Below are 188,349 nucleotides of genomic sequence, written 5' to 3' on the forward strand. Positions count from 1 at the left end.
TCTGCGCCTCGGGCAATGCCTGTCCAGGCAAGCATGGCCGACATCACCGAGGGGAAGCATGTGACCTGCGTCTAACAATTGCGCCCCGATGGAGCCCGCCGGGGTGCGCGGGGCTCCGCCGTGCGGACCCGGCCATGCGCAAGGTCCGTCCCATGCTGCATGCTGTGCCTTTACACGGCCTTCGGCATGGAGCTGCGCATGACTTCCACCTTTCCGTCCATCTCCATCAGCACGGATCGGTTGGTGCTGCGCCCCTTCGACATGTCCGACGTTCCCGCGTACGTCGAGATGATGAACGACGAACTCGTCACCGCCTGGACCGGGGCGCCCCACCCCTACACCCAGGTCGACGCCGAACGCTGGGTCCGCAGGATCGCTCCTGCACAGCGAACGGGCGGCGACGGCATCGTCTTCGCCGTCACCGAATTCCTCACCCAGCGCCTCGTCGGCTCGGTCCGGCTGCGTAACACCGACTGGCGCACCCTCGCCACCGAGGCCACCTACATCACGGCCCCCTGGGCCCGCGGCGAGGGATACGCCACCGAGTCCGTCCTCGCCGTCGCCCAGTGGATCTTCCGTGACCAGGGCTTCGAACGCATCGAACTGCGCACCGCCGCCGACAACACCGCCTCCCAGCAGGTCGCCCAGAAGCTCGGCTGCATCAGTGAGGGCGTGCTGCGCAACGCCGGGATAGCGCGCACTCAGACCGAGGACGGCGGCTGGACCGACATCAGGACCGACCTGATCGTCTGGGGCCTGCTCCCCGAGGACCTCGAAGGAGTCGCCGAGCAGTTGGCCGACGCGGGCGGCTACGGCACCTACAGCGACTGGAACTGACGCAGGGGACCGCACCGGTACGGACCGGTCGGGGACCGGATAGTCTCACCCTGCCCGCCCTCTTGTGGGCAGCCAACCTGTGACGACTCCTGGAGACTGACGACAGATGGCCGACCGGGTCACGGTGATCGGCTGGGACGGCTCGCCCCTGACTGCGGTGGCCACGGCCGCGCTCTCGGCTGCCACCCTCGTCGCGGGCGCCGCCCACCACCTCGCTCTCCCTGAAGTCCCGGCAGCAGCCGAACGGATCCGCCTCGGCTCCATCGACCTGGCCGCCCGCAGGATCGCCGGCCACCGCGGCACCGCCGTGGTCCTCGCCGACGGCGACCCCGGCTTCTTCGGGGTCGTACGCAACCTCCGCGCACCCGAACACGGCCTGGAAGTCGAAGTCGTTCCCGCCGTGTCGGCCGTGGCCACCGCGTTCGCCCGCGCCGGAATGCCCTGGGAGGACGCCCAGATCGTCGTCGCCCACCCCCGCACCCTGCGCCGCGCCGTCAACGTCTGCCGCGCCCACCACAAGGTCGCCGTCCTCACCTCGCCCGGCGCGGGACCCGCCGAACTCGCCCTGCTGCTCGACGGCGTCCACCGCACGTTCGTCATCTGCGAGGAACTCGGCACCGCACGCGAACAGGTCACCGTCCTCACCTCCGACAAGGCCGCCGACCACGTCTGGCGCGACCCGAACGTGGTGATCGTCATCGGCAGCGGACCCGAACAGCAGACCACCAGTGGCTGGATCTCCGGCCGCCACCCCCACGGCGTACGGGGCTGGGCGCTGCCCTCCGACGCCTACCCGGACAGCGCCACCGACCCCGAGGGCGAGTCCCCGGGGCTGCGCGCCGCCCAACTCGCCCGCCTCGGCCCGCGTGGGGGCGACCTCGTCTGGGACATCGGCTCCGGCAGCGGCGCCCTCTCTGTGGAGGCGGCGCGGTTCGGTGCGGCGGTCCTGGCGGTCGACAGCGACCCGGACGCCTGCGCCCGAACGGCCGCCGCTGCCCGCGCCTTCGGTGTGCAGCTCCAGGTTGTCCATGGCCGCGCACCCCATGTGCTGGAACGGCTGCCCGAGCCGGATGTCGTACGGATCGGGGGCGGCGGCGTCCCCGTCGTCACCGCCGTTGCCGACCGCCGGCCTGAGCGGATCGTCACCCACGCCTCGACCCGCGACGAGGCCGAAGCGCTCGGCGCCGCACTCACCGGGAACGGCTACACGGTCGAGTGCGCACTTCTCCAGGCCGTCGAACTCGACACGTCCGTATGGACGGAGCGCGAACGCTCGGTTGTGTTTCTGCTCTCGGCAATGCGATCGGACCTCGCCCCGTGACCCGGTCGGCGTACTGCGCGAGGTAGGCTGGCCGATCGTTGCACCGCACCTGGACGTTAGTCGGTTCGTTCGTCAATGTCCGGAAAAGGGGACCGTTTTGGGCCTCGTTGTGGTACGGCAAACCCCGGGGGACGCGCAACGTGGCGCAGCCCACAGCGAGCCGTGGCAGAACTGCCTGTCGCGGCGGCGAACGGCCGCGAGAATGATGTACGTCCGCGTCCGATTCGTGCCGCGCGGCGAGCCCGCTCGTTCTTCATGACGAGCACCGGCGTGCCGTATTCGGGCGTCCCGGGCGAAGGGCCGAAGGAGCACTGACGATGGGCGAGGGGTACGCATGAGTGACACCGGCCAGATCCCGGGCGAGGGACTGCCGGAGAGCGCAGGCATGGTGGAGCAACCGGGCATCCCCGCCCCGGGCGCGTACACCTTCCTCGACCCCTCCGAGCATGTGCCCGAGGACGACGACCTTCTGCTGATGCCGAGCCCGCAGGGCGCCTGGAGCGACCAGCAAGTGGCCCCGGTCCCCGGTCAGCCGACGGACGGCGGTGCCGGGCAGGCGCAGGCACCCGTGGCCGAGCAGGCTGCCTACCCGGCGCAGCCGCAGGGCCGGCCCGCCATGCAGGCCGCGCAGGCCCAGGGACCCGTGCAGATCCAGGCGCCGGACCCGGCGGTGTACGCCGTGCAGCAGGCGGTGACCGGAGCGATGACCGAGACCGGACAGGGCACGCACGAGTCCGGCGGCCGCGACTCGGGTGCCGTCGACCTCAATGGCGTACGTATGCCGGCCCAGGCCCCCGCTCCCGCACAGGCTGCGGTGGCCCAGGCCGCCGCCCCCGTACGCCGACCGCTGCACCGCGGCCCGGGCTCCGGCGAGTCGACCCCGTCGTACGGCGGGACGCCGACCGGCGGAGTGGTCCGTTCGCTCGCCGACCGAGGACCGGCGGGCGCGCCGCAGTCCCCGATGCCCGCACGGCAGGCGGGACCGCCCACCACCGGTCCCGAGTACTTCGACCAGCCGGGCACCGAAGCGGCTGTGGTGCCGGGCCCGCAGCTCGGCGAGATCCCGCCGCAGGGCGGGAGCCCGTGGGCGGCCCATGCGCCGGAGCAGGTCGCGGCGCCCGTGGCCGCGGAACCCGTCGCAGAAACGGTCGTTCCGGAGTTCGTCGAGCCCGCCCCGGTGGCCGAACCGGCTGCGGAGCCGGTCGCCGTGCCGGCTGCGGAGCCGGTCGCCGTGCCGGCTGCGGCCGAGGTTCCGTCCGCGGAGGCCGCCGCTGCGGTGGAGACACCGGTGGAAGCAGCGCCCGCAGGCCAGTTCGTGCCGGTGGACGGGTCGGTGCCGACCACCCCGCAACTGGCCCCGACGCCGGTCGCGGAGCCGGTCGTGGCATTCGAGCCCGCGCCCGAACCCCAGCCCGAGCATGTGGCGATCGCCGTCGAGCCCGCACCCGCCCCGGTCATCGAGACCACCGAGACCGTCCATCCGGTAGAGGCGGTCGAAGCACCGGCCCCCGAGCCGGTCGCGGCCGCCGAGCCGGTCGCCGTCCAGGAGCCGGTCGCGGCCCCCGAGCTGGTCGTCGCCCCTGAGCCTGCCCCCGCTCCGGAGGAGCCCGCCCCCGCACCCGTCCTCGTGGCCGAGGCGGCGCCCGAGACGGTGACGGCCCCCGAACCGGAGCCCGAAACCGGCCCCGAAGTCATCGAGACCCCGGACGTCACGGTCCCCGTGGCCGACGCGCCCCCCGTGGCCGACGCGCCCCCCGTGGCCGACGCGCCCCCCGTGGCCGACGCGGCCCCCGTGGCCGACGCGCCCCCCGTGGCCGACGCGGCCCCCGTGGTTGCCGCCGAGCCCGCAGAGGTCTCTGGGCACACGGAGCCGGCCGACTCGGAGCCCGTTGCGGACGAGCAGCCCGTCGAACCGGCCCAGGCCACCGCCACGGCAGAGCCCGAGGCCGCGGAGGCCGCGGTGGAGACCGAGGCTCCCGCCTCCGCACCCGCCCCCGGCTACGACGACGCCGAGCGCGAAGCCGTGCTCCGGGTGATGCGCGAACGCCGCGACATCCGTAACGGCTTCCGCAGCGACCCCATCCCGCACGAGGTCCTGCTCCGCGTCCTCGAAGCCGCGCACACGGCGCCCAGCGTCGGCCACTCGCAGCCCTGGGACTTCGTCGTCATCCGCTCGGCGGAGACCCGCCGCTCCATGCACGAACTGGCGCAGCGTCAGCGTGACGCCTACGCCAAGTCGCTGCCCAAGGGCCGGGCCAAGCAGTTCAAGGAACTGAAGATCGAGGCGATCCTCGAGACCCCGGTCAACATCGTCGTCACCGCCGATCCCACCCGCGGCGGCCGCCACACGCTCGGTCGGCACACCCAGCCGCAGATGGCCCCGTACTCCTCGGCGCTCGCCGTCGAGAACCTGTGGCTCGCCGCTCGCGCGGAGGGCCTCGGCGTCGGCTGGGTCAGCTTCTTCGACGAGCGGGAAATGGTCCGCGCCCTGGGCCTGCCCGAGCACCTCGAAGTCGTCGCGTACCTCTGTGTCGGTTACGTCGACGAGTTCCCCGAGGAGCCCGAACTGATGCAGGCGGGCTGGTCCAAGCGCCGCCCGCTGTCCTGGGTCGTCCACGAGGAGACGTACGGCCGCCGCGCCCTGCCCGGCGAGGAACCGCACGACCTGCTGCAGGAGACCATCTCCAACATCCGCCCGCTGGATGCCAAGGCGCTCGGCGAGGCGTGGGAACGCCAGAAGCGGATGACCAAGCCGGCCGGTGCGCTCGGCATGTTGGAGATCATCTCCGCACAGCTTTCGGGCCTCTCCCGGATGTGCCCGCCGCCCATCCCGGAGCCCGCGGCGGTCGCGATCTTCGCCGGGGACCACGGAGTGCACGCCCAGGGCGTCACTGCGTGGCCGCAGGAGGTCACCGGCCAGATGGTCGCGAACTTCCTCGGCGGCGGCGCGGTCTGCAACGCGTTCGCGTCCCAGGTCGGCGCCGAAGTGTGCGTGGTCGACGTCGGCGTCGCCACGGAGCTGCCCGCGACACCCGGCCTGCTGCCCCGCAAGGTGCGCGCCGGCACGGCCGACTTCACCACCGGCCCCGCCCTCACCCGCGAGGAGGTCCTCTCGGCCATCGAGGTCGGCATCGAGACCGCCCGCGACCTGGTCGCGGCGGGCAACAAGGGCCTGCTCACCGGTGAGATGGGCATCGCCAACACCACCGCGTCCGCGGCACTGATCTGCGTGTACACCGGCATGGACCCGGCCGAGGTGACCGGCCGCGGCACCGGCATCAACGACGAGATGCACGCCCGCAAGGTCGACGTGGTCCGCCGGGCCCTCGAACTCCACCAGCCCGACCCGGCCGACCCGATCGGTGTACTCGCCGCGGTCGGCGGCCTGGAGCACGCCGCAATGGCAGGCTTCCTGCTCGGCGGCGCCTCGCTCCGTACGCCCGTCATCCTGGACGGCGTCAGCGCGGGCGCCGCGGCCCTGGTCGCCCGGGCGATCGCCCCCGAGGCCCTCGCCGCATGCATCGCCGGCCACCGCAGCGCCGAGCCCGGCCACGTAGCCGCGCTCAACAAGCTTGGTCTGCGCCCGCTGGTCGACCTCGACCTCCGCCTCGGCGAAGGAACGGGCGCGCTGCTGGCGCTCCCGATCGTGCAGAGCGCGGCGCGGGCGATGCACGAGGTGGCGACGTTCGATTCGGCAGGCGTCACCGAGAAGTAGCGCTCGACCGTGCTCGGCCCGGCCGGCGTCCGAGACGCTCGGCCGGGCCGAGCCACGGTTTCGGGCAGGGGCGGGCAGGGGGCAGCTTCGCGCAGCGGCCCCCACCGGCCCGCCCCGCGCCCCGACGCACCCCGTATCGTGGACCCACGCCCCACAAAACCGCACGTCACAGCCGCTCCACCGCCGCAGCGGCCCGCACCGCGCATTGCACGAGGAGCCCGCACCGCCATGGCCGAGCACGCCGATCACCCCGCGTACCCCGTCGGACTGCGCCTGAGCGGGCGCCGCGTCGTCGTCGTCGGCGGCGGCCAGGTCGCGCAGCGCCGCCTCCCCGCGCTCATCGCGGCGGGTGCCGACATCACCCTCGTATCGCCGTCCGCGACTGCGTCGGTCGAGGCGATGGCCGACGCCGGTGAGATCCGCTGGGAGCGCCGCCGGTACGAGGAGGGGGACCTGACCGACACCTGGTACGCGCTCATCGCCTCCGACGACGCCGCCGCGAACGACGCCGCGTCCGCCGAGGCCGAGCGCACCCGCACCTGGTGCGTGCGCAGCGACAACGCCGACGTGGCCACCGCCTGGACCCCGGCCACCGGTCGCAGCGAGGGCGTGACCGTCGCCGTCCTCTCCACCGACGCCCAGGGCCGCGACCCGCGCCACTCCGCCGCCGTCCGCGACGCCATCGTCGAGGGCCTGCGCGACGGCACACTCGCCACCGCGCACCACCGCACCCGCCCCGCCCCCGGTGTCTCCCTGGTCGGCGGCGGCCCCGGCGATCCCGACCTGATCACCGTGCGCGGCCGTCGCCTCCTCGCCGAGGCCGATGTCGTCATCGCCGACCGGCTCGGCCCGCGCGACCTGCTCGACGAACTGCCGCCGCACGTCGAGGTGATCGACGCGGCGAAGATCCCGTACGGCCGTTTCATGGCGCAGGAGGCGATCAACCAGGCGCTCATCGAGCACGCCAAGGCGGGCAAGGCCGTCGTCCGGCTCAAGGGCGGCGACCCGTTCGTCTTCGGCCGAGGCATGGAGGAGGCGCAGGCGCTCGCCGCCGAGGGCATCCCGTGCACCGTCGTCCCCGGCATCTCCAGCTCGATCTCCGTACCCGGCGCGGCCGGAATCCCCGTCACCCACCGTGGGGTGGCACACGAGTTCACCGTTGTCAGCGGTCATGTCGCCCCCGACGACGAGCGTTCGCTGGTCGACTGGGCAGCGCTCGCGCAGCTGCGCGGCACTCTCGTGCTGCTGATGGCCGTCGACAAGATCGGCGCCATCGCGAAGGCCCTCATCGCCCACGGCAAGTCCCCGGAAACCCCGGTCGCCCTGGTCCAGGAGGGCACCACGGCATCCCAGCGCCGCGTCGACGCGACCCTCGCGACCGTCGGTGAGCGGGCCGTCGCCGAAGAGGTGCGGCCCCCGGCCGTGATCGTCATCGGCGATGTCGTCGCGGTCGGTACGGACTCCGCCCCGCACCCCGCCGAGTAACCAGCGGTAACGGATCTTTTTCCCAGCCGTTGGCACCACACACCGGACAAGGCAGTATCAAGCTGTGGCAGATTTCATCGCCGTCGACGACCCCGACGACCCTCGCCTGCGCGACTACACGGGCCTGACCGACGTCGAACTCCGACGCAGGCGGGAGCCGGCCGAAGGACTCTTCATCGCCGAGGGCGAGAAGGTGATCAGACGCGCCCGGCACGCGGGGTACGAGATGCGCTCGATGCTGCTCTCCGCGAAGTGGGTCGATGTGATGCGCGATGTCATCGACGAGGTTCCGGCCCCGGTGTACGCGGTCAGCCCGGAACTCGCCGAACGCGTCACCGGCTACCACGTGCACCGCGGCGCACTCGCCTCCATGCAGCGCAAGCCGCTGCCGACGGCCGAGGAGCTGCTGGTGACGACCCGCCCCGTCGTCATGGAGGCGGTCAACGACCACACCACCGTCGGAGCGGTGTTGCCTTTGGGTCGACAAGAACGGGCAGCTCGGCGCATCGCCGTGTTCGAGGACATGGTTGATCATGCCAACCTGGGGGCCGCGTTCAGGAACGCCGCTGCCCTGGGCGTCGACGCGGTCCTCCTGACCCCGCGCTGCGCAGATCCTCTGTACCGGAGGTCCGTGAAGGTCTCGATGGGGGCCGTTTTCCAGGTGCCGTGGACTCGCCTGGAGGCCTGGCCGAAGGGCGTCGAGGTCTTGCGTTCCGCGGGTTTCATGGTCGCCGCACTCTGCTTGAGCGGCCGAGCGATCACCCTCGACGAACTCGCCGCGCGGAACGACGAGAAGCTCGCCCTGGTCTTCGGCACGGAAGGCGCCGGCCTCACCCCCGGGACCCTGGCCGCAGTCGACGAGCACGTCCGCATCCCGATGGACGCCGGTGTGGACTCCCTCAACGTGGCAGCCGCCTCGGCCGTGGCCTTCTACGCCACCCGACCGCGAACTGCGTGAACCCGGCGTACTGCCGTTCGGCCGCATCGATCGCCAGAACGTAGACCCGCGGGCCGCCGCGGTCGCGTTCTACGCGGTGGCGACGGGTCGCCCGCAGGACTGACCGCCCGCCGTCTCCTGACATGGATCGTCGGGCCGCAGCGGCTGGTGCAGCCCGTGCCACCCAGGGGTGTCCTGGGCGCCCAGTCCGCGGGCCGGCCCCTGGCAGCCCTGCGCCGCCGCGATGCCGAGCGCCACGAGCAGCGTCACCACGACGAACACGACGAGCCGCTGCCGCAGCAGCCGCGGATTGGCGGGACGCCGGCCCGTCGAGGTCGTGCGGGCGCCGGGCCGCGTGCCCGGCCGGCCGTTCGTCCCGTTCGTGCCCTGCGGGCGCTTGCCGGAGCGCGTCGTCATGCGCGGCGGCTGCTGCTGAGGGCGCGAACCGCCGGTGCGGGACGACGAACCACGCGAAGACGCCGGCGCCTGCCGGCTCTGCGGACGGGGCGGTGGCGGGCCCGCCGCACGCCGGGTCTGCTGTTCGGTGTACGGGCCGTCGAGCCGGCCGGTCGGCCGGTCCAGCTCCTGCGCCGAGCGCTGGGCGGGCGGCCGGCTCTCGTGCACGCCCTGCGCCTCACGGGCCGCGATCTCCTTGAGGCGCATGGAGAGTTGAAGCGTGCTCGGCCGCTCCTCCGGATCCTTCGCCAGACAGGCACTCACCAGTGGCGCCAGCGCGTCGTGCACGTCGTACAACTGCGGTTCCTCGTGCACCACGCGGTAGAGCATCACCTCGGAACTGCCGTGCCCGAAAGGCGAGTCGGCCGTCGCCGCGTACGCCAGCGTGGCACCGAGCGAGAAGACGTCCGTCGCGGGCGTCACCGCCGCGCCCCGCACCTGCTCCGGCGCGAGGAATCCCGGCGAGCCCACCGCCGTGCCGACATGCGTGAGCGTGCTCGCTCCGGTCGCCCAGGCGATCCCGAAGTCGATGATCCGGGGGCCCTTGGGGGAGAGGAGGATGTTCGACGGCTTCAGGTCGCGATGGACGACACCCGCCTCGTGCACCGCCACGAGCCCCTCGGAGAGCGCCGCCCCGATCGACGCCACCTCGGCCGCCGACAGCGGACCTTCCTCGGCCACCTTGTCGTGCAGCGAGGGCCCGGGGACGTACTGTGTCGCGAACCACGGGCGGTCCGCCTCCAGATCGGCGGCCACCAGACGCGCCGTACAGCCGCCGCGGATCCGCCGCGCCGCCGACACCTCACGCGCGAAACGCGAACGGAACTCCTGGTCCTCGGCGAGATCCGGGCGGATCACCTTGAGCGCCACCCGCTGACCGCGCCGGTCCGAACCGAGATAGACGACACCCATGCCGCCCGCCCCGAGTCGCCGGTGCAGCCTGAACGAGCCGACGACACGCGGGTCCTCGCGCCGGAGCCGCATCATCGCCATCGTCTGCCCATCCCCGCTGCCTGGTCCGCCTGACGTGGCACAGCTTACGTACCCGTGGCCCGGCGCGCTCAGAGGCCGCGCCCTCGCCCGCCGATCGATTGTCAGTGCCGGGTGGGAAACTTGAGAAGTGGTCAGGGAGCCGCGGATCCACGCTCCCTGGCCCGTGCGAGATCTCAAAGGTCCGTCGCAGAAGGGGGATTGGATCAGTGAAGGGCGATCGTGTGGAGATAGTCGTGGACGCGGGAGACACGACGCGTACGTACGAGGTGGTGGCCACCAGAGCAGGCCGCCGGGTGGAGACAGCTGTCCGCCGAGGGGTGGTCGAAGTGAGTGAAGTCACTCGCAGCGGCACTGCCGTCCGTACCGCCCGCTTCATGGCGACCAGGGTGCTCGCCCTGGTCGAACAACCGGTCCCGAGGCAGGACGCATCCGAGCGTCCCCTCCGGGATGACCCCAAGGCGTAGCGCAGGATCTCCACCCAGGGGAGTACGCCGACCACCCACGGCTCATCCTCCGGGAGGCCCGGCATTCGGTACGCGGGCATGACGACCCACCCTCCTCGCGTCCCTAGTGTTGAACTCAAGCGGCGGGCGTTGCACTCGTCCCCCGAGGTAAAACGCCCGCCGCTCCAACAATCAGGTCAGGAGAGGAACCATGGCGGACACGGCGACGCGGACGATGATCCGCACGCAGGGACGCAGGGCTCATGCCGCGTTCGGCGGCCGCCCGTCGTCCGGTACGCGCCACCCGCTGGTGGCGACGGCCATGGTTCTTCCTCTGGCGGCCCTGCTCGTAGTCGTCTTCGGCGGCTGGGACGCGGTGGTCACACAGGCGTCGTCCGTGGGCGTGATGCTGGGGCGCTGAGCGGCGCCCCGGGTTCGGAAGAGCGGTCCGGACCGGGACATCCGGCCAACAACCCCGTGGGGACGGGGGTGCGGCGGACGGCAGCGTTTGTCCGGTCAGCTGGGGAGCTGACCGGACATCGCGCTGTCCGGGGGCAATGGGCGGCGGCGCACCACACCGCCGCCACGCGGCTGCCACGGCTTGCGCGGCAGCGCGTACGCTCGTCCGGGTGCCCGGGGCCGACCGGGCCGCACCTGTTGCCACCGGGGGAGACCGTGACCACCGCAGTTGTCCGCGCGCTGGGCGCCCTCGCCCATGACACGGTTCACCCGCACGGGCGCACCGAGGCCCCTTGTCCTTCCTGCCCGGCACCGGCGGTGCTCGCGGACCGCGCCGACGGTACGGTCGTCCGCTCCGGCTCCGTGGTCGCGAAGGCCCACGCCCCGGACACCGACACCGCCGCCCTGGCCGCCCGTACGGCCCTGGCCTCGGCCCCCGCTCTCAGCGGCATCCTCCTGCCACCGGTACCCCAGCCTGCTGTTCCCATGGTCGACGGCCGTCCGGTGACCCTGTGGCCTCACGGCGAACCGGTCGACCCCGCGGACCCCGACACCGCACCCTGGGAAGAGTCCGGTGTCCTCCTGGCCCGGCTCCACCGCACCGCGCCCCCGCCCGCCCTGCCTCCCATGCGCGGACCCGCAAAAGCCGCTCTCGCCGTGGCCCGGATGTGCGCCGCCCGGCCCGGTGACCTGGCAACCGCCCCCGTACGCGAAGCATGGCGGCGCCTGCCCGCCTGGGCCCGCGACGAAGCCCCCGCACCCGCGCACCGCTCGCACTTCATCTGCCACGGCGATCTCCACCTCGGCCAGCTCGTCCGCCACCCCGCGGCGCAGGGCCGCTGGCTGCTGATCGACGTCGACGACGTGGGGCTCGGTGACCCCGCGTGGGACCTCGCCCGCCCCGCCGCCTGGTACGCGGCAGGACTGCTGCCCCCCGAGGTCTGGCTGCGGTTCCTGGAGGCCTACCGGGCAGCGGGCGGGCCCGCCGTGCGGGCCGACGGCGATCCGTGGCCCGAACTCGACGTCCCGGCCCGCGCCCTGACGGTTCAGGCCGCGGCACTGGCGTTCGCCAAGTCCGCGGCGGAGGGGCGAAATCCGGATGAGGTGGAACAGACGATGATCGATGCCTGTGCCCGAATTGCGTCCATCCCCGTCGAGTTGGTGACCGAGCACTCGTCGTAGGGTGAACCGATCGTCTCCGGGCATGTATTCCGGCGACGGCGAACCGACGGCGAGGAGCTGAGCCGACCATGCAGTGTCCCAAGTGCCACGCACAGATGCAGACCTACAACCGCAATGGCATCCAGATCGAGCAGTGCAGCGGCTGCCGGGGGATATTCCTCGACTACGGCGAGCTGGAGACCCTGACCCGCATCGAGGCGCAGTGGACCCAGCCGGCCCCGCCCGCGCCGCCGGCCCCCCAGGCCTACCCCGCCGCGCCGGCCCCCGTCTGGGGCGCCCCGCAGCACCACGGCGGTCACTACCGGCACAAGAGCTTCGGCCGCATGCTCTTCTCTTCCTGACCCGGCCGACACCACGCCGCGGGCCCCGACGCACTGCGTCCGGGCCCGCGGCGCGTCCGGTGCGCGCCCTGTACGGTCGGGGCGCGCACGATGTGCGCCTCCCGCGGGAACGCATACCGCCGCCGACACCATCTCGCCGCGGTCTGGCTCCGGGGTGCCGTACCGTTCGCCTACGGCCTGTGCGGACCGACCCGCGAGGCCGCGCAGCCCTTCACCGGCTGACCCGGGCAGACTCGACCTGCACCGCAACCACGACAAAGCCCCGGTCGCCGAGACGACCGGGGCTTGCTGGTGCGCGATACTGGGATTGAACCAGTGACCTCTTCCGTGTCAGGGAAGCGCTCTCCCGCTGAGCTAATCGCGCAGGGTGAACCTGCGTGTACTGCGTGCGCGATACTGGGATTGAACCAGTGACCTCTTCCGTGTCAGGGAAGCGCTCTCCCGCTGAGCTAATCGCGCGGGGTGATCCTTGCGGACCAGTGGACGATACTGGGATTGAACCAGTGACCTCTTCCGTGTCAGGGAAGCGCTCTCCCGCTGAGCTAATCGTCCTTGGAGGTGGAGACGGGATTTGAACCCGTGTAGACGGCTTTGCAGGCCGTTGCCTCGCCTCTCGGCCACTCCACCAGGAGTGCAGGGGTTCGGGAAAAGATCCCCCACTTCGAGCGGACGACGAGATTCGAACTCGCGACCCTCACCTTGGCAAGGTGATGCTCTACCAACTGAGCCACGTCCGCTTGTCGTTTCCGTTTCACTTGCGTGTCCCGGCGACGTGTTGAACTCTAGCGGATTCCTGGGCCAGTACAAAAACGCGTTTGTGCAGCGTGCTGAGGTGCGCTCGCCCCGGCGCAGGTCGGCACGCACCGTCCTAGACTCACCCACGTGCTCGACCTCGCTCCAATGGCCCGCTTCGGCGGCCTCGTCGCGTCCGATCTGCGGGACGTGACCAGTGACCCCTCAGCCCTCGACTCGTCCGGCTTCTGGGCGGTATGCGCCGATTTCGAGGGCCGTCTCGTCTGTGCCCGCTTCGGGACCGTCCGGACCGAACCGGTGCCCGCGCCCGTCCCCGGAGCCTGGCGCGGGCCCGGAGCCGGCGACTGGGTCTCGTCCCTGGACCGTGCCGCGTACACAGCGGGCGTACGCCGGATCCGCGAGCACATCGCGGCGGGCGAGGTCTACCAGGCCAACCTCTGCCGGGTGATGACCGCGGAGCTGCCGGACCCGGCCGCCGCCGACGTCGACGCCCTCACCGCGCTGCTCGCACGCGGCAACCCCGCCCCGTACGCAGGAACAATTCGGCTGCCCGCGCACGGCGTGGAGATCGCCACCGCGTCCCCTGAACTCTTCCTGAGCCGGGACGGACGGACCGTCGAGTCCGGACCGATCAAGGGCACCGGCCGCACCGAGGCGGATCTGCTGGAGAAGGACCACGCCGAGAACGTGATGATCGTCGACTTGGTCCGCAACGACCTGGGCCGGGTCTGCGCCACCGGATCGGTCACCGTCCCCGACCTCTGCGTGGTGGAGAAGCACCCGGGGCTCGTCCACCTCGTCTCCACCGTGCGCGGCCGCCTCGCCGACGGCGCCGGCTGGCCCGAGCTGCTCGCCGCCGCGTTCCCGCCCGGCTCCGTCACCGGTGCACCCAAATCCAGCGCGCTCCGCATCATCGAGTCCCTGGAGACCGCACCCCGGGGTCCGTACTGCGGCGGCATCGGCTGGGTCGACGCCGACCGGGCCACCGCCGGTCTCGCCGTCGGCATACGGACTTTCTGGATCGACCGGACCGGAGTGGCCCCGGTCCTCAGGTTCGGCACCGGCGCCGGGATCACCTGGGGCTCAGATCCGGAGCGCGAATGGGACGAGACCGAGCTCAAGGCTGCCCGGCTGCTCGCTGTAGCGTCGGGCGTCCACCAAGAAACTGGAAGGACCACATGATGTGGATGTGGGTCAACGGCGAACTGCGTGACGCCGCCGACGCCCGGGTGTCCGTGCTCGACCACGGACTGACCGTCGGGGACGGGATCTTCGAGACCGTGAGGACCACCGGGGGCCGCCCCTTCGCCCTCACCCGGCACCTCGACCGGCTGACCCGTTCGGCCCGCGGTCTCGGGTTGCCCGACCCCGACCTCGACGAGGTGCGCCGGGCCTGCGCCGCCGTCATCGAGGCCAACCCGATGGAACTCGGCCGACTCCGCATCACGTACACCGGCGGCCTCTCTCCGCTCGGCTCCGACCGCGGAAACGACGGGCCGAGCCTGGTCGTGGCGCTCGGGGAGGTCAAGCGCCGCCCCGACACCACCGCCGTGATCACCGTCCCGTGGACCCGCAACGAACGCGGCGCACTGGCCGGGCTCAAGACCACTTCGTACGCGGAGAACGTCGTCGCCCTCGCCCGCGCCCATGAGCAGGGCGCATCCGAGGCGCTCTTCGCCAACACCGTCGGACAGCTCTGCGAAGGCACCGGGTCGAATGTCTTCGTCGTCCTCGACGGACAGCTCCACACCCCGCCGGTCACCTCCGGCTGCCTCGCCGGGATCACCCGCGCTCTGGCCGTCGAATGGTCCGGGGCGCTGGAGACCGAGCTGCCCCTGGACGTCCTGGAGCACGCCGAGGAGATCTTCCTGACCTCCACCCTCCGAGACGTCCAGGCCGTCAACCGGGTCGACGGCCGCGAGCTGCCCGGCGGACCCGGGCCGGTGACGGCCAAGGCCATGCGGGTCTTCGAGGAGCGCGCCGGGAACGACCTCGACCCGTGAACCGGGTCCATGACCCGGCCCGGGCCGTAGAACGGTCCCGAGCCGCGGACACCGTTCCGGGCCGTGGAACGGAACAGGTCCGCAAAACCGGGTGACGGGCGGCGGCGCAGCGGATAGAACACCGGTGATGACCACGACCCTCCGGCCGACCGGGCCGATCCAGCAAGGCGCCGACGGCGCGAGGACGCGCGCGTACGACGTGTGCGACAACGGGCGGCCCGTCGGGGCCGTCGAGATCGGTACCGAGCCCGGGTCCGGAGGGACGACAGGGACCATCCGCGGCCTGCGGATCGACGAACCGAACCGCAGGCGCGGCCGCGGCACCATTGCCGGGCTCGCCGCCGAGGAAGTGCTGCGCGGCTGGGGCTGTTCCCGGCTGACCGTGGAGGTCGAGCCGGACAACACGGCCGGACTGCGCCTGGCTGCTGCGCTCGGCTACACCGAGCGCAGCAGGAACATGGTCAAGGATCTGCCGCAGACCCCGCCCGTCCTGCCGGACGGGGTCACCGGGCGTCCGATGACCGAGGACGAGTTCGCGCAGTGGGAGAGCAGGGCCGTCGCCGGCTACGCGGAATCCCTTGTCGCGCGCGGCGTTCCGGCGGGCGACGCTCTGCGCCGAGCCGAGACCTCTCACCGGACACATCTGCCGGACGGTCTCGCCACGGAGGGCACGTACATCCGTGTCCTCGTCGACGGCGACGGCCGGACCGTGGGACACGTCTGGGTGGCGCGGTTCGAAATGCACCCGGGGGTGGTGGTCGGGTACGTCTTCGACGTCGAGGTGCTCGAAGAGTTCCGCGGCCGGGGGTACGGTCGCGCGCTGATGCTGGAGGCCGAACGCATCGCCCTGGCCGCCGGCGACGAACGGATGGGGCTGCACGTCCTCTCGGACAACACCCCGGCGGTCCGGCTGTACGAGTCGCTCGGCTACGAAGCGACTCGGCACAACCTCGTCAAGCCGTTGTGACGGGCGAGGGGCGACCCGGGTACGCCGTGGTCAGCCCTGTTCCGCGAGGAGCCGGTCGGTGATCTCCTCGATCCGCTCGCGCAGCCCGTCCTGACTCCTGCCGCCGTCCAGCCGCTCGCCGCCGATCACATAGGTTGGGGTGCCGGTCACACCGATGGCCTTCCCCTCCGCCTGGTCGGCGTCGACGATCAGCAGGTGCCGGCCGTCGATCAGAGCGGTGTCGAACTCCTCCGCATTCAGGTCGAGTTCACGTGCCACCTCGATCAGAAGCGGCTCACCGGTGCGGCCGAGCTCCTCGGTCCTGGCGAGCACGGCCTCGATGTACGGCCAGTCCTTGCCCTGCTCCGCAGCCTCCTCGGCGGCCTGGGCCGCGGCGTACGCCTGCTTGTGCTTCTCCAGCGGGAAATGGCGCAGGCGCACCTCGAGCCGGTCGCCGTACCGGGCCCGCAGGGCGTGTACGTCGGTGAGGGCCCGGTGGCAGTCGGGGCACTGGAGGTCGCACCAGACGTCGAGGACGACCGGGGCTGCAGGGGTGGATTCGTTCATGGAACCAGTCTCCCAGGGCCCACGCGCGCATCTCAATCGGCACCGGCACGGGACCCGCGCACCGCAGGCCCGGCTCGGCCTGGCATTCGGATCGGCACCTGGGGAGGATCCCGGCCCTGAAATGTCCCTGATGTGGTCGGGGATCATGGCCGGCGCCCCGGTGGGCGGTGCAGGATGGAAGGGACGTTTCCCCGTTGCGCCTGGAGGCCCTGATGCTTGCCGAGACCATTTGCTCCGCGGTGTCCGCGGCGGGCTTGGGCATTGCCGCCGTGACCGCGTACCGGAAGCGTTTCCTCGCCGCGACCCGGATTGCCGCCTACTCGCTGGTCCCGATCGGGCTGGTGCTGACCGGTGTCGTCGAGTGGGTTTCCAATATCGCCTTCAAGCCGAGCGTCTGGCTCGGCTTCGGGGTGCTCGGGGTGGCCTGGCTGCTCTTCATGATCACGCGTGCGGTCGAGCGCCGCGGCGTCGGCACCCGCAAGGAACGCAGGGCCGCCGCGCGGGCGGCGCAGTCCGATGCCGTCGCGCCCGCGGCGTCGGCACCGTCCCTGCGGGCCGGCGCACCGGCGGTCCAGCCACGGGAGAAGGCGAAGCCCGCACAGCGGGCCGCTGCGCAGGGCGATGACTTCAGTGACATCGAGGCCATCCTGAAGAAGCACGGAATCTGAAAGCGGAACGTCGGCAGCCATCGGCGATGAATCGATTCATGTCGGAATCTTGACGCTGCATAGGGATGGGGGTTGGTCACTGCTCGCCGGTGAGTGTGCAGGAGGTTGAGTTAGCTCGATCGTGTGATGGTTTGCCCGATGGGCTCGTCGAGATCCCCTCCGACCGGCTGGACGTGGCTGCGGGCCGCGACGCCGGGTTTGCTGCATGCCCGAAACGGAGACCAGGTGGCCCTGTTCGATCTGTCGCTGCATCAACTTCGCCACTGTGGCCCGGAGTCCAGTGAACCCGCCGACTTCGACGCCTTCTGGAAGCGCACCCTCAACGAGTCGGCCATATGCCCGATCGACCCCGAATTCCAGTCGTACGACTCCGCGTTGAGCGCCGCCGAGGTATACGACGTGACCTTCTCCGGCTGGGGCGGACACCGCATACGCGCCACGGTCTTCACCGCGTACAACCACTGAACGGGACCGAAGGAGATCGAGGTCTACCCACCGAACGGTCACGAGCGCGGCTCTTCGGTCCACCGGGCCGCCCAGCTGCGGATGCTGCGCGATCTCGGCTGACCCGGCCGGGGCGGGGGAGGCGCGGGCGAACCGGCCGTGAGCCCGAATATGTGACAGCGGACCGGACGCCGGAGCGAATCCATCCGGCCCCGACGGGAGTGAACTCCCGTCACAAAGAGGCGTGTTGATCGCCAACGGGGTCCGGTCTGCGTCATGATCGTCTCGAGATGGTGGAAACCTCCCCGGGCGATGCCCCCGCACCCCCTGCCGAAGAGCCGCGTGGCTGCCTCTTCGCGCTGTCCCAGCCCCCTTTGATGATCTTCCTCGCGGTGGTCGACGGCCTGCTGCTGATGGCCGCGTTGCACGATCTCTTCCTGCTGTGAGCGGGCGATGAATCGGGTGGCGAGCGGTCAGCCGGACGCTTCCTTGCGGCGTGCCCGGTACGCGGCGACATGCAGCCGATTACCGCAGGTGCGGCTGGAGCAGTACCTGCGGGAGCGGTTGCGGGACAGGTCCACGAACGCGTCCCGGCAGTCCGGTGCCTCGCAGCGCCGCAGTCGTTCCTGTTCGCCCGCCACCACGATGAAGGCGAGCGCCATGCCGCAGTCGGCCGCGAGGTGGTCGGCGATCGATGCGTCCGGCGCGAAGTAGTGCACATGCCACTCGTAGCCGTCGTGGTTGCTCAGCTGCGGCGTGGTGCCCGCTGAGGCCACGAGGCTGTTGACGAGACCGGCGGCGGTCTCGGCGTCCGGTGCCGCGAAGATCTCGGCGAACCGGCTCCGTACCTCGTGTACGGCCCGAAGATCCTTCTCGCCGAGTTCGGCCACGCCGCTGATGCGGTGGCGCCGGGCGAACAGGTAAAGCGCTTCGATGCCGGCGAGACCGTCGCTCGGTCCGCCCTCCGGCTGATCTGTCGCCGGTGCGGTGTTCACCAGCTCGACCACGATGTCGAGGGCGATCCGGGTGTCGTGGGGGATCAGCACGCTTTCGCTCCCTGGCCTCCGGCGGGCGGGCTCCCGCCGATGGCGGCTGACTCTACTGGCTCGGCGAGGGCGCACAGTGGCCCGAGAGAGCCCCTGGGGTCGGTAAGGAGCGCATACCGGCCGACCAGGGGCCAGCGGGGGCGCTCGGGGGCGCTGAGGGCGCACAGAGCCCGTCCAGCGCTGCGGGAGGGCCGGGGCGTGCGCCCGTCATGCCCCCGGTGGAACACGCGCCGACGCCGTCACCACAGTGGATTCCGTGATGACGGCGCTGGTGTCTGCCCTATGTGGTTGTCCGCGCGGCGCCGTCGCCCCGAGTCGGACGGCGCCGTGCAGCTCTCGACCTGGCTCAGCTCTCGGCCAGGATGTGTGAGAGCTCCGTATCGAGGTCGAAGTGACGATGCTCGGTGCCGGGTGGAACCGCGGCGTCGGTCCGCTTCAGGAACGACTCCAGGGCCCTGGCCGGGGCCTCGAGCAGGGCTTCGCCCTCTGGGGAGCTCAGCGCGATGCAGACGACGCCCTGGCCGTGACTACGGGATGGCCAGACGCGGACGTCTCCGGTGCCGGTGGGCCTGTGCAGCCCCTCGGCAAGGAGGTCGCGGGCGAATACCCATTCGACCGTCTCCTCCGCTCCGGTGTGGAAGGTGGCGTGCACGGCATACGGATCGGCCGTGTCATACCGCAGGCCCGCGGGTACAGGCAGTGATGACTCGCTCGACACAACGAGGCGCAGGTGCAGCTCGCAGCTGACCGTGGTGTTCATAAGCGCCAGGGCCTTTCGCTCAGTGTGCGCTCGGGGATTCGCACGTCGGCGAAATCGACATGCCACCTACGGTGGCGTTGTAAACCCCTCTGACCCTTTTGTGGTCCTTCAGGTCGCTCACGCGGCGGTGTGTAACTTTGGGTTATGCGGCCATTCCGGTGACAAAGGCCGTTCCGGTAGATTGGGCCCATGAATGCGGAGAGTGACGCGCGGGACGAGATCGACGGAGCGGCGGCCCCGGCGCCCTCCGCGGGGGGCGTGACGGGGAAAGTGGCGCCCGACGTCACCGAGGGTGTGGTCAAGGAGGAGCGGGCGTTCGGCTCCCGGGCGCCCGGGTTCGTCAAGGCGTCCAGGGCCCTGCACATGAGCTGGCAGGTCGGCGTCTTCGTGATCGGTCTCGCCGTGGTCGTGGGGGGCGTCATCATGCTGCCCCTGCCCGGGCCCGGCTGGCTGGTGATCTTCGGCGGCATGGCGATCTGGGCGACCGAGTTCGTCTGGGCGCAGCTGGTGCTGCACTGGACGCGCCGGAAGGTCACCGAGGCCGCCCAGAAGGCGCTCGATCCGAAGGTTCGGCGGCGGAACATCATCCTCACCGTGACTGGACTCGTGATCATCGCCGTGCTGGTCGGGATCTATGTCTGGAAGTTCGGAATCATGATGCCGTGGAAGATCCACGAGTGACCCGGGGGTGGTCGGAGAGCGCCGCTGACATGGGGTAATGTTTGCGGTGTGCCCGGGCGATTAGCTCAGTGGGAGAGCGCTTCGTTCACACCGAAGAGGTCACTGGTTCGAAACCAGTATCGCCCACCGGGACAGAGGGCCCGTGAGACTGCAGAGTCTCACGGGCCCTCTGCGTTTCCCGCACCGATCGGGCGCCCTCCCGCCTGTTTCCGCAGCGGTACGAGGCCGTCCGTACGCTGTCCTGTCGCCGACCCGCCCGTCGCGGATCCCTGCCGCGCGGCGCGAGGTTCAAGCGCTTCGGCGGATTCCATCCCAACTGTTGACGCTGCCTGCCCGAGGTGTGTCATGAGGACGTGGCGGAGTGCCCAGGGGCTCCGTGCGGTAGGCATCGGTGTGGCGGTTCCGGGGCCGATGGCCTCCGACTGTGGCGGGGGCGGCGGGGGCGGCGGGGGTGCCGGAGCTGGCGGAAAGGCCGAGATCCGCTACGCGTGGTGGGGCGGTCAGGAGCGGGCCGCGCCGATCAACAAGACGATCGCGCTGTTCGGGAAGGAGTATCCGAACATCAAGGTCAGGACGGACTTCCAGGACTACGGGACTTTCTGGAAGAAGTTCAACACCCAGGCCTCCGCGGGCAATGTCCCCGACGTCTTCCAGAACTCCGTCGCATTCCTGCGCACGTTCGACGACAAGCGGGTTCTGCTTGACCTCAATTCCCAGGTGAAGGCCGGAGATCTCAGCGTGGAGAACTTCCGGCCGGACTGGAGAAGGCGGGTGACGTCAACGGGAAACTGCACGGTGTCCCGGTCGGCGGCAACACCTTCGCCCGTGTCTGCCCCATGACGCCGCGCTGTACGGACCCGCCGCCATCGAGAACCTCGGACTGGTCGCCGGCCTGAGGCAGGCGAGGCACGCCCCGGGCCGGCCCGCCGGTCACGTGTTCCCTCAGCACATCCGGCCCAGGGCGTCCTTCAGTCGCCGCGCGTCCCGCAGCCGCTGCTCGTACGTCGCCCCGACCACCAGCAGCAGCACACCCGCGAGCGCAGGCGGCAGCCAGCGCGGCAGCGCACCGACCACCTGGACGACATAGGGCGCCAGTTCGTGCAGGGCGTCCAATGCCAGCACCGCGCCGCCGAGCAGCAGCAGCGCCTGCAGCCGCAGCCGGGCCCCGGCGAGCGTGAGCGCCAGCGCCACCACGCCGAGCAGCAGCGGCCGGACCCACGACGGGTCGGTCCAGGCCGCGACGAGACTCGGCACCAGCGTCGCCGCAAGGCCCGCCCCGTACGCCGTCCACGAGGACGCCGCCGGATCGCGGCGCCGCCGCATCACACCGACCACCAGCGCGGGCACCGTCACCGGCAGGGAGTACGCCTCCGGAGTCGACACCCCGGAAGCCGACAACCGCACCCACGTCGCCAGGACGAACAGGACCGCCGCCACATATCCGGCCGCCGGCCGCCGCTGCGCGCGCACCGCCGTACCCGCCGCCAGCACCCCGCACAGCGCGAGCACCAGCGCCAGGTACGGCCTGTCCGGTGCGGCCATCGCGATCGCCACCGCACCCGCCACGGCGCCGGTCAGCTCGACCGGCAGCGCCGGCGGGCCGCCCCGCAGCCGCGCCCCGATCAGCACTGTCAGCGTGGGGACGACCAGCATGATCGGCGCGGCCCGGTACGTCGTGAGCTCCAGCGACACCCCTACGGCTCCGGCGAGCACCGTCCCGCACACCACCGCCGCACACGCCAGAACTCCCTGCACCACCCGGGCCGTCGGCGACCCTTCGGCACGCGTCCCCGCCGCGGCCGCCGCGAACAGCACCAGCAGCGCCCCGAAGACCGCATAGGTGGCGGGCTCCGCGGCCAGTGACAGCGCTCCCGCGCTCACCGTCCCGACCGCACCGCACACCAGCGCCACCGGTGTGACGGGGCCCGCCCCGCGACGCAACACCCGTACTGCCCCGGCGAGAAGCGCCGCGATCAGCGCCAACTGCACCACCACCGCGGCCGCGTACGGAGCGTCCAGCTGGGCCGGCACCACCAGCAGCCCCGCCCACCCGGTCACCAACGCACCGGCCCCGGCCGCACCCCGCCACGATTCGCCCGGGGAGATCACCGCACCGGCCACTCGCACCCACTGGGGCCACCAGCGGTGCGCCGCCCCCAGCAGACCGGCCACCACCAGCAGAATCACCGGCGCCGTGTACAGCTGCGACCACTCCGCGCCCGCCAGCCCCAGAGCACCGCGCGCACTGCCGTCCGGTGCACCCGACCACACCGGGGCCGGCCGCGACAGCGGACCCGCCAGCGTCATGGCGGCTGCCGGTGCCGCCGCCAGTACCGCGCCCGAAACCACCGCGGCCGACGCCCACAGCACACCCTGCCCGGCCGGCCGGGGCAGCGGAGCCCGTACCGCCGCACACAGCACCAGACCGCACAGCAGATACACCGGAACCGACCAGTCCTCGGCGACCCCCGCGCGCAGCACACCACCCACAGCCGCGACCACCGCCAGCCCGGCCACCACTCCACCGGCCACCGCGATCTCCTTCGGTGCCCGCCACACCGCGAACAGCGCGACCGCCGCTCCCGCCAGCAACAGTGCCCCCGGGGCAACGGCGGAGAGGGGCGAACCAGCCGTCACCGACTGCGTCAGCGCCACCAGCACCCCGGAGAGCCCCGTCACGCATCCGCAGACGGACGCGGTCACCCGGACCCCAACGCCCTTGCCCCACCGGGCGATCGCAGAGTCCAGCAACGCCGTCAGCACCAGCGCCCAACCGAAGCCCGAGGCCGGCGCGTCTGCCGACCACGCCCACAGCACCCACGTGAATTGCGCACTCACCACGGCCACCGGCAGCGGCAGACGAAGCTTGCCGAGTGCCAGACCGTACGCCGTCCACACCACGGCGAGGACCGCCGACGCGACCGCGGTGAACCCGAGACCGTCCGTGTCCGGCGCCGCCACCGCGTGCAGCGCGTACGCATCCAGCACCATCAGCACCAGAGCCAGCGCACCGAGCGACTCGGCCGTCGACGACAGACCGCGGCGCAGCAGCAGCGCGGGCGCGGCCGACGCCGCGACCGTCACCAGGGCGAGCACCGCAGAGCGGCCGCTTATCCCCATATGACCCCAGCTGACCAGGGTGAACGCGATCGCCGCGATCGTCAGCAGCAGCCCGCCGAGACTCTGCAGCACATTTTGGGCGTTGCGCGGCGGGACCGGCGCACCGGGAGAGCCGAACGGGGGCGCGGGCCACTGCGGATACGGCTGCGCCGGTCCGGTAGGCGCCGCGGACGCCGGTCCCGGAGAAGCGGCGGGCGGGGCGGCCGGCGGCTGCAGCACACTCACCAGCCAGGCGCGACGGGTCAGCAACTGCATCCGGCGGGCGTCCAGCCGGACCAGTTCGCGGTCGAGGAGCGCCAATTCCTCGGCGGGTGGCGGCACATGTTCCATATCCGGGAGTGTGGCGCGGCCCACAGATCCGGACATGCGCTCGGCTACTCAGGTACGGGACTGAGTACGCGCAGACTGGGACCCATGGACTGGAGCCGCTACCGCTTTGTGAGCATCTGGGACGTTTCCTCCCCACCCGATGCCGTGTACGGAATCCTGGAACGCGCCGAGGAGTACCCGCAGTGGTGGCCGCAGGTTCGCGAGGTCACCTCGGTCGACGACACCACCGGAACCGTGCGCGTCCGCTCCGCCCTCCCGTACGACCTGGTCCTGACTGTCCGCGCGAGCCGCCGCGACCCCGCGGCCGGGATCCTCGAAGTGACCCTCGACGGCGACCTCGACGGCTGGGCCCGCTGGACCGTCACCGCGCACGGCGCCGGCAGCCGTGCCACGTACGAGCAGGAGGTCGAGGTGCGGCGGCGGATCATGCGGCTGCTCGCGGTGCCCGGACGTGCGGTGTTCCGGGCGAACCACGCCCTGATGATGCGGGCGGGACGCCGCGGACTGGCGGCCCGACTCGAAGCAGTTTGAACCACACCCGCCGAGACCTGTATGGTTCAGTGCGTTCCCGGGCGATTAGCTCAGTGGGAGAGCGCTTCGTTCACACCGAAGAGGTCACTGGTTCGAAACCAGTATCGCCCACCCCGGGAGAGGCCGGTCCGTCAGCACCATCGACGGACCGGCCTCTTCATGTCCGGAATCACCCCGGGGCGTCCGGGATCACGCGGCGGCGGGCAGCTCAGGACGCAGCGGCCAGGACGGATCCACCGCCTCCGGTGTCCCGCTCTTCGCGAACCACGCCTGCAGACCGCGCGCCTGCGCCGCATGCCACACCGCCTGCAGCGCGTGCAGCTCCGCCGGGGACAGCCGCTCCAGCCGCGACGAAAAGCGCCGCCCCACCGCCCGTACCAGCTCCAGCGACGCCGCCGCATCGGCCGCCGCGTCATGAGCGCCGTCCAGCACCACCTCGTACAGCGCACAGAGATCGGTGAGCGTGCGCCGCCCCTTGCGGTAGCGGTCCAGGTGCTTGTCCAGGACCCGGGGATCCAGCACGCACAGCGGCGTGTTCCCCAGATAGCCGGCCAGTGACGACGCCCGGTGCCGCTTCAGCTCCCGGTCGAGCAGCGTCAGATCGAACGGTGCGTTCATCACGACGAGCGGGCGTCCCGCCGCCCACTGCTCGGCCAGTGCCCGGGCTATCTCCTCCACCACGGGCGCGGGCCACCGGCCGTTGCGCTGCAGATGGTCATCGGTCAGACCGTGGATCTCGGTCGCCCCCACGGGCACCGGAACCCCCGGATTCACCAGCCAGCGAGTGACGCGCATGCGCCCGCCCGCCGCGTCCTGGACGACCAGGGAGGCCGAAACGATCCGGTCCTCCTCTACGTCCACTCCCGTCGTCTCGGTGTCAAAAGCGGCCAGCGGCCCCTCGTACCAGTGAGTCATCCCCGAACTCCTCGTGCCTGACCGGCAGATGGCGTGATCCCCCTGCCCGATTCGGTGATACCCGCGCCCTTTGCCTGATACGCCGTTTGCGGACCGCTCGCTGCGGTGACAACACAAAGGACAGGCACAGAAGTTGCCTGAGGACGCACCGACCGAACCAACCGATCGGCACAGCCCGGAAGGCATACGGAGCCATGGCGCTCGCGCAGCCCGACCCGAGCGGGCTGTTGCCCCAGCGGATCGCTCCGCTGCGCGGCACACTCGCCACCACCGCCTGCATGGAGACGCTTCAGGTGGGCTACCTGCACGCGGTCGCGGCCGCGGCAGGGTGCTCCCTGTCGCAGCCCTTTCCCGACAACGGCATCGACTGGCATGTCAGCCACGGCGCCCCGGGCCACACCGTCGACGACGAGGTGACCATCAAGGTGCAGCTCAAATGCACCTACCAGATACCGCCGCACCCACCCGGACCGACGTTCGCCTTCACGCTGGACAACGCCCACCTCGTGAAGCTCGCCCGGACGCCCGTGTCGGTGCACAAGATCCTGGTCGTGATGCTCGTACCGCGCAGCCAGGACGACTGGTTGCGCGCCGGGCACGAACGGCTCGACCTGCGGCACTGCTGCTACTGGACCAACCTGGCCGGTCACGCGGTGACAGGCCGGCACAGGACCACTGTGCGGATCCCGACCACGCGCATATTCGACGACCGCGCGCTCTGCGAGATCATGACGCGGGTCGGGGCGGGAGGGAGACCCTGATGCACCGGCCGATGGACGAGCCCGCCGACAGCACGATCCCGTCGGGCACGCGACCACACCCCAGCGAGACCGTGACCCACTGGCCCACCGCCCTGCCACCCTCCGGGGACATTCCCGATCCCGCCCGCGTCGACCCCGCGGTCCTCGGCGTCCTGCTCGACCGGCACGGCTGGCACCGCCGCGGCGGTGCGGCCGGACGGTACAGCCGATGGACCCCACCGGGGGCCGCGGCACCCTCCGGCGGCACGAGCCTGCTCGTACCCGACACCACCGCCTTCCCCGACAGCGAGGACCTGCTCGGCGAAGCACTCACGGCGCTCGCCCGCAGCGCCGTCCCCTCCGCACGCGATGTGCTGGTCTCCCTCGCCGTGCCCAGCGACGAGATCCGCTGGTGGCGCGATGTCCCCGACGGCGCCGCCGGTCCCGCCGGTGCCGCCGGAGCGGCCGGCTGGACTGCCGCGGAGCAGCTTCGCGCCGCGGCCCGGCAGATGCTGCTCGCCGGAGCGCTCGCCGTACGGGCCCGTACCGGGTTCCATGGCACACGCCACCGCCGAAGGGCCCTCGCCGCGCTCGAAGGCATCCTCGTCGGACCCGCGCCGGGCGGCCGCGACCTCACTGCCTGTCTCCCCGTCGAAACCGGCCGGGACGTCGCCGTACGGCTCTACCACGCCCTGCACGCTACCCGCGAAGCCATCGACTTCCAGCGCGCCACCGGAGGCATGGAAGCCTTCGGCAGTGCCGTCGAGGCGGGTGTCAGCCGGGAGCTGACCGAGGCCGTGATCGCGCTGGTCCGCGGCTCGGAGGGCACCAGGATCTCGCTCGCCTGGGCACCCGCCGCAGGAACCCCCGAAGGCTGCCCTGCCCGGCCCGAACCAGTGGAGTTCTCGCCGGGCGACCTGCCCGCCCTGCGCCGGGCGGGAGCCCGCTACCAGCAGGACGAACCCGCCGTCGCGGTCCGGATCACCGGTGCGGTCGTCCGGCTGCGCCGCTCGGGACCGCGCGGCGCGGGAATCGTGCGGCTGCGGGTGCTGGCGGGCGCGGAGGTGCCGCACGTGCGGCTGGAGCTCGACGAGGAGGCGTACCGGATCGCGGGCCACGCCCACCTCGTCGGACTGCCGATCCGGGTGGAGGGGCGACTGGAGAGCCGGGGCGGCTTCCGGCGGCTGACCCGGGCCTCGCAGGTGGTGCCCGTACAGGTCGACGAGGCGGAGCGGGACCGGCTGATGAAATCGCTCCAGGAGAACGTCGACTACTTCGAGGAGGCCTGCACGGGCGAGTAGCCGGAGAGAGGGACCCGGCGCGGTGACCGCCGACTGCCGGAACGAACCCTTTCGCGAAGGGGGCCGTCGGCTCGGTACGATTCCTCTTGCGTGCGCAGTGGAATATGGCGCGCACCCCCCTTCAGTCAGGAGAGACCGGTGTCAGACGTCCGTGTGATCATCCAACGCGATTCCGAGCGGGAAGAGCGCGTGGTGACGACGGGCACTACGGCTGCCGAGCTCTTCCCCGGCGAGCGCACCGTTGTCGCCGCCCGGGTGGCCGGTGAGCTGAAGGACCTCGCGTACGTCGTCGCCGACGGCGAGGTCGTCGAGCCCGTCGAAATCTCCTCCGAGGACGGCCTGAACATCCTCCGGCACTCCACCGCGCACGTCATGGCGCAGGCAGTGCAGGAGCTCTTCCCGGAGGCCAAGCTCGGCATCGGCCCGCCGGTCAAGGACGGCTTCTACTACGACTTCGACGTCGAGAAGCCGTTCACGCCCGAGGACCTCAAAGCCATCGAGAAGAAGATGCAGGAGATCCAGAAGCGGGGACAGCGGTTCTCCCGCCGGGTCGTCACCGACGAGGCCGCCCGCGAGGAGCTTGCCGACGAGCCGTACAAGCTTGAGCTCATCGGCATCAAGGGCTCGGCCTCCTCGGAGGACGGCGCGAATGTCGAGGTGGGCGGCGGCGAGCTGACCATCTACGACAACCTCGACCCGAAGACCGGCGACCTGTGCTGGAAGGACCTCTGCCGCGGTCCGCACCTGCCGACCACCCGGAACATCCCGGCGTTCAAGCTGATGCGGAACGCCGCGGCGTACTGGCGGGGCAGTGAGAAGAACCCGATGCTCCAGCGCATCTACGGCACCGCGTGGCCCACCAAGGACGAACTCAAGGCGCACCTGGAGTTCCTGGAGGAGGCCGCCAAGCGGGACCACCGCAAGCTCGGCAACGAGCTGGACCTCTTCTCCTTCCCCGACGAGATCGGCCCCGGCCTCGCGGTCTTCCACCCCAAGGGCGGCATCATCCGCCGGGCCATGGAGGACTACTCGCGCAGGCGGCACGAGGAGGAGGGCTACGAGTTCGTCTACTCCCCGCACGCCACCAAGGGCAAGCTCTTCGAGAAGTCCGGTCACCTGGACTGGTACGCCGAGGGCATGTACCCGCCCATGCAGCTCGACGACGGGGTGGACTACTACCTCAAGCCGATGAACTGCCCGATGCACAACCTGATCTTCGATGCGCGCGGCCGTTCGTACCGTGAACTGCCTTTGCGTCTCTTCGAGTTCGGCACGGTGTACCGGTACGAGAAGTCGGGTGTGGTGCACGGCCTGACCCGCTCGCGCGGCTTCACGCAGGACGACGCGCACATCTACTGCACCAAGGAGCAGATGGCGGACGAGCTGGACAGGACGCTCACCTTCGTCCTGAACCTGCTGCGCGACTACGGTCTGACCGACTTCTACCTGGAGCTGTCCACCAAGGACCCGGAGAAGTTCGTCGGATCCGACGAGATCTGGGAAGAAGCGACCGAGACGCTGCGCCAGGTCGCCGAGAAGCAGGGACTGCCCCTGGTCCCGGACCCGGGTGGTGCCGCCTTCTACGGCCCGAAGATCTCGGTCCAGTGCAAGGACGCCATCGGCCGTACCTGGCAGATGTCGACCGTGCAGCTCGACTTCAACCTGCCGGAGCGCTTCGACCTGGAGTACACCGGCCCCGACGGCACCAAGCAGCGCCCGGTCATGATCCACCGCGCCCTGTTCGGTTCCATCGAGCGCTTCTTCGCGGTGCTGCTGGAGCACTACGCGGGTGCGTTCCCGGTCTGGCTGGCCCCGGTCCAGGCGGTCGGCATCCCGATCGGCGACGCGCACATCCCGTACCTCCAGGAGTTCGCTGCGCAGGCCAGGAAGAAGGGTCTGCGGGTCGAGGTGGACGCCTCCTCGGACCGGATGCAGAAGAAGATCCGCAACCAGCAGAAGGCCAAGGTGCCCTTCATGATCATCGCGGGTGATGAGGACATGGCCAACGGCGCCGTCTCCTTCCGCTACCGCGACGGATCGCAGGAGAACGGCATCCCGGTCGCGGACGCCATCGCCAAGATCCAGAAGGCCGTCGAGGACCGCGTCCAGGTCTGACCCGACCGCCAGGGAGGCCCCCGGAGCGCTAACCGCGCTCCGGGGGCCTCTTCTCGTCCTCCCGGGTGAACACCTGCACCAGCCACGACGAGAACGAACCCGTCACGGCCCCCAGCAGCGCCAGCCCGCAGACCATCAGCCCCACCGCGATGGTCCTGCCGCTCGGCGTGACCGGCGCGACGTCCCCGTATCCGACCGTGGTGAGCGTCGCGCACGCCCACCACGCCGCGTCGCCGAACGTCCGGATCGTGGCGCCCGGAGCCACGCGCTCCTGGTCGTACACGGCGAGCGCGGCCGAGAACCCGAGCAGCAGGGCGGTCATACCGGCGTAGCTGATCACCCGGGCGTACAGGCTCAGCCGCGGCCGCTCGCGCTGCCGCTGCACCGCTGTGTAGACCCGGATCAGACGCAACGGCCTCAGCAGCGGGAGCACCAGCACCACCGTGTCCAGCCAGTGGGTACGCAGGTAACGCAGACCCTGGCCGCTGAGCCGGACCCGTACGGCATAGTCCGCCGCGAAGAGGAGCCAGGTGGCGACGACCAGGGTCGTGCCGACGTCACGCCACGGCTGGGTGTGGTCGGGAACGAGGATGCGGACCGCGTACCCGAGGAGGAAGAACAGCGACGCGACGAAGAGCGGCACCTCCGTGCGCTGCTCCCAGCGCCTGAACCGGAGAGGGGTGGAGGAGTCCGAGGGCTGGTCGCTCATGGCCTCAGGATCGTCGCCCGGCGATGGGGGGCGGCCCCGGCGACACGCTCCGCAGGAGTGAAGCAATATGCTGATCTGCATGACGACTGAGCCGGAGCAGCAGATCGGAGTGGGAACGCCCGACGCGTTCCAGCGCCTGTGGACGCCCCACCGGATGGCGTACATCCAGGGTGAGAACAAGCCTACCGGCCCGGAGGCCGGCGACGGCTGCCCGTTCTGTGCGATCCCGGCGAAGTCGGACGAGGACGGGCTCATCGTGGCGCGCGGTGAGACGGTCTATGCCGTGCTGAACCTGTATCCGTACAACGGCGGACATCTGATGGTGGTGCCGTACCGGCATGTCGCCGACTACACGGAGCTGGACGGTCAGGAGACCCTGGAGCTGGCCGACTTCACCAAGCGGGCGATGACGGCGCTGCGGGCGGCCTCGGGGGCGCACGGTTTCAATATCGGGATGAATCAGGGGACGGTGGCGGGCGCCGGCATTGCCGCGCATCTGCATCAGCACCTGGTGCCGCGCTGGGGCGGTGACACCAACTTCATGCCGGTCGTCGGTCACACGAAGGTGCTGCCGCAGCTGCTCGCCGATACCCGGAAGATGCTCGCCGACGCCTGGCCCGCGGTCTGAGCCGAGCGGTACGAGCACGAGGCGCCCGGGATGTCCCGGGCGCCTCTTCCGCCTGCCCTACGCGTCGTACAGGTCGGCCTTCTTGGGGATCGGGTCCTGCACCAGTCCGCTGAGGATCATGGACCGGTTGTCGAAGCGCTCCGTGTCGACCCCGTTCTCGTCCAGGACACGCATGGCCGCACTGTGCACGGCACGCAGGACGGGGGTGGCGGCGCGCATCGCGTCGTCCGCCATGAAGCGGTGGCGCCACGGCTTCTCCGCCCAGGCGTGGCGCAGACCGAACGGCTCCGGGAGGGTGATCTTGCCGCCCAGGTAGTCGAGGAGCGGCGGGTACCAGGTGAAGGGGGCGCGCAGGGCCAGGCGGACGACCTCCTTGGACTCCACCAGCGGGAGAGTGATCTTGCGGGTCTCCCAGAATCTGACGGTCTTGTTGACCGTCTTCGTCTTGGCCTCGGGCTTGCTCGTGAAGAGCGAGTGGACGGGGCCGAGGGCGTGCCCGGTGACCTCGATCCGGAGCGTCTCGTGAAGCACCGTGACGGTGATCATCATGGTGATGACCAGCTGGCCGTCCCAGAGGGTGAACTGGACACCCAGGTAGTGGCGGTCGCCGCTGCCGAACTGCTGGTGGTTGCAGATGCGCTGTATCTCGTGCGGCTTGATCTGGAAGGTGGAGACGTCCTCGCCCTCCGGGCGGGAGACCGAGTCGGCGTTCTCACCGACGGGCGAGACGATCCAGTGGGTGACCGAGGGCGTGGTGAATCCGCCGGTGTGCAGCGGTCCGCGTTCCAGCTGCTTGAGCTGGTCGTGGATGACGCGAATCAGGTCCCAGCTGCGGAACTGGTGGAACTCCTTGCCGGGTTCCTTGGGGACGAGCTCCTCAGCGAGCTGCCAGCTGCCCCAGCGGGTGCCCATGCCGAGGATGCCCTTGGGACCGGCATAGAAGACAGAGTTGGACTGCTGTTCGGCGGACAGCTTCTCCAGACCCTGGCGCAGCGCCTCGCGGGCGGTCTCGTTGGGATTCTTCGGTACGGCCTCGGGGATCTTGGCGATGACCCCGCCGCCGGAGAGCAGCCCCTCCCAGCGGGCGCGCATGTCCTTGGCGGAGGTTTCCGCGATCCGTTTGGCGATCAGCCAGCCGATGACGGGGGCGACGATCATCGCGCGCAGGTACAGCGCGAGGAGACCGCCGACAGGCAGTTTGATCAGGAAGATCAGGGCCACGACGCCGATGACGGGGAGCAGGGCGATACCGAGGGCACTGAGGGCCTTGTCCTTGGTGGAGCCCAGGCCGTCGCGGAGGCGGAACGCGAGGACCCACAGGAGCAGTCCGGGCAGGAAGAGGAAGCCGAAGAGCGCGGTCACCAGGGTCAGTTTGGTGTCCCGTGCCTTGCGGAGCCGGCTCGCGGACAGGCAGTGCTCGACGACGGTCTGCGGATCGGTGCCGAAGGACTGGATGAGGGCTTTGCGGGCGCCGCCCAGCATGCGCTCCTGGACGGCACGGGAGAATGCCTCGCCGAGGTTGGGAGTGAAGTACTTGCTCTTGAAGAGCTTGGACCGGCCTTCCTCGACCTTGGACTTGTGCCACTCGCTGTCGGCCTTGAGGATCTCTTCCACCGGGCTGTCGCGGTACGCGGCGGAGGCGAGGGCGTTCGTCGCCACCGCCTGTCCGGCCGCCCCCTGGAGCGGGATCTGCGCTCCGGGAGAGAAATCGAATCCGTCGTTGGCCACTGTCGCCCCCACTTGCCGCCAAGGAACCACTCCTGCGGCTGTTTCCCAACTGCCGTGCCCGGCACACCTTCTGAGCTGGGACCACAGCGTATCGTCCGGATCGGAGCTCCGTCCGCCCTTGTGGACAAGGGCGGACGGAGTCGCCGACTACACGCTGTTCGTGGTGTTTTCCTGCTGTTCGCGGAAACGGTCCGCGAGCTGCGGCGGCATCGGTTCGTGCCGGGCGTACGACCGGTCGAATCGGCCGGTGCCGTGCGACAGGGAGCGCAGGTCGATCGCATACCGGCCGATCTCCAGCTCAGGCACCTCGGCCCGCACGAGCGTGCGCCCCGCCCCTGACTGCTCGGTGCCGACCACCCGGCCGCGCCGCCCCGACAGATCGCTCATGACCGGTCCCACGTAGTCGTCGGGGACGAGGACCTGGACCTCGGAGACAGGTTCGAGGAGCTGGATCCGGGTCTCCGCGGCCGCTTCCCGAAGGGCCAGTGCGCCCGCCGCCTGGAACGCCGCGTCGGACGAGTCCACGGAGTGGGCCTTTCCGTCCCGCAGGGTGATCCTCACGTCGACGAGGGGGTGGCCGGCCGCCACTCCGCGGGCGGCCTGGGCGCGTATCCCCTTCTCCACGGACGGGATGAACTGGCGGGGTACGGCTCCGCCGACCACTTTGTCGACGAATTCGATGCCCGAACCGGGTGGCAGCGGCTCCACCTCGATCTCGCAGATGGCGTACTGGCCGTGGCCGCCGGACTGTTTGACGTGCCGTCCGCGGCCGGTCGACGGGCCGGCGAACGTCTCGCGCAGGGGCACCTTGTGGGAGACGGTGTCGACCTGTACCCCGTACCGGGTACGCAGCCGGTCCAGTGCCACGTCCTGATGGGCCTCGCCGAGGCACCACAGAACCACCTGATGGGTGTCCTGGTTCTGTTCGAGGCGCATCGTGGGGTCCTCGGCGACGAGCCGTGCGAGCCCCTGGGAGAGCTTGTCCTCGTCCGCCTTGCTGTGGGCCTCGATGGCCAGCGGCAGCAGCGGGTCGGGCATGGACCAGGGCTCCATCAGCAGCGGATCCTCCGGAGCAGAGAGGGTGTCCCCGGTCTCGGCGCCGCCCAGTTTGGCGACGCAGGCCAGGTCCCCCGCGATGCAGCTGGTCAGGGCGCGCTGCTGCTTGCCGAACGGGGCGGACAGCGCGCCGACGCGGACATCTGCCTCGTGGAACGGACGGGGTTCGTGGCCGGGGTCGGTGAGTCCGTGGCCGAGCACGTGGACCGCTTCGTCGGGCCGCAGCGTGCCGGAGAAGACGCGGACCAGGGAGACGCGGCCGACGTACGGGTCGGAGGCCGTCTTGACGACTTCGGCCACCAGTGGTCCGTCGGGGTCGCAGGACGGGGCGGGGCGGAGGGCGCCGCTCGGCGTGGTGACAGCGGGCAGCGGGCGCTCCAGCGGGGTCGGGAAGCCCCCGGTGATCAGATCCAGGAGTTCGACCGTACCGATGCCCTGGCGGCCGTCCTCGCCGGCGGGCGCCGCCGTGAGGACGGGGTGGAAGGCGTCGCGGGCGACGGCGCGCTCCAGGTCGTCGATCAGGGTCTTGATGTCGATGTCCTCGCCGCCGAGGTACCGGTCCATCAGGGCCTCGTCCTCGCTCTCGGCGATGATCCCTTCGATCAGCCGGTTACGGGCGTCCTGGAGCGGTACGTGCTGGTCGTCGGCGGGCGGGGTCTCTTTCCGTTCGCCGGAGGAGTAGTCGAAGATACGCTGCGTGAGCAGGCCGGTGAGCCCGGTCAGCGGGGCGTGCCCGTCCGGTCCCTCGGGGCCGAGCACGGGCAGATAGAGCGGCAGTACGGCGTCGGGGTCGTCGCCCCCGAAGATCTCGCCGCAGACGCGGGTCATCTCGTCGAAGGACGTGCGGGCGGTGTCGAGGTGGGTGACGACGATGGCGCGCGGCATGCCGACGGCGGCGCACTCCTCCCACGCGGCGCGGGTGGTGCCCACCACGGCGTCGGCCTCCTGGGCCGCCGAGACGACGAAAAGGGCCGCGTCCGCTGCTCGCAGACCGGCCCTGAGTTCCCCGACGAAGTCGGCGTATCCGGGGGTGTCCAACAGATTGATCTTGTACCCGCCCCATTCGACGGGGACCAGGGAGAGTTGTACGGAGCGTTGCTGGCGGTGTTCGATCTCGTCGTAGTCGGAGACCGTGCCGCCGTCCTCGACCCGGCCGGCCCGGTTGACCGCTCCGGCGGTCTGCGCGAGGGCTTCGACGAGGGTGGTCTTGCCTGATCCGCTGTGGCCGACCAGCACCACGTTCCGTATGGAGGAGGACCGGTCGGCCGTTGCTGCTCTGCCGGCGGCCCCGGTGTGTGCATGTGCCTTGTCGCCCATGATGTGCCTCCCGGTGGGGTGCGCTGTGCGGGGAGATTGCCTGGCGCGGTGGGGGAGAAGGAGGGCGCGGGCCTGAAGAGCCGCCGCGGCGGCTACGACGACGCCCGCGGTAATTCGAGCTTTCCACTCCGGTCAGGCTGCGTCCATACGTCGGACGCCGACGCCGAGCACGGACGCCCGGACAGTGGACGCGTCCGACTGGTGACTACGATGGGCCAGCCGGTGGCCGAAGGGGCCGCGCGGCCCACCGACCCTCGGGAAGGCCATGCTGAACAAGTACGCGCGTGCATTTTTTACGCGTGTCCTCACACCGTTCGCCGCGCTGCTGCTCCGTCTCGGCGTGAGCCCTGACGCGGTCACGCTCATCGGTACGGCCGGAGTGGTGGCAGGTGCGCTGGTCTTCTTCCCCATGGGGGAGTTCTTCTGGGGCACGATCGTCATCACGATCTTCGTCTTCTCCGACCTTGTCGACGGCAACATGGCCCGGCAGGCCGGCATCTCCAGCCGCTGGGGCGCCTTCCTGGACTCGACCCTGGACCGGGTCGCCGACGGAGCGATCTTCGGCGGGTTCGCGCTCTGGTACGCGGGCAACGGCGACGACAACATGATGTGCGCGGTGGCGATCTTCTGCCTGGCCAGCGGCCAGGTGGTCTCCTACACGAAGGCCCGGGGCGAGTCGATCGGGCTGCCGGTCGCGGTCAACGGTCTGGTGGAGCGGGCGGAGCGGCTGGTCATCTCGCTGGTGGCGGCCGGGCTGGCCGGGCTCCACACGTTCGGTGTGCCGGGGGTCGACATCCTGCTGCCGATCGCGCTGTGGATCGTCGCCGTGGGCAGCCTGGTGACGCTGGTGCAGCGGGTGGTGACCGTGCGCCGCGAGTCCGCGGAGGCCGACGCGGCAGCCGCGGCGGACCGGGGGAGCGAGGCGACGCAGTGAGCGGCGCCGGGCGGGAACCGAGGACCGGGCTGAAGGACCGGCTGACCGACGGGCTGTACGGGCTCGGCTGGGGCGCGGTCAAGAAGCTCCCGGAGCCGGCCGCCCAGGCGCTCTTCCGTACCCTCGCCGACCAGGTCTGGAAGCGGCGTGGCAAGAGCGTGCTGCGGCTGGAGTCGAACCTGGCCAGGGTGGTGCCGGACGCGAGTCCGGCCCGGCTCGCCGCACTGTCCAAGGCCGGGATGCGCTCGTACATGCGCTACTGGATGGAGTCGTTCCGGCTGCCCACCTGGAGCCCGGAGCGGATCAAGGCCGGCATAGACGTCACGGACGTCCACCGGCTGACCGGGGGCCTGGAAGCCGGGCGCGGTGTGATCCTCGCGCTGCCGCACCTGGGGAACTGGGACCTGGCGGGAGCCTGGGTCACCACCGATCTGAAGGTGCCGTTCACCACGGTCGCCGAGCGGCTGAAGCCCGAGTCGCTGTACGACCGGTTCGTCGCCTACCGCGAGGGGCTCGGCATGGAGGTCCTGCCGCACACCGGCGGGTCGGCCTTCGGCACGCTGGCACGGCGGCTGCGGGACGGCGGACTGGTCTGCCTGGTCGCCGACCGCGACCTCTCCGCCTCCGGCGTCGAGGTGCAGTTCTTCGGTGACACGGCACGGATGCCCGCCGGACCCGCGCTGCTGGCCCAGCAGACCGGCGCGCTGCTGCTGCCCGTGACGCTCCGGTACGACGCGACCCCCGTGATGAAGGCCCGGATCCACCCGGCCGTCGAGGTGCCCGAGTCAGGTACGCGCACGGAGAAGACGTCTGTGATGACGCAGGCGCTGGCCGATGCCTTCGCCGCCGGAATCGCCGAGCATCCGGAAGACTGGCACATGCTGCAGCGGCTCTGGCTCGCCGACCTCGAACCCCGTGGAGAGCAGCCATGAAGATCGGCATCGTCTGCCCGTACTCCTGGGACGTACCGGGCGGCGTCCAGTTCCACATCCGCGACCTCGCCGAACACCTGATCCGCCTGGGCCACCAGGTGTCGGTGCTGGCTCCCGCCGACGACGAGACGCCGTTGCCGCCGTACGTGGTGTCGGCGGGCCGGGCCGTGCCCGTCCCGTACAACGGCTCCGTCGCCCGGCTGAATTTCGGCTTCCTGTCCGCGGCGCGGGTGCGCCGCTGGCTGCACGACGGCACCTTCGATGTGATCCACATCCATGAGCCGACCTCGCCGTCACTCGGCCTGCTCACCTGCTGGGCCGCGCAGGGACCGATCGTCGCCACGTTCCACACCTCCAATCCGCGGTCCCGCGCGATGATCGCCGCGTACCCGATCCTGCAGCCCGCGCTGGAGAAGATCAGCGCGCGCATCGCGGTGAGCGAGTACGCACGCCGGACCCTGGTCGAGCACCTCGGCGGCGACGCGGTCGTCATCCCGAACGGGGTCGATGTCGGCTTCTTCGACAAGGCCGAGCCCAAGGTCGAGTGGCAGGGCGGGACGATCGGCTTCATCGGGCGTATCGACGAGCCCCGCAAGGGCCTGCCCGTCCTGATGCGGGCGCTGCCCGCCATCCTCGCCGCACGCCCGGAGACCAGGCTGCTGGTGGCGGGGCGCGGCGACGAGGAGGAGGCGGTCGCCTCGCTGCCTGAGGCGATGCGCGAGCGCGTCGAATTCCTCGGCATGGTGAGCGACGAGGACAAGGCGCGGCTGCTGCGCAGTGTCGATGTGTATGTCGCGCCGAATACGGGTGGCGAGAGCTTCGGGATCATCCTGGTCGAGGCGATGTCGGCGGGCGCGCCGGTCCTCGCCAGCGATCTGGACGCGTTCGCCCAGGTACTGGACCTGGGGGCGGCGGGCGAACTGTTCGCCAACGAGGACGCGGAGGCGCTGGCGTCGGCGGCGATCCGGTTGCTCGGCGACCCGGAGCGGCGCGCGGAGCTGAGCGACCGTGGCCGGGCGCATGTGCGACGGTTCGACTGGTCGACGGTGGGGGCGGACATCCTCGCGGTGTACGAGACGGTGACGGACGGGGCCGCGTCGGTGGCGACCGACGAACGTACGGGGCTGCGGGCCCGGTTCGGGCTGGCCCGGGACTGAGGCGGGCCGGAGGGCGGGACAGGGCGCCCTCGACGGTAGCCTTGCGGCCCGTGATCGAAACCCTCATCTGGATCGCCGTCGCGCTCGTCGCGATCGGCCTGTACCTCAGCTGGACCGCCGGACGGCTGGACCGGCTGCACACGCGGATCGACGCCGCCCGCGCCGCCCTCGACGCCCAATTGCTGCGCCGCGCCTCGGTCACCCAGGAACTGGCCACATCCGGTGTCCTCGACCCGGCCGCGTCCATCGTGTTGTACGAGGCCGCGCACGCCGCCCGGCAGTCCGAGGAGGAACAGCGTGAGGTGGCGGAGAGCGAGCTCAGCACCGCGCTGCGGGCGGTGTTCGGCGAGACGGCGCAGGTGGAGGCGGTGAAGGAGATTCCCGGCGGTGAGGAGGCGGCGTCCGAACTGGCCGCGGCCGTGCGCCGGGTGCCGATGGCGCGGCGGTTCCACAACGACGCGGTGCGGGCGGCGCGGGCGCTGCGCCGCCACCGCACGGTGCGCTGGTTCCGGCTGGCCGGGCACGCACCGTTCCCGCTGGCCTTCGAGATGGACGACGAGCCGCCTGTGGCCTTGGCGGACCGCCCGGTCAGCTGACCGGGCGCGGCGCCGCCGCCCACCCCGTACGGGGCCGTACGAGGCGGTACGCGGTCGTACAGGGCCAAAACGATCCACCGGCCTCTTATTGGCCCTTGTCGTGGACTGGTCCCGGAGAGTTTGCTCTGCAGTGCATCACCCAGCACTTTCAGCATCTTTTTCTCCGAGTGAGGTCGATCCGTGTCCACGCTTCCCAGCACCCCGCAGTCCGCCGATTCCCCGGCTACCGGCACCGCCCGCGTGAAGCGCGGCATGGCCGAGCAGCTCAAGGGCGGCGTGATCATGGACGTCGTCAACGCCGAGCAGGCGAAGATCGCCGAGGACGCGGGTGCCGTGGCCGTCATGGCCCTGGAGCGGGTGCCCGCCGACATCCGCAAGGACGGCGGTGTGGCCCGGATGTCCGACCCGAACATGATCGAAGAGATCATCGAGGCCGTCTCCATCCCGGTGATGGCGAAGTCCCGCATCGGCCACTTCGTCGAGGCGCAGGTCCTGCAGTCCCTCGGTGTCGACTACATCGACGAGTCCGAGGTCCTCACGCCGGCCGACGAGGTCAACCACAGCGACAAGTTCGCCTTCACCACGCCGTTCGTCTGCGGCGCCACCAACCTGGGCGAGGCGCTTCGCCGCATCGCCGAGGGCGCGGCCATGATCCGCTCCAAGGGCGAGGCCGGCACCGGCAACGTCGTCGAGGCGGTCCGCCACCTGCGCCAGATCAAGAACGAGATCGCCCGGCTGCGCGGCTACGACAACAACGAGCTGTACGCCGCGGCCAAGGAGCTCCGCGCCCCGTACGAGCTGGTCAAGGAGGTCGCCGAGCTCGGCAAGCTGCCCGTCGTGCTGTTCTCCGCCGGTGGCGTCGCCACCCCGGCCGACGCCGCGCTGATGCGCCAGCTCGGCGCCGAGGGCGTCTTCGTCGGCTCCGGCATCTTCAAGTCCGGCGACCCGGCCAAGCGCGCCGCCGCCATCGTGAAGGCCACCACCTTCTACGACGACCCGAAGATCATCGCGGACGCCTCCCGCAACCTGGGCGAGGCCATGGTCGGCATCAACTGCGACACCCTGCCCGAGGCCGAGCGCTACGCCAACCGCGGCTGGTAGTCACAGATGAGCGACACCCCTGTGATCGGAGTCCTGGCTCTCCAGGGCGACGTACGGGAGCACCTGATCGCCCTGGCCTCGGCAGACGCCCTGGCCAGGCCGGTCCGGCGCCCCGAAGAACTCGCCGAGGTCGACGGTCTCGTCATACCCGGCGGCGAATCCACCACGATGTCCAAGCTCGCCACCCTGTTCGGCATGCTGGAACCTCTGCGCGAGCGGGTCCGCGCCGGCATGCCGGTCTACGGCACGTGCGCCGGAATGATCCTGCTGGCCGACAAGATCCTCGACCCGCGCTCGGGCCAGGAGACCGTCGGCGGCATCGACATGATCGTGCGTCGTAACGCCTTCGGGCGGCAGAACGAGTCCTTCGAGGCCGCCGTCGAGGTCGCCGGGATCGAGGGCGGCCCGGTCGAGGGCGTCTTCATCCGCGCCCCCTGGGTGGAATCGGTAGGCGCCCGGGCCGAGGTGATCGCCGAGCACGGCGGCCATATTGTCGCCGTACGTCAGGGAAACGCCCTGGCGACGTCATTCCACCCGGAACTGACCGGTGACCATCGGGTTCACGCACTCTTCGTCGACATGGTGCGCGCCAAGGGGTGAACGGATCCCGGTAGGATCTCCGTTGTTCATTTCTACTGGCGACGCGTTGTAAGGAGCTGGCGATGTCCGGCCACTCTAAGTGGGCTACCACCAAGCACAAGAAGGCCGTGATTGATGCCAAGCGCGGCAAGCTCTTCGCCAAGCTGATCAAGAACATCGAGGTCGCGGCCCGCACCGGCGGCGTGGACCCCGAGGGCAACCCGACCCTCGTCGATGCGATCCAGAAGGCGAAGAAGAGCTCCGTCCCGAACAAGAACATCGACTCCGCGGTCAAGCGCGGTGGCGGTCTCGAAGCGGGCGGCGTCGATTACCAGACCATCATGTACGAGGGTTACGGCCCGAACGGTGTCGCGGTGCTCATCGAGTGCCTCACCGACAACCGCAACCGTGCCGCCTCCGACGTGCGTGTCGCGATGACCCGCAACGGCGGTTCGATGGCCGACCCGGGTTCGGTCTCGTACCTCTTCAACCGCAAGGGCGTCGTCATCGTCCCCAAGGGCGAGCTCACCGAGGACGACGTCCTCGGTGCGGTGCTCGACGCGGGCGCCGAGGAGGTCAATGACCTCGGGGAGTCCTACGAGGTCGTCAGCGAGGCCACCGACATGGTCGCGGTCCGTACCGCGCTTCAGCAGTCGGGCATCGACTACGACTCGGCCGAGGCCAACTTCCTGCCCACCATGCAGGTCGCGCTGGACGAGGAAGGCGCGCGCAAGATCTTCAAGCTGATCGACGCGCTGGAGGACAGCGACGACGTGCAGAACGTCTTCGCCAACTTCGACGTCTCGGACGAGGTCATGGAGAAGGTCGACGCCTGAGACGGCGGACGACGCATCGCATCCCCGCGTGAGCGGGGATGCCCCGGAGACGGGCAGCGTCCGGCCGCTGTACAGGGGCACTCTCCGCGCGGGCGGAGCCGACGGGCCGACGGGGACACACCCCGTCGGCCCGTCGCATTGTCAGTGCGAGCCGATAGCCTGCGGGAACAGTTGACCGATCGGCAGAGGGGGCGCTTCATGCGGGTACTGGGCGTGGACCCGGGACTGACCCGGTGCGGCGTCGGTGTCGTCGAAGGAGTGGCGGGCCGCCCCCTGACGATGCTCGGGGTCGGCGTCGTCCGCACCCCCACCGATGCCGAGCTCGGCCACCGGCTGGTCGCGATCGAGCGCGGCATCGAGGAGTGGCTCGACGAGCATCGCCCCGAATTCGTCGCCGTGGAGCGGGTGTTCAGCCAGCACAACGTCCGTACGGTGATGGGCACCGCCCAGGCCAGTGCGGTCGCCATGCTCTGCGCGTCCCGCCGCGGCATCCCCGTCGCCCTGCACACCCCCAGCGAGGTCAAGGCCGCCGTCACCGGCACCGGCCGCGCCGACAAGGCGCAGGTCGGAGCGATGGTCACCCGGCTTCTTCGGCTCGACGCACCACCGAAGCCCGCCGACGCCGCCGACGCCCTGGCCCTCGCCATCTGCCACATCTGGCGGGGCCCGGCCGTCAACCGCCTCCAGCAGGCGCACGAGGCCGCCGCCCGTGGTCCTCGCGTTTCCCGTACACCCGCAGTTCCCGTCCGGAAGGTCCCCCGATGATCGCCTTCGTCAGCGGCCCCGTCGCCGCGCTCGCCCCGACCACGGCCGTGATCGAGGTCGGCGGCATCGGCATGGCCGTCCAGTGCAGCCCCCACACCCTCGCCGACCTGCGGATCGGCCAGGAGGCCAGGCTGGCCACCTCCCTCGTCGTACGGGAGGACTCGCTCACCCTCTACGGCTTCGCCGACGACGACCAGCGGCAGGTCTTCGAGCTGCTCCAGACCGCCAGCGGCGTCGGTCCCCGGCTTGCCCAGGCGATGCTCGCCGTGCACAGCCCTGACGTCCTGCGCCTTGCCGTCTCCACCGGTGACGAGAAGGCCCTCACCGCCGTCCCCGGCATCGGCAAGAAGGGCGCACAGAAACTCCTCCTCGAACTGAAGGACAGACTGGGCGAGCCCGTCGGCGCGCACATCGGTCACCAGGGTGTCGGCACCGCCGTCACCTCTTCGTGGCGCGACCAGCTGCAGGCCGCCCTGATCGGCCTCGGGTACGCGACCCGTGAGGCCGACGAGGCGGTCACCGCTGTCGCCCCGCAGGCCGAGGCCGCGCTGGCACAGGGCGCCCAGCCGCCCGTGCCGCAGCTGCTGCGGGCCGCTCTGCAGACCCTCAACCGCGCACGCTGACCGCACGCCGGCCGGACGCGACACCCCCGACGCCCGGGCACCGCACGGCCCGGCACCGAAACACCCGAGGCGGGACTGACCGAATGAACTGGGACGACACCGGACCCGAGACCGACGAGCGCCTCGTCGACGCCGGCGCGGACGGCGAGGACACGGCGGTCGAAGCCGCCCTGCGGCCGAAGGACCTCGACGAATTCGTCGGCCAGGAGAAGGTGCGCGAACAGCTCGACCTGGTCCTGAAGGCCGCCTTGGCTCGCGGCGCCACCGCCGACCACGTCCTGCTCTCCGGCGCCCCCGGCCTCGGCAAAACCACCCTCTCCATGATCATCGCTGCCGAGATGGGCGCCCCGATCCGGATCACCTCGGGCCCCGCCATCCAGCACGCGGGCGACCTCGCCGCGATCCTCTCCTCCCTCCAGGAGGGCGAGGTCCTCTTTCTCGACGAGATCCACCGCATGTCACGGCCCGCCGAAGAGATGCTCTACATGGCGATGGAGGACTTCCGAGTCGACGTCATCGTCGGCAAGGGCCCCGGTGCCACCGCCATCCCGTTGGAACTGCCGCCCTTCACCCTTGTGGGCGCCACCACCCGGGCCGGACTCCTGCCGCCCCCGCTGCGCGACCGCTTCGGCTTCACCGGGCACATGGAGTTCTACGCCCCTGCCGAACTGGAACGCGTCATCCACCGCTCCGCCCGCCTCCTCGACGTCGCGATAGACGCCGAGGGCGCAGCCGAGATCGCCGGGCGCTCCCGCGGCACGCCCCGTATCGCCAACCGGCTGCTGCGCCGCGTCCGCGACTACGCCCAGGTCAAGGCGGACGGCCGGATCGACCGCGGCGTCGCCTCCGCCGCCCTCGGGGTGTACGAGGTCGACGGGCGAGGTCTCGACCGCCTGGACCGGGCGGTGCTCGGCGCGCTCCTGAAGCTCTTCAGCGGCGGACCGGTCGGTCTGTCCACCCTCGCGGTCGCCGTGGGGGAGGAACGCGAGACGGTCGAGGAGGTCGCGGAGCCCTTCCTGGTACGGGAAGGACTCCTGGCCAGGACGCCGCGGGGCCGGGTCGCCACCCCCGCGGCCTGGGCACATCTCGGTCTCGTCCCCCCTCAGCACGGCGGAAAGGGACAACAGGGTCTGTTCGGGGCGTGATGCGTCACAGGTTCGCCCGGACTGGAACCAGGGTGCGATGCTGGGCGTTGTTCCATCGATGCGGACTCGCTTAGACTCCGCCGATGCCGCCCGTACAGGGCGGTGTACCCACCCCCGTAGATCAGGCCGCATTCCAGCGCGGTCGTGCGAAGGAAAATCGTCCCGTGAATCCCGTGACTCTCCTCCCCTTCATCGTGCTCATCGGGGCCATGTTCCTGATGACCCGGTCCGCCAAGAAGAAGCAGGCCGCCGCCGCGCAGATGCGCGACGAGATGCAGCCCGGCACCGGCGTTCGGACGATCGGGGGCATGTACGCCACCGTCAAGGAGCTTCACGACGACACGGTTCTCCTCGAGGTCGCGCCCGGCGTCCACGCCATCTACGCCAAGAACGCCATCGGTGCCGTCCTGGACGACGCGGAGTACAACCGCATCGTCCACGGTGACGACGAGCTCGACGGCGCGGTCGTGCCGGACGACGCGTCCTCGCTGACCGAGCACGTCGAGGCCGACACGGACGTCGACACCGACGCGGACGACGCGGACGATGCCAAAATCGACCTGGGCAAGAAGGCCGAGGCCGACGACGTCGAGCCGAAGGACGCCAAGGCCGACGAGAAGTCCGAGGGCAAGGCCGACGGCGAGGCCGACGCGAAGTAATTCACGACCCGGGGATGCCAGGAGCCCACCAGCGTCCGGCATCCCCGGGACCGTGCGATCTTCTGCGGGGGCAGGTCCCCACAACACTTCGTGGCCGCCCGGGCGCACAGCCGGCGCGGGGCGGTTGGACAGGGAGAAACGAGAAGGTGGCAGCACCGAAGAAGGGCCGAGGGCCGTCCGGCGGCCAGGGCAGGCCGGGGCGCGCCCTGGCTCTGATCCTGATCGCCATGGTCGCGCTCACCGGCGGGATGTTCTTGTCCGGTAACACCACGCCACGGCTGGGTATCGACCTGGCGGGCGGCACGTCGATCACGCTCAAGGCGCAGAGTCAGCCCGGTAAGCCGGACGCGATCAACCAGACCAACATGGACACCGCGGTCAGCATCATCGAACGCCGTGTCAATGGTCTGGGTGTCTCCGAGGCCGAGGTTCAGACCCAGGGCCGGGACAACATCATCGTCAACATCCCCAAGGGAACGAACTCGAAGCAGGCCCGGGAACAGGTCGGTACGACCGCCCAGCTCTACTTCCGGCCCGTGCTCGCCGTCACCGAAGGCAAGGCGACGCCCACGCCCACCGGCACCGCCAGTCCCTCGGCCTCCGGCTCGCCGAAGCCGAGCGCGTCGCCCAGCAGCAAGGAGACGGCCTCCGGATCCAAGGCCACTCCCTCGTCGAGCGCCACCACCCAGGGCCGTGCGGTCACCGGCGCGCTGACGAAGGACACGTCGCCCAGCCCCAGCGCCTCCGGCACGCCGAAGGCGTCCGCGAGCCCGTCGGCCTCGGTCGACCCGGCCGCCGCCGAGCTGCAGAAGAAGTTCGCGGCGCTGGACTGCTCCACCAAGGCCAGCCGCGCGATGGCCGGTGCCAACGTGAAGCCCACCGACACCACGGTCGCGTGCAGCTCCGAGGGCGACGCCAAGTACGTCCTCGGCCCGGCCGCGGTCTCCGGTACGGACGTGAGCAGCGCCAAGGCCGCGATCGACCAGCAGCGCGGCATGTGGATCGTGCAGATGGACTTCACCAAGAATGGTTCGAAGAAGTTCCAGCAGGTCACCTCGAAGCTGTCCACGCAGCAGTCGCCGATGAACCAGTTCGCCATCGCGCTCGACGGCGAGGTCGTCTCCGCGCCCCAGGTCAACGAGACGCTCAGCGGCAGCGCCGAGATCTCCGGCAGCTTCACCCAGCAGTCCGCCCAGGACCTGGCGAACGTTCTGTCCTACGGTGCGCTCCCGCTGTCCTTCCACGAGGACACGGTCACCACGGTCACCGCGGCGCTCGGCGGTGAGCAGCTCCAGGCGGGTCTGATCGCCGGTGCGATCGGTCTGGCCCTGGTCATCATCTACCTGGTGGTCTACTACCGCGGTCTGGCACTCATCGCGCTCCTGAGCCTCGCTGCCTCCGGGATACTGACCTACACGCTCATGGCGCTGCTCGGCCCGGCCATCGGCTTCGCGCTGAACCTCCCCGCGGTCTGTGGTGCCATCGTGGCGATCGGTATCACCGCGGACTCGTTCATCGTGTACTTCGAACGTATCCGGGACGAGATCCGTGAGGGCCGCACCCTCCGTCCGGCCGTCGAGCGTGCCTGGCCGCGCGCCCGTCGCACCATCCTCGTCTCCGACTTCGTGTCGTTCCTCGCCGCGGCGGTTCTCTTCGTCGTCACCGTCGGCAAGGTCCAGGGCTTCGCCTTCACGCTGGGTCTCACCACCCTGCTCGACGTGGTCGTGGTGTTCCTCTTCACCAAGCCCGTCATGACGCTGATGGCCCGTACGAAGTTCTTCTCCAGCGGTCACCCGTGGTCCGGCCTGGACCCGAAGCGGCTCGGTGCCAAGCCGCCGCTGCGCCGCTCGCGCCGTGTCAACGCCCCCATCGACCCGAAGGAGGCGTGAGATGTCGCGACTCGGCAGTCTCGGCGCCCGGCTCTACCGCGGCGAGGTCGGTTACGACTTCATCGGCAAGCGCAAGATCTGGTACGGCATCTCGATCCTGATCACCATCACGGCCGTCGTCGCCCTGGCGGTCAGCCATCTCAACATGGGGATCGAGTTCAAGGGCGGCGCGGTCTTCACCACCCCGTCGACCAGTGCCACGGTTGCCCAGGCGGAGGAGTCCGCGGTTTCCGCCTCCGGCCACCAGGCGATCGTCCAGAAGCTCGGCAACGGCAAGCTGCGTATTCAGATCGCCGAGGTCGACCTGGCGAAGTCCGACGCGATCAAGGCGGAGCTCGCCAAGGACCTCAAGGTCCCCGAGGAGAAGATCAACGCCGACCTGGTCGGCCCCAGCTGGGGTGAGCAGATCGCCAACAAGGCCTGGACCGGCCTCGGCGTCTTCATGATCCTCGTGGTGATCTACCTGGCCATCGCGTTCGAGTGGCGCATGGCCATCGCGGCCCTGGTCGCGCTGATCCACGACATCACGATCACGGTCGGGGTCTACGCCCTGGTCGGCTTCGAGGTCACCCCGGGTACCGTGATCGGTCTGCTGACCATCCTCGGTTACTCCCTGTACGACACGGTCGTCGTCTTCGACAGCCTCAAGGAGGGCACGAAGGGGATCACCAAGCAGACCCGCTGGACGTACAGCGAGATCGCCAACCGCTCGATCAACGGCACGCTGGTCCGCTCCATCAACACCACTGTCGTGGCGCTGTTGCCGGTCGCCGGTCTGCTGTTCATCGGTGGCGGTGTCCTCGGCGCCGGCATGCTGAACGACATCTCGCTGTCCTTGTTCGTCGGCCTCGCCGCCGGCGCGTACTCCTCGATCTTCATCGCCACCCCGCTGGTCGCCGACCTCAAGGAACGCGACCCGCAGATGAAGGCCCTGAAGAAGCGGATCCTCGCCAAGCGCGCGGCAGCCGCAGCCAAGGGCGAGTCCGCCGAGGACGAGCAGCCGTACGAGGACGACGTCGTCGGGGACCCCGCCCCCGCCGCCGCGGTCGTCGGTCAGCGCCAGCAGCCCCCCCGGGGCCATGGCCGGACCTCGGGGAATCGTCGATGACCAGCACCACTGAGAGCACCAGGGAACTGCTGCTCAGCCGTATCCGTGACGTGGCGGACTATCCGAAGCCGGGCGTGATGTTCAAGGACATCACCCCGCTGCTCGCGGACCCGGTCGCGTTCACGGCCCTCACCGACGCCCTCGCGGAGCTGTGCGTACGGCACGGCGCCACGAAGGTCGTCGGTCTGGAGGCGCGCGGCTTCATCCTGGCCGCGCCGGTCGCGGTCCGGGCCGGGCTCGGCTTCGTACCCGTCCGCAAGGCGGGGAAGTTGCCCGGTGCCACGCTCAGCCAGGCGTACGAGCTGGAGTACGGCACCGCGGAGATCGAGATACACGCGGAGGACCTCACGGCCGAGGACCAGATCATGGTCATCGACGACGTCCTTGCCACCGGCGGCACCGCCGAGGCATCGCTGCAGCTGATCCGACGGGCCGGCGCCCGGGTCGCCGGTGTCGCGGTCCTCATGGAGCTCGGCTTCCTCGACGGCCGGGCCCGTCTGGAGTCCGGTCTGGCCGGTGCTCCGCTGGAGGCGCTCATCCGCGTCTGAGACAGTCACGCATGCATCGGGTGCCCGGAACAATGTCCGGGCACCCGATGGCGCGTCTGCGGTATTCGCACCCACGTTCCAAGGAGCCGGGCCGGGCCCCGCCTCACGCATCGCGCCGCTCCTCAGCCCCTGCGGCACTTCGGACATCGGCACACCGGCACACACAGGACGGGCACCGGGAACAGCCGGGTGCCCGTCCGGCGTTGTGAGGGTCCCACGGTCCCCGGGGGAGGTCGGGCCGCAGTCTCGATACGATGGCCTTTCCGGGAGTCCGGATCCGCACGAGGAGCGCTCTTGCCAGACGAGGCCCAGCCAGTCGCCGCCCCGCAGCCCGACAAGCCCGCGGCGGTCCCAGCCACGCCCGGGAAGAAGCAGCCCGCGGCGAAGGACAAGCCGAAGCCCCCGGCTCCCGAACCGGCGAGCAGTGCCTCGCGGACTCCCCCCAAGGCGAACGGGGCCGCGTCGGCGTCCCCTGCCCAGCCGGCCCCCGTCTTTCCGCCTCCGGTCACCCCGAAGCCCCCGGCCAAGCCCGCCGCCAAGCCCGTGGCCCCGGTCGGCCCGGCCCGCTCCAGCGGCTCCTCCAACCGGGTACGGGCCAGGCTCGCCCGGCTCGGCGTGCAGCGCTCCAGCCCGTACAACCCGGTCCTCGAACCGCTCCTGCGGGCGGTCCGCAGCAACGACCCCAAGATCGAGACGTCCACGCTGCGCCAGATCGAGCGCGCCTACCAGGTCGCCGAGCGCTGGCACCGCGGTCAGAAGCGCAAGAGCGGCGACCCGTACATCACGCATCCGCTCGCCGTCACGACGATCCTCGCCGAGCTCGGCATGGACCCGGCGACGCTGATGGCCGGTCTGCTGCACGACACGGTCGAGGACACTGAGTACGGCCTGGACACCCTGCGCCGGGACTTCGGCGACCAGGTCGCCCTGCTCGTCGACGGCGTCACCAAGCTGGACAAGGTGAAGTTCGGCGAGGCGGCGCAGGCCGAGACCGTACGCAAGATGGTCGTCGCCATGGCCAAGGACCCCAGGGTCCTCGTCATCAAGCTCGCCGACCGGCTGCACAACATGCGCACCATGCGCTACCTCAAGCGGGAGAAGCAGGAGAAGAAGGCCCGCGAGACGCTTGAGATCTACGCGCCCCTGGCCCACCGCCTGGGCATGAACACCATCAAGTGGGAGCTTGAGGACCTCGCGTTCGCGATCCTCTACCCCAAGATGTACGACGAGATCGTCCGCCTCGTCGCCGAGCGGGCCCCCAAGCGCGACGAATACCTCGCCATAGTGACCGACGAGGTCCAGGCCGACCTGCGCGCAGCCCGGATCAAGGCCACCGTCACTGGACGGCCGAAGCACTACTACAGCGTCTACCAGAAGATGATCGTGCGAGGCCGGGACTTCGCCGAGATCTACGACCTGGTGGGCATCCGCGTCCTCGTCGACACCGTCCGTGACTGCTACGCGGCGCTCGGCACCGTGCACGCGCGATGGAATCCGGTCCCCGGCCGGTTCAAGGACTACATCGCGATGCCCAAGTTCAACATGTACCAGTCACTGCACACCACGGTGATCGGTCCCAGCGGCAAGCCCGTCGAGCTGCAGATCCGTACGTTCGACATGCACCGCCGCGCCGAGTACGGCATCGCCGCGCACTGGAAGTACAAGCAGGAGGCCGTCGCCGGCGCCTCCAAGATCCGCACGGACGTACCCAAGCACACCGGCCGCGGCCAGGACACCGTCAACGACATGGCGTGGCTGCGCCAGCTCCTCGACTGGCAGAAGGAGACCGAGGACCCCAGCGAGTTCCTCGAGTCCCTGCGCTTCGACCTCTCCCGCAACGAGGTCTTCGTCTTCACGCCCAAGGGCGACGTCATAGCGCTCCCCGCGGGCGCGACCCCGGTCGACTTCGCCTACGCCGTGCATACGGAGGTCGGCCACCGGACCATAGGGGCACGCGTCAACGGGCGGCTCGTACCGCTCGAATCCACCCTCGACAACGGCGACCTCGTGGAGGTCTTCACCTCCAAGGCGGCCGGCGCCGGACCGTCCCGGGACTGGCTGGGCTTCGTCAAGTCGCCGCGTGCCCGGAACAAGATCCGCGCCTGGTTCTCCAAGGAACGCCGGGACGAGGCGATCGAGCAGGGCAAGGACGCCATCGCGCGCGCCATGCGCAAGCAGAACCTGCCGATCCAGCGGATCCTGACCGGCGACTCGCTCGTCACCCTGGCCCACGAAATGCGCTATCCGGACATCTCGTCCCTGTACGCGGCGATCGGCGAGGGCCATGTCGCGGCCGCGGGTGTCGTGCAGAAGCTGGTCCAGGCGCTCGGCGGCGAGGACGCGGCCAACGAGGACCTGGCGGAGAGCGCGCCGCCCTCGCGCAGTCGCGGCAAGCGCCGCTCCAACGCCGATCCGGGTGTAGTCGTCAGGGGCGTCGAGGACGTCTGGGTCAAACTGGCCCGCTGCTGCACGCCCGTCCCCGGCGACCCGATCATCGGCTTCGTCACCCGTGGCAGCGGCGTCTCCGTACACCGGGCCGACTGCGTCAACGTGGACTCGCTGTCCCAGCAGCCGGAGCGGATCCTGGAGGTCGAATGGGCGCCGACCCAGTCCTCGGTCTTCCTGGTCGCCATCCAGGTCGAGGCCCTCGACCGGTCGCGGCTGCTCTCGGACGTCACTCGCGTCCTGTCCGACCAGCACGTGAACATCCTGTCGGCGGCCGTCCAGACCTCACGGGACCGGGTGGCCACCTCGCGGTTCACTTTCGAGATGGGTGACCCGAAGCACCTCGGACACGTGCTGAAGGCCGTACGGGGCGTGGAGGGCGTCTACGACGTCTACCGCGTGACCTCGGCCCGCAGGCCCTGACCCCGACCGCCCCGGCAGCCTCCGCCCGACCGGGCGGGGGCTGTGGTGCGTCGTCGCACCGGCGGCCGGCTCCCCGATGAACTCGGCGGCGCTGCGGACACCGTCGTCCGTCGCCGATGCCGGCCCTCCGCCGAAACGCCGAAGGGCCCTCCGTCGCCGACGGAGGGCCCTTCGGGCTGTCTGACCAGCGGTCAGCCGCCGAACTCCTCCAGGCCCTTCAGCGCCTGGTCCAGCAGGGCCTGACGGCCCTCCAGTTCACGGGCCAGCTTGTCGGCGCGGGCGTTGTTGCCCGCGGCGCGCGCCGTGTCGATCTGCGTACGCAGCTTGTCGACGGCTGCCTGCAGCTGCCCGGTCAGACCCGCGGCGCGCGCACGCGCCTCCGGGTTCGTCCGGCGCCACTCCGACTCCTCGGCCTCCTGGAGCGCCCGCTCCACCGCCTGCATCCGCCCCTCGACCTTCGGGCGGGCGTCGCGCGGCACGTGGCCGATGGCCTCCCAGCGCTCGTTGAGGGCACGGAACGCGGCCCTGGCCGCCTTCAGGTCCTTCACCGGCACCAGCTTCTCGGCCTCGACCGCGAGCTCCTCCTTCAGCTTGAGGTTCTCGCCCTGCTCCGCGTCCCGCTCGGCGAAGACCTCGCTGCGGGCGGCGAAGAAGACGTCCTGCGCACCGCGGAAACGGTTCCACAGATCGTCCTCGGCCTCGCGCTGGGCGCGGCCCGCCGCCTTCCACTCCGTCATCAGGTCGCGGTAACGCGCGGCCGTCGTTCCCCAGTCCGTGGAACCGGAGAGCGCCTCGGCCTCGACGACCAGCTTCTCCTTGGCCTTGCGGGCCTCCTCGCGCTGGGCGTCCAGCGAGGCGAAGTGCGCCTTGCGGCGTTTGGAGAACGCCGAGCGCGCGTGCGAGAAGCGGTGCCACAGCTCGTCGTCCGACTTGCGGTCGAGCCGCGGCAGGCCCTTCCACGTGTCGACGAGTGCCCGCAGCCGCTCGCCTGCGGAGCGCCACTGCTCGCTCTGCGCCAGCTCCTCGGCCTCGGCGACCAGCGCCTCCTTGGCGTGCTTCGCCTCGTCGGTCTGCTTCGCCTTCTGGGCCTTGCGCTCCTCGCGACGGGAGTCGACCGTCGCGACCAGCGCGTCGAGCCGCCTCCGGAGCGCGTCGAGGTCGCCGACGGCGTGATGCTCGTCGACCTGCTGACGCAGATGCTCGATGGCGGTCGTCGCGTCCTTCGCCGACAGGTCGGTGGTCTTCACCCGCCGTTCGAGGAGGCCGATCTCGACCACGATGCCCTCGTACTTGCGCTCGAAGTAAGCCAGAGCCTCCTCGGGAGAACCGGCCTGCCACGATCCGACGACCTGCTCGCCATCGGCTGTACGCACGTACACGGTGCCTGTCTCGTCGACACGGCCCCACGGGTCGCTGCTCACAGCGCCTCCTCCACCTGATGCCTGTGAGAGGGTTTGTCCCCCCGGCATCGTCCACAGTTTCCTGGGGCGGGCCGCGCCCGCCCTGCACAACGCCAATCTAGGCGACCGGCCGCCCGGCTGTCCGCACTCCGCGCGGCCGAAATTCTTCGGCTCGCACACCGAGGGCCGGGCCGGCGCCGCCGGTCAGGCCCTCGGTGTCCGATCAGACCTTGTCGACGGTCGCCTTGGAGATGGTGACGGCCTTCTTCGGAGCACCGTCGGCAGCACCGCCGGCGACACCCGCGGTCCCGACGTTCTGCACGGCCTTCAGCGAGGCGGCGTCCATCGTGCCGAACGGCGTGTAGGTCGGCGGCAGCTTGCTGTCCTTGTACACCAGGAAGAACTGGCTGCCGCCGGTGTGCGGCTGTCCGGTGTTGGCCATCGCCACCGTGCCCGCGGGGAACGTCACCGTGCCGTCCTTGCCCGCCTTGCCCAGCGCGGTCAGGTTCTCGTCCGGGATCGTGTAGCCGGGGCCGCCCGTGCCGTCGCCCTTCGGGTCACCGCACTGCAGGACGAAGATGCCCTGTGTGGTCAGCCGGTGACACTTCGTGCCGTCGAAGAAGCCCTTGTCGGCGAGGGACTTGAACGAGTTCGTCGTGTGCGGGGTCTTCGCCGCGTCCATCGTGAACGCGATGTCGCCCTGGCTCGTCTTGAGCGAGAACGTGTACTTCGCCTTCTTGTCGATCTTCATCGCCGGCTCGGGCGCACTGCTCTCGCTCGCCGAGGGCGACGCGGACGGGCTCGCGCTCGCCGCCGTGTCGCTCTTCTTGTCCTTGTCGTCGTTGCCGACGGAGACGTACGCGGCAGCCCCGACGACCGCCACCACGGCCAGCGCCGATGTGATGACGACGGTGAGCCGCCTCGTCCTCCGGCGGGCCTCCTCCCGGCGCTGCTGCTGCCGCTCGAACTTCTCCCTGGCGAGCTGCCGCCGCCGCTGATCGCTGCTGACCACCGGGTGATCTCCTTGTACGTCGTCTGATCGGGCCTGGGTTGCCCGTACCGTATATGGGTTAGCTGTGGAATGAGGAGCGCCGGTAGGCTCTGAACTGCTGCGACCCCCTCGGTCGCGGTCACCGCAGCCCTCCGTCGGACGACCATTAAGGACGATCGTGCTCATTGCCGGGTTCCCCGCCGGGGCCTGGGGGACCAATTGCTACCTGGTCGCCCCTGCCGCAGGCGAGGAGTGCGTGATCATCGACCCGGGCCACCAGGCCACGCAAGGAGTCGAGGAGACGCTGAAGAAGCATCGGCTGAAGCCCGTCGCCGTCGTGCTCACCCATGGCCACATCGACCATGTTGCTTCCGTCGTCCCGGTGTGCGGCGCGCATGACGTCCCTGCCTGGATCCATCCCCAGGACCGGTACATGATGAGCGACCCGGAGAAGGCCCTCGGCCGCTCCATCGGGATGCCGCTCGTGGGCGAGCTGACGGTGGGGGAGCCGGACGACGTCAAGGAGCTGAGCGACGGTGCCCTCCTGAAGCTGGCCGGTCTGGAGTTCGGTGTCGCGCATGCGCCCGGCCATACCAAGGGGTCGGTGACGTTCAGGATGCCCGAGGCCGCGGATGTTCCGCAGGTGCTCTTCTCGGGCGACCTGCTCTTCGCCGGCTCCGTCGGACGCACCGACCTGCCCGGCGGCGACCACGCCGAGCTGCTCGAGTCGCTGGCCCGTGTGTGCCTGCCGCTCGACGACTCGACCGTGGTGCTGTCCGGCCACGGCCCCCAGACGACCATCGGCCGCGAGCGCGCAACGAACCCGTATCTGCACGGCATGGACGCGCCCCGACGAGGAATGTGACGAGAGACAGACTGTGAGCACGTTCAAAGCCCCCAAGGGCACGTACGACCTGACCCCGCCCGACTCCGCGAAGTATCTGGCGGTGCGCGAGGCGATCTCCGCACCCCTGAAGAACTCCGGCTACGGCTACATCGAGACGCCCGGTTTCGAGGACGTCGCGCTCTTCTCGCGCGGTGTCGGTGAGTCCACCGACATCGTGTCCAAGGAGATGTACACCCTCACCACCAAGGGCGGCTCCGAGCTCGCGCTGCGCCCCGAGGGCACCGCGTCCGTGCTGCGCGCCGCACTGGAGGCCAACCTCCACAAGCTCGGCAACCTGCCGGTCAAGCTCTGGTACTCCGGCTCGTACTACCGCTACGAGCGCCCGCAGAAGGGCCGCTACCGGCACTTCTCGCAGGTCGGCGCCGAGGCGATCGGTGCGGAGGACCCGGCCCTGGACGCCGAACTGATCATCCTGGCCGACCAGGCCTACCGCTCCCTGGGCCTGCGGAACTTCCGGATCCTGCTGAACTCGCTGGGCGACAAGGAGTGCCGCCCCGTCTACCGGGACGCCCTTCAGGGCTTCCTGCGCGAGCTGGACCTGGACGACGACACCCGCCGCCGCATCGAGCTCAACCCGCTGCGGGTCCTCGACGACAAGCGCCCCGAGGTGCAGAAGCAGCTGGTCGGCGCCCCGGTGCTGCGCGACTACCTGTGCGACGCGTGCAAGGCGTACCACGAGGAGGTCCGCGACCTGCTGACCGCCGCCGGTGTCGCGTACGAGGACGACGAGAAGCTCGTCCGCGGCCTCGACTACTACACCCGCACCACCTTCGAGTTCGTCCACGACGGACTCGGCTCGCAGTCCGCGGTGGGCGGCGGCGGCCGCTACGACGGCCTGTCCGAGATGATCGGCGGCCCGGCGCTTCCGTCGGTCGGCTGGGCGCTCGGTGTGGACCGTACGGTGCTCGCGCTGGAGGCGGAGGGCATCGAGCTTGAACTGCCCGCGTCCACCAGCGTCTTCGCGGTGCCGCTCGGCGAGGAGGCCCGCAGGGTGCTGTTCGCCAAGGTGACGGAGCTTCGCAAGCTGGGCGTGGCCGCCGACTTCGCGTTCGGCAGCCGCGGTCTCAAGGGGGCGATGAAGAGCGCCAACCGGTCCGGTGCGCGCCTGACCGTTGTTGCCGGTGAGCGCGATCTCGCCGACGGCGTGGTTCAGCTCAAGGACATGGAGTCGGGCGAGCAGCAGCCGGTCGCGCTCGACGCGCTGGTCGCCGAGATCCAGCAGAAACTGGCCTGATCCACCGATTCCTCTGTGCCCGCTCGGTCCGCCGGGCGGGCACAGAGCGTGGTGATCGCGCCGAGTGTCCCGTCCGGGCGGCGCCGCCGACCGCCGGAGAACGCCTTGATCCGGGTGTCCGCATACCGCTCCAGACCCACCATCGCGAAGACGTCCGTGGCGTCGCGCGGCTGCGGGCAGGAGCGGGCGACGTGCGCCACGGCCTCCCGTACCGTCAACTCGACGGGTGCCGATTCATCCCGCCGGACGACCCCGATCCGGGAACGCCGGCGACGGTCGGCGGACGCGAGCACCGAGACCGTTCCCGCGTCGCGGCTGCGCTGCCCCTGGAGGAGCTCCACCGCGGTGCTCTGGGCGGATTCCCAGGTCGGGGCCGTCCGGTGCGGTCGCTTCGCCACAGCGCTTGCGCAGACCGTGTACGGCCACGGTGAATTCGGTCATGGCGCGGAGCGTCTCGCGGAGCCGTGAGTTCCGTGCCGCCGTCCGTACATCTTTATGTCCACCGAACGGTTGACCAGAGCGGTGGTGCGGCACAATGACCATGCTCAGTAGGCCACTCACTGATGGAACGGCGATATGACGACTGCAGCGGTTGACCAACCCTCATCCGACCAGGACGAGGACGGCGGGAAGACGACCTTCGGCGGCAGTCGCGCGTTCGCACTGCTGCTGGTGATCGCAGGCGCTGCCGGGCTCCTCGCCGCCTGGGTCATCACGATCGACAAGTTCAAGCTGCTCGAAGACCCCTCCTTCACCCCGGGCTGCAGCCTCAACCCCGTGGTCTCGTGCGGCAACATCATGAAGAGCGATCAGGCGTCCGCCTTCGGGTTCCCGAATCCGATGCTCGGACTCGCCACGTACTCGGTGGTCATCGGCATCGGCATGGCGCTGCTCGCCGGGGCCCGGTTCCGCGGCTGGTACTGGCTCGGACTCAATGCGGGCACCCTGTTCGGAGTCGGCTTCTGCACCTGGCTGCAGTACCAGTCGCTCTACCACATCAACTCGCTCTGCCTGTGGTGCTGCCTGGCGTGGGTCGCCACGATCTTCCTGTTCTGCTACGTCACCACGCACAACATCAAGCACCGGATCCTTCCCGCGCCGAACTGGCTGCGCAACGGACTGACGGAGTTCCACTGGGTTCCGCCGGTCGTCTGGGTCGGCATCATCGGCATGCTGATCCTGACCCGCTGGTGGGACTTCTGGACCAGCTGAACCGGCAGCTCCCGGGCGGGGACCGGCCCGGCGGCGCTGTCGGCGCCGTGACATAGGCTTCAAACCGTGGAGCCCGACCTCTTTACCGCAGCCGCCGAAGACCGCCAGGAGAAGGACCCGTCCAGCAGCCCACTCGCTGTCCGGATGCGTCCCCGGACGCTCGATGAGGTCGTCGGCCAGCAGCATCTGCTGAAGCCGGGCTCGCCGCTGCGCCGCCTCGTCGGCGAGGGGAGCGGCGGGCCGGCCGGCCCGTCGTCGGTGATCCTCTGGGGTCCGCCCGGCATCGGCAAGACGACCTTGGCGTACGTGGTCAGCAAGGCCACCAACAAGCGTTTCGTCGAGCTCTCCGCGATCACCGCGGGGGTCAAGGAAGTGCGGGCCGTCATCGAGGGCGCCCGCCGGGCCACCGGCGGCTATGGCAAGGAGACCGTTCTCTTCCTCGACGAGATCCACCGCTTCTCCAAGGCCCAGCAGGACTCCCTGCTCCCCGCCGTGGAGAACCGCTGGGTGACGCTCATCGCCGCGACGACCGAGAACCCGTACTTCTCGATCATTTCGCCGCTGCTGTCGCGCTCGCTGCTCCTTACCCTGGAATCGCTCACCGACGAGGATCTGCGCGCTCTCATGCGCCGCGCCCTGACCGACGAGCGCGGACTCGGCGGCGCGGTCACCCTGCCCGAGGACGCGGAGGCGCATCTGCTGCGGATCGCCGGGGGAGACGCGCGGCGCGCGCTGACGGCGCTGGAGGCAGCGGCCGGCGCGGCGCTCGCCATGCAGGAGAAGGAGATCACTCTCCAGACCGTCGAGGCGACCGTCGACCGGGCAGCGGTGAAGTACGACCGGGACGGCGACCAGCACTACGACGTGGCGAGCGCCCTCATCAAGTCGATCCGTGGCTCCGACGTGGATGCAGCGCTGCACTATCTGGCCCGGATGATCGAGGCGGGGGAGGACCCCCGGTTCATCGCCCGGCGGCTGATGATCTCCGCCAGCGAGGACATCGGCCTCGCCGATCCGACAGCCCTCCCCACGGCGGTCGCTGCCGCCCAGGCCGTGGCCTTGATCGGTTTTCCGGAGGCGGCGCTCACCCTCAGCCATGCCACGATCGCGCTGGCGCTCGCCCCCAAGTCCAACGCGGCGACGCTCGCGATCTTCGCGGCCCAGGAGGACGTACGGAAGGGGCTGGCCGGTCCGGTCCCGGCCCATCTGCGCGACGGCCACTACAAGGGCGCCGCCGCGCTCGGGCACGCACAGGGCTACGTCTATCCGCATGATGTCCCCGGCGGGATCGCCGCCCAGCAGTACGCTCCCGATGCCGTCCGGGACAGGCACTACTACCGGCCCACGCGGTACGGGGCGGAGGCGCGGTACGCGGACGTGGTGGACCGGGTCCGCGAGCGGCTCGGCCGCGGCGGCTCCGACGGCGGGGCGGACGCCTGAGGCGCACGCTCAGTGCGCCGCCGCCTCGAACAGCGTGTGCATAGGCCGGTGCGGCCCGACCATGTCAGGCACCGGTTCGGGGAAGTCGAAGCGGGCGTCGAAGCACCGCCCGTCCGCCTCGCGGAACCGCACCCGCAGCCCGAAGCGGTCGAGCGCGACCGGGACGACGGAGGGCGTGTGCGACGCGCAGCGTCCGTCCGCTCGTCCAGCAGCCCGCACAGCATGTTCAGCCGTGCGCCGTGCGCCGCGTGCAGATGCTGCAGCAGTTCCGCCCAGTGGGCGACGAGCGAGTCCGCGGTGGACGTCACGGAACTTCGCCGACTCGACGCCCTGCGGGCCCCACAGATCGTCGACGGACGCCTCACCCGTCGCCAGCCGCAGCATCATCCGGCCCGGCCATCCCGGGTACGCGCGGGCGCCCGGCCGCGGATGCGGTGCGGCACCGATGCCGGCGCGACGTTCGTGATCTCCAGCACAGCGGTCAACTCGTCGTCCTGGCGTGTGCCGCGGCCCGTACGGCCGGGGAATCGGCAGGGAGTTCGAGGAGCAGATCCCCTTCGGGGCCCACGCTCCGGTCCGGGGGGATCAGCTGGTCGAAGCCCGCAGTACTCATCCCGGGGATGAGCAGTACCGCCGAACAGGTACTCTGTACGAGAGTTCGTGTGCGCTCGGCTGCTGACGGCATCCGAGTGATTTCAAGCCCGCTGGGACGCGGCTGACCACGATCTGATCGGTCCTCCGTCGTATCGACGCCCTCGGTGGCGTCGACGCTGTCTGTGTTGTCCGTGACGTGTGTGTGGTGTTCCCAGGGCGAGACATGCGATCTCCTTGAGTAAGGTGAGCCTAACCTAACCCACAACGGAGGTCTGGAGAACGTGCCTAACCAGTCGCGTCCCAAGGTCAAGAAGTCCCGTGCGCTCGGCATTGCCCTGACGCCGAAGGCCGTCAAGTACTTCGAGTCCCGCCCCTACCCGCCGGGCGAGCACGGCCGTGGCCGCAAGCAGAACTCGGACTACAAGGTCCGTCTGCTCGAGAAGCAGCGTCTGCGTGCCCAGTACGACATCAGCGAGCGCCAGATGGCGCGCGCGTACGACCGCGCCAAGAAGGCCGAGGGCAAGACGGGCGAGGCGCTCGTCGTCGAGCTCGAGCGCCGTCTCGACGCGCTGGTCCTGCGTTCGGGCATCGCCCGCACGATCTACCAGGCCCGTCAGATGGTCGTGCACGGCCACATCGAGGTCGACGGCCGCAAGGTCGACAAGCCGTCGTTCCGCGTCCGTCCCGACAACATCGTGATGGTCCGCGAGCGCAGCCGCGACAAGCACCCCTTCCAGGTGGCCCGCGAGGGTGGTTACGCCCCCGACGGCGAGACCCCGCGCTACCTGCAGGTGAACCTGAAGGCCCTGGCCTTCCGCCTTGACCGGGACCCGAACCGCAAGGAGATCCCGGTGATCTGCGACGAGCAGCTCGTCGTCGAGTACTACGCCCGCTGATCCAGGCGTAGCCGCTCTCACCAGCGCTCAGGCCCGCCCCTCCCCGATGTCGGGGAGGCGGCGGGCTTCCGCGTTCTGCCGACCGGCGCGGGCACGGGTCCCGGCCGCCGCCTCCACGGGCCTGCCCGCCAGCGCTCTGGTCACCGCGCCGCAACCGGCGCCCGGCGCAGCAACTCCTGCACGAGTCCGGCACAGGTGTCGACGAGATGCTCGAAGCCGTTGAACACCGGGAGGAATTGGCGCTCGGCGAGATGTTCGAGGAGGGTCGTGCGGGGCGACCTCCTGGTGTGCTCGGCGAGTCCCAGTGCGTCGACCACCGCATGTTCCAGCAGCTCCGGGTGGGAGAGGGGCGCTGAGAGCGTCGTATGAAACACGCAGAGTACTGACGCGGAAGCTCTCCGTGCAATCTCCTTTGCGCAACTGCGGCCCGCTCACCAGGAATGCGGTAGGGGGCGTGGCCCCCGGCGCGATAGGGTCGGGAGACGACGATTCGACAAGCCAGAGAGCGGTGCATTGTGTCCGGTGGAGAGGTGGCCGGGATCCTGGTGGCCGTCTTCTGGGCGATCCTGGTCTCGTTCCTCGCCGTCGTCCTGGTGAGGCTGGCCCAGACGCTCAGGGCGACCACCAAACTCGTGGCGGACGTGACCGAGCAGGCCGTTCCGCTGCTCGCCGACGCGTCCGCGACCGTGCGCTCCGCGCAGACGCAGCTCGACAAGGTCGACGCGATCGCGACGGACGTCCAGGAGGTCACCTCCAACGCCTCGGCGCTCTCCACGACTGTCGCATCGACCTTCGGCGGGCCGCTGGTCAAGGTCGCCGCCTTCGGTTACGGAGTACGGCAGGCCATCGGCCGCCGGACCGCTCCGGAAGCCGAGCCGGCCCGCCGGGCGTCCCGACGCACGGTGATCGTCGGCCGCACGGTGCCGTCCGCGCGAGCCAAGAAGCAGGGCGGCAGAAGTTCCCGCGGATCGAAGGACTGACGCAGCGATGTTCCGCCGTACGTTCTGGTTCACCGCCGGCGCAGCCGCCGGCGTCTGGGCCACCACCAAGGTCAACCGGAAGCTCAGGCAGCTGACCCCCGAGAGCCTCGCGGCGCGCGCCGCCGACAGGGCGATCGAGAGCGGTCACAAGCTCAAGGGCTTCGCCCTCGACGTCCGCGACGGCATGGCCCGGCGCGAGGCCGAACTGGGCGAGGCGCTGGGCCTTGAGGCGCCGGTCAACCCCGAACTCCCCCTGCAGCGTCACTTCGCGGTCGAGGCGGCCGAGCCCGCCCGGGCCGCCGACGCCACCGCTTACCGCAAGCTCCCCTACAACTCGTACAACCGGAATGAGGACCACTGATGGAGTCGGCTGAAATTCGTCGCCGCTGGCTGAGCTTCTTCGAGGAGCGCGGGCACACCGTCGTGCCTTCGGCGTCGCTCATCGCGGACGACCCGACTCTGCTGTTGGTCCCCGCGGGCATGGTCCCCTTCAAGCCGTACTTCCTCGGCGAGGTCAAGCCGCCTGCCCAGCGCGTCACCAGCGTGCAGAAGTGTGTGCGTACGCCGGACATCGAAGAGGTCGGCAAGACCACCCGGCACGGCACCTTCTTCCAGATGTGCGGCAACTTCTCCTTCGGCGACTACTTCAAGGAAGGCGCCATCAGCTACGCCTGGGAGGCTCTCACCAGCTCCGTGGCGGACGGCGGCTTCGGTCTCGACCCCGAGCGGCTGTGGATCACGGTCTATCTCGACGACGACGAGGCCGAGCAGATCTGGCGCGACAAGATCGGCGTCCCCGCCGAGCGCATTCAGCGCCTGGGCAAGAAGGACAACTTCTGGTCCATGGGCGTCCCCGGCCCGTGCGGCCCCTGCTCCGAGATCAATTACGACCGCGGTCCCGAGTTCGGCGTCGAGGGTGGCCCGGCCGTCAACGACGAGCGGTACGTGGAGATCTGGAACCTGGTCTTCATGCAGTACGAGCGGGGCGCGGGCGACGGCAAGGAGGACTTCCCGATCCTCGGCGACCTGCCGTCGAAGAACATCGACACCGGCCTCGGCCTCGAGCGCCTCGCGATGATCCTGCAGGACGTGCAGAACCTGTATGAGATCGACACCTCGATGGCCGTCATCGAGAAGGCCACCGAGCTGACCGGGGTGCGCTACGGCGACAACCACACCTCGGACGTCTCCCTCCGGGTCGTCACCGACCACATGCGTACGTCCGTCATGCTCATCGGCGACGGCGTCACGCCCGGCAATGAGGGCCGCGGTTACGTGCTGCGCCGCATTATGCGCCGCGCCGTTCGCAACATGCGCCTCCTCGGCGCCACCGGCCCGGTCGTCGCTGAGCTCGTCGACACGGTCATCGCGTCGATGGGCCAGCAGTACCCGGAGCTGATCGCCGACCGCAAGCGCATCGAGACCGTCGCCCTCGCTGAAGAGGCCGCCTTCCTGAAGGCCCTCAAGGGCGGCACCAACATCCTCGACACCGCCGTCACCGAGACCAAGGCCGCCGGCGGCAAGGTCCTCGCCGGCGACAAGGCGTTCCTGCTCCACGACACCTGGGGCTTCCCGATCGACCTCACCCTGGAGATGGCCGCCGAGCAGGGCCTCGCCGTGGACGAGGACGGCTTCCGCCGCCTGATGAAGGAACAGCGGGACCGCGCCAAGGCCGACGCCAAGGCCAAGAAGACCGGCCACGCCGACCTGTCCGCCTACCGCGAGGTGGCCGACAACTCCGGCACCACCGAGTTCACCGGGTACACGTCAACCGAGGGCGAGTCGACCATCGTCGGCCTCCTCGTCGACGGTGTGCCCTCGCCCGCCGCCACGGAGGGCGACGACGTCGAGGTCGTCCTCGACCGCACCCCGTTCTACGCCGAGGGCGGTGGCCAGCTCGCCGACCAGGGCCGGATCCGGCTCGACACCGGCGCCGTCATCCAGGTGCGCGACGTCCAGCAGCCCGTCCCGGGCGTCTCCGTCCACAAGGGCACGGTCCAGGTCGGTGAGGTGACGGTCGGCGCCTCCGCTTACGCCGCCATCGACAACACCCGTCGCCGCGCCATCGCCCGCGCCCACAGCGCCACGCACCTCACGCACCAGGCGCTGCGCGACGCACTGGGCCCGACGGCCGCCCAGGCCGGTTCGGAGAACTCGCCGGGCCGCTTCCGCTTCGACTTCGGTTCGCCCGCCGCCGTCCCCGGCACGGTCCTCACCGACGTCGAGCAGAAGATCAACGAGGTCCTCTCGCGGGAGCTCGACGTCCAGGCCGAAGTCATGTCCATCGACGAGGCCAAGAAGCAGGGCGCCATCGCCGAGTTCGGCGAGAAGTACGGCGAGCGGGTCCGCGTGGTCACCATCGGTGACTTCTCCAAGGAGCTGTGCGGCGGTACGCACGTTCACAACACCGCGCAGCTGGGTCTGGTGAAGCTGCTCGGTGAATCGTCCATCGGTTCCGGTGTGCGCCGCATCGAGGCCCTCGTGGGCGTCGACGCGTACAACTTCCTCGCCAAGGAGCACACGGTCGTCGCCCAGCTCCAGGAGCTGGTCAAGGGCCGCCCCGAGGAGCTTCCGGAGAAGGTCTCCGCCATGCTCGGCAAGCTGAAGGACGCCGAGAAGGAGATCGAGAAGTTCCGCGCGGAGAAGGTCCTGCAGGCCGCCGCCGGGCTCGTCGAGTCCGCCAAGGACGTTCGCGGTGTCGCCGTCGTCACCGGTCAGGTACCGGACGGCACCTCGGCCGACGACCTGCGCAAGCTGGTCCTCGACGTCCGCGGGCGCATCCAGGGCGGCCGCGCTGCCGTCGTGGCCCTGTTCACCACGGCCAATGGCCGCCCGCTGACAGTCATCGCCACCAACGAGGCCGCCCGCGAGCGCGGACTCAAGGCCGGTGACCTGGTCCGCACGGCCGCCAAGACCCTCGGCGGCGGAGGCGGCGGCAAGCCGGACGTCGCCCAGGGTGGCGGCCAGAACCCGGCCGCCATCGGCGAGGCCATCGCCGCGGTCGAACGCCTCGTCACCGAGACGGCGTGACGGCGGGAGTGACGCAGATGCGCCGCGGACGTCGTCTCGCGATCGACGTCGGGGACGCCCGGATCGGGGTCGCCTCGTGCGACCCCGACGGGATCCTCGCCACGCCGGTGGAGACCGTGCCGGGTCGTGACGTCCCGGCCGCCCACCGGCGGCTGGGACAGATCGTCGAGGAATACGAGCCGATCGAGATCATCATCGGCCTGCCGAGGTCTCTGGGCGGCGGTGAAGGGCCCGCGGCGGCCAAGGTCCGGCTCTTCGCCCAGGAGGTTGCCCGCTCGGCCGCACCCATTCCAGTGCGATTGGTCGACGAGAGGATGACCACAGTGACGGCGAGTCAAGGACTGCGCGCCTCGGGCGTGAAGTCCAAGAAGGGCCGGTCTGTCATCGATCAGGCTGCCGCTGTGGTGATCCTCCAGAACGCTCTGGAGTCGGAACGAGCCTCAGGTAAAGCTCCGGGCGAGGGCGTCGAAGTGGTTGTCTGATCGCGATACGGTAACGTTCCGCGCGATGCGGCGGTGTTCGAACAAACACCGCACAGCAAAGAGGCGGAACGTCGTCTCGCGGCTCTAGGGGATCGATGACTGAGTATGGCCGGGGCCCCGGCTCCGAACCGTGGCGTCCCGAGGATCCCTTGTACGGGGACCAGGGATGGGGAGGCCAGCAGGCTGCCCACGGCCAGAGCCAGTACGGTGGTCCGCAGGGTCCCTACGCCCAGCAGCCGCCGCAGCAGCCGTACCCGCAGCACCAGCAGTACGGCGCCCCGCAGGACCCGTACGCGCAGCAGCCGCAGCAGCCGCCGCAGCACGGCCCGTACGCGCAGCAGCCACAGCAGCACGGTCCGTATGCGCAGCAGCCACAGCAGCCGCAGCAGCCGCAGCAGCATGACCCGTATGCGCAGCAGCCACAGCAGCCGCCGCAGCACGGCCCGTACGCGCAGCAGCCGCAGCACGACCCGTACGCGCAGCAGGCCCCCCAGCCGCAGTACAACGGCGGCTGGGACACCGGCCAGCAGGCCGCGATGCCGTACGGCACCCCTCCGAACGATCCGTACGGGAACGGAACGAACGGCTACGGCGAATCGCACGACAACTACGGCACGCCCGATGCGTACCCGCCGCCGCAGCCCCCGGGCCGACGCGAGGCCGCGCCTGAACAGGCCCCGCCGCAGAACCCCGACTGGGACCCGGACGTGCCCCAGGAGGAGACGCACCCCTTCTTCACGGGCACCGACGACGACCGTGACGGCCGGGACCCCCGTGACGACGATGACGAGTACGACGACGATCCGCGCGACGGTCGCAGGGGCGGCCGAGGCGGCGGCGAACGCCGCGGCAAGGGCAAGAAGAAGAACCGCAGCGGTTGCGCCTGCCTCGTCGTCGCCGTGGTCCTCGCCGGAGGTGTCGGCGGGGCGGGCTACGTCGGCTACACGTACTGGCAGAACAAATTCGGCGCGGCACCCGACTACTCGGGCCAGGGCTCCGGCAGCGTCGAGGTGGAGATCCCGGAGGGCGCCCTCGGCAACGAGATCGGCAGCATCCTGAAGGCGAAGGGCGTCGTCAAGAGCGTCGACGCGTTCATCGCCGCGCAGGCCGAGAACCCCAAGGGGAAGTCGATCCAGGCGGGGGTCTATCTCCTGCACAAGGAGATGTCCGCGGCCGAGGCCGTGAAGATGATGCTCGACCCGAAGAGCCAGAACGTGCTGACAGTCCCGGAGGGCCGGCGCAACGCCGACGTCTACGCGCTGATCGACAAGAAGCTCGGTCTCAAGGCAGGCACCACCGGCGATGTCGCCAAGAAACAAGCGGGCAGCCTCGGGCTCCCGCAATGGGCCAAGAACCACCCGGAACTCAAGGACCCACTGGAGGGCTTCCTCTACCCCGCGACCTATCCGGCTACCAAGGGGATGAAGCCGGAGGCCGTCCTTAAGCAGATGGTCACCCGGGCCAACGAGGAATACAACAAGGTCGACCTCGAGGCGAGCGCCAGGAAGCTGGGCCTCAAGGACCCCTGGCAGCTGATGACGGTCGCGAGCCTCGTTCAGGCCGAGGGCAAGTACAAGCGTGACTTCGACAAGGTCGCGCGGGTCGTCTACAACCGTCTCAAGCCGAACAACGTCGAGACGAATGGTTTCCTGGACTTCGACTCGACCGTGAACTATGCGAAGAAACAGAGCACCCTGGACCTCGGTACGGTGAAGAATCTGCGCCAGTGGAAGGAGCCGTACAACACGTATTACATCCACGGCCTGCCACCTGGGCCGATCAACAACCCCGGTAGTGCCGCTCTGCACTCCGCCATGAACCCGACGCCCGGACCGTGGTTCTATTTCGTGTCGGTGACGGAGGACAAAACCCTGTTCTCCGTGACCAACGCCGAGCACAACAAGAACGTGGCCAAATACGAGGCAGAACGGAAGAAGTCGGGCCAGTGACCCACGCGCACAGGGCAGCCGTCCTCGGCTCGCCGATCGCCCACTCGCTCTCTCCGGTCCTGCACCGGGCCGCGTACGCCGAGTTCGGTCTCACCGACTGGACCTACGACCGGTTCGAGATCGACGAGCACGCGCTTCCCGGCTTCATCGAGGGCCTGGACTCTTCCTGGGCCGGACTCTCGCTGACCATGCCGCTGAAGCGCGTGATCATCCCGCTGCTGGACTCCGTCAGCGAGACCGCCTCCTCGGTCGAGGCCGTCAACACCGTCGTCTTCACGCGGGACGGCCGTCGCGTCGGCGACAACACCGACATCCCCGGCATGATCGCCGCCCTGCGCGAACGCGGCGTGGACAAGGTGGAGTCCGCCGCGGTCCTCGGTGCCGGAGCCACCGCGTCCTCCGCGCTCGCCGCGCTCGCGGTGATCTGCACAGGGGCGGTCACGGCCTACGTGCGCAGCCAGGAGCGCGGGGACGAGATGCGCGGCTGGGGCGAACGGCTCGGTGTCGACGTGAGGATCTCCGACTGGGCGGAAGCGAAGCAGGCACTGCACGCCCCCCTGGTGATCGCGACCACGCCGGCCGGGGCGACGGACGCGCTGGCCGGTGCGGTACCGGACGCACCCGGCACGCTCTTCGATGTGCTGTACGAGCCCTGGCCCACCGCACTCGCTGCCGCCTGGGCAGCTCGTAACGGTGCAGTCGTCGGAGGTCTCGACCTTCTGGTGCACCAGGCCGTCCTCCAGGTCGAGCAGATGACGGGCCGCTCGCCCGCCCCGCTCGCAGCCATGCGGAAGGCCGGCGAAGAGGCGCTCGCCGCCCGCTGACCACACCGATCGCGCGCCGCGATCCGTCCGTCTGCTGGACCGGCGGCCGGTTGGGGGGCCCGGGCGTGGGAGGATCGAAGGCGGCGGGCCAGGGCCGCGCACCCGGTCGCGCCGTTGCAGTTCCAGGCGCGAGCATGAGGAGCACCGTTGAGCAGGTTGCGCTGGCTGACCGCGGGGGAGTCGCACGGCCCCGCACTGGTGGCGACGCTGGAGGGTCTTCCCGCCGGCGTCCCGATCACCACGGAGATGGTGGCGGACGCACTCGCCCGGCGGCGGCTCGGCTATGGCCGCGGCGCACGGATGAAGTTCGAGAAGGACGAGGTCACTTTCCTGGGTGGAGTACGCCACGGTCTGACCATGGGGTCCCCGGTCGCCGTGATGGTGGGCAACACCGAATGGCCCAAGTGGGAGCAGGTCATGTCGGCCGACCCGGTCAACCCCGACGAGCTCGCCACCCTGGCCCGTAACGCCCCGCTGACCCGCCCCCGGCCCGGCCACGCCGACCTCGCGGGCATGCAGAAGTACGGCTTCGACGAGGCCCGGCCGATCCTGGAGCGCGCCAGCGCCCGGGAGACCGCGGCCCGGGTGGCGCTCGGCGCCGTCGCGCGCTCGTACCTCAAGGAGACCGCGGGCATCGAGATCGTCAGCCACGTCGTCGAGCTGGCCGCGGCCAAGGCGCCGTACGGCGTCTACCCCACGCCTGCCGACGTCGAGAAGCTCGACGCCGACCCGGTGCGCTGCCTCGACGCCGCCGCGAGCAAGGACATGGTCGCCGAGATCGACCAGGCCCACAAGGACGGCGACACCCTGGGCGGTGTCGTCGAGGTGCTCGCGTACGGAGTGCCGGTCGGCCTCGGCTCGCACGTGCACTGGGACCGCCGCCTCGACGCGCGCCTCGCCGCCGCGCTGATGGGCATTCAGGCGATCAAGGGTGTCGAGGTCGGCGACGGCTTCGACCTGGCACGGGTTCCCGGCTCGAAGGCGCACGACGAGATCCTGGTCACCGAGGACGGCATCAAGCGCGCCTCCGGCCGCTCCGGCGGTACCGAGGGCGGTCTGACCACCGGCGAGCTGCTCCGGGTCCGTGCCGCGATGAAGCCCATCGCCACCGTGCCGCGCGCGCTCGCCACCGTCGACGTCGTCACCGGTGAACCGGCCAAGGCACACCACCAGCGCTCCGATGTCTGCGCGGTGCCGGCCGCCGGTATCGTCGCCGAGGCGATGGTCGCGCTGGTCCTGGCCGACGCCGTGGCGGAGAAGTTCGGCGGGGACAGCGTCCCCGAGACCCGCCGCAACGTGCAGTCGTACCTCGACCACCTCCAGATCCGATGAGCGGCCCGCTGATCGTCCTCGTCGGCCCGATGGGCGTCGGCAAGTCCACGGTCGGTGAGCTGCTCGCCGACCGGCTCGGCACCACCTACCGGGACACCGACGCGGATGTCGTGGCCACGGCGGGCAAGCCGATCTCGGAGATCTTCTACGACGAGGGCGAGGAGTACTTCCGCGAGCTGGAGCGGCAGGCGGTACGCACCGCCGTCGCCGAGCACACCGGCGTCCTCGCGCTCGGCGGCGGCGCCGTGCTCGACGGGACGACCCGCGCCCTGCTCGCCGGCCACGCTGTCGTCTATCTCTCGATGGACGTGGAGGAGGCCGTCAGGCGGGTCGGGCTGAACGCCGCGCGCCCGCTGCTCGCCGTCAACCCGCGCCGGCAGTGGCGCGAGCTGATGGAGGCGCGCCGCCACCTCTACGACGAGGTGGCCCGGGCGACCGTGGCCACCGACGAGCGCACACCCGAAGAGGTCGCCCAGGCGGTCCTCGACGCACTGGAACTGCCGGAGCGCGCGGGCGACCCCGCGGGGCCCGGCCGGGAGAACACACGCATGACGGACCAGGGACCCACACGCATCCAGATCGCCGGGAGTGCGGGCACCGACCCGTACGAGGTGCTGGTCGGCCGGCAGCTGCTCGGTGAGCTGCCCTCGCTGATCGGCGACCGCGCCCGGCGGGTCGCGGTCCTGCACCCCGAGGCGCTCGCCGAGACCGGAGAGGCAGTCCGGCAGGACCTCGCCGACCAGGGGTACGAGGCCATCGCCATCCAGCTGCCGAACGCCGAGGAGGCCAAGACCGTCGAGGTCGCGGCGTACTGCTGGAAGGCGCTCGGCCAGACCGGATTCACCCGCACCGACGTCATCGTCGGCGTCGGCGGCGGCGCCACCACCGACGTGGCCGGTTTCGTCGCGGCGACGTGGCTGCGCGGGGTGCGCTGGATCGCCGTACCGACGACCGTGCTCGCCATGGTCGACGCGGCCGTCGGCGGCAAGACCGGCATCAACACCGCCGAGGGCAAGAACCTCGTCGGCGCCTTCCACCCGCCGGCCGGGGTGCTCTGCGACCTCGCCGCTCTCGACTCGCTGCCGGTGCACGACTACGTCAGCGGCATGGCCGAGATCATCAAGGCCGGTTTCATCGCCGACCCCGCGATCCTCGACCTGATCGAGTCGGACCCGGAAGGCGCCCGGACGCCCGCCGGTCCGCACACCGCCGAGCTGATCGAGCGCTCCATCCGGGTCAAGGCCGAGGTCGTCTCCAGCGACCTCAAGGAGTCCGGGCTGCGCGAAATCCTCAACTACGGGCACACCCTCGCCCACGCGATCGAGAAGAACGAGCGCTACAAGTGGCGCCACGGCGCGGCCGTCTCCGTCGGCATGGTCTTCGCCGCCGAGCTGGGCCGGCTGGCCGGACGCCTCGACGACGCCACCGCAGACCGGCACCGCACGGTACTGGAGTCCGTCGGACTGCCGCTCACCTACCGCGGCGACCAGTGGCCCAGGCTGCTGGAGAACATGAAGATCGACAAGAAGTCCCGCGGCGACCTGCTGCGCTTCATCGTCCTCGACGGCCTGGGCAAGCCCACCGTCCTGGAGGGACCCGACCCGGCGGTGCTGCTCGCCGCGTACGGGGAGGTGTCGGCGTGACCCGCCGGGTCTTCGTGCTCAACGGACCGAACCTCGGCCGACTCGGCTCCCGTGAGCCCGATGTGTACGGCGCGACGTCGTACGCCGGACTCGTCGAGACCTGCCGGACGCTCGGCAAGGAGCTCGGCTTCGACGTCGACGTCCGGGAGACCAACGACGAGGGCGAGTTGATCCGCTGGCTGCACGAGGCCGCAGACGGGTCGATTCCGGTCGTTCTCAACCCGGGAGCCTTCACCCATTACTCGTACGGAATGCGGGACGCGGCCGCTCAGCGCACCGCCCCGCTCATCGAAGTGCACATCTCGAACCCGTACGCACGGGAGGAATTCCGCCACACCTCGGTGGTCGCGCCGGTCGCCACGGGGACCGTCGCCGGCTTCGGTATCGGCTCCTACCGGCTCGCCCTGCGCGCCCTCGCCGACGAACTGACGGACTGAGACCGACCGGGGCCTCGGCCGGATCACCGGCCGCCGGGGCACTCCGTACCGTCCCCGACCGTTGCCTCTGCGGCGGCCGGGGACGGTACGGTTGCCGTTCCACCAGCGCCAGTTGCCTGTACGAGACGGAGTGGCACCGGATGCAGCACGCAGTGGGGGCCCCGCTGCCGCCGCCCCAAGGATCCGGAAACGGACCTGTCGGCTGGACGCACCAGGCCCAGCACCCCGGCCACCCCGGTCGGCCGGGGCCCCCGCCCCCGCCCCAGCCCGCGCCCCGGGGCGCCGGCTGGACGGGCCCCGCCCCGCACCACGCCCCGGCGCCCGTCTCCCGGGAGACCACCGGGCACATCCAGCTGCCGCCAGGCGGCCCCGTGCCGCTGCCCGCACCACCCGCCGATCCCGGCACGGGCACGGCGACGCTCGCCGTCCTCCTGATCGGCCCCGCGGGCGCGGGCAAGACGACCGTGGCCAAACTGTGGGCCAGCCGCCGCCGCGTTCCCACCGCCCACGTCAGCCTCGACGACGTCCGCGAATGGGTCCGCTCCGGCTTCGCCGACCCGCAGACCGGGTGGAACGACCACTCGGAGGCCCAGTACCGCCTGGCCCGCCGCACCTGCGGCTTCGCCGCCCGTAATTTCCTGGCCAACGGGATCTCCTGCATCCTCGACGACGCGGTCTTCCCCGACCGCCCCGTCGTGGGTTTGGGCGGCTGGAAGCGCCATGTGGGCCCGGGGCTTCTGCCCGTGGTGCTCCTGCCCGGCCTGGAGATCGTGCTGGAGCGCAACGCCGCCCGCAGTGGCAACCGCCGCCTGTCGGACGAGGAGGTTGCCCGGATCCACGGCCGGATGGCGGGCTGGTACGGCTCGGGGCTGCCGATCATCGACAACTCGACGTACGACGTGGAGACCACGGCCCGGGTCCTCGACGACGTACTCGCCCGCTCGATCGCCAGCCCGCCGGCCTGGTGACGACCGGCCGACCGCCCCCGGTCGGATGCGCTGACCGGGCGGCCCGCCGCCCCCGCTCGTAGGCTCGTGGCATGTCAGAGGTGTACGCCGTCCGCCGCGGGCTGCTCCGCGACCGGTGCGCCGCCGTCGGATCCGCGGCCGCCCTGGTCTCCCGCTCCGCCAACGTCCGCTATCTCGCGGGCGGAGCGCCCCCGGGTGCCGTGCTGCTGCTCGGCCCCGACGAGGACGTTCTGCTGTGCCCCCGCGCGCCGACCGGCGAGCCCGACTACGAGCACACCGACGACCAGCTGCGGCTGGCCCTGTTGTCGCCCTCCGGCGGCGACGACCCGGCGGTCGCCGCAGCCGACCTGGCCACCGCCTCCGGCGCGGAATCGCTCGCCGTCGAGGAACACGATCTGACGGTCTCCCGTCACCGGGCCATGGGCTCGGTGGCCCCGCGGCTCCGGCTGACCGATCTCGGCGCCACGGTCGAGCAGCTGCGCCTCGTCAAGGACGAGGAGGAGATCGCCTGCCTGCGGATCGCCGCCGAGATCACCGACCAGGCGCTCGGCGAACTTCTCGAATCGATTCTGGTCGGCCGCACCGAACGGCACCTCGCCCTGGAACTGGAACGGCGGCTGGTGGACCACGGCGCCGACGGTCCCGCCTTCGCCACCTCGGTCGCCACCGGACCCAACTCGGGTCAGGGCCGCCACCGGCCCTCGGACCGGCGTGTGGAGGAGGGAGATTTCCTCTCCGTCTGTCTCGGCGCGAACTATCGCGGCTACCGGTGCGAGATCGGCCGTACGTTTGTCATCGGGACCGCGCCCGCCGCCTGGCAGATCGATCTGTACGACCTGGTTTTCGCCGCTCAGCGGGCCGGACGTGAGGCTCTCGTGCCGGGCACGGCGTACCGTGATGTGGACCGCGCGGCCCGGCATCTCCTGGACTCCGCAGGCCACGGAGAGGGTCTCGCACCCTGGACCGGGCACGGTGTGGGACTCGAAATCGACGAGGACCCGCAGCTGACACCGGCGGCCATGGGTAAACTGGACGCTTGTGTGCCGGTCACCGTCGAACCGGGGGTCCACCTCCCGGGCCGGGGCGGGGTCCGGATCGATGACACGCTCGTCGTGCGCCCCGAGGCGGACGGCGGACCCGAGCTACTCACCATTACGACCAAGGAGCTGCTCGCGCTCTAGCGCGCATCCTTGGCCGTCCACCAGCTTCAGTCCAGGAGATTCCGCAACCGTGGCTTCCACGAACGACCTCAAGAACGGCATGGTGCTCAAGCTCGACGGGGGCCAGCTCTGGTCCGTCGTCGAGTTCCAGCACGTCAAGCCCGGCAAGGGCCCGGCTTTCGTGCGCACCAAGCTCAAGAACGTGCTCTCCGGCAAGGTCGTCGACAAGACGTTCAACGCCGGCGTGAAGGTCGAGACGGCCACCATTGACCGCCGCGACATGCAGTTCTCGTACATGGACGGCGAGTACTTCGTCTTCATGGACATGGACACGTACGACCAGCTCATGGTCGACCGCAAGGCTGTCGGCAACGCCGCCAACTTCCTCATCGAGGGCTTCACCGCCTCCGTGGCCCAGCACGAGGGCGAGGTGCTCTACGTCGAGCTGCCGGCCGCCGTCGAGCTGACCATCCAGCACACCGACCCGGGCGTCCAGGGCGACCGCTCCACCGGTGGCACCAAGCCCGCCACGCTGGAGACCGGTTACGAGATCGGCGTCCCGCTCTTCATCACCACCGGTGAGAAGATCAAGGTCGACACCCGCACGGGCGACTACCTCGGCCGGGTGAACAGCTAACCGTGGCTGCCCGGAACACGGCCCGCAAGCGCGCCTTCCAGATCCTCTTCGAGGCCGACCAGCGCGGTGAGTCCGTGCAGACGGTCCTCGCGGACTGGGTTCGGCTCTCGCGGTCCGACCCCCGTCAGCCGCCGGTCACCGAGTACACGATGGAGCTCGTCGAGGGGTACGCGCAGTACGCGGACCGGATCGACGACCTCATCATCACCTACGCCGTGGACTGGGAGATCGACCGCATGCCGGTCGTCGACCGGAACATCCTGCGGCTCGGTGCGTACGAGCTGATCTGGGTGGACGGGACGCCGGACGCGGTGGTCATCGACGAGGCGGTCCAGCTTGCCAAGGAGTTCTCCACGGATGACTCCCCGTCCTTTGTGAACGGGCTGCTCGCCCGGTTCAAGGACCTCAAGCCGAACCTTCGCCGCGAGGCGTAGGCTGCGGCGGCGTTCAGCCCACGAAGGGCCCACGGTCAGCTGACCGTGGGCCCTTCGGCGTGCGGTGCGCCTGGGCGGGGCGTTGCGTGGTGTGGTGCCCGGTCCACTGGGTGGGGGGTTCCGTCCTCAAGCGCCGGACGGGCTTGGGTGTGCGGGCTTGCCGTGTCCGGCGGGTTCGGGCCCACGGGGGTGGGGGGTTCCGTCCTCAAGCGCCGGACGGGCTTGAGGTGTCCGCCTGGCTCTCCGGTGGCACCGTCGCCTTGTCGGGTGGGTGGTGGTCCGCGGGGCCCCTCCGGGGTGTCTCCTCGGGCGACGAACGTTCGGCGGGTACGCGAGGGAGCCCGGGTCTTTGTTCGTCGCCCTGCGGGGACTCCCCTGCACGGCCCCGGACCGGACGTCGCGCGTCAGCGGCCCGGTGTGCCTTCTTGTCACGACCGCCGGGGCGCAGGCGCGAGTGATGCCTGGGTGGGGCCGTGCAGGGGAGTCCCCGCAGGGGCTGGCGCTCGTGCCGGGTTCGCCCGCGTTGCCGGCTTCCGCGCCAGTTCTGAGGAGACGCCCCGGAGGGGCCCCGCCCACCACCCACCGCGCAGTGCGGCGGCGCCCCCGGGGCGCGGCGCCGAAAATCAAGCCCGTCCGGCGATTGAGGACGGAACCCCCGCCCCGGACCCGGGTGCGAGAACCGCACCGCCCGCCGGGGCGACCCCGCCCCCCGGACCGGGGCAGGAAAAACGCCGGGTTGCCGGGCCCGAAAAGGCACCCGGCAACCCGGCGGTACGTTTCTGCTGGCCGGGGCTTCAGCCCCGGACGTCAGCCTTCCTCGTGGGCAACCGCGCGACGCGCGTCCGCGTCCAGCACGCCCCAGCTGATCAGCTGTTCCGTGAGCACGGACGGCGACTGGTCGTAGATCACGGCCAGCGTGCGCAGGTCGTCCTGGCGGATCGAAAGCACCTTGCCGTTGTAGTCACCGCGCTGGCTCTGGATCGTCGCGGCGTAGCGCTGCAGCGGTCCGGCCTTCTCCGGCGGGACGTGGGCGAGGCGCTCCAGGTCCAGAACAAGCTTCGGCGGCGGCTCTGCGGCCCCGCCCGGCGTCGTACCCGGCAGAAGCTCCTGCACCGGAACCCCGTAGAAGTCCGCCAGCTCGGCGAGGCGCTGCACGGTCACGGCGCGGTCGCCGCGCTCGTACGAGCCGACCACGACGGCCTTCCAGCGGCCCTGGGACTTCTCCTCCACACCATGGAGGGAGAGGCCCTGCTGGGTGCGGATGGCACGGAGCTTGGCCCCGAGCTGTTTTGCGTATTCGCTGGACATAAGGCTCCCCGGACGAAGTCTGGTAACTCACTGTGAGGTTACGCAGCGTTACTTGGATGCGTCAAGCCGAATGGTCCGGACCGGCACCTCCCGGGGGTGCGACCAGGGTCGGGTTCAAGCCCTGGTAACGTTGATGACGCAATTTCGACGTCCTTTAAGGTCCGTCCAGTGAGGCGGAGAAGGAGGTCCGTTTCTTATGGACGCACAGCACGAAGCCACCGGCAATGCGGCACGCCCCGTTCTGGAGGCTCCCGACGTCGCCCGAGTACTGACCCGCATCGCCCACGAAATCGTCGAACGCGCCAAGGGCGCCGACGACGTGGTCCTGCTCGGCATCCCGACCCGAGGCGTCTTTCTCGCCCGTCGGCTCGCCGACAAGCTCCAGGAGATCACCGGCCGGAAGATGCCGGTCGGCTCCCTCGACATCACCATGTACCGCGACGACCTGCGGCTGCGCCCGGCGCGCGCCCTGGCCCGTACCGAGATCCCCGGTGAGGGCATCGAGGGCTGCCTGGTCGTCCTGGTGGACGATGTTCTCTTCTCCGGCCGCACGATTCGCGCCGCGCTCGACGCGCTCGGCGACATCGGCCGGCCCCGCGCGGTGCAACTTGCGGTCCTCGTCGACCGCGGCCACCGCGAGCTTCCGATCCGTGCCGACTACGTAGGCAAGAACCTCCCCACGTCGCTGCGGGAGACGGTCAAGGTCCAGCTCGCCGAGGAGGACGGCCGTGACGCCGTACTGCTCGGCGTCCAGCAGACCGCCCCGGCAGGCGAGCAGTAGCTGCACACATCCGTACGACGCACCAGTCGTACGACGGCTTCTGCACGCCCGCATGCCTGAACTCTCCAGGAGAACACCCAGATGAAGCGTCACCTCATCTCGGCCGCCGACCTCACCCGCGACGACGCCGTCCTGATCCTCGACACCGCCGAGGAGATGGCCCGGGTAGCGGACCGGCCGATCAAGAAACTCCCGACCCTGCGCGGCCGTACCGTCGTCAACCTCTTCTTCGAGGACTCGACGCGCACCCGCATCTCCTTCGAGGCCGCTGCCAAGCGCCTCTCCGCCGATGTCATCAACTTCTCCGCGAAGGGCTCGTCGGTCTCCAAGGGCGAGTCGCTCAAGGACACCGCGCTGACCCTGGAGGCGATGGGCGCCGACGCCGTCGTCATCCGGCACGGTGCCTCCGGCGCCCCGTACCGCCTCGCGACGTCCGGCTGGATCGACGGCGCCGTCGTCAACGCCGGTGACGGCACCCATGAGCACCCCACCCAGGCGTTGCTCGACGCGTTCACCATGCGTCGCCGACTGGTGGGCGCCGATGCCGGCCTGGGCCGGGACCTGGACGGACGGCGGATCACCATCGTCGGCGACGTCCTGCACAGCCGGGTCGCCCGCTCCAATGTCCACCTGCTGCACACGCTCGGCGCCCACGTCACCCTGGTGGCCCCGCCGACCCTCGTGCCGGTGGGTGTGGAGCAGTGGCCCTGCGAAGTCAGCTACAGCCTCGACGAGGTGCTGCCGAAGTCCGACGCGGTGATGATGCTGCGTGTGCAGCGTGAACGGATGAACGCCGCGTACTTCCCGACCGAGCGCGAGTACTCCCGCCGCTACGGCCTGGACGGCGAGCGCATGGCCAAGATGCCGGAGCACGCCATCGTCATGCACCCCGGCCCGATGGTCCGCGGCATGGAGATCACCGCCGAGGTCGCCGACTCCGACCGCTGCACGGCCGTCGAGCAGGTCGCCAACGGCGTCTCCATCCGGATGGCGGTGCTCTATCTGCTGCTGGGTGGGTCCGAGCCCGCCACCACCCTTGATCGAAACGCTGCGCGCCCCGCTGATTCCGAGGAGAACAAGTAATCATGAGCAAGATCCTTATCCGCGGCGCGAAGGTCCTCGGCGGCGAGCCCCAGGACGTCCTGATCGACGGCGAGACCATTGCCGCCATCGCCCGGCAGGGCGAAATCGACTGGAGTGGTGCCGGTATCGACGCCGGCGACGCGACCGTCGTCGAGGCCGAGGGGCAGATTCTGCTGCCCGGTCTGGTCGACCTGCACACCCATCTGCGTGAGCCCGGGCGCGAGGACTCCGAGACCGTTCTCACCGGCACCAAGGCGGCGGCGGTCGGTGGCTTCACCGCCGTGCACGCCATGGCCAACACCTTCCCGGTCGCCGACACCGCCGGTGTCGTCGAGCAGGTCTGGCGGCTCGGCAAGGAGTCCGGGTACTGCGACGTGCAGCCGATCGGCGCCGTCACCGTCGGGCTGGAGGGCAAGCAGCTCGCCGAACTCGGCGCCATGCACGATTCGGCCGCTGGAGTGAAAGTCTTCTCCGACGACGGCAAGTGTGTCGACGACGCGGTGATCATGCGGCGCGCGCTGGAGTACGTGAAGGCGTTCGACGGTGTCGTCGCCCAGCACGCCCAGGAGCCCCGCCTGACCGAGGGCGCCCAGATGAACGAGGGCATCGTCTCGGCCGAGCTCGGTCTCGGTGGATGGCCGGCCGTCGCCGAGGAGTCGATCATCGCCCGCGATGTTCTCCTCGCCGCCCACGTCGGCTCCCGGGTGCACATCTGCCACCTGTCGACCGCCGGCTCGGTGGAGATCGTCCGCTGGGCCAAGTCCAAGGGCTGGAACGTGACCGCCGAGGTCACCCCGCACCACCTGCTGCTCACCGACGAGCTCGTACGGTCGTACAACCCGGTCTACAAGGTGAACCCCCCGCTGCGCACCGAGGCCGACGTGCTGGCCCTGCGCGAGGCACTCGCCGACGGCACGATCGACTGCGTCGCCACCGACCATGCCCCGCACCCGCACGAGGACAAGGACTGCGAGTGGGCCGCGGCCGCCATGGGCATGGTGGGTCTGGAGACCGCGCTCTCCGTCGTCCAGCAGACGATGGTCGAGACGGGGCTCCTCGACTGGGCGGGCGTCGCCGACCGGATGTCGTTCCGCCCGGCCGCCATCGGCCGGCTCGACGGACACGGCCGCCCCGTCTCGGCCGGTGAGCCTGCCAACCTCACGCTGGTCGATCCGGCATACCGTGGAGTCGTGGACCCCGCGGGCTTCGCCTCCCGCAGCCGCAACACCCCGTACGAGGGGCGCGAGCTGCCGGGTCGCGTCACCCATACCTTCCTGCGGGGCCGTGCCACGGTCGTCGACGGGAAGCTCGCGTGACATCACTGACCCCCCTGTACCAGCTGGCCGCCGAGCAGAAGTCGGCGGACGTGACCGATTGGCCCGCCCGCATCAGCTGGGTGATCGGACTGATCGTCTTCATCGCCTTCATCTACTGGCTGATGCGCCAGGGGTGGAAGTGGCGGGGGAGCCTGCAGTCCGATCTGCCGGAGCTGCCCGCCACACCGGAGGGGTACTCCGACGGGGAGCCGCTCCTGACGATGACCGGCCGCTACCACGCCTCGACGACCGCCGGGCAGTGGCTCGACCGGATCGTCGCCCACGGCCTCGGTACCCGCAGCCGCGTGGAGCTCACGCTGACCGAGCAGGGACTCGACGTCGTACGCCCCGGAGCAGCCGACTTCTTCGTCCCGGCCGCGCAGCTGCGTGACGCCCGGCTCGACAAGGGCATCGCGGGCAAGGTCCTCCCCGAGGGCGGCCTGCTGATCATCACCTGGGCGCTCGGCGACAAGCTGATCGACTCCGGCTTCCGCTCCGACCGCTCGGCCGAACACCCGGCCTGGGTCGACGCCATTCACCACCTCACCAGCACTACGGAAGGCACCGCACGATGACCATCTCCACCCGGGGAGCCGCCAAAGCTCCCGCCGTACTCGTCCTGGAGGACGGCCGCGCCTTCCGCGGCCGCGCCTACGGGGCCGTGGGGGAGACCTTCGGCGAGGCGGTGTTCTCCACCGGCATGACCGGCTACCAGGAGACCCTGACCGACCCCTCGTACCACCGCCAGGTCGTCGTGATGACCGCCCCGCACGTCGGCAACACCGGGGTGAACGACGAGGACCCCGAGTCCCAGCAGATCTGGGTCTCCGGCTACGTGGTGCGCGACCCCGCACGGGTGCCGTCCAACTGGCGCTCGCAGCGTTCGCTCGACGAGGAGCTGGAGCGTCAGGGCGTCGTCGGCATCAGCGGCATCGACACCCGCGCCCTCACCCGCCACCTGCGCGAGCGCGGCGCCATGCGCGTCGGCATCTTCTCCGGCGACGCGGTCGCCGACGAGGCCACGCTGCTGGCCCGGGTGCTGGAAGCCCCCGAGATGGTGGGAGCCGACCTCTCCGCCGAGGTCGCGACCAAGGAGACGTACGTCGTCCCCGCGATCGGCACCAAGAAGTTCACCGTCGCCGCGATCGACCTCGGCATCAAGGGCATGACCCCGCACCGGATGGCCGAGCGCGGCATCGAGGTGCACGTCCTGCCCGCCACCGCCACCCTCGACGAGGTGTACGCGGTCCAGCCCGACGGAGTCTTCTTCTCCAACGGCCCCGGCGACCCGGCCACTGCCGACCACCCGGTCTCCGTCATGCAGGGCGTCCTGGAGCGGAAGACGCCGCTCTTCGGTATTTGCTTCGGCAACCAGATCCTGGGCCGCGCGCTCGGCTTCGGCACGTACAAGCTCAAGTACGGCCACCGCGGCATCAACCAGCCGGTGCAGGACCGCACGACCGGCAAGGTCGAGGTCACCGCGCACAACCACGGCTTCGCCGTCGACGCCCCGCTGGACAAGGTGTCGGACACGAAGTTCGGCCGCGCCGAGGTCTCCCACGTCTGTCTGAACGACCAGGTCGTCGAGGGGCTGCAACTCCTCGACCAGCCGGCCTTCAGCGTCCAGTACCACCCCGAAGCAGCCGCGGGCCCGCACGACGCCGCGTACCTCTTCGACCGCTTCGTATCCCTGATGGAGGGCCAGCGTGCCTAAGCGCTCCGATATCCAGTCCGTCCTGGTCATCGGCTCCGGCCCGATCGTCATCGGTCAGGCCGCCGAGTTCGACTACTCCGGCACCCAGGCCTGCCGCGTCCTCAAGGCCGAGGGCCTGCGCGTCATCCTGGTGAACTCCAACCCGGCGACGATCATGACCGACCCGGAGATCGCCGACGCCACGTACGTCGAGCCGATCACCCCCGAGTTCGTCGAGAAGATCATCGCCAAGGAGCGCCCCGACGCGCTGCTCCCGACGCTGGGCGGCCAGACCGCGCTCAACACCGCGATCTCCATGCACGAGAACGGTGTTCTGGAGAAGTACGGTGTCGAGCTCATCGGCGCCAATGTCGAAGCCATCAACAAGGGCGAGGACCGCGACCTCTTCAAGGGCGTCGTCGAGGCCGTCAACGCGAAGATCGGTCACGGCGAGTCCGCCCGCTCGGTCATCTGCCACACGATGGACGACGTGCTCCAGGGCGTCGACACGCTCGGCGGCTACCCCGTCGTCGTCCGCCCCTCCTTCACGATGGGCGGCGCCGGCTCCGGCTTCGCGCACGACGAGGAGGAGCTGCGCCGGATCGCCGGTCAGGGCCTCACGCTCTCCCCGACCACCGAGGTGCTCCTGGAGGAGTCCATCCTCGGCTGGAAGGAGTACGAGCTGGAGCTGATGCGCGACAAGCACGACAACGTCGTGGTCGTCTGCTCCATCGAGAACTTCGACCCGATGGGCGTCCACACGGGTGACTCGATCACCGTCGCCCCGGCGATGACGCTCACCGACCGTGAGTACCAGCGGCTGCGCGACATCGGCATCGCGATCATCCGCGAGGTCGGCGTCGACACCGGCGGCTGCAACATCCAGTTCGCCATCGACCCGACCGACGGCCGGGTCATCGTGATCGAGATGAACCCGCGCGTCTCCCGCTCCTCGGCGCTGGCGTCGAAGGCCACCGGCTTCCCGATCGCCAAGATCGCCGCCAAGCTGGCCGTCGGCTACACGCTGGACGAGATCCCCAACGACATCACCGAGAAGACCCCGGCCTCCTTTGAGCCGACGCTCGACTATGTCGTCGTCAAGGCCCCGCGGTTCGCCTTCGAGAAGTTCCCGTCCGCCGACTCGACCCTCACCACCACCATGAAGTCGGTGGGCGAGGCCATGGCGATCGGCCGCAACTTTACCGAGGCGCTCCAGAAGGCGCTGCGCTCCTTGGAGAAGAAGGGTTCGCAGTTCGCCTTCACCGGTGAGCCCGGCGACAAGGCCGAGCTGCTGGCCGAAGCGGTCCGCCCGACCGACGGCCGGATCAACACGGTCATGCAGGCGATCCGGGCCGGCGCCACCCAGGAAGAAGTCTTCGACGCCACGAAGATCGACCCCTGGTTCGTCGACCAGCTCTTCCTGATCAAGGAGATCGCCGACGAGCTGGCCGCCGCCGACAAGCTCGGTCCCGAGCTGCTCGCCGAGGCCAAACGGCACGGATTCTCCGATGTCCAGATCGCCGAGATCCGCGGTCTGCGCGAGGACGTCGTCCGCGAGGTGCGGCACGCCCTCGGCATCCGCCCGGTGTACAAGACGGTCGACACCTGCGCCGCCGAATTCGCCGCGAACACGCCGTACTTCTACTCCTCGTACGACGAGGAGAGCGAGGTCGCGACCCGCACCAAGCCCGCGGTGATCATCCTCGGCTCCGGCCCCAACCGCATCGGTCAGGGCATCGAGTTCGACTACTCCTGCGTCCACGCCTCCTTCGCGCTGAGCGACGCGGGCTACGAGACCGTGATGGTCAACTGCAACCCGGAGACCGTCTCCACGGACTACGACACCTCCGACCGCCTTTACTTCGAGCCGCTGACGCTCGAGGACGTGCTGGAGATCGTGCACGCCGAGTCCCTCGCGGGCCCGATCGCCGGTGTCATCGTCCAGCTCGGCGGCCAGACCCCGCTGGGTCTGTCGCAGGCGCTCAAGGACAACGGGGTGCCGGTCGTCGGCACCTCCCCGGAGGCGATCCACGCAGCCGAGGACCGCGGCGCGTTCGGCCGTGTCCTGGCCGAGGCCGGACTCCCGGCCCCGAAGCACGGCACCGCCACCACGTTCGCAGAGGCCAAGTCCATCGCCGACGAGATCGGTTACCCCGTCCTCGTGCGCCCGTCGTACGTGCTCGGCGGCCGTGGCATGGAGATCGTGTACGACGAGACGCGGCTCTCCTCGTACATCGCCGAGTCCACCGAGATCAGCCCTACCCGGCCGGTCCTGGTCGACCGCTTCCTCGACGACGCCATCGAGATCGACGTCGACGCGCTCTACGACGGCACCGAGCTCTACCTCGGCGGCGTCATGGAGCACATCGAGGAGGCCGGCATCCACTCCGGCGACTCCGCCTGTGCGCTGCCCCCGATCACCCTCGGCGGCTACGACATCAAGCGGCTGCGCGCCTCCACCGAGGGCATCGCCAAGGGCGTCGGCGTGCGTGGGCTGATCAACATTCAGTTCGCGCTCTCCGGCGACATCCTGTACGTCCTGGAGGCCAACCCGCGTGCCTCCCGTACCGTCCCCTTCACGTCGAAGGCGACCGCGGTGCCGCTCGCCAAGGCCGCCGCCCGCATCTCGCTGGGCGCGACGGTCGCCGAGCTCCGCGAGGAGGGCCTGCTGCCGCGGAACGGCGACGGCGGCACCCTGCCGCTCGACGCGCCGATCTCTGTCAAGGAGGCCGTCATGCCGTGGTCGCGGTTCCGCGACATCCACGGCCGCGGCGTCGACACGGTCCTCGGCCCGGAGATGCGCTCCACCGGTGAGGTCATGGGCATCGACTCGGTCTTTGGCACGGCGTACGCCAAGTCGCAGGCCGGCGCGTACGGCCCGCTGCCCACCAAGGGCCGTGCCTTCATCTCCGTCGCCAACCGTGACAAGCGCTCGATGATCTTCCCGGCCCGTGAGCTGGTCGCCCACGGCTTCGAGCTGATGGCCACCTCCGGCACCGCCGAGGTCCTCAAGCGCAACGGCATCAACGCCACCGTCGTGCGCAAGCAGTCCGAGGGCGAGGGCCCGAACGGCGAGAGGACCATCGTCCAGCTCATCCACGACGGCGAGGTCGACCTGATCGTCAACACGCCGTACGGGACGGGCGGCCGCCTCGACGGCTACGAGATCCGTACCGCGGCCGTGGCCCGCGCGGTGCCGTGCCTGACCACGGTCCAGGCGCTCGCCGCCGCGGTCCAGGGCATCGACGCGCTCACCCACGGAGACGTCGGCGTACGTTCCCTCCAGGAACACGCGGAACATCTGACCGCGGCCCGCGACTAGGCAGCCCAGCAGGGGGACACCGGAAACGGTGTCCCCCTCTCTGTGAGGACACTCCCATGTACAAGTTCTTCTTCCGGCTGGTCTTCAAGCGGATGGACCCGGAGCAGGCCCACTACCTGGCCTTCCGGTGGATCCGCCTCGCGGCCCGCATCCCCGTCCTGCGCACCTACGTCGCCTCGGTGCTCGCAACCCGCTACAAGGAGCTGCGCACCGAGGCCCTCGGTCTGCGCATGCACGGCCCGTTCGGCCTCGCCGCGGGCTTCGACAAGAACGCCGTCGCGATCGACGGCATGTCGATGCTCGGCTTCGACCACATCGAGATCGGTACGGTCACCGGCGAGCCACAGCCCGGCAACCCCAAGAAGCGCCTCTTCCGCCTCGTGGCGGACCGTGCGCTGATCAACCGCATGGGGTTCAACAACGAGGGCTCCGCGGCCGTGGCCGAGCGCCTGGCCGCCCGTAACCCCGTCTTCCGGACGACGGTCGGCGTCAACATCGGCAAGACCAAGGTCGTGCCGGAGGCCGAGGCCGTCGGCGACTACGTGAAGTCCACCGAGCGGCTCGCCCGCCACGCCGACTACCTCGTCGTCAACGTCTCCTCGCCCAACACGCCCGGTCTGCGCAACCTCCAGGCCACCGAGGCGCTGCGCCCGCTGCTCACCGCCGTGCGCGAGGCGGCCGACCGGACCGTCACCGAGCGCCGGGTCCCGCTCCTCGTCAAGATCGCCCCCGACCTCGCCGACGAGGACGTCGACGCGGTCGCCGACCTCGCGGTCGAGCTCGGCCTGGACGGCATCATCGCCACCAACACCACCATCGCCCGCGACGGCCTCGGGCTGAAGTCCTCACCGTCGCTCGTCAAGGAGACCGGTGGACTCTCCGGCGCGCCCCTCAAGGCGCGCTCCCTGGAGGTCCTGCGGCGCCTCTACACGCGGGTCGGCGACGAGATCACCCTGGTGGGCGTCGGCGGCATCGAGACCGCCGAGGACGCCTGGCAGCGCATCCTTGCCGGCGCCACCCTCGTCCAGGGCTACAGCGCCTTCATCTACGAGGGCCCGTTCTACGCCCGCGCGATCCACAAGGGCCTGGCCGCACGCCTCGCCGCTTCCCCGTACGCCACCCTCGCCGAGGCCGTCGGCGCCGAGACCCGGAAGGCCACGAAGTGACTCTTGAACCCTTCGGCGCACGCCTGCGCCGCGCCATGGACATCCGCGGGCCGCTCTGCGTCGGCATCGACCCGCACGCCTCGCTGCTCGCCTCCTGGGGTCTGAACGACGACATCGCGGGCCTGGAGCGCTTCACCCGCACCGTCGTCGAGGCGCTGGCCGACCGGGTGGCCGTTCTCAAGCCGCAGTCCGCGTTCTTCGAGCGGTTCGGCTCGCGCGGCATCGCCGTCCTGGAGAAGGGCGTCGAGGAGGCGCGGGCGGCCGGCGCGCTCGTCCTGATGGACGCCAAGCGCGGCGACATCGGCTCCACCATGGGCGCCTACGCGGAGACCTACCTGGACAAGGACTCGCCGCTGTTCTCCGACGCGCTCACCGTCTCGCCGTACCTCGGCTTCGGCTCGCTGCGCCCGGCGCTCGACGCGGCCGTCCTCTCCGGTGCGGGCGTCTTCGTCCTCGGACTCACCTCCAACCCCGAGGGCGCCGAGGTGCAGCGCGCCACTGCCGCGGACGGCCGGTCGCTGGCCCAGGTGATGCTCGACCACGTGGCCGCCGAGAACGAGGGTGCCGAGCCGCTCGGCTCGGTCGGCGTCGTGATCGGCGCCACGCTCGGCGACGCGGGCGTGGATCTGGCGGTCAACGGACCGCTGCTGGCCCCCGGGATCGGCGCCCAGGGTGCCACCCCCGCCGATCTGCCGGGTGTCTTCGGTGCCGCGGTGGGCAACGTGCTGCCGAGCGTGAGCCGGGGCGTGCTGCGTCACGGACCGGACGCGTCCGGGCTGCGCGAAGCCGCCGAACGGCTCACGGACGAGGTCCGTGCAGCCGTTCAGGAAAACTGACCATGCCATGTAACAGCGTGTTGACGGAATCATGACCTGAAAACTCGGTTGTTATGTCTGAAATGTCCTGGTCGGCTGAGGCTGACCAGGACTTTTCGTCTGTTCTCGCTGACTCCGGCGGCCTTGGCCGCTAGTCTCCGACGAGAGTCAACGTGCACAGGTTGTTCGTTGCTCACCCGGTGTGGGGCGACTAGGTTCCTCACTGGTCCGTATCCGACAGATCGACATCCGAGGTGACGTAGGCGTGGCTCTTCCGCCCCTTACCCCTGAACAGCGCGCAGCCGCGCTCGAAAAGGCCGCCGCGGCTCGCCGGGAGCGGGCCGAGGTCAAGAATCGACTCAAGCACTCCGGCGCCTCGCTCCACGAGGTCATCAAGCAGGGCCAGGAGAACGACGTCATCGGCAAGATGAAGGTCTCCGCCCTTCTGGAGTCCCTGCCCGGCGTGGGCAAGGTCCGCGCCAAGCAGATCATGGAGCGGCTCGGGATCTCCGAGAGCCGCCGTGTGCGGGGTCTCGGCTCCAACCAGATCGCGTCCTTGGAGCGAGAGTTCGGCGGCTCCGCCGCCTGACGTTCTCAGGCACCCCTGAGAACGGGGATAATCGCTCCATGGCTGCAACATCCCGGGGGACGTCCCCCGTACCCCCGGACGTACGTCCGCGGCTGACCGTGCTCTCCGGCCCCTCCGGTGTCGGCAAGAGCACGGTCGTCGCTCACATGCGAAAGGCGCACCCCGATGTCTGGCTCTCGGTGTCGGCGACGACCCGGAAGCCGCGCCCAGGGGAGCGCAACGGTGTCCACTACTTCTTCGTGGACAACGACGAGTTCGACAAGCTGATCGCCAACGGCGAACTGCTGGAGTGGGCCGAATTCGCCGGCAACCGGTACGGCACGCCGCGCCGCGCTGTGGTCGAACGCCTCGACGCGGGCGAGCCGGTTCTCCTGGAGATCGATCTCCAGGGTGCCCGGCTGGTCCGCCAGTCGATGCCCGACGCGCAGCTGGTCTTCCTCGCCCCGCCGAGCTGGGACGAGCTGGTGCGCCGGCTCACCGGCCGCGGGACCGAGGCGCCCGAGGTGATCGAGCGTCGGCTTGCCGCAGCGAAGGTCGAGCTCGCCGCCGATTCGGAGTTCGATACGACGCTGGTCAACACCTCCGTCGAGGACGTATCACGTGAGCTGCTAGCCTTGATGCTTCAGGCTTCCGCCCGCCGTGACAGCAGCGCCTGAACCAGCCGAACCGGAGCACCACCCCGGCGGAATCCGCAGTATCAAAGATTTCTTTGATCTTTACCCCCTTCGGAAGGCAGAGAGTGTCCTCTTCCATCACCACGCCCGAGGGCATCATCAACCCGCCGATTGATGAGCTCCTTGAGGCCACCGACTCGAAGTACAGCCTTGTGATCTACGCCGCCAAGCGTGCGCGTCAGATCAACGCGTACTACTCGCAGCTCGGCGAAGGTCTCCTCGAGTACGTCGGTCCGCTCGTCGACACCCACGTGCACGAGAAGCCGCTCTCGATCGCGCTCCGCGAGATCAACGCGGGCCTGCTGACCTCCGAGGCCATCGAAGGCCCCGCTCAGTAAGCAGGAACAAAGCACCTTCACCACAGGCCCGGCGGCCACCATTGCCGGGCCTGTGGTGTGTCCGGGGGCGTGGCGGTGCCTTCGGTGCCGTGAGGCAGCATGGGGGTTGTACGTGTCCGAGTACGTACCCGAGTGCGGGGAGACGCAGTGGAGAAGCCGAAGGTCGTTCTGGGGGTCAGCGGGGGCATCGCCGCCTACAAGGCGTGCGAGCTGCTGCGACGGCTGACCGAGTCCGGTCATGACGTACGGGTCGTCCCGACCGGATCCGCGCTCCAGTTCGTGGGCGCCGCCACCTGGTCGGCGCTCTCCGGCCACCCGGTGTCGACCGCGGTGTGGAACGACGTCCACGAGGTGCCGCACGTCCGCATCGGGCAGGGTGCCGACCTCGTCGTGGTCGCCCCCGCCACCGCCGACATGCTTGCCAAGGCCGCCCACGGTCTCGCCGACGACCTGCTCACCAACACGCTCCTCACCGCTCGCTGTCCGGTGGTCTTCGCGCCCGCCATGCATACCGAGATGTGGGAGCACCCCGCCACCCAGGAGAACGTCGCGACGCTGCGCCGGCGTGGAGCCGTCGTCATCGAGCCCGCCGTCGGCCGGCTCACCGGCGTCGACACCGGCAAGGGGCGGCTGCCCGATCCCGGTGAGATCTTCGAGGTCTGCCGCCGGGTGCTGGCCCGCGGGCCCGTCGCGCCGGACCTGGTGGGCCGCCATGTGGTGATCAGCGCGGGCGGTACGCGGGAGCCGCTCGACCCGGTCCGCTACCTCGGCAACCGCTCCTCCGGGAAGCAGGGGTACGCGCTGGCCCGTACCGCGGTCGCCCGCGGGGCCAGGGTCACGCTCATCGAGGCCAACACCGGACTGCCCGATCCGTCGGGCGCCGATGTCGTACGGGTCGGCACCGCGGTGCAGCTGCGAGAAGCCGTACTGAAGGCCGCGTCCGACGCTGATGTCGTGGTGATGGCGGCCGCGGTCGCCGATTTCCGACCGGTCGAGTACGCCGAGGGGAAGATCAAGAAGAAGGACGGCCAGGAGCCCGCGCCGATCCTGCTCGTCCGCAATCCGGACATCCTCGCCGAGGTCTCCGCCGAGCGGGCGACGCCGGACCAGATCGTCGTCGGGTTCGCCGCCGAGACCGACAACGTGCTCGCCAACGGCCGCGAGAAGCTCCTGCGCAAAGGCTGTGACCTGCTCGTCGTCAATGAGGTGGGGGAGCGCAAGACCTTCGGCTCCGAGGAGAACGAGGCGGTGATCCTGGCGGCCGACGGTGGCGAGACCCCGGTGCCGTACGGCCCCAAGGAGGGGCTCGCCGACACGGTCTGGGATCTCGTGTCGGCCCGCTTCTCATCCCAGGCGTGATTAAGGTCTCAGATTGGTGAAAAACCATCCATATCCGGGCGTCAGTGGCTTCTCCGGAGGGTGATTCTCGTACCGTGGACATTGGTGCCGCAGGTCACAGAACTCCCAAAGGGCGAGATACATGGTCCGGCAGGTGGCGGCGACCGATAAACTGGTCCCGGACGTGCCGGGCGCAGCTCCCGGCCGTCCGCCAATGATCAGCCAGCAGCCGCTGCAACCCCAGGGAGCGATGTGTCCCGCCGTCTCTTCACCTCGGAATCCGTTACCGAGGGTCACCCCGACAAGATCGCTGACCAGATCAGTGACACCATTCTCGACGCCCTCCTGCGCGAGGACCCGACTTCGCGCGTCGCCGTCGAGACCTTGATCACCACCGGTCTGGTGCACGTCGCGGGTGAGGTCACGACCAAGGCCTACGCCGACATCCCGACTCTGGTGCGCAACAAGATCCTGGAGATCGGCTACGACTCCTCGAAGAAGGGCTTCGACGGCGCCTCCTGCGGCGTCTCGGTGTCCATCGGGGCACAGTCGCCCGACATCGCTCAGGGTGTCGACACCGCCTACGAGAAGCGGGTCGAGGGCGCCTCCCGGAGGGACGAGGAGGACGAGCTCGACAAGCAGGGCGCGGGCGACCAGGGCCTGATGTTCGGCTACGCCTGCGACGAGACGCCCGAGCTCATGCCGCTCCCGGTCTACATCGCGCACCGGCTCTCCCGCCGGCTGTCCGAGGTCCGCAAGAACGGGACCATCCCGTACCTGCGCCCCGACGGCAAGACCCAGGTCACCATCGAGTACGACGGCGACAAGGCAGTCCGCCTCGACACCGTCGTCGTCTCCTCGCAGCACGCCAGCGACATCGACCTGGACTCGCTGCTCGCTCCCGACATCCGCGAGTTCGTCGTCGAGCACGTCCTCGCGCAGCTGATCGAGGACGGCATCAAGCTGGACACCGACGGCTACCGGCTGCTGGTCAACCCGACCGGCCGCTTCGAGATCGGCGGCCCGATGGGCGACGCCGGTCTGACCGGCCGCAAGATCATCATCGACACGTACGGCGGCATGGCCCGCCACGGCGGCGGCGCCTTCTCGGGCAAGGACCCGTCGAAGGTTGACCGCTCGGCGGCGTACGCGATGCGCTGGGTCGCCAAGAACGTCGTCGCGGCGGGCCTCGCGGCCCGTTGCGAGGTGCAGGTCGCGTACGCGATCGGCAAGGCCGAGCCGGTGGGCCTGTTCGTCGAGACGTTCGGCACCGCCGCGGTCGAGACCGAGAAGATCGAGAACGCCATCGGCGAGGTCTTCGACCTCCGCCCGGCCGCGATCATCCGCGACCTCGACCTGCTGCGTCCGATCTACGCCCAGACCGCGGCGTACGGCCACTTCGGCCGTGAGCTCCCCGACTTCACCTGGGAGCGCACGGACCGCGTGGAAGCACTGCGCACGGCGGCTGGTCTGTAGGCCTGCCGCACTCGCTCTGTACGCCGGGGCCCGGACGCCGCACGCGGTGTCCGGGCCCCGGTGCGTGCGGCCGGGGCGTTCCGCACGGGGCCGCTGTCAGTGGCGTCTGGTAGGAATGTGGCTGTGAGCAGGGACAACGAGCAGTCTGCGGAGCCCGACGGCGGGGCGCCGGAGCAGCTTGCGCTCATCCGGGAGACCGTGCGGCAGGCGAAGGTGCCGCGGGCCAAACCGCGGACCTGGCGGGGCGCCGCGCTCGCGAAGGAGCTGCCCGTCGCCCGGGTGCTGGTCAACAAGGGCGTGCTCCACCTCGACCAGTACTTCGACTACGCCGTGCCGGAGGAGCTCGACGCCGAGGCGCAGCCCGGGGTGCGGGTGCGGGTGCGGTTCGGGGCCGGGGGGCGCAATGTCCGCGCTGGGCGCCGTGAGGGCGGCGGCCTCATCGACGGGTTCCTCATCGAGCGGCGCGCCGAGTCGGACTACCCGGGCGCGCTTGCCGCGCTGGCCTACGTCGTATCGCCCGAGCCGGTGCTCGGACCCGAGCTGCTCGCCCTGTCGCGCGCAGTGGCCGACCGGTACGCCGGCAGCCTCGCCGATGTGCTGCAGCTCGCCGTGCCGCCCAGGAACGGAAAGGCCGAGTCCAGGTCCTCACCGGAGCCGCTGCCACCGCCCCCGGCGCCGTCGCCCGGGAGCTGGGAGCGGTACGAGCAGGGGCCCGCGTTCCTGCAGTCGCTGGCCGAGGGCGGTGCCCCCCGGGCGGTGTGGACCGCGCTGCCCGGGCCGCACTGGCCCCAGGAGATCGCCAGGGCCGTGGCCGCCACACTCGCCTCGGGGCGGGGCGCGCTCGTCGTCGTACCGGACGGGCGCACGGCGGGACGTGTGGACTCCGCGCTCACCGAACTGCTCGGGGTGGGCCGCCACGCCCTGCTGACCGCCGATTCCGGACCCGAGAAGCGGTACCGGGAGTGGCTTGCCGTGCGGCGCGGATCGGTGCGGGCGGTGGTCGGGACGCGGGCCGCGATGTTCGCGCCGGTCGCGGACCTGGGCCTGGTCGCAGTCTGGGACGACGGGGACTCGAGCCACAGCGACGACAACGCCCCCTTCCCGCATGTCCGGGAGGTCCTGGAGCTGCGGGCCGCGCACGGCCGGTGCGCGTTCCTGCTCGGCGGCACGAGCTGCACGGTGGAGGCCGCCCAGCTGGTGGAGACCGGCTGGGCGCTGCCGCTGCGCGCGGACCGGGAGCAGCTGCGGATCGCGGCGCCGCTGGTGCGTACCGTCGGCGACGGCGAGCTGGCCCGGGACGAGGCGGCCAGGGCCGCGCGGCTGCCCAGTCTCGCCTGGCAGACCGTTCGGGACGGGCTGCGCCGCGGACCGGTGCTGGTCCAGGTGCCGCGTCGCGGATACGTGCCGCGGCTGGCTTGCGAGCGCTGCCGTGAACCTGCCCGGTGCCGCCACTGCGCCGGGCCGCTGGAGGCGCCGGACCAGCGGGATCTCAACTGTGCGTGGTGCGGGCGGGCCGAGACCGCCTGGCACTGCGTGGCCTGCGGCTCTCAGCGGCTGCGGGCCCGGATCGTCGGCGCCCGCCGGACGGCCGAGGAACTCGGCCGGGCCTTCCCCGCCGTTCCGGTGCGGACGTCCGGCCGCGACCACATCCTGGACTCCGTGCCGGCCGCGCCCGCGCTGGTCGTGAGTACCCCGGGTGCCGAACCCGTCGCCGAGGGCGGTTATGCGGCCGCGCTGCTGCTGGACGGCTGGGCGATGGTCGGCCGCCCCGATCTGCGGGCCGGCGAGGAGGCGCTGCGCCGCTGGACCGCCGCGGCCTCGCTGGTACAGGGCCAGCCGGAGGGCGGCACGGTGGTGATCGTCGCCGAACCGACCCTGCGGCCGGTCCAGGCGCTGGTGCGCTGGGACCCGGTCGGCCACGCCCGCCGCGAGCTGGCGGAACGCGCCGAACTGGGTTTCCCACCGGTGTCCCGGATGGCGTCGGTGACCGGCCTGCCGGAGGCGCTCGCGGCGTTCCTTGCCGCGGCCGAACTGCCGCCGGAGGCGGAGGTGCTCGGCCCGGTCCCGGTTCCGGGTACCGAACCCGGCAGGCCCAGAAGACCGTGGGACGCGCCGTTGGGGGAGAGCTGGGAGCGGGCGCTGCTCAGGGTTCCGCCGGGCAGCGGCGCCGCGCTGGCTGCCGCGCTGAAGACGGCGCAGGCCGCGCGGACAGCCCGGGGCAGCGGTGATCCGGTCCGGATCAGGATCGACCCCCCGGACATCGGCTGACCCGGCCCGCCGTCCACCGGTGCCCGGTGGACGGCGCACATACGACTGCCCCGCCGCGCGCCAGGCACGCGCACGGTGGGGCAGAGGGGGACTCGGTCAGCCGTTGCGCGGGCCGGGGAAGACGCCGGGGCGCAGTTCCTCGCGCAGGGGCGGCCGGTCCGCGGAGGGCTGCGGGGGCATGGAGCGGGCGGCGGGTACGGCGGGCAGCACCGGAGCCGTGCCGGACCCGGGCGTCACGGGCAGCGGACGTGGCGCTGCGGTCTCGGCTGCCACCTCGGTGGTTCCCGGCTGCGGGGTGTTCCGGCGGGCGCCGTAGCGCCGGTGGACCGCCTGCTTGGTGACTCCGAGCGCGGAGCCCACCGCATCCCAGGAGAAGCCCAGCGAGCGGTCGAAGTCCACTGCCGCCGTCACCAGGGTCTCGACGCTGTCGCGCAGTTCCTGGGCCAGTCTGACGGTGGGGGCCGGGGCCCTGCCGTAGACGACGAAGCCCGTGGACGGGCCGGAGCGGCGCGGACGGTAGACGTTGCCCAGTTGGGCCGTGAGCGTGCGCAGTGCGTCCACCTGCCGCCGGACCCGTTCGATGTCCCGCACCAACAGATGCAGGCTGGCCCGCGCTTGGGCGTCGTGGGTTGCGTGGTCGGCCATGAAGAAGCCTCTCGAACCGGCGTTGAAAGGGGCCGGGCCGCACCGTGGCGGCCCGCTTCGGTCAATCTCTCTTGACCAACGCGTGACCCGGTGATGTGGTCACGCTCCAAGGGCGTACGTGTAGATGCGCGGGGCGCACGGCCGGGAGTACGCCCCCGGCGGGGCGGTGTTCCCGCACCGGCGTAGTACGCTCTGGCTCTGCCCCTGGGCAGCGGTCAGGGCTTGGCCGTCACGAGGCTCTGGTGAGCCAAGTGAGAAACCGCCCCGTTCGTGGAGCGGAGGCGTCACAGACTGGTGCGCTGCTCAAACCCGTACCAGCTTGAGAGGCCATCGGATGAAGCTCGTCTTCGCAGGCACCCCTGAGGTTGCCGTACCCGCCTTGGACGCCTTGATCGCCTCCGACCGCCACGAGGTGGCCGCTGTCGTCACCCGCCCCGACGCACCTTCGGGGCGGGGGCGCCGCTTGGTCGCCAGCCCCGTCGCCGAGCGCGCCGAGGAGGCCGGGATCGAGGTGCTCAAGCCCGCCCGCCCGCGCGACGAGGACTTCCTCGCGCGGCTGCGGGAGATCGCCCCGGACTGCTGTCCGGTCGTCGCGTACGGGGCGCTGCTGCCCAAGATCGCACTCGACGTACCCGCCCGCGGCTGGGTCAACCTCCACTTCTCGCTGCTGCCCGCCTGGCGCGGCGCGGCCCCCGTCCAGCACGCGGTGATGGCCGGCGACGAGGTCACCGGCGCCTCGACCTTCCTGATCGAGGAGGGGCTCGACTCGGGCCCGGTGTACGGCGTCCTCACCGAGGAGGTGCGGCCCACGGACACCAGCGGTGATCTGCTGACCCGGCTCGCCTTCGCCGGTGCCGGGCTGCTCGCCGCGACCATGGACGGCATCGAGGACGGCACGCTGCACGCCGTGCCGCAGCCTATGGACGGCGTCACCCTCGCACCGAAGATCACCGTCGAGGACGCCCAGGTGCAGTGGTCCGCACCGGCGCTGAGGGTCGACCGGGTGGTGCGTGGCTGCACCCCCGCCCCCGGTGCATGGACGCTCTTCCGGGGAGAACGCCTCAAGCTGATTCAGGCCGTGCCGGTTTTGGACCGCGCCGATCTGGCGCCCGGTGAGCTGTCCGCGTCCAAGAACCATGTGTACGTCGGCACCGGATCGCACGCCGTCGAGCTGCTCTGGGTCCAGCCGCAGGGCAAGAAGCCGATGCGGGCCGCGGACTGGGCGCGGGGGGTGCGGATCGTCCCGGGGGAGCTGGTGGGGATCTAGTACTGCGACCGGAAAGGTTTGCGAGCCGGTGAACCTTTCCGGTCGCAGCACTGGCGCCCCTCCCGGCAGGCTTTGCCCCGTCGCGCCGCCCGGCACGCCCGCTCGGACGACGCTCCGCATGGGGCGAACATGGCCGGTCACGGCACTTAGGCGGTCGCGTTGCCGGGGACGAGGCCGCCGTTCACGGCCCGTGTCCAGAGCCTGTGGTGCCACTCATTGGCGCCCGGCGCGGGCTCGGCGGTCAGCACCGGGTTCGGACCGGTCTCGATGAGGTGCAGCAGCGACCACGCGACGCCGTAGCAGTCGTCGGGCCCGAAGCAGGCCACCAGCGCCTTCGCCTCCTCCGCCGTGACCGGTCGGGAGATGGCCACCAGCTGCTTGTCCCGCCTGGCGATCTCCTCCTCGCTCGCGTCCCAGTCGGGCAGTGGGCCATCGGCGACGAACGCATGCACCGCGGGTCTCATCCGCCCATGATCGGTTGCCGCCGCCGCGCAGGGCAAGGCGTCCCGGCAGCTCACTCAGTCTCTGTCCCGGTACGGAGGGATTACGCTGGGAGGATTCGCCCCTCACCATCAGCGGAGCACCTTTCACGTGAACGACCAGCAGCGTCGCCATCCCGCCAAGCCGCATCGCCGGCCCCAGAAGGACCCGGTCCGGTTCCTCGCCTTCGAGGCTCTCAGGGCCGTCGACGAACGCGACGCGTACGCCAACCTCGTCCTGCCCCCGCTGCTGAAGAAGGCACGCGCCAAGGGCGATTTCGACGCCAGGGACGCGGCGCTGGCGACCGAACTCGTCTACGGGACGCTGCGCCGCCAAGGGACGTACGACGCGATCGTCGCGGCCTGCATCGACCGGCCGCTGCGGGAGGTCGACCCGCCGGTTCTCGACGTGCTCAACATGGGCGTGCACCAGCTGCTCGGCACCCGTATCCCCACCCACGCCGCGGTCTCCGCCAGCGTGGAGCTGGCCCGGGTGGTGCTCGGCGAGGGGCGCGCCAAGTTCGTCAACGCCGTGCTGCGGAAGGTCGCCGCGGACGACCTCGACGGCTGGGTGGCGCGCGTCGCCCCGTCGTACGACGAGGACGCCGAGGACCACCTCGCGGTCGTGCACTCGCATCCGCGCTGGATCGTCTCCGCGCTCTGGGATGCGCTGGGCGGCGGCCGCGCCGGGATCGAGGACCTCCTCGAGGCCGACAACGAGCGGCCCGAGGTCACCCTCGTCGCCCGCCCCGGCCGCTCCACCACCGAGGAGCTGCTCACGGCTCTCGGCGACGAGAACGGCCTCCCCGGCCGCTGGTCGCCCTATGCCGTGCGGATGGCGGAGGGCGGCGAGCCCGGCGCCCTGAGCGCCGTGCAGGAGGGCCGCGCCGGGGTCCAGGACGAGGGCAGCCAGCTGGTGGCCGCCGCCCTCGCCAACGCGCCGGTGGAGGGCAGCGACAGCCGCTGGCTCGACGGGTGCGCCGGGCCGGGTGGCAAGGCCGCCCTGCTCGCTGCCCTCGCCGCCGAACGCGGAGCCGCGCTGCTGGCCGCCGAGAAGCAACCCCACCGGGCCCGCCTCGTGGAGCGGGCGCTGGCCGGTAACCCCGGCCCGTACCAGGTGATCACCGCCGACGGCACCCGCCCGCCGTGGCAGCCCGGCGTCTTCGACCGGGTCCTGATGGACGTACCGTGCTCCGGCCTCGGCGCGCTGCGCCGCCGCCCGGAGTCCCGCTGGCGTCGCCGCGCCGAGGACCTGGAGAACTTCGCGCCGCTCCAACGCGGTCTGCTGCGGGAGGCGTTGAAGGCCGTGCGGGTCGGCGGCATCGTCGGTTACGCGACCTGCTCGCCGCATCTCGCGGAGACCCGGGTGGTGGTCGAGGACGTACTCAAGGGACGCGGCGGTGAGCCGGTCGAGGCGGAGTGGGTGGACGCGCGTCCACTGATGCCGGGTGTGCCCGCGCTGGGAGACGGACCCGACGTCCAGCTGTGGCCGCATCTGCACGGCACGGATGCGATGTACCTCGCGCTGTTGCGTCGTACAGCCTGACGGCGACCTTCCAGGCCCTTGGTGCGGGCCGAATGGTCGGGATTGCGCGAACTGTAATGATCCCGTGAGGCTTTGGGGCGCACCGAGGCAGGGAAGTGCCGCGGAACGTGGCAGGCTTGGCACATGGCCCAGATCAACCCGAGCATCCTGTCCGCCGACTTCGCCCGGCTCGCCGAGGAGGCGACGGCCGTCGAAGGCGCCGACTGGCTCCACGTCGACGTGATGGACAACCACTTCGTGCCCAACCTGACCCTCGGCGTGCCGATCGTGGAATCGCTCAGCCGGGCCACGGAGACGCCGCTGGACTGCCATCTGATGATCGAGGACCCGGACCGCTGGGCGCCGCAGTACGTCGAGGCGGGTGCCGGTTCCGTCACCTTCCACGTGGAGGCCGCGGCAGCGCCCGTACGGCTGGCGCGGGAGATCCGGGCCAAGGGTGCCCGCGCCTCGATGGCGCTCAAGCCGGCGACGCCCATCGAGCCGTACGAGGACCTGCTCCCCGAGCTCGACATGCTGCTGATCATGACGGTGGAGCCGGGCTTCGGCGGCCAGGCCTTCCTCGACATCATGCTGCCGAAGATCCGCCGCACCCGTGAGCTGATCTCCAAACACGGTCTGGAGCTGTGGCTGCAGGTCGACGGTGGCGTCTCGGAATCCACCATCGAGCGGTGCGCCGAGGCCGGTGCGGACGTCTTCGTCGCCGGCTCGGCGGTGTACGGGGCCAATGACCCGGCCGAGGCGGTACGCGCCCTGCGTACCAAGGCGGACGGGACGATCGCTTCGGCGGCCTGGGCGTGCAACCACTGAAGCCGACGGGGACGTCGGCATTCATGGCGGCACCGACTGGGGCCCCCGATTGTCGGTCGGCTCGGCCACGTGCAGATGAACGCGGTCCGACGGGACCGATCAAGGATTGCCGTATCTGACAGGATGAACGGCGTATCGAGCGTGTGAACAGCAGTGAGGAGATCGCGGTGTCTGCAATGTCGGCGGGCAGGTCCGCCCTGCGGATGGGGCCCGCGGAGCTGGTACAGGCGGCGGCCATGGCCCGTCGCTTCTACCTTGAGGGGAAGTCGAAGATCCAGATCGCCGAAGAGTTCGGCGTCAGCCGCTTCAAGGTGGCCCGGGTCCTGGAGACTGCCCTTGAGCGTGACCTCGTACGGATCGAGATCCGAGTCCCCGCAGAACTGGATGCGGAGCGCTCCGACGCGCTGCGGGCCCGCTACGGGCTGCGGCACGCGGTCGTCGTCGAATCGCCGGCAGAGGAGGAGGACGACGCCCCGGACCCGGAGAACCTGGGCGAGGTCGCGGCCGACCTCCTTGGCGAACTGGTGAACGAGGGCGATGTGCTGGGCCTGGCCTGGGGCCGGTCCACCATTCACATGGCGGCGGCCCTCGACCGGCTGCCGCCGTGCACGGTCGTCCAGCTGACCGGGGTGTACGACGCGGGAACGGCCGAGCGCGGCTCGGTCGAGGCGGTCCGCAGGGCCGCCCAGGTTTCCGGCGGCGAGGCCCACCCGATCTATGCGCCGATGCTGCTGCCCGACCCGGCCACGGCCGCCGCGCTGCGTCACCAGACCGGCATCGCCCGTGCCTTCGAATACTTCGACAAGGTGACGGTTGCTGCGGTCTCCATCGGCTCGTGGGAGCCGGGTATCTCCACCGTCCATGACATGCTCACGGACGAGGAGCGGGCACACTACGCGTCGCTGGGCGTCGCCGCCGAGATGTCCGCCCACCTCTTCGACACGCAGGGGCGCCGGGTCGGCCGCGACCTGGGGGAGCGGTGCATCACGGTCGAGGCGGACCGGCTGCGCCGGATCCCCGAGGTGGTGGCGATCGCGGGCGGCCAGCGCAAGGCGGCGGCGATCGGGGCGGTCCTGCGGTCCGGTCTGGTCACCAGCCTGGTGACGGACACGGCCGCTGCCGACTATCTGCTGACGGAGTCGGCGGCGCCGCAGCGGCCCGCCCTGGAGCGCGCCGACCCGGACGGCGCTTAGACCGGCTCGCGGGGCCCGGCGCGCACCTCTGCGGCGTTGTCGCGAGGACTGACGGTCAGGAGGAAAGCCGGGTGCGGCACGTGCACCCGGCTTTCTCCGTACTGTCCTGCCTCTTTTCTGTGTGATCGTCAGACGACGCGTCCCGCGGGCCCGCAGTCGGCGGGTTCCGGTCCGATACCCAGGACCGTCGCCTCCAGGTACTGCTCCGGCTCCTTGTACTGGCTGACGTCGGCCGGGTTGTAGCGGGGTGTCTGCCGTGACCAGTCCAGATTGCCGCGCATCCAGCTCCGCATCCCGTCCAGGTACGGGAGGAGCATCCCGGACAGCTGGGGGTAGGCCGTGAGCAGTTCGGCCTCGGCCGCGAGGAAGCGCTCGGTCTCGGTGGCGATCTCCGCGCAGACGTGTTCGAGCGCCTGCTGCTTTCCGTAACCGCGGTGGTGCCGGACCAGATGGACGAGGTTGTGGATCTCGCCGAGCACCTGTTCCTTCTCGTACGAGTACACGTCGTTGGCCCAGCACACGACGTTGCCCGAGGTTTCCACGGCGACGATGAACCGGGGATCGCTGTGGATCGACTCGGGTGTCTCGATGCCGGCCACGATCTCGATCAGGTCCGTGGAGACGTGTATCGCGCCGGTGTGCCGCCGCTTGGCGATGTAGGTCTCCTCGGACGGCACGACACCGTTCGCCCGGTTCCCCGCCTCCCAGGTGGTGGCCGTGGTGAGGTAGGCGACCAGGTGCCGGGCAAAGCGCCGGAGCCAGTGCGCCGCCGCGTGCGGCGTCGTACGTTCCCACAGGTCGGCCAGGGCGACCACGGCGGCCGGGAGGTCCTCGTCCGGCAGCGGGCCGGTAGCGGTGCCCTCGACCACGCTGCGCATCAGGGCGACCACGTCCCGCACCCGCTCCGGGCTGCGGCCGAGATGGCCGTCGTCGAGCTGGTCGTCGACGAGAAACAGCCATACGAGCCAGTCGGCGACGAGGTCGAGATGGTGCTCATTCGCGGTCGGGTACACCATGCCGACGAAGGCTCCGAAGTCGGCTTGCTCGAAGCGCTCCCTGGCTGAATCGCGGTGCACCAGACCGGTGTTGCGCGTCCATTTGTCGAGGTGTTCACGGGTGTGCGCGACGTGCGGATTCGTCCGCTGGGGGAACGGGCAGTAGATATCCGGCAGTTCGTTCTCCACGGCGGGTCTGGATCCTCTCCGGTCTTGCGTATGACGGAAGTTGGGGCCGTTCCGCCTGTCCTCGGGGCGTAGTCGTGACTCGCGGGACCTGCGCGTTTGAAGCTACCTGACCTCTTGTCATCAGGTCCAGGGAAGATGATCGCGATTGGTTCGCACGTCGTGCGGGTAGGGTCCCCGGGCAAGGCAGGTTTCACTTGCCCGGGGCTCCCGCACTCGCTCCTTGGGGGAACGTACGATCGCGGGGGTCATTTGCTGTGTCTTCGGGGCGGCGACCTGCGCCGTTTCGCGTGAAAATATGAGTGTCATGCGTTTTCTTGAACCCGGCACCGGTCGCTACACACAGTCCCCCGCGGTCCCGTACGACCTCACGTACGACGATGTCTTCATGGTTCCGGGCCGCTCAGCGGTCGGTTCCCGCCAGGGGGTCGACCTTTCCTCGCCGGACGGATCCGGCACCACCATTCCGCTTGTCGTCGCCAACATGACGGCGATCGCGGGGCGCCGGATGGCCGAAACGATCGCGCGTCGCGGCGGTCTGGTCGTCATTCCGCAGGACATCCCGATCGATGTCGTCACCGACGTCATCTCCTGGGTGAAGACGCGCCACCTCGTGCTCGACACGCCGATCGTGCTCGCCCCGGGCCAGACGGTCGCCGACGCCCTGTCCCTGCTCCCCAAGCGCGCCCACGGCGCGGGTGTCGTCGTCGACGAGGAGCAGCGGCCCATCGGCGTCGTCACCGACCACGACCTGACCGGCGTCGACCGCTTCACCCAGCTCTCCGTGGTCATGTCCAAGGACCTCGTGCTGCTCGACGCGGACATCGACCCGCGCGACGCGTTCAACAAGCTCGACGGCGCCCACCGCAAGCTTGCCCCCGCGGTCGACGCGGACGGCCGGCTCGTCGGCATCCTCACCCGCAAGGCGGCGCTCCGCGCCACGCTCTACACCCCGGCCACCGACGCCAACGGCAGGCTGCGGATCGCCGCCGCCGTCGGGATCAACGGCGATGTCGCGGGCAAGGCCAAGCAGCTCCTCGACGCGGGCGTCGACACGCTCGTCGTCGACACCGCGCACGGCCACCAGGAGTCCATGATCAGCGCGGTCCGCGCGGTCCGGGCGCTCGACCCGCAGGTGCCGATCGTCGCGGGCAACGTCGTCGCCGCCGAGGGCGTGCGCGACCTCATCGAGGCCGGCGCGGACATCATCAAGGTCGGGGTCGGCCCCGGTGCCATGTGCACCACGCGGATGATGACCGGTGTCGGACGGCCGCAGTTCTCCGCGGTGCTGGAGTGCGCCGCCGAGGCGAAGAAGCACGGCAAGCACGTCTGGGCGGACGGCGGCGTCCGCCACCCGCGCGATGTCGCCATGGCACTCGCCGCGGGCGCGTCCAACGTGATGATCGGCTCCTGGTTCGCCGGTACGCACGAGTCGCCCGGTGACCTCCAGCAGGCCGCCGACGGCCGGTACTACAAGGAGTCCTTCGGCATGGCGTCCGCGCGCGCCGTGAAGAACCGTACGTCGGACGAGTCCGCGTACGACCGGGCCCGGAAGGCGCTCTTCGAAGAGGGCATCTCCACCTCGCGGATGTTCCTGGACCCGGCCCGTCCCGGCGTCGAGGACCTGATCGACTCGATCATCGCGGGCGTCCGCTCCTCCTTCACGTACGCCGGTGCGGCGTCCCTGGAGGAGTTCGCCGAGAAGGCGGTCGTCGGTGTGCAGAGCGCCGCCGGTTACGCCGAGGGCAAGCCGCTGCACGCCAGCTGGAGCTAGTGCCGCGACCGGCAAGGTTTGCCCGTCAAGGAGCGCCGTCGAGCGGGTGTGCTGGGCGGTGCGACGGGGCAAAGCCTGCCGGGAGGGTCGCCAGGGTCCTTCGTTCGGATCAGGCCGGACCCCGCGAGCATGATCCGACGAGAGGCCCCGGGCGTGTTGACCCGCGGGGTTGTTCACGAGGACTGCGCCCGGGCCGCTGTTGCGGCTCGGGCGTTCTCCGTTGCCAGGGTTACGTACGGGGTGAGGGCATCGACGACCGCCGCCGCCAGCAGGGCATGGCCCCTGTCGTCCGGGTGGAGGCCGTCCACCAGGTGTTCCGGGCCCAGGACATCCCGTCCCGGCAGCACTGACAGCCGGGCGTCCCCCGCTCGGACGAGGCTCGCGCCGGCCCGCTCCAGCGCCGTCCGCAGCTCGGACAGCGTGGCTCCGAGGGCGTTCGGGGTGTCCTCCGCGTCCGGGCGCAGGAGCGGCGAGACCAGCAGGATCGGCGTCCCCGGGTGGCCCGCGCGCACCAGGGCGACGAAGGCGCGCACCGTCTCGTACAGCAGCGGCGCCGAGAAGGGAACCGACGACCAGCAGTTCGTGCCGAAGGCCAGTGTCAGTACGTCGGCCGGGAGCCCGGCGATCTGCTCGGCGACGCACAACTCCCCGCGCGCCGAACCCGCGTACCCGAGGTTGACCGGGTCGAGGCCCAGCGCGCGGCCCGCCACGGCGGGCCAGGCGTGGGCCGGGCGCGTCGACCACCAGCCCTCGGTGATGGAGTCCCCGTGGACGACCCACCGCGGCCGTACCGGGGCGGGCAGCAGCGCCCCGCCCACCGCCCGCAGGCCCAGGATCGCCGGGCCCAGCGTCTCCGGCGGATGGACGGTGAACGGGCCTTCCCCCGGCGGGAGTCCGATCACGGTGACGGCCTCCTCGGCGGGCGCGACGAGGACCTCCGCGACACACCGCCCGCCCTGCCACAGTGCGAAGAGCCCGGCTTGGCCGTCCGCCGCGCCCCGGGCCGCGGCGCGGTAGCGGATCTCCACCGCACGCGCTCCCGGTGCCAGGAACTCCAGCCGGACCCCGGTCGGCAGCAGCGCCCGCTCCGCGGTGTCCCACGGCAGCCGCGCCAGATCGGCCGGGTCGGCGCGGACCGGGCGCACGCCGTCCCGCCAGGCGACACCCCGCAGGAAGGGGTCGGGGTCGAGCCAGGTCATCGGAGCTCCATTCGCCGGGTATGCACTCCACCCCTACCCCGTTGCACCGTGCCGACGTCCGTACGGCCCCGCCCACCACCACGTGTTCTACTTCGGGTGCGGCACCGTGCTGCCGACGCCCCGACCGGCCATCGCAGAGAAGTGATCCACCTGAAGTGCGACTGAACGATCTCGACGAACGCATCGTCCACGCCCTTGCCGAGGACGCCCGCCGCTCCTACGCCGACATCGGCGCGATCATCGGCCTGTCCGCGCCCGCGGTGAAACGCCGAGTCGACCGGTTGCGAGCGGAGGGGGCCATCACCGGATTCACCGTGCGGGTGGACCCGGCGGCGCTCGGCTGGGAGACCGAGGGCTTCATCGAGATCTACTGCAGCCGCAACACCTCCCCGGAAGCGATCAAGAGCGGTCTGGCGCGCTACCCCGAGATCGCCTCGGCCTCCACGGTCACCGGGGAGGCCGACGCGATCGTCCAGGTCTTCGCCGCCGACATGCGCCACTTCGAGCAGGTGCTGGAGCGGATCGCGGGCGAGCCCTATGTGGAGCGAACCAAGTCCGTGCTGGTGCTGTCGCCGCTGCTGCGGCGGTACTCCTCGGGGACGCCAGGCTGATCCCGCGGGCGGGCATCAGCTCTTCTGCTCGTACTCCGGGTGCCAGGGCAGCACCGTGAAGTCGCCGGTGCCCGCCTCGACCTTCTCGAACGGGGCCGAGGACACGCATGGGGGCAGGTGTTCCTCCGCCTCCTTGTTCACCCAGCTGTACCCCAGTCGGTCGTGCCTGCCCAGGTCGTGGACCGACATGCCGACCCGCCTGCCCTTGATGCCGATGTCGGTCGCCGTGATGACGCCGGTGACCACGGCCACCTTGCCGCCGGTCAGCAGGCAGTCCACCGAGCCCTCGGCCCAGCCGGACGTGCCGTTCGGGAAGACGTGGCGGAAGCGGAAGGTACCGTACGCACGATCCGGGTGCATGTTGTCCTTCGCGGCGAGGTGGGCGTCGAAGGTGAAGGTGATGTCGTCCCCGGCCGGGCGGTACAGCTTCGCCGTACCGGTCAGGGCGGCCGCTTCCCGTTGCTGCCTCGCAGATCCGGGGGCGGAGTCGCCGAGCGCCGCTGCCGAGCCGGCGGCGCTCGCGGTGATCAGCAGCGCAGCTGCGATCGCGGCGAGCCGGGTGCGGGTGTGCGCGATGCGGGTCATGACAGGCCTTCCGTAGGGCGGAGCGGGAGTCGCTCGGACGGCTCCCACTCTTCCGGCGGGACCGCCGCCGCACATCGCGCCAGGGTCCCCGTCCGCTCTCCGCCGCGCGGCGGGGATCCACTCCGACGCGAGACCGATATCACCCCTCTGACCTGCCCAGACGCTCCACGCAACGAATCACCGCCGGACCGGCGAATTGCGCAATGGATCGACGGTCGGCGCGCAACGCTCGCGCCTTGTCCAGCCGGATTACCGGCCCGTACCGTCTATACGTCCCCGCCCCGCCCGCACTGCCCGAGGTCAGCCATGCCGCCGTTGCGCACCGCCCTGCTCCAGAGCTCCGGACGTCCGGGCTCGGTGGCCGAGAACATCAAGGCCCTCGACGAGGCGGCAGAGCGCGCGGCAGCCGCCGGGGCGCGGCTGCTCGTCTGTCCCGAGCTGTTCCTGACCGGGTATGCCATCGGCGACGACGTACCCCTGCTGGCCGAGCCCGCCGACGGCGCCTCCGCGCAGACCGTCGCCTCCATCGCCGCACGGCACGGGCTCGCGGTCCTCTATGGGTACCCGGAGCGCGCGGACGAGCTGATCTTCAACTCCGCACAGCTGATCGGCCCCGACGGCACCCGGCTCGCCAACTACCGCAAGACCCACCTCTTCGGCTCCTTCGAGCAGCAGTGGTTCACCCCCGGCGAGCAGACCGTCGTCCAGGCCGAACTGGACGGCGTACGCATCGGGATCATGATCTGTTACGACGTCGAGTTCCCGGAGAACGTACGGGCGCACGCCCTCGCCGCCACCGACCTGCTGCTGGTGCCGACCGCGCAGATGCACCCCTTCCAGTTCGTCCCCGAGTCCCTCGTGCCGGTCCGCGCCTTCGAGAACCAGATGTATGTCGCGTACGTCAACAGGACCGGTCCGGAAGGCGAGTTCGAGTTCGTCGGGCTGAGCTGTCTGGCCGGCCCCGACGGCACGGCCCGCACCCGCGCCGGACGTGGCGAGGAGCTCGTGGTCGGCGAGGTCGACCCGGAGTTCCTGACTGCGTCCCGCGCCGCCAACCCGTATCTGCGCGACCGCCGCCCCGGTCTGTACGGCTCCCTCGTCTGAGCCCACCGCGCCCTTCTCTTCCACTGCCCTCGCAAGGAGTCCCCACCCCATGACGTCCACGGTGCCCAACGCCGTTCAGCACACCGACGCGCAGCCGCCGATCACCATGTTCGGTCCGGACTTCCCCTACGCGTACGACGACTTCCTGGCGCACCCCGCGGGGCTCGGGCAGATACCGGCGACCGAGCACGGCGCCGAGGTGGCGGTCATCGGCGGCGGGCTCTCCGGCATCGTGGCGGCGTACGAGCTGATGAAGATGGGCCTCAAGCCCGTCGTCTACGAGGCGGACCGGATAGGCGGCCGGCTGCGTACCGTCGGCTTCGACGGGTGCGACCCCTCACTGACCGCGGAGATGGGCGCGATGCGCTTCCCGCCGTCGTCCACGGCGCTGCAGCACTACATCGACCTGGTGGGCCTGGAGACCAGCCCGTTCCCCAACCCGCTCGCGTCGGCCACCCCGTCGACCGTCGTCGACCTCAAGGGCGAGTCGCACTACGCGGAGACGATCGACGACCTGCCGCAGGTCTACCGTGACGTGATGGACGCCTGGAACGCGTGTCTTGAGGAGGGCGCAGACTTCTCCGACATGAACCGGGCGATGCGCGAGCGCGACATCCCGCGGATCCGGGAGATCTGGGCGAAGCTCGTCGAGAAGCTCGACAACCAGACCTTCTACGGCTTCCTCTGCGACTCCGACGCCTTCAAGTCGTTCCGGCACCGCGAGATCTTCGGCCAGGTCGGGTTCGGCACCGGCGGCTGGGACACCGACTTCCCCAACTCCATCCTGGAGATCCTGCGGGTCGTCTACACCGAGGCGGACGACCACCACCGCGGCATCGTCGGCGGCAGCCAGCAGCTCCCGCTGCGGCTCTGGGACCGAGAGCCGCAGAAGATCGTGCACTGGCCGCTCGGTACCTCGCTGTCCTCGCTGCACGACGGGGAACCCCGTCCCGCCGTGACCCGGCTGCACCGCACCGCCGGGAACCGGATCACCGTCACCGATGCGACCGGCGACATCCGCACCTTCCGGGCGGCGATCTTCACGGGGCAGTCCTGGCTGCTGCTCTCCAAGATCGCCTGTGACGACGATCTGTTCCCCATCGACCACTGGACGGCGATGGAGCGAACCCACTACATGGAGTCGTCGAAGCTGTTCGTGCCCGTCGACCGGCCGTTCTGGCTGGACAAGGCCGTCGACGGCAGGGGGGTTCCCACCGGGCGCGACACCATGTCGATGACGCTCACCGACCGGATGACCCGGGGCACGTACCTTCTCGACGACGGGCCCGACAAGCCGGCCGTCATCTGCCTCTCGTACACCTGGTGCGACGACAGTCTGAAGTGGCTGCCGCTCTCCCCGAACGAGCGCATGGAAGTGATGCTGAAGTCGCTCGGCGAGATCTACCCGAATGTCGACATCAGGAAGCACATCATCGGCAACCCGGTGACGGTCTCCTGGGAGAACGAGCCCTATTTCATGGGTGCGTTCAAGGCCAACCTGCCGGGCCACTACCGCTACCAGCGGCGGCTGTTCACCCACTTCATGCAGGACCGGCTGCCCGCCGACAAGCGGGGACTCTTCCTCGCGGGCGACGACATCTCGTGGACGGCCGGGTGGGCCGAGGGCGCCGTGCAGACCGCGCTCAACGCCGTATGGGGTGTGATGCACCACTTCGGCGGTGCCACGGACGCGACGAATCCCGGCCCCGGCGATGTCTTCGACGACATCGCCCCGGTCGAACTCCCGGAGGACTGAGCGGCGTTACGCGGGCCGGCAGACGCTGCGCTGCCGGCTCAGGCCGGAGATCTCGACCCCCATCACGTCGTCGACGTCTCCAGTTGGAAGGCGCGTTCCGAGATGTCGTTGCTGACGGCGTGACCTGCGATGTACGAGGCGGCGTCGCGCCGGTGAGCCACGGCGGGCGGCGCGGCGGCCGATGACGACGTACGCGGTGGCGGGCAAGGAGCACGTGGGCATGGCCCGTCCGTTTCCGGCCGGCCCGGCGGCGGTACGGGCGACGGTCACCGCGCCCGGAGCGGTCCACTGGTACGGCGACAGTTTCTGAGGACCCGGTGGGGCGCGGTCAGCGGCAAGGAGTGAGCAGACAGCGCCCCACCAGACCGGCCCCCGCGTCGAGCCGCTGCCGGAACTCCTCGGCGAGGAGCGGGAGATCGCGCAGCCGCCACAGCACCCGGGCCGCCGACCACGCCGCCTCACGGGCCCGCTCCAGGCTCCACGATCCCAGCAGATGGGTGAGCGGATCCGCGACCTCCAGCAGATCGGGCCCCGGCATCAGATCCTCCCGGATCTGCTCCTCCAGCATCACGAGGAGATCGCCCACCTGGTCGAATTCGTCCTCCAGATCCGGCGGAGCGCAGTGCAGCGCAAGGCAGGTGTCCACGACCGCGAGTGCCAGGTCATGGCCGATGTGTGCGTTGATACCCGCCAGTGCGAACTGCAGCGGCCGTACGCCGGGATGGCGCCGGTACTGGAACAGCGGACGCCAGCAGTCGGGCGGCCGCTGCCCGGCCGTCGCCGCGTCGACCGCCGTCAGATAGTGCTCCGCGAACCGCACATCCAGGGTGGCGGCGGCCCCCCGGTCCGGGAACGCGCCACCGGTGATCCGCCGGTCGACGGTCTCGGTGACCGCCAGGTAGATCCGGTTGAAGACGGCCACCCCGTCCACCGGCGGCCAGGAGGACTGAAAGTCACGCATCCGCCCGATCACCGAGGTGACATCGGGCGGTGCGGCGCCGGGACCGGCCCGGTCAGTGAACTGCTCCATCTGCTTGAACTGCGCCATGGGGGCAGCGTTCCAGCCGCGGGCAGGTCCTGGCGCCGACCGGCCGCGGGTTCATCGGAACGGGGGAACGACGGCAGAGCCATCGGTGACCCGGGGGCCGGCTCCGGGACGCTCCGGACAGGTGCGGCGGTTCGCGGTCAGGCGGAGGGCACGGGGTCACCGATGGCTCTGCGCGAGCCTGCGCAGGCACCCCGCTCGGTGCCACGGCCGACGACGCCGTCAGCTGGTCCGAGCGAACTGTCCGTCCACGACGTGCCGTGTGCCTGCGTTTCCCTGCCGACCGGTCGGTCCATGCCTGGCGTGACCTGGCGCGGCCGCCCCGGCATCGACTCCGCATCTGTTCGCCCCGGCGCCACACCGGGGCCGACCGCGGCCCAGCAAGCGGTCCACGGAATCTCTGCCGGGCGTGGCTACTGCGTGGGCGGCCTGGTGTCGTCGTACGAGGACGTACCCGCGTCCAGCAGGGGCTCCTGGGTCTTCAGGTGGGCTGGGGCGAAGGCCCGAAGCACGTGGTAGCCGGTGATCACGACGATGGTGCCGAGGGCGATTCCGCTCAGCTCGAAGTTGTCGGTGATCTTCAGGCTGACCCCGCCGACGCCGATGATGATGCCCGCGGCGGCCGGCACCAGATTCAGCGGGTTGCGGAGGTCGACGTTGCCGCTCATCCAGATCTGGGCGCCCAGCAGACCGATCATTCCGTACAGGATGACGGTGATGCCGCCGAGGACCCCGCCCGGGATCGCGGCGACGACCGCACCGAACTTGGGACAGAGGCCGAACAGCAGGGCGAAGCAGGCGGCGGCCCAGTACGCGGCGGTGGAGTAGACGCGGGTCGCGGCCATGACGCCGATGTTCTCGGAGTACGTGGTGTTGGGCGGGCCGCCCACGGCGGTGGAGAGCATGGAGGCCACGCCGTCCGCCGAGATGGCGGTGCCGAGCTTGTCGTCGAGCGGGTCACCGGTCATCTCGCCGACGGCCTTGACGTGCCCCGCGTTCTCCGCGATCAGCGCGATCACCACCGGCAGCGCGACCAGGATCGCGGACCACTCGAAGCTCGGGGCGTGGAAGGACGGCAGTCCGATCCAGTCGGCCTTGGAGACACCCGACAGGTCGAGCCGCCAGTGGTCGACCACCTCGGCGCCGCCCGCCGGTGAATGGATTTTGCCGAAGACCTGGTCCAGGACCCAGGACAGCGCATAGCCGAAGACCAGGCCGAGGAAGATCGCGATACGCGAGAAGAATCCGCGCAGGCACACGACGGCCATTCCGGTGAACAGCATCACCGCCAGCGCGGTCCACTGGTCCTGCGGCCAGTACGTCGATGCGGTGACCGGCGCGAGGTTGAAGCCGATGAGCATGACGACGGCGCCGGTGACCACGGGCGGCATCGCCGCATGGATGATCCGCGCGCCGAACCGCTGCACCGCGAGACCCGCGAGGAAGAGCGCCGCGCCGACGACGAAGACCGCCCCGGTGACGACGGAGCTGTCCCCGCCACTGGCCCGGATGGTCGCGGCCACGCCGACGAAGGAGAGCGAGCAGCCCAGGTAGCTGGGCACCCGGCCGCGAGTGGCCAGCAGGAAGATTGCCGTCGCGACACCCGACATCATGATCGCGAGGTTCGGATCCAGACCCATGAGCACGGGAGCGACGAACGACGCGCCGAACATGGCCACTACGTGCTGGGCGCCGAGCCCGAACGTACGGGGCCAGGAGAGCCGCTCGTCGGGCCGGACCACGGCCCCCGGTGCGGGGGTCTTTCCGTCGCCGTGCAAGGTCCAGCGCACGCCGAGGCCGCCCATGGTCGCTCCCTGTGTGTCCGTGTGTGGGTCCGTGCGGTGCCCGGTGTTGTTCGTCCGGCCCGGCGCGGTCCGCGGAAAAGATCAGCGTCATGGTAATGCCGGAGCGTCCGTTGACTCGTGTCGGGGTCCCGTTGCGTCGGCCTCGACCGGGTCCCATTCATGAATGGTGCGCGAGGCACGGTGACTCCGAACAGGCGGCTCTACGCCCCCACGGTCCTGCTCGTGAACGCCATTCGCATCGTTGATTCTGTGATGGGGGTTCTCGATGCGTGGAAGACCCCGTCGGCGTCTCGGGCCCTGCTCACCGCCGCGGCCGCTCCGACCGCCGTTCCGGCCCCGGCCACCTCCTCGGCGGCCGGGACCGCGCACGGGGACCGCCCGCCGCCCCGCGCGCCGAGGACCGTGGTTGTCGACGGACACCGCATCCGCACCTCGTTCCGCCTGGCCGAACCGTTCAGGCGCGAGGCTCGGCCGCCGCCGTGCCGGGCGCGCCGACCCTCTTCGCCGCGCCCCGGCGGTTGCCCGCCCGCAACACGCCGGCGCCCAGCACCAGTCCGGCCGCCAGCACTGTCACCAGGCCGAACGAGACGATCAGCGAGGTCGCCTCGGCCAGCGAACCGATGGCCGACGGGGCGATGAGTCCCGAGGTGTACGTGATGGTGGCAACGCCCGCGATCGCCTGACTCGGGTTCGGTCCACTGCGCCCGGCCGCCGCGAAGGCCAGGGGGACGACGACGGCGACACCGAGGCCGAGCAGCCCGAAGCCGCACATCGCGAGCACCGAGTTCGGCGACGTGACCACGAGCAGCCCGCCGGCCGTCGCCAGCACGCCGCCGACCCGCACGGTCCTGACCGCGCCCCACCAGTCGACGACCCTGTCCCCGGCGATCCGGGCCACCGCCATCGTGAGCGCAAACGCCGTCGTCGACGCGGCCGCGAGTCCCGCGGAACTGTCCATGATGTCCCGGAGATAGACCGCCGACCAGTCCAGGCTGGCCCCCTCCGCGAACACCGCGCAGAAGCCCACCGCACCGATGACCAGCGCCGACCTGGGGGGCAGCGTGAACCGCGGCGGCGGCTCCTCGTCCGGCTCGCTGCGCAGATCCAGCACGCCCTGACAGGCGATCAGGCCGAGCACGGTGAGCGCGAGGGCGGCGACGGTGTGGTGCAGCCGGGCGTCGGTGCCCAGGTGCGCGGCCACCGTGCCCGCCGCCGAACCGAGGAGGGCGCCCGCGCTCCACATCCCGTGCAGCCCGGACATGATCGACCTGTCGAGACGGTTCTCCACCTCGACACCGAGGGCGTTCATCGCCACGTCCGACATGCCGGCCGATGCCCCGTACACGAGGAGTGCCGCGCACAGCGTCAGCAGGTTCGGTGCCAGCGCGGGCAGGACCAGCGCCAGTGTCCACAGCGCCAGCAGCCCGCGCAGCGCCGTCCTGGCGCCGAAGCGATGACTGATCGCACCGGCCAGCGGCATGGCGAGCGAGGCGCCGATTGCCGGGAACGCCAGGGCGAGACCGAGCTGTCCCGCGCTGACCCCGGCGTGGTCCTGGATCCAGGGCACGCGGGTGGCGAAGCTGCCGGTCACGGCGCCGTGCACGGTGAAGACCGCAGCGACGGCGAACCTGGCCCGCTTCACCTGCTCCGCGCCGAAGACCGTCTCTGCGGAATCCGTCGTCATGCAGGCCGTTCCCTCCCCTGGGAATTCTGTGCCGCCGGTGGCCCCGGCCGCCCCGCTCCGCGGTGCGGCGTAAACTATCAGGAACCCTGCCTGATAAATAGACCATGACGGTTCGTTCCCGTGCGGCAGCGATCTGGAAGGATCCCGGCATGCCCGCATCACCGAGCACCGCCCGGGCCATCAACGACCGGCTCGCCCTGCGACTGCTCCAGCAGGACGGCCCGCTGACGGCCACCCAGCTGAAGACCCTGACCGGACTCTCCCGCCCCACCGTCGCCGATCTGGTGGAGCGGCTGCAGGGCGCCGGGCTGATCCGGGTCGTCGGCGAGAGCGGCGCCGCCCGCCGCGGCCCCAATGCCCGGCTGTACGGAATCGTCGCCGACCGGGCCCACCTCGCCGCTCTCGACGTACGGACCGACAGCGTCGCCGTCGTCGTCGCCGATCTCCTCGGTGTCACGCTCGCCGAGGCCACCCTGCCGATCGGCAGCGACACCGGAACCGACGCCGCCGTCGAGCAGGCCGCGGCGCTGCTGGAACGCGCCGCGCGCGAGGCGGGCGCCGCACCGCTGCACAGCGTCGGCATCGGCGCCCCCGGCCTGATCGACCCGGTCACCGGTGAGCTCCGCGACACCACCGGCCTGCCCGCCTGGCACCGCCGCCTGGTCCAGGTGCTGCAGCAGCGGCTGCCTGCGACCGTGCTCGTCGAGAACGAGACCAACCTCGCCGCCGTCGCCGAGCACCGCGCCGGAGCGGCCCGCGACCGTGACACGTTCGTCCTGCTCTGGCTCGGCCACGGCATCGGCGCCGCCGTCATGCTGGGCGGCAAGCTGCACCGCGGGGCCTCCGGCGGCGCGGGCGAGATCGGCTTCCTGCCCGTGCCGGGCACGACGGGAGTGCCCTCCGCGGTCAGTTGCGACGGAGGGTTCCACTCCCTGGCCGGCTCCGTGCAGATCTGCGAACTGGCCCGGGGACACGGCATCGACGTGCGTACGCGGCCGGGCTCCGGGGAACGGGAACCCGCCGCCGCGTCCGCCGTACGGGCAGCGCTGGCGGGGGAGGGGGAGAGCGAGACGTTCCTCTGCGCGCTCGCGGACCGCCTCGCGGTGGGCGCCGCCGCCGTCGCCTCGGTCATCGACCCCGGCTGTGTGGTCCTCGCGGGCGAGGTCGGCCATGCGGGCGGCGACGCGCTGGCGTCTCGGGTCGAGGAACGGCTGGCCATGATGTCCCCGCTGCGCACGGAGGTCAGGGCGGGCGCTCTCGGCGGCTCCGCGGTGCTGCGCGGCGCGCTGCTCGCCGCCCGCGAGGCAGCTCAGGACGAGCTGTTCACCGCGGGCGGCTGAGGCGGGCCACGAGGCCGTACGCGACGGGGTTTCCCTCCTGACGGCCGGGGCGCACGGCGCCCGTGCCCCAAGATCTCCTCGGCCCAGGCGGCCGGAGCGACCCGCGGGGCTGACGCGACGCGGGCTCACTCGGATCGCTCCGGGCGGCCGAAACACTGTGCGAGAAAGTCCTCGAACATCGCCTTTCCCACGGCCCGTTCGGGGGTCGGATGCCCGCCCCGCCGGTACCCGGCGTACGCCGTGCCCGCCAGTCGTACGGGGAGGATCCGCCGTTTCCTCCCCCGTCGCCCGGAGATGGGGCCGGGCCGGCTCCGGCGCTTGGGGCTGATCGGGTAGTTGGAGTCACCGAGCGGGAACTGGTCGAAGGACACGTCGATGTCGAGTGCCTGGGCCGGCAGATCGATGGTGGACCGCTTCGCGCCGTACGGGGTGGCCGACTTGAACCTGTCGTACATCGCCGTGGTGGGGGTGGAGCCCTGCTCGTACTGCCCCTTGACGGCGTTCCGGCCGTAATTCCCGGCGAGTTCCCAGACCATCGTGCCGCCGTGCCCCTGTCGACGACGTAGTCCGCCTTGGCGGACACCGACTACTCGTCCTCGGTGGAGAGGAAGACCTTCTTCTTTGCGTTCCGCAGCCAGGGGGCGACCGGCGTGGAGTCGTACGTGCGGACGTATGTGCCGGTCAACTCGGTGTCCGCGGTGAACCCGTCGTCGGTGACGTAGTCGCCGACGCTTCCCTTCTCCAGGTTCTTCGCGCGCCACATCGGGTGGGAACCGGCCGGTGCCTCCTGGCCGTTGGCGTCGTCGTGCCAGAGGCCACAGCACGTGTCGTTCCTCCTGGGGAGGTCGGCGGAACACAACTGGTAAGGGAGTGGGTCGTGTTGGGCCACGGGCGTGCGCACACCGCGGGGCAGTTCCTCGGAGGTGACGCAGAGATCAAAAGGACTAGACCATCGAGTGGATAGGTCTGGACCATCCCTTGCGGTATGTCCGGATACGACCCCGTACGGAGGGCTCCCCGGGTCTGTCTGTGAGCCACTCCACAGACACTCCTTCGCATGGCCCATGAGTGGGCGTGGCACACTGACCGTGTACCAGCAGCAGCGCACTCCGGGGTCGGTGCAATTCCGAACCGGCGGTTATAGTCCGCGACCCGTCCGCATCCAGCGGCCGGTTGACCAGGTGGGATTCCTGGACCGACGGTTAAAGTCCGGATGGGAGGCAGTGCGCGGCGGGCCGTCACAGGTACGCCGCCGTCGGCGGACGCATGTCCGGGGTCCCCGGAACACTTGCGTCCGTGTCTTCGGTTTCGGCGTCCCCTGTTGCGTTCCGCTTCATCTGTCGTCATCGACAGGCCCCGGAGTCCGTGCCCGAAGAGGCAGGAGGACCCGGTGGACACCGCAGCCGACACCACCGCCATGCGCCGGGCGATCGCGCTCGCCGCCCGCGGACTCGGCTCCACCAGCCCCAATCCGGTCGTCGGATGCGTGATCCTCGACGCCGAGGGACAGCCGGCCGGTGAAGGCTTCCACCAGCGGGCCGGCGGGCCGCACGCCGAAATCCACGCCCTGCGCGAAGCAGGCGAGAAGGCCCGTGGCGGAACCGCCTACGTCACCCTCGAACCGTGCAATCACACCGGTCGCACCGGCCCCTGCGCCCAGGCGCTGACCGAGGCCGGCGTCAGCCGCGTCGTATACGCGGTCGCCGACCCGAATCCGCAGGCCACCGGAGGCGCGGACACCCTCCGTGCCGCCGGGGTCACCGTGGAACAGGGACTCCTTGGCGAACTCGCCGAGGCGGGCAACACCGCCTGGCTGACCTCGGTGCGGCTCGGCCGTCCGTACGTGCTGTGGAAGTACGCGGCGACCCTCGACGGCCGGAGCGCGGCCGCCGACGCCACCAGCCGTTGGATCACCTCCGCCGAGTCCCGCGCCGACGTCCACCGGCTGCGCGCCGAGGCCGACGCCGTCGTGGTCGGTTCCGGCACCGCCCGCACGGACGACCCCCAGCTCGGTGTACGTGGCATCGAAGGCGCCGTGCAGCCGCTCCGGGTCGTCGTCGACACCGATGCCACCGCGGTACGGCCCGGCGCCCGTGTCCTCGACTCCACGGCGCCCACGCTGATCGCGGTCGCCGACGACGCCGACGCCGGCCGTCTTCCCGAGGGAACCGTCCTGCGACTGCCGCGCGCCGCCACCGGCCGCGGCCTGGACATCCCCGCCCTGCTTGCCGCCCTGCACGGGCGCGGCGTCCGATCCGTACTCCTCGAAGGCGGCCCGACCCTGGCCGGGGCCTTCGTCGCGGCGGGAACGGTCGACAAGGTCGTCGGCTACCTCGCCCCCGTGCTCCTCGGCGCGGGCCCCGCAGCCCTCGCCGACGCCGGAATCTCCACCATCGCCCAGGCGTTGCGCCTCGATGTGACCGAGACCGTACGCATCGGCCCCGATCTGCGCATCACCGCCGTCCCCGGCCCTGCCCGGAAGGGAAACTGAGTGTTCACCGGAATTGTCGAAGAACTGGGTGAGGTCACCGCCGTCGAGAAGCTCGGCGACGCCTCCCGATTCCGCCTGCGCGGTCCCGTCGTCACCGAAGGCGCGAAGCACGGTGACTCCATCGCCGTCAACGGCGTCTGCCTCACCGTCGTCGACCTCGGCGACGGCGAATTCACCGCCGATGTGATGGCGGAGACCCTGAACCGGTCCAGCCTCGGCGCGCTGGAGACCGGCTCCCGGGTCAACCTGGAGCGCCCCATGGCACTCGGCGGCAGGCTCGGCGGACACATCGTCCAAGGACACGTCGACGGCACGGGCCGCATCGTCGAGCGCAAGCTCTCCGAGAACTGGGAGATCGTGAAGATCTCCCTCCCGGCGGAGCTGACCCGCTACGTGGTGGAGAAGGGGTCGATCACCGTCGACGGCGTGAGCCTGACCGTCGTCGACGCCGGGCCCGACTACTTCACCATCAGCCTCATCCCCACCACCCTCGCTCTGACCACGCTCGGCATCAAGGAGCCCGGCGACCCGGTCAACCTCGAGGTGGACGTCATCGCGAAGTACGTCGAGCGGCTGCTCGGTGACCGGGAGGGCACGAAGTGAGCGCGGCCGGCTGGCTCAACTCGGAGGCCTTCGCCCTGTTCGACCAGCACATCAAGTGGTCCGACATGATCGGCAACACGGTCGGTCTGGTCGCCCTCGCGCTCGGCTGGCGGCGTTCCCTGTGGACCTGGCCCGCACAGCTGCTCTCCGGTGTGATCCTCCTGGTCGCCTTCGCCTCCGCGCACCTCTCGGGCAGCGCGGGCAAGCAGCTGGTGGTCATCGGCGTGGCCGCGTGGGGCTGGTGGTCGTGGAACCGCGGCAGGCAGCAGGCCCAGGACGGCTCCATCGCCGTACGGTTCGCCACCTGGCGCGAGCGCGCCTGCCTGGCCGGCGGCGCGGCCCTCGGCACGCTCGCCGTCGGCGGCCTGTTCACCGCGTTCCCGGCGCTGTCGTGGGACCCGTGGCCCGACGCGTACATCTTCGTCGGCACGGTCGTCGCGATGTACGCCCAGGCGCGCGGCATGGTCGAGTTCTGGTTCGCCTGGCTCCTGGTCGACCTGGTCGGCGTACCGCTGAACTTCGCCAACGGCTTCGCCTTCTCCGGCTTCGTCTACGTCATTTACGGCGCCCTCGTCCTGTGGGGCATGCGCGACTGGTGGCTGCGTACGCGGACACCCGCTCTGGAAGGAGCCACGGCATGACTGCCCAGCCCACCTGGCTGCACCGGGAAGACAGCACGGCCGAGGACCTGTCCCTCGACCCCGTCGAGCAGGCGATCCGCGACATCGCCGCCGGCCGCGCCGTCGTCGTCGTCGACGACGAGGACCGGGAGAACGAGGGCGACCTCGTCATCGCCGCCGAGAAGGCCACCCCGGAGATCGTCGCCTTCATGATGAGCGAGTGCCGCGGCCTGATCTGCGCACCCATGGAGAGCGACGAGCTGGAACGGCTCGACCTGCCGCAGATGGTCGCCCACAACACCGAGTCGATGCGCACGGCGTTCACCGTCTCCGTCGACGCCTCCGCGGCGCACGGTGTCACCACCGGCATCTCCGCCGCCGACCGGGCCACCACGCTCCGGATGCTGGCGGGCGGCCGGGCCGGATCCGGCGACTTCGTGCGCCCCGGCCACATCTTCCCGCTCCGGGCAAGGACCGGCGGTGTCCTGGTCCGCAACGGCCACACCGAGGCCGCCGTCGACCTGGCCCGGCTCGCCGGGCTCCGCCCCGCCGGAGCGATCGTCGAGATCGCGGGCGAGGACGGCGTCATGCTGCGGCTGCCGGAACTGGTCCCGTTCGCCCGCAAGCACGGCCTCACCATCATCTCGATCGAGGACCTGATCGCGTACCGCCGTTCCGCCGAGCCGACCGTCCGCCGCGAGGCCGAGGTCCGGCTGCCGACGTCGTTCGGAGAGTTCACCGCGTACGGCTACCGCTCCACCGTCGACGGCGTCGAGCACGTCGCGCTCGTCCACGGTGACCTCGGTGACGGCGACGACATCCTCGTCCGGGTCCACTCCGAGTGCCTGACCGGCGACATCTTCCAGTCCCAGCGCTGCGACTGCGGCCCCCAGTTGCACGCCTCCATGCAGCGCATCACCGAAGAGGGTCGCGGCGTCGTCGTCTATCTGCGCGGGCACGAGGGCCGGGGGATCGGCCTGCTCTCCAAGCTGCGCGCGTACGAACTCCAGGAGCGCGGCGTCGACACCCTCGACGCCAACCTGGAGCTCGGCCTGCCCGCCGACGCCCGGGACTACGCGGCAGGCGCCCAGATCCTCAAGGACCTCGGCGTCCACCGCGTCCGGCTGATGACGAACAACCCCGACAAGACCGCGGCGCTCCTGCGGCACGGCCTCGCGGTCACCGGACGCGAGCCGATGCCCGTCCAGGCCGGCGAGCACAACCTGCGGTACCTGCGCACCAAGCGGGACCGCATGGGACACGACCTGCCCTGGCTCGACACCGCCTCGGTGTCGACCTGCGGCAACCAGTAACGAGCACGGAAACGAGCGGTAGGAGAGACATGAGCGGCAAGGGTGCACCCGAACTGTCCGTACGCAACTGCGGTGACCTGCGAGTGGCGGTGATCGCCGCCCAGTGGCACGAGAAGGTCATGAACGGCCTCGTCGACGGCGCGCTGCGCGCCCTGCACGAGCTCGGAATCGACGAGCCGACCCTGCTCCGGGTGCCCGGCAGCTTCGAGCTCCCGGTCGTCGCCAAGGTCCTCGCCGGCCGCGGCTACGACGCGATCGTCGCCCTCGGCGTGATCATCCGCGGCGGCACTCCCCACTTCGAGTACGTGTCCCACGGCGTCACCAACGGGCTCACCCAGGTCGCCGTCGACACGGGTGTCCCGGTCGGCTTCGGCGTACTGACCTGTGACACCGAGGAGCAGGCGCTCGACCGGGCCGGGCTCGAAGGTTCCAACGAGGACAAGGGGCACGAAGCGGTCACCGCGGCCGTCGCCACCGCCGCCACGCTGCGTACCGTCAGCGAGCCCTGGCGCTGAACGGGGGCGCCGGACCCCGTACGCTAAGGACCATCATGGCGAACAAAACCTTCGAAGAGCTCTTCGCCGAGCTGCAGCTCAAGGCCGCCAACGGCGACCCCTCCACCTCCCGCACCGCCGAGCTGGTGGACAAGGGTGTCCATGCCATCGGCAAGAAGGTCGTCGAGGAGGCCGCCGAAGTCTGGATGGCCGCCGAGCACGAGAGCAAGGACGCCGCCGCCGAGGAGATCTCCCAGCTGCTGTACCACGTCCAGGTGATGATGGTCGCCCGCGGAATCTCGCTCGACGACGTCTACGCCCACCTCTGAGCACAGTTTCGTACCCCGCACGTCACGTCCGTGGAAAACCCCTTCGCACAAAGGAAACCTGACCTCATGCTGCGCATCGCCGTCCCCAACAAGGGTTCTCTCTCCGGGCCTGCGATGGCGATGCTCCATGAGGCCGGCTACCAGCAGCGCAAGGAGTCCAAGGAGCTCGTCCTCGTCGACCCCGACAACGAGGTCGAGTTCTTCTACCTGCGCCCGCGCGACATCGCGATCTACGTCAGCTCCGGCCGTCTCGACATCGGCATCACCGGCCGCGATCTGCTGCTGGACTCCGGCGCGCAGTCCGAGGAGATCCTGCAGCTCGGCTTCGCCCGCTCCACCTTCCGCTACGCCACCAAGCCCGGCACGGCCGCCGGGCCGCAGGACTTCGACGGCATGACGATCGCCACCTCCTACGAGGGCATCGTGGCCAAACACCTCGCCGACGTCGGCGTCACCGCCTCCGTCGTCCACCTCGACGGCGCGGTCGAGACCGCCATCGAGCTCGGCGTCGCCCAGGTCATCGCCGATGTGGTGGAGACCGGCACCAGCCTGCGCAACGCGGGACTCGAAGTGATCGGCGAGCCGATCATGAAGTCGGAAGCCGTCGTCATCCGCCGGACGGGCGCAGCCGGGGACGACCCCAAGGTGCAGCAGTTCCTCCGCCGCCTCCAGGGCGTCCTGGTCGCCCGCAGCTACGTGATGATGGACTACGACTGCCGCGTCGAGCACCTGGAGCGCGCCGTCGCCCTCACCCCGGGCCTGGAGTCGCCGACGATCTCCCCGCTGCACCACGAGGGCTGGGTCGCCGTCCGCTCCATGGTCGCCGCCAAGGAGGCCCAGCGGATCATGGACGACCTGTACGAGCTCGGCGCCCGCGCCATCCTCACCACGGCCATCCACGCCTGCCGCCTCTGACGGCCGGACCGCAAGCGATCACCCCCGGAAGACAGATGAACACCATGTCCACCTCCGCTCCCCGGCCCGAACTTCCCGCCCTCCCGGTCACCTTCCGGCCGACCCGTACCCGGGTGGTCCTGCTGACCGTCGGAGGGGCGATGTTCGTCGTCATCACCGTCATCGCGATGAGCCTGGAGCAGCTCAGCCCGGGGGAGCGGATCAGCTTCATCTTCACCGCGCTGCTCTTCTTCGCCGTCCTGGCGCTGCTCAGCCGCCCCAAGGTCGTCGCCGACGACCACGGGGTGACCGTGGTCAATCTCACCCGCACCCGGCGGCTGTCCTGGGCGGAGATTCTCCGCGTCAACCTGCGCGTCGGCGACCCGTGGGTCTTTCTCGACCTCAGCGACGGGACCAGCATGCCCGCCCTCGGCATCCAGCCCGGAATCGCCAAGGAACAGGCCATTCGCGACGCCCGTACGCTCCGCACACTCGCCGAGAACCACGGCAGCTGTACGGAGAACGGCTGAGCCCCCTGCCCCGCACGGCCACTTCTTGATTACTCTGGAGGGCGGTGGCGCCCTGTGCGCCCCGCCCCGCACCAGAGGCCCCCAGGCCGGCGGGGCTTTCCTGCGACCCAAGGAGTGACTCCCTCCAGCAATGGACGGATCGTCCGGTAGTACCTGCGCCGCCCCTTCCCAGGAGGCGGCGGCATGACCATCCCCCTGCTGCTTCTGAGCGCAGCATTCCTTCTCATCCTCGCCAACGGATTCTTCGTGGCGGCCGAATTCGGGCTCGTCACGGTGGAGCGGCCGGACGCCGAGCGCGCCGCCGCCGAGGGCGACCGGCGGGCCCGTACCGTCGTCGACTCCCTGCGCGAGCTCTCCTTCCAGCTCTCCGGCACCCAGCTGGGCATCACCATCACCTCACTGGTCGTCGGCATGCTCGCCGAACCGGCCCTCGCCCAGCTGCTCACCGGACCCCTCACCGCGACCGGCCTCCCCGACGGGGCGGTATCCGGCGTCAGCGTGGTGATCGGGATGATCGTCGCCTCCGCAGTCCAGATGGTGATCGGCGAGCTCGTACCGAAGAACTGGGCGGTCTCCAGGCCGCTCCAGGTCGCCCGGTTCGTGGCCGGCCCCCAGCACCGCTTCGCCGGTGCTCTGCGGCCGGTGATCACGCTGCTGGACACCGTCGCCAACCGGCTGGTCCGCCTGCTGGGTGTCGAACCCACCGATGAGCTGGCCTCCGCCCGCACCCCCGGTGAACTGGTCTCCCTGGCCCGGCACTCCGCCGAGGCGGGCACCCTCGAACAGGACACGGCCGATCTCTTCGTACGGACCCTGTCGCTCGCCGGACTCACCGCTCAGCACGTCATGACACCGCGCGTGAAGGTCAGCGCCCTGCAGTCGACCGCCACCGCGGCGGACGTCCTCAACCTCACCCGCGCCACCGGCCTCTCCCGCTTCCCGGTGTACCGGGACCGGATCGACGAGGTCGTCGGCATGATCCACCTCAAGGACGCGCTCGCCGTGCCCGCCCAGGAACGCCTGCGCACCACCGCGGGCCGGATCGCCGTACCGCCCCTCCTCGTACCCGAGACACTCCCGGTCGAACAGTTGCTCCAGCGCCTGCGCAAGGAGCAGCCGATCGCCGTCGTGGTCGACGAGTACGGTGGCACCGCCGGGGTCGTCACCCTGGAGGACATCATCGAGGAGCTGGTCGGCGAGGTCAGGGACGAGCACGACGCGGAAGGCGCCGACCGGCCCGAACTGGTCGCCGCCGCCCCCGAGGACGGCCGTCCCGCCTGGGACGCCGAAGGCAGCTGCCGGGTCCTCACCCTGCGCCGGATAGGCCTCGACGTACCGGAAGGACCGTACGAGACGGTGGCCGGACTGGTCGCCGATCTGCTCGGGCGAATCCCCGCCCCCGGCGACCGGGCCGAGCTGCCGGGCTGGCGGATCTCGGTCCGCCAGGTCGGTCACTACCGCGCGGAGCAGGTCCGCTTCGTCCGCATCGCCGAACTGGCCGAACCGGTCGACGAGCCCTCGGCCGCCCGTGGTGTCCTGGAGGGCGCCCGATGAGCGTCGTCCAGTTGCTCTTCGCCGGGCTCCTCGTCCTGGCGAACGGCTTCTTCGTCGGTGCCGAGTTCGCACTCGTCTCCGTACGCCGCAGCCAGATCGAACCCCTCGCGGCGGCCGGGTCCGGCAGGGCCCGCCAAGTGCTCTACGGCCTGGAGAACCTGCCGCAGATGATGGCCGCAGCCCAGTTCGGCATCACCGTCTGCTCCCTGACCCTCGGCGCCGTCGCCGAACCGACCGTCGCCCACGTGCTGGAGCCGGTCTTCCACGCGGTCCACATCCCCGAGGAGCTCATTCACCCGCTCGGCTACGTGCTGGCGCTCGTCCTCGTGGTCTTCCTCCACCTCGTCATCGGCGAAATGGTCCCGAAGAACCTGGCGATGGCAGCCCCGGAGAAGACCGCGCTGTGGCTCAGCCCGGCCCTGGTCGGCTTCGCCCGGCTGTGCCGCCCCGTCACCACGGCGCTGGGCGCTTGCGCCCGGCTGGTGCTCCGGCTCTTCCGCGTCGAACCCAAGGACGAGGTCGAGGCCGTCTTCACCAGCGAGCAGCTCAACCGGCTCGTCGAGGACTCCGGGCAGGCCGGACTGCTGGAACCGGAGGCGCAGGAGCGGCTGGAGGATGCCCTGGAGCTGGGCAGCAGGCCGGTCACCGATGTGCTGCTCGCCAAGGCAGCCCTGGTGACGGTGGACCCGTCGGTCACCCCGCGCAGAATCGAGGAGCTGACCGTACGGACCGGCTACTCGCGTTTCCCCGTCTGTGCGGAGGGCGGCGGCCCGTTCATGGGGTATCTGCACGTCAAGGACGTCCTCGACCTGGAGGACGGCGAACGGGCGGTCCCGCAGCACATCTGGCGCCCGATGGCGACACTGCGCGCGGAGCTGCCCCTGGACGATGCCCTGACGGTGATGCGTCGCGCCGCCACCCATCTGGCCCAGGTGGCCGACGCATCAGGCCGGATCCTCGGCCTGGTCGCGATGGAGGACGTCCTGGAAATGCTGGTGGGGGAGGTGCGCGACCCGGCGCACCGGGTCTCGATACCCCGCCGGACGGTGGACGTGGCGCTGGCAGCCCCGGTCCCGGCCGAACTGCAACCACTGGCAACCGCATCGGGCCCGTCGGCCCTCTCGAGCCTGTCCGGCGATTGAGAACGGTCGTGCCAGGTCTCCTCGCCGGACGGGCGCTCAGTGCGGCCCGTCCGGCGATCGAGGACAAACCGCCCACCGGGTGACGCCCGTCACGATGACACCGCCCACCCGGCCGGCAAGGTTACAGAGGCGGAGGTTCCTGCTGCTTCCGGTCAACCGGCCCCCGGCCGGACAGTACTTCGCCGTACGCCTGCATCAGATCCGGCAGCCGCAGCGTCGCAAGATCGTCGCGGGTGGGCACCGTCGCATACCCGGAGAGCCGCAAGTCCCGGTACGCGCAGCTCTTCTCGTACAGCGTGCGCAGGAACCGTCCGTTGCCCAGCTCGTCGATCCAGCCCTGGTCGACGACATGGCCGCTGATCGAGCGCAGCTCCTCCAGGGACTCCTCGTCCCACACGTCGTCGTTGTCCTTGGCCAGTACCTCACCGATCGAGGTGAGTTCCAGCGGCCGGTAGCTGGGGAAGTCCACCCGGGTGGTGAACCGGGAGGAGAGTCCGGGGTTGGTGGCCAGCAGCCGGTCCATGCCTTCGGGGTAGCCCGCGAGGATGACGACGAGATGGTCCCGGTTGTCCTCGGCCCGCTTGAGGAGGACCTGCAGCGCCTCGTCCCCGTACGCGTCGCCCTTGCTGTAGCCGGAGTTGGAGAGGCTGTACGCCTCGTCGACGAACAGCACCCCACCGAGCGCCGAGTCGATCAGCTCATTGGCCTTGACTGCTGTCTGTCCGAGGAACTCGCCGACCAGATCGGAGCGTTGGGCCTCGACGAGATGGTCCCCGCCGAGCAGCCCCAGTGCGTAGAAGACCCGGCCCAGGATGCGGGCCACTGTGGTCTTCCCGGTGCCCGAGGGGCCGGAGAAGACGAAGTGGCGCTTCGGCGGCTGGACCGGAAGCCCCTGACCGGCCCGCAGCCGCGCCATGTTCAACTGCGCGGACAATGCCTTGACCTGGCGCTTGACCGGTTCGAGGCCGACCATCCGCTCCAGCTCCGCCAGCGCCGCGGCGAGCAGCACCGGATCGCTGGGCCCTGCCGGGAATGCCTGCGAGGACTGGCCGGGCACGGCGGTCTTCTTCCGCGCCCCGTCTGCCCGAGGAGGCACCCCGGCGCCCGGCAGGCTCTGCGGATCGCCGCCGGGCCGAAGTTCCCGCCCGCCCGCCGGATCGGTGCCGAGCAGCGGGTCCCCGTCCGGCAGCGCCTCCGCGGCCGTGGAGTCGGCGCCCAGCCCGGTCAGCGACACGGACGCGAGACCGGCCGCCTCGTCGGAGCCTTCGAGCCCGTCGTAGTCCGCGATCGCGGCGAGCCGCGCCGAGGTGTCCATGAACGCCGGGTCGATCCGGTGCACCGCCCGGTAGAGCGGCAGGGCGGCCGCGCTGCGCCCGGTGCCCTCGTGCGCGCGGGCCAGCCAGTAGCGCAGCTCCTTGCGCTGCGGCTGTTCGCTGCGGCAGCGCATCAGCGCGGTGGAGAGCAGCGGCTCGGCCTGCCCGTACATCTCCAGCCGTACCCGTGCCATCCCGCCGAAGAGTCCCGCCTCGATGCCGAGCAGCGGATCGTCGACGAGCTGTTCGGTGTGGCGGACGAGCTGTTCCCAGTCCTTCACCAGATACGAGCGGCAGGCGTGCAGAAACCGCACCTGAGGGTCCGCGTCCACGGGTGGCAGTCCGGCCAGCGCCCGGTCCAGCTCCGGGACATGGCGTCCGTCCAGCCAGTGCGAGGCGTGCGCGAGCAGCAGGTCGCGCGGGCTCTCCAGTACGGGCTGTACCCACCAGCCCAGCCAGTACCAGGAGTTGAGCGTGCGCCGATGGCGGGTGCGCTGTTCGCCGAAGCGCTCGCGGTGGCGGTACATCCGCAGCAGCGCGGTCGTCGTGTCGATCCGCAGGGCATGGAGGCCGAGCCAGCCGTCCGCCATGCCGGGATCCAGCCGCACCGCCGTTCTGAACTCCTCCTCGGCCTGCGGATAGGCGCCCATCGTGTAGGCGTCCACGCCGCGCAGCCAGGCGAGGTCGGCCGGGGCCTGTGCGCCCTGCGTGCCGATGTCCATCAGGTCCCCCACAAGCCGTGCCCCCAGGTTGTCCCGCCGCACGACCCGCCCGTCCAGGCGCGCTGAACCATGCTGCCGTGGACGGGAATTGACCGCACCGAGAGGCATCGTACCTGCGCAGGTGGTGCGCGACTAAGGGCACCGCAAGCAGAACGGGGGCCGTGACCGAGGGTGAGCGGAATACGGTGAACAGCCGTACGGAGGTGGGTGCGAGGGCAGAACGAAGCCCCCGATCACGGGGGAACAACCGGGGGCTTCGCGTCTGTGGGGGCTCCGAAAAGCCGCACATTGAGAACGTAAGACCTGTACCGCCCCCGGGTCAAGCGGAGTTGAGGCACTTCCGGGCCGTTTTCCGACTGGTCAGTACGTCGCGGTGGGATGCTCACGGTGGGTGACGGAGTGGTTCGTTCCTGCTGTCGCGCGGGGTCCTTCCAGCCACTCGTACCCCGCAGGCAACTGGCGTACCAGAGTGTCCGCGTACGGGCGCGACGGATCGGCGGCGAAATGTCGTTCCTCGGCCGCGGTCCACTCGTCCCAGAAGGCCGAAAGCGCCGGCCCGTCCCGCCGTCGGCCCCGCTGCCAGGACGCCAGGGGGCCGAGCTCCATCCACCACAGCTGGGCGAGATGCGGGCGCAGGGCCCGGCGGCCTGCGCCCACTCCCTCGATCAGTACCACCGGTGCCGGTTCCAGCGTCTGCGGTGGGCCGAGGCGCCGGGCCGTCCAGTCGTACGGCGCGTAGTGCGCGGTCTCCCCGCGCGACAGCGGGCCGATCACCTGGTCCCGGAGCCGGTCTGCCCAGCCGAACAGCTCCTCGTGCGTGGCCAGGTCGTCCAGATGCAGCACGGGCGCGTCCCCGAGCGCCACCGAGAGGCGGGAGGCGAGAGTGCTCTTGCCCGAGCCCGCATGACCGTCGACGGCGATCAGCCGCACGGGTCCGCAGGACGGCGGCAGGGTGATCAGGCGCGAGGCGAGGCGGGCGAGGTCGTTCATGCGGACCAGCGTACGAGGCGATACGAAGCAACTGCAGGTCACGTCAGTGGACCAGACCAATATTTGTTCCGCGGCGCGAGGTGAATCGCTGGCCCAATCCGGCTGCGAACCGCAATAGTTGGCGCACTGTCGTGCACTCGCAGCCCCATTCCGCCAATGACCGGGGGTCTCGCCCATGAACAGACCGACTTCACGCAGAACCGTGCTGACTGCCGCGCTCGCCGTGGCCGCCGGCGCCGGCACGGCGACGTCCGCAGGCTCCGCGGCCGCCGCGCCCTCGCTCGCACCGCCCCCCACGTCCTCGGCTGCTGCGTCCCTGGTGGACAACCATTCCTGGCGTACGTACACCGACTGGCGCAGCGGTTCCGGCGCCGGGACGCGCGTCGTCGCGGGCCGACGGCCCGGACTGGTGATCGGCATCCCGCAGGGGCGTACCGACTACACGGACCCGCACACCGGGAAGACGGCGACCTGGGAGTACGCGACCTGGACCTCGCCGCGCCACCGCTCGTCGGTCCCGGCCACCGAGGTGATCGCGTCCTGGAACGCGGACGCCCCGGCCGGCACCTGGATCCAGATCGAGCTGTGCGGCCGCTACTCGGACGACACCGAGACCCCCTGGTACGTGATGGGCCGCTGGGCGGCGGGCGACGGCGACATCCGCCGTACCTCCGTCGACGACCAGACCGACGGCAGAAGCTCGATCTGGACGGACACCTTCTCGGTGGACGACGCGGCGAGCGGGCTGCGGCTGGTCTCCTACCGGCTGCGGCTCACCCTCTACCGGACCCCGGACAGTCGCCTCACGCCGACCGTGTGGCGGCTCGGCGCCATGGCCTCGGACATCCCCGACCGGTTCACCGTGGAGCCCAGCACTCCGGGCCTCGCCAGGGAACTGCCGGTGCCGCGCTACTCGCAGAATGTGCACGCCGGCCAGTACCCGGAGTACGACAACGGCGGTGAGGCGTGGTGCAGCCCCACCTCCTCGCAGATGATCATCGAGTACTGGGGGCGGAGGCCCACCACCGAGGATCTCGCCTGGGTGAAGCCGGGCCTCGCGGACCCGCAGGTCTGCCACGCGGCCCGCTTCACGTACGACTACCAGTACGAGGGCTGCGGCAACTGGCCGTTCAACGCCGCCTATGCCGCCACGTACGACGGCATGAGCGCGGTGGTGACCCGGCTGAGTTCGCTGACGGACCTGGAGACGCTGATCCGGGCGGGCATCCCGGTCATCACGTCGCAGTCGTTCCGCAAGGAGGAGCTGACCGGGGCCGGGTACGGGACCTCCGGCCATCTCATGACCGTGATCGGGTTCACGGCGGACGGCGACGTGATCGCCAACGATCCCGCTTCGCCGAGCGACGAGGCCGTCCGCCGGATCTACAAGCGCCACGAGTGGGAGACGATCTGGCTCCGCACCAAGCGCTATGACGCGAACGGCAAGGTCAGAAGCGGTACGGGCGGTGTCTGCTACATCTACTGGCCTGCTGAGCCGGCACCGAGTCAGCGCCGCGCGCTGCGGTCGCTGGGACTGGTGTGAGCATGTGCGGCTCCACGGCCGTCTCGACGACCTGACGGCAGCGTTCCCGGCCGTCCTGCGTGAGGTGGCCGTACCGGTCCACCGTGACCTTGATCGAGCGATGTCCGAGCCAACGAGACACCTCGTGGGTGGACACGCCGCTCGTCAGGGTCACGGTGGTGAGGGCAAGCTCTACCTCGCCACCGTCCTGTGGGCGCACCACGGCAGCGGTACGGACCCCGACGGGGAGCCCGTACCGCTGCACGGTGGTGGCGCTGGTCAGGGGTGCGTCAGGCGGCGGGCGCGATGGCCTCCGCCTGCGGGTTCGCTGCTCGGCGTGGCAGGGTGAGTACGGCCAGGAAACCGAGGACCGCGACCACGGCGAAGAAGTAGAAGCCCCACGGGTGGCCAATGCCGGCCGTGACCAGGGCACCGGTGATCGACGGGCCGACGATCGAGCCGATCCGGCCAATGCCCGAGGCGGAGCCGAGGGCGGTGCTGCGGATGGAGGCCGGGTAGAAGTTCGTCACGTAGGCGTAGACGAGCACCTGGGCCGAGAAGACGAACATGCCGGTGAGGAAGACGACGACGTTGAGCAGGGTGTTGCTCTCCATCTTGACGCTCAGACACGTGAGCATGACCACCGAGACCCCGAACCAGCCCAGTGTGGTGCCTTTGATGCCTCGCCGGTCGGCGACGAAGCCGCCGAAGACCAGGCCGGCGACGCCGCCGATGTTGAGTACGAGGAGCTGGGTGACGGCCGTGGGGACGGGGTAGCCGGCGTCGTTCATGAGCTTCGGCAGCCAGGTGTTGAGGCCGTAGACCAGCAGCAGCCCCATGAAGGAGGCGACCCAGATGCCGATGCTCGCGCGGAGGTAGGCGGATTTGAGCAGTTCGGTGAACGGAACGCGCTGGGACCCGTGTGCCTCCTTGGCGCGGACGAAGGCCTCCGACTCCGGCAGGCGGAACCACTGGATGGCTGCAACGACGAAGCCGGCGACGCCGAGGATGTAGAAGAGAATCTCCCAGTTGTCGGTCACCTGCAGGGCCAGAAGTGAGGTGATCACGGCACCGGTGTGGTAGCCCGTCATCGTCAGCGTGCTGGCTCGCGCTCGCTGGCTGGCCGGCATGTGCTCGGCCATCATCGTGAGCGAAACCGGCATGCAGGCACCGAGGCCCAGGCCGGCGATGAGGCGGAGTACGGCGAACATCGCGACGGAGCCGGCCAGTGGCACCAGGATGGTGAAGAGCGAGAACAGCACCACGGACCCGATGAGCAGATAGCGTCGCCCCAGCCGGTCGGCCAGCGGGCCGACGGAGACCGCGCCGATGGCCACGCCGACGAGTGAGAGCGTGGCGATGGTGGTCGCGTCACCCGCGGTCATACCGAGGTGGTGGGTTTTGAGCAGGGTTGGGATGATGGCGCCGAGAACCACGAGGTCGTAGCCCTCGAGCAGAACCGTGATCCAGCACAGGATCATCGTCCAGGCGTCGCGTCCGGCGGTGCCGGTCTGCGCCGGCGTGTGGGACGAGGTGACGGATGTCATCGTGAAATTCCCCCAGGGGACGGGTGTGCGATAGCGGGTCAGGGTGCGGAAGAGCGGGGTCGGAACGGGGAGTCGGCGATGTCCGGGCGGACCGTGACCCACTGGGTCTCGGTGAAGGCCTCGATGTTGGCCGCGGCGCCGCCGAAACGGGACCCGGTGCCGGAGGCCTTGACCCTGCCGAAGGGTGCGTTGCGCGTTGGGCTCATCGCTGACCGAGGAGGCCGCTGAACTATCGAAGTGCCCCGTACGTCCCGTTGCGTCGCTGCTCAGCAGGCGTGGAAGCGCTCGTCCGGCGGGCAGGGCGCGCACTGCAAGCGGATCTACGACTCAGGCCGGGCCGCGATTCCGATGGGGGAGAGCGGGCACAGGGGGGCCTGGCCCGCCGCTCCGTCTGCGAGCCGAGCAGAATCGCCTTCAACTCGATCCTGTCGCTCCGATGGGCGGTGAGTCTCCGCGCGACTCATTCGAAGCGACAGGTTGAGTTCAGCCCGCCCTCCCGCAGCGCTCCGTGTTGATCTCCGCCAGGGTGGTCTCGTTGTAACGGGCCCCGTGTACGGTCGCGGCGTTCAGCACCTGTCCTGCCCGATCGAGAACGTCGCTGGGTATGTCGAGGTCGAGGACGGACATGTTCTCCCGCAGGTGTTCGACCGACCTGGTGCCCGGGATGGCCAGGACGTGCTCGCCACGCGACAGCACCCACGCGAGCGCCAGCTGGGTCAGCGTGCAGCCGGCGTCGCGGGCGATCATTTCGAGCTGGGTTCGCAGACCCAGGTTCGCGGGATAGTTCGCCCCGCCGAAGCGGGGCATGTTCCGCCGGATGTCCTTGTCCACCAGTGCCGCGGGGGCGGGCGGCTCGGTGGTGAGGAAGCCGCGGGCCAGCGGGCTGAAAGCCACCAGCGCCACGCCGAGCTCGGCCGCCGCAGCGAGCGTCCCCTGCTCCGGGTTGCGCGACCAGAGGCTGTACTCGTTCTGCAGCGCCGCGATGGGATGCACGGCGTGCGCCCGGCGCAGCGTCTCGGCGGAGACCTCGGAAAGCCCGAGCGTGCGTACCTTCCCGGCCTCGACGAGTTCGGCCATCGCCCCGACGCTCTCCTCGACGGGGACCTTCCGGTCGAGGCGGTGCAGATAGTAGAGGTCGATGACATCGGTCTTCAGCCGGGCGAGTGCCTCGTCGGCGGTACGCCGGATGGTCTCGGGGCGGCCGTCGATGACGCGCTGCCCGTCGACGCCGGTCATCCCGCACTTGCTGGCCAGCACGACCCGGTCCCGGTGGCCGGCGAGCACGTGGCCGACCAGCTCCTCGTTGGCGCCGAAGCCGTAGAGCGCGGCCGTGTCGAAGAGCGTGACGCCCTCCTCCGCAGCCGTGCGCAGCAGATGCTCGGCGGCCTCCCGCGTGGGCGGGACACCGTAGGCGTGGCTGACGTTCATGCAGCCCAGCCCGATCGCGGGGACCTCGAACGGCCCGATCCGGCGCGGCGCGCGGCCCGGGCTCGCCATTCCCACCGCGGTCACGCGTTCGAGACAGCGGCGAGCTGCTCCTCGAGGGCCGCCAGCGTCCGGTAGCAGGGCATCACCTCGGCGATGGAGGAGTTCGGCTCGCGGCCCTCGCGGATGGCGGCGACGAACTCGCGGTCCTGGAGCTCGATGCCGTCCATGGACACATCGACCCCCCTCACGTCGATCGGCTCGTCCTTGCCGGTGACCAGGTCGTCGTACCGGGCGAGGTAGGTGCCGGTGTCGCCGATGTAGCGGAAGAACGTGCCGAGCGGCCCGTCGTTGTTGAACGACAGCGACAGCGTGCAGATCGCGCCGTTCTCCGCGCGCAGCTGAATCGACATGTCCATGGCGATGCCGAGTTCGGGGTGGATCGGCCCCTGGACCGCGTTGGCCTGCACGACAGGCGACCCGGTCTGGTAGGCGAACAGGTCGACGGTGTGCGCGGCGTGGTGCCACAGCAGGTGGTCGGTCCACGACCGCGGCTGGCCGAGGGCGTTGAGGTTCTTGCGGCGGAAGAAGTACGTCTGCACATCCATCTGCTGGATGTTGTACTCGCCGGCCTCGATCCGCTGCCGCACCCACTGGTGGCTCGGGTTGAAGCGGCGCGTGTGCCCCACCATCGCGACGAGTCCGGTGCGCTGCTGCGCCTCCAGGCAGGCTTCGGCGTCGGCCAGCGAGTCGGCCAGCGGGATTTCGACCTGGACGTGCTTGCCCGCCTCCAGACAGGCGATCGTCTGCGCGGCGTGCATGTGCGTGGGCGTGGCGAGGATGACGGCGTCGACGTCGTCCATCGCCAGCACCTCGTCGAGGGTCGCGACGCCGCGGCCCACGCCCTGCTCCTCGGCGAACCTCTGGGCGCTTTCGAGGCTGCTGCTCACCACAGCGGTCACCTCGACGCCCTTGATCCGCTTGAGCGCGGCCGCGTGCTTGGCACCGAAGGCGCCGCCCCCGGCCAGGGCGATCCGGACGGTCTGCTCGTCAGTCATGTCACTCCTTAGCGGCGGGCGCCTCGGCCCGCGGGTGGTTCTCGAGAATCAGGTGGCCGACGGCGGTGTTGGACGCCGGCACATGGTAGAAGCGGTGCTTGACTTCGACCTCGCCGGAGCCGTCGATGTCGCTCATCGCCCCGCGGGCGATCAGCCACATGACCAGCTCGATGCCCTCCGAGCCCGCCTCCTCGACGTACTCCAGGTGCGGCACCTGCGACAGCCCGGCCGGGTCCTCGATCAGCTTGTCGAGGAAGGCGTTGTCCCACTCGCGGTTGATGAGGCCGGCGCGGGGACCCTGCAACTGGTGGCTCATGCCACCGGTACCCCACACCTGGACGTTCAACGGCTTGTCGTAGGACTCGATCGCCTTGCGCAGCGACTGGCCGAGCTTGAAGCACCTGGCGCCCGAGGGCACCGGGTACTGCACCACGTTGACGTGGAACGGGATGACCTTGCACGGCCACTTCTCGACGTCCCCGAACATCAGCGACAGGGGGACGGTCAGGCCGTGGTCGACGGTCATCTCGTTGACGAGGGTGAGGTCGAAGTCGTCCTGGATGAGCGAGTGCGCGATGTGCGCGGCCAGGTCGGGGTCGCCCTCGATGCCCGGCACCGGCCGGGGCCCGTAGCCCTCATCGGCGGTGGGGTAGGCCGCGCCGGTGCCGAGCACGAAGGTCGGGATCAGCGACAGGTCGAACGAGGTGGCGTGGTCGTTGTAGACCAGGAACACCACGTCGGGGATGTTCTCCTTCTCCCACTGCTTGGAGAACTCGTACCCTTCGAAGAGCGGCTTCCAGTACGGCTCGTCGGTCTTGCCGTGGTCCAGCGCCGCGCCGACCGCCGGCACGTGCGAGGTGAAGACCGCGCCGGTGATCGCGGCGTGCTCGGCCGGCGGCGTCGGGTCGGCGTACGCCGCGTCGAGGACGGCATGGTCGATCCGGTTGCCCTCGACGGACCGGCCGCCGCCGATCATCATGTCCCGGTATTCCTGCTCGGACATGCCGGTCATCGAGCCCGCCATCTGCTGGAACGACAGCCCCAGTGTCGCGCCCCACTTCGCGAGGAAGTAGATGTTGCCGCCCTCGCGCATCGCGGCGTTGAGGTCGCCGTCGAGCAGCGCCTGCTTCTGCGCTTCGCGCAGCGGCCACTCGTCCAGGTAGGCGCGCTGGTCCGCGAGGAAACGCTCGCGGTTCTCCGCCTTCATCAGCGACATGCAGAACTGGTTGAGGTGGTACCCCTTGGCGGACTGCTCGGCGTCGAAGATGGTCGTCCCCGGAACCAGTTTGTAGGTCTTGTCCAGTGCCATGGTCGGGCTCCAATCGTACGGCGGGTCAGTCGGCGTCCGGCCAGTAGAGGCGCATCGGGTTGTCGACGAGGAGCTTGTGCCGCAGCTCCGGCGTCGGTGCGATGTGCGGGATGAAGTCGACGAGCAGGCCGTCGTCGGGCATGTGGTCGGTGAGGTTCGGGTGCGGCCAGTCCGTGCCCCACAGCACCCGGTCGGGGAATTCCTCGACCACGCGCCGGGCGAACGGGACGACGTCGCGGTAGGCGTCCCGCTCCCCGTCGAGGGCCGGAGGGCCGCTCACGGACAGCCGTTCCGGGCAGGTCACCTTGCACCAGATGTCGGGCCTCGCCCGCATGAAGTCCAGGAACGCCTCGAACTCCGGGCCGTCCGGGTCCTTGTCGACATCGGGCCGGCCCATGTGGTCGATGACCAGCGGCACCGGGATCGCGAGGAAGAAGTCGCGCAGGTCGGCGAGGTCGGCCGCCTCGAAGTAGATGACGACGTGCCAGCCGTACGGCTTGATCCGCTCGACGACGTCCCACAGGTCCTGCTGCGGTGCCGCGTCGACGAGCCGCTTGACGAAGTTGAACCGCACGCCGCGGACGCCGGCCTCGTGCAGCTCCCGCAACTCCGCGTCCGAGATACCCGGCCGCACCGTCGCGACGCCCCGGGCCAGGCCTCCCGAGGCCCGCAGGGCGTCGGCCATGGCGCTGTTGTCGGCGCCGTGGCAGGTCGCCTGGACCACGACGTTGCGGGCGAAGCCCAGGTGGTCCCGCAGCTCGAAGAGCTGGCCCTTGGACGCGTCGCACGGGGTGTACTTGCGTTCGGGGGCGAACGGGAACTCCGCCCCCGGGCCGAAGACGTGGCAGTGCGCGTCGACGGCGCCCTCGGGCAGCACGAACCGCGGCCGGCTCGGGCCGGCGTACCAGTCCAGCCAGCCAGGGGTCTTCTCGAAGATCTCGGTCATCCTCAGTCCTCGTAGCGCAGGCCGAGCTCGGCCAGCGGGCCGCGCATGCCGTACATGTCCAGGCCGAGGTCGCCCGCGCGGAACTGCGCGCGCTTGCCCTCTTCGTTGGCCTCGCGCTTGGCCGACGCCTCGGCGACCTCGGCGGCCCGCTCGCGCGGCACCACGACGACACCGTCGATGTCCGCCACGACGACGTCGCCGGGCCGGACCAGGGCGTTGGCGCAGACCACCGGCACGTTGACCGAGCCGAGCGTGGCCTTGACGGTGCCCTTGGCGTTGATCGCCCGCGAGAAGACCGGGAAGTCCATGTCCTCCAGGTCGGCCACGTCGCGCACGCCGCCGTCGATGACCAGGCCCTTGCAGCCGCGGGCGCGGAACGAGGTGGCGAGCAGTTCGCCGAAGAAGCCGTCCTCGCTCTCGGTCGTGCAGGCCGCGACCACGACGTCGCCTTCCCGGATCTGCTCGGCGGCGACGTGCATCATCCAGTTGTCGCCGGGCTGCAGCAGCACGGTCACCGCCGTGCCGCACAGGCGGGCCTTCGGGTAGACCCCGCGCATGTAGGGGCGCATCAGCCCCACCCGGCCCATGGCCTCGTGGATCGTCGCCACGCCGAACGCCGACAGCGCGGCGACAGCCTCGGGATCGGCGCGGGTGATCGCCGTGTGGACGACGCCGATCTCGGTGTGCTCCATGCGTTCTTCTCCTGGGATCAGTGGCCGGCCGCGGCGAGGCGGGCGGCGAGTCGGGGGTAGACGCGGAGGGCGTTGCCGGAGTAGACGGCGGCCCGTTCCTCGTCGGAGAGGTTCGAGGTGGCCTCGACGTACCGCTTCGTGTCGTCGAAGTAGTGGCCGGTGCGCGGGTCGATGTCGCGGACCGCGCCGATCATCTCGCTGGCGAAGAGGACGGACCGGCTGGGGATCACCTGGGTGAGCAGGTCGATGCCGGGCTGGTGGTAGACGCAGGTGTCGAAGAAGACGTTGTCCAGCAGCGTTTCGGGGGCCGGCTTGCCCAGCGCCATCGCCAGGCCGCGGAACCTGCCCCAGTGGTAGGGCACCGCACCGCCGCCGTGCGGGATCACGAACCGCAGCGTCGGGAAGTCGGCGAACAGGTCGCCCTGGACGAGCTGCATGAACGCCGTGGTGTCGGCGTTGAGGTAGTGGGCGCCGGTGGTGTGGAATGCCAGGTTGCACGACGTGCTGACGTGGATCATCGCGGGGATGTCGTACTCGACCATCGCCTCGTAGATCGGGTACCAGCTGCGGTCGGTCAGCGGCGGCGCGGTCCACTTGCCGCCCGACGGGTCGGGGTTGAGATTGATCGTCACCGCGCCGAGTTCCTCGACCGCGCGGCGCAGTTCGGGAAGGCAGGTCGCGGGATCGACGCCCGGCGACTGCGGCAGCATCGCGCCCGGCGCGAACCGGTCCGGGTAGAGCGTGCTGACGCGGTGGACCAGGTCGTTGCAGATCCGCGCCCAGACCGAGGACACCTCGAAGTCGCCGATGTGGTGGGCCATGAAGCTGGCCCGCGGGGAGAAGATCGTCAGGTCGCTGCCGCGCTCGTCCATGAGCCGCAGCTGGTTGCTCTCGATCGCCTGGCGCAGGTCGTCGTCGGTGATGACCAGGTCGGCGGGGTCGGGCGCGTTGCGGGGGTCGCCGGCCGCCGCCACCTGCCGGTCCCGCCACTGCGCCAGCTCGGGCGGCGCCGTGGTGAAGTGACCGTGGCAGTCGATGATCATGCTTTCTCTCCTGGTGGTCGTCTGGGGACTGTCAGTCCAGGGTGCTGGTGGGCCAGCCGGTGTACTGCTCGGCGAGGTAGCTGCGGCCTGCGCGGGTGCCCACGACGTTGTCGAGCTCGCCGAGCTGGCGCTGGAGGTCGAACGGCGAGCTGCCCGGCGCGGTGTGCAGCAGCTGGGTCATCCAGTGGGAGAAGTTCTGTGCCCGCCAGACCCGCCGCAGGGCGCGCGGCTGGTAGTCGTTCAGCACGGCCTCGCCCTCACGGCCCAGTGCCCGCAGCAGGACGTCGGCAAGCACCTTGACGTCGTGCAGCGCGAGGTTGAGCCCGCGGGCGCCGGTCGGCGGCACGGTGTGCGTGGCGTCGCCCGCCAGTGCCATCGAGCCCCAGCGCATCGGCTCCTGCACGAACGAGCGGAACCGCAGCACCGTCTTCTCGAGGATCGGCCCCTCCTTGAGCTGGAAGCCGTCCCCGCCGGCCACCCGGGCCTGGAGCGTCTGCCAGATGCGGTCGTCCGGCCAGGCGTCGACGGACTCGTCAGGGGCGCACTGGAAGTACATCCGCTGTACGGTTTCGGTGCGCTGGCTGATCAGCGCGAACCCGTGCTCGGAGTGGGCGTAGATCAGCTCGGGCGCGCTCATCGGCGCCTCGGCCATGATGCCGAACCACGCGAAGGGATACTCCTTGGCGTAGCGCACCCGCCGGTCCTCGGGCACCAGGTTGCGGCACATGCTGCGCGACCCGTCCGCACCGACCACGTACCGCGCCCGGATCTCGTGGCGCGTCCCGTCCGGCGCGGTGTAGCGGACCCGGGGGTTGTCGGTCGTGATGTCGAGGACCTCGGTGTCCTTGATGCCGAAGCACACCCTGCCGCCGTCGCGGTCCCGGGCGTCAGCCAGGTCGATGAACACGTCGGTCTGCGGGTAGAGCCACACCGACTCGCCCACCAGCTCCTTGAAGTGGATGCGGTGCGGCCGGCCGCCGAATCGGAGCTCGACGCCCTCGTGCTCGTAGCCGTCGCGCAGGATCCGGTCGGAGACGCCGGTCTCGATCAGGTCCCGGGCCGCGTCAGCCTCGAGGATGCCGGCCCGATGCGTCGCCTCGATCTCGTGCCGGGTGCGAGTGTCGACCGCGATCGCCTCGACCCCCGCGCGACCGAGCAGATGCGCCAGCATCAGGCCGGCCGGACCGGCCCCGACGATAGCGACTGGAACTGAGGTGACGGTGTCGATGGCGATATCGGCCATGGCCTCTCCTGAGCAACTGCGAACGGCTCGAACACTCCGAACGCTGTCACCCGGGACCGCCACTGGTCAGTAGTGTTTCCGCCAGGCGGAAGCCTGCTCAGACCGTCGTGTGGGCACGCCGGCCCAGCTCGTCAGAGATCCCGTAAGCAGCCCTCAGGAGTGGCTCCCGCAGCCCGCGGGCACGGCTCGCGGTACGCGCCGCGATGACGATCCCCAAAGCAGCGCTGACCGGCCCCATCCCGCCAATCCGCACAGGCGCGGCCACCGCGACCGTGCTTTCCGAGAGCTGCCGGTCACTGACGAAGACCTGCTCGCGGCGAATACGGCCCAACTGCGCGCGCAACGTCTTCGGGTCGGTGACGGTGTGCGGGGTCCAGGCTCGCAGCGGCGATTCGAGAACCGCCTCTTGAATGTCCCGGGGCGCGTGCGCCAACAGCACGCGCCCCATCCCGGTGGAGCCGATGGGGAACCGGGACCCGACCATCGTCACCAACTCCACCGAGCGGTGCCCGGCGATCCGTTCGACGAAGACAAGCTCGGTTCCCTCACCCACCGCGAGCTGAATGTTCTCGTGCGTCGCCTCGTAGAGGTCCTGCATGAACGGCAGAGCCACATCGCGCAGAATCTGGGTACGGGGGCACCCTGAGGCAATCTCCCACAGCCGCAGCCCGACATGCCACGCCCCGTCCTCCCCGCGCTCAAGCGCTCCCCACCCTGCCAGTTCCATGACCACTCGGTGCGTGGTACTCAAGGCCAAGCCCGTGCGCTGGGCGATCTGCGACAGCGTTTGCGTCTGGTGCTCGCGATCGAATGCCGAGAGGACCATGAGGACTTTTCCCGCCGCCGTGCTCCCAGTTGTGCTCATGTGGCCAGTCTCCCAGCCCCCGTTCGCCGAGGCGCGCCGGCTCGTTCGTCGTACCATCGACCAGACACAAGGAGGCGACGTGGACCAACAGATCTGTGGGCTGTCCTCGATGGCGACGCGGCTGATTCTGGCCGATCTTTCCAAACACATCCGACTCGCTCACGGGATTCCGGTGCGCTTCGAGTCGGCCGGCGGGGTCGAGATCGCTCGGCGGGTACGCGAGGGCGCCGAGGCCGACGTGCTCGTGCTTGCCGACGGAGCATTGGCCAAGCTGGAGAGCGAAGGACACCTCGTCAGGGACACGGTGCGCCCGCTCTGGATCTCCCAAGTCGTTGCCGCCGTGTCGGAAGGATCACCAGTTCCAGCCCTCGGCTCGGAGTCCGACCTGCAAGCCGCTCTCCTGGCTGCGAAGAAGATCGCCTACTCCACCGGACCCAGCGGTACCGCCCTCGTCGATCTGATCGCCAGGCTAGATCTCGCCGACACGCTCCGAAACCGGCTTGTCCAAGCTCCACCGGGGGTGCCTGTCGGCAGCCTGCTTACATCCGGTGAAGCAGACCTGGCCTTTCAGCAGAACAGCGAACTGATGGACCTGTCAGGCGTTGTCATCATCGGCCCGCTGCCCGGCAACACCGCTATCAACTCGACGTTCAGCGCAGGCGTACTGGCTTCGTCGACCCAGCCACGTCGTGCCTGCGAATTCCTCGACATCCTCGGCTCCGACGCAGCATTGAAGACCGCCCGCGCCAGAGGCATGCGGGCCCCCCTGGGCTGACCCCGGCTGTCCCGGACAGTAGCCCGTGGCGCAAGGGGTCGTGGTGCGCCGCGCTCTGCGGTCGCTCGGCCTGGTGTGAGCAGGTGTGGTCCCACGGCGCCTCGACGACCTGACGGCAGCGTTCCCGGCCGCCCCGCGTGAGGTGCCCGTACCGGTCCACCGTGACCTTGATCGAGCGATGTCCGAGCCGGCGAGACACTTCGCGGATGGACACGCCGCTCGTCAGGGTCACGGTGGTCCACTTGTGCCGCACGTCGCGCGGATTGTGCCAGGCTCTCGCGGGCGGCGTGTCCGTCGTTTGCGTCCACTGTCCGGCGGTGCGGTTCATTCGGCCAGGGGTCCCCGGGTGCCGAGGGGTCGTCCGGGCACCCTCCCTGTCACCCCGTGACGGATACCGTCCGATCGGGCATACTCGACCCGCCACAGCCGCTGGCCAGCAACTCTCGTAATCCGGGAGGGCAGCAGCGGTTTGGGTACTAGTGCTTTTCCGGGCCCCGGTCCGGAGATCCCCCGGCGGAGCCGCGCACACCCCGCACGCGCACCGCCGCAACGCCCGACAGGGAGGAGAGCGCCGTCATGTCCGACCGTGCCCCGCAGTTGGTGGAGCGTCGTCTGCCCACCGAGGAGTCCAGGCAGCTCGTTGCGCTCGTCCGCGACATCGTCCAGCGGGAGATCGCGCCGAACGCGGCGGAGGAGGAGGACGCGGGCCGGTTCCCGCGCGAGGTCTTCACCCTGCTCTCCGAATCCGGACTGCTCGGTCTGCCGTACGACTCCGCCCACGGCGGCGGAGACCAGCCCTACGAGGTCTACCTCCAGGTGCTCGAAGAGCTCGCGGCCGCCCGGCTCACCGTGGGCCTCGGCGTCAGCGTCCACTCGCTCGCCTGCCACGCCCTCGCCGGATACGGCACCAAGGAGCAGCAGGCGAAACACCTGCCGGCGATGCTGGGAGGTGGCCTGCTGGGGGCCTACTGCCTCTCCGAGCCCGCCTCGGGCTCCGATGCGGCCTCGCTCCGCACGAAGGCCGTACGCGACGGCGACGACTGGGTCATCACCGGCACCAAAGCGTGGATCACCCACGGCGGTATCGCCGACTTCTACACGGTTCTGGCGAGGACCGGCGTCGAGGGCCCCCGCGGCATCACCGCCTTCCTGGTCCCCGGCGACGCCGAGGGGCTGAGCGCGGCCCTCCCCGAGAAGAAGATGGGCATGAAGGGCTCGCCCACCGCCCAGCTGCACTTCGACGGTGTGCGGGTACCGGACGCCCGCCGGATCGGTGAGGAAGGGCAGGGTTTCGCCATCGCCCTGTCCGCACTCGACTCCGGGCGGCTCGGCATCGCCGCCTGCGCCATCGGCGTCGCGCAGGCGGCCCTGGACGAGGCCGTCGGATATGCCACCGGGCGGCAGCAGTTCGGCCGCCCCATCGCCGATTTCCAGGGGCTGCGGTTCATGCTCGCCGACATGGCCACCCAGATCGAGGCGGGCCGTGCGCTCTATCTGGAGGCGGCGAGGCTGCGCGACGCGGGCAAGCCGTTCTCCCGACAGGCGGCCATGGCCAAGCTGTTCTGTACGGACACGGCCATGCGGGTCACCGTCGACGCCGTCCAGGTGCTCGGCGGCTACGGCTACACCCTCGACTTCCCCGTCGAGCGGCTGATGCGCGAGGCCAAGGTGCTGCAGATCGTCGAGGGGACCAATCAGATCCAGCGCATGGTCATCGCGCGCCACCTCGCGGGTCCCGAAACCCGCTGAGGCGCAACGGCCGGTCCGACCACACGGGCGTCGTCATGATTCGGTTCCACTCCTGGTCGTGACGGCCGGGAAGGGTCCTGCCGGTGGACTCCCAATGGCTCAGCATCGCCCGATAGATGGGCGGATCCGTCGAATGCGGCACCGCGCGCGGTGCTGACGGAGTGGACGCCACGTGGGGTACCGGCTGCGAACCGGGCTGCGGAACCGATTCTTCGGGGGTCGGAGCGGCGAGACGGCGACGACCGGGGCCGGCCGTGGATTGCAGCAGGGTCATGCCAGGCCAACGCCGTGGGACGGGGTCGGGTCACTGCAGCGAGGATTCGAGCGCCCGTTCGCCAGGTTCCCCTGCCGCGCGAGCGCGGCTCGATCGCCCGCACCACGCCGACCCGGCCCTCGTGGTGCGGTAGGTGTGTGCCGGGTGTCTGCCGGAGGAATCCGGCAGACGGAGAGTCGCCGCCCGTCACTGACTTCGGTGCGCGCCAGGCGGCGTCAGGGCGTCTCAGGCGGCGTTGCGGCGGATCTGGTGCGGCACCCGCAGCGGGCGCGAACCCGCGCCACCGGCGTGCGAGAACGGCTGCATCCTCCAGTCGAGCCCCTGGGGGAGCGTCAGCAGCAGTCCCATCTCCTGTTCCTGGAGTTCGAGCGACTCGTCGGCCGGACGTGCCTGCGCGGCGTCGCGACCGGTTCCGGAGCACACCGTGAGGACGAACGGGTTCCACGGCGTCGGGCACAGCGCGTGTTCCGGCAGCACGTCCTCGTCGGCCAGCAGCGCGATCGGCTGCGCACAGTCCGGGCAGATCACCCGGTACATCTCAAAAGTGTCGTACGCGTCGGGAGCGGAGTCCTCGACGGGTTCAACAGGCTCCGGTTCGGTACGTACGGTGAGCTTCAGGCTCTGCATGGAGAATCTCCCCCTCGGGTGGGCCGACAAGGCGCCACGGCCTCGACCACAGCAAGCACTTCCCGTCGCGCATCCGCCGTAACCGCGAGGTCGTCGGCTACCCTTCCGTAAACCTGTGGCATTCGTCACACGCCCCCTGCGGGTGCCCTGTTCGGGGCCCCTACGACTGTGCCTGGAGGGGCCCGGGGCCATAGGTTGATCCGCATGGAGGAGCTGGACCGTCAGATTGTGGAGTTGCTCGTCAAGGACGGGCGGATGAGCTACACCGACCTGGGCAAGGCCACGGGCCTGTCCACCTCGGCCGTTCATCAGCGTGTCCGTCGGCTGGAGCAGCGCGGGGTGATCCGGGGCTATGCCGCGGTCATCGACCCCGAGGCCGTCGGGCTGCCCCTCACCGCGTTCATCTCGGTGAAACCGTTCGACCCGAGCGCGCCGGACGACATCGCCGAGCGGCTCGCCGGTGTACCGGAGCTGGAGGCGTGCCACAGCGTCGCGGGCGACGAGAACTACATCCTCAAGGTTCGCGTCGCGACCCCGCTGGAGCTGGAGCATCTGCTCACCCGGATCCGCTCGCTGGCCGGGGTCTCCACCCGCACCACCGTCGTCCTCTCCACCCCGTACGAGGCACGCCCCCCGCAGATCTGAGAGGCTGTCGGGCCACCTTCGATCGGGAAGCGTGTGTGCCAGGGCAGACCGCCCGATCAGAGGGGGCCCGACAGCCTCTGAGGGGGGCGCGGGCGGCGCCGCTCCGCACAAGGGTGAGACTGGTGCCATGACCGAGAGCACCGCCCCCCAGAGCGAACACCGCACCGTGCTGCTGCGCGGTGGAGACGTCCACAGCCCCGCCGACCCCTTCGCCACCGCCATGGTCGTCGAACGCGGCCATGTCGCCTGGGTGGGTTCGGAAGGGGCCGCCGATGCCTTCGCGAGCGGCGTCGACGAAGTGATCGACCTCGAAGGGGCCCTGGTCACTCCCGCGTTCACCGACGCCCACGTCCACACCACCTCGACCGGCCTCGCCCTCACCGGCCTGGACCTCGCGGGCGCCCGCACCCTCGCCGAGGCTCTCGACCTCGTACGCGCGTACACGGCCGCGCACCCCACGGACCGGGTCGTCCTCGGGCACGGCTGGGACGCCACGCGCTGGCCGGAGCAGCGGCCTCCGTCGCGCGCCGAGCTCGACGCCGCGGCCGGCGGCCGTCCGCTCTATCTGCCCCGGATCGATGTGCACTCCGCTGTCGTCACGACCGCCCTCCTCGATCTGGTTCCCGGCGTCACCGAGCTGGCCGGATACCGCCCCGACGCCCCGCTGACCGGCGCCGCCCACCACGCCGTGCGCGCTGCCGCCCATGGCGCGATCTCGCCGCAGCAGCGTGCCGAGGCGCAGCGTGCCGCCCTGGACCACGCTGTGTCGCTCGGCATCGGCAGCCTTCATGAGTGCGGCGGACCCGACATCTCCGACGAGGAGGACTTCACCGCCCTGCTGAAGCTTGCCGCCGGGCGGCCGGGACCGCGGGTCTTCGGCTACTGGGCCGAGCAGGTCGCGGACGCGAAGGATGCCCGCAGGATCCGCGAACTCGGCGCGATCGGTGCGGCCGGTGACCTGTTCGTCGACGGTTCCCTCGGCTCGCACACCGCGTGCCTGCACGAGCCCTACGCCGACGGACCGGCCGGCGGCAGGGGCGCCGCCCACCTGGACGCCGCGCAGATCGCCGCCCATGTCATCGCCTGCACCGAGGCCGGTCTGCAGGCCGGTTTCCACGCCATCGGCGACGCGGCGGTCGCCGCCGTCGTGGCAGGGGTCCGGGCCGCATCCGAGACGCTCGGGCTGCCCCGGATCCGCGCCGCACGCCATCGCGTCGAGCACGCCGAGATGCTCACCCCGGAGACGATCGCCGGTTTCGCGGAGCTGGGTCTGACCGCCTCGGTCCAGCCCGCCTTCGACGCCGCCTGGGGCGGCGAGGACGGCATGTACGCCCAGCGGCTCGGCGCCGACCGGGCCCGCACCCTGAACCCGTACGCCGGCCTCCTGCGGGCCGGTGTGCCCCTGGCCTTCGGCTCGGACAGCCCGGTGACCCCGCTGGACCCGTGGGGGACCGTACGGGCCGCTGCGTTCCACCGGACGCCGGAGCACCGGATCTCCGTACGGGCCGGTTTCACCGCGCACACCAGGGGCGGCTGGCGGGCCGTCGGCCGCGACGACGCTGGCACCCTCGTCCCCGGCGCCCCCGCCGACTACGCGGTCTGGCGCACCGAGGAGCTCGTGGTCCAGGCCCCGGACGACCGGGTTGCCCGCTGGTCGACCGACCCGAGGTCCGGGACGCCCGGCCTGCCGGATCTCACTCCGGGCGGCGACCTCCCGGTCTGTCTTCGGACCGTGGTCTTCGGACAAACTGTCTACGTGCGGCCGAACGAGTGACGTCCCGAGATTTCGTACCGCCGATCGAAGGCGCCCGCGCTTCCCCGCGACCTGCGTATCTCCGGTACTGACCAGGTGATTTCGGTAAACATCGCAGGTCAGGCGGGTATTGACAGGAGGCGCCCACGGGCCGGTAGGTTCGGCCGAGTCCACCACAGGACGTCCGACCGGTTAAACCTCCACGCAGTCGTCGAACGCCGCTGGGTCATGGGGTGGTGTGCCGCACCGGCGCACCACCACTGACAGCCAGGTTCAGCGCCCGCGCCTCGGGGGCGAGGGAAGGTGTGAGCCGGACGGCAGGTGCGACCCGGGTGGGGCCCGGACGTTCAGTAGACAACGGCTCTCGGTCGACCCGCAGCCAGCGGGTCCCAGGTCGGCCCGAAGGGCGCCGGGCCCCGATCCGCAGTTCTGTCCGTACTTCCCTCCTTCTGTCCGGGCCCGCGCCCGACAGCTGCCCACCAAGTCGATCCCAGGCCTTGATGTGATCGATATGGTGTGCACCTGTGTACGGACGTGAGGGGCAGTAAGTGAACGACGGCGGTCAGAGGCGATACGGCCCGCTCGGCAGAGCCTTGGTGATCATCCCGACCTACAACGAGGCCGAGAACATCAAGCCGGTCGTCACCCGGGTGCGCGCCGCGGTACCGGAAGCGGACATCCTGGTCGCCGACGACAACAGTCCCGACGGCACCGGGAAGATCGCCGACGAGCTCGCTGCCGACGACAGCCATGTCCAGGTCCTGCACCGCAAGGGCAAGGAGGGGCTCGGCGCCGCCTACCTCGCCGGGTTCCGCTGGGGCATCGACCACGGTTACGGCGTCCTCGTGGAGATGGACGCCGACGGCTCCCACCAGCCCGAGGAGCTGCCCCGGCTGCTCACCGCCCTCAAGGGTGCCGACCTGGTGCTCGGCTCCCGCTGGGTGCCGGGCGGGCGTGTGGTCAACTGGCCCAAGTCCCGCGAGATGATCTCCCGCGGCGGCAGCACGTACTCCCGGCTGCTCCTCGGACTGCAGACCAGGGACGTCACCGGCGGCTACCGGGCCTTCAGGGCGGAGACCCTGAAGGGGATCGGCCTCGACGAGGTCGCCTCCCAGGGGTACTGCTTCCAAGTCGACCTGGCCCGTCGCACCATCGACGCGGGGTATCACGTCGTCGAGGTCCCCATCACCTTCGTGGACCGCGAGATCGGAGACTCCAAGATGAGCCGCGACATCCTCGTCGAGGCGCTGTGGCGGGTCACGGCCTGGGGCATCACCGCCCGTACGAACCAGGTTCTGGGCCGCAAGTCTTCCTGATCACCCCCTTATCCCGCTTGGACATCCGTCCAGGCACACTGGGGACCATGATGACCGGCACCCCGCCCCCGACCGCACCGCGGCGCTCGCGCGCCCGTACCTTCATCCCGCTCGCCATCGCTGCCTGGGCAGTGCTGGAGATCTGGCTGCTGACCCTGGTGGCGGACGTGGCGGGCGGGTTCACCGTGCTGCTGCTTCTGATCGGGGGCGTCGTGCTCGGGGCCGTGGTGATGAAGGCGGCCGGCCGCCGGGCCTTCCGCAACCTCACCGAGACGTTCCAGCAGATGCCGGGCCGGCCCGGCGAGGCCGCCGCGCCGCCCACCTCCCCGTCGGGCAGCAAGGGCAATGGCTTCCTGATGCTCGGCGGGCTGCTGCTCATCATCCCGGGGATGATCTCGGACATGGCGGGACTTCTGCTGCTGGTGCCGCAGGTCCGTGCGACGCTCAGCCGGTACGCGGAGCGGTCCCTGGATCGCCGTATGCGCACCGCTGCCCCCGGCAGCTTCTCCAACGCGTTCCAGCAGGCCAGGATGCACCGTCCGGACGGAAAGGTCGTCCAGGGCGAGGTCATCCGCGACACGGAGACTCGGCCGGGCCCGCGCCCCGACGGCGGCCCGCGCCCCCCGCTGACCCCCTGAGCGGGTTCTCGTCCGAAGCCGCCCGCGGGACGGGGCCCCCGTCCGAGTGGCTGTCCTCAATCGCCGGACGGGCTCTTCGCCTGTCCGGCCTTCACCGTCACGCCCGGGAAGGAGAAATCCGAACGGCGCTCGGCGACGGAAGAGCAGGCCGCAGGACGCCCACGGCACCCACCCGTACGCGACAGAGCCGCAGGCCGTGACACACGCTCGGTGTGTCACGGCCCGCGGCTCTGTCTCTCTGCGGTGTCGCGCGGTCAGGCAGACTTCCTGCTGTCTCGCGGGTGCACGGCGATGTTCATGGCTCCGGAGCGCAGAACCGCCAGCCTCTCGGCCAGCACCTCCTCAAGCTCCTCGCGTGTGCGCCGCTCCATGAGCATGTCCCAGTGCGTACGCGCAGGCTTGCCCTTCTTCTCCTCGGGGCCATCCCCGTCCACCAGGAGTGCCATGGCGCCGCACGCCTTGCACTCCCACTCCGGCGGAATTTCCGCCTCTACCGAGAACGGCATCTCAAATCGATGTCCGTTCTGGCATGCGTACTCCACCGCCTGGCGCGGGGCCAGATCGATGCCGCGGTCCGTCTCGTAGCTGGTAACCACGAGTCGCGTGCCGCGGAGAGCTCGCTCACTCATGAATCGTGCCTCCCGGGCTTGTCGCCCACAGGACAGGTGTCGCTGTCGTCGTCATCCGGTCAACGTCCGGTCGGCGGCAAAGATTCCCGTTGCCGGTCATGCGTCGCCCGTCGTGCCGCTGCTTTTTCAGAGTTGGGTACCCAACATTGCCCGGTTTGTCACATTTGGCAGAAGTTGTCACCCAACGGTTTAGCTTCTTCCACTCGCAGTAACGGTCCTCCGGGCAGGCCAAAGGCGTACACTACCGGCCTTTCACTTCAACGTCTAAATCCGTTCAGGAACGGGATTTCCCGCGGCCGCGACGGCCCGCCGTACAGGCACCCTCGCGAGCAGCACGGAGCCGACCGCGAAGAAGATCACCAAAGAGATGATCGCATCCCGGTAGCTGCCGGTCAGCTGATACGCGAGACCGAACACCAGCGGCCCCAGCCAGCTCAGTCCGCGGTCGCTCATCTCGTACGCGGAGAAGTACTCCGCCTCCTTGCCGCGGGGCACCAGATGTGAGAACAGCGAGCGGGACAGTGCCTGGCTGCCGCCGAGGACCAGGCCGATCGCCGAGGCCAGCAGATAGAAGAAGACCGGGGCGTCCGAGGGCAGGAAGTATCCGGCGACGAGGATCAGGGTCCAGACGACGAGCGAGGCCAGGATCGTGCGCTTCGCGCCGTACGCCTGTGCCAGCCGGCCCATGCCCAGGGCCCCGGCCACCGCCAGCACCTGCACCAGCAGCACGGCCGTGATCAGGGTTGTCTGGTCGAGGCCCAGCTCCTCGGAGCCGTACACCGACGCCTGCGAGATCACCGTCTGGATGCCGTCGTTGTAGACGAGATAGGCGAGCAGGAACGAGAGCGTGAGCGGGTGGCGGCGCATGTCGCGCAGGGTCGCGAGCAGCTGTCGCCAGCCGGAGCCGACCGCGCCCTCACCGCCCGGTGCCACCCGCCGGTCACGCAGCCGACGCAGCGGTACGACCGTGAAGGCTCCCCACCAGACCCCCGCCGACGCGAGGCAGATCCGTACCGCGTCGGACTCGGAGAGCCCGAATGAATCGTGGCCCGTGTAGAGGACCAGATTGAGGACCAGGACGAGCGCCCCCGACGTGTAGCCGAAGGCCCAGCCCCGGGACGAGACGGCGTCGCGTTCGTCGGGCTCGGCGATCTGCGGGAGATACGCGTTGTAGAGCACCATCGACACCGAGATCGACGCGTTCGCCACGATCAGCAGGAACGCGCCCAGCAGATAGCGGTGGCCGTCCAGGAAGAACATCCCGGTCGTCGCGGCCGCCCCCACGTACGCGGCGGCCGCCAGCAGGGGCTTCTTGCGGCCTGTGCGGTCGGCGGCGGCGCCCACGATCGGCATCATCACCACCGCCACCACGACGGACATCGAGACCGCGTAGGCGAAGAGCGAACCCGCGCGCACCGGGATGCCGAGCGGGTGCACGAAACCGTCGGCGTCGGCGGCGGCCTTGGCGATCGACGTCAGATAGGGGCCGAGAAACACGGTGAGAACGCTGGTCGAGTAGACCGAACACGCGAAGTCGTAGAAGTACCAGCCGCGTTGTTCGCGTCTGCGGTCGTCGGCACCGCCGGTGGTGTGTTCCGGCGTCGGCTCAGCGGTGTCGGCGGTCTCGGCGCTCAACCCGCACCCCCCTCGTATCTCCCCGTGGGGACGCCGCCGGGCCGGAGTCAGGCCCAGGCCCCCCGCTCGCTCAGCACCGTGCGCAGCGTCTCGATGTGATCGGTCATGATGCCATCCACACCGAGATCGAGGAGAGCTGCCATCCGCTCCGGTTCGTTCACCGTCCAGACATGGACCTGGAGTCCGCGGGCGTGGGCCTCCCGGACGAAGCGCCGGTCGACCACCCGGAGCCCGTTCTGGCTCTCCGGGACCTGCGCACACACCGCTCCGGCGCGCAGGGCGGCGGGTATGCCGTACGAGCGCAGCCGCAGGCCCAGGATGCCGCGGACGCCGTACGAGGTGGCCAGCCGGGGGCCCGCGAGGCGGTGCGCCCTGGCCACCCGGGTCTCCGAGAACGAGCCGACACACACCCGGTCCCAGGCATCGGTCCGGCGGATCAGGTCGATCAGCGGGACGAGCGCCGGCTCGGCCTTGATGTCCACGTTCCAGCGGGCGTCGGGAAACGCCTCCAGCAACTCCTCGAACAGCGGCAGCGGTTCACGGCCCGCCACCCGGGCCCGCCGCACCTCGCTCCACGGCAGGTCGGCTATCCGGCCACGGGCGTCCGTCACCCGGTCCAGGGTGGCGTCGTGGAAGGCGACCAGACGTCCGTCCGACGTCGTGTGCACATCGGTCTCGAAGTAGCGGTAGCCGGCATCGGCGGCCCGGCGGAACGCGGCCGTGGTGTTCTCGATTCCGTCCGCCGCTCCGCCTCGGTGGGCGAACGGGATCGTCACGGGATGGTCCAGATAGGGGTGGCGTACAGAAGTCACTGCGGCAGTATGGCCTCCTCCGATGGCCGGCCGGTGACGGCGGCGGTGCCGGACCCCGGCGCGGGAGCGACGGTCTCGTCGGCGGGCTTCGCCTCGGGGACTGCGAAGAGGCGCAGGAACCGCTGGGCGAGCGGGCCGATGGACAGCGCGTACAGGACTGTGCCCACGCCCAGGGAGCCGCCGAGCAGGAAGCCGGTCGCCACGACGGCCACCTCGATCGCCGTACGGACCAGGCGGACCGAGCGGCCGGTGCGCCGGTGCAGTCCGGTCATCAGGCCGTCGCGCGGCCCGGGGCCGAACCGTGCCGCGATGTACAGCCCCGTCGCGACACCGTTGAGCGCGATCCCCGCGACCATGATAACGATCCGGGCCGCCAGGCCGTGCAGCTCCGGGACGAGAGCGAGCGTGCCGTCCATGGCGAGGCCGATGGCGAAGACATTGGAGACCGTGCCGAGCCCGGGGCGCTGCCTCATCGGTATCCATAGGAGGAGGACCGCCGCGCCGACGATGATCGCGACGACCCCGATGGACAGCCCGGTGCGTTCCGCGAGGCCCTGGTGCAGCACCCCCCAGGGTTCGAGCCCGAGCCCGGCGCGGACCATGAGTGCCGAGCTCGCCCCGTACAGGGCCAGACCGACGTACAGCTGCATCAGCCGCCGTGTGAGGTGGGCCCGGCGGGGAACGGCGGTGACGGACAAGATGTGCTCCCTCGAGTGGTGGTGGTGGACTGCCGCCGTGTGGTGGTGGTGGACTGCCGCATGACACTCTGTGGCAGGGGATTGGCTGCCAACTATGGCCAATCCGAGGAAGGTGGACTGATTTACATGGCGCAGTGGACTTCGGCCGTCGGTGCCGCGCAGCTCGCCCGGCAGCTCCAGGCCCAGCAGCAGAAGCCGATGGGCCCCGGCGCCCGCAGGCCCCCCGCCTATCGCGCGCTCGCCGACGGCGTCCGGCTGCTCGTCCTCGAAGGCCGGGTGCCGGTTGCCGCCCGGCTCCCTGCCGAACGCGAGCTGGCGCTCGCCCTGTCCGTCAGCCGTACCACCGTCGCCGCCGCCTACGAGGCGCTGCGGGCCGAGGGATTCCTGGAGTCCCGGCGCGGCGCGGGCAGCTGGACCGCGGTCCCGGCAGGCAACCCCCTGCCGGCGCGCGGCCTGGAACCGCTGCCCCCGGAGTCGCTCGGTTCGATGATCGACCTGGGCTGTGCCTCACTGCCCGCGCCCGAACCCTGGCTGACCCGCGCCGTCCAGGGCGCCCTGGAGGAGCTGCCGCCGTACGCGCACACCCACGGCGACTATCCGGCCGGGCTGCCCGCGCTGCGGCAGATGATCGCCGACCGCTACACCGGGCGCGGCATTCCGACGATGCCTGAACAGATCATGGTCACCACCGGTGCGATGGGTGCGATCGACGCCATCTGCCACCTCTTCGCCGGGCGCGGCGAGCGGATCGCGGTGGAGTCCCCCTCGTACGCCAACATCCTTCAGCTGATGCGGGAGGCGGGCGCCCGGCTGGTGCCGGTGGCGATGGAGGAGGGGATCGGCGGCTGGGACATGAACCGCTGGCGGCAGGTGCTGCGCGACGCGGCACCCCGGCTCGCGTACGTCGTGGCGGACTTCCACAATCCCACCGGCGCGCTCGCCGACGAGAGCCAGCGGCGGGCCCTGGTGGACGCGGCCCGCTCCGCCGGGACGGTCCTGGTCGTCGACGAGACCATGAACGAGCTGTACCTCGACGCCGATGTCGAGATGCCGCGCCGGGTCTGTGCCTTCGACCCGGCGGGCAGCACCGTGCTCACCGTCGGCTCGGCCAGCAAGGCGTTCTGGGCAGGCATGCGGATCGGCTGGGTGCGGGCCGCGCCGGACGTGATCCGCAGTCTGGTGTCCGCCCGCGCCTACGCCGACATGGGCACACCCGTGCTGGAACAGCTCGCCATCAACTGGCTGATGCGCACGGGGGGCTGGGAGGAGGCCGTGGAGTTCCGGCGCGGTCAGGCGCGGGAGAACCGGGACGCACTGGTCGCGGCGGTGCGCCGGGAGCTGCCGGAGTGGGAGTTCCAGGTGCCGCGCGGCGGGCTGACGCTCTGGGTGCGCACCGGCGGACTCTCGGGGTCACGGCTGGCCGTGGCGGGCGAGCGGGTGGGGGTGCGGGTGCCGTCCGGTCCGCGATTCGGCGTCGACGGCGCCTTCGAGGGATACGTACGGCTGCCGTTCACGGTCGGCGGTCCGGTGGCGGACGAGGCGGCGGTACGGCTCGCCGCTGCGGCGGAACTGGTGGGGTCGGGGGCGAGCGCGGGAGCGGAGGCGCCTCGCACGTTCGTCGCCTGACGGCCGTGGCGCAGCGGAAGGGGCGGGGGAGGGGCGCGCGATCCTCCCCGCCCCTTCCGCGCTCCTACTCGCTGAGCGACATCTGCTCGGGGGTCAGGGCGATCTCCGCGGTCAGTGCGTTCTGCGGGGTCAAGGGGGTCGCAGTCGCCGCGGTCGCTGGAGTCGCCGGATCCGGAACGGTCACCCCGATCGGCGTCTCCCCCGTGGGCAGGAGATCGAGCACCGCCTGGCGGTGGGCCTCGCTCGTCGCGTCGTCGTACGGATCAGGTGTGGCCGGAACCTGGAGCCGCAGCACCGGACCGGTACCGAGCCGCACGTACCCCCGGCCGGGCGGGACCTCCGGGGTAGGCGTGGTGTGCGGCTCCACGCCGAGCACCGTCTCGATCTGCTCGCGGGAGTTGTGGCCGAGCACGACGCGGGCCCTGGTGTGGGTCCGTACCGTCTCGCTGAGCGTGTCCAGGCTGTCGAACTGGTCGGCCAGCACCACGGTGACATTGGCCGCGCGGCCGTGCCGCAGCGGCACCTGCAGCAGCTCCTGAGGGTCGGGTCTGCCGTCGGCGGCCGCCAGATGACCGAGGGCGCTGGGCCGGTCCAGCAGGATCCAGAGCGGGCGCCTGGTGTCCTCGGGCGCGGAGTGACCCGCCTGCCGGGCCCGGTTGGCGGCGATCAGCCGCCGCTCCGTCTCGTGGGCCGCCCACTCCAGGCTGGCCAGCGCGCCGGCCAGTCCGCACTCGACGGCCAGCACTCCGGTGCGCCCGGTCAGGCAGGTGTACTCGCCGGTTCCGCTGCCTTCGAGGATGAGGATGTCTCCGTGCTGGAGCGCCTGGACGGCGATGGAGCGCATCAGGGTGGTGACGCCGCTGCCGGGCTGTCCGGCGATCAGCAGGTGCGGCTCGGTGGAGCGGGCGCCGGTCCGCCAGACGACCGGGGGAGCGTCCCGGGTCGTGTCCCCGTCGGTCACCGGCACGGTGCGCTGCACCGCGTCGGTGTCGGTGAACCCCAGCACCGTCTCGCCCGGCGCGGTGACGAAGCGCTGTGCGGCGATCGAGGTGGGCAGTGCGTCGAGCACGCTCATGACGAGCTGGTTGCCCTCCTCGTCCCAGGCGAAGTGGTACTCGCGGCCACGGCCCGACTTGGCGTGCAGCAACTGTTCGATCCGGGCACGGGAGGCGGTCTCGCTGTCGGTGAAGTATGCGGGGTACGAGACCTGGAGGCGGGTGACGCGACCGTCGCCGTCGAACGCGTAGCCGCTGAACGCCTTGGCCCAGTCGCCACCGTGGGCGAACAGCGGGCTGGGGTCCTCGGAGACGGAGAAGTGCGGCACGAGCGCCTCGTACAGCGCCTGCAGCCGGGCCGTCTCGGCCTTGCCGGGACCGGTCTTCGCGGGCGTGCGTTCCCGACCTTTCCATGCGGCAACGCCCATCACCGTGACCAGGGCGAGCAGCGGCCCGTACGGGATGAGCACCACCACGAGTACGCAGACCGCGACGAGGAACAGAATGGGATTACGCCGCTCCTTGGGCGTCGCGGCCCATTTCTTCCGTCCCGCACCCGCCAGCAGCCGCAGACCACGAGTGACCCTGATCAGCGGATGGAGGATGTCGGCGGCGTTGTCGGCGGCCGTGCGCGCGAACTCGCGACCGCGAGTGATCGAAGCGCTGCCGCTGCTCAGAATGCGGGGAAGGGGGCGCCGGGCCACGTCGGTCCTCCAGAAGGGGTGGGGGCGGTCGCGGAGGGTCAGAACTTGATCCCGCCCAAGAGGCCGGCGAGGCTCGCGCCGCCCGCGGTGATGCTCGGTGCGATGGCGGTGCCTGCCAGATAGAAGCCGAACAGGGCAGTGACGACGGCGTGCGAGCCCTTGAGGCCGTCCTTCCTGAAGAACAGGAAGACGATGATGCCGAGGATGACGACGCCGGACATGGAAAGGTTCATGAGTGGTTCTCCTCGTTGTGGGGACAGTCACCATGAGTCCTTCCAGGCTCACAAAGAGTATCTATAGGATTAAAGCTGCAATTGGGTGAAAGGTCGGTTTTTTCACTGGATCGGCCGACAGGAGAACGCGGTGCGGACGGACCTTGGGGTGCCGCGCACCGTTCCGGCCGCACATGCCGCGGCCGGGCGCGGCATCTGCGCTGCAGAGCAGTACCCTGTCGATTCACTCGTACGGCCGCCACGGCGTACCAGCCCCTGGCCGACAGCAGTGAAACCGTTTATGGAAGGCGGTCCGTCCGATGAGCGAAGCCCCCGACCCCGAGGTCGTCGAGCTGGCGACCAAGGTCTTCGACCTGGCGCGCCGCGGGGAGACCGAGACGCTCGCCGCGTACGTGGACGCCGGTGTGCCCGCAAACCTCACCAACGACCGGGGCGACTCGCTGCTCATGCTCGCCGCGTACCACGGGCACGCCCCCGCGGTCGCCGCCCTCGTGAGCCGGGGAGCCGACCCGGACCGGGCCAACGACCGCGGGCAGACGCCGCTCGCCGGAGCCGTCTTCAAGGGCGAGGCCGCGGTGATCGAGGCGCTGCTCGCCGCGGGCGCCGACCCGGACGCCGGTACACCGTCCGCAACGGACGTCGCACGCATGTTCGGCAAGGCCGACCTGCTGGGACTCTTCGGCTCCCGCTGAACGGGTTCGCCGTAAATGTGGTCGCGGTGGCGAAATGGCTGGGTCATCATGACGTCGCGGGCCCGATTCGGGCCACCGACGAGAGGCAGAGGAAGATGCTCTACAACAAGCAGAAGACGGCGGTCGGCCGATCATGTTGCTGCGCGGCGTAGTGCCCACCAGGCACTTGGAACTGCACAGTCCCGGTTGCGTCGACAGCTTGATGTGAGGCTTCTCCCATGTTCGATCCGTTCATAGCGCCGAGCGGCACCCTGCTCGGCCTGCTGCAGAGGGGCCGCGGCGACGGCACGCTCCACGCGCTTGCCGCACCGCGCCCCGAGGCCCTCGCGGCGCTCAACCACTGTGTCCTGAGCGACCCGCGTCACGACTGGCAGGTCGAGAACCGCTCCCTCTACTACGCACGCCTGTATCTCGACCTCGACGGCGGCATCGAGGAGATCGAGCGGCACCTCTGCGATCCCGACGACCACATCGACACCGACGACTCGCGGACCGGCCTGGCCCTCGCGGTCCTCGGCCACCTCGCCTCGTACGGACGCGGCGACGCCCTGGCCCTGCTGCGGCGGTACGCGGCGACGGGCGCCAACTGGGCGTGGGCCCTCGACGAGCTGGCCCTGCGTGACGACGACGCCGGGCTCCGTTCCCTCGCCGTGCCCGTCCTCGGCCGGTTCCCCGCCACCGAGGAGGGCGCCGCCGAACTCGCGGCCGCCGTACGGGACGCCTTCGAACCCCGGCCCTGGCGGCTGTGGGCCGAAGACCCGCGTGAAGCGGTCGGCGCCCGGGTCAGGGCCGCCTCCGAACAGGGCTCGTTCGACCGCTGGCAGCGGCAGATGCGGCCCGGCGGCCCACGCCCCGGCTGGAGCGTCCAGGCCGTGTTCGACTGGGCCCAGCAGGGACTGGACCGCGGCAGCGTCCTGCACGTACCGGCCGCCCGCTGCCTCACCGCCGTCGCCGGTCCCGAGGACCGGCCGTTCATCGTCGAGACCGCCCGCAGCGGCCCGGACGGCGCCCGCTGCGCTGCCCTGCACTACCTCTCCGAGGTCAGGGACCCCGCTGTCCTCGACCTGATCGAGGCCGCGGCGGTCAGCCCGTCGAGCATCGTCGCCGACGCGGCCGTGTCGGCCTTCGAGCGGATGTGCGGCGACGCGGCGGTGGATCGGGCCCGGCGCTGGGCCCGACGGCCCGACGCGCTCGGCGCCTCCGCCGCCGGCGTGCTCGCCTGCCGGGGCGGAGCGCAGGACGCCTCCTTCGTCCTCGCCGCCCTGCGCGACGCCGTACGCGGTGAAGGACCGGACGCACCGCGCCTGTGGACCCTGGTCGACGGCACGGGCCGGCTGGGCATCGCCTGTGCCGCACCCGTCCTGCGCCATGTCTACCGGGAGACGTCCTCCTCCCATTTGCGCGGCCGGGCGGCCCGCGCGCTCGCCGCCACCGACCCCTCCTTCGCCACGGGCTTCGCCGTCGAATGCCTGTGGGACTGTGAGGAGTCCACCCGCGAGGTCGCCGCACTCCATGCGGAGACCGGCGACATCAGGGTCGCCGAACGGCTGCGGCGACTGGCCGCCGACCCGGCCGAAGAGGCCGAGGTGCAGACCGCGGTACGCAGCAGGATCGGGCCCGACGCCCCCGCTGTCTGACGCGCTCCAGGCACAGCAGGACGCAGCGCTTCGGGGGAGCGCGGCGTACCCGCCCACGAACGTCCAACGCTCATGGGACGTTCCCCGAGGGGAAAGATCCAAGTCGGCCCAGTCACGTCCGGCGCGACGACAACACGGGTATGCGTGTCGTCATCGTCACCGAATCCTTCCCGCCCGATGTCAACGGCGTGGCCCACTGCACCCTGCAGACCGCCCGGCATCTCGCCGCGCGCGGCCACGAACCGCTCGTCATCGCCCCGGCCACCGCCGGCGCGACGACCACGTCCCGCTCCTCCTCACCCCCGTACCCCGGCACCTCGGGCGGCACCGACCTCTTCGCGTCGGCCGCGCCCTGCCCCGTGGTGCGCGTCCCGTCCGTGCCGCTGCCCGGCTATTCCCAGGTCCGGGTGGCGCTTCCCAGCCGTCGGCTGACCGCGGCCCTCATCGACCACCGGCCCGAACTCGTCCATCTCGCCGGACCGTTCGTGCTCGGCGTCCGCGGCATGGCGGCCGCCGCCCGGCTGGGGCTGCCGACCGTGGCCGTCTACCAGACCGACCTGGCCGGCTACGCCCGTACCTACCTCGGCGCCGGCGAGAACACCGCCTGGCGGCGGATGCGCGCCGTGCACAGCGCCGCCGACCGCACGCTCGCTCCGTCGACCGCCGCCGTCCGCGACCTCACCGACCACGGGGTGGAGCGGGTGCAGCTGTGGCCGCGCGGCGTCGACACCGTACGGTTCCGGCCCGCGCTGCGCGACGAGACGCTGCGCCGGCGCCTCGCCCCCGGCGGGGAGAAGCTCGTCGGATACGTCGGCCGGCTCGCCCCGGAGAAGCATGTGGAACTTCTCGCTGGAGCCTGCGGATTGCCGGGCGTGCGGGTCGTGGTCGTCGGCGACGGCCCGAGCGGCGCCTCGCTGCGCGCGGCTCTGCCCGGCGCCGCCTTCCTCGGCCGCAGGACCGGGGACGACCTCGCCCGGATCGTCGCGTCGCTGGACATGTTCGTGCACACCGGCCCGTACGAGACGTTCTGCCAGACCGTGCAGGAGGCGATGGCCTCCGGTGTGCCCGTGATCGCCCCGGCGGCGGGCGGACCGCTCGACCTCGTCGGCCACGGGCGGACCGGGCTGCTGGTCCCGCCGCGCGACGCCGATGCGGTACGGGCGGCCGTCGGCGCACTCGTTGCGGACCCGGCCCTCGCGGCGGCGTACGGGCGGTCCGGGCGGGCCATGGTCGAGGGCCGCACCTGGGAAGCCGTCGGCGACCAGCTGCTCGGCCACTACGACGAGGTGCTGCGCGACCGGCAGGCGGTGGCCGCATGACCGGGCGCGAGCGGGGAACGACCATCGTTCGTCTGGCGAACTTCGTCACCCCGTCCTCCGGCGGACTGCGCACCGCCCTGGACGAACTCGGCCGCGGCTACCTCGCGGCCGGGCACAAGCCGGTGCTCGTCGTCCCCGGCGACACCGCCGGCGATGTGTACACGGAGCAGGGCAGGGTGATCACTCTGCCCGGTCCGGTGCTGCCGGGCAGCGGCGGCTACCGCGTGCTGGCCGGCCGCCGCAGGCTCCGCCACCTTCTCGGAACGCTGCGGCCCGACCGTCTGGAGGTCTCTGACCGCACCACCCTGCGCTGGACGGGCGAGTGGGCGCGCCGCGCCAGGGTGCCCGCCGTGATGGTCTCCCACGAGACGGCGGACGGGGTGCTCCGCACCTGGGGCGTACCGGCGATCGCGGCCGGACGCGCCGCCGACCGCCTCAACATCCTCAGCGCTCACGCCTACACGAGGATCGTCTGCACCACGGAGTGGGCGGAGCGTGAGTTCATACGGATCGGCGCGCACAACGTGGTCCGCGCCCCGCTCGGTGTGGATCTGCGGCGCTGCCGCCCCGGCCGCCGCAGCACGGTCCTGCGCGCCCGCCACGCGCACGGCCGGTCCGTACTGCTTCTGCTGTGCTCCCGCCTCTCGGTGGAGAAACGTCCCGGCCGCGCCCTGGATGCCCTCGCCGTCCTGAACGGCCTGGGCGTGCCTGCGACGCTGCTCGTCGCGGGCGACGGGCCGCTGCGCGCGGGGCTGGAGAGCCGGGTGCGGGCGGAGCGGCTGCCGGTCGAGTTCCTGGGCCATGTGCGCGACCGGGAGCGGATGGCGGATCTGCAGGCCGCGGCCGACATCTGCCTGGCGCCCGGCCCCGCCGAGACGTTCGGCCTCTCGGCCCTGGAGGCACTGGCCTGCGGCACTCCGGTGGTGGCGAGCGCGAGTTCAGCGCTGCCGGAGGTGATCGGCGGTGCGGGAGCCGCTGCGGCGGACACCGGGGGCGCATTCGCGGCGGCGGTACGGCAACTGCTGGCGCGCCCGGAGAACCAGCGGCGCACGGCGGCGAGACAACGTGCCGAACTCTTCGGCTGGGACCGCTCGGTGGCCGCGTTCCTGGCGGCGCACCAAGTGCCGCAGCGGGGCGGGATGCGGGGAGCGCTCACATGACGGGGGTGCGGGCGGGCGGCGCGGAGGGTGCCGTGGCAGTGCCGGTCGTGCCAGGGGTGCCCGTGCCGGTCTGCCGGCCGGCTCCCGTGCCCGTCACGGAGGCTCCGCCGGAACCGACCGCGCCGCCCGGGAGCCCCCACCCGCCGATCCGGTTCGCGGCGCTCGGGGACTCGCTCACCGAAGGAGTCGGTGATCCTGTCCACGGTGGCCGGCGCGGCTGGGCCGCGTTGCTTGCCGAGGGCATCGGCGACCGGCACCGGGGCGTCGAGTTCCGTAACTTCGCCGTCAGCGGTTCGCTCTCCGGCGACGTCCGCGACCGGCAGGCTCCGGCCGCCGCCGCCTTCCGGCCCGACCTCGCCTCCGTGGTCGTCGGCGTCAACGACACCCTCCGCCGCTCCTTCGACATCCGGATCGTCGCCCAGCGGCTCGACGAGGTCTGTGCGCTCCTGACCGGCGGCGGAGCGGTACTCCTGACGGCGTGTCTGCCCGATCCCGGTTCCGTCCTCGGGCTGCCCGCACCCCTGGGGCGCCCGTTGGCCCGGCGCCAGAGTGCGGTGAATGCCGTGGTGCATGCCCTGTCCGCCCGCTACGACGCCGTCCATCTGCACGCCTCGGACGGGACATGGGTCTCCGACCGTTCACTGTGGAGCGTCGACCGGCTCCATCCGGCCGAGCGTGGCCATCGGTCGGTCGCGGCCGGATTCCACGCCCTGCTCGCCGCCCGCGGTCTCGCCCTCGGCGCCCCGCCCGGACGCGAGCCGGAGCAGCCGCCGCCCAGCCGTGCCGATTCGTTGTTCTGGCTGGCCACGGCGGGCACCGGGTGGCTGGTGCGGCGGAGCACCGATCTGCTGCCTCAGCTGCTGTGCCTGGCGGGAGCGGAGGTACGGCACTGGGCGTGCGGCACGAGCGGGCAGCTGGACCGACGGGCCGACCAGGCGTTGCAGGGCGCGCTCGCCGCCGTCACGCCCGAGGGGCGGCACGTCGCGTCCTAGGGCGTGTTTCGAAAGTCCCGTCTGCCAGGCGGCGTCTGGCAGGCTTTGCCCCGTCGCGTCGTCCGTCGCGCCCGTTCGGTTGGCCACAAGCCCTGGTAGCTGCTCCCGCAAGCTCTCGGCTTCGTCAGAGCAGGGGAGACCCCCACTCCAGGACCTCCGGCCGCCTACGCACCGGACGACGCTCCTGATCGGGCAAACATTGCCGGTCACGGCACTGGTTGTCCGCGCCACGCGTCAGTATGGAGGGATGACGGGACGCTGGGAGTTCTGGATCGACCGTGGCGGCACGTTCACCGACGTGGTGGGCCGTGATCCCGACGGGCACCTGGTCACCCGCAAGCTCCTCTCGGACGACCCGGACCGCTACCGTGACGCCGCCGTCGCCGGGATCCGCCTCATGCTCGGCCTCGGCCCCGCCGACCCGGTCCCCGCCGACCGGGTCGGCAGCGTGAAGATGGGCACGACCGTCGCCACCAACGCCCTGCTCCAGCGGCGTGGGGAGCCGACCGTCCTGGTCACCACCGCAGGGTTCCGGGACGCCCTGCGCATCGCGTACCAGAACCGCCCGCGCCTCTTCGACCGCCGCATCCTGCTGCCGGAGGCCGTGTACGACCGGGTGATCGAGGTCCCGGAGCGGATCGATGCGCGCGGCCGGACCCTCACCCCCCTCGATCTGCCTGCGACCGCAGCGCAGTTGAGAGCCGCGAGGGCGGACGGCTTCCGCAGCGCGGCGGTCGTCCTGATGCACGGCTACCGACACCCCGCCCACGAGACCGCCGTCGCCGCCGCGGCCCGTGAGGCAGGTTTCACCCAGGTCAGCTGCTCGCACGAGGTCAGCCCGCTGATCAAGCTGGTACCGCGCGGCGACACCACCGTCGTCGACGCGTACCTCTCGCCGATCCTGCGCCGGTACGTCGAGGAAGTCGCGGGCGAACTGGAGTCCGTCCGGCTGATGTTCATGCAGTCCAACGGCGGACTGCGGGAAGCCGCGCACTTCCGTGGCAAGGACGCGGTGCTGTCCGGCCCCGCCGGTGGGGTGGTCGGCATGGCCCGTACGTCCGGACAGGCCGGTTTCGACCGGGTCATCGGCTTCGACATGGGCGGCACCTCCACCGATGTCTCGCACTACGCGGGCGAGTTCGAGCGGGAGCTCGGCACCCAGGTGGCCGGGGTGCGGATGCGCGCCCCGATGATGAACATTCATACCGTCGCGGCCGGCGGCGGCTCCGTCCTGCACTTCGACGGCCGGCGCTACCGGGTCGGACCCGACTCCGCGGGCGCGGACCCCGGCCCGGCCTGCTACCGCAGGGGCGGGCCGCTCACGGTCACCGACGCCAATGTGATGCTCGGCCGGGTCCAGCCCGCGCACTTCCCGGCAGTCTTCGGGCCGGAGGGAAACCTGCCGCTCGACGCCGACGTCGTGTGCGAGCGGTTCGGAGCACTCGCCGACGAGGTGGCACAGGCCACCGGCACGCGGCGCACCGCAGCCGAGGCCGCGGCCGGATTCCTGGAGATCGCCGTGCTCAACATGGCGAACGCGGTCAAGAAGATCTCCGTGGAGCGCGGCCACGACATCACCCGCTACGCCCTCACCTGCTTCGGCGGCGCCGGCGGTCAGCACGCCTGCGCCGTCGCCGACGCACTCGGCGTCGACACCGTCCTCGTGCCACCGCTGGCCGGGGTGCTGTCCGCGTACGGCATCGGTCTCGCCGACGCCACCGCCATGCGCGAACAGTCGGTCGAAGCGGAGCTCGACGCCGAAGGCACCCGGGCCGCAGTCGACGCGCTCTGCGCGGAACTGGCCGCCCGCACCCGCGCCGAACTGCACGCCGACGGACTCGAGGACAGCGCCATCAGTACCCACGCCCGGGTCCTCCTGCGCTATGCCGGCACGGACGCGAGCCTGCCCGTCGACCTGGACACCCCGCCCGCGATGACACGGGCGTTCACGGACGAGCACCGAGCCCGCTACGGCTTCACCATGGACAGACCACTGCTCGTCGAGGCGGTGTCGGTCGAGGCGACCGGTGCGGCGGGCCGGCACGTACCGCACCCGGTGGATCGGACGGTCCGCGAGGGCACGCCACAACCCCACGACACGGTAAGGATGTTCGCCGACGGCCGATGGCGGGACACCCCGCTCCACCGGCGCGAGGCGCTGCAACCGTCGGACACCGTGACCGGTCCCGCCGTGATCGCCGAGGCCGACGCCACCACCGTCGTCGACCCCGGCTGGCAGGTCACCATCGGCGACACCGGCCATCTGCTGCTCACTCGGGTCCGCCCCCGCCCCGACCGGACCGCCGTCGGCACGCGGGTGGACCCGGTCATGCTGGAGGTGTTCAACAATCTCTTCATGTCGATCGCCGAGCAGATGGGCGTGCGCCTGGAGAACACCGCCCACTCCGTCAACATCAAGGAGCGGCTCGACTTCTCCTGTGCGCTCTTCGACGCGGACGGCAACCTGATCGCCAACGCCCCGCACATTCCGGTACACCTCGGCTCGATGGGGGAGTCCATCAAGGAAGTGCTGCGGCGCAACGGCTCCACCATGCGTCCCGGCGATGTGTATGCCATCAACGACCCGTACCACGGGGGCACACATCTGCCCGATGTGACGGTGGTGACCCCGGTGTTCGACGAACGCGGCGAGAACGGGCCGGGGCTGAGATTCCTGGTGGCGTCACGTGGCCATCACGCCGAGATCGGCGGCATCACCCCCGGCTCCATGCCCGCGTTCAGCCGCACCATCGACGAGGAAGGGGTGCTGTTCGACAACTGGCTGCTGGTGAGGGACGGCAGGTTCCGCGAGGCCGAGACGCGCGAGCTGCTCACCACCGCCGCGTACCCGTCCCGTGACCCCGACACCAATCTCGCCGATCTGCGGGCCCAGATCGCCGCCAACGAGAAGGGCATCGCGGAACTGCGCCGCATGGTGGACCAGTTCGGCGCCGAGGCCGTCCACGCGTACATGGGCCACGTGCAGGACAACGCAGAGGAGTCCGTACGCCGGATCATCGCGCGGCTGCACGACGGTTCGTACCGCTACGAGACCGACAACGGCGCCGTGATCGAGGTCGCGCTGACCGTGGACCGTACCGCCCGCAGTGCGATCGTCGACTTCACCGGCACCTCGCCGCAGCAGCCCGGGAACTTCAACGCCCCGAAGTCCGTCGTCATGGCCGCGGTTCTGTACGTCTTCCGGACCCTGGTCGCCGACGACATCCCGCTCAACAGCGGCTGCCTCAAACCCCTGGAGGTCAGAGTCCCGGCGGGTTCGATGCTGGCGCCCGTCCATCCCGCGGCCACCGTCGCGGGCAATGTGGAGACCTCCCAGGCCGTCACGGGCGCGCTGTACGGGGCGCTCGGCATCCAGGCCGAGGGCTCCGGCACCATGAACAACCTGACCTTCGGCAACGACCGCGTCCAGTACTACGAGACGGTGGCCAGCGGCTCGGGCGCCGGCGACGGCTTCGACGGCACCGACGCCGTGCAGACCCATATGACCAATTCCCGGCTCACCGATCCCGAAGTGCTCGAATGGCGCTACCCGGTCCTGGTCGAGAGCTTCCGGGTACGGGACGGCAGCGGGGGAGCGGGTCGGTGGCACGGCGGCTGCGGGGTCGAGCGCAGACTCCGGTTCCTCGAACCCGTCACGGTGGCGCTGCTCACCGGACATCGCCGCGTCCCTCCGTACGGCATGGCGGGCGGCGAACCGGGCGCGCTGGGCAGCCAGCACATCGAGCGAGCCGACGGGAAGAACACGGTCACCTCGCTGGAGGGATGTGACACGGCCGAACTGGCGCCCGGCGATGTGCTGGTCCTGCGCACACCCGGCGGCGGAGGATACGGAGTGCCGCAGCCGGTCGCTTCTGCGCCGTTTCGACCGTTGTCGGTGTGAGGACCTAATCTGTGCAGCGTGACTTCGCCTGCCTACACGGACAACGCTGCGCCCCAGCTCAGCGCGGGGCCGCGGCCCGCCCCGGGCCCGGCTGCCGACGAGGGGCTCTCCCGGCGGCTGCGCGCGCTCGCCTGCACGGCGCCGCTGCACGACCTCGACGTGCGCAAGGCGAATCTGGCCGGTGAGTACACGGTCTACGCGATGGCGGAGGTCGCCCTCGCCGCGATCGACCAGGTCACGCTGCACATGGACTTCGACACGGGCGCCGACCACGAGCAGATAGTGGCCAAACTGCTCCCGCGCGTCGCTGCCCAGGCGCCGTATCGTCCCACCGCGGAGCACGAGCGAGTCGCCCGCTGGGTGCTCGACAACCTGATCAACGTCGGAAGCGTGGACCGCGGCTTCCGCGCGGTGTACGGCACGTTCGGCCCGGACGGGGTCTATGTCCGCAGGGACTACGACTTCAAGCTGATCGAAGAGGTACCCGGGTACGGCGGCAGCGTCTATCTGAGGGCCACCGACGAAGCGGTCAACGTCCTGGTCGGCGCCCTCGACACGGACGTCACCAGCGCCCAGATCGCCGCCGAGGTGAAACTGGAGGTCCTGATCAGCCGGGGCCGTCTCGCCGATGCGCAGCTCGCCGCCGAACAGGCCCGCTACCGCACCGTGCAGTACGCGGAGACGCTCCGCAAGACGCTGGAGGCGACCCGGCGCAACGTCAGGGCCGTCGACTGGCTCAACGCCGTGCCCGACATGATTGCCGAGGCACTGGACCACGTGGCCGACCGCTACCGCCACGAGAACGCGATCCTCACCAACATCCGCAAGGCCCGGGACGAGGCGGAGGACCCCGAGCACAAGCGCCGCGCCGCCGAGCTCGTCGACATAGTCAAGGACTGCATCCGTCGCCACACCCAGCTGCAGTCCCGCCTGTTGGACGCGGGACCGCTGTTCCGGGCCGAGCAGGACCGGCAGGCGTTCGCCACCCCCACGGCCAGGACCGGCCTCGACCTGTACGGCCAGCTGGTCGCCCCGCTGCTGCCGCTCCCCGTCGAAGAGGCGATCCGCGTCACCGACGCGTTCTTCGCCCATGGCACAGGGCTGCGCACGCCCACCTCGGTGCGGGTGGGCGACCTGGTCGACATGCTGCTCACCCCGCCCCTGGAACGGGAGCATCTGGGTGCCGAGATGCCCGAGCCGGATCTGATCGCCACCCCGGACGACAGCAGGTTCAGCGAGGAGCAGCTGGCGAGCGCCATGAACCTCCTCGATCTGGAGCACGACGCACCGCGCCGGCTCTCCGGACTCCTCGCCGAGGCCCGGCGGAGTGATCCGGACCTGCCCTATCTGGTGGCCCTGCTCGCGGTGCACGCCGCGTCCCCGCCGGTCGGCACCGCCTACCGGCAGGGCGAGCGGCGCCTGCTGTTCGCCGTCGACGACGGGACCCGGCTGGACGACCCGGAGTTCGGCGGGGCGGACCTGATCGTGGGCATGGCCCTGCTGGACGCGGCGGGCATGGCCGCGGACCGCTCGGAGGCCTCATGAGCGGGCGGGGGCGCCGGACCCGGCGGAAGCCTGATCACCGCCGGTCCCGGGCCGCCACGTCCGGATGCGCGGTTCCGCCCGCACCCTTCCGTACGGACGCCGTGAGAGCCGGCGCCGCCCACCCCGTACCACCGAGATCCCGCACCGAGGAGCGACCGTCGTGAGCGACTACCGCGCAGAGCACACCGACGCGTGGAGCGAGCCGACCGCCGGGTACGCGACCGAGGGCGACGCCGCCCACGAGCCTGCGGCACCCACCGCAGTCACCCCGGCCGACGCGGCCGACGCCGCCCGGCTCGTCGCCTTCGGGCTGCAGCCCAAGCTGCTGCCCGCCCGCGACGCCGAATACGCCGAGCTCCTCCGGCGCTACCGGGAGGAGACCCCCTTCGCCCGGCTCGCCGATGCCGTGGCCACCGGACTCGGTCTCGTCGTCCTGGAGGTCTCCACCCGGGCCGGCATGGCCGTGACGGCGGGCGAGGATTCCGTCTTCGCCGTCCGCATGGGCGACTACGCCCGCCGCGCATCCTCCGACTCGGCCGACCGCTTCCTGCACGGGCTGGCTCATCTCGCCGTCGCCGCCATGGCCTTCCCGCGCCCCGAGGACCTCGCTGACGACGCGTACATCGGCCGGGTCACGGTCAACGGCATCGACGCGTTCGTACGCCAGGCCTGCCACCGCCTGGAGGAGCGGGCCGAGGAACACGGCGACAACACCGACCCGGCCACCGACGCCCCGGGGCTGGAAGCCGCCTGGCGGATCTATGCCCGGCGCAGCGCCACCGGCGCGACGAAGGACGCCCGGCGGCTGGCCGGATCCACCACTGGCATCGTCGGCAAGGCCGTCGCCTTCCTCACCGACTCCGGCTTCCTCCAGCGCACCGGGGACGACGCCGGAGGAGCCTTCCGTACCACCGCCCGCTACCAGCTGCAGGTACGCGACATGGCGGGTACCGCCGCCATGGCCGAACTCCTGGAACTCGGCGTCGTACCCGTCACCGACGGAACGGCGACACTGCTGCCGCCGCCCGACGGCGACGACCTGGAGCTGGCGGCCGACGCCGGTCTGCCCTTCCACGCCTGAGCACCCCCACCGCCGCCCCACTCCTGCTTTCCGAACGACGAGAGTCCGCCGCCATGTACGAGCTGTCCCGGGTCCGCCTCTACTCCATCGGGCCTGCCGGTGCGCGCTACGCCGACACCGTGCTTGACCTGCGCGGAGTGGGCGAACCCGTGCCCAACCCCGCGCCGGCCCAGGCGGAGTTCTTCGAGGAGGAGCCGGTTGGCCCGCCGCGCCGCCCGGCACCCGCCGGTGTGCTCTTCCTGGAGAACGGCGGCGGCAAGTCCGTCCTGCTGAAGCTGATCTTCTCCGTGATGCTGCCCGGCCACCGCAACACCCTCGGCGGCGCCAGCTCCGGCGTACTGCGCAAGTTCCTGCTCGCCGACGACTGCGGGCATGTCGCCCTGGAGTGGCAGCACACCCTCACGGGCGAGTGCGTCGTCGTCGGCAAGGTCAGCGAGTGGCGCGGACGGCAGGTCTCCAACGACCCGCGGAAGTTCGCGGAAGCCTGGTACTCCTTCCGCCCCGGACCCGGTCTCAGCCTCGACTCGCTGCCGGTCGCCGAGGCCACCGCCGTCGGCCGCCCCGTCGAAGGCGCCTCCGGCGCCCAGGGCAGGCGCCGCACCATGAAGGGCTTCCGGGACGCCCTCACGGATGCGGGCAAGTTCTACCAGCACCTCGATGTGCACTGGGAAGAGATCCACGACCGGTGGAACGAGCACCTCGGCGACCTGGGCCTCGACCCCGAACTCTTCCGCTACCAGCGCGAGATGAACGCCGACGAGGGTGAGGCGGCCGGGCTCTTCGCGGTCAAGAAGGACTCCGACTTCACCGACCTGCTGCTCCGCGCCGTCACGGACACTCGCGACACGGACGGTCTCGCCGACCTGGTCAGTGGCTTCGGCAACAAGCTGGGCCGCCGGGCCGAACTCACCGCGGAACGCGACTTCACCGCAGGCTCCGTCGACCTGCTCGGCCGGATCGTCGAAGCCACCGGCACCCGCTCCCGTACACGCGACATCCACGCGGGCGCCGAACACCGCACCCGCACTCTCGCCCGCAGGCTCTCCGCCCGGGCCGCCCAGGAGCGCGGCCGCACCGCCGACCTCGCCCAGCAGGTGACGGGCGCTGCCCACACCGTCACCGCCGCCGAGGAGGCCCGCAGCCGCAGCGCTCTCATCGCCGCCGAACTGGCCTACCGGCACGCCTCCCTGGCCCTGGCCGCAGCCGAGAAGGGCGCGGCCGCTCAGCGCCGCGAACTGGTCGACGCCCGCACCCTGCACTCCGCGTGGCAGGCTGCCGAAGCAGTGCTGCGCCACCGCGCCGCCGCCGACCGGTCCGCGCGCGTCGCCGTCGCCATCCGCGAGGCCGAACGCGACGCCGCGCCCGCGCTCGCCGCCCGCGCCACCGCTGCTGCCGACCTCGTACGCGCTCTGCACACTGCCGCGGAAGCCGGCGAGCAGCTGGCCAACGAGGAGGAGGAGCGCTCCAACACCCTCCAGGCCTCGGGCGAGACCGCCCACCGGGATGCCACCACCGCCGCCACGGAGGCCCAGCGCGCCCGCAGTGAGGCCGGACATCTGCGCCAGCGCCTCGCCGAGGTCGAGCAGGAGACCGCCGAGGCGGTACGGGCGGGCTGGCTCGACAACACCGCGCCGGACGCCGATCCGGCGCGGGCCGCCCTCGCCGCGAGCGACGCCGAACAGTCCACCGTCGCCGCCTGGAACGACGCACGGGAAGCGGCCGGAGCCGCGGCCGACCGGGCCAGGGAAGCGGCGGCCGCCGAGAGCCGAGCCGAGCTCGCCGCAGCGCGCGCCGCGGACGGTGCGCAGGCGGCGGACCAGTCGTACGAGGCCGAATTCAGGGCCGCCGAGTCGATCGCCGCCGACCACCGCCTCGCCGACCTGCTGGGCCTCCCCTCGGCTCACGGCGTCGGTGTGCCCCGGCCCCGTCGCGGAGCCACCGGCAACGCACCGGGCGGCGCGTCAGGCACCGCGGCACCGCATGCCCCGGCGCCGCAGGACGGGCGCGAGGACGGGGCAGGAGCAGGTACGGCCTCCGGCACCGCCGCGGCCGGCTCCGATCGGCAGGCCGTAGCCGGCCAGGCACTCGCCACCGACCGCACCGCCACGGGCGAGCACTCCCTGACCGCCGAACAGCCGCTCACCGCAGAGGAGTTCGACCGGAGCGCCGACGAGCTGAGGGAGCTGCTCGACGAGGGCATCGCCGGCGCCGAACGCCGCCTCTTCGAACTGCGCACCGCCGCGGCCGACGACTCCCGTATCCTCGGCGCACTCGGCGACGGCGGACTGCTGCCGCCCGGACCCGACGTGCTCGCCACCGTCGAATACCTCGGTGAGCACGGCATCCCGGCCCTGCCGGGCTGGCGCTACCTCGCCCAGGCCGTCGACCCGGCCGACCACGCGGCGGTGCTCGCCGCCCGCCCCGAGCTCGTCGACGGCGTGATCATCACCGACGCCGACTCGCACGCCCGCGCCCGCGAGGTCCTGGGCGGCGCCGCCCTGCTGCCACGCTCCGCCGTTGCCGTCGGCACGACCGCCGCACTGCTCGCCCCCGTACCCGCCCCCGGCACCGGCTCCGCCCGGAGCACCGACGGGGTGTTCCTCGTCCCGCCGAACCCGGCGATGCACGACGAGCATGCCGCCGACGAGGAACGCCAGGCGCTGCGGAGCCGGGCCGCCGACCGCGACGAGGACATCCGCACGCTTGCGGCCCGCCTCGCCGGAGACCGGTCCCTCGCCGCCCGGATCGGCTCCTGGCGCACCGACTGCCCGCCCGGCATGCTCGCCGAGCTCGCCGAGGCCGCCCGTACCGCCCGCACGGCCGCCGAGACGGCCCAGGCCGTGCTCGCCGAGGCCCGTTCGGCGCGCGCCGAGGCCGACGAAGCTGCCGCGGACACCGCCCGCGTCCGCGACGAGCGCCAGGAGGCCGCCCAGCGTGCCCGCCGCGTCGCCGACGCCCTCGCGGGCCTGGCCCACCGGCTCCGCGAACGCTCGCGCTGGCAGGCACGACTGCGCGAGCTCGTCGAGGAGGCGGCCGAGTCCGAGGCCCGCGCCACCGTCTGCCTGGAGCGGGCCCGCGCCGCCGACGAAGACCGCAGGGCCGCCCAGCGCGCGGCCGACGACGCCCGCCGCACCGCCCGAGCCCTGCGCGCCGAACGTGCGGAGATCGCAGGCGCCCCGGAGAACCTCCCTGAGCCCGAGGGCGATTCCCCACGCCCCGCCCTCCCCGCCCTGCGCGAGGCCTACCGGGCCGCATCCCAGCTGTACGAGAAGGTGGGTGTCGGCGCCGACCTGCGCGCCGAACAGGCCCGCGCCGAGAGCGACGAGAGCGCCGCCCTCGCCGAACTGGACCGGCTCACCAACAAGGTCCGCACCCGCGCCGCCCAGCTCCTCGAAGGCACCGACGGAGCCGACGGCCCGTCGCGCCAGGCGGCCGCCGCCCGCGCCGAATCCCTGGTCCAGCTCCTGGAGACCCGGGCCTCCGCCGCGAGCGAGCAGCTCGGCCGGCTGCGCGGCGAGGCCGAGCGTCTCGCCCCGGTCGACGGCGAGACCCACCACACCGAGCTCCCTGACGAGCTGGTCCCCGCCGAAGCCGAGCAGGCCCAGACCCTCCTGCGTACGGCCACGGCCGAACTCGGCACCGCCACCGGCGCCCTGGACACCGCCCGCGCCGCCCACGCCGAACTGCTCCACGCCCACCGCACCGCCGAGGCATCCGCCGGAGGCTTCGACGAGACCGCCGCCCTGTTGCGCGACCTTCTCAGGGACCACGGCGCCGACGACGACCCGGAGGCCCCCGAGCCGTACCCCGGCAGCCTTGACGAGGCCCGGCAGTCCGCGGCCGAGGCCCGTCGCTCGCTGCGCGGCTGCACCGCCGACCTCTCCGCCGCCGAAAGCGCCGTACGCGAAGCGAGCGACGTCCTCGTACGGCACGCCAACTCCACCCGCTACGAGCAGGTCCGTACCCCTGCCCGGCAGCAGATCCGCGAACTCCCGGCCGCGGCACTGCCGGAGCACGCCGAGAAGTGGGCCGCCGCCTTCGCGCCCCGACTCCGCGTCCTCACCGACGAGCTGGCCCAGCTGGAGCGCAACCGCGACTCCATCATCGACCGGCTCCGCGGACTCGTGGAGTCCGCACTCACCACCCTGCGTTCCGCCCAGCGGCTCTCCCAGCTCCCCGAGGGCCTGGGGGAGTGGTCCGGCCAGGAGTTCCTCCGAATCCGCTTCGAGGAGCCCGACCAGGCGACGCTCACCGAGCGGCTCGGCGACGTCATCGACGAGGCCACTCGCGCCGCCCTCAAGAAGAACTCCGACCTGCGGCGGGACGGCATGTCCCTTTTGCTGCGCGGCGTACAGGCGGCCCTGGAGCCCAAGGGCATCGCCGTGGAGATCCTCAAGCCGGACGCGGTGCTCCGCGCGGAACGCGTCCCGGTCGGACAGATGGGCGACGTCTTCTCCGGCGGCCAGTTGCTGACCGCCGCCATCGCCCTGTACTGCACGATGGCCGCCCTGCGCAGCAACGACCGGGGCCGCGACCGGCACCAGCACCGTCACGCCGGCACGCTCTTCCTCGACAATCCCATCGGCCGCGCCAATGCCACGTATCTGCTGGAGCTCCAGCGCGCGGTGTCGGACGCCCTCGGCGTACAACTGCTCTACACCACGGGTCTGTTCGACACCACGGCGCTCGCCGAATTCCCGCTGGTCATCCGGTTGCGCAACGACGCGGACCTGAGGGCGGGCCTGAAGTACATCAGTGTGGAGGAACACCTGCGCCCCGGCCTGCCACAGCAGGATCCGAACGGCGAGACGGTGCACGGAGAGATCACCGCGACCCGCATGTTCAAGCGCACACCGGCGGCGCCCGACGCATCAGAGGCAGCCGGAGCCCTCGACGCACCCCGGGCCCCCGAGCCGCCCCGGCGTGCCGGAATGCCGTCCGGCTAGCGCGACTTCGACGTCCTGCCGGGGCACTAAGGCCCCTCCCGGCAAGCTGTGCCACGTCGGGTAGACACTGCCGGGCGCGGCACGAGGTCAAGCCCGCGACAGGCTGCGCGTGCCCCGGCGGCGTATCCGAGCTGCCTCCCGGTCCGCGGCCCTCGCCGCCCGACGGGCCGCACGCCGCTCCCGGCGCAGCTGCCGTGCAGAGCTGCTGGGCATGGACACCACGCCATGGCGTTGATTCCAGACCTGGCGGGTCACCCACACGTCCAGCACGGACCAGGTGGCGACCACCGTGCTGCCCACGCTGCTCAGCACCATCGGGAAGGCCAGCCACGAGCCCGTCAGAGTGGCCAGGAACGCCACCATGGCCTGGATGATCGTCAGCGACATGATGAGCACGGCGCGCACGGCCGACGCACGCACCGGATCCGGCATACGTCGCCGTGCCGCAGGCTCCTCCACCCACAGCGGCTGCCGCGGGATCCGTGTCCCGCCCATCGCCGGCGCCCCCGTGCTCCGACGCTCTTCCGTGTCCAAGGGCTTTCCACTCCCACCGCTGTCCGACTTCAGGGTTGTTGCCCGGCATGGGCCGTTTCTACGCAGACGGACCGGATCGCCCTGCCGTACGCCCTCTTCGTAATCCCCTACCCCGTGCCCCAACGCCCGTACAGACAGACGAGTGAATCATCGTGAAGATTCCCTTGATCCATCATGGAACGAAGACTTCCAGCCAACTGCCATGTGAGGGAATGCAGCGCTCTGACAGGTCTCTTCTGCCGCTTTCGTGAACTTCATCTCCTGGAATACCAAGACAACCCACGCCCAGCGCCTGCTAGTCCGGCTGAAAATCGTCCGGACATGCCTTCGAGTTGTCTGTGAGGCAGTAGTAGGCTCGCGCCGTTTATTGACGGAACACCGCCCCCGCACGAGGGGCTGAGCTGGGGGAGGCCATGCGCTTTCGCGGAAAGTCCATCCGCAGGAAGATCGTGGCGTTGCTGCTGGTGCCGCTCGTCTCCCTCACCGCCCTCTGGGGTTTCGCCACCTACCTGACCGGCCGCGAGGCCAACCAGCTGATGGGTGCGAGCACGATCGTGGAGAAGGTCGGCCACCCGCTGGAGGACGCCGTCCGGGTGGTCCAGAACGAGCGCCGGCAGACCCTCGTCTTCCTCGCGGACCCCCGCGCCTCCGACGCCCTTCCCCTGCTGCACCGCCGGCGTGCCGCCACCGACCGCGTCGTGGCGGACGTCAAGAAGAGCGCACAGCAGAAGAGCATTCGCGACGCTCTGAGCACCGACGCCGAAGCGCAGCTCAATTCGATCCTCAGCGCCGTCGATGGTCTCGGCGCGCTCCGCGACTCGGTCGAGAAGCGCACCATCGACCGTAATCAGGCACTGGATTTCTACAACGGTCTCATCGATCCCTGCTACCGCTTCCTGACCGGCCTCCACACCATGGAAGACGTGTTGCTGGACAAGCAGCTACGCGCCCTGGTGGGCATCTCACGGGCCCGCGAACTGCTGTCCCGGGAGGACGCACTGGTCGCCTCGGCACTCGTCGCCGGTCGGCTCGACGCCCCTGAACTCCGACAGATCTCCGACCTCGTCGCGAACCGCAAGCTGCTCGTCGAGATCAACAGCGAGGCACTCCCGGTGGCGGAGCGGCGGCGGGTGGAGCAGTACTGGGCGAGCCCGGAGAGCGAGCCGCTGCGCGCCGCGGAGAACAAGATTGTCGCCGCGGGCCCCACCGACAACCCCCGCGCGGTCGACGCCGAACGCTGGCAGGAAGTGGCTCCGCCGGTCCTGGACCGGCTGGCCAACGAATCGACCGAGATGAACAACCGCTTCCAGGACCGCGGCAAGCCCGCCGGATACAGCGTTCTGATCAAGGCCGGTGTCGCGGGTGTCCTCGGCTTCCTCGCCCTGCTCGTCTCCGTCTTCGTCTCCGTACGCATCGGCCGTGAGCTCGTCCGCGACCTTTCCCGGCTCCGCAAGGACGCCCACGAGGTCTCCGGCGTACGGCTGCCGAGCGTGATGCGCCGCCTTGCCGCGGGCGAGCACGTCGACGTCGAGACCGAAGCCCCGCAGCTGAGGTACGAGAAGGACGAGATCGGCCAGGTCGGCCAGGCACTCAACACGCTGCAACGCGCGGCCGTCGAGGCCGCGGTCAAGCAGGCCGACATGCGCCGCGGTGTCTCCGAGGTCTTCGTCAACCTCGCCCGCCGCAACCAGGTGCTGCTGCATCGCCAGTTGACGCTGCTGGACGCCATGGAGCGCCGGACCGAGAACACCGACGAACTCGCGGATCTCTTCCGCCTGGACCACCTCACCACCCGCATGAGGCGGCACGCCGAGGGCCTCGTGATCCTCTCCGGCGCCGCGCCGTCCCGGCAGTGGCGCAAGCCGATCCAGCTGATGGACGTGGTGCGCGCGGCCGTCGCCGAGGTCGAGGACTACGAGCGCGTAGAGGTCCGCCGGCTGCCGCGCCTCGGCGTGGGCGGGCCGGCCGTAGCCGACCTCACGCACCTGATCGCCGAACTCCTCGAGAACGCCACCGTGTTCTCACCCCCGCACACCGCGGTCCAGGTGCACGGCGAACGCGTCGCGAACGGCTTCACCCTCGAGATCCACGACCGTGGCCTCGGCATGCCGCCCGAGGTCCTCCTGGACGCCAATCTGCGGCTCGCCGAGACACCGGAGTTCGAGCTCTCCGACACCGACCGGCTCGGCCTCTTCGTGGTGAGCCGACTGGCGCAGCGGCAGAACGTCCGGGTCTCGCTGCAGACCTCTCCGTACGGAGGCACCACCGCCGTCGTCTTCATTCCGGCGGCCCTGCTCACCGATGCCGCCGATACGCACGGCTCGGGATTCCGCCTCGACCGACGGGCCGAGAAGGCGATCGGCAGCGGTAGGACCGGCAAGGAGGCGCCGCGCGACGACAAGAACCGCAGGGACGGCGTGGCGGACCGGCGGACAGCCGATCGCGCGGGCGAGGCCAGGCCCGGCGTACTCGCTCCGGTCTCCAGCGGGTTCGCGGACCCGACCGCCCTGGACGGACCGGTCGAGCTCGAAGGGCCGGTCGACGCGCTCGGCTTCATGTCGGACCCCGTACTCGATTCCGAACTCGCTCCGGTTCTCGACGCAGTGTCCGACATCGAAGACACCGAGAGCGAACGCGGTGGCATCTTCCGCGCCCGCGACCTCCGTCGTGACGCCGACCGCGAACAGCACCAGCAGGCGTCCGACCGGATCTCCGGACCCACGGCCGATGTCCGGGCGATGCGCCCGGGCGGCCCGGTACCGCTGCCCCGACGCACGTCACCGACGCTGGTCACCGACCGCGGCCGCCGCGTTGACGAGGCCGGCCGCGTGCACCCGACGACGACCACCGACCGGGAGCCGACGGACACCGGCAGGGACACCGGCGCGTCCTCGTACGACAACGGTCGTTCCACTTATGTCCCCGGGCAGTCCACCAGCGACGCCTGGGTCTCCGCCGCCACCCGGCGGCCCACCGAACCCCGGCAGCCCACCGGCTTCCGGACATCCACCGAGCCCGCCGCACCCGCGTCGGCACCCCCTGAAGCGACGCCATCGACCGCACCCCCCTCGCACCCGGGAACCGTGGGCGGACTGCCCCGCCGGATCCGGCAGGCCAACCTCGCCCCACAGCTCCGCGAAACATCCGGCGGACGTGCTTCCGAGCCGGCCCGATCGGGACCGGCCGAGGACATCGAGCGGGACGCGGACGAGGTACGCAGCCGAATGGCCTCGATGCAACGAGGCTGGCAGCGCGGCCGTCGGCAGAACGCCGGGGAAGCGACCGGGCCCGGTGAGACAGCTCAAGGAACCACTCCGGGAGGGGACGGTCGATGACCGCACCGAACGCCGCAGCATCCAACGCCACACGCCAGGGATCCGGCGAACTCAACTGGCTGCTCGACGAACTCGTCGAGCGTGTCGGCAGCATCCGCAAGGCTCTGGTGCTCTCCAGCGACGGCCTCCCCACCGGCACGTCCAAGGACCTGACCCGGGAGGACAGTGAGCATCTGGCGGCCGTCGCCTCCGGATTCCACAGCCTCGCCAAGGGCGTCGGGCGCCACTTCGACGCGGGCCGTGTCCGTCAGACCGTCGTCGAACTCGACGAGGCGTTCCTCTTCGTCACGGCCGCCGGTGACGGCAGCTGTCTCGCCGTGCTGGCAGACTCGGACTCCGACGTGGGGCAGGTGGCGTACGAGATGACGCTGATGGTCAAGCGTGTGGGGGCACACCTGGCCAACGCCCCACGGACGCCCGGTCTGCCCGCCGGAGGGTGAGGGGCGGGCATGAGCGCTGACTCGTCCCGGGGCACACCCCCCGGATCCCCGGCCGCTCCCACGGACCCGCAGTCGTCACGCTGGTACGACGCCGACGCGGGGCCGGTGGTCCGTCCGTACGCGATGACCCGGGGCCGTACCAGCAGCGCGTCCCGCCACCGTCTCGACCTGATCGCGGTTGTCGTCCCCGAACCGGCGGCCGACGACCCCGGCCGGGACCAGACGCTCTCCCCGGAACACGTGGAGATCGTCGAACTCTGCAGCACCATGCCCCAGTCGATCGCCGAGCTGGCGTCCGGTCTGGATCTCCCCGTCGGGGTGGTCCGGGTGCTGGTCGGCGATCTCGTCGAGGACGAGCTGGTGCATGTGACCCGTCCCGTTCCGCCGGCCGAGCTGCCGGACGTGAACATTCTTCGCGAGGTGATCAATGGCCTTCGGGCGCTCTAGCCGCAGCAGGCGGCCCGTGGAGCCGGTTACCTTGAAAATCCTGGTGGCGGGCGGCTTCGGCGTGGGCAAGACGACGCTGGTGGGCGCGGTCAGCGAGATCAGACCACTACGGACGGAGGAGCGGCTGAGCGAGGCCGGCCGCCCGGTGGACGACACGGCCGGAGTCGAGTCCAAGACCACCACCACGGTGGCCATGGACTTCGGGCGGATCACGCTCCGCGAGGACCTGGTGCTGTATCTCTTCGGCACACCGGGGCAGGACCGGTTCTGGTTCCTCTGGGACGAACTGGCCCAGGGAGCCCTGGGCGCGGTCGTCCTCGCCGACACCCGGCGTCTGGAGGACTGCTTCGCGGCCGTCGACTACTTCGAGCAGCGCGCGATCCCGTTCACCGTCGCCGTCAACTGCTTCGAGGGAGCCGACCGGTTCCCGACGGAGACGGTGCAGGCGGCGCTGGACCTCGACCCCGAGGTACCGGTGCTCATGTGCGATGCGCGCGACCGGTCCTCGGTACGGGACGTGCTGGTGGCGGTCGTCGAGCACGCACTCGCCCACGCGGACCGGCTCCGCGAGCCGGCCACCACCTGAGCACAGCGGCGGAACGCGGCCCGTACCCCCGCCGACCGGGGTACGGGCCGCGCGTCGTGGGGCCACCGGATGCGGGACCGCCCAGGGAACGGCGTACTCCGGGACCGCGCACGGCCCATGTCCGCAGCCGCCTCAGGAACCGCGAAACGGCCGGTGCACGGAGCCTCTACCTGCTGTCGACGCCCTCCTCTTCCCAGCCCAGGCTCCGCTCCACGGCCTTGCGCCAGTTGTCGTACTCGCGCTCACGGATCTCCGGCTCCATGCGCGGTTCCCACTCCACATCGCGCTGCCAGTGCGTCTTGAGCTCATCGAGCCCCGACCACACCCCGGTCGGAAGCCCCGCCGCGTACGCCGCGCCCAGGCACGTGGTCTCGGAGATCTTCGGCCGGATCACCGGAACCCCAAGAACATCCGCCTGGTGCTGCATGAGCAGTCGGTTCGCCGTCATCCCGCCGTCCACCTTGAGCGTCGTGATCGGCACTCCCGAGTCCTGGTACATCGCTTCGACGACCTCACGCGTCTGCCAGCTGGTCGCCTCCAGAACGGCGCGGGCCAGATGCGCCTTGGTGACGTAGCCGGTGAGCCCGGTGATGACCCCCCGGGCGTCCGAACGCCAGTAGGGGGCGAACAGCCCGGAGAAGGCAGGGACGACGTACGCCCCGCCGTTGTCGTCGACGCTCGCCGCCAGCGTCTCGATCTCCTCGGCGCTCCGGATGATCCCGAGCTGGTCGCGGAACCACTGGACGAGCGCCCCGGTGATCGCGATCGAGCCCTCCAGGCAGTAGACGGGGGGCTGGTCGCCGATCTTGTAGCCGAGCGTGGTGATCAGCCCGCTCTTCGACGGCACGGGCCTGTTCCCGGTGTTGAGGAGCAGGAAACTCCCGGTGCCGTATGTGTTCTTGGCAGTACCCGGGTCGTAACAGGCCTGTCCGAAGACCGCTGCCTGCTGGTCGCCGAGCGCGGAGGCCACGGGCACCCCGGCGAGTGTGCCGACCGCCGTCCCGTACACCTCCGCCGACGACCGGATCTCCGGAAGCACCGCCGCCGGGACGTTCATCGCCGTGAGGATCGACGGATCCCACTCCAGCGTCTCCAGACTCATCAGCATCGTGCGCGACGCATTGGTCACGTCCGTGACATGGACGCCGCCGTCCGTGCCGCCGGTGAGATTCCAGATCAGCCAGGAGTCCATGGTGCCGAAGGCGATCTCGCCCCGCTCGGCGCGGCTCCGCAGGCCCGGTACGTGGTCCAGCAGCCAGGCGGCCTTGGGGCCGGAGAAGTAACTGGCCAGTGGCAGCCCGGTAATGCCCCGGAAGCGGTCCTGACCGTCCGCGCCGCCGAGCTCATGGCAGAGGGCGGCCGTACGGGTGTCCTGCCAGACGATGGCGTTGTGCACGGGCTGCCCGGTCGCCCGGTCCCACAGCACGGTCGTCTCGCGCTGGTTGGTGATGCCGAGCGCGCTGAGCTGCTGTGCCCGCAGCCCGGCATTGGCGAGCGCACCCGCCACCACGGCCTGGACCGTGGTCCAGATCTCGGTGGCATCGTGTTCCACCCAGCCGGGTTTCGGGAAGATCTGGCGGTGCTCGCGCTGGTCGACGGCGACAATCGCGCCGTCCTGATCGAAGATGATGCAGCGGCTTGATGTGGTGCCCTGATCGATGGCGGCGACAAACCTGCCCGTCATGACGTCCCCTTGTCGCGAGGTCGAGAAGCCGAAGTGGCAGAACCTGGATGACCGGAACCCGCCCTCGGGCGGGTTCCGGCGCTAGAAGGCGGCATGGAAGACGATGCCCGCCAGGACCCCGCCCACCAGCGGTCCCACCACCGGGATCCAGGAGTAACTCCAGTCGGAGGTTCCCTTGTTCGGTATCGGCAGCAGTGCGTGCACCAGCCGCGGACCGAGGTCACGGGCCGGATTGATCGCGTACCCGGTGGGTCCGCCGAGCGACAGTCCGATGCCCACCACCAGCAGGGACACCAGGAGTACGGAGATTCCGGAGCCGTAGACACCAGCCCCTGCCCCCTCCACCGGCCCGATCCCGACCCCGGCGTTCTTCCCGAAAGCCAGGATCGGCAGCACCAGACCGGTTGTCGCAATGATTTCGGTGCCGAGATTTGCCACCGGACTGCGGATCTCCGGACCGGTCGAGAAGATCCCCAGCGTCGGCACGGCCGTCTTCTCGTCCGCGTTGGCGCGGAACTGCGCGTAGTACGTGAGCCAGGCCAGCAGCGCACCGATGATCGCGCCCACCATCTGCCCCAGGATGTAGAGGGGGACCTTGTCCCACTTCCCGGTGTCGACGGCGATGCCGACCGTGACCGCCGGATTGAGATGCCCGCCGGACAGCGGGGCCGCGGTGTACGCACCGGCCAGCACACCGAAGCCCCAGCCGAAGGCGATCACCACCCATCCCGCGGCTCTCGCCTTGGAGTGGTGGAGGGTGACGGCCGCGCACACACCTGCGCCGAACAGGATGAGGATCGCCGTACCGATGACTTCCCCGGCGAAAATGTCTCCATTGCTCATGGCGCTCCTAGGGGTTGTCCGGCGGGTCTCGCCGGTCGCTTCCATGGCTACGGAGGCCGAGGGCAGGGAGGTTCGTTGCCCTGCCCGGCTGTCCGTGACGAGCGTGGTGACCATGTCGGACTGCCGCAGAGCGGAAGTGGCGGCAGCGACTGAGCAAGGAGTGTTCACCGACGCTGATCGGTCGTCAAGAAGGCCGACAGCAAACACAGTTCACCATGCACGGACCGGATGCTTCCACGCGTTGGGGACGGATCCGGGAGATCTCAGCGGACCGCGACGACCGCTGATCCGTGCCCGAACAGCCCCTGATTTGCGGTGATTCCGGCACGCGCCCCCGGAATCTGTCGCTCCGCCGCGCTGCCGCGCAGCTGCCACGTCAGCTCGCAGACCTGGGCGATGGCCTGCGCCGGTACCGCTTCGCCGAACGAAGCGAGCCCGCCGCTCGGATTGACCGGGATGCGGCCGCCGAGCGCTGTCGCCCCCTCGCGCACGAGCTTGGCGCCTTCTCCCGGCGCGCACAGCCCGATGTCCTCGTACCACTCCAGTTCCAGGGCAGTGGAGAGGTCGTACACCTCGGCGAGGGACAGTTCGTCGGGACCGATGCCCGCCTCCTCGTACGCCGCCCGGGCGATCGAGGCACGGAAGCTCTCCGGAGCGGGTTCCACCGCGACTGCCGAATCGGTTGCGATGTCCGGAAGGTCGAGCACGGTCTTCGGGTAGGTGGGCGTCACCGTGGCGACGGCGCGGATACGGACCGGGTCGGCCGCGCCGCGCCGGCGTGCGAACTCCATGCTCGACAGAACGACGGCCGCCGCCCCGTCGGAGGTCGCGCAGATGTCGAGCAGCCGCAGCGGGTCGGCGACCACGGCGGAGGCGGCGACCTGCTCGGCGGTCACCGGGGCCCGGTAGCGGGCGTTACGGTTCAGCGCGCCGGCGGCCGCGTTCTTCACCTTGACCAGTGCGAAGTCCTCCGTGGTGTCCCCGTACACCGCCATGCGGCGGCGGGCGTACAGCGCGAAGTACGCGGGGTTGGTCGCCCCGAGCACCCGGAAGCGCAGCCAGTCGGGGTCGTCGGGCCGGTCGCCGCCCGCCGGGGCGAAGAACCCCTTGGGTGCCGCATCGGCACCCACCACGAGCACCACGTCCGCCATGCCCGCCAGGATCTGTGCCCTGGCCGTGTTGATGGCCTGGGCACCGGACGCGCAGGCTGCGTACACGCTGGTGACCCGGGCGCCCTGCCAGCCGAGCGCCTGCGCGAAGGTCGCGCCGGCCACATAGCCCGGATAGCCGCCGCGCACCGTGTCCGCGCCGACGACCGACTGCACGTCCTGCCAGCCGATCCCCGCGTCGCTGAGTGCGGCCCGGGCGGCCACCGTGCCGTACTCGACGAAATTGCGCCCCCACTTGCCCCACGGATGCATCCCGGCCCCGAGGACGGCCACATCCCCGGTCATGCCGCACCGTCCGGGACCGCACCGTCGGTGGTCACGGGCCGCCAGTGCCAGGTGGTCCACGCGGTGCCCTCACCGTCCGGCGCGTCGCCGTCCAGCACCCCCGGAACCACCTCGACGGTCATTCCGACTGCGAGGTCCCCGACACCCACCCCCGGCGCTGCCTGCCCGAGGACCACCATGCGCTCGGCCGCGAGTTCGACCGCGACCAGGGTGTACGGCTCCCAGGGCACGTCCGGGTCGGAGACGTACGGAGCGGGGGGACGGTAGCGGCCGTCGGTGTACGACCAGACGGTGCCCCGCTTGGAGAGCGGCGTCTCGACCAGCTCACCGCCCGCGCAGCCCGGATTGCGGCAGAACGCGTCCTGGCGCGGGAAGAAGACCGACGAGCAGGCCGAACACCGGGTGCCCAGCAGCCGGAAGCCCCCCTCGGTGCTGTCCTCGGTGAACCACCCGGCCACCACGGGTGTGCGCGTGTGCGACAAAACCCCTCCCCGGCACTGGATCTGACGGAACGTCAGAAGTGTGCCACGGTCAGCGGTTCTCGGCGAGCCACTTGGCAGCGGTCTCCGCCAACTCTCCGTCGCGCCCGGCCAGCATCATCCGGATCATCTGCACATCGCCACGCAGTGACCACGCGGGGTGCCCGAAGGTGGCCGGATTGTTCTTCTCGATCAGGAAGTGCGCGGGCCAGGCCGCGCCATACCCGATCAGGGGCAGCGCCGCCGCATACCGCTTCCGGCCGCGGGCCAGGCCGTAGGCGGTGACCGCGAGCCCGGTCAGGGCCCCCGTCAGATGAACCCACCGGGTCGCCGCCCTGGAGTGCATCGCCACGTAGTAGGGCCAGAACTCCTCGTACGAATGGAACGTCTGCTGTGACATACGGGCACCGTAATGGCTGGGAGCGCAACCGGATACGGCCGGTCCGCGTCCGAGAGGAGGGACGAATGGCCGGAACCCACGGGGGTGGTCCCGGCCATTCGACGTCCCACCGCGCCGCGGCGGGCTTCAGACCGGCCGGCAATTGGGGGGCGGCGTCGCGGGGCTGGGGCACGCACCTCGCGGCGTTGTCGTCCCTCACCATGTTCCCCAAGCTCTCGGCTTGGCTCGAGCAGGGGAGGCCCCATTCGCCATGGCTCAATCCTCCGCCTTGCGATGCACGCACCCCAGCCCCGCTCCTTCACCCACCCCCCAATTGCCGGCTGGTCTCAGTGCCCTGCGACGGACCGCTGGGCCACCGGGAAGTCGAAGTAGGTGTCCGGGAACAGCTCCGGCTTGAAGGTGTAGTGCCACCATTCCTCAGCCAGATTCACGAAGCCGGCATCCGTGAGTGTGGTCTTCAGGAACTGTCGGTTGGCTCGCTGCACACCCTGGATCCGCGGGTCGTCGGTGTGTGACAGCGTGTCGAAGCAGTCGAATCCCGTGCCCATGTCGACCGAGTTGTCCGGGAACCGCTCGGCCTGCGGCGCGTAACAGGGCACCAGCTGCTCGCCCGGCACGTACGGCCTGGTCGGCGCGGCGGGCAGCCTCACCAGCGTCAGGTCCACCGTGCTGCCGCGGCTGTGTCCGGACTTCTCGGCGATGTAACCGTCCGTGAACAGCCGTGTCTTGTCGACCCGGGGGTAGAACTCGCCCTTCATCGCCCCGTCGTCGAGATCCTCGGCCCAGCGTACGAAGTGATCGACGGCCCGTTGCGGCCGGTAGCAGTCGTAGACCTTCAGCGAGTAACCCTGGCGCAGCAGCTGCGTCTGTGCCCGGTGCAGGGCCTGGGCCGCGGGCCGGGTCAGGATGCAGAGCGGCTGCCGGTACCCGTCGACCGGCTCACCCAGGAAGTTGTGGACGGTGGTATAGCGCATCTCCTGGATGATCGTGGGGTCCACCGAGCGCAGTGCGACGAACTCCTCGGGCGCCTTCGGCTCGGTCTTCGCCTGCGCCGCGGGGGTGGCGGCGGAGAAGGCGAGCAGGGCGGCGGCAGTGGCTGCCAGGACACGGAAAGCGGAAGCGATACCTGTCATGGGCGCATCATCCATGAGTCATGGGTGTCCCGGAAGCGCGATCGGCTACAGTCCGCGCGTGTCCACGCCCGAAAAGGGAACCGAGTGGAGGAAACAGGTGGAGCAACCGACGAAGGACTCCCACTGCAGCAGCTGCGGAGCGCCGTACCCACCGGGATCCGCGACCTGGCCGCGCACCTGCACCGCCTGCGGCGACATCGCTTACCGCAACCCCCTCCCGGTCGCCATCGCCCTGCTACCCGTCACCGACCGGCAGGACACCGCACTCGTCGTCATTACCCGCACCATCGAGCCCCGGCTCGGCGGCCTCGCCCTGCCCGGCGGCTTCATCGACCACGGCGAGGACTGGCAACACGCGGTCGTCCGTGAACTCCGCGAGGAGACCGGCATCGAGGCCGACCAGCAGGACGTCCGCCTCGCCGACGCCCTCAGCTCTCCGGACGGCCACCTGCTCCTCTTCGGCCTCCTCCCGCAACGCCCGGCCGCCGAGCTCCCGCCATCCGTCCCCACTGACGAGACAGCCGGCCACAGCCTGCTCAGAGCCCCCGCCGAACTGGCCTTCCCCCTGCACACCCGGGCTGCCCGCGCCTGGTTCGAAGGGCGCTACCACTACCGCTGACGGCATCACACCCCATGCACCCGCACCGGGCAGGTCACCCCACCCTCCTCACCGTCCCGTTCCACCACGACCTGCCCGCCCGACAGGCGCGACGTGTACCGCTCGACCTCCGACTGCTCCCATCCGTCACCCGCGTCCCGGACCACCAGTCCGCCCCCGGTACGCCCAGGGGCCGGAGCCCACACCTCCAGTTCCAGCCCCCCGTCCGCGCCCCGCACCGGAATCACCGCACCCGCACGCGCCAGCACCGGTATCCGCGACAACGGCGCATCAATCAGGACCTGCCCCGGCCCCTCGTACACCTCGCCGGTCACCGTGTCGTACCACCGCCCCCGCGGCAGCCGCACCGCCCGCCGATCCGTGCCCCGCTGCAGCACCGGCGCCACCAGCAGCGCATCGCCGAGCAGAAACGCGTCCTCGCAGTCCCGCAACGCCCGGTCCCCAGGCGCCCCCCACCACAGCGGCCGCACATACGGCGCACCCGTCAGCCGGGCCAGCTGCGCCAGCGTCACAAAGTACGGACGCAGCCGCTCCCGCTCCTCCAGCGCCGCCCTCGCGTGCTGCAGCACCTCCGGCCCGAACTCCCACGGCTCCCGCCGCCCCGCGTCGATCGCCGAGTGCGTACGGAACAACGGCAGAAAGGCACCCAGCTGGAACCACCGCAGATACAGCTCGGGGGACGGCGATCCGTCGAACCCCCCGACATCAGGACCCGAATACGGCACCCCGCACAGGCCGAGCCCCAGCACCAGCGCCAGCGAGGTGCGCAAGCCCTGCCAGCCCGACTCCACATCACCGGACCAGGTGCCCCCGTACCGCTGCATACCCGCCCAGCCGGAACGCGAGAACAGGAACGGCCGCTCGTTCGGACGCAGTCGGCGGAGCCCCTCGTACCCGGCCCGCGCCATCGCCAGCCCGTACACATTGTGGGCCTCCCGATGATCGCCCCCGAGGCCCTCCAGACAGTGCCGCGCCGACCGAGGCAGCGTCGGCTCACCGAATGCCGTGAACGACACCGGCTCGTTCATGTCGTGCCACACCCCGGAGAACCCCTGCGCCAGCCGCTCCCCGTACAGACCACCCCACCACTCCCGCACCTGCGGATCGGTGAAGTCCGGGTACACACACTCCCCGGGCCACACCTCCCCGCGCACCACCCGCCCCCGTGCGTCCCGCACGAACGCCCCGGCGCTTCCGACCGCCGAACCGGCGTCGAACACCGCGTTCCCCGGCTCCGCCTTCACCGCCGGATCGACGATCGACACCAGCCGCACCCCGTCCTCCTCCCGCAGTTCCTTCGCCAGCCCCGCCAGCTCGGGGAACCGCTCACGGTCGACGGTGAACACCCGATGGCCGTCGTAATGGTCGATGTCCAGATGCAGCACGGACAGCGGCAGCCCCCGCTCCCGGTACCCGGCGACCACCCGCCGCACCTCCCGCTCACTCCCGAACCCCCACCGGGCGTGCTGCGGCCCCAGCGCCCAGGACGGCGGCAGCGCGGGCGCACCCGTCAGCGCCGTCCAGCCCTGAAGCACCCGGGCCGGCGTCCCCGCCACCACCCAGCAGCGCAGCGGCCCCCCGTCCATCCGCACCTCACACACCCCTGGACGGTCATGCCCGGACCCCGCGCCCTCCTCGCCCTCGTTGAGCGTCACCCGCCCCGCCCAGGTGTTGTCGTGGAACGCCAGATGCGTCCCCGCGTCCGAGACCACCACCTGCACCGGCATCGTCAGATACAGCGGATCGTCACCGGGCCCGAAGCGCCCGCCCGGGTCGGTGTTCCACAGCGCGTACGAACCGTCCCGCAGCCGCGGCCCCGCCCCCCGCCCGCCCAGCCCGAAGAACCGGGCGTCCGCCGGCAGCTCGGACCGCTGCACCCACCGGGCGCAACCCCCCGCCACCGGCTCCCACCACCGCGGCGGCAGCTCCCGCCGGAGCACCACACCGCCGGGCGTGCGCAGTTCCACCGCCCCGTGCCGCGACACCACCACGGTCAGCCGCTCCGACACCACCTGCCAGCCGCCGTCCTTGTCCGGCTCCAGAACGGCACGCGGATCCGGCTCCGGCGCCGGACCGGACAGCGCGTACGAGGGCAGCGGCTCCGCCCCGTCCCACGCCCAGAACACCGCACCGCCCGCCGAAACCCGGATACTCAGCTGCGAACGGGCGAACCGGACCACACCACCACCGGGCCCGGGCTCCGCCCCCACCAGCAGACCCGGCACCCTCGCCCGTTCCGCACCACGAGGCGGCAGCGCCCGCGCATCCGCGCGCTGCCGACGCCAGGCCGAGCGCACCGTGCGCAGCCCCCGTACCGAACCCACCAACTTCACCGAGCGCACCAGGTCACGACCGTTCATGCAGCTCACCCTGCCACCCGACGAGGCGGCAGCGGGCTCCGTTCAACTTCCGTTCACCCGTGGCCTGACCACATAGCCGGACAGACAACCATGGGCGGGGAACCCTGGTGCGGAAGACGATCACGTGGCATCGTCCGTGACAGCCGCCTCACGCGCACACCCCAGCACGTGTGCGCGCGAACCACGCCCACCCCGCGTACCCGTACAGCCAGGGAGCCGCCCCATGACCTCAGCAGCGAACGAAGCCCCCCTCTGGCAGCCCGACCCCGAGCGCATCGCCGCCGCGGCGGTCACCCGCTTCCAGAGCTGGGCGGCCGAGCGGTACGGAGCACCGGCCGAAGGTGGTTACCCGGAGCTGCATCGCTGGTCCGTCGACGAACTGGACACCTTCTGGCAGGCCGTCGCCGACTGGTTCGACATCCGGTTCTCCACCCCGTACGAGACTGTCATCGGCGACCGCACCATGCCCGGCGCCCAGTGGTTCCCCGGCGCCACCCTCAACTACGCGGAACACGCCCTGCGCACCGCCGAGGACCCCCTCCGTGCCGACGCGCCGGCCCTCCTCCATGTCGACGAGACCCACACCCAGGTCCCCGTCAGCTGGTCCGAACTCCGCCGTCAGGTCGGCTCCCTCGCCGCCGAACTCCGTGCCCTGGGGGTCCGCCCCGGCGACCGCGTCAGCGGTTATCTCCCCAACATTCCGCAGTCGGTCGTCGCGCTCCTCGCCACCGCGGCCGTCGGCGGCGTCTGGACCTCGTGCGCCCCGGATTTCGGTGCTCGCAGCGTCCTCGACCGGTTCCAGCAGGTCGAACCCGTCGTCCTCTTCACCGTCGACGGCTACCGCTACGGCGGCAAGGAACACGACCGCTCCGAGACGGTCGCCGAACTGCGCCGCGAACTCCCCACCCTGCGCGCCGTCGTCCACATCCCGCTGCTGGGCACCGCCGCCCCCGAAGGCGCTCTTGAATGGTCCGCACTCACCTCCGCGGACACCGAACCCGTCTTCGAGCAGGTCCCCTTCGACCATCCGTTGTGGGTGCTGTACTCCTCCGGCACCACCGGGCTCCCGAAGGCGATCGTCCAGTCCCAGGGCGGCATCCTCATCGAGCACTTCAAGCAGCTCGGACTGCACTGCGACCTCGGGCCCGACGACCGCTTCTTCTGGTACACCTCCACCGGCTGGATGATGTGGAACTTCCTTGTCTCCGGCCTGCTCACCGGCACCACAGTCGTGCTGTACGACGGAAGCCCCGGCTACCCGGACGTCAGCGCCCAGTGGCGCGTCGCCGAACAGACCGGCGCCACCCTCTTCGGTACCTCCGCCGCCTACGTCATGGCGTGCCGCAAGGCCGACATCCACCCGGGCCGCGACTTCGACCTCTCACGCATCCAGTGCGTGGCCACCACCGGGTCCCCGCTCCCGCCCGACGGCTTCCGCTGGCTCCACGACGAGGTCGCGGACAACCTCTGGATCGCCTCCGTCAGCGGCGGCACGGACGTCTGCAGTTGCTTCGCCGGCGCGGTCCCCACCCTGCCCGTACACATCGGCGAGCTCCAGGCGCCCTGCCTGGGTACGGACCTCCAGTCCTGGGACCCTGCAGGCAAATCGCTCATCGGCGAGGTCGGCGAACTGGTCGTCACCAACCCGCTGCCCTCCATGCCCATCCACTTCTGGAACGACCCGGACGGCAGCCGCTACCGCGACAGCTACTTCGAGATGTACCCCGGCGTCTGGCGCCACGGCGACTGGATCACCCTCACCGACCGCGGCTCGGTCATCATCCACGGCCGCTCCGACTCCACCCTCAACCGGCAGGGGGTACGGATGGGGTCCGCCGACATCTACGAAGCGGTCGAACGCCTCCCCGAGATCCGCGAATCCCTGGTGATCGGCATCGAGGAGCCCGACGGGGGGTACTGGATGCCGCTCTTCGTCCAGCTCGCCGATGGCTTCGCCCTCGACGACGGCCTCCGCGGCCGGATCAAACAGACCATCCGCGACAACCTCTCGCCGCGCCACGTCCCGGACGAGGTCATCGAGGTACCCGGCATTCCGCACACCCTCACCGGCAAGCGCATCGAGGTTCCGGTCAAGCGCCTCCTCCAGGGAACGGAGCTGACCAAGGCCGTCAACCCCGGCTCGATCGACAACCTCGAACTGCTCCACTTCTATGTGGACCTGGCCCGCAAGCGCCACTGACAGTGCGCACTGTCAGTGCCCGTGATTACTCTGAGTGAGCAATGTTCGACAGCGCACTGGGGGACTCATGGCGCACACCAGGAAGACCAGGAACACCACGTCCATGCGACGCACGCTGCGCCGCGAAGCACCGAGCACCATCGGCCTCCTGGCCGACGAGCAGGACTTCGCGGCCATGCGGCGCTACCGCACCTTCACCTTCGACGACCACACCATCTATCTGCAGCAGGTCGAGGGCCTGCTGAAAATCCTGGCGGCCCAGGGCATGCACACCACGGTCGCCCTCTTCGACCCCGAGGAGTACGCGGAATACTGCGCGGAATCCGGGCTCGCGCCCGACGCCCCGGCCAGCCGCAGCCGTTTCACCGCCGAAGTCGCGGCTACCGGAGCCACCGTCGCCTACACAGGACAACCCATCGACACCCTGATCCCGCTCCTTGTCTCCCGAGCGGTCCGCCAGGCCACCTGGGAGTACGCCACGGTGGTCCTGGCCGACCTCGGTGAATGCGCCGACTGCGGCCAGGACATCGGCCGCGCCGCCTTCGACCGGGCCTCCCACCTCCTGATGCGCACCCTGGAAACGGCGGGCCCGGGCACCCACCACCTCGTCTGCAGCACCCCCACGGAGAACGAGCAGTTGCTCGCCGTCCTCCACACCGAGCGCGGCGCGACGGGGCCGGCCCGACTCGAATCCGGAGAAGGAGCAGAGTTCGTCACCGTCCTCGCCGTCGGTGTCGCCCTCGAAAGTCACGGAGGACTCGTTCTGCGTACGAGCAACCCCGGCACCCCGGACCGCGTCCACGGCTGGCGACTGACCCGCGGCAGCCTCGTGCCGCTCACCGCCGGAGAGGTCTTCAGCGCCTACTGCACCGACGCGGACACCGGGGACCCGGTCTCGCCGGAGTCGGGCGTGGAGTACTGCGCCGGCTTCGACATCGGTGCCGACGCACCGGAGACCCACCACTGACAGAAGAGAAGAAGGGGCTCCCCGCCACCTGTGGCGGGGAGCCCCGTCAGGACAGGCTGCGCGGACCTACTCGCCCGACAGCACCGTCTGAGCCGCGAGCCGCGCCTCATCGGCGGAATCCGCGGCGCGCGCGGCGGCAGCGGCACGCTCGCACTGCGCGAGCGTGTGCTTCGCCAGCGTGGCCCGGACATAAGGAATGGACGCGGCGCCCATCGACAGGGAGGTGACACCCAGACCGGTCAGCACGCAGGCAAGCAGTGGATCGGCGGCGGCCTCACCACAGACACCGCAGCTCTTGCCCTCGGCCTTGGCCGCATCGGCCGACAGTGCCACGAGGTCCAGCAGCGCGGGCTGCCACGGATCCTGCAGCCGGGACACCGCACCCACTTGACGGTCGGCGGCGAAGGTGTACTGCGCCAGGTCATTGGTGCCCAGCGACAGGAACTCCACCTCCTGCAGGATCGAGCGGGCCCGGAGAGCGGCGGACGGAATCTCCACCATCGCGCCGAACTTCGCCGGCAGCCCGGCCGCCCGGCACGCGTCGGCGAACGCCTTCGCATCCGTGCGGTCCGCCACCATGGGCGCCATGACCTCCAGATGGACGGGAAGTCCCTCGGCGGCCCGCGCCAGCGAGGTCAGCTGGCTCCGCAACACCTCCGGGTGGTCCAGCAGAGTGCGGAGCCCCCGCACACCCAGCGCCGGGTTCGGCTCGTCCGCCGGCGTCAGGAAGTCGAGCGGCTTGTCCGCGCCGGCGTCCAGCACCCGCACCACGACACGCCCCTCGGGGAACGCCTCCAGCACCGCCCGGTACGCCGCGACCTGCTTCTCCTCGGACGGCGCCTGCTTGCTGTCGTCCAGGAACAGGAACTCCGTACGGAACAGCCCCACACCCTCGGCACCGGCCTCGACCGCGGCCGGCACATCGCCGGGCCCGCCCACATTGGCGAGCAGCGGCACCCTGTAACCGTCGGACGTCGCACCCGGACCGGTCGAGTCGGACAGCGTAGCCTTGCGCGCCGCCGCGACGCTCTCCATCTCGGCACGCTTCTCGTCGCTCGGCTCGACGAATATCTCGCCGGTGCTGCCGTCCACCGCGATCACGGTGCCCTCGGCCAGCTCACCGGCCCCGGGGAGAGCCACTACGGCCGGCACACCGAGCGCCCTCGCGAGAATCGCACTGTGACTGGTCGGGCCGCCCTCCTCGGTGACGAAGCCGAGCACCAGCGTCGGGTCGAGCAGCGCCGTATCGGCAGGCGCCAGGTCCCGTGCGATCAGTACGTATGGCTCGTCGCTGTCCGGTACACCCGGCATCGGCACCCCGAGCAACCGCGCCACAATCCGGTTGCGAACGTCGTCGAGGTCAGCGACCCGCCCCGCCAGGTACTCCCCGGCAGCGGCGAGCAGAGCCCGATAGGCGGCGAAGGCGTCGTACACGGCACGCTCGGCACTGCTCCCGACGGCGATCCGCCGGTCCACATCCGCCATCAGCTCGGGGTCCTGCGCCATCAGGGCCTGTGCCTCGAGCACGGCCTGTGCCTCGCCGCCGGCCAAATTGCCGCGCGCGTTCAGGTCGGCCGCAACAGCGTCCACAGCCTGGCGAGCACGTCCCTGCTCGCGCTCGGCCTCCTCCGCGGGGATCTGTTTGGCCGGCGGCTCCAGCACGGCCGTGCTCATGTGCCGAACCTCGCCGATCGCCACACCGTGGCTCACGCCGACGCCTCGCAGCGTTGTCTCCATTTCACCGTCTCCGATTGTGCGGCGACGCCGTGCCACCGCCATGTGTACCGACTGTCTGATACTGCGCCGAGTGCGTTACCGCCAACTGAACAGCGCGTCGCCGATCTTCACATCCCCGTCCTCACGGACGTCGGACAGCGACTCGGCGGTGGCCTCCAGCGCCACGATCGGGCAGATCGAGGACTTGCCGGCCTCCTCCACCGCGACGGGGTTCCAGCGCACGATGCCCTGACCGCGCGTGATGGTGTCCCCTTTGTTGACGAGCAGCTCGAAGCCCTCGCCATTGAGCTGCACGGTGTCGATGCCCAGGTGGGTCAGCACCCCGTGCCCATGTTCGTCCACGACGACGAACGCGTGCGGGTGCAGGGAGACAATGATTCCGTCCACCGGCGAAACGGCCTCCGACGGTTCGCGCACGGGATCAATGGCAGTTCCGGGCCCCACCATTGCGCCGGAGAAGACCGGGTCGGGTACCGCCGCGAGTCCGATGGCGCGTCCGGCAACAGGGGACGTCACAGTGGTCATGGGGAGCCTCCCAGGGTGAAGCTTCACTTGGCGCCGCCGCGGCCTGTCAGGGACGACGTACTGTTCAGCAGCGTAAGTCATAAGAAGTCCCGGTTCCGCCCGAGTCCTGCGGCTTCGCGGACCTAGAGGCGCACCGGCAACGATTTGCCTCGACTACCTGAGGCCTGTACTGTCGTGCTCCTGCCTGGCCCCAACGCGACATCGAGTCGGGGGTCGGCGGCGACCATCAAGCCCAGATCTTAATTCTGATTGCATCTGCATGCCTGCAGACAGCTGGTCAAGAAAACGGAAAAGGCCTGATAGAGTCGGACTCGCCGGAAAGGGAAACGTGAAAGCGAAGAACTGGAAAGCGCAGTAACAAATCTTCTGCTTCGCAGAGGGCCCGCTTCGGCCGGGAATCGGACACGAAAGAGTCTGATAGAGTCGGAAACGTAAGACCGAAGGGAAAGCCCGGAGGAAAGCCTGAGAGGGTGAGTACAAAGGAAGCGTCCGTTCCTTGAGAACTCAACAGCGTGCCAAAAGTCAACGCCAGATATGTTGATACCCCGGCCTGCTTCGGCAGGTTCGAGGTTCC

General features: G+C 70.7%; 163 protein-coding genes, 7 tRNA genes, 5 pseudogenes and 1 riboswitch. Of the genes and pseudogenes, 116 read left to right on the plus strand and 59 right to left on the minus strand.

The genetic code is table 11. The features are described 5' to 3' along the window. Positions 1-159 precede the first annotated feature (159 nt). From AB0N06_RS02450 to AB0N06_RS02470, 5 genes are all read left to right on the plus strand, one after another. Positions 160-837 (plus strand): GNAT family N-acetyltransferase, encoded by a 678-nt coding sequence (locus AB0N06_RS02450; RefSeq protein WP_366132929.1) that lies wholly within the window; start codon positions 160-162, stop codon positions 835-837. Between the two features lie 106 nt (positions 838-943). Beyond that, positions 944-2,158, plus strand: a complete 1,215-nt coding sequence (cbiE, locus tag AB0N06_RS02455) for a precorrin-6y C5,15-methyltransferase (decarboxylating) subunit CbiE (protein ID WP_366132930.1) — start codon at positions 944-946, stop codon at positions 2,156-2,158. Between the two features lie 334 nt (positions 2,159-2,492). Further along, on the plus strand, positions 2,493-5,873 hold the full coding sequence (gene cobT, locus AB0N06_RS02460) for a nicotinate-nucleotide--dimethylbenzimidazole phosphoribosyltransferase (RefSeq protein WP_366132931.1): 3,381 nt from the start codon (positions 2,493-2,495) through the stop codon (positions 5,871-5,873). A 228-nt stretch (positions 5,874-6,101) separates the two neighbouring features. Further along, positions 6,102-7,358, plus strand: coding sequence for a uroporphyrinogen-III C-methyltransferase (gene cobA, locus AB0N06_RS02465; RefSeq protein ID WP_366132932.1), 1,257 nt, complete (start codon positions 6,102-6,104; stop codon positions 7,356-7,358). Positions 7,359-7,422: 64 nt separating this feature from the next. Beyond that, the gene (locus AB0N06_RS02470) at positions 7,423-8,316 is read left to right on the plus strand and encodes an RNA methyltransferase (RefSeq protein WP_366132933.1); all 894 of its coding nucleotides are present in this window, start codon (positions 7,423-7,425) and stop codon (positions 8,314-8,316) included. A gap of 69 nt (positions 8,317-8,385) precedes the next feature. Here AB0N06_RS02470 and AB0N06_RS02475 read toward each other — a convergent pair whose 3' ends face one another. Next, positions 8,386-9,744, minus strand: coding sequence for a serine/threonine-protein kinase (locus AB0N06_RS02475; RefSeq protein WP_366132934.1), 1,359 nt, complete (start codon positions 9,742-9,744; stop codon positions 8,386-8,388). Positions 9,745-9,950: 206 nt separating this feature from the next. On the opposite strand from AB0N06_RS02475, the gene AB0N06_RS02480 reads away from it, so the two are divergent. From AB0N06_RS02480 to AB0N06_RS02500, 5 genes are all read left to right on the plus strand, one after another. After that, entirely contained in the window at positions 9,951-10,208 is a 258-nt protein-coding gene (locus AB0N06_RS02480) for a hypothetical protein (RefSeq protein ID WP_358862090.1), read from the plus strand. A 190-nt stretch (positions 10,209-10,398) separates the two neighbouring features. Then, positions 10,399-10,608 (plus strand): hypothetical protein, encoded by a 210-nt coding sequence (locus AB0N06_RS02485; protein WP_366132935.1) that lies wholly within the window; start codon positions 10,399-10,401, stop codon positions 10,606-10,608. Positions 10,609-10,862: 254 nt separating this feature from the next. Then, a complete protein-coding gene (locus tag AB0N06_RS02490) occupies positions 10,863-11,828 on the plus strand; it encodes an aminoglycoside phosphotransferase family protein (protein ID WP_366132936.1) in 966 nt (321 codons plus the stop codon). Positions 11,829-11,896: 68 nt separating this feature from the next. Beyond that, positions 11,897-12,169: a zf-TFIIB domain-containing protein gene (locus tag AB0N06_RS02495; protein WP_366132937.1), complete on the plus strand. Its 273-nt coding sequence runs from the start codon at positions 11,897-11,899 to the stop codon at positions 12,167-12,169. A gap of 90 nt (positions 12,170-12,259) precedes the next feature. Then, on the plus strand, positions 12,260-12,391 hold the full coding sequence (locus tag AB0N06_RS02500) for a hypothetical protein (RefSeq protein WP_366132938.1): 132 nt from the start codon (positions 12,260-12,262) through the stop codon (positions 12,389-12,391). Between the two features lie 67 nt (positions 12,392-12,458). Here AB0N06_RS02500 and AB0N06_RS02505 read toward each other — a convergent pair. From AB0N06_RS02505 to AB0N06_RS02525, 5 genes are all read right to left on the minus strand, one after another. Further along, positions 12,459-12,533: transfer RNA gene (locus tag AB0N06_RS02505), tRNA-Val, on the minus strand. Between the two features lie 23 nt (positions 12,534-12,556). Continuing rightward, positions 12,557-12,628: transfer RNA gene (locus AB0N06_RS02510), tRNA-Val, on the minus strand. 21 nt (positions 12,629-12,649) lie between these two features. Beyond that, positions 12,650-12,721: transfer RNA gene (locus tag AB0N06_RS02515), tRNA-Val, on the minus strand. 1 nt (position 12,722) lies between these two features. After that, positions 12,723-12,796: transfer RNA gene (locus AB0N06_RS02520), tRNA-Cys, on the minus strand. A gap of 37 nt (positions 12,797-12,833) precedes the next feature. Continuing rightward, positions 12,834-12,906 (minus strand) — tRNA-Gly (locus AB0N06_RS02525). A 163-nt stretch (positions 12,907-13,069) separates the two neighbouring features. Here AB0N06_RS02525 and AB0N06_RS02530 point away from each other — a divergent pair. From AB0N06_RS02530 to AB0N06_RS02540, 3 genes are all read left to right on the plus strand, one after another. Then, positions 13,070-14,104 (plus strand): chorismate-binding protein, encoded by a 1,035-nt coding sequence (locus AB0N06_RS02530; RefSeq protein ID WP_366133063.1) that lies wholly within the window; start codon positions 13,070-13,072, stop codon positions 14,102-14,104. Continuing rightward, the gene (locus AB0N06_RS02535; RefSeq protein ID WP_366133064.1) at positions 14,104-14,925 is read left to right on the plus strand and encodes an aminodeoxychorismate lyase; all 822 of its coding nucleotides are present in this window, start codon (positions 14,104-14,106) and stop codon (positions 14,923-14,925) included. The genes AB0N06_RS02530 and AB0N06_RS02535 overlap by 1 nt, the downstream gene beginning before the upstream one ends. 127 nt (positions 14,926-15,052) lie before the next feature. After that, positions 15,053-15,892: a GNAT family N-acetyltransferase gene (locus AB0N06_RS02540; protein ID WP_366132939.1), complete on the plus strand. Its 840-nt coding sequence runs from the start codon at positions 15,053-15,055 to the stop codon at positions 15,890-15,892. A 30-nt stretch (positions 15,893-15,922) separates the two neighbouring features. Here the strand turns inward: AB0N06_RS02540 and AB0N06_RS02545 are convergent, their stop codons facing one another. After that, the gene (locus AB0N06_RS02545) at positions 15,923-16,438 is read right to left on the minus strand and encodes a DsbA family protein (RefSeq protein WP_366132940.1); all 516 of its coding nucleotides are present in this window, start codon (positions 16,436-16,438) and stop codon (positions 15,923-15,925) included. Positions 16,439-16,650: 212 nt separating this feature from the next. On the opposite strand from AB0N06_RS02545, the gene AB0N06_RS02550 reads away from it, so the two are divergent. From AB0N06_RS02550 to AB0N06_RS02560, 3 genes are all read left to right on the plus strand, one after another. Continuing rightward, positions 16,651-17,106: a hypothetical protein gene (locus AB0N06_RS02550; RefSeq protein WP_366132941.1), complete on the plus strand. Its 456-nt coding sequence runs from the start codon at positions 16,651-16,653 to the stop codon at positions 17,104-17,106. Between the two features lie 225 nt (positions 17,107-17,331). Further along, entirely contained in the window at positions 17,332-17,571 is a 240-nt protein-coding gene (locus AB0N06_RS02555) for an acetylxylan esterase (RefSeq protein ID WP_366132942.1), read from the plus strand. Positions 17,572-17,840: 269 nt separating this feature from the next. Beyond that, on the plus strand, positions 17,841-17,996 hold the full coding sequence (locus AB0N06_RS02560; RefSeq protein ID WP_366132943.1) for a hypothetical protein: 156 nt from the start codon (positions 17,841-17,843) through the stop codon (positions 17,994-17,996). Positions 17,997-18,023: 27 nt separating this feature from the next. Here the strand turns inward: AB0N06_RS02560 and AB0N06_RS02565 are convergent, their stop codons facing one another. Both AB0N06_RS02565 and AB0N06_RS02570 read right to left on the minus strand, forming a co-directional pair. Further along, positions 18,024-18,596 carry a CGNR zinc finger domain-containing protein gene (locus tag AB0N06_RS02565; RefSeq protein WP_366132944.1) on the minus strand — a complete coding sequence of 191 codons (573 nt, stop codon included), beginning with the start codon at positions 18,594-18,596 and terminating at the stop codon, positions 18,024-18,026. Between the two features lie 346 nt (positions 18,597-18,942). Further along, a complete protein-coding gene (locus AB0N06_RS02570; RefSeq protein ID WP_003959770.1) occupies positions 18,943-19,356 on the minus strand; it encodes an SsgA family sporulation/cell division regulator in 414 nt (137 codons plus the stop codon). Positions 19,357-19,545: 189 nt separating this feature from the next. On the opposite strand from AB0N06_RS02570, the gene AB0N06_RS02575 reads away from it, so the two are divergent. The 3 genes and pseudogenes from AB0N06_RS02575 to AB0N06_RS02585 form a co-directional block, all read left to right on the plus strand. Further along, entirely contained in the window at positions 19,546-20,037 is a 492-nt protein-coding gene (locus AB0N06_RS02575; RefSeq protein WP_366132945.1) for a TIGR02611 family protein, read from the plus strand. Positions 20,038-20,091: 54 nt separating this feature from the next. After that, a tRNA-Val gene (locus AB0N06_RS02580) sits at positions 20,092-20,163 on the plus strand. Between the two features lie 219 nt (positions 20,164-20,382). Continuing rightward, positions 20,383-20,867 (plus strand): annotated as a pseudogene (locus AB0N06_RS02585) (extracellular solute-binding protein); the annotation flags it as partial. Between the two features lie 112 nt (positions 20,868-20,979). Here AB0N06_RS02585 and AB0N06_RS02590 read toward each other — a convergent pair. After that, positions 20,980-23,487 (minus strand): hypothetical protein, encoded by a 2,508-nt coding sequence (locus AB0N06_RS02590; RefSeq protein WP_366132946.1) that lies wholly within the window; start codon positions 23,485-23,487, stop codon positions 20,980-20,982. A gap of 84 nt (positions 23,488-23,571) precedes the next feature. On the opposite strand from AB0N06_RS02590, the gene AB0N06_RS02595 reads away from it, so the two are divergent. Then, on the plus strand, positions 23,572-24,018 hold the full coding sequence (locus AB0N06_RS02595) for an SRPBCC family protein (RefSeq protein ID WP_366132947.1): 447 nt from the start codon (positions 23,572-23,574) through the stop codon (positions 24,016-24,018). A 39-nt stretch (positions 24,019-24,057) separates the two neighbouring features. After that, positions 24,058-24,129: transfer RNA gene (locus tag AB0N06_RS02600), tRNA-Val, on the plus strand. 78 nt (positions 24,130-24,207) lie between these two features. Here AB0N06_RS02600 and AB0N06_RS02605 read toward each other — a convergent pair. Then, positions 24,208-24,933, minus strand: coding sequence for a 3'-5' exonuclease (locus AB0N06_RS02605; protein ID WP_366132948.1), 726 nt, complete (start codon positions 24,931-24,933; stop codon positions 24,208-24,210). Positions 24,934-25,127: 194 nt separating this feature from the next. Between AB0N06_RS02605 and AB0N06_RS02610 the strand changes: the two genes are divergently transcribed. The 3 genes from AB0N06_RS02610 (at position 25,128) to thrS (ending at position 29,089) form a co-directional block, all read left to right on the plus strand. Continuing rightward, complete coding sequence (locus tag AB0N06_RS02610; RefSeq protein ID WP_266987877.1) at positions 25,128-25,694, plus strand: DUF4365 domain-containing protein; 567 nt, start codon at positions 25,128-25,130, stop codon at positions 25,692-25,694. Continuing rightward, on the plus strand, positions 25,694-26,974 hold the full coding sequence (locus tag AB0N06_RS02615) for a hypothetical protein (protein WP_366132949.1): 1,281 nt from the start codon (positions 25,694-25,696) through the stop codon (positions 26,972-26,974). Before AB0N06_RS02610 ends, AB0N06_RS02615 begins: the two co-directional genes overlap by 1 nt. A 138-nt stretch (positions 26,975-27,112) precedes the next feature. Then, complete coding sequence (gene thrS / locus AB0N06_RS02620; protein ID WP_366132950.1) at positions 27,113-29,089, plus strand: threonine--tRNA ligase; 1,977 nt, start codon at positions 27,113-27,115, stop codon at positions 29,087-29,089. Positions 29,090-29,117: 28 nt separating this feature from the next. Here thrS and AB0N06_RS02625 read toward each other — a convergent pair whose 3' ends face one another. After that, a complete protein-coding gene (locus tag AB0N06_RS02625; RefSeq protein WP_366132951.1) occupies positions 29,118-29,798 on the minus strand; it encodes a potassium channel family protein in 681 nt (226 codons plus the stop codon). 67 nt (positions 29,799-29,865) lie between these two features. Here AB0N06_RS02625 and AB0N06_RS02630 point away from each other — a divergent pair, with 67 nt between their 5' ends. Next, positions 29,866-30,426, plus strand: a complete 561-nt coding sequence (locus AB0N06_RS02630) for an HIT domain-containing protein (protein ID WP_366132952.1) — start codon at positions 29,866-29,868, stop codon at positions 30,424-30,426. Positions 30,427-30,483: 57 nt separating this feature from the next. Here the strand turns inward: AB0N06_RS02630 and AB0N06_RS02635 are convergent, their stop codons facing one another. Both AB0N06_RS02635 and AB0N06_RS02640 read right to left on the minus strand, forming a co-directional pair. Continuing rightward, positions 30,484-32,154, minus strand: coding sequence for a hypothetical protein (locus AB0N06_RS02635; protein ID WP_366132953.1), 1,671 nt, complete (start codon positions 32,152-32,154; stop codon positions 30,484-30,486). A 147-nt stretch (positions 32,155-32,301) separates the two neighbouring features. Beyond that, a complete protein-coding gene (locus AB0N06_RS02640; protein WP_366132954.1) occupies positions 32,302-34,527 on the minus strand; it encodes an elongation factor G-like protein EF-G2 in 2,226 nt (741 codons plus the stop codon). A 265-nt stretch (positions 34,528-34,792) separates the two neighbouring features. On the opposite strand from AB0N06_RS02640, the gene pgsA reads away from it, so the two are divergent. The 15 genes from pgsA to AB0N06_RS02715 all read left to right on the plus strand — a co-directional run bounded on the left by pgsA (position 34,793) and on the right by AB0N06_RS02715 (position 50,267). Continuing rightward, on the plus strand, positions 34,793-35,461 hold the full coding sequence (gene pgsA, locus AB0N06_RS02645) for a phosphatidylinositol phosphate synthase (RefSeq protein ID WP_366132955.1): 669 nt from the start codon (positions 34,793-34,795) through the stop codon (positions 35,459-35,461). Beyond that, complete coding sequence (locus tag AB0N06_RS02650) at positions 35,458-36,393, plus strand: phosphatidylinositol mannoside acyltransferase (RefSeq protein ID WP_366132956.1); 936 nt, start codon at positions 35,458-35,460, stop codon at positions 36,391-36,393. The genes pgsA and AB0N06_RS02650 overlap by 4 nt, the downstream gene beginning before the upstream one ends. Beyond that, positions 36,390-37,550, plus strand: a complete 1,161-nt coding sequence (locus tag AB0N06_RS02655) for a glycosyltransferase family 4 protein (protein WP_366132957.1) — start codon at positions 36,390-36,392, stop codon at positions 37,548-37,550. The genes AB0N06_RS02650 and AB0N06_RS02655 overlap by 4 nt, the downstream gene beginning before the upstream one ends. Before the next feature lie 50 nt (positions 37,551-37,600). Further along, the gene (locus tag AB0N06_RS02660; protein WP_358860771.1) at positions 37,601-38,146 is read left to right on the plus strand and encodes a hypothetical protein; all 546 of its coding nucleotides are present in this window, start codon (positions 37,601-37,603) and stop codon (positions 38,144-38,146) included. 180 nt (positions 38,147-38,326) lie between these two features. Further along, positions 38,327-39,247 carry a pyridoxal 5'-phosphate synthase lyase subunit PdxS gene (pdxS, locus tag AB0N06_RS02665; protein WP_266987900.1) on the plus strand — a complete coding sequence of 307 codons (921 nt, stop codon included), beginning with the start codon at positions 38,327-38,329 and terminating at the stop codon, positions 39,245-39,247. Between the two features lie 6 nt (positions 39,248-39,253). Further along, positions 39,254-39,847, plus strand: a complete 594-nt coding sequence (pdxT, locus tag AB0N06_RS02670) for a pyridoxal 5'-phosphate synthase glutaminase subunit PdxT (RefSeq protein ID WP_366132958.1) — start codon at positions 39,254-39,256, stop codon at positions 39,845-39,847. A 62-nt stretch (positions 39,848-39,909) separates the two neighbouring features. Beyond that, complete coding sequence (locus AB0N06_RS02675; protein ID WP_366132959.1) at positions 39,910-40,662, plus strand: YebC/PmpR family DNA-binding transcriptional regulator; 753 nt, start codon at positions 39,910-39,912, stop codon at positions 40,660-40,662. A 198-nt stretch (positions 40,663-40,860) separates the two neighbouring features. Continuing rightward, complete coding sequence (ruvC, locus tag AB0N06_RS02680) at positions 40,861-41,427, plus strand: crossover junction endodeoxyribonuclease RuvC (protein ID WP_366132960.1); 567 nt, start codon at positions 40,861-40,863, stop codon at positions 41,425-41,427. After that, entirely contained in the window at positions 41,424-42,050 is a 627-nt protein-coding gene (ruvA, locus tag AB0N06_RS02685; protein WP_366132961.1) for a Holliday junction branch migration protein RuvA, read from the plus strand. Before ruvC ends, ruvA begins: the two co-directional genes overlap by 4 nt. A gap of 83 nt (positions 42,051-42,133) precedes the next feature. Beyond that, on the plus strand, positions 42,134-43,195 hold the full coding sequence (gene ruvB, locus AB0N06_RS02690; protein ID WP_366132962.1) for a Holliday junction branch migration DNA helicase RuvB: 1,062 nt from the start codon (positions 42,134-42,136) through the stop codon (positions 43,193-43,195). A 164-nt stretch (positions 43,196-43,359) separates the two neighbouring features. After that, on the plus strand, positions 43,360-43,854 hold the full coding sequence (gene yajC / locus AB0N06_RS02695) for a preprotein translocase subunit YajC (RefSeq protein ID WP_366132963.1): 495 nt from the start codon (positions 43,360-43,362) through the stop codon (positions 43,852-43,854). 146 nt (positions 43,855-44,000) lie between these two features. After that, entirely contained in the window at positions 44,001-45,743 is a 1,743-nt protein-coding gene (gene secD / locus AB0N06_RS02700; protein WP_366132964.1) for a protein translocase subunit SecD, read from the plus strand. A gap of 1 nt (position 45,744) precedes the next feature. Beyond that, complete coding sequence (gene secF, locus AB0N06_RS02705) at positions 45,745-46,851, plus strand: protein translocase subunit SecF (RefSeq protein WP_366132965.1); 1,107 nt, start codon at positions 45,745-45,747, stop codon at positions 46,849-46,851. After that, entirely contained in the window at positions 46,848-47,399 is a 552-nt protein-coding gene (locus tag AB0N06_RS02710) for an adenine phosphoribosyltransferase (RefSeq protein WP_266987914.1), read from the plus strand. Before secF ends, AB0N06_RS02710 begins: the two co-directional genes overlap by 4 nt. A 294-nt stretch (positions 47,400-47,693) precedes the next feature. Beyond that, positions 47,694-50,267, plus strand: coding sequence for a bifunctional (p)ppGpp synthetase/guanosine-3',5'-bis(diphosphate) 3'-pyrophosphohydrolase (locus AB0N06_RS02715; protein WP_366132966.1), 2,574 nt, complete (start codon positions 47,694-47,696; stop codon positions 50,265-50,267). A gap of 191 nt (positions 50,268-50,458) precedes the next feature. On the opposite strand, the gene AB0N06_RS02720 is transcribed toward AB0N06_RS02715, so the two are convergent. Then, positions 50,459-51,688 carry a DUF349 domain-containing protein gene (locus tag AB0N06_RS02720; RefSeq protein ID WP_366132967.1) on the minus strand — a complete coding sequence of 410 codons (1,230 nt, stop codon included), beginning with the start codon at positions 51,686-51,688 and terminating at the stop codon, positions 50,459-50,461. A 202-nt stretch (positions 51,689-51,890) separates the two neighbouring features. Further along, on the minus strand, positions 51,891-52,679 hold the full coding sequence (locus AB0N06_RS02725) for a peptidylprolyl isomerase (RefSeq protein ID WP_366132968.1): 789 nt from the start codon (positions 52,677-52,679) through the stop codon (positions 51,891-51,893). Positions 52,680-52,836: 157 nt separating this feature from the next. On the opposite strand from AB0N06_RS02725, the gene AB0N06_RS02730 reads away from it, so the two are divergent. Beyond that, positions 52,837-53,523, plus strand: coding sequence for an MBL fold metallo-hydrolase (locus tag AB0N06_RS02730; protein ID WP_366132969.1), 687 nt, complete (start codon positions 52,837-52,839; stop codon positions 53,521-53,523). Positions 53,524-53,536: 13 nt separating this feature from the next. After that, positions 53,537-54,799, plus strand: coding sequence for a histidine--tRNA ligase (hisS, locus tag AB0N06_RS02735; RefSeq protein ID WP_366132970.1), 1,263 nt, complete (start codon positions 53,537-53,539; stop codon positions 54,797-54,799). Here hisS and AB0N06_RS02740 read toward each other — a convergent pair. Continuing rightward, positions 54,715-55,197, minus strand: a complete 483-nt coding sequence (locus AB0N06_RS02740; RefSeq protein ID WP_366132971.1) for a hypothetical protein — start codon at positions 55,195-55,197, stop codon at positions 54,715-54,717. The genes hisS and AB0N06_RS02740 overlap by 85 nt on opposite strands. A gap of 178 nt (positions 55,198-55,375) precedes the next feature. On the opposite strand from AB0N06_RS02740, the gene AB0N06_RS02745 reads away from it, so the two are divergent. Next, positions 55,376-56,011, plus strand: coding sequence for a vitamin K epoxide reductase family protein (locus AB0N06_RS02745; protein ID WP_366132972.1), 636 nt, complete (start codon positions 55,376-55,378; stop codon positions 56,009-56,011). A 66-nt stretch (positions 56,012-56,077) separates the two neighbouring features. Beyond that, positions 56,078-57,451, plus strand: a complete 1,374-nt coding sequence (locus AB0N06_RS02750; protein ID WP_366132973.1) for a replication-associated recombination protein A — start codon at positions 56,078-56,080, stop codon at positions 57,449-57,451. Between the two features lie 9 nt (positions 57,452-57,460). Here the strand turns inward: AB0N06_RS02750 and AB0N06_RS02755 are convergent. Continuing rightward, positions 57,461-58,136 (minus strand): annotated as a pseudogene (locus AB0N06_RS02755) (DUF2470 domain-containing protein). A gap of 190 nt (positions 58,137-58,326) precedes the next feature. Between AB0N06_RS02755 and rpsD the strand changes: the two are divergent. Continuing rightward, on the plus strand, positions 58,327-58,941 hold the full coding sequence (gene rpsD / locus AB0N06_RS02760; protein WP_358860756.1) for a 30S ribosomal protein S4: 615 nt from the start codon (positions 58,327-58,329) through the stop codon (positions 58,939-58,941). Between the two features lie 155 nt (positions 58,942-59,096). Here rpsD and AB0N06_RS02765 read toward each other — a convergent pair. Next, positions 59,097-59,282: pseudogene (locus AB0N06_RS02765) on the minus strand (hypothetical protein); the annotation flags it as partial. A 189-nt stretch (positions 59,283-59,471) separates the two neighbouring features. Between AB0N06_RS02765 and AB0N06_RS02770 the strand changes: the two are divergent. The 13 genes from AB0N06_RS02770 to nusB all read left to right on the plus strand — a co-directional run bounded on the left by AB0N06_RS02770 (position 59,472) and on the right by nusB (position 72,817). Beyond that, positions 59,472-59,921, plus strand: a complete 450-nt coding sequence (locus tag AB0N06_RS02770; protein ID WP_037695363.1) for a DUF948 domain-containing protein — start codon at positions 59,472-59,474, stop codon at positions 59,919-59,921. A gap of 7 nt (positions 59,922-59,928) precedes the next feature. Further along, positions 59,929-60,282, plus strand: a complete 354-nt coding sequence (locus AB0N06_RS02775; RefSeq protein ID WP_366132974.1) for a DUF6167 family protein — start codon at positions 59,929-59,931, stop codon at positions 60,280-60,282. Then, a complete protein-coding gene (gene alaS / locus AB0N06_RS02780; protein WP_366132976.1) occupies positions 60,282-62,951 on the plus strand; it encodes an alanine--tRNA ligase in 2,670 nt (889 codons plus the stop codon). The genes AB0N06_RS02775 and alaS overlap by 1 nt, the downstream gene beginning before the upstream one ends. Next, the gene (ruvX, locus tag AB0N06_RS02785; protein WP_063756060.1) at positions 62,948-63,433 is read left to right on the plus strand and encodes a Holliday junction resolvase RuvX; all 486 of its coding nucleotides are present in this window, start codon (positions 62,948-62,950) and stop codon (positions 63,431-63,433) included. The genes alaS and ruvX overlap by 4 nt, the downstream gene beginning before the upstream one ends. Positions 63,434-63,528: 95 nt before the next feature. Continuing rightward, positions 63,529-65,382, plus strand: coding sequence for an endolytic transglycosylase MltG (gene mltG / locus AB0N06_RS02790; RefSeq protein WP_366132977.1), 1,854 nt, complete (start codon positions 63,529-63,531; stop codon positions 65,380-65,382). Next, positions 65,379-66,206, plus strand: a complete 828-nt coding sequence (locus AB0N06_RS02795; RefSeq protein WP_366132978.1) for a shikimate dehydrogenase — start codon at positions 65,379-65,381, stop codon at positions 66,204-66,206. Before mltG ends, AB0N06_RS02795 begins: the two co-directional genes overlap by 4 nt. A gap of 147 nt (positions 66,207-66,353) precedes the next feature. Then, positions 66,354-67,538, plus strand: coding sequence for a chorismate synthase (aroC, locus tag AB0N06_RS02800; protein ID WP_366132979.1), 1,185 nt, complete (start codon positions 66,354-66,356; stop codon positions 67,536-67,538). Further along, the gene (aroB, locus tag AB0N06_RS02805) at positions 67,535-69,181 is read left to right on the plus strand and encodes a 3-dehydroquinate synthase (RefSeq protein ID WP_366132980.1); all 1,647 of its coding nucleotides are present in this window, start codon (positions 67,535-67,537) and stop codon (positions 69,179-69,181) included. The genes aroC and aroB overlap by 4 nt, the downstream gene beginning before the upstream one ends. Further along, a complete protein-coding gene (gene aroQ, locus AB0N06_RS02810) occupies positions 69,178-69,618 on the plus strand; it encodes a type II 3-dehydroquinate dehydratase (RefSeq protein WP_266987952.1) in 441 nt (146 codons plus the stop codon). The genes aroB and aroQ overlap by 4 nt, the downstream gene beginning before the upstream one ends. A gap of 140 nt (positions 69,619-69,758) precedes the next feature. Continuing rightward, complete coding sequence (locus AB0N06_RS02815) at positions 69,759-70,586, plus strand: Pro-rich N-terminal domain-containing protein (protein WP_366132981.1); 828 nt, start codon at positions 69,759-69,761, stop codon at positions 70,584-70,586. Positions 70,587-70,657: 71 nt separating this feature from the next. Then, the gene (locus AB0N06_RS02820; protein ID WP_366132982.1) at positions 70,658-71,767 is read left to right on the plus strand and encodes a M24 family metallopeptidase; all 1,110 of its coding nucleotides are present in this window, start codon (positions 70,658-70,660) and stop codon (positions 71,765-71,767) included. A gap of 49 nt (positions 71,768-71,816) precedes the next feature. Beyond that, entirely contained in the window at positions 71,817-72,383 is a 567-nt protein-coding gene (efp, locus tag AB0N06_RS02825) for an elongation factor P (protein WP_358860745.1), read from the plus strand. 2 nt (positions 72,384-72,385) lie between these two features. After that, positions 72,386-72,817: a transcription antitermination factor NusB gene (gene nusB / locus AB0N06_RS02830; RefSeq protein ID WP_358860744.1), complete on the plus strand. Its 432-nt coding sequence runs from the start codon at positions 72,386-72,388 to the stop codon at positions 72,815-72,817. 807 nt (positions 72,818-73,624) lie between these two features. Here nusB and bldD read toward each other — a convergent pair. Continuing rightward, positions 73,625-74,125, minus strand: coding sequence for a transcriptional regulator BldD (bldD, locus tag AB0N06_RS02835; protein WP_014044812.1), 501 nt, complete (start codon positions 74,123-74,125; stop codon positions 73,625-73,627). A 196-nt stretch (positions 74,126-74,321) separates the two neighbouring features. Here bldD and pyrR point away from each other — a divergent pair, with 196 nt between their 5' ends. The 14 genes from pyrR to AB0N06_RS02905 all read left to right on the plus strand — a co-directional run bounded on the left by pyrR (position 74,322) and on the right by AB0N06_RS02905 (position 90,984). Beyond that, on the plus strand, positions 74,322-74,906 hold the full coding sequence (gene pyrR / locus AB0N06_RS02840) for a bifunctional pyr operon transcriptional regulator/uracil phosphoribosyltransferase PyrR (RefSeq protein WP_358860743.1): 585 nt from the start codon (positions 74,322-74,324) through the stop codon (positions 74,904-74,906). 81 nt (positions 74,907-74,987) lie between these two features. Next, on the plus strand, positions 74,988-75,989 hold the full coding sequence (locus tag AB0N06_RS02845; protein ID WP_366132983.1) for an aspartate carbamoyltransferase catalytic subunit: 1,002 nt from the start codon (positions 74,988-74,990) through the stop codon (positions 75,987-75,989). Positions 75,990-75,991: 2 nt separating this feature from the next. Beyond that, positions 75,992-77,305: a dihydroorotase gene (locus AB0N06_RS02850; protein ID WP_366132984.1), complete on the plus strand. Its 1,314-nt coding sequence runs from the start codon at positions 75,992-75,994 to the stop codon at positions 77,303-77,305. Continuing rightward, positions 77,302-77,880 (plus strand): hypothetical protein, encoded by a 579-nt coding sequence (locus tag AB0N06_RS02855; RefSeq protein WP_366132985.1) that lies wholly within the window; start codon positions 77,302-77,304, stop codon positions 77,878-77,880. The genes AB0N06_RS02850 and AB0N06_RS02855 overlap by 4 nt, the downstream gene beginning before the upstream one ends. Continuing rightward, positions 77,877-79,019, plus strand: a complete 1,143-nt coding sequence (gene carA, locus AB0N06_RS02860) for a glutamine-hydrolyzing carbamoyl-phosphate synthase small subunit (RefSeq protein ID WP_358860739.1) — start codon at positions 77,877-77,879, stop codon at positions 79,017-79,019. Before AB0N06_RS02855 ends, carA begins: the two co-directional genes overlap by 4 nt. Further along, positions 79,012-82,320, plus strand: coding sequence for a carbamoyl-phosphate synthase large subunit (carB, locus tag AB0N06_RS02865; protein WP_366132986.1), 3,309 nt, complete (start codon positions 79,012-79,014; stop codon positions 82,318-82,320). Before carA ends, carB begins: the two co-directional genes overlap by 8 nt. 56 nt (positions 82,321-82,376) lie before the next feature. Beyond that, positions 82,377-83,486 carry a quinone-dependent dihydroorotate dehydrogenase gene (locus AB0N06_RS02870; protein WP_366132987.1) on the plus strand — a complete coding sequence of 370 codons (1,110 nt, stop codon included), beginning with the start codon at positions 82,377-82,379 and terminating at the stop codon, positions 83,484-83,486. Beyond that, positions 83,483-84,322, plus strand: a complete 840-nt coding sequence (gene pyrF / locus AB0N06_RS02875; RefSeq protein ID WP_366132988.1) for an orotidine-5'-phosphate decarboxylase — start codon at positions 83,483-83,485, stop codon at positions 84,320-84,322. The genes AB0N06_RS02870 and pyrF overlap by 4 nt, the downstream gene beginning before the upstream one ends. Before the next feature lie 244 nt (positions 84,323-84,566). Then, a complete protein-coding gene (locus AB0N06_RS02880; protein WP_014157387.1) occupies positions 84,567-84,890 on the plus strand; it encodes an integration host factor in 324 nt (107 codons plus the stop codon). A gap of 38 nt (positions 84,891-84,928) precedes the next feature. After that, positions 84,929-85,546, plus strand: a complete 618-nt coding sequence (gene gmk / locus AB0N06_RS02885; RefSeq protein WP_366132989.1) for a guanylate kinase — start codon at positions 84,929-84,931, stop codon at positions 85,544-85,546. Positions 85,547-85,629: 83 nt separating this feature from the next. Continuing rightward, the gene (gene rpoZ / locus AB0N06_RS02890; RefSeq protein ID WP_003970369.1) at positions 85,630-85,902 is read left to right on the plus strand and encodes a DNA-directed RNA polymerase subunit omega; all 273 of its coding nucleotides are present in this window, start codon (positions 85,630-85,632) and stop codon (positions 85,900-85,902) included. A gap of 147 nt (positions 85,903-86,049) precedes the next feature. Further along, the gene (gene coaBC, locus AB0N06_RS02895) at positions 86,050-87,261 is read left to right on the plus strand and encodes a bifunctional phosphopantothenoylcysteine decarboxylase/phosphopantothenate--cysteine ligase CoaBC (RefSeq protein WP_366132990.1); all 1,212 of its coding nucleotides are present in this window, start codon (positions 86,050-86,052) and stop codon (positions 87,259-87,261) included. 231 nt (positions 87,262-87,492) lie between these two features. Next, the gene (metK, locus tag AB0N06_RS02900) at positions 87,493-88,716 is read left to right on the plus strand and encodes a methionine adenosyltransferase (RefSeq protein ID WP_366132991.1); all 1,224 of its coding nucleotides are present in this window, start codon (positions 87,493-87,495) and stop codon (positions 88,714-88,716) included. Positions 88,717-88,839: 123 nt separating this feature from the next. Then, on the plus strand, positions 88,840-90,984 hold the full coding sequence (locus tag AB0N06_RS02905) for a primosomal protein N' (protein WP_366132992.1): 2,145 nt from the start codon (positions 88,840-88,842) through the stop codon (positions 90,982-90,984). A gap of 96 nt (positions 90,985-91,080) precedes the next feature. Here the strand turns inward: AB0N06_RS02905 and AB0N06_RS02910 are convergent, their stop codons facing one another. After that, positions 91,081-91,629: a hypothetical protein gene (locus AB0N06_RS02910; RefSeq protein WP_366132993.1), complete on the minus strand. Its 549-nt coding sequence runs from the start codon at positions 91,627-91,629 to the stop codon at positions 91,081-91,083. A gap of 334 nt (positions 91,630-91,963) precedes the next feature. Between AB0N06_RS02910 and fmt the strand changes: the two genes are divergently transcribed. Continuing rightward, the gene (gene fmt, locus AB0N06_RS02915; RefSeq protein WP_366132994.1) at positions 91,964-92,896 is read left to right on the plus strand and encodes a methionyl-tRNA formyltransferase; all 933 of its coding nucleotides are present in this window, start codon (positions 91,964-91,966) and stop codon (positions 92,894-92,896) included. Positions 92,897-93,042: 146 nt separating this feature from the next. On the opposite strand, the gene AB0N06_RS02920 is transcribed toward fmt, so the two are convergent. After that, positions 93,043-93,360 carry a hypothetical protein gene (locus tag AB0N06_RS02920; RefSeq protein ID WP_366132995.1) on the minus strand — a complete coding sequence of 106 codons (318 nt, stop codon included), beginning with the start codon at positions 93,358-93,360 and terminating at the stop codon, positions 93,043-93,045. A gap of 127 nt (positions 93,361-93,487) precedes the next feature. Between AB0N06_RS02920 and AB0N06_RS02925 the strand changes: the two genes are divergently transcribed. From AB0N06_RS02925 to AB0N06_RS02935, 3 genes are all read left to right on the plus strand, one after another. Continuing rightward, the gene (locus AB0N06_RS02925) at positions 93,488-94,921 is read left to right on the plus strand and encodes a transcription antitermination factor NusB (RefSeq protein ID WP_366132996.1); all 1,434 of its coding nucleotides are present in this window, start codon (positions 93,488-93,490) and stop codon (positions 94,919-94,921) included. A 123-nt stretch (positions 94,922-95,044) separates the two neighbouring features. Further along, positions 95,045-95,728, plus strand: a complete 684-nt coding sequence (rpe, locus tag AB0N06_RS02930) for a ribulose-phosphate 3-epimerase (protein ID WP_345513217.1) — start codon at positions 95,045-95,047, stop codon at positions 95,726-95,728. Positions 95,729-95,904: 176 nt separating this feature from the next. Beyond that, a complete protein-coding gene (locus AB0N06_RS02935; RefSeq protein WP_358861707.1) occupies positions 95,905-96,921 on the plus strand; it encodes a sugar-binding domain-containing protein in 1,017 nt (338 codons plus the stop codon). 128 nt (positions 96,922-97,049) lie between these two features. Here AB0N06_RS02935 and AB0N06_RS02940 read toward each other — a convergent pair whose 3' ends face one another. Continuing rightward, entirely contained in the window at positions 97,050-98,105 is a 1,056-nt protein-coding gene (locus AB0N06_RS02940) for a terpene cyclase (RefSeq protein WP_366132997.1), read from the minus strand. A 304-nt stretch (positions 98,106-98,409) separates the two neighbouring features. Between AB0N06_RS02940 and AB0N06_RS02945 the strand changes: the two genes are divergently transcribed. Then, positions 98,410-99,876 (plus strand): GuaB1 family IMP dehydrogenase-related protein, encoded by a 1,467-nt coding sequence (locus tag AB0N06_RS02945; RefSeq protein ID WP_366132998.1) that lies wholly within the window; start codon positions 98,410-98,412, stop codon positions 99,874-99,876. Positions 99,877-100,049: 173 nt separating this feature from the next. Here AB0N06_RS02945 and AB0N06_RS02950 read toward each other — a convergent pair whose 3' ends face one another. Next, on the minus strand, positions 100,050-101,075 hold the full coding sequence (locus AB0N06_RS02950) for a GDSL-type esterase/lipase family protein (protein WP_366132999.1): 1,026 nt from the start codon (positions 101,073-101,075) through the stop codon (positions 100,050-100,052). Positions 101,076-101,230: 155 nt separating this feature from the next. On the opposite strand from AB0N06_RS02950, the gene AB0N06_RS02955 reads away from it, so the two are divergent. Then, positions 101,231-101,686: an Lrp/AsnC family transcriptional regulator gene (locus tag AB0N06_RS02955; protein WP_266987999.1), complete on the plus strand. Its 456-nt coding sequence runs from the start codon at positions 101,231-101,233 to the stop codon at positions 101,684-101,686. 15 nt (positions 101,687-101,701) lie between these two features. Here AB0N06_RS02955 and AB0N06_RS02960 read toward each other — a convergent pair whose 3' ends face one another. Continuing rightward, on the minus strand, positions 101,702-102,271 hold the full coding sequence (locus tag AB0N06_RS02960; RefSeq protein ID WP_366133000.1) for a Repetin: 570 nt from the start codon (positions 102,269-102,271) through the stop codon (positions 101,702-101,704). Between the two features lie 306 nt (positions 102,272-102,577). On the opposite strand from AB0N06_RS02960, the gene AB0N06_RS02965 reads away from it, so the two are divergent. The 3 genes from AB0N06_RS02965 to AB0N06_RS02975 all read left to right on the plus strand — a co-directional run bounded on the left by AB0N06_RS02965 (position 102,578) and on the right by AB0N06_RS02975 (position 105,441). Next, positions 102,578-103,375 (plus strand): carbon-nitrogen hydrolase family protein, encoded by a 798-nt coding sequence (locus AB0N06_RS02965; RefSeq protein ID WP_366133001.1) that lies wholly within the window; start codon positions 102,578-102,580, stop codon positions 103,373-103,375. 49 nt (positions 103,376-103,424) lie between these two features. Then, complete coding sequence (locus AB0N06_RS02970) at positions 103,425-105,131, plus strand: NAD(P)/FAD-dependent oxidoreductase (protein WP_366133002.1); 1,707 nt, start codon at positions 103,425-103,427, stop codon at positions 105,129-105,131. Positions 105,132-105,312: 181 nt separating this feature from the next. Then, positions 105,313-105,441 carry a hypothetical protein gene (locus tag AB0N06_RS02975; RefSeq protein ID WP_366133003.1) on the plus strand — a complete coding sequence of 43 codons (129 nt, stop codon included), beginning with the start codon at positions 105,313-105,315 and terminating at the stop codon, positions 105,439-105,441. 18 nt (positions 105,442-105,459) lie between these two features. On the opposite strand, the gene AB0N06_RS02980 is transcribed toward AB0N06_RS02975, so the two are convergent. The 3 genes from AB0N06_RS02980 to AB0N06_RS02990 form a co-directional block, all read right to left on the minus strand. Continuing rightward, positions 105,460-106,161, minus strand: coding sequence for a DUF5995 family protein (locus AB0N06_RS02980; protein WP_366133065.1), 702 nt, complete (start codon positions 106,159-106,161; stop codon positions 105,460-105,462). 428 nt (positions 106,162-106,589) lie between these two features. Beyond that, a complete protein-coding gene (locus AB0N06_RS02985; protein WP_366133004.1) occupies positions 106,590-107,981 on the minus strand; it encodes a solute carrier family 23 protein in 1,392 nt (463 codons plus the stop codon). 454 nt (positions 107,982-108,435) lie between these two features. Continuing rightward, complete coding sequence (locus AB0N06_RS02990; protein WP_366133005.1) at positions 108,436-109,665, minus strand: MFS transporter; 1,230 nt, start codon at positions 109,663-109,665, stop codon at positions 108,436-108,438. A 149-nt stretch (positions 109,666-109,814) separates the two neighbouring features. On the opposite strand from AB0N06_RS02990, the gene AB0N06_RS02995 reads away from it, so the two are divergent. Beyond that, complete coding sequence (locus AB0N06_RS02995) at positions 109,815-111,005, plus strand: ROK family transcriptional regulator (protein WP_366133006.1); 1,191 nt, start codon at positions 109,815-109,817, stop codon at positions 111,003-111,005. Between the two features lie 317 nt (positions 111,006-111,322). On the opposite strand, the pseudogene AB0N06_RS03000 reads toward AB0N06_RS02995, so the two are convergent. After that, a pseudogene (locus tag AB0N06_RS03000) lies at positions 111,323-111,819 on the minus strand (chitinase C-terminal domain-containing protein); the annotation flags it as partial. A gap of 286 nt (positions 111,820-112,105) precedes the next feature. Continuing rightward, positions 112,106-112,236: riboswitch (FMN riboswitch) on the plus strand. Between the two features lie 159 nt (positions 112,237-112,395). Between AB0N06_RS03000 and ribD the strand changes: the two are divergent. The 10 genes from ribD to AB0N06_RS03050 all read left to right on the plus strand — a co-directional run bounded on the left by ribD (position 112,396) and on the right by AB0N06_RS03050 (position 120,975). Beyond that, the gene (gene ribD / locus AB0N06_RS03005; protein ID WP_366133007.1) at positions 112,396-113,496 is read left to right on the plus strand and encodes a bifunctional diaminohydroxyphosphoribosylaminopyrimidine deaminase/5-amino-6-(5-phosphoribosylamino)uracil reductase RibD; all 1,101 of its coding nucleotides are present in this window, start codon (positions 112,396-112,398) and stop codon (positions 113,494-113,496) included. Further along, complete coding sequence (locus AB0N06_RS03010) at positions 113,497-114,099, plus strand: riboflavin synthase (protein WP_366133008.1); 603 nt, start codon at positions 113,497-113,499, stop codon at positions 114,097-114,099. Further along, positions 114,096-114,740 carry a nicotinamide mononucleotide transporter family protein gene (locus tag AB0N06_RS03015; protein ID WP_366133009.1) on the plus strand — a complete coding sequence of 215 codons (645 nt, stop codon included), beginning with the start codon at positions 114,096-114,098 and terminating at the stop codon, positions 114,738-114,740. Before AB0N06_RS03010 ends, AB0N06_RS03015 begins: the two co-directional genes overlap by 4 nt. Then, entirely contained in the window at positions 114,737-116,032 is a 1,296-nt protein-coding gene (locus AB0N06_RS03020; RefSeq protein WP_366133010.1) for a bifunctional 3,4-dihydroxy-2-butanone-4-phosphate synthase/GTP cyclohydrolase II, read from the plus strand. Before AB0N06_RS03015 ends, AB0N06_RS03020 begins: the two co-directional genes overlap by 4 nt. Positions 116,033-116,061: 29 nt before the next feature. Continuing rightward, complete coding sequence (gene ribH, locus AB0N06_RS03025) at positions 116,062-116,547, plus strand: 6,7-dimethyl-8-ribityllumazine synthase (protein ID WP_366133011.1); 486 nt, start codon at positions 116,062-116,064, stop codon at positions 116,545-116,547. Between the two features lie 35 nt (positions 116,548-116,582). Continuing rightward, positions 116,583-116,855, plus strand: a complete 273-nt coding sequence (locus AB0N06_RS03030) for a phosphoribosyl-ATP diphosphatase (protein WP_018524273.1) — start codon at positions 116,583-116,585, stop codon at positions 116,853-116,855. Positions 116,856-116,921: 66 nt separating this feature from the next. Further along, complete coding sequence (gene hisG / locus AB0N06_RS03035) at positions 116,922-117,770, plus strand: ATP phosphoribosyltransferase (protein WP_366133012.1); 849 nt, start codon at positions 116,922-116,924, stop codon at positions 117,768-117,770. A 44-nt stretch (positions 117,771-117,814) separates the two neighbouring features. Beyond that, complete coding sequence (locus tag AB0N06_RS03040) at positions 117,815-118,279, plus strand: PH domain-containing protein (protein WP_366133066.1); 465 nt, start codon at positions 117,815-117,817, stop codon at positions 118,277-118,279. A gap of 183 nt (positions 118,280-118,462) precedes the next feature. After that, complete coding sequence (locus AB0N06_RS03045; protein ID WP_366133013.1) at positions 118,463-119,833, plus strand: hemolysin family protein; 1,371 nt, start codon at positions 118,463-118,465, stop codon at positions 119,831-119,833. Next, entirely contained in the window at positions 119,830-120,975 is a 1,146-nt protein-coding gene (locus tag AB0N06_RS03050; RefSeq protein ID WP_366133014.1) for a hemolysin family protein, read from the plus strand. Before AB0N06_RS03045 ends, AB0N06_RS03050 begins: the two co-directional genes overlap by 4 nt. A gap of 121 nt (positions 120,976-121,096) precedes the next feature. Here AB0N06_RS03050 and AB0N06_RS03055 read toward each other — a convergent pair whose 3' ends face one another. After that, positions 121,097-123,010 (minus strand): AAA family ATPase, encoded by a 1,914-nt coding sequence (locus AB0N06_RS03055; protein ID WP_366133015.1) that lies wholly within the window; start codon positions 123,008-123,010, stop codon positions 121,097-121,099. Positions 123,011-123,370: 360 nt separating this feature from the next. Then, a complete protein-coding gene (locus AB0N06_RS03060) occupies positions 123,371-124,000 on the minus strand; it encodes a hypothetical protein (protein WP_366133016.1) in 630 nt (209 codons plus the stop codon). A 175-nt stretch (positions 124,001-124,175) separates the two neighbouring features. Between AB0N06_RS03060 and AB0N06_RS03065 the strand changes: the two genes are divergently transcribed. After that, positions 124,176-125,543 carry a peptidase C39 family protein gene (locus AB0N06_RS03065; RefSeq protein ID WP_366133017.1) on the plus strand — a complete coding sequence of 456 codons (1,368 nt, stop codon included), beginning with the start codon at positions 124,176-124,178 and terminating at the stop codon, positions 125,541-125,543. 269 nt (positions 125,544-125,812) lie between these two features. Here the strand turns inward: AB0N06_RS03065 and AB0N06_RS03070 are convergent, their stop codons facing one another. From AB0N06_RS03070 to AB0N06_RS03115, 10 genes are all read right to left on the minus strand, one after another. Then, positions 125,813-127,069 (minus strand): aromatic acid/H+ symport family MFS transporter, encoded by a 1,257-nt coding sequence (locus AB0N06_RS03070; protein ID WP_366133018.1) that lies wholly within the window; start codon positions 127,067-127,069, stop codon positions 125,813-125,815. A 38-nt stretch (positions 127,070-127,107) separates the two neighbouring features. Continuing rightward, on the minus strand, positions 127,108-127,275 hold the full coding sequence (locus tag AB0N06_RS03075) for a hypothetical protein (RefSeq protein WP_366133068.1): 168 nt from the start codon (positions 127,273-127,275) through the stop codon (positions 127,108-127,110). Positions 127,276-127,552: 277 nt separating this feature from the next. Further along, positions 127,553-128,581: an aldo/keto reductase gene (locus AB0N06_RS03080; protein ID WP_366133019.1), complete on the minus strand. Its 1,029-nt coding sequence runs from the start codon at positions 128,579-128,581 to the stop codon at positions 127,553-127,555. Further along, a complete protein-coding gene (locus AB0N06_RS03085) occupies positions 128,578-129,552 on the minus strand; it encodes a Gfo/Idh/MocA family oxidoreductase (RefSeq protein WP_366133020.1) in 975 nt (324 codons plus the stop codon). The genes AB0N06_RS03080 and AB0N06_RS03085 overlap by 4 nt, the downstream gene beginning before the upstream one ends. 1 nt (position 129,553) lies before the next feature. Then, a complete protein-coding gene (ligA, locus tag AB0N06_RS03090) occupies positions 129,554-130,861 on the minus strand; it encodes a protocatechuate 4,5-dioxygenase subunit alpha (RefSeq protein WP_366133021.1) in 1,308 nt (435 codons plus the stop codon). 25 nt (positions 130,862-130,886) lie between these two features. Further along, positions 130,887-131,807 carry an amidohydrolase family protein gene (locus AB0N06_RS03095; protein ID WP_366133022.1) on the minus strand — a complete coding sequence of 307 codons (921 nt, stop codon included), beginning with the start codon at positions 131,805-131,807 and terminating at the stop codon, positions 130,887-130,889. Positions 131,808-131,809: 2 nt separating this feature from the next. Further along, positions 131,810-132,499, minus strand: coding sequence for a 4-carboxy-4-hydroxy-2-oxoadipate aldolase/oxaloacetate decarboxylase (gene ligK / locus AB0N06_RS03100; RefSeq protein ID WP_366133023.1), 690 nt, complete (start codon positions 132,497-132,499; stop codon positions 131,810-131,812). A gap of 17 nt (positions 132,500-132,516) precedes the next feature. Continuing rightward, positions 132,517-133,542 (minus strand): amidohydrolase family protein, encoded by a 1,026-nt coding sequence (locus AB0N06_RS03105; RefSeq protein ID WP_366133024.1) that lies wholly within the window; start codon positions 133,540-133,542, stop codon positions 132,517-132,519. Positions 133,543-133,573: 31 nt separating this feature from the next. Then, the gene (locus tag AB0N06_RS03110) at positions 133,574-134,785 is read right to left on the minus strand and encodes a 4-hydroxybenzoate 3-monooxygenase (RefSeq protein ID WP_366133025.1); all 1,212 of its coding nucleotides are present in this window, start codon (positions 134,783-134,785) and stop codon (positions 133,574-133,576) included. A 97-nt stretch (positions 134,786-134,882) separates the two neighbouring features. Continuing rightward, complete coding sequence (locus tag AB0N06_RS03115) at positions 134,883-135,650, minus strand: IclR family transcriptional regulator (protein ID WP_366133026.1); 768 nt, start codon at positions 135,648-135,650, stop codon at positions 134,883-134,885. Between the two features lie 79 nt (positions 135,651-135,729). On the opposite strand from AB0N06_RS03115, the gene AB0N06_RS03120 reads away from it, so the two are divergent. Together AB0N06_RS03120 and AB0N06_RS03125 are read left to right on the plus strand one after the other, a co-directional pair. Further along, positions 135,730-136,425: a substrate-binding domain-containing protein gene (locus AB0N06_RS03120; RefSeq protein WP_366133027.1), complete on the plus strand. Its 696-nt coding sequence runs from the start codon at positions 135,730-135,732 to the stop codon at positions 136,423-136,425. Between the two features lie 576 nt (positions 136,426-137,001). Continuing rightward, entirely contained in the window at positions 137,002-138,174 is a 1,173-nt protein-coding gene (locus AB0N06_RS03125) for an acyl-CoA dehydrogenase family protein (protein WP_366133028.1), read from the plus strand. 499 nt (positions 138,175-138,673) lie between these two features. Here the strand turns inward: AB0N06_RS03125 and AB0N06_RS03130 are convergent, their stop codons facing one another. Beyond that, positions 138,674-139,075, minus strand: a complete 402-nt coding sequence (locus tag AB0N06_RS03130; RefSeq protein WP_366133029.1) for a hypothetical protein — start codon at positions 139,073-139,075, stop codon at positions 138,674-138,676. A gap of 204 nt (positions 139,076-139,279) precedes the next feature. On the opposite strand from AB0N06_RS03130, the gene AB0N06_RS03135 reads away from it, so the two are divergent. From AB0N06_RS03135 to fxsA, 4 genes are all read left to right on the plus strand, one after another. Then, positions 139,280-139,720: an Lrp/AsnC family transcriptional regulator gene (locus AB0N06_RS03135; protein ID WP_358861554.1), complete on the plus strand. Its 441-nt coding sequence runs from the start codon at positions 139,280-139,282 to the stop codon at positions 139,718-139,720. 127 nt (positions 139,721-139,847) lie between these two features. Beyond that, the gene (locus AB0N06_RS03140) at positions 139,848-141,494 is read left to right on the plus strand and encodes an amidohydrolase (RefSeq protein ID WP_366133030.1); all 1,647 of its coding nucleotides are present in this window, start codon (positions 139,848-139,850) and stop codon (positions 141,492-141,494) included. A gap of 527 nt (positions 141,495-142,021) precedes the next feature. Beyond that, a complete protein-coding gene (locus AB0N06_RS03145) occupies positions 142,022-142,789 on the plus strand; it encodes a polyprenol monophosphomannose synthase (protein ID WP_366133031.1) in 768 nt (255 codons plus the stop codon). Between the two features lie 47 nt (positions 142,790-142,836). Next, the gene (fxsA, locus tag AB0N06_RS03150) at positions 142,837-143,427 is read left to right on the plus strand and encodes an FxsA family membrane protein (protein WP_366133032.1); all 591 of its coding nucleotides are present in this window, start codon (positions 142,837-142,839) and stop codon (positions 143,425-143,427) included. A gap of 254 nt (positions 143,428-143,681) precedes the next feature. Here fxsA and AB0N06_RS03155 read toward each other — a convergent pair whose 3' ends face one another. The 4 genes from AB0N06_RS03155 to AB0N06_RS03170 form a co-directional block, all read right to left on the minus strand. Beyond that, a complete protein-coding gene (locus tag AB0N06_RS03155) occupies positions 143,682-144,056 on the minus strand; it encodes an RNA polymerase-binding protein RbpA (protein ID WP_007262928.1) in 375 nt (124 codons plus the stop codon). 264 nt (positions 144,057-144,320) lie between these two features. Further along, positions 144,321-145,691 carry an MFS transporter gene (locus tag AB0N06_RS03160; protein ID WP_366133033.1) on the minus strand — a complete coding sequence of 457 codons (1,371 nt, stop codon included), beginning with the start codon at positions 145,689-145,691 and terminating at the stop codon, positions 144,321-144,323. 47 nt (positions 145,692-145,738) lie between these two features. Beyond that, the gene (locus tag AB0N06_RS03165; RefSeq protein WP_366133034.1) at positions 145,739-146,503 is read right to left on the minus strand and encodes a glycerophosphodiester phosphodiesterase; all 765 of its coding nucleotides are present in this window, start codon (positions 146,501-146,503) and stop codon (positions 145,739-145,741) included. Next, positions 146,500-147,153, minus strand: a complete 654-nt coding sequence (locus tag AB0N06_RS03170) for a hypothetical protein (RefSeq protein WP_366133067.1) — start codon at positions 147,151-147,153, stop codon at positions 146,500-146,502. Before AB0N06_RS03170 ends, AB0N06_RS03165 begins: the two co-directional genes overlap by 4 nt. Positions 147,154-147,327: 174 nt before the next feature. On the opposite strand from AB0N06_RS03170, the gene AB0N06_RS03175 reads away from it, so the two are divergent. After that, positions 147,328-148,827: a PLP-dependent aminotransferase family protein gene (locus tag AB0N06_RS03175; protein WP_366133035.1), complete on the plus strand. Its 1,500-nt coding sequence runs from the start codon at positions 147,328-147,330 to the stop codon at positions 148,825-148,827. 205 nt (positions 148,828-149,032) lie between these two features. Here AB0N06_RS03175 and AB0N06_RS03180 read toward each other — a convergent pair. Together AB0N06_RS03180 and AB0N06_RS03185 are read right to left on the minus strand one after the other, a co-directional pair. Then, a pseudogene (locus tag AB0N06_RS03180) lies at positions 149,033-150,526 on the minus strand (hypothetical protein); the annotation flags it as partial. A 38-nt stretch (positions 150,527-150,564) separates the two neighbouring features. Further along, positions 150,565-150,759, minus strand: a complete 195-nt coding sequence (locus tag AB0N06_RS03185; RefSeq protein ID WP_366133036.1) for a hypothetical protein — start codon at positions 150,757-150,759, stop codon at positions 150,565-150,567. Between the two features lie 299 nt (positions 150,760-151,058). Here AB0N06_RS03185 and AB0N06_RS03190 point away from each other — a divergent pair, with 299 nt between their 5' ends. The 9 genes from AB0N06_RS03190 to AB0N06_RS03230 all read left to right on the plus strand — a co-directional run bounded on the left by AB0N06_RS03190 (position 151,059) and on the right by AB0N06_RS03230 (position 168,032). Then, entirely contained in the window at positions 151,059-151,451 is a 393-nt protein-coding gene (locus AB0N06_RS03190; protein WP_366133037.1) for an ankyrin repeat domain-containing protein, read from the plus strand. Positions 151,452-151,669: 218 nt separating this feature from the next. Next, complete coding sequence (locus AB0N06_RS03195) at positions 151,670-153,088, plus strand: HEAT repeat domain-containing protein (protein ID WP_366133038.1); 1,419 nt, start codon at positions 151,670-151,672, stop codon at positions 153,086-153,088. 140 nt (positions 153,089-153,228) lie between these two features. After that, positions 153,229-154,407 (plus strand): glycosyltransferase family 1 protein, encoded by a 1,179-nt coding sequence (locus tag AB0N06_RS03200; protein WP_366133039.1) that lies wholly within the window; start codon positions 153,229-153,231, stop codon positions 154,405-154,407. Further along, on the plus strand, positions 154,404-155,567 hold the full coding sequence (locus AB0N06_RS03205; RefSeq protein WP_366133040.1) for a glycosyltransferase: 1,164 nt from the start codon (positions 154,404-154,406) through the stop codon (positions 155,565-155,567). The genes AB0N06_RS03200 and AB0N06_RS03205 overlap by 4 nt, the downstream gene beginning before the upstream one ends. Further along, positions 155,564-156,559: an SGNH/GDSL hydrolase family protein gene (locus AB0N06_RS03210; RefSeq protein ID WP_366133041.1), complete on the plus strand. Its 996-nt coding sequence runs from the start codon at positions 155,564-155,566 to the stop codon at positions 156,557-156,559. Before AB0N06_RS03205 ends, AB0N06_RS03210 begins: the two co-directional genes overlap by 4 nt. Positions 156,560-156,806: 247 nt before the next feature. Continuing rightward, positions 156,807-160,460, plus strand: coding sequence for a hydantoinase B/oxoprolinase family protein (locus AB0N06_RS03215; RefSeq protein WP_366133042.1), 3,654 nt, complete (start codon positions 156,807-156,809; stop codon positions 160,458-160,460). Positions 160,461-160,478: 18 nt separating this feature from the next. Further along, positions 160,479-162,005: a hypothetical protein gene (locus AB0N06_RS03220; protein ID WP_366133043.1), complete on the plus strand. Its 1,527-nt coding sequence runs from the start codon at positions 160,479-160,481 to the stop codon at positions 162,003-162,005. 160 nt (positions 162,006-162,165) lie between these two features. Next, complete coding sequence (locus AB0N06_RS03225; protein WP_366133044.1) at positions 162,166-163,086, plus strand: hypothetical protein; 921 nt, start codon at positions 162,166-162,168, stop codon at positions 163,084-163,086. Positions 163,087-163,139: 53 nt separating this feature from the next. Further along, positions 163,140-168,032: a hypothetical protein gene (locus tag AB0N06_RS03230; RefSeq protein WP_366133045.1), complete on the plus strand. Its 4,893-nt coding sequence runs from the start codon at positions 163,140-163,142 to the stop codon at positions 168,030-168,032. 87 nt (positions 168,033-168,119) lie between these two features. On the opposite strand, the gene AB0N06_RS03235 is transcribed toward AB0N06_RS03230, so the two are convergent. After that, complete coding sequence (locus AB0N06_RS03235; protein WP_366133046.1) at positions 168,120-168,527, minus strand: hypothetical protein; 408 nt, start codon at positions 168,525-168,527, stop codon at positions 168,120-168,122. Positions 168,528-168,979: 452 nt separating this feature from the next. Between AB0N06_RS03235 and AB0N06_RS03240 the strand changes: the two genes are divergently transcribed. From AB0N06_RS03240 to AB0N06_RS03255, 4 genes are read left to right on the plus strand one after another with little or no spacing between them, the layout of a single operon-like run. After that, complete coding sequence (locus AB0N06_RS03240) at positions 168,980-171,901, plus strand: nitrate- and nitrite sensing domain-containing protein (protein ID WP_366133047.1); 2,922 nt, start codon at positions 168,980-168,982, stop codon at positions 171,899-171,901. Further along, on the plus strand, positions 171,898-172,341 hold the full coding sequence (locus AB0N06_RS03245) for a roadblock/LC7 domain-containing protein (RefSeq protein ID WP_327247502.1): 444 nt from the start codon (positions 171,898-171,900) through the stop codon (positions 172,339-172,341). The genes AB0N06_RS03240 and AB0N06_RS03245 overlap by 4 nt, the downstream gene beginning before the upstream one ends. Positions 172,342-172,350: 9 nt before the next feature. Continuing rightward, on the plus strand, positions 172,351-172,788 hold the full coding sequence (locus AB0N06_RS03250; RefSeq protein WP_366133048.1) for a DUF742 domain-containing protein: 438 nt from the start codon (positions 172,351-172,353) through the stop codon (positions 172,786-172,788). After that, entirely contained in the window at positions 172,769-173,374 is a 606-nt protein-coding gene (locus AB0N06_RS03255; RefSeq protein ID WP_366133049.1) for an ATP/GTP-binding protein, read from the plus strand. Before AB0N06_RS03250 ends, AB0N06_RS03255 begins: the two co-directional genes overlap by 20 nt. Before the next feature lie 166 nt (positions 173,375-173,540). Here the strand turns inward: AB0N06_RS03255 and glpK are convergent, their stop codons facing one another. The 6 genes from glpK to AB0N06_RS03285 form a co-directional block, all read right to left on the minus strand. Then, entirely contained in the window at positions 173,541-175,058 is a 1,518-nt protein-coding gene (glpK, locus tag AB0N06_RS03260; RefSeq protein WP_366133050.1) for a glycerol kinase GlpK, read from the minus strand. Positions 175,059-175,139: 81 nt separating this feature from the next. Continuing rightward, complete coding sequence (locus AB0N06_RS03265; RefSeq protein ID WP_366133051.1) at positions 175,140-175,901, minus strand: MIP/aquaporin family protein; 762 nt, start codon at positions 175,899-175,901, stop codon at positions 175,140-175,142. Between the two features lie 263 nt (positions 175,902-176,164). Continuing rightward, positions 176,165-177,355, minus strand: coding sequence for a lipid-transfer protein (locus AB0N06_RS03270; protein ID WP_366133052.1), 1,191 nt, complete (start codon positions 177,353-177,355; stop codon positions 176,165-176,167). Continuing rightward, positions 177,352-177,837 (minus strand): zinc ribbon domain-containing protein, encoded by a 486-nt coding sequence (locus AB0N06_RS03275; RefSeq protein ID WP_366133053.1) that lies wholly within the window; start codon positions 177,835-177,837, stop codon positions 177,352-177,354. Before AB0N06_RS03275 ends, AB0N06_RS03270 begins: the two co-directional genes overlap by 4 nt. Before the next feature lie 49 nt (positions 177,838-177,886). Continuing rightward, entirely contained in the window at positions 177,887-178,234 is a 348-nt protein-coding gene (locus tag AB0N06_RS03280; protein ID WP_366133054.1) for a DUF962 domain-containing protein, read from the minus strand. Between the two features lie 326 nt (positions 178,235-178,560). Beyond that, positions 178,561-179,367, minus strand: a complete 807-nt coding sequence (locus AB0N06_RS03285) for a M15 family metallopeptidase (RefSeq protein WP_366133055.1) — start codon at positions 179,365-179,367, stop codon at positions 178,561-178,563. 58 nt (positions 179,368-179,425) lie between these two features. Here AB0N06_RS03285 and AB0N06_RS03290 point away from each other — a divergent pair, with 58 nt between their 5' ends. Continuing rightward, positions 179,426-179,986, plus strand: coding sequence for an NUDIX domain-containing protein (locus tag AB0N06_RS03290; RefSeq protein ID WP_366133056.1), 561 nt, complete (start codon positions 179,426-179,428; stop codon positions 179,984-179,986). A 5-nt stretch (positions 179,987-179,991) separates the two neighbouring features. Here AB0N06_RS03290 and AB0N06_RS03295 read toward each other — a convergent pair whose 3' ends face one another. Next, the gene (locus AB0N06_RS03295; protein ID WP_366133057.1) at positions 179,992-182,346 is read right to left on the minus strand and encodes a glycoside hydrolase family 31 protein; all 2,355 of its coding nucleotides are present in this window, start codon (positions 182,344-182,346) and stop codon (positions 179,992-179,994) included. A 223-nt stretch (positions 182,347-182,569) separates the two neighbouring features. Between AB0N06_RS03295 and AB0N06_RS03300 the strand changes: the two genes are divergently transcribed. Further along, on the plus strand, positions 182,570-184,546 hold the full coding sequence (locus tag AB0N06_RS03300; protein ID WP_366133058.1) for an acetoacetate--CoA ligase: 1,977 nt from the start codon (positions 182,570-182,572) through the stop codon (positions 184,544-184,546). A gap of 67 nt (positions 184,547-184,613) precedes the next feature. After that, positions 184,614-185,513, plus strand: a complete 900-nt coding sequence (locus AB0N06_RS03305; RefSeq protein ID WP_366133059.1) for a hypothetical protein — start codon at positions 184,614-184,616, stop codon at positions 185,511-185,513. A 66-nt stretch (positions 185,514-185,579) separates the two neighbouring features. On the opposite strand, the gene ptsP is transcribed toward AB0N06_RS03305, so the two are convergent. The 3 genes from ptsP to AB0N06_RS03320 form a co-directional block, all read right to left on the minus strand. After that, on the minus strand, positions 185,580-187,250 hold the full coding sequence (ptsP, locus tag AB0N06_RS03310) for a phosphoenolpyruvate--protein phosphotransferase (protein WP_366133060.1): 1,671 nt from the start codon (positions 187,248-187,250) through the stop codon (positions 185,580-185,582). Positions 187,251-187,325: 75 nt separating this feature from the next. Continuing rightward, complete coding sequence (locus tag AB0N06_RS03315) at positions 187,326-187,775, minus strand: PTS glucose transporter subunit IIA (RefSeq protein WP_366133061.1); 450 nt, start codon at positions 187,773-187,775, stop codon at positions 187,326-187,328. 277 nt (positions 187,776-188,052) lie between these two features. After that, positions 188,053-188,349 (minus strand): hypothetical protein (locus tag AB0N06_RS03320; RefSeq protein WP_366133062.1); only part of this gene is annotated, 297 nt, incomplete at its 5' end.

Origin of the sequence: Streptomyces sp. NPDC051020 (assembly GCF_040683105.1) — a bacterium.
GTDB lineage: Bacteria > Actinomycetota > Actinomycetes > Streptomycetales > Streptomycetaceae > Streptomyces.

What these genes read in the sequence shown, in the direction of transcription:
- AB0N06_RS02450 (WP_366132929.1), top strand. Translation starts at nt 160, where the DNA reads ATGCTGTGCCTTTACACGGCCTTCGGCATGGAGCTGCGCATGACTTCC.
- cbiE (WP_366132930.1), top strand. Translation starts at nt 944, where the DNA reads ATGGCCGACCGGGTCACGGTGATCGGCTGGGACGGCTCGCCCCTGACT.
- cobT (WP_366132931.1), top strand. Translation starts at nt 2,493, where the DNA reads ATGAGTGACACCGGCCAGATCCCGGGCGAGGGACTGCCGGAGAGCGCA.
- cobA (WP_366132932.1), top strand. Translation starts at nt 6,102, where the DNA reads ATGGCCGAGCACGCCGATCACCCCGCGTACCCCGTCGGACTGCGCCTG.
- AB0N06_RS02475 (WP_366132934.1), bottom strand. Translation starts at nt 9,744, where the DNA reads ATGGCGATGATGCGGCTCCGGCGCGAGGACCCGCGTGTCGTCGGCTCG.
- AB0N06_RS02485 (WP_366132935.1), top strand. Translation starts at nt 10,399, where the DNA reads ATGGCGGACACGGCGACGCGGACGATGATCCGCACGCAGGGACGCAGG.
- AB0N06_RS02495 (WP_366132937.1), top strand. Translation starts at nt 11,897, where the DNA reads ATGCAGTGTCCCAAGTGCCACGCACAGATGCAGACCTACAACCGCAAT.
- AB0N06_RS02500 (WP_366132938.1), top strand. Translation starts at nt 12,260, where the DNA reads ATGTGCGCCTCCCGCGGGAACGCATACCGCCGCCGACACCATCTCGCC.
- AB0N06_RS02530 (WP_366133063.1), top strand. Translation starts at nt 13,070, where the DNA reads ATGGCCCGCTTCGGCGGCCTCGTCGCGTCCGATCTGCGGGACGTGACC.
- AB0N06_RS02535 (WP_366133064.1), top strand. Translation starts at nt 14,104, where the DNA reads ATGTGGATGTGGGTCAACGGCGAACTGCGTGACGCCGCCGACGCCCGG.
- AB0N06_RS02540 (WP_366132939.1), top strand. Translation starts at nt 15,053, where the DNA reads ATGACCACGACCCTCCGGCCGACCGGGCCGATCCAGCAAGGCGCCGAC.
- AB0N06_RS02545 (WP_366132940.1), bottom strand. Translation starts at nt 16,438, where the DNA reads ATGAACGAATCCACCCCTGCAGCCCCGGTCGTCCTCGACGTCTGGTGC.
- AB0N06_RS02550 (WP_366132941.1), top strand. Translation starts at nt 16,651, where the DNA reads ATGCTTGCCGAGACCATTTGCTCCGCGGTGTCCGCGGCGGGCTTGGGC.
- AB0N06_RS02560 (WP_366132943.1), top strand. Translation starts at nt 17,841, where the DNA reads ATGGTGGAAACCTCCCCGGGCGATGCCCCCGCACCCCCTGCCGAAGAG.
- AB0N06_RS02570 (WP_003959770.1), bottom strand. Translation starts at nt 19,356, where the DNA reads ATGAACACCACGGTCAGCTGCGAGCTGCACCTGCGCCTCGTTGTGTCG.
- AB0N06_RS02575 (WP_366132945.1), top strand. Translation starts at nt 19,546, where the DNA reads ATGAATGCGGAGAGTGACGCGCGGGACGAGATCGACGGAGCGGCGGCC.
- AB0N06_RS02590 (WP_366132946.1), bottom strand. Translation starts at nt 23,487, where the DNA reads ATGGAACATGTGCCGCCACCCGCCGAGGAATTGGCGCTCCTCGACCGC.
- AB0N06_RS02595 (WP_366132947.1), top strand. Translation starts at nt 23,572, where the DNA reads ATGGACTGGAGCCGCTACCGCTTTGTGAGCATCTGGGACGTTTCCTCC.
- AB0N06_RS02605 (WP_366132948.1), bottom strand. Translation starts at nt 24,933, where the DNA reads ATGACTCACTGGTACGAGGGGCCGCTGGCCGCTTTTGACACCGAGACG.
- AB0N06_RS02610 (WP_266987877.1), top strand. Translation starts at nt 25,128, where the DNA reads ATGGCGCTCGCGCAGCCCGACCCGAGCGGGCTGTTGCCCCAGCGGATC.
- AB0N06_RS02615 (WP_366132949.1), top strand. Translation starts at nt 25,694, where the DNA reads ATGCACCGGCCGATGGACGAGCCCGCCGACAGCACGATCCCGTCGGGC.
- AB0N06_RS02625 (WP_366132951.1), bottom strand. Translation starts at nt 29,798, where the DNA reads ATGAGCGACCAGCCCTCGGACTCCTCCACCCCTCTCCGGTTCAGGCGC.
- AB0N06_RS02630 (WP_366132952.1), top strand. Translation starts at nt 29,866, where the DNA reads ATGCTGATCTGCATGACGACTGAGCCGGAGCAGCAGATCGGAGTGGGA.
- AB0N06_RS02640 (WP_366132954.1), bottom strand. Translation starts at nt 34,527, where the DNA reads ATGGGCGACAAGGCACATGCACACACCGGGGCCGCCGGCAGAGCAGCA.
- pgsA (WP_366132955.1), top strand. Translation starts at nt 34,793, where the DNA reads ATGCTGAACAAGTACGCGCGTGCATTTTTTACGCGTGTCCTCACACCG.
- AB0N06_RS02655 (WP_366132957.1), top strand. Translation starts at nt 36,390, where the DNA reads ATGAAGATCGGCATCGTCTGCCCGTACTCCTGGGACGTACCGGGCGGC.
- pdxT (WP_366132958.1), top strand. Translation starts at nt 39,254, where the DNA reads ATGAGCGACACCCCTGTGATCGGAGTCCTGGCTCTCCAGGGCGACGTA.
- AB0N06_RS02675 (WP_366132959.1), top strand. Translation starts at nt 39,910, where the DNA reads ATGTCCGGCCACTCTAAGTGGGCTACCACCAAGCACAAGAAGGCCGTG.
- ruvC (WP_366132960.1), top strand. Translation starts at nt 40,861, where the DNA reads ATGCGGGTACTGGGCGTGGACCCGGGACTGACCCGGTGCGGCGTCGGT.
- ruvA (WP_366132961.1), top strand. Translation starts at nt 41,424, where the DNA reads ATGATCGCCTTCGTCAGCGGCCCCGTCGCCGCGCTCGCCCCGACCACG.
- ruvB (WP_366132962.1), top strand. Translation starts at nt 42,134, where the DNA reads ATGAACTGGGACGACACCGGACCCGAGACCGACGAGCGCCTCGTCGAC.
- secF (WP_366132965.1), top strand. Translation starts at nt 45,745, where the DNA reads ATGTCGCGACTCGGCAGTCTCGGCGCCCGGCTCTACCGCGGCGAGGTC.
- AB0N06_RS02710 (WP_266987914.1), top strand. Translation starts at nt 46,848, where the DNA reads ATGACCAGCACCACTGAGAGCACCAGGGAACTGCTGCTCAGCCGTATC.
- AB0N06_RS02745 (WP_366132972.1), top strand. Translation starts at nt 55,376, where the DNA reads ATGACGACTGCAGCGGTTGACCAACCCTCATCCGACCAGGACGAGGAC.
- AB0N06_RS02775 (WP_366132974.1), top strand. Translation starts at nt 59,929, where the DNA reads ATGTTCCGCCGTACGTTCTGGTTCACCGCCGGCGCAGCCGCCGGCGTC.
- alaS (WP_366132976.1), top strand. Translation starts at nt 60,282, where the DNA reads ATGGAGTCGGCTGAAATTCGTCGCCGCTGGCTGAGCTTCTTCGAGGAG.
- mltG (WP_366132977.1), top strand. Translation starts at nt 63,529, where the DNA reads ATGACTGAGTATGGCCGGGGCCCCGGCTCCGAACCGTGGCGTCCCGAG.
- aroB (WP_366132980.1), top strand. Translation starts at nt 67,535, where the DNA reads ATGAGCGGCCCGCTGATCGTCCTCGTCGGCCCGATGGGCGTCGGCAAG.
- AB0N06_RS02815 (WP_366132981.1), top strand. Translation starts at nt 69,759, where the DNA reads ATGCAGCACGCAGTGGGGGCCCCGCTGCCGCCGCCCCAAGGATCCGGA.
- AB0N06_RS02820 (WP_366132982.1), top strand. Translation starts at nt 70,658, where the DNA reads ATGTCAGAGGTGTACGCCGTCCGCCGCGGGCTGCTCCGCGACCGGTGC.
- bldD (WP_014044812.1), bottom strand. Translation starts at nt 74,125, where the DNA reads ATGTCCAGCGAATACGCAAAACAGCTCGGGGCCAAGCTCCGTGCCATC.
- pyrR (WP_358860743.1), top strand. Translation starts at nt 74,322, where the DNA reads ATGGACGCACAGCACGAAGCCACCGGCAATGCGGCACGCCCCGTTCTG.
- AB0N06_RS02845 (WP_366132983.1), top strand. Translation starts at nt 74,988, where the DNA reads ATGAAGCGTCACCTCATCTCGGCCGCCGACCTCACCCGCGACGACGCC.
- AB0N06_RS02850 (WP_366132984.1), top strand. Translation starts at nt 75,992, where the DNA reads ATGAGCAAGATCCTTATCCGCGGCGCGAAGGTCCTCGGCGGCGAGCCC.
- carA (WP_358860739.1), top strand. Translation starts at nt 77,877, where the DNA reads ATGACCATCTCCACCCGGGGAGCCGCCAAAGCTCCCGCCGTACTCGTC.
- AB0N06_RS02870 (WP_366132987.1), top strand. Translation starts at nt 82,377, where the DNA reads ATGTACAAGTTCTTCTTCCGGCTGGTCTTCAAGCGGATGGACCCGGAG.
- gmk (WP_366132989.1), top strand. Translation starts at nt 84,929, where the DNA reads ATGGCTGCAACATCCCGGGGGACGTCCCCCGTACCCCCGGACGTACGT.
- AB0N06_RS02910 (WP_366132993.1), bottom strand. Translation starts at nt 91,629, where the DNA reads ATGGCCGACCACGCAACCCACGACGCCCAAGCGCGGGCCAGCCTGCAT.
- fmt (WP_366132994.1), top strand. Translation starts at nt 91,964, where the DNA reads ATGAAGCTCGTCTTCGCAGGCACCCCTGAGGTTGCCGTACCCGCCTTG.
- AB0N06_RS02920 (WP_366132995.1), bottom strand. Translation starts at nt 93,360, where the DNA reads ATGAGACCCGCGGTGCATGCGTTCGTCGCCGATGGCCCACTGCCCGAC.
- rpe (WP_345513217.1), top strand. Translation starts at nt 95,045, where the DNA reads ATGGCCCAGATCAACCCGAGCATCCTGTCCGCCGACTTCGCCCGGCTC.
- AB0N06_RS02935 (WP_358861707.1), top strand. Translation starts at nt 95,905, where the DNA reads ATGTCGGCGGGCAGGTCCGCCCTGCGGATGGGGCCCGCGGAGCTGGTA.
- AB0N06_RS02945 (WP_366132998.1), top strand. Translation starts at nt 98,410, where the DNA reads ATGCGTTTTCTTGAACCCGGCACCGGTCGCTACACACAGTCCCCCGCG.
- AB0N06_RS02950 (WP_366132999.1), bottom strand. Translation starts at nt 101,075, where the DNA reads ATGACCTGGCTCGACCCCGACCCCTTCCTGCGGGGTGTCGCCTGGCGG.
- AB0N06_RS02960 (WP_366133000.1), bottom strand. Translation starts at nt 102,271, where the DNA reads ATGACCCGCATCGCGCACACCCGCACCCGGCTCGCCGCGATCGCAGCT.
- AB0N06_RS02965 (WP_366133001.1), top strand. Translation starts at nt 102,578, where the DNA reads ATGCCGCCGTTGCGCACCGCCCTGCTCCAGAGCTCCGGACGTCCGGGC.
- AB0N06_RS02970 (WP_366133002.1), top strand. Translation starts at nt 103,425, where the DNA reads ATGACGTCCACGGTGCCCAACGCCGTTCAGCACACCGACGCGCAGCCG.
- AB0N06_RS02975 (WP_366133003.1), top strand. Translation starts at nt 105,313, where the DNA reads ATGACGACGTACGCGGTGGCGGGCAAGGAGCACGTGGGCATGGCCCGT.
- AB0N06_RS02980 (WP_366133065.1), bottom strand. Translation starts at nt 106,161, where the DNA reads ATGGAGCAGTTCACTGACCGGGCCGGTCCCGGCGCCGCACCGCCCGAT.
- AB0N06_RS02985 (WP_366133004.1), bottom strand. Translation starts at nt 107,981, where the DNA reads ATGGGCGGCCTCGGCGTGCGCTGGACCTTGCACGGCGACGGAAAGACC.
- AB0N06_RS02990 (WP_366133005.1), bottom strand. Translation starts at nt 109,665, where the DNA reads ATGACGACGGATTCCGCAGAGACGGTCTTCGGCGCGGAGCAGGTGAAG.
- AB0N06_RS02995 (WP_366133006.1), top strand. Translation starts at nt 109,815, where the DNA reads ATGCCCGCATCACCGAGCACCGCCCGGGCCATCAACGACCGGCTCGCC.
- AB0N06_RS03020 (WP_366133010.1), top strand. Translation starts at nt 114,737, where the DNA reads ATGACTGCCCAGCCCACCTGGCTGCACCGGGAAGACAGCACGGCCGAG.
- ribH (WP_366133011.1), top strand. Translation starts at nt 116,062, where the DNA reads ATGAGCGGCAAGGGTGCACCCGAACTGTCCGTACGCAACTGCGGTGAC.
- AB0N06_RS03030 (WP_018524273.1), top strand. Translation starts at nt 116,583, where the DNA reads ATGGCGAACAAAACCTTCGAAGAGCTCTTCGCCGAGCTGCAGCTCAAG.
- hisG (WP_366133012.1), top strand. Translation starts at nt 116,922, where the DNA reads ATGCTGCGCATCGCCGTCCCCAACAAGGGTTCTCTCTCCGGGCCTGCG.
- AB0N06_RS03040 (WP_366133066.1), top strand. Translation starts at nt 117,815, where the DNA reads ATGTCCACCTCCGCTCCCCGGCCCGAACTTCCCGCCCTCCCGGTCACC.
- AB0N06_RS03045 (WP_366133013.1), top strand. Translation starts at nt 118,463, where the DNA reads ATGACCATCCCCCTGCTGCTTCTGAGCGCAGCATTCCTTCTCATCCTC.
- AB0N06_RS03050 (WP_366133014.1), top strand. Translation starts at nt 119,830, where the DNA reads ATGAGCGTCGTCCAGTTGCTCTTCGCCGGGCTCCTCGTCCTGGCGAAC.
- AB0N06_RS03055 (WP_366133015.1), bottom strand. Translation starts at nt 123,010, where the DNA reads ATGGACATCGGCACGCAGGGCGCACAGGCCCCGGCCGACCTCGCCTGG.
- AB0N06_RS03060 (WP_366133016.1), bottom strand. Translation starts at nt 124,000, where the DNA reads ATGAACGACCTCGCCCGCCTCGCCTCGCGCCTGATCACCCTGCCGCCG.
- AB0N06_RS03065 (WP_366133017.1), top strand. Translation starts at nt 124,176, where the DNA reads ATGAACAGACCGACTTCACGCAGAACCGTGCTGACTGCCGCGCTCGCC.
- AB0N06_RS03070 (WP_366133018.1), bottom strand. Translation starts at nt 127,069, where the DNA reads ATGACATCCGTCACCTCGTCCCACACGCCGGCGCAGACCGGCACCGCC.
- AB0N06_RS03075 (WP_366133068.1), bottom strand. Translation starts at nt 127,275, where the DNA reads ATGAGCCCAACGCGCAACGCACCCTTCGGCAGGGTCAAGGCCTCCGGC.
- AB0N06_RS03085 (WP_366133020.1), bottom strand. Translation starts at nt 129,552, where the DNA reads ATGACTGACGAGCAGACCGTCCGGATCGCCCTGGCCGGGGGCGGCGCC.
- ligA (WP_366133021.1), bottom strand. Translation starts at nt 130,861, where the DNA reads ATGGCACTGGACAAGACCTACAAACTGGTTCCGGGGACGACCATCTTC.
- AB0N06_RS03095 (WP_366133022.1), bottom strand. Translation starts at nt 131,807, where the DNA reads ATGACCGAGATCTTCGAGAAGACCCCTGGCTGGCTGGACTGGTACGCC.
- ligK (WP_366133023.1), bottom strand. Translation starts at nt 132,499, where the DNA reads ATGGAGCACACCGAGATCGGCGTCGTCCACACGGCGATCACCCGCGCC.
- AB0N06_RS03105 (WP_366133024.1), bottom strand. Translation starts at nt 133,542, where the DNA reads ATGATCATCGACTGCCACGGTCACTTCACCACGGCGCCGCCCGAGCTG.
- AB0N06_RS03110 (WP_366133025.1), bottom strand. Translation starts at nt 134,785, where the DNA reads ATGGCCGATATCGCCATCGACACCGTCACCTCAGTTCCAGTCGCTATC.
- AB0N06_RS03115 (WP_366133026.1), bottom strand. Translation starts at nt 135,650, where the DNA reads ATGAGCACAACTGGGAGCACGGCGGCGGGAAAAGTCCTCATGGTCCTC.
- AB0N06_RS03125 (WP_366133028.1), top strand. Translation starts at nt 137,002, where the DNA reads ATGTCCGACCGTGCCCCGCAGTTGGTGGAGCGTCGTCTGCCCACCGAG.
- AB0N06_RS03130 (WP_366133029.1), bottom strand. Translation starts at nt 139,075, where the DNA reads ATGCAGAGCCTGAAGCTCACCGTACGTACCGAACCGGAGCCTGTTGAA.
- AB0N06_RS03135 (WP_358861554.1), top strand. Translation starts at nt 139,280, where the DNA reads ATGGAGGAGCTGGACCGTCAGATTGTGGAGTTGCTCGTCAAGGACGGG.
- AB0N06_RS03140 (WP_366133030.1), top strand. Translation starts at nt 139,848, where the DNA reads ATGACCGAGAGCACCGCCCCCCAGAGCGAACACCGCACCGTGCTGCTG.
- fxsA (WP_366133032.1), top strand. Translation starts at nt 142,837, where the DNA reads ATGATGACCGGCACCCCGCCCCCGACCGCACCGCGGCGCTCGCGCGCC.
- AB0N06_RS03155 (WP_007262928.1), bottom strand. Translation starts at nt 144,056, where the DNA reads ATGAGTGAGCGAGCTCTCCGCGGCACGCGACTCGTGGTTACCAGCTAC.
- AB0N06_RS03170 (WP_366133067.1), bottom strand. Translation starts at nt 147,153, where the DNA reads ATGCAGCTGTACGTCGGTCTGGCCCTGTACGGGGCGAGCTCGGCACTC.
- AB0N06_RS03175 (WP_366133035.1), top strand. Translation starts at nt 147,328, where the DNA reads ATGGCGCAGTGGACTTCGGCCGTCGGTGCCGCGCAGCTCGCCCGGCAG.
- AB0N06_RS03185 (WP_366133036.1), bottom strand. Translation starts at nt 150,759, where the DNA reads ATGAACCTTTCCATGTCCGGCGTCGTCATCCTCGGCATCATCGTCTTC.
- AB0N06_RS03190 (WP_366133037.1), top strand. Translation starts at nt 151,059, where the DNA reads ATGAGCGAAGCCCCCGACCCCGAGGTCGTCGAGCTGGCGACCAAGGTC.
- AB0N06_RS03195 (WP_366133038.1), top strand. Translation starts at nt 151,670, where the DNA reads ATGTTCGATCCGTTCATAGCGCCGAGCGGCACCCTGCTCGGCCTGCTG.
- AB0N06_RS03200 (WP_366133039.1), top strand. Translation starts at nt 153,229, where the DNA reads ATGCGTGTCGTCATCGTCACCGAATCCTTCCCGCCCGATGTCAACGGC.
- AB0N06_RS03205 (WP_366133040.1), top strand. Translation starts at nt 154,404, where the DNA reads ATGACCGGGCGCGAGCGGGGAACGACCATCGTTCGTCTGGCGAACTTC.
- AB0N06_RS03210 (WP_366133041.1), top strand. Translation starts at nt 155,564, where the DNA reads ATGACGGGGGTGCGGGCGGGCGGCGCGGAGGGTGCCGTGGCAGTGCCG.
- AB0N06_RS03215 (WP_366133042.1), top strand. Translation starts at nt 156,807, where the DNA reads ATGACGGGACGCTGGGAGTTCTGGATCGACCGTGGCGGCACGTTCACC.
- AB0N06_RS03230 (WP_366133045.1), top strand. Translation starts at nt 163,140, where the DNA reads ATGTACGAGCTGTCCCGGGTCCGCCTCTACTCCATCGGGCCTGCCGGT.
- AB0N06_RS03235 (WP_366133046.1), bottom strand. Translation starts at nt 168,527, where the DNA reads ATGGGCGGGACACGGATCCCGCGGCAGCCGCTGTGGGTGGAGGAGCCT.
- AB0N06_RS03240 (WP_366133047.1), top strand. Translation starts at nt 168,980, where the DNA reads ATGCGCTTTCGCGGAAAGTCCATCCGCAGGAAGATCGTGGCGTTGCTG.
- AB0N06_RS03245 (WP_327247502.1), top strand. Translation starts at nt 171,898, where the DNA reads ATGACCGCACCGAACGCCGCAGCATCCAACGCCACACGCCAGGGATCC.
- AB0N06_RS03250 (WP_366133048.1), top strand. Translation starts at nt 172,351, where the DNA reads ATGAGCGCTGACTCGTCCCGGGGCACACCCCCCGGATCCCCGGCCGCT.
- AB0N06_RS03255 (WP_366133049.1), top strand. Translation starts at nt 172,769, where the DNA reads ATGGCCTTCGGGCGCTCTAGCCGCAGCAGGCGGCCCGTGGAGCCGGTT.
- glpK (WP_366133050.1), bottom strand. Translation starts at nt 175,058, where the DNA reads ATGACGGGCAGGTTTGTCGCCGCCATCGATCAGGGCACCACATCAAGC.
- AB0N06_RS03265 (WP_366133051.1), bottom strand. Translation starts at nt 175,901, where the DNA reads ATGAGCAATGGAGACATTTTCGCCGGGGAAGTCATCGGTACGGCGATC.
- AB0N06_RS03270 (WP_366133052.1), bottom strand. Translation starts at nt 177,355, where the DNA reads ATGACCGGGGATGTGGCCGTCCTCGGGGCCGGGATGCATCCGTGGGGC.
- AB0N06_RS03280 (WP_366133054.1), bottom strand. Translation starts at nt 178,234, where the DNA reads ATGTCACAGCAGACGTTCCATTCGTACGAGGAGTTCTGGCCCTACTAC.
- AB0N06_RS03285 (WP_366133055.1), bottom strand. Translation starts at nt 179,367, where the DNA reads ATGACAGGTATCGCTTCCGCTTTCCGTGTCCTGGCAGCCACTGCCGCC.
- AB0N06_RS03295 (WP_366133057.1), bottom strand. Translation starts at nt 182,346, where the DNA reads ATGAACGGTCGTGACCTGGTGCGCTCGGTGAAGTTGGTGGGTTCGGTA.
- AB0N06_RS03300 (WP_366133058.1), top strand. Translation starts at nt 182,570, where the DNA reads ATGACCTCAGCAGCGAACGAAGCCCCCCTCTGGCAGCCCGACCCCGAG.
- AB0N06_RS03305 (WP_366133059.1), top strand. Translation starts at nt 184,614, where the DNA reads ATGGCGCACACCAGGAAGACCAGGAACACCACGTCCATGCGACGCACG.
- ptsP (WP_366133060.1), bottom strand. Translation starts at nt 187,250, where the DNA reads ATGGAGACAACGCTGCGAGGCGTCGGCGTGAGCCACGGTGTGGCGATC.
- AB0N06_RS03315 (WP_366133061.1), bottom strand. Translation starts at nt 187,775, where the DNA reads ATGACCACTGTGACGTCCCCTGTTGCCGGACGCGCCATCGGACTCGCG.